The following is a 230,686-nucleotide window of genomic DNA, read 5'->3' as shown; positions in this document are numbered from 1 at the left end:
ACCGACCTGGTGCAGTTCCTGAAAGATGATTACACCTATCTGGCGGTAGAAATTATCCAGGGCAGCGACATCCGCTACGCCTTGCTGGAAATCCCGTCCGATAAAGTGCCGCGTTTTGTGAATCTTCCACCGGAAGCACCACGCCGCCGCAAGCCGATGATCCTGCTGGATAACATTCTGCGCTATTGCCTGGACGACATTTTTAAAGGCTTCTTCGATTACGACTCATTAAACGCGTATTCGATGAAAATGACTCGTGACGCAGAATATGATCTGGTCACCGAAATGGAATCCAGCCTGCTGGAACTGATGTCATCAAGCCTGAAACAGCGTTTGACCGCCGAACCGGTGCGCTTTGTGTATCAGCGAGATATGCCCGACGCGATGGTTGAAATGCTGCGTAATAAGCTCACCATCACTAATTACGACTCTATTATTCCTGGTGGTCGGTATCACAATTTTAAAGATTTCATTAGCTTCCCGAATGTCGGCAAAGCCAATTTAATCAACAAACCGCTGCCGCGCCTGCGTCATATCTGGTTCGACAAATTCCGCAACGGCTTTGATGCGATCCGTAATCGCGACGTGCTGCTCTATTATCCGTATCACACGTTCGAGCATGTGCTGGAATTGCTGCGTCAGGCCTCGTTCGACCCCAGCGTACTGGCGATTAAAATCAATATTTACCGTGTGGCCAAAGACTCGCGCATCATTGAGTCGATGATCCACGCCGCGCATAACGGCAAGAAAGTCACCGTGGTGGTTGAATTGCAGGCGCGCTTTGACGAAGAAGCCAATATTCATTGGGCAAAACGCCTGACGGAAGCCGGCGTGCACGTTATTTTCTCCGCACCTGGGCTGAAAATTCACGCCAAGTTATTCCTGATATCCCGTAAAGAAGGTGAGGAAGTGGTGCGTTATGCCCACATCGGCACCGGCAACTTTAACGAGAAAACCGCCCGTCTTTATACTGACTATTCGTTGCTGACCTGTGACGCACGTATCACTAATGAAGTACGCCGGGTATTCAACTTTATCGAAAACCCGTATCGTCCGGTGACCTTTGAGCACCTGATGGTCTCGCCGCAAAACTCGCGCCGCCTGCTGTACGATTTGGTCGATAAAGAAATTGCCAATGCGCAAAACGGACAACCGTCTGGCATTACTCTGAAACTGAATAATCTGGTCGATAAAGGGCTGGTAGACCGGCTGTATGCTGCGTCAAGCTCTGGCGTGAAGGTGAATCTGTTGGTGCGGGGAATGTGTTCGTTAATCCCTAATCTGGAAGGCATCAGCGATAACATCCGCGTGATCAGTATTGTTGACCGTTATCTGGAACACGATCGCGTCTATATTTTTGAAAATGGTGGCGATAAGAAAGTCTATCTCTCCTCCGCCGACTGGATGACCCGTAATATTGATTACCGCATTGAAGTAGCCGTCGCTATTCTCGACCCGCGCCTGAAACAGCGGGTGCTGGATATCATTGAAATTTTATTCAGTGATACGGTGAAAGCGCGCTACATCGACAAAGAACTCAGTAATCGCTATGTGCCGCGTGGCAACCGCCGCAAGGTGCGCTCGCAACTGGCGATTTACGATTACATCAAATCTCTGGAACAACCTGAATAACGCCATGCCGATAAAAAAACACGCTCCACGACCGCAAGAATTTGCCGCGGTAGACCTTGGTTCGAACAGCTTCCACATGGTTATCGCCCGTGTGGTTGATGGCGCGATGCAAATTATCGGGCGCCTGAAACAACGCGTCCACTTAGCTGATGGTCTGAATGCTGATAACGAGTTAAGCGAAGAAGCAATGGAGCGTGGGCTGTCATGCCTGGCGTTATTTGCTGAACGCCTGCAAGGGTTCTCAGCCGAAAACGTCTGTATTGTCGGTACGCATAGTTTGCGCCAGGCGGTCAACGCCGAAGCGTTCCTGAAACGCGCCGAGCAGGTTATTCCCTACCCGATTGAAATTATTTCCGGTAACGAAGAAGCGCGTCTGATTTTCATGGGTGTGGAACATACCCAGCCGGAAAAAGGCCGCAAACTGGTGATTGATATTGGAGGGGGTTCCACTGAACTGGTGATTGGCGAGGATTTTGAACCGAAGCTGGTCGAAAGCCGCCGTATGGGCTGTGTGAGCTTTGCGCAAAACTTTTTCCCCAACGGGAATATCACGCCAGAAAACTTCAAACGTGCGCGCCTTGCCGCAGTGCAAAAACTGGAGAATCTCTCCTGGCAGTATCGCTTGCAAGGCTGGAATGTGGCGATGGGCGCTTCCGGCACCATCAAAGCCGCTCATGAAGTGCTGGTGAATATGGGTGAGAAAGACGGAATAATTACCCCTGAACGCCTGGAAATGCTGCGCGATGAAGTATTGAAGTACAAGAGTTTCAGCGCCATGAGCCTGCCGGGGTTATCCGAAGAACGAAAAGCGGTATTTGTGCCGGGTCTGGCGATTCTTTGCGGCGTGTTTGATTCACTGGCAATTCGTGAATTACGTCTGTCTGACGGAGCGCTTCGCGAAGGTGTGCTGTATGAAATGGAAGGCCGTTTCCGCCATCAGGACATTCGTATTCGTACCGCGCAAAGCCTGGCGGATCAGTACCATATCGATAGTGATCAGGCTAAGCGGGTGCTGACAACCACCGAGCATATGTACCAGCAGTGGGAGATTCAAAATCCGAAACTGGCCAATCCCCAGATGGGCGCACTACTGAAATGGTCTGCAATGCTGCACGAAGTGGGGCTGAATATTAATCACAGCGGGTTACATCGCCATTCAGCTTATATTCTGCAACACAGCAACTTGCCGGGGTTTAACCAGGAACAGCAGATGTTGATAGCTTCCCTGGTGCGCTATCATCGTAAAGCGATAAAGATTGACGATCTACCACGCTTTACTCTGTTTAAGAAAAAGCAGTTCTTGCCGTTAATTCAGATCCTGCGCCTCGGCGTGTTGCTTAATAACCAGCGCCAGGCCACCACCACCCCACCGACTCTGGTGCTGGAAACGGATGAAAGCCATTGGACGTTGCGTTTTCCACACGACTGGTTCAGCCAAAACACACTGGTGTTGCTGGATTTAGAGCGTGAACAGCAATATTGGGAGAGTACTCCCGGATGGCGGCTATCAATCGAAGAAGAAGTCAGCCCGAACGTGGCTGCCTGACAGCAAAAAGCACAAACGCCCTGATGGGCGTTTCAGACTGATGACAAACCTCTTCGTAGGTCGGATAAGCGCAGCGTCATCCGACACTTTTATCTGCAACAACAGGCGAAAATGGTGGATGGCGCTAGCGCTTATCCCCCCTACAACACCTGTTTAATGACCGTTGTCAGCCATCTAAAACGCCCATCAGGGTGTTTATTGCTCTACTCCTCATCTGGCTGCTCAAGCAGAGTTTCAAGCAGTTGCGGGCGTCCTATCAAATAGCCCTGAACGTAATCGATTCCGAGGCTTTGCACGGCGGCTTTGACCTGTTCGCTTTCAACATACTCAGCCACCAGCTGCATCTTTTTCATGCGTGCCAGCTGACAGATAGAATCCACAATCTGATAATCCAGGCTACTGGTCATCATATTGCGAATAAAACTGCCGTCGATTTTGAGGATGTCCGCATTAATATCTTTCAGACGTGCATAACTGGCGTAACCGGTACCAAAATCATCAATCGCTATCCGGCACCCCATATTTTGTAATGCGTTCAACGTCGCATTGACCTGTTCAATATTAGTTAACGAGTTGCTTTCAGTAATTTCAAAAATAAGCTGCCAGGGTTCAATGCTGTAGCATTTCAACAAGTTTTTCACTTCACTGGCGAACTGCAATCGTCCCACCGATGCCGGAGTTAAGTTGATGGAAAAACGGCTGCCGGGGAGTTGTTCCCGATGGTTATTCATAAATTTCAATGTGGCTTCTAATACCCATCTATCGATTTTAGAAGATAAGCCAAACTCATGTGCCACCGGCAAAAACGCGTCAGGCATAAACAGATTATCCCCTTCGTTATCGCCCTTCATACGCAGCAATATTTCATGATAATTATCGCCGCGGATCCCTTCGATACGCTGCACCATCAACACGAAACTTCCGGAATCAATCGCTATCTGCAGGCGGTTCATCATTGCGACTTTATTTCTCACCGCGTTCTGCACATGGTTTGACCCCTGTTGCTGCAGGCTTTCTGGTTTTAGGGTCGTTAGCGACAAGTCAGCCATGGTGCTGAGTTCGCCCAGCAGGTAGTAAATGTGGGTGACGGGTTGGCGAATATGGCAATAACTGATGCCCACTTGTGGCTGCATCGCCATGCCATCCCACATAAAGCGAAATTTTTTCACATGCTGATCAAGAGACTCAATGCGCTCATGATACGAATCATAATTTACGCGCACTGCCAATTCATGGCCTGACAGGTGATAAACATTTTCGTTATTGCTCAAGAAAGGTTGCAGATAATCATTGAGCTGCTGCTTATATTGGATACGTAGTTGTACGCCGTAGTTACGCCCTAAAAGCTCTAGCTCTGGCACACGCAAAAAAGCTAACGCCGACCACGGATGAGTGGATAATTCGCGGTTAAGTGCCCGTAAATTTGGCATCTGTACGACGGGGTCAATAAACGCAACACGGCGTGCTTTTCTATGCAGAAAGCGCTGGCGAGTGGTAACAACCGCCATCAGATAAATAGTCACCGAGAAGACGGCGTAACACGATGAAGCTATAGCCAGATGGAGCTGAAAGCCCATGTAGGGCGGCAAGTAGTTATGAAAACCGCTGCACAGGATAGTTAAAATAACGGTCCAGATGGTGGTGATAAACAGGAAACCAAAACGCATCGCCCCCCACAGCATGACCGGCAGAATGAGCGTTAGCGTGTAATCGGTGGTGAAAATGGTGCTGTAATCATTATTTGGCAATAACAGCAGGCTAATCAGAAGAACGACAAATGCGGCCCAAAGTGCCATCTCCGTTTTCGTCACCCCCGACTGCATCTGCGCTTTCATTCGCGAAATAAACGAGAAAACAAAACGCGGATTGCGGCACATCCGGATGACGATATAAAAGAACGGTATACCGGTTAAACAACCAATCAGCACTGCCTGAAAATTGATTAATGTCCTGGCATGGAAAAGATTTTCTACACTGTTTTGGCCCGCAACCTGGTACCAGCCAAAGAAAATACCAAACTGGTAGATAGCCCAAAAAATCAATGAGTTGATCAGTATCAACCAAATCATGCGTGGTGCTGTAAGGGTGATGACACCAAACATAACTGAATTGCGTCGGGGCACAAAAATACGATAGCCACCCCAGCTTATCATTATGGGAATTAAGAAATGTATGACCGCAATTAATGGGGCAAACTCACCACTAAATGGAATAAAGCAGATCGATAGCGCAAGCATAATTCCCGGCAGGGCTGTCCATCCGAAAATCAACATAAATGCGGTCATCAAACCAAGCGGCATGTAGACCAGGAACACCAGCCCGCCATCCATGATGGTATGGGCGTTACACCACATCGCGATGGGCAGCAGAATACTCGGCAGCACCAAAGGAAGCGCCCACCATTTGTTTTTAGATTTCTGATACCAGCTTGCCAGATACATTGATTGTCGCCAAAAACCCTGTCATCCAGCCTGGGTAAACTCCGAACAGGAATCCTGCCTGGTCGATAAGCCATATTGCTATGGAACGGAGTGCAGATTTTAGTTAGGGATTATCTGATGAAGGTGATCTATATCAACTTCTTGCCGGAGTTTTCATTTCTTGAGTAAAGAATTCAAAACAATCACTGTATATATATTAATCAGCCAATATTAAGATATGCTCATATAACAAGGGTGAATGATTCCGTAAATGACTCTGAGATGTCCGGCATTTGACCTTCAAGTAACGCTGTGTCTAAATACCACCGTCGCCCGCGGTTGACGGGTAAACATCAAGGTTCATTTGCGTGACACAGGTTACGAGTATGCGAAGACGACATAAGTTTAACAATCGTATGACCCGCATTATTCTGCTCATCAGTTTTCTCTTCCTTTTTGGCCGTTTTGTCTACTCTGCTATCGGTGCCTGGTACCATCATCAGGACAAAGTAGAAACACAGCAAAACAGCTTGTCTGTGGATAACACTAGCCGGTAACGCCTCACCTCAAAACATTGATATTCTAACCGCCAGACAGGTGGTCGATTCTGCTCGCCTGAACATTGTGAAATGACTGCGGATGGCGACCTATACTCTAACGACCCGCCATGAAGCGCGAAGAATAAATTTGTGACCAGGAGAGATTAAATGATACATGTCTTTGGCCATCTGAATCCCGACAGCGATACGGTCTGCACTGCATACATGGCTGCGCGTTGGCTGACGATTAAAGGGCAAAATGCTCAGGCATTTCGCCTCGGTGAATTAAACCCAGAAACAGCCTATATTTTTCGCCATGCCGGCCTGACGCCTCCGCCGCTGCTTGATGATTCCCTGGCGGGCAAAGATGTCTGGCTGGTTGATTTCACCGAACCCGCTCAGGGACCTGCGTCACTGAGTGAAAGCAATGTTGTCGGGATTATCGACCATCACCGTCTTGGCGGCCTAATCACTCAACTCCCCCCTGAAGTCTGGATAAAACCTGTCGGTAGCAGTGCGACCTTGTTATGGCAGCTGATGACCCCAGCTATTCGCCGTGAGATTTCCCCTGGCGAAGCCATTTTGCTGTTAGGAGCCGCGTTGAGTGATACCGTAGCACTTCGCTCACCGACCACCACTGACGACGATCGCCAGGCCATTGATGAGCTCTGCTCTCTGGCAAAAGTAGATCGGGAAGATTTCATTCGTGATTTACTGACCGCGAAGACAGATATTGTCGGTTTGAGCGCAGAAGAGTTGCTGAATAAAGACAGTAAAATGTTTGATATTTCGGGGAATAAAGTGCTAGCTGCACAACTCGAATTATATTCGCTGGACCAGGTAGAACCGCTTATGGATGAACTTAAATTAGCGATGGAACAGCGGGTCACCACATCCGGGGCTGACCTGGTGGTTTTGATGCTGACCGATATCAGCGCTGAGTGCTCAAGGCTCTATTTTGCTGGCCCTGCACTTGCCGATAATGCCCCCTGCACCATCGCCGGAATGTTAAGTCGCAAAAAACAGCTCCTTCCCTGGCTGCATGCGCGGCTTGGTTAAATTACATCATAAAAAAAGCCCATTAAAAAATGGGCTTCGACTGATGACAAACCTTTTCGTAGGTCGGATAAGCGCAGCGTCATCCGACAAAACTGGCGAAAATGGTGGATGACGCAAACGCTTATCCACCCTACAAAACCCGTTCATCACCCTTTGTCAGCAATCGACTGCCAGATAGTGACAGTTATGCCTAAAGACGGGTTATTCCCACTCGATAGTCGCTGGCGGTTTGCCAGAAATATCGTAAACCACGCGGGAAATGCCGTTAACTTCGTTGATAATGCGGTTGGATACACGGCCAAGGAAATCATATGGCAGGTGCGCCCAATGCGCGGTCATAAAGTCGATGGTTTCCACTGCGCGCAGTGAGACAACCCAATCGTATTTACGGCCATCGCCCATCACGCCAACGGAGCGAACTGGCAGGAACACGGTGAATGCCTGGCTTACTTTGTTGTAGAGATCTGCTTTATGCAGTTCTTCAATAAAGATGGCATCAGCACGACGCAGCAGGTCGCAGTATTCTTTCTTCACTTCGCCCAATACGCGCACACCAAGACCTGGCCCCGGGAACGGGTGACGGTAAAGCATGTCGTACGGCAGGCCGAGTTCCAGACCAATTTTACGTACTTCGTCTTTGAACAGCTCACGCAGCGGCTCAACCAGACCCATCTTCATCTCTTTCGGCAAGCCGCCCACGTTGTGGTGAGATTTGATGACGTGTGCTTTACCGGTCGCAGAGGCAGCAGATTCGATAACGTCCGGGTAAATGGTGCCCTGAGCCAGCCACTTCACATCTTCCAGTTTCAGTGCTTCTTCATCGAACACTTCAACGAACACACGGCCGATGATTTTACGTTTCGCTTCTGGTTCGTTCTCGCCCGCCAACGCAGACAGGAAGCGTTCTTCACCTTTAACGTGAACAATGTTCAGGCCGAAGTGGTCGCCAAACATGTCCATCACTTGTTCAGCTTCGTTCAAACGCAGCAAGCCGTTATCCACGAATACGCAAGTCAGACGGTCGCCAATCGCGCGGTGCAGCAGCATAGCGGTAACGGAAGAATCCACGCCACCAGACAAGCCCAGAATAACTTTGTCGTTACCCACTTGTTCACGCAGACGAACAATCGCGTCTTCGATGATTTTTGCCGGAGTCCACAGCGCTTCGCAGCCACAGATATCCAGAACAAAACGCTCCAGCAGACGCTGACCCTGACGGGTGTGGGTCACTTCCGGGTGGAACTGTACGCCATAAAAACGTTTTTCTTCGTTTGCCATAATCGCAAACGGGCAAGTCTCGGTGCTGGCAACGGTAACGAAGTCAGACGGGATCGCAGTGACTTTATCGCCGTGGCTCATCCAAACATCCAGCAACGGTTTACCATCGGCGCTCAGGGAATCTTCGATACCGCGAACCAATGCGCTATCAGTTTTCACTTCAACTTGTGCGTAACCGAACTCACGTTCACTGGAACCTTCAACATGGCCGCCGAGCTGCATCGCCATGGTCTGCATGCCGTAGCACACACCAAATACTGGCACACCTGCAGTAAAGACATATTCAGGCGCTCGTGGACTGTTCTGCTCGGTAGTACTTTCCGGTCCACCAGAAAGAATGATACCGCTTGGATTGAAATCACGAATCTGTGCTTCCGTGACATCCCATGCCCACAGCTCACAGTAAACGCCAAGCTCGCGCACACGACGCGCAACGAGTTGAGTATACTGAGAACCGAAATCAAGGATAAGTATGCGATGTTTATGGATATTTTCCGTCATTGACGCTTATTCCAAGGCAAGTGAAACAGATAAAGAAAATCGCCCGGCATAAAGCCGGGCGAGGAGAATCAGGAGCCCATACGGTAGTTCGGGGACTCTTTAGTAATCGTCACATCGTGGACGTGACTTTCCTGAATACCCGCACCGCTGATGCGTACAAATTCCGCTTTGGTACGCAGGTCGTCGATGGTACCACAGCCGGTCAGACCCATACAGGAACGCAGGCCACCCATCTGCTGGTGAACGATCTCTTTCAAACGGCCTTTGTAAGCCACGCGACCTTCGATACCTTCCGGTACCAGTTTGTCCGCTGCGTTGTCAGTCTGGAAGTAACGGTCAGAAGAACCTTTAGACATCGCCCCCAGAGAACCCATACCACGGTAGGATTTGAAAGAACGGCCCTGGTAGAGTTCGATTTCGCCTGGAGATTCTTCAGTTCCTGCCAGCATGCCGCCAACCATCACAGCAGATGCGCCCGCCGCGATAGCTTTAGCGATATCACCAGAGAAGCGGATACCGCCGTCAGCAATAACAGGAATGCCTGTGCCTTCCAGTGCTTCAACAGCATCAGCAACCGCAGTAATTTGCGGAACACCCACGCCAGTGACGATACGAGTGGTACAGATGGAGCCTGGGCCGATACCGACTTTAACCGCACTCACACCAGCGTCAGCCAGCGCACGCGCGCCATTGGCTGTAGCAACGTTGCCGCCAATGATTTGCAGGTCAGGATATTTAGCGCGAGTTTCACGAATACGTTGCAGAACGCCTTCGGAATGACCATGAGAGGAGTCAATCAGTAAAACGTCGACACCAGCGGCCACCAGAGCGTCGATACGCTCTTCGTTGCCCGCACCTGCGCCTACGGCCGCCCCAACACGCAGACGGCCCTGGTCGTCTTTACAGGCGTTAGGTTTACGTTCCGCTTTTTGGAAGTCTTTTACGGTGATCATACCGTGCAGATGGAAATTACCGTCAACGACCAACGCCTTCTCAACACGCTTTTCGTGCATTTTAGACAGCACGACATCACGAGCTTCGCCTTCTTTCACGGTAACCAGACGCTCTTTCGGGGTCATGTACACGCTAACAGGCTGGTTTAAGTCGGTGACAAAGCGAACATCGCGACCGGTAATAATACCGACCAGTTCATTGGCTTCAGTGACCACAGGGTAACCCGCAAAACCATTACGTGCGGTGAGTTCTTTAACTTCGTGCAGAGTGGTAGTCGGCAGCACGGTCTGTGGGTCAGTTACAACGCCACTTTCGTGTTTTTTCACGCGTTTGACTTCTTCAGCCTGGCGCTCAATAGACATGTTTTTGTGAATAAAACCAAGTCCACCTTCCTGAGCCAATGCGATGGCCAGACGGGCTTCCGTTACGGTATCCATTGCTGCTGAGAGCATAGGGATATTCAAACGAATAGTTTTGGTCAATTGGGTGCTGAGATCGGCCGTGTTAGGCAGAACTGTAGAGTGAGCTGGAACGAGGAGAACGTCATCAAACGTCAGTGCTTCTTTAGCGATTCGTAGCATGGCAATATCTCAACCTGGGGTGAATGAGAACAGATAAAATATTGCCGCGGCATTATACAGAGCGGAATCGATTGCATCCACACTTTTTTAAGAAAACTCCTTGCCAAGACGAATACGAAAGGTACTATCGACCGAATAACTTGCTGATTTAGAATTTGATCCAGGTCACATGCCAACGAAAAATACCCCTGCAATTTTTACTGTCAGCCGCCTGAATCAGACGGTGCGTATGCTGCTGGAACAAGAGATGGGGCAAGTCTGGATCAGCGGTGAAATTTCCAACTTTACCCAACCGGCTTCCGGTCACTGGTACTTCACACTCAAAGACGATACCGCTCAAATTCGTGGGGCGATGTTCCGCAACAGCAATCGTCGCGTCACCTTCCGTCCGCAACACGGGCAGCAGGTTTTGGTGCGCGCCACGCTCACACTGTATGAACCGCGTGGTGACTACCAAATCATCGTAGAAAGTATGCAACCTGCCGGTGAAGGGCTGTTGCAGCAGCAGTATGAAGAATTAAAACAGCGCCTCACCGTTGAAGGTTTATTCGACCAAATTCATAAGCAGCCATTGCCAACCCCTGCGCATCAGGTTGGGGTCATTACCTCAAAAACCGGTGCCGCACTGCATGACATCCTGCATATCCTGAAACGTCGTGACCCTTCGTTGCCAGTGATCATTTACCCCACTGCGGTTCAGGGCGCCGATGCGCCACTGCAAATCGTGCGTGCTATCGAATTGGCCAACCTCCGCAAAGAGTGCGACGTGTTGATTGTTGGGCGCGGCGGTGGTTCGCTGGAGGATTTGTGGAGTTTTAACGACGAGCGCGTGGCTCGCGCCATATTTGCCAGTCAAATTCCCGTAGTTAGCGCCGTAGGCCATGAAACTGACGTCACGATCGCCGATTTTGTCTCCGATGTTCGTGCTCCGACCCCTTCTGCAGCGGCAGAAATTGTTAGCCGTAATCAGGTGGAGCTGTTACGCCAGATTCAGTCGCAACAGCAACGCATGGAAATGGCGATGGATTACTACCTCGCCCAGCGCTCGCAGCGTTTCACCCGCTTACATCATCGTTTGCAACAACAACATCCACAGCTGCGTTTAGCTCGCCAGCAAACTACGCTCGAGCGCTTGCAACAGCGCCTGAATGGAGCAATGGATGCCAAACTGCGCCGCACCACTCAGCAGCAGCAACGCCTGATGCAACGTTTGAATCAACAACAACCGCAGCCAAGAATTCACCGTGCGCAGACTCGCTTGCAACAGCTTGAATATCGCTTATCGCAGGTTGTGACTGCCCGCCTGAGCAATACGCGCCAGCGCTTTGGCACCGCTATTGCGCAGCTTGAAGCAGTCAGCCCGCTGGCAACCCTTGCGCGTGGTTATAGCGTGACTACGGCGACAGACGGCAAAGTGCTGAAAAAGACCAAACAAGTGCATTCCGGAGATACGCTAACGACGCGTCTGGAGGATGGTTGGGTAGAAAGCCAGGTCACCGGCATTACACCGGTGAAACCTGCTCGCAAGCGTAAAACGGTTGCGAAAAGTTAGAACTTAGTTCGCAACAGGCACGAAATCGACGCGTTTCTTCGAAATCAATCCGTGGCCGTTTTGGCAGAAATAGTCGACTGCGCCACACGCTTTTAAAACTTCCAGCGGCTTATGGCAATCCGGGCAGTGGGCTTCCAGGCGAAAATCCTGCTGGCAGGTTTCGCAGCGCGCGCCCGAGTCTGTTTGCTGTAATGGGGTTTCACACACCGGACATTTCACTTCCATAATTACTCCTTTCAGTTCTACAACTCTATTCATCTTTTGTTGCAACCAGATGGAAACCTAAGCACAAACCGATGGAATCGGAACACAACTGCATTTTTATTATTCGCCGGGAAGGTTTATTCCAAATATCGTCATTCGCATGCTGAGAATTATCGTTCCTCAACGCTTTCTCAAAATGATTCTCGCAACAGCCAGGGACTATCGACCAGCACTTTCTCCCGGTGGCTGTCGCCGTTGATGATGTGCAATGTACTTAAGCGCCCAATCTCATAATGCGGTAGCTGGACAGTGGATAGCGGGGGGAAAAACAAATTCCCGATCCCTACGAGGTTATCGTACCCAAGAACAGCAATGTCCTGTGGGATTCGGATCCCTTGCGTCAACAGCGTCTGATATACCATAAATGCAATACGGTCATTGCCACAGATCACTGAATCAAATTGTGCCCGCCCCTGAACAATATACGACAGCAAAATATCTGGAATATCGCGGTAATGCTCGTCGCCATATTGCATATAGCAGTGCTCAAGCGTATCGGGATCAATATTGGCTTCACGGCAAGCGCGATCAAGCCCCCGACAGCGGCGAAGCGTCGCCAGATGGTTGGCAGGTAAATGCAAGCAGAGAGGGCGACGGTACCCCGCCGCTAATAGCGCCTGCACTGCGGTATACTGCCCTTGTTCATCGTTAGGAATATAGCTGGCAACCGGTTCTCCCTTGTTCTCGCAGTTAGCGAGTACAAGGGGGTGCTTCAGCAACCTGGGGGAGATGCTCACTTCGCGCAACCCCATGGTGGTGAAAATGATCCCCCCAGGTCGGTGCGCGAGTAGCAGATCGACAATATCGTCAGGATTGTCATCAGCAAACATGTTAACCACGAAGCTATTCCAGCCATACGCCCGTGCGGTTTCTTCGATAGACAGCGTAATTTCGACTGAAAAAGGGGTAGTGACGGTATCCAGAGCCAGCACACCAATCGTTTTATTCCTGGAGCCAACACGACGTACCTGGCGGGCAGACAGATCCGGCACATAGTTGAGCTGTAAGATAGCCTCCTGCACCCGTGAAAGGGTTTCAGGCTTCACGCGTTTCGGGTCATTCAGCACCCGCGACACGGTCATTAGAGATACATTGGCCAGTCTGGCCACATCTTTTAAAGACGCCATAACCTTCCATTAAAAAAACTAACGATCCAATCCTGGTTTTGCACTCAATCCAGCAATTTAAGGGTTGTGATCAAACGCGAATTCCCTATTTTAAGCATCGAACCCCAGGGCTATGCAAACCACGATAAAAAATTTGATCTTGATCGCAACATATTAATGTTAACGTTAACTTTTGTGATTAACATCGGTTAACAAGCCAAAATTAAGTGTAGATCAAAAATGTTAACGTTACCATTTATGCATACCCTCCTTATGAGATTACATAAATGAAAAAACGGCCTTCACGCAGCTACCTGCTGCTCAGCGCTCTGCTGTTCTTTTTCTTTGTGACCTGGTCCTCGTCAAGTTCACTTCTCTCCATTTGGCTTAACCAAGAAGTGGGGCTAAAAGCATCGGAAACCGGCATTATCTTTTCAGTATTATCCGTTTCCGCGCTCTTCGCTCAGGTTTGTTATGGCTTTATCCAGGATCGACTTGGCCTGCGTAAACATCTGTTATGGTTCATCACCGCCCTGCTGATCCTCTCCGGCCCCGCTTATCTGCTGTTTAGCTATTTGCTGAGCATCAACATTCTGTTGGGGAGCGCGTTCGGTGGTTTATTTATCGGGCTGACATTTAATGGTGGTATCGGCGTTCTGGAGTCTTATACCGAGCGCGTTGCGCGTCAGAGTACCTTTGAGTTTGGACGGGCTCGCATGTGGGGGTCTCTGGGCTGGGCTGTCGCCACGTTTTTTGCCGGGCTACTGTTTAATATCAACCCTGACCTTAACTTCCTGGTGGCCTCTTGCTCAGGGATAATCTTCTTCTGCCTGCTGCTCCGCTTAAAAGTCGTGGCTCCGGCAAGCATGGAGAAACTCGAAATAGGCGCTAAAAAAGTCTCCCTGACAGATGCCCTGCGCTTGCTCACCTTGCCGCACTTCTGGGCACTTATCTTCTTTGTGGTCGGAACCTGCATTTACGGCGTATACGACCAGCAATTCCCGGTCTATTTCTCTTCACAGTTCCCGACATTAAGAGAAGGGAACGCGATGTTTGGCTATTTAAACTCCTTCCAGGTCTTTCTGGAGGCAGCAGGCATGTTTTGTGCACCGTGGCTGGTTAACCGCATTGGCGCTAAAAATGGTCTGATATTCGCAGGGATGGTAATGGCGCTGCGCATGATTGCTTCCGGTCTGGTGGAAGGACCTCTGCTGATTTCAATTACCAAACTGCTTCACGCTGTTGAACTGCCGATACTGTTAGTCGCCATTTTTAAATACAACAGTCTGAATTTCGATAAACGCCTGTCCTCTACGATTTATCTGGTGGGATTCGCCTGCACCAGCTCGATTATTGGCTCCGTGTTATCCCCGCTGGCGGGCTTTAGCTATGAGAAATTTGGCTTCGCTCAGTCCTATCTGATCATGGGCATTACGGTGTTCTGCACCACGTTTATTTCCATTTTCCTTTTGCGCTCAAATAAACCCTCATCTGAGCCATCCTTTCTGCAGCAAAACGCTGTTTAATGTACTGAGAGTAAAGACGATGACATCCTTATTAGAACAGGCTGAACAGACGCTTGAAAAAGCACAATCCGCTATCAATCCACGCTGGTATCCGCGGTATCACCTTGCCGCTCGCGCAGGCTGGATGAATGATCCTAACGGCCTGGTGTGGTTTGATGGTTGGTATCACGCGTTTTATCAACATCACCCCTATTCCCCTAAATGGGGTCCGATGCACTGGGGGCACGCCCGCAGCAAAGATCTGGTGCACTGGGAACATCTACCGGTTGCGCTGGCCCCGGAAGGCCCGGCGGATAAAGACGGTTGCTTCTCCGGCTCCTCCGTGGTGGACGGCGATACGCTGACGCTGATTTATACCGGACATAAATTTCACGGTTCGGCAGACACCGACGACAATCTCTACCAGGTGCAGTGTCTGGCAAGCAGCCGTGACGGCATCCATTTTGAACGGCATGGCATGGTGATTGATACACCGCCAGGACTGCATCATTTTCGCGATCCGAAGGTGTGGCGCGAAGGTGAGTTCTGGTACATGGTTGTCGGTTCCCGCGTGGAGAATACTGGCCAGGTGCGCCTGTACCACTCCACCGATCTCCTTGAGTGGCACGACGAAGGTATTTTCGCCGAGGCTGACGACGGCATGGGTTTTATGTGGGAATGCCCGGATTTCTTTACCCTTGAAGATAAGCGCGTCCTGATGTTCTCCCCACAAGGGATGGCGGCGGAAGGTTATCATCATCGCAACCTCTTCCAGAGTGGCTATTTGCTCGGGGAATGGCAGCCAGGACAACCGTTCACCCATAACGGAGAATTTATTGAGCTGGACCATGGACACGACTTTTATGCTCCGCAAAGTTTCCTGACCCCGGATAACCGCCGCATTGTCATCGGTTGGCTGGCTATGTGGGAATCGCCGATGCCCGAACAGCAGGATGGGTGGGCCGGTATGCTCTCTCTCCCGCGCGAATTAAGCCTTGGTGACAATCATCGTGTGAAGATGAAACCCGCTGACGAAGTCACCGCGCTGCGCGGCAGCTATTATTCTGTACCCGTCCGCTGCCTGAATAATCAGAATGTTTTTGTCGCGGCAGATGCCGAAGCGGTCGAGGTGCAACTGGCATGGGATCTGAGCGCGTCTACGGCTGAACAGTTTGGCATTGCATTGGGCGATGGGCTGAGAATTTACGTCGATAATCAGGCCCAGCGTCTGGTGGTGGAACGCCGCTATCCGGAATATTCACTTGAAGGTACGCGCAGTATTCCGCTGCCAGTAGACTGCGTGCTGTCACTGCGAATTTTTATTGATCGTTCATCAGTGGAAGTTTTTGTTAACGATGGCGACGCTTGCTTAAGCAGTCGAATTTATCCGCAGCCGGGCAAGCGCGATATTTCACTGTTTGCGAATCATGGTCTTGCCTCATTACAAGATGCTGGATACTGGTCTTTGGATAAATAAATCCACTCAGTGTGGACATGTTTCTTACATTATGAGCTTTTTATTTCTGCCAGTCTCTGGCTGGCATATTATTGTCTGGGATAATGAGATAGCGAAATGGATGAAATATTAACGACTCAACATCGTATTAGAGAGATAAATAAAAAAATATTAGTTTCAAGAAAAAAGACGCTGTCATTGATTCTGTCATTGGCAGCATTTCCTGCCATTGCTGAAGAAACCACAGAACAGCCAGTAAATTATACAGGATACTATCAAAGCTATTTTCAAGATGAACCTGACACCAAAGAAACGAGTTCATCACCGGAAAAAATAGGAAATGAGCAATCGTCCCTTAGCACTTTATCATCTCCTGTTGCTGCGGGTAAAATAGCTGAGCCCATGACATCATCAATGCCAGTAACATTATCAGCGCCAACTGAGAATAAAACAGTTGAAGTGAAAAAGAATAATAAAGTGGATGACCAGGAAGATGTCAGTCTATTGCGTTTAAGACAGGAAGACCCGCCGGTTCATTGGGATAGTATCGGTCGTAACATGGAAGTCGGCGGCCTGCACGGAAACATCGGGACTCAGATAGAAATTGATGATGTTCGCTGGAGTGATAATAAGAAAAATAGCGGGAAATTCAAACTCGCCACCATTCAGGCATTTTTAAGGCACGATGAGTTACCAAACTGGTATTTTGGTTTCTGGAATGCGAGGGAAGATAGTTATAAAGGCCAGTTTAGCAATCAGGACTACAATGGGACCAATACCATCAATGAGATTTTTGTTGGTCATATTGTTGAAACCTGGCGAGGTAATATCGGTACGGAAGTCATGATCGGTTCCGAAACGGCAACTAAACGCTGGAAGAATAGGTTCAAAGTCTGGCAGGACCTTCGACTGAGCAACAAATGGAGCCTTGCCGGATATGCTTATGGTGAATATCAGCCGCAGGGTAATGAGCCAGGAAATGGCGATCTTGACCAGTATATTTTTGAAATTGAGCCTGCCATTCAATACCGCGTGAGCCCGGATCTTGGTTTGTATCTTCGACCCTATTATTACTATAACCGTCAGGAGCGTGAAAGCTGGGGCGACATTATTGAAGAAGAATGGAAAGTCACGGCTGGACTCTGGCGAAATTGGTACCCTCTATTAACCTCGCTGTATTTTGGATTCGGTCAGGACAAAATAGATAATGCCAGCAATGCCAAAGAAGTTTTTTATGATGGTCGATATAAATTTATTGGCGGCACCATCAGCTATCCGGTTGTTGGTGAAGTGAGATTATATGGTGAATTCAAAGCGCAATTTACCAAAGAAACCGGACTCTGGACATCTACCGGTCACTCATGGAATCCATTTACCGTGGTTGGCGTGAATTATAACTTCTGACATTCAGGTATAGCATGAAAAAATCAACGTTGGTGGCATTCGTCGCTCTGCTGGCGCTTTCTGTTGGAAATACGACAGCCTGGTCGCAGCCATCTAAAGAAACATTACATAATAAAAGCATTAGTCATATTAATAACTTTTTCCCACGGGTGGAGGGTTCATTTATTGGTGACCCGATGCCTGTTTATAACGATGGCAAATTTGATATTTTTTATCTTAATGATGTACGCGGTGGTAGCGATGTAGGAGTACACGCAATTCATCTGCTGTCGAGTGCCAACTTATATGATTATCAGAACCATTCGGAAGTGATTCCCTACGTTAACGACGTTGACGATCCTGAACTGCTATTGGGAACCGGCTCGATTATTAAAGTCGGCAATATCTGGCATGCCTGGTACACCGCACATAATGAAAATGTGTTCCCGGTGGAGTCCATTATGCACGCGACCAGTGAAGACCGTCTTCACTGGGTGAAACACCCTCAGGACACGATTCTACCAGGCGGTAACTATCGGGGTAATGACTTCCGCGATCCCCATATTGTCTGGATTGAAGAAAAGAAAGAATACTGGATGTTAATTACTACCCGCAGCAACGGTCGTGGTGTTATTGCCCGGTACAGCTCAACCGATTTAAAGAACTGGGAAGACCGTGGGGTATTTTTTAATAACGATACTATTACCAGCAACGCAAACCTCGAATGCCCGACGCTTGTGTTCTTCAACGGACGTTGGTATCTCAGCTTTAGCGACCAATGGCCGCTACGCCTGACACAATATCGGGTCGCGGAGAATCCGGACGGGCCGTGGCGGAAAATGGACAATTATGTGGTCGATGGGTCGGGTTTATACGCAGGCAAACTGGCGCTCAAAAACGACCGCTTGTTTGTTTTCGGTTGGATCCCGACCAAAGCGGGAAACCGCGACAGCGGCAACATTGACTGGGCAGGAAATCTGGTTGTTCATGAGCTGACCGCAGATGACAAAGGCCAGCTCAATAGCATCCTCCCCCATGAGCTACAGACGGTCATCAATGACAACCCAGGTCCAGTTACCACCTTAACGAGCAGTAAAACGCTAAAAACGGCAACGCAGTTCGGCTTGTTACAGTCCTCTGTGTACCCACCCCTGCCCAAACGAGGTGAGTTAAGCGCAACGGTAGATGTTCCCTCTGCGGGAATGGTCATGAGCTTTGGTCTGACTGACGACAGGGTCAGTGATGCGACGCTCAACGTTGTGTTCAATAAGAGCAAAGGGAAAGTCTACTTTTTTAATGCTCCGCTCGCGTCGATTCATCAGGCCAACGCTGAATCCTGGGTGAATGTTCCGCTCGATGACAAAGTTGAGTTACGTGTTCTGATTCAAAACTCAATTGCTGTTTTTTACATAAACAATAAAGCGGCATTCAGCACCCGGATGTATTCCATGCAGGAGAAACCATGGAGTATCAGCCTGCCTCAAAACGATAATTTTCACGCAATGCTGAAAATAAAAGAAATGATTTAACGGGATATTATTATGAAAAACCATCATGCCCTGTCTGTTATTTTTGTTCTTCTTTTTCCAGCGCTGGCGAATGCGAGTATGAGCATCATGAAGGATTCATCGGGAAAGGTTATTGCCGTGGATCCGTGGTCATATCTGGATGAGGATGTCATGTGGACCTCAACTCGCTCCTCCAATCCTGCCGGTGGTCGCGTTCACGGCCAGCTTAAAATGAAATATGCCATTGAGGATAATAACTGGCGTAACAGCCATTTCCACAGCGGGAATGATTCACTGACTTTTGTACAAGGGGTTATGCGTCATGATGCATTACCCGGTTGGTATCTGGCGTTCTCTGATGGCAGAACCACCAACTATAACGGCACGTGGGAGAACCAGACTTACATCAGCCAGAATCAGTGGACTCAGTTGATTATCGGCCACGAATATTTCTACAAGCGCCTGCGTTATGGCTGGGATGTTATGGGCGGGAGTGCGTCAATCGACGATCGTTGGCAAGGACGCGCCAAGTTCTTTACCGATTTGCGTGTTACGGACAATTTCTCCTTCTTTAACTACCTGTATCAGCAAATTGACCATCGCCGCAGCGGTGGTTCACAAAATGACCGTGACGTACGTTCATTTCAGATTGAACCTGGGGTGCAATATATTATTAACAACACCACCGGGGTCTGGTTCCGCCAGCAATTTGCTTCTGCCATTTTAGACAGAGCGCAGTGGGGCGATATCGACGAAAAAAGCTGGACCGCTTCATTTGGCGTCTGGCGCAACTGGGGGAAATTATCCACAACACTGAGCGGCGGTTATGGACATTATAAGGAAAACAATGCACAGCCTGAAGATGGCGAAGTATTCCAAAATACCCGTAATCGCTTCCTGAAGGTGTCGGTGAATTATCCTTTGACCTCTCGTTTCACAGCATCTGGGGAAGTTACCGGTTCGTTGATAAACCAGAGCGGAAGCTGGGTCACCAATGGCGATGCCCTCACCACCGATTATAAGTTGATGCTGGATTATAACTTTTAACAAATACGTTTGAATAAAAATAGTTAATTATCATTGAGGAAATGTCATGAATATCTGGACTCTTGGCGATGCGGTGGTCGATCTTTTACCGCTTTCAGACATGCAGTATCAAGCCTGCGCAGGAGGAGCCCCATTCAATGTTGCGGTCGGTACTGCACGTTTACACAGCCAGAGTGGTTTTATTGGCCGCGTTGGTGATGACGACTTTGGTCATTTTCTAAAAAAAACGCTGTCTGACTCAGGCGTCTCAACAGCAAGCCTTCAGTTGGATAGCCAGCACAAAACCAGTACAGTGCTGGTCTCTCTGAATAGTGGCGGAGAGCGCGAGTTTACGTTTTTAACCACCCCCTCCGCCGATCAATTTTTAACGTCCGATGCCCTTCCAGAATTTAGCAACGATATTCTGCACTTCTGCTCTCTGGCAATGGTCACCGACGTTTGCCGTAATACATTGGTTGCCGCCATCAGCAATGTTAAACAACGCGGGGGATTGCTGAGTTTCGATGTGAACTTACGGGAGCAAATGTGGCTCGATAAGCATGAAATGATCGAGACGGTGCGCCATTTTTCCTCACAGGCCGACATTCTTAAACTCTCGGAAGAAGAATGGTACTGGATGACAGGTACCCACAATTTTACCCTGGCGCTTGAAGGTCTTAAGGCGCTACCTGCACAACTGAAAGTAATGACCTACGGGTCGCAAGGCGCCATGGTGTTATGGCGCGACAGCGTCATCCATTTCAATGGTTATACCGTCGATAGTGTCGATACAACCGGGGCTGGCGACGCTTTCGTCGCCGGTTTGTTGGCCTGGATTGCACATAATGGGATGCCGGAGAGCTTTGAACAGATCCATCAGGCCATTGCTCAGGCTGGTGCCTGTGGTGCCCTCGCGACAACCCGCAAAGGTGCATTGTCTGCCCTGCCGGATACCAAAGCGCTCAATGCCTTTATCAGCCAATTTTCTCTACCGGACTATGAGATAAAAAACCAAACGGGTTCTCGCCTTCCTTGAACTGGATACGGATTGGTGTACCCATAACATCCAGCGATTTGCGGAAGTAGTTCATCAAGTAACGCTTGTAGGAGTCCGGCAGGTCTTTAACCTGGTTGCGCGTTTAAAGTTGCATGGCTCCTGGAATAAGCCTTCTTGCGCCGGTTAACCGGGGTGAAGATGAAAGTGATAATCCAGCCTTACATGAGCGTGTTAAATTCCCTGGGGTAACGCATACTGAAGCCAGTACGCAAATTTCGACCTAAGGGTTCATCATGAAAAATGTAGTTCTCATTGCGTTAGTTTTATTTCCGCTCGCTTCGCAAGCGGCGACTGAAAAGACGACACCTCCGCAGGCGTTCAATTTTAGCTGTGGGAAAACTGGCGGAACTTACAGTGACGGTAAAGGTGGCGTGTGGGTGAATGGTCAAAAAGCGACGATTAAACAGAGCAGCCCGACCTATTGGGAAGCGACCAGTGGAAAAACAGTGATCAGCATTGTGCGTTCAGCAGACGGTAATCCTGAGATTTCTTTTAGCGGCCCCAATCGTACTCACGGCGTCTGTTTACCCGAAGATGAAGTAAGCTTCGCGCCGACTGCACAGAAAAAAAATGAGCAGAAATCTGGGCCTTCATTTTCATGTTCAGCAGTAAGTAAAGGCAGTATGGAAGAGTTGATTTGCCAAAACGAAACGCTTTCCGCGCTGGATCTCAAACTGGCGAATATCTACAAGCAAGCTCTGGTAAAATCAAATAATAATTCCACGCTTAAAGCTGAGCAGCGTGGATGGATTAAGGGGCGTGATGAATGCTGGAAAGCAGATGACAAAACCTCTTGCCTGAATGACTCATATCAGCAACGCATCAGCGAATTACAGAAAAAGTACCAGGTACAATAAGCAAAATCGTTACCAATAGCCTTGACTAGTCCTGCTATAGGTTGACACTTTTCGGCCTTACAACGCCCGATGAACTTCATCGGGCGTTTTGTATTTTAGCGACAGATGTGGCCGCCGCGTGTTGTAGATTTCCACCGACTCCCTGACCATCTTTCTTGCCTGTCCGATATCTTCTGGCTTCCCGAGCAGATATTCCATTTTTAATATCCCGTTTACCCGTTCCGCCAGCGCATTCTGATAACAGTCATACCCGTCTGTCATCGAGCAGATGACCCCATGGCGTTGGTGTAGTGCCTGATATTCTGTTGAACAGTACTGCACACCCCGATCTGAGTGATGCACCAGTGGATGTGCTGTACGCCTGCTGACCAGCGCCATTCTGAACGCCTTAGCCACATGATGGGTATGCCGACTTTCATGCACATGATATCCCACGATTTTTCTCGACCAGACGTCTGTTATCAGACTGAGGTACGCCGTTCCCTTACGCAGGGGAAGGTACGTGATATCCGCGACCCACACCTGCTCCGGGCGGCTGGCAACAACCTGATTTTCTCCCGCCTTCAATAAGTTAGGATGACGATAAAAGCGATGATGGCTTTGAGTCGTTTTGTGATACGCCCGTTTCGGTATTACCAGTAATCGTGCGCCACGCAGTATCTGGAACAAACGATCCCGACCGACATGGAGTGCCGGCTCTGGTTGCTGTCGCAATAAATAATGCAGTTTACGTGTCCCCAGCCGGGGCTGGTGTAGCCGGATGGTCGTCACCTGTTCAACGATATGCTGCGCCTGTCTTTCTCTTCCGCGCTCACGTTGCAGGGATTGATACCACGCCTGTCGGCTGATCCCCATGAACCGGCAAGCACGCATTACTGTGAGTCCCGGCGTTTGTGCTTGCGTGATAAGGTGGCCAACTGCTTTTTTGTCAGTGTGGCTCCGAACTCGGTATTCATTACCTTCACGACAGCTTCAAAAAACTGGGCTTTTATTTCTGATTCAGCCAGTTGCTGCTCGAGTTCTTTGATCCGTTGTTCGGGAGTAAGAGGTATTTTGGGCATAGTAGCTCCGCACTTTCTTGCGAGAGAGGAGGAGTGCCAGTCGAGTTGACCGTATCTGCGCAACCACGTCATGACGGTGTGGCTACCCTGAATACCGTAGCGGTCTTGCGCCTGACGGTAAGTCATTTCCCCTTTTTCGACCTGTTCGACAACGGCCAGTTTAAAGGATAGAGGGTAATCGCGTTGTGTGCGTTTAACATATTGGTTCATCACATTTTCCTCTGCCTGCGAGTTAAATGTGTCAACGCTATTTAGGACGGGTCACCTGAATGTATAAAAGCCCGCGATGCGGGCTTTTTGTTTTGCTAACGGCTGGTAACCGCGCAGTTTTATTTGCTTTTCTTGATGTGAATAGCAAATACACAGGAAACAATGTTGATTTTAAATCATATTTATTTTTTACATTAAAATTAGGTACACCCATGTGTACATCGAAAACAGCAGTGCTCGCCTGTTCTACATTTTTTCACTCTATCAATTTCTCGCGCCATCCTTAATGTATGATAGATCTATCCCACAATAAGGAATCAGCCAGCCATGAGAATGACCAGCCGCAAAAAAGAGATACTCACGTACTTTGAGCCAGAGAATCGTAAATGGGTGACTGGTGAGATTGGTGTTCCCCCGTTCGATGTATCCGGCGTGGCTTACCTTCTGTATGGCATGGAGTCATTCGACAAACGCCACCAGCTCGAATCCACCAGGCGTACACTTGAGGCGATGGTTAATGATGGCCTGCTGGAAAAGATAACCAGCTACGAACAACGGCAGGACACTACACAATCGGGTACTGGTAAAGGTGTATGGTGTAACTGTTCTCGTTACGGTCTGCCAGGTCAATGTGCTGTTGTGCGTGATAGCGTTGGGCCTGATAACGCGATTGATGGTGAGTGCGCTAGGGTTGGTTAACCCGACTCAAAATTGAGTTGCCACTCAGATAAGGCACTTCGGTGGTAAGCATTTTCCCGAGCAAACCAAAGCGATGCTGCTTTTTTGATTGTCCAGGCACCCCCCCCTTTAATGTTATATATACCTGTCACACTTTCTCGACAGAAGTGCCACATGGCGGGAAAGACCATGTGGCACTTAATCAGGAAAAGTGCCACATGGTGGCCTATAGCATGTGGCACTTATTTATTAAAAGTGCCACATGGAAACAGTGCTTTTCGGTGCGAATCTTAGGGCGAACTTAGGGTTTGCGAACCATACCGTTCTGCTGGAAACCTGCGCGGAAACCTCACGAATGGAAACCATGCGTTTCGGTGGATACCACCAGCATGGATACCAAACCATCATTGGGCCGTTACAGCTTTTTCCTATTGGTATACATATCACCGCACTCCTTCGCAGCCTGTTCAATAAGCTTTGCTGCCAGTGGGTAGTTCTTCATGCTCTCAGCCTGATCAGCCATCCGGTCCAGTGAACGCAATCGGATTGCTTTGTTAGCGATCGGAATGCCTGATAATTCTTTCTGAAGCTGCTCACGGGTGAAGTGGAAAAGCTCAACCCACTTCTGCGCCAGCTTCTTACCATTCGCCTTTGTTGGGTCGTGCGATTCGACCTGTTGACGCGTGATAACTAAACCGAATTCTTCTTGGACGGACTTTACTACCTGGGATGGTGTATCGAGGCAGGCCAGCGCCTGTACTATGTAGGCTTTAACCGCTGTTGTTAGTGCTGCCATTGATCACCGCCTTGTCATACTCAGTCATAAATTTATGCCAATTTTACCACGCTCCATTTTGATAAGTACGCGTTCAGATAATGCGTTTTCGCTGCGTACCTGTTTGCGTACTTCTGCTTTGCGTACCGCTCTAAAGTTTACATCCGGGACCCAGCATATTGAATTTCATCACTGTCTTACGTTGCCTTACACTGGTAAAATATCCACCTGTTTATTTATCAGGTAACCATCATGAGCAAGTCACTGTCTGTTACTTTCCGCGTTCCTGCTGAACTGTCCGGGGTGTTCAACTCTGCTGTGAATGAGTCAAGCACCGATAAAACGGCATGGCTGATTGACGCTGTGCGCCAGAAACTGAACCTGCCAGACAGCACCCCTGATAATCGTCTGCTGGCGCTGGTGGAGCGAATGGAAGCGGCAGCGGCAGCGCTGGCTGGAGGCAAGCAAGGGATACCACCTCAGCCCTACAATGAAGCGGCGGTGCTCCAGATTGTTGCGGATACCATCAGGGAAGGCCTGGATAACGGGCGCATTATCGCTGAACGGCTTAATGACGCCGGGTATCAGACGAAAGCAGGTAAAGCGTGGGATAAGGATATTTACAGCGGCTGGAAACGACAGGGTATCAATGCCGACAAGCTGAAAACGATACTGGCTGGCTAATCTCTTAGATAAACTAGTGCTAAGGATTAATCAATGCCGAATAGGGCTCGAGGGAATCCGTCGTTATTAGGAAATCCCATAGCCGTCAAATTACAACCCGGCAGGTACGGTTTAGTATCAATCAAATCAGCAATGTGCCTAATCCAGTTAGAGCCAGGGCCGATCTCTTTCACCAGTAACCATAGTACTGCAATCATTCCGTACATCCTTTCATAAGCGTCATCGTTCATGTTTAAACGCTGAAAGTAAGGATGGTTAGGCAATGGCATGATTTTGGGCTCATTAACTTTGTTCCAGATACGTGAGTGATGAGCACAGCGATTTCTAAGAACATTCATGGCACTAAGCCAGTTCTGGAAAATAGCGCCATTACCAGCAGCAATACCGAGTCTGGAAAGTATCCCATTGCGATGGCTATCTTTCAGCATTGCATAATATTTCGACATCAAACCAAAGTCCCAAACTTCAATCGCTACCCAGAATGGCAATCCTTCATACCTACCTTCATGCCATTTGATAAAATCTTCCCTGCTCTTAGCAATTTCATTGGAATGCTTGGAGAGCCACTCTTCCCTCGCACTACAGCGACCATTCGAACGCGCTCTAAAGTGTTTGGGGTTGATTATGGAATCATCTAGGTAGCCAAGAGGGGATATTTTACCGATTTCATGTGCAATAACAGAACGGACATAAACCTCAATACGCTCTAAAGCATTAATCATCAAAAGGCGCAGTTGTTTATCGAACAAATAAAGGTCGTATACAGCCCGGAAATTTGTTCCCGGACGAACTTGGTTTAGTCGGGTTCTGATTTTTTCTGGAGTTATGTGTGGGATTCGACACGGATACCAAAAGCCAGAAAGTCTGTAATAGCCAACTTGGGATATTTTTTTAATTGCATGAGAGCGATCGGGTACATCCATGCCGCGGGAAAGTAGCAGATCGATTAGTTCGTCATATTCTTTATGAACTTTTACCGGATCAGCCATTAAAGGATTTCCTTCCCCTTAGATATAAGAAGGCCCGGCCATAACTATCACCTTACTTTCGTAAGACTCAAGCCAGGGGGCCGGGCTCAGTTGCTGCTAAATCTATATGTAAAGTAGAAAATGTCAACGTGAATGCTTGCGACGAATAGACCTAACTTGTATCTAATTAGACAGGAAAGCACTAGATGTAGTTGCATGCGTGAGCAAGAATGCATATCTGTAGTATTGATTGTTTATACCTATCGTTGGCGTTAATTTGACTCAACTCATTTAAAATACCGAAATCACGAACGCTCTGTGTTAAGTGCGAGTGTTGCTTAACGGCGCGGCTCTGGCTTCTTCCACTGGAAGGCCGGGCTGGTCATCATGCTTCTGAAGCGGTTACGGTGCGCGATGCTGTCTTGTATCGAGCGGTGTATCTCGCGCTCGTCTGCCGGGGTGAGCTGGTGGCCTTCATGTTCCAGCTTGGCAATGGTGAGCAATTCTATTTCGCGTGGCGTCATAGTTATTATTCCTGGCTGGTGGTTATCAAAAAGGACTACCGTCCTGCGTGTTATTACGGCAGTTAATGAGTAGAATCAGCGAAACCATATAAGGACATCGGCATGAAAACCTTAACAATATCATTATCCATCGGTCTGTTGGCCATGCTTACATCAGGAGCGTCAATTTCTTCTACACAGAAAAATAAAAGTTATGAAAATGCTTTTGAAGAATGTGGAGTGATTACTAATAAAGCCGTAAGTAATTGGGGAGACTGGGCTTCGACTCAGGGGTTAACCCCACAAGAATTGCGAAAAATTGTTGGTACCATGTGCATTAATGGGATCACCGCCGCGAGAGACTCTCAAAATAAAACAGAACTGTCTTTGTACTGGAATGCTTTAGCAACTCGATTCAGAGATGCCGGGTTGGCACCATTGAGCGTAAATGCTGTATGGGACGCGCAAAAAATCTCAATGAATTACTTCATGAGCTTGCATCCAGACCTCGCCCGTCAGGAATCTGAAAGAGAGCGAATTGCTTCTGAAGAAAAAGCGAGGAAAGATACCGCGCTTGATACGGATATCGGGTTCCCGCTTCTTACAAAAAATCACACGCAAGAACAATTTAATACCGCATATAACTACTTCATTAACACCAAGAAGGTTAAGGGCGGCTTGTCAATTAGAGAAACATGCGAGAAAGCCATTAAAGAGAATAGCTTTCTGAGCAACTTCAGCTTTACACAGATGGTTACTGCTCATGGATATGATGAGCAAGCCATCATTGTCTGTCAGAACGTGATGGTCTACGCAGTGTCAAACGGGAGATACGGAGATAGTCCACAAAAAATAACTATAAGCTCTAACCAAGGTGATTTAAGCAAGTTTTCGTATCCTGGCAACAAATATATGGCGATTGTCGCTGAATGGGCGGGGAGTAATGCGAAATAAATCATAAAACTCACCTTCCCATACCACTAGAGAACGCCGCATTTGTTGACGCCCTTTGGCTTTGTCGCTTAATGCTCTCATTGAGTGCGTCAACTGTTTGTGGGTTGCTGTTAACATTTACAGTATTTATATGTGTGCTGTTTGTCACCTGTGGGTTGCTGCCGCTTGATGACAGTTGATATGGCCTGCTTTCTGTCAAATTACGCTGTTTTGTGTAGTAGGCGACATTATCAGGCGCACCACTAGATCCGTCACCCCCACCGCCCAACGCACTGCGAATCTTTCCGGCGTACTCCCTGGTTTCTTTTGGCAATGGCCTCCAATTTCCATCCTTGTCAGTAAAGCCATCACCTCTTCCCTGTTTTATCCACTGGTCAACATTACCAGGCCCCCAGTTGTAGGCCATGAGGGAATCGTTAAGATTTCCATTGTATTTCTTCAGCATCTTGCTGATATAAATTGAGGATGCTGCTCTTGATTTTTCAGGGTCAAGCCGTTCGTCTACCTGCGAGTCAATACGCAATCCAAGCTCTCTGCCTGTATCAGCCATAATTTGATACTCGCCGACAGCTCCTTTAGGGCTATACAGTTTCGCTCCGTCACTAGACTCTACTTTCCTAATAGCATTTAAGAGTCCATCTGTAGAGCCGGGAATGTCCCATTGGATGTTATCACCCAATACTGTTCCTTCTGGGCGGCCATATTCGGTATCAATACCAATAGAACGCATTGCGTCGCCAATGTTTCGCTTTGTATAGCTCAGCGATGAATCGGCGCTGTCTTTGATATTGCCCTGATCATTGTGAAGGTAAGTGCCATACGCAATAAGCCCAGACAGCCAAGGAGGAACTAGCCCGCCTGTCACTTTGCTACCCACATAGGCTGCTGCCAGAAGTTTGAGCGCATTTTCAGCACCACCTACAGCCTCAGTAAATCTCTTAGTGGTATTACCAGCGGCATCAAAGAATCCGATAATATTACCGTGGTTCTTCTCAATCCATGAGCCGAACGCTTTCATTCCGTTGATAATGTCCGGTGCGAAGGCAGTCGCTAAATCAGTTTTCAGTCGCGTGAATTGGGAATCAAGCTGGCCAAGCGTTGCCACCAGATCTTCCTGTTTTTTCACTTGTGCGGCGGTGATGTTCGACTTCTTCGTTTCGGAATCGACAAGCGACTTCAACTCACCGGATTTAATTTTGGCTGCGTCTGTCGGGTCAAAACCAGATGCCGACATAACCTGCATCAGGTTCTCTTGCGAATGCTTCTTCCCGTAACTGGTGAACTCTCCAAGCGCCTTATTGGGGTCGCCAAGGTTATTAATATTCAGGCCGGTACGAGCGCCTAGCACCATAAGGTTTTGAGCGGCACCGGTCAGACCGCCGAACACTGTAGGGTCAGCAATGTTAGCCAGGGCCATGCGGGCATTTCCGGAAGCAGAGATAAACGCATCACCGTTAAGCCCTGCCTGCTTAAAGCCACGCTGTACCCCGAACATCTTATTGACGTCAGAGCCAAAGAACTTAGCCTGCTGGCTGGCTCTGACTATCTCGTTTGCCGTAGAGGTGAATAACTGCTTAACACCGTATAACCCGGCACCAATCCCAAGGAACCCGGCAGCCGCCGCAGTAACGCCACGGAATGACGATACCGCCGCAGTGCCGAACTTCTTAGCGTCAAAGCCAGCGTCAGACAGCGACTTCCCTGTTTCTTTATTCGAGCGCTGAATTTCATCGCCAACTTTGACGATTTCTTCACCGGTAGTCTTTGCTGTGTCGCCAATCCCTTCCCACTCTTTGGTGACCGTATCACCAAGCTCCCTGGCACCATCCGCTACTTTCTTTTTACCATTCAGGAACTCATCGGCACGGATTGTGACTTTATAGGCCAGTTCACTAATGATCATGCATTACCCTCCGCGACAGTAATGCTGGTCAATGCCTTGTCCATTAGCCCTCGCACTATCGCGTTTAAAGATGGCGCTACATTAAGTGGTGATTTGCTGCGTTCTTCATCCTGAATGCGCTTAACTTCTGCCATCTGCTCTTTGGTGAGCAATACCGGTTTAAAGTTTGGGTTCTGTGCCATTTCATGTCTCTCTGTATGTTTATACAGGTTAATTTTATTTCATAAAACGCAACACAACAAATTATCATTGCAAATATTGCAACAAAAGACTGTAAAAAAGCCACCGTTCAGGTGGACTATGAAGTAACGCTGGTACCGGAAAGCATCGGCAAAATATTTTGCCTATGTTCAGGCTACTTCTTTTTTCCGGGTAGCCGAAATGCGTCCCCGCCGGGCTGCGCTATCCCCATGCGTTGCTGTGTCTCTTTTGCTGCTCGGCTCAGGTCGCCAAAATTCTCAGCCTGTTGCGGTGGCAATCTGGCGAGATCAATACATCGGGCTCGACGTGATGCCACCCACTCCCGATCGTTCTCACTGACGCACTGCTCCAGTACTTCCAGCCAGCGCGAGGCCGCACGGCGATAAAGCCCTTTAGCTTCCAGCGCCTCAGCCTTACTGTCTTTCACCATTGGTTTGTTCTCCGTGCTTATCAGAATGACACTTCATCGTTAAACGGCGGTGTCTGGTCGTACTCGTTGCCGTTATTCTGCTGCTGGGCATGATTCAGGTCGCAGGTGGCCTGTGCCTGTGCCTGTGACCCTGTCTTACCTCCGGATCGTACTGTTCTTGCGCTTATCACGCTGTCGGCTATAACCTGCGGTTGCTCCTTCTGTACGCCGTCCTGTCCTGCCCACTGGTTTAGCTGCATGTTGCCCGCCACGCTTATCAGGTCGCCTTTCTGGTGCTTCGCCAGCAATTCGGCCTGCTTGCCAAATGCCACAACGCCCAGCCAGTAAGTAGCCTCACCGTTCGGCCCCGTATGGCAGGGCAGAGATACCGCCAGCCGCGCCATTGTCATTTGCTTATCGCTTGCTGTGGTGCGGGTCTGGGGATCTGCCACCAGCCGTCCGTATGCTGAAATTTGTGCTGTCATGTGTAACCCTCTTGTTTAAATATCTCGGTCTCGGTGTTTATTACTTAATAAGCGTTCTAATTATTTGAGTAATCGAATAAATAACCAAAAGCTCAGCAGATACCAGAACATATGCAACGTAACCCTGCCTTGCCCACCTGGAATGAAAGAAATCGCTGGCATGATGCTGAATGCGGCTCACGATCCAAGTTCCAACACCACATAGTGCCGGAGCTATAAATAACGTGAGGAGCCATATGCCAATGTCCAGACCATTCCTGACGATATAAGCCAGTGGAACAGCAAAAAGAAAAGTTAATGCCGTATTTCCCAGTAGTATGTCTTTAACTGTGTTTTCTACTAATTTCTGTACATTTTCGTTCATTACATCCCCTAGTCGTCAATTTGGTATACATAACAGAAATATTGTTGGTTCAGTTGGTTCAGTTGGTTCACTGCCCGCCAGCCCGCGCCATTACTCACTTTCCCTGAACCAACATCAGCAATTTTGCGTTGGTTCAGCGTACCTTTGTGTTGGTTCACTGCCTGCCAGGGTGAATGCCTCGATCTGCTGGTGTTGGTTCAAAAGCGGTATTTGTTGGTTCAGTGTTGGTTCAACATCACTGTTAAAACCCTTATAAAACAATGAAGCTTATTTACTGAACCAACTGAACCAACTGAACCAACACCTTTTCTACGTATGTGAGGAATGCTATTCCTCTGGCTGGCTATAGTCCTCCGGCTGGTAAGTCAGGACGTATACGTTAATTTGCCTCCCGTCGATACGAGGTGATTTACGCTGATAACCGCGCCCGCTTGTAGGCGGTGTCAGCATCCCCGCATTTTTCAAAACCTCGGCAAACTGTTTAGGGTTAAAGTTCTGCGCAATCTCTTTTTCAAATGCCCCGGGGAATGTGTAAAAAATCATAGGACTTTCGTCATGATTACCTTTCTGGCGATACCCTGCGAGATCCTTAACTGGCATATCTGCTGAACTGTATGGGAACGGCGCAAAGCGGCTAAGTCCGTATGCATTGAGAAACGCTTCTGTCTGCTCAACAACCTGCTGATGCTCTTTGTTGCCGGTGCCGAACTCTCGTACCCATGCGTTGTAACTATGCTGTACCGCATCCCGGCAGGTCTGCACATCCCACCCGGTGACAACCTCACCCAGCAGCAACGCCGCCTCCAGAATGGCAAAGCGTGCGGCCACGCGGTGAACCTGCTCGCCATAGTCGGCAGGGATAAGACTGCGCCAGCGGGCCTCACACTCGCGTACGATATCAATGGCCTGCTGCTGGTGGTCTGCCAGCCACTTGATCCACTCTCTCCCCGCTGCCCCGTGGTGATGCTGGTAAGCATCTTTCAGTGCGTCGGCATGCTGTTTACCGTTCTGATGGTCGTGGAAGCGTACAGCCTTACTCAACGGGATATTAAGCAGCCGCACCAGTTGCCCGGCTTTGGTCTTGCGCCCAGCAGTGGCAATGAAGGTTTCTAAATCCATTTCCCCTGTGCTAATAGCCACTGTACGCCAGCGTTTTAAGTCACGATTGCCGCCTTCCTTAGCCCCCTGCAGTTTCCCCACGCCATTAAACAGCGCATAGGCAGACTGTGAGACGCTTATGGGATCTGCCCCCTGTCCGACTTCATCCAGCGGCATCAGTCCGTCATTGTGGGCAGCCGCTTCGTTTGCCAGCCCTAACGCAGTTCCGTACCACGTCAGCCGTAATAAGTCCGGGTTGCCGTATAAACTGCTCGCCACATTCGCTGTGGTGGTCTTGCCTGCGCTCGATTGCTCGTAAAAGTGAATGCCGAACCCGTCAGCCTCAGCCAGTCCGATTAATGGTGCTGCCAGTGCTGCGGCGATGGCGGTCATCATGGAGTAATTGCCATACGCCAGATGTCCAACGCTATTGCGCCAGCTTTCAGCTGTGCCCCGGATGGCATAACCTGCAGCGGCAGAACTGCGGCCACTGAACAAAACCGGATGTACAGGTGTGCCGATGATCTCCCCGTCCGGCATGATGTAAGCACCACATTGCCAGCCAGTGGCATGAGCAACGCGCCACAACTCACGCGAACCACTACGTTGTAGCCAGTCGGCAAAGGTTGCCCGTAAGCTGTTTTTGGTCGTAACGTTAACCCCGCCCGCTTTAATTGTGCGCCAACCTTCACGCTCACCAATATCAGCCAGGGGAATGGCGGCTGTTGTTGGCATATCTGAACCAAAGGCCAACCAGCGGATAATCAAATACTGATCCTTGTCATCACGCCCGGTACCGATTACGTCCATTGGTGAAGCCAGCCAGCTTTCATTGTTGATGATCTCGCCACTTTCCTTGTCCACCTTCGGCGTAACCCAGAACACACCATCTTTCCGGTTCTCAATGCGGGGCTTCAGTGGATCGCTATCCCTTGCCGTAACCTTGCCGCCATCAATGGCCTGTAGCATTGGTTCCACGCCTTCCCCCTGCGGTTGGTACATAGATTCATTAAATGTCTGCATAGCGGCTTCCAGCCCGTTTTGCTGGTGGTAGTCGTTCCAGTCTGCTTTATGGTCTGTTGGCGGTACTGATACCCAGCCAGCCACGGAAATGGCGGCTTTCTCTGCGGCAATCTTCCCGGTGTTGGTGACTCCGGTTTCGGAGCCTCCTCCCTGCTGGTCGTTATCGGCTATGAGGACAATTTTGTCCTCTGGGTATTTCTTTCGCATCAGCTCCGCAACCGGTAACAGGTTGCCAGCGTCAATGGCACACACTGCCAGCGCGTCAGGACACATCAGGTGAGCGCTTAAAGCGGTTGCCAGCCCTTCGGCAATCATAATGGTGTGCGGTGTTACTGGTGCGTTTATGGCGTGATATGCCCCGCGCTTTGCAGAACCGGATAACAGGCGCTTTTCACCACTGGTAGTAATGGTCTGCGCGGCGGTGACTACCCCGGATTCGTCCACCAGCGCAAGCAGTAACGAGCCGTCAGGCATTACCGGATAGCTGAACCCAGCAAGCCCTTTTGATACCAGGTACTCAGATTCGCCCTGTACGACCTTCTGACTCATGATCTGGTAACGGTGGGTAAACTCCTTGTGGCGCTGCTCTGCGTCTGTTGCTACCTGCTGCTGGCGTTCCTGCTCACGTTGCTGGCGTCCTGCGTCTGCCTGCTTCCTTCGCTGGCTCGCGGCTTCTTTATCGGTTTCCGCTGCCCGGTAATCAATTCCCAGCGCGTCAGCGACAATACGCGCCGCCTCGGTGTTATCGCAGTTATTCACCTTACGGATCAGGTCTAAGCCGTCGCCTGCGCCACAAACGTTGCAGAAGTGGGAACCGCGCCCGCCATCATCGAAACGGAAACGGTCATTCCCTCCACACGCCGGGCAAGCTGTGTGCTTCCGTGGTGAATCGGGAACGGTGATCCCGACCAATGCCAATACATCAGGCCAGCGCCCAGCAGCATTGTCTGTAACTTCTCGGATAAGGTCGATGTTACGCATGAAATGCCTCCTCGTTATCAGCAAGGCTCGCCCCCATGTCATTGACCATGCTTTGCCATATATCCCAGCCTTTTTTCCGTAACTTCGGCTCTATTCACGCATTTACTAAGCAAAGTAATGCTGAAATTCTCCCACAGAGGACCAGTCCCCTTTAGCGGTTCCAGTAAGTAGCTATCCACCAATGGGCGTATACCCTGAATACCGTTAACAATGTCAACGCGCACCGGTTCACCGCCAGCATCTAGTATGAAATACTCACCATTGCTGGTGGTGGTAACGCGGTTGTACACCGCGGCGGCGTACTGGTTAGCCAGCGCATTAAGTCGAAAATTTTTAGTGATCATATTGTCCCCTCAGTGCGCTACAGGTGCGGCTGGAATCCCTTCGGTATTCAGCATCTTGATAAAATCGTCATGGAGCATCGTGAGGCCTTCACGCCCCCACTGAGATAAACGCAGTGCGTTACCATCGGGATCGGATTCTGCCATACCCTGATAAAGCTGAATTGCCCGCTGTAACCCGGCCTCAGCACCGTATTTCTGAATGGCGATACCCTCGATATGGGTCGCCAGTGAGCAACGCTCAGTGGATGGATAAATCGCAATGCCGCCATGCTCCCCGGCATAGAGAACCGCCCGGCTGGTACTGCCGTCCTCGCTCTCCACCATCACCATGCCGTTTTTGTCCTGCTGCTCATGGATGAAGATGCAAGCAATCAGCCAGCGCCAGATAATGGCCATCTGCTCATCAGAAGGGGAAAACCAGTTGTTAGTGTCAGCCAGTTGGATCTCTGCCACGACCAACAAACCGTTAGCCAGTGAGGAATCAAACTTCCCGGCCTCGAGCTGGCGAATAACTCCGCTGTAGCCAATGATGCGACTATCAAATCGGATGCCATTCGGAGTGGCCTCAATGTGGCTTAGGGTTTGATATTTGAGTTTGCTTGGAATTACAGGAAGCTTGCTCATGGCTTAGCCTCGCTACGGGCATAGAATTCTTCAATTCGCAAAATCGAGTACATGCCATCCAGCCACGCATAAACCTCCTGGCGGTCTTGCTGGTTTTCAATTTTCGGTACAACTTCAGTTAAAAGATGATGAATACCGGCTTTGACGCGCATAAGCCTGTCGCGGGACTGGTTCTCCGGCGTGGCAGGCAGAATTATTTGTGGTCGTCCGATTACGGCATTTATGCGTTCATAATCACTGAAATGCTGTTCAGCGGGATTTGGATTTGCTGCGCTCATTTCCCCATCTCCCATTTCTGTAATTCAATAAGGGCTTCTGACACGCCAGATACAACAAACCGATTAGCCGAAATAGCGGCCTTTACGTCTCCGCTATCCATTATTTCCAATGATTTTTCTAGCGCGATTAACGATGACTGAATGCCATGTAAAAGACCCAGGGAAAACTCGAATTGGGCATGTTGAGTAATGAATGGCTTAACCATGTGGCACCTCCAGCACAGGCAGGCGGCCAGCGAACACCATCACACAGCCAGCCGGGGATTGCTCACGGGCTTCACGTTCGGTAGTGGCGGTGATGTGCATTACGTTGCGATCGATGGAACTGAGTGCCAGAAAACGCCAGATGAATTTGTTTGGGCTGAGTGATGCCCGCCCCATATGGGGTGTGGTACGATTTGACATAGCTACCTCGATACATGCTCTATCGGTGGTGGTTAGACGCCCGGAAGGTGTTAGCGCACCTCTGGGCTTCGCCGTTTTGTGTACTTTCTGTGTTTTAACTGTGGATAAGGTGAACACCACCAATGTATAACTTGGTGAACACCACTTCAAGTGTTTTATTATCAATTTTGCTGTGTATACTGAACACCACCTAAAACAAGAGGTTTCAGTAATGGCAACAGGTAGGAAGAACAATCGTTCTTTACAGCTTTCTGTACGACTCCCTCTAGATGATTTAGAAGAGATAGAAAAGCTGAAAGAAGAAGGTGAAAGCACTGCCGGCTTTCTGATTACAGCAGCAAAAGGCGAAATAAAACGACGCCAGCGCCGCAAGTCCAAAGAGCCGGAATAATCCAAAGCACTGAAAATCACTTTGTCGTCCAGATAGAGGGTAGGATTTATAATCCCGCCCTTTTTTATGGCCACCGAAAACTTCGCTCGCGTGCGCGTACTTGTCCCGAAATCCCTAACCACGCGTGGTGACTTCCGATTAATCTTCCCGCCTCGCGTAGTGACTGCAATAAAGCCTTGGGTGCCACCAGCAACAGCATTCTGAATGTTAGGTTTTGTTAGGTTCTCAGCCAAACTTTCGGCTGATTGAATGTCAGGTTTTGACAGGTTCAGGCTACGCTTTGCAACGACCTGAACACTAACATTTGCTAACAGGCGGGCAGTCTGCTGAGCGGAGGAAATGTCATCATTTGTCATCATTCCGTCACTGCAAAAGTGAGGTTTTGTGAGGTTCAGGCTAAGTTTTACTAAGCCCTGAACCATAACAATTGATGACAGGCTGCTGCTCTCTGCTTCAGGTTTTTTCAGGTTCTGAGGGTTAGCATTTGTTAGCAGGCCAGCCAGGGGGAAGCCCTTACTCTGGACGGCGGTCATTAGTGAACCTCCGGTAATTCAGGCTGGTACTTACGCCATAACTCAGCTTCTTCGGTGATAAGGCTGGATTTCTCACCTTTGCAGGCTTGCAGGTCATGACCACGCTTGCTGGCTTTCTTCTTGTACTGCGCTTTGCGGCGGCTGTGGTCATTAAGGAAGGCGAACGGCACACCGTATGAACCGGTCTTGCGGATAGACGGGATCACCTCGCGGAACACCCAGTTAGTGAAACTGTGGGCGAATGTGCCAGGCGTGGTGGCTTTGCGACTGCGGGATATCAGTTTGTAGAAGCCAGACTCTGCGACAACACCATGAATTGGGTTGCCGCGATTACCGTAGGTTAAAGCTACGGTATTCTTTTCATCCTCATCCAGAGACTTCAGCGCATCACGGGAGTTAACAATATCCAGCGCACCGCAAATATCCTTAGCAACGAACCACGGCTCACCATTGATATTCACCACGCGCACTTTCACACCTTCAAATTTAATGACGGAAATATCCTGCTCATCAGCTTTGAAAATATCGCTGTAGCGTTCTTTAGGGTGAGTTTGGCCCCGGCCAGTATTGGCCGTATTTTTCAGGTTCATATTGTCAGGCTCCGTTATGCGGCGTTAAACGCGTCCGGGTAAAGGGTGAGGATGTCGTTAATTTCCTGCTGTGAAAGTCCGGTATAGCCACCAGCGGAGGCATTATGGTTCACAAGCTGGATAACACGCATAACGTCAGCGCGGCAGGTAATGTGGTAACGGAAGTGGCTACCGATACCATCGCCGTTTGGCTCGTCGATACGCTCCAGGCAAATATCTAAGCGTCGTTCCAGCTCGGTAGCGTAGTTGCGGGCGCTGGACAGTCGGCAATAGCGGAGTATCTCGTTTTCAGTGAAGCCATTAATCCCGGTACGCATCATATAAACGCGAGCACGGTGCTTTTTTGGCGATGGTTTAATCTTGGCTGGTGGGCTAATATCAAAGGCGTCATCCTTCTGATTAGCCGCCTGCTGTACTGGGCGGTTTTTATTTTGCATTACGCCACCTTTCCACGGCGTTCTGCCAGCCAGTGATTAATCTCAACAGCATCAAATGCGGTCACGTTATCGGTGAGCTTTACCGGGCGCGGCAATGTGCCATTTTTCACCCAGCGATCAATGGTCGGCATAGATACGCCCAGTAATTCCGGCATACGGAAGCGGCGAATGTAACCAGTAGTGGGGATTGCTGATGGTGCTGCTTGATGTGCTGTCATGTTCCCGTAACTCCTATTGATAGCGGTTGACGTTACGGGAACAAAGTTAGCTATTTGATACGTGGGGGATAAGGCACAGTAACTCTACTGTACCTGTACAATTGAGTTACCCTACCCCTTGCCGTTAGCGGCAGATCTTAAGTGTTTGAGAATTACTTCTTCGTTAGTAATGGTTAACGGCGGTATCTCATCTTTATGGTCGAGAATGCAATCTCGCCATTTCTCAGGGCTTATCTCTTTGCGCTCACCCCGACATTCATCAGGGTATTTTGACAGTAAGCATATTGCAGATTTGAATAGCTTTTCTCTATTCGTTGCATGGTGCTCTGCAATGTGATTAACCTTTTTTATTTCCGGCATCAAATTAGGATTGGTTGAGCATCCGCGTCGAGCATTGCTTGGAAGATCGCTGTAATCACCATTATATTTTAGCAATTCTCTTACTTGGTCAGACGTTATCCATAAGTCACTTTCTGTTATTTCAATATTGGGATATTGCTCTTCATAATTTTCATCTTCTTCACCATCGCAAATATCATCATGATTAAGTGGTAAAGGAATTAAACATAAATCGGGGGTACTTTCGTCAGTACGATAAAGACCTAAAGAACCCCACAATAAAGAGGATTTTCCATAGTTCAATAAAGAATTGATCACTGGTAGCTGGGGGACCCACAAACCAAAGGCTCTACCTTGATGGCTTTGTGATTGTTCACTAGAAGTGCTCTCGTCTGCTTTCTGAGACTGATAGAACCATGGATGGAAAATAGTGTCATCGTTTTCTTCATCATAAGACAGTCGGTCAATAGAGAAGGATGTATATTTTGATATGTTGCGAGCAGCAGCCATCGCACTGTAGTTAGTGCTTAAAGATAAATACCAATCGCTAAGTTCAGTAGCATTACCTTCAACCCATAGGACAGATTTTAAGCCGTCCAGCCTAACACACAGTGTTATTTGACCAGATACGGCTAGGCTTAATAAATCCTCGACATGGATACCCAAGAATTCAGCGGCTCTTGTAATTCGGCAGAATGAAAATGGTATTTTTGTAGTGTCAGACATATGCCACCTTTTAGCATTTCACCTTAAAAACTGACTGAGCCAGGCGGTAAGGTTTGCCGCTTTTCGCCCCGTCGGGCTAGGCTCAATCTGTACTATGACAGCTTATGAGTTTTCTTGAATGGCGTCACGTTGTATTCCTCACCACGTTCAAGCGCCACCAGCAACTCTGCCCACTGTGCCAGTGCTGCTTTGCGCTCATCAAAGTATTGGTGACGGTTATAGATGCCCTCGATTCCAGCAATCCTGTGATTAAGGCATCTTTCAGCAATAACCGGATCTATACCGATAGCAGCCATCTGGGTGCGCATAGTGCGGCGCAGGTCGTGAATGCTAAACGGCTCAACATCTGGCATCTCTTTCATGACCGATGGCAACACCATGTTAAGCGTGGCCCGGCTAACGTGGGCGGTTGTCCTGGCCTTACGCGCAGGTAGAAGCCAGCGACTATCCCCGGCGAACAGGCGAATCTCTTTGATCCATTCAATAACTGGTTCCGGCAGCGGAATATCAATATCGTCACCGTTCTTTGCCCTGGCTCCCGGCAAACACCATACGCCAGCCTCTAAATCAAACTCATCCCATTCAGCAGCGCACAATTCCATTTTGCGTACACCCAGCGCCAGAATGATTTTGAAAGTCAGTTCGTTTTCACGGCTTATGCCCCGACCACGGCGCAACGCCTTAAAGAACTGGATAAGTTCATCGCGGCTTAATGCCCTTTTACGCCCTTCCTCTTTGCCACCGGCATCTTTCGAGCCAAATGATATTGCGGGGTTAACTTCAATCACTCCACGCACTACAGCAAAATCAAAGATGCGTTTCATCATGCGCAAGACATCATTGGCAACGGTTGGTGAGCCACGCTCTAGCACATCCTGCAGAACGCTATCAATATGCCGAGGTTTAACATCCTCAACCTTCATATTCCCAATGATCGGGATGATGTTCTTTTGCAGGCTGCTACGGAAAAGCTCAGGGTGTTTGTAAGTGGTTGCTATCTGGCGGGAATAATACTCAGCGGCAATGTCTGAAAAACGGGAGGCGTTTTTCTCACTTTCAATCTTAGCCAGCGCCTCTGATTTTCTTTCCTGCTTCTCGCCTGCAACGTCATAGCCAAGTGCGACACGTGCGGATAACTCTTTAGCCGTATCACGAGCCTTAGATAGTGAAAGATCTGTATACGAGCCAATTAGCATTACCCGAGCCTTACCAGCCAGCTTGTAGCGGAAGCGCCACACTGGTGATTTGTCGGTTTCACGGTATCGAAGATAAAGGCCGTTACCATCAGAGCGCCCTTCAAAATGCTCACCAGCTTTAATCCACGCTCGAATCTGCATGTCTGTAAGTTTTGGCATCGCGTGTACCCAAAATGATTCAGTCGTGTACCTATCTCAAAGCATGTTGTACCCACTACCGAGGATGAAATTCAAAGGTACACCTTTGGGTACACTCTAATAATGCGCTTTCTTATATCCTGATGATAGCCCCTGATAACAAAAAAGCCCGACGCAATGCGGGCTTAGTGTTTTTTCGATAGCGGTTAATTTCCCGCGATATCTTATTTGCTTTTCTTGATGTGCTTGATCAAACGCTTACGCTTACGCATCTGATTCGGTGTCAGCGTGTTACGTTTGTTGGCAAACGGGTTCTCGCCTTCCTTGAACTGGATACGGATTGGCGTGCCCATAACATCCAGCGATTTGCGGAAGTAGTTCATCAAGTAACGCTTGTAGGAATCCGGCAGGTCTTTCACCTGGTTGCCGTGGATGACGACAATTGGCGGATTGTAACCACCGGCGTGAGCGTATTTCAGCTTAACACGGCGACCACGAACCAACGGTGGCTGGTGATCTTCCGCAGCCATGGTCATGATGCGAGTCAGAAGCGCGGTGCTTACACGACGCGTGGAGCTGTCATAGGCTTCGCGAACAGATTCGAACAGGTTGCCAACACCGCTACCGTGCAACGCAGAGATGAAGTGCACACGAGCAAAATCGATGAAGCCGAGACGGTAATCCAGGGTCTCTTTGACTTGCTCCCTGACTTCGTTGCTCAGACCATCCCACTTGTTGACCACAATCACCAGTGAGCGCCCACTATTCAGGATAAAGCCGAGCAGCGACAGATCCTGATCAGAAATACCTTCACGAGCATCGATAACCAGCATCACAACGTTGGCATCTTCAATCGCTTGCAGGGTTTTGATGACCGAGAATTTCTCAACGGTTTCAGTGATTTTGCCACGCTTACGAACACCTGCGGTGTCGATAAGGATGTATTCGCGCTCGTCACGTTCCATTGGAATGTAGATGCTATCGCGCGTGGTTCCCGGCATGTCATAGACCACAACACGGTCTTCGCCAAGAATACGGTTAGTAAGCGTTGACTTACCTACGTTCGGACGACCAACAATTGCCAGTTTGATGGGTAAATCGATAGGGTTGAAAGCTTCTTCTTCCTCTTCTTCAATCTCTTCGTCGTCTTCAGAAACAATGCCATGTTTAGCATTGAATGCCGCCCAGTAGGCTGTATCTTCATCGATCTCTTCTTCCGGTTCACGCGGATTAGTTTCATCGATGAACGGAATCAGCACGTGTTCCAGCAGCGTTGTTACGCCGCGGCCATGAGATGCTGCGATAGGGTGAATTTCACCTAATCCCAAAGAGTAGAAATCGATAACCGCCTGATCAGGGTCCATGCCGTCAGTTTTATTCGCCACCAGGAAGGTTGGCTTCTGACGAGAACGCAGATGTTTGGCAATGGCTTCATCGGCAGGCATCAGGCCTGCACGCGCATCCACCATAAACAGCACTACATCGGCTTCTTCAATCGCTAACAGCGACTGTGCAGCCATATGTGTTTCAACGCCATCTTCCGTTCCATCAATACCACCGGTATCAATGGCGATAAATTCGCGACCTTCCACTTCAGCACGACCATACTTGCGGTCGCGAGTCAGCCCCGGGAAATCCGCGACCAGCGCATCTCGGGTACGCGTCAAGCGGTTAAACAACGTGGATTTTCCGACATTAGGGCGCCCGACAAGCGCAACCACAGGTACCATGATAAAAGCCTCATTACTCAAAATTCATCATAAAACGACGTCAAATCACATCGTTTCTAAAAACAGGAAACGGCTCCCGGACTACAGGAACCGTTTTTCTCTTAATTACTTCAGGCAAGTCTAACGCTTGATAGCGTACAACGTACCGTCTTTTGACTGAATCAACAGCTTGTCACTGGCAACAACTGGGTCAGTCTGGAATCCAGAACCGTCCACTTTTTGTTGGGCAACAAAGCGACCGTCATCAGCGTTGAGCCAGTGCATATAACCTTCACTGTCAGCGACAACCAGATAACCGTTGTACAGAACAGGTGAAGTCAGATTACGGTGCAGCAGATCACTTTGCGTCCACATCGTGACACCGCCATCAGCATTCAGTGCAATCACGCGGTCATTTTGGTCAACGAGGAAAATACGGTTCGCATCAACAATAAAGTCGTTTACTGAACCTAATTCACGTTTCCACATCACCTGGCCTGAACGTAAGTCCAGCGCAGTCAGGTTACCGTTATATGCCAGCGCATAAACCACACCGTTAACAACAACAGGGGTCGTATCGACATCGCTCAGACGGTCAATCTCTGTCGAACCGGTTGCCTGAGAGATACGTTGCTGCCAAATCAACTGGCCTTGCTTCAGCATAACCGCGCTTACACGGCCGTTATCACCGCCAACAATTGCAGCACCAAACGCGACTGCAGGTGCTGATTCGCCACGCAGAGAAAGTGCTGGCATATCCAGGTTCACCGTCCACTTCACGGCACCATCAGCTTCATCAAATGCCTGAAGCTGGCCATTGCTGGTATGAACCAGAACTAAACCATCGCTAACCACTGGGCGAGAAAGCACTTCGCCAGCTGCCTTGCTTTGCCATGCAATACTACCATCAGAGGTGTTAAGCGCATAAACCTGCGCTTTTTCACTACCAACGTAAAGATGTGCACCTTCAACAGTTACGCCACCAGAAAGCAGTGCCGAAACGTTGCTGGTATAAAAGCTCGTTTTTTCGGAAAGGTCGACAGACCAGACTTCTTTACCGTCATCCGCGTTAACGGCTTTCACGATACCACGGCGATCGGCTGCATAAATGTTGCCGTCCTGCCACGCTGGATGCAAATTGGAATAGAAATCACCCACTCCGCTACCAACAGAAGTACTCCATGATTTTTCAGGTTCGAATTGGTTTTCGACTGTCGGCAGTGGAGACATTTGAACCACATCTTCTTCACCGCTAAACAGTGAACAACCGCTGAGCAGCGTCAGAGAAATCAGCCCTGGTACAAGTAGTTTACGCAATTGCATCGGGTCCCTCTTAGCTCGACAAATTATTAATTTTCATCTGCATCATTTCGCGCAGAGCTGGAGAAGCATCAGTTTGTGAGCCTTTGCTCCACGCATCGCGTGCACCTTGCTTATCACCTTTGCTGAGCAGTGCTTCACCGCGTAAATCAGCGATAATGGCTACCCAACCTTCACCTTTAATGCTATCAAGCGTTTTCAGCGCGGCATCAATTTGCTTTTGTTGGATTTGAACACGTGCCAGACGCACGTTAATCAACGCCTGCAAATTTTCGTCTTTAGTACTGCTCAGACCCTGCTGCAATTGAGCTGCCGCTTTCGCGAGGTCGTTGTTATCTGCATACTTCTGAGCAATTTCTAGTGATGCCAGGGCACCATAAGTGTTCTTCGTGTTTGCAGCGAATTTCTCTGCTGCACTCAACGTTGCAGGTTGGTCAGCACGCACAGCTTGAGTCACGGTTTGATACTCAAGAGAAGATGCCATTGAGCTTTCAGCCTGATGGCTATTCCAGTAACGCCAACCAACCAGTGCGCCAATACCCAGAACCACGCCCACTACCAGCGCTTTGCCGTTTTCGGCAAAGAAGCGTTTTACCGCATCAACCTGCTCGTTATCGTTTTCGTAAATTTCCACGCAGTCCTTCTCCTTAACGATTAATCACTGGGGAAATTAACCCAGTAGCGCCTGTAAATGAGCGACCGCGTTTACTTGTTCAACGGTAGTTTGCTCACCCGTGCGCAGATCCTTCACGACGACCTGACCATTAGCAACTTCAGTTTCGCCCAGCACCAGTGCAACACGTGCACCCCACTTATCTGCACGGACGAACTGTTTCTTGAAGTTACCACCGCCGTAGTTAGTCATCAGCTTGATAGCCGGGACCTGGTCACGTAATTGCTCAGCCAACAGCATTGCCTTAGCTTGCGTTCCCTGACCTGACGATATCAGGTAAATATCGACAACAGATTCGGCTTTAAATTCCGGATTAATGGCCTGAACCAGTAAAACAAGACGTTCCAGACCCATTGCGAAGCCAACAGCAGGCGCTGCCCGGCCACCCAGTTGCTCAACCAAGCCGTCATAACGGCCGCCCGCACAAACGGTGCCTTGAGAACCCAGGCTGCTTGTTACCCATTCGAAAACGGTACGGTTATAGTAATCCAGGCCGCGCACCAGGCGCTGATTCACGGTATACGCGATACCGGCAGCATCAAGGTACTGGCACAGACCAGCAAAGTGTTCACGAGACTCTTCGTCCAGATACTCGCCAAGTGTTGGCGCATCATCCAGCAATGCCTGAACGTCTGGATTTTTTGAGTCCAGTACGCGTAACGGGTTGCTGTACATGCGACGCTGGCAATCTTCGTCGAGTTTCTCTTTATGCTGTTCAAGGAACGCAACAAGCGCGTCACGGTAGTTAGCGCGCGCTTCAAGAGAACCGATAGAGTTCAGTTCCAGACTGACGTGTTTGTCGATACCCAAGGCACGCCACCAGCGAGCCGTCAGCATGATCAGTTCTGCGTCAATATCAGGCCCTTGCAGACCAAAGACTTCGACACCCAACTGATTGAACTGGCGATAGCGCCCTTTTTGCGGACGCTCATGGCGGAACATCGGCCCGATGTACCACAAGCGCTGTTCCTGATTGTACAGAAGACCATGTTCGATACCGGCACGCACGCAGCCCGCGGTGCCTTCAGGGCGCAAAGTCAGGCTATCGCCGTTGCGGTCCTCAAAGGTATACATCTCTTTTTCAACCACGTCGGTCACTTCACCGATGGCGCGTTTGAATAACGGGGTCTGCTCTACAATCGGCAAACGGATTTCACTGTAACCGTAGCTGCCGAGCACCTGTTTCAGAATGCCTTCAATGCGCTGCCAGATGGCGGTTTCGCCAGGCAGGTAATCGTTCATGCCGCGGATGGCTTGAATGTTTTTTGCCACGTTTATTCTCTACCGAATTTATACAAAAAATGAACCCGAAATCAGACTGTTTGCTATCGCGAAACGTCTGGCGGGTTCAATCATACACGGGAAGCCGAATGCTTCCCATGTTTCGCACTATTTTTCCAACTGCTGGATATTAATCCGTTGCGATTCATCAAGCATGGAGGCCTTGGCACGAATACGCGCTTCAAGCTGCGCAATCATGTTGTCGTTGTCCATTCGCTCACGTTGACGCACGCCGTCTTCGTAGAAACCGCTTTTCTTGTTGCCACCCGTCACGCCCAAAGTGGAAACCAGTGCTTCACCCGGCCCGTTCACCACACAACCGATGATCGAAACATCCATTGGCGTGATGATATCTTCCAGGCGCTCTTCGAGAGCGTTCACGGTACTGATAACATCAAATTCCTGGCGCGAACACGTTGGGCAGGCGATGAAGTTAATACCACGAGCACGAATACGCAAAGATTTCAGGATGTCGAAACCAACCTTGATCTCTTCTACAGGATCGGCCGCCAGTGAAACGCGCAGCGTGTCACCGATGCCTTCAGAAAGCAGTAAACCCAGGCCAATCGCAGACTTAACAGAACCGGCGCGCAGGCCACCCGCTTCGGTGATCCCAAGATGCAACGGTTGATCAATCTGTTTAGCCAGTAAACGATAGGATTCAACAGCAAGGAAAACATCCGACGCTTTGACGCTGACTTTGAACTGATCAAAGTTAAGACGATCAAGATGATCGACATGACGCATCGCTGACTCTAACAACGCCTGCGGTGTGGGTTCGCCATATTTTTCCTGGAGATCTTTCTCCAGCGATCCGGCATTAACGCCGATACGAATAGGGATATTTTTGTCGCGGGCGCAATCGACAACCATACGAATACGCTCTTCATTACCAATGTTACCAGGGTTGATGCGCAGGCAATCAACGCCATACTCAGCAACTTTCAGGGCGATGCGGTAATCAAAATGGATATCAGCGACCAGCGGGACATTGACCTGCTGTTTTATAAGCTTGAACGCCTCTGCTGCGTCCATAGTCGGTACAGATATACGAACGATATCGGCACCCACTCTTTCTAACGCTTTGATCTGATTAACTGTTGCTTCAACATCCGTAGTACGGGTGTTGGTCATAGACTGGACGGCGATCGGTGCCCCGTCGCCGATTGGCACATTCCCGACGTAGATCCGTGTGGATTTTCTACGTTGAATTGGGGCTTTATTATGCATTACAAATCTCCACAATTACGCGTCATGCTGGCTGCGATTATTCAGCACTTACCGTCAGACGCGCAACCTGGCTAGTTCTGATAAATCGACTCAGGTCGACAGGTTTACCCTGAAACTGAATCTGTACTGCCGCCGGAGCACCAATTTTCAACTTATACGGAGCCTGGCCGGCTAAATTCAAATTGCCATCTTTACGCTGCATGCCGCTGAATAATTTTTTACCCGTAGCATCGGTCACTTCAAGCCAGCAATCGGCATTAAAATTCATGACTAACGCATTCGGATCTGCTGCCGCCGTGGCAGGATTAGTCACAGCGGCTTGATCGGTCGGTAAGGTGGCATTTGGTGCAGGCGGCGTAGTGGCCTGCACATTTTCAACAGGAGCCTGGCCTGGAGCCACTACAGCGGAGGAGTCCGCTGGAGTGGTTTGCTGGGCCGTTGCTGCCGGAGCCAGATTTTGTGTTGAATCAGTTCCAGGTGCAGATTGTGTCGCAGGTGCCTGCACGGGCTGCTGTGCTGAGGTATCAGTTGCAGATGAATCATTGGTACTCAATGGAACTGATTGAGAATTGCTATTGCTTGCTGAAAGTTCAGCTGAAGATTGATCTGCCATCGTCGAAATCTCTTCCTGTTGCGCTTTGTGGTTTTGCCACCACCATGCGCCCGTCAGACCGACAACAACAAACAGAACGAGCCAGGTAAAGCTCATTAACCAACCGTCACGTTTCTTGCGACGTTTCCCCAGGGAAAAACTTTGCATTGGGGCAACTTTGGCAGCCTTAATCGGTGCCTGTTTTGCCATCATCGGCAACAGTTCTTCTTCAGGGATACGCACCAGTCGTGCATAAGAGCGGATATAACCACGCAGGAACGTAGACGCTAACTCGGCAGGCGCCTTGTCATCTTCAATATCCCGGACGGTAGAAACCTTCAGGCACAGGCGTTCTGCCACAGCTTGTTGGCTAAGACCGAGTTCTTCACGAGCGGTACGTAGACGTTCACCCGTGGTTTTTGCTGCATTTGATTCTTGAGTGGCTTCAGTATTCATTAGCTACAACTACTGGTGCTGTTCGATTGAGGAATTAGGCAGGAGCCTTGTCGCACAGCATTTCCGCTACGCTACACTCTCCCGCTCCGCGAAACTAATTTATCTTCTGAAGGGCCCCCCTTCAGACAACATAATATTCAGCTCAAACTACTCATTCACCTAAAACAACTGCATTACATGAACGATTTGTCACCGATGAGTTAACCATAGACATCATTTTGAATGTTGTCAGTGGATTGCGACCCATGATGGCTTAAATAGATGCGCCTAAACTATTGTTGTGCCGCTACATACTGCCTTAAAGTGCGGTGAAACGCACAGTAATTATTAATCTTAAACACGCTTGCGAACCTTGCATAACTGCAAGATATCACTACGTGTTTTTTGCGCCGTACAGCGGCATGACTGCATGGCGCCAGTCTGTTCAAAATGAATGCTTATCAGACTGCTTTAACATCAATAGGTTCACCCTGCATACGTTTGCGCAACGTACGTTTGGTACGGTCAATCACTTCACCTGCCAACTGGCCGCAAGCCGCATCAATATCATCGCCACGCGTTTTACGCACGATGGTTGTGAAACCGTAGCTCATCAGTACTTTCGAGAAACGGTCAATTCGGCTATTGGAACTGCGTCCGTATGGTGCCCCCGGGAACGGGTTCCATGGGATTAAGTTAATTTTACACGGCGTATCTTTAAGACATTCAGCCAGTTGATGCGCATGTTCAGTACCATCGTTGACGTGATCCAGCAGAACGTATTCCACGGTGACACGGCCCTGGTTGGCATTGGATTTCTCCAGATAGCGACGAACAGCCGCCAGGAAAGTCTCGATGTTGTACTTTTTGTTGATCGGCATGATTTGGTCACGAATATCATCGGTCGGTGCATGAAGAGAGATAGCAAGTGCTACATCAATCATATCGCCCAATTTATCCAGAGCCGGAACTACACCCGATGTGGAAAGCGTTACGCGACGTTTAGAAAGCCCAAAACCGAAATCATCAAGCATGATTTCCATTGCTGGAACCACGTTGTTGAGATTCAGCAGCGGCTCACCCATGCCCATCATCACCACGTTGGTGATAGGACGTACGCCGGTTTTCTTTTGTGCACCGATAATTTTCGCCGCACGCCATACCTGGCCAATAATTTCAGAAACACGCAAGTTACGGTTAAAACCTTGCTGAGCGGTTGAGCAGAATTTACATTCCAGGGCACAACCAACCTGAGAGGAAACGCACAGTGTGGCGCGGTCTTCTTCAGGGATATACACGGTTTCGACCAGTTGATCAGCGATTCTGATTGCCCATTTGATGGTGCCATCGGCAGAACGTTGCTCTTCAGCAACTTCAGGAGCGCGGATTTCAGCGACTTCTTTAAGTTTGTTGCGCAGAACTTTGTTGATGTCGGTCATGTCATCGAAATCATCACTGCAATAGTGATACATCCATTTCATGACTTGATCAGCGCGGAAAGGTTTTTCGCCCATATCAGCGAAGAACTCACGCAGTTGCTGGCGGTTAAGATCCAACAGGTTAATTTTTTCTGACTTGTTGGAAACGACTGAAACAGACGTCTCAGGAGTGACAATTTGCTCTGACATATTTTCTTCCGGCCTCGTTGTTACACGTTACGGCCCCAGGAGGGTTAAAAAGATACGCCCCAGAGAGCAAGCTCATCCGGGGCGTAGCATTGTACAAATTCTATGGCTCAGATGCCATGACTGAAAGCGATGTACATACAAATAAAATGTAACGGCCGCTTAACAGATAGTGCTAATTAACGAGTGCGCGGACAAACTTCGCCTTCAGCGAAGAAATAGGCGATTTCACGAGCCGCAGATTCTAAAGAATCAGAGCCGTGGGTGCCGTTCTCGGTGAAGCTATCAGCGTAATCTGCGCGCAGAGTCCCTGCCAAAGCGTTTGCTGGATTAGTCGCGCCCAGAATGTCACGGTGACGCTGAACGGCGTTTTCACCTTCCAGAACGCTAACCACGATTGGGCCAGAAGTCATGAACGCAACCAGACCATCGAAGAATGGCTTACCTGTGTGCTCAGCATAGAAGCCTTGAGCCTGTTCTGAAGTCAGGTGCAACATTTTGGCGCCAACAATTTTAAACCCTGCGGATTCAAAACGAGCATAAATATTACCAATAACGTTTTTTGCCACCGCGTTTGGTTTGATGATGGAAAAAGTACGTTCAATAGCCATGATTACCTCTGTGTCTGTTCTGTTTGCCCGGTCCCCACCATTCTTCATTTAGGGGATACCCGGTTATGATTTGGCGCCGATTATAATGAGCAAGTCTCGAGTTGCCTATGGATGCAGGTAACATTTTTTTAAAATAAAACGAACATCGGCAACACTTCTCATCTAAACGCCTAAAAATCACACTATTACTCTACTGCAATGTGAAATGAGCAGCGGCAATCTGCCCGACGCCATCAAGGACCAATACCTGATACTTACCCGGTTTATCCAGATTCAGCGCAATTCCGTTCTGGTTTTCACTGACCGGTTCGCCGTTCAAAAACCACCAGCGATCGCCCTGGCCCCCCTGAGCGCTAAGGCGGAGCACCAGGCGCAACTCACCCGGCAGACGTTTCAAAATAGCGCCCTCGCGTACCCCTAACAACAATAAAGGCGTAACTTCATCTTTCTGCTGTGGTGGACACTGTTCCGAGACCGCAGGCAAACGAGCGACTCTTCTTTCGCCCTCCGGTAACCATGGCTCAAGCGGCAGGGGCCATAGTGCAATAGTATGTTGTGTTGCCCCCGGGCAATCGGCAGCCACACGTTTCCCTTGTTCATCCAGCCATATTACCTTTCTCGACCCCTGAATCCCCTCCTGCCCCGGAGCTTCTAGTGTTGGCGGTTGGCTACCATCCAGTAACCAGCCCGATAGTCTGCGTCGGCAATTGCTGTCTCCAGCCGCCAGGTTTTGCCCTCCCGGCCAGCAAATTTCACCGGCAGAAACCGTTGCCGGACGCGGGTCAACCGGTAAACGCGCTTGCTGAACAGCGGAAGTGGCTTGCAGCAGATTATTAACCTGGTTTAGCAGTGGCACGGCGCTGCCTAATCCAAACTGCCCAGCAACCGGCGTGCTATCAGGGCGTCCGGTCCAAATACCAATGAGATAGCGGGGATTTATTCCGATAGCCCACGCATCACGATAGCCGTAACTGGTGCCCGTTTTCCAGGCCAAAGGCACCACAGCAGGCAAAGTGGCATCCGGTTGCGGCTGCGCTTCGCCTGCCAGAACTCGACGAATAATCCACGCGGCTCCCGCAGACATCAAAGGACGCTCAAGTAATGGCTGGTCGGGTTGCAAACGTAGATGCGCCGCGCGACCATGGCGAGCAAAAGCGCTATAAGCAGCAACTAACTGATCCAGTCGCGCCCCCCCACCACCAAGAATGAGCGAAAGATTGGGCTCACTGCCAGCCGGGAAACGCAGATCCAGCCCCACATTACGCAGTTGTGCTGCAAACCGTTTTGGCCCATACGCTTCCAATACCTGAACAGCAGGAAGGTTAAGCGAGCGCACCAGAGCCTCACTCATACTCACTGGCCCATGAAAACCAGTGTCGAAATTTCCTGGCCGGTAATCGCCGAAACGGCGTGGCACATCCTGTAACAACGAAGTGGGATGTATCAGCCCATCATCCAGCGCCAGGCCATAAACAAAGGGTTTCAGCACCGAACCGGGTGAACGAATGGCCGTCACCATATCAACATGCCCGAAACGGTTTTGGTCATTGATATCGACCGAACCTACCCAACCGCGCACTTCCATGGTGGTGTGATCGACGACCAGCATCGCCAGTGATGATCGCGAAGGCAATTGTGCTTTCCAGTTAAGGGCTAGTTCTTCCAGTTGACGCTGTAACGATGCGTCGATGGTGGTCGTGATTTTCTGAGCGGGACTGCGATTTGCCAGATAGCGCGACAGCAGCGGAGCCAGTTGCGGCATCTGCCGTGCGGCCAGCCATACCGGTTCCTCCAGCGATTCCTTAACCTGCTGAGGTTCCCAAACGGCTTGTTCTGCCATACGAAGAAGCACTTTATTACGCGCGGTCTGAGCCCGTTCTGGCCAGCGGTCCGGGCGCAAACGACTGGGCGCCTGTGGAAGTACCGCCAATAAGGCCGCCTCCGCATAGCTAAGTTGTTGCGGGGACTTACCCAAATAGACCCAACTGGCCGCCCCTACGCCCTGTAACGTGCCGCCAAAGGGGGCTCGATTAAGGTAAATAGTGAGAATTTGTTGTTTTGAAAGATGCCATTCGAGCTGCAACGCTCGCCAGACCTGGCGGATTTTCCCGCCAAACGTACGAGGATGCGGATCAAGCAAACGCGCGACTTGCATCGTCAACGTACTGCCTCCTGAGATCACTTTCCCATTGCGAAGATCCTGCCAGGCCGCTCGTAAAATCGAAAGTGGATTGATCCCTGGATGATCCCAAAACCAACGATCTTCGTAGTTGATCAAAGCTTCGAGATAGCGGGGAGAGACATCATTCAGCGTGACCGGATAACGCCAGATACCGTTCTCATCGGCAAAGCGCCACAGCGGCGTGCCGTCTGCCGCAACCACGACACGTGCAGGATTCGCCTGTGACAACGGCAATGGCCAAATCCGGTCTGCCAGCCAAATTCCCAGACAAATAAAGAGCGGCACCACGACCAAAAGGTAGCGGCGCCGCCAGCATAAAACTTTTAACATTCGCAAGGCCAGTTACGGATGAACTGTCAGCAAACCAGTGCTGGCTCCTGTAGCCCGCCACTGCGGAACATACATTGATTCCACTTGTGAAACCGGAACCTGATAAGTCCCGGGAGTGACCGCCCGCGCCAGATAAACCAGAGTGGCATGCTGGCTTTCATTGAGTGGTAATGCAGCCACAAAGCGATCATCACGGAACTCCATGTGCTGGATATCAGCCTGCTGCATCTGGCTCAGTAAGCCCTGAACCTGGTTATCACCTTCACCTAAACTGGCACTACTTTCAGAAAGGTTCTGGTTTTCCAGCTCAAGCCCCGCTGGCAGTAAATCGACCACCAGTGCATCAGGCACATTTTTATCCGCCCATACATCTAACCACACCATCACTAACTCACCGCTTTTCAGTTCTGACAACGATTTGCTATTGCCTTTAGCATCCAGGAAATGGCGCTCAATATGCAGCACATTGCTATATGGCGCTGGAGCCTGTTGTGGATAGCCGACGCTGTCTAAGCGGAGATAAAGATTACCTGTACCGGTGTTAGTCACTTGCAAACGCTCAAGTTGTTCAGCAGTCAAATTACGAGTCATTGATTGCCCGCTTGCCAGTGGTTCGTCAGTAAAGGAAACCTGCGATTGCCACTCCCCTTTTGCGGTTTGCCAGTTACGGCCAGCCAGGAATAGTGCGTTACTTTCCTGAGTCGACAACCAGCGTTGGCTAAAAGCGAGGTTAGAGAGATTCACAAGCAAGTTATTCTGCTGGTCCGGCAGCAATTTGTTCTCTTCAAGAAGGCTCAGCATCATCGCGTTATCACGCAGTTCACTACCGTAGTCTGCTAACCAAATACGCTCATTGCTGCGACTAGTTTGCAAACCTAACTTGATAGCTTCATCGCCTCGCGGAGCATCACCCATCAGTTTTAACGCCACGCCTAATTGCACCAATGGCAATCCGGCACGGGCTGAGCTGTGATGCGACCAAAGCTCACGCAGCGCCCCGAGCGGTGCTTTTTGCTGACGTGCCAATACTTGTGCGGCGTAGGCCTGAACCGCAAATTTACTGCCCGCAGAGTCATCGCTATAACGCAACGCGATAAGCCCTGAATCCTGCAAATAACGCAACAGACGCTGATTTGCTTTAGTCAGCGCATCTGTATTCACGCTATAACCTTGCTCACTGGCACGCACCAGGAAATCAGTGACGTACGCCGTTAACCAGTATTCTTCTGGCCCTTCTTTGTCCCATAAGCCAAAGCTGCCGTTATCACGCTGCATATCAAGCAGTCGAGAAATCCCCAGGTCGATGGCGGCACGGCGCTGTTCATCGCTGGTTCCTTTTATCCCCAGAGCCGCGAGTTGCGCCTGATTGGTATAAAGCGAAGGGAACAGACCGCTGGTTGTTTGTTCAAGGCAACCATACGGATAGGCTTTCAGTTCCCGGATATAACGCGCCAGGTTCAACGGTGGACGGCCACTGAGAAGAATTTGTCCTTCAAGCGTTGCTGGTGCCAAACCGGAAATATGCTGCGGTGGAATATCCCAGACGTCACCCGCAGCCAGCACCGCACCGCTATTGATGTTTTGCGCCGGGAACGGAGGCCGTACGCCCAATTTCCATTGTTTTTGCAGTGCGCTGAATGTTTCGCCAGGTAAGTTTATGCCACTGATTTGCGCAGTGAGCTGCCCGTCACCAAAACCATCCAACGCATGGACTGAGATAAACAGGGTTTTACGTGCACCAGGTAACAGTTGCACTGTTTGCTCAGCAGATGAGTCCAGCGAAATCAAACCACTGGTTTTCAGGTTTACGTTCAGTTGTTGCGGCTGGTCGGTAAGATTAGTGAGATCCATTGCCAGGCGGCTACTGTCACCACTTGCCATAAAGCGCGGTGCCGCCAGTTCGCTCACCAAAGGTGCCGCAACCACTACTTTTTGCTCGCTGTTACCAAAACGGTCATCGGTCCAGGCTTGCGCCATTACCCGTAACTCGCCGTTAAAGTCGCCAATCGGCAGCGTGACGATTCCTTCACCCTTCTCGTTCAGCTGTACCGGTTGAGCTTGCTCAGCAATGATAGTGACGTGGTTTACCGGTTTTTTACCACCGCGACTTAGTGCATCGCCTTCATCACCATCACCACCAAAGCGTAACGCGGCTAAGCGCCCTTCCCCTTCAATCACCTGACCGTAGATATCATATAAATCTGCGCCATAACGTTTGCGACCAAAGAAGGCTTCCCAAGGGTCTGGCGTTTTGTAGTCAGTAATATTCAGCACACCGCTATCAACAGCGGATACCAGCACATTAATTTGCTTCGGCATTTCGCCATTAATCGGCTGGGTTTTAACTTTTACGGTGAGATTTTGATTCGGGCGCATTTTGGCCGGAGCCTCCAGCGCCAGTGCCAGGCGGCGGCTTTCGTCACCCAGTGGCAGATGCAAAATACCAACAGCACGTTTCGGCGTTGCCGCACGGCTCTTATCACCAGGACGAATCACCAGGGTACTCAGATAAAGGTCATGGCGCTGCCAGCTTTTATCGACCGGAATAGCAATATCCAGCCCTTTTTCTGGCACATCAATTTCTTTCCACCACAATGGGCCATCGCTGGATTCCACCATCGCGTAGCCCTTACCGGCGGCTGGGGCGGAAATATGCAGATTGATGGTGTCACCTGGCTTATAAGCTGGTTTGTCTATTTTCAGCGTCACACGGTCTGGGCGTACAGCGCCAGCGCCGTCACTGTTATCTTGCCAGCTATAACCCGCCCAAAAACGCATACTGCTGACAATGTTTGTCTCCGGGTCACGGACTTCAAGACGGTAAGAACCCCATTCAACGGGGAAAGCCACTTTGCCGGTTTCACCCGCGGCAAGCGTGAGTTTTTGCTCTGCTTCTACCAGATCTTTCTGGTCATATTGTGACTGCCAGCCTTCGCCCTCTTCCCAACTCCAGAAGTAATCACGGCGCTCACGGATGAGCCGTACATCCAGCCCCGAAACCGCCAGTTTTTCCCCTTTAGCATTGGCGTACACGATGTCAAAACCGGCGTTAGTGTCTTCGTCAACGATAGGTTGAGTACGGGTGCTGTCGGTTCGGTAATCGTAAATTTCTTTACTGGCAAATTGCGGACGAATACCAGGTAACGCAGCGCCTGGCCAGATAGCTTGTTCAGCGCGACGCGTCACTGGACGGCCACCTGATTCCAGCAAACTGGCTTGCAGCACCAGCCGTAACGGTGAATGAACGTCAGACCATTGGCTGTCTGCACTGACGGTAGTTTTACCTTGCTCATCAAGCTGGAGCTGGACTTCATCCAGATTACGAGTGAGGTTTTCTTCGTTGATGTCACCAAACTGGAACCCAGGCAATGCAGACACCGCTTCACGCAGTGGGCGTAAGAACAGTTGCCCTTGCAGATTATTACCGGCTGCTGGCGCACCATACAGATAGCGACCGACAATTTCGAAATTCACAGAATCATCAGGACTGACAGGCTCTTTACTACCAGTGATGTTGAGCGCCATGCGCTCCGGCATAAAGTCTTCAACTTTAAATGACCAGATACGTGGCTGGTTATCGCCAGTATTCACACGTACTTGCCAGTTGCCGGTTTGCACATTCGGGTTCAATGGATAGCTAAATTTGTACAAACCATTTTCAGGTTGCCAGACTTGCGTCCTGGCGACCTGGCCGTCTGGTTTCACCACTTCGAGTTTTACCGGCTGCGCAGGTAGTGCTTTACCGTCGCCATCACGTAACAAGGCATTCAGCAGTAGCGTTTCACCAGGGCGGTAAAGATCGCGTGGGCCAAACATAAAGAACTGCTTACTGAAGCCGGTTTCCCCGGCAATATCAAATTCAGCCAGATCCAGCGCCGGGCGGCTTAAATCCAGCAGCGTAGTTTGCTCGCCTGTTCTCGCCAGCAAGATTGTGCCTTTACCTGGTTTTTCCAGCTTAGCGTGACCATCGCCATCGCTCTTCGCTTGTGCCAGTGTTTGCCCTTTTTCATCAAGCAAGGAGATTTCCACGCTGGATTGCGCGGCACCATTTTCCAGGCTTTGCGTGAAGACATCTAACCGATCATGGTAGCGGTGTGCTGACACACCGATGTCGCTCAACGTAAACAAGGTTGCAGCATTGCTATAACTGTAATGACCAGCCTGACTCATTATCGCGATGTAGACACCAGGCTGTTGCAGCGGTTTAATTTCGCCTAATGGCAGCAGGAGTTTTTCGCGGGTATTGCGCGCCGGATTGAGATCAAACCTGCCGCTGTAAACCAGTTCCGCAAGCTTGAGTAAATTGTCAGATTCCCAGTTAGACACTGAGTTTCGGTATTGCCACTGGCTGATGAATGAACTTAAAGATTCACTTTTTATCCGGTAAAAATTGACGTCGATTTTATCAACGTTGAGTGCCATCACCGGTAAACCTGCCATCACTTTGGTTGGCAGCAATGAACCCCGGCTGGCAAACCCCACGCTTGGTTGGATATCGCGGGTCGAAATTTTCTTTTCGAAGTGGCTGTCAAAAGTCGTTTTATTGAGAGCCAGCAAGCTGTTATCAACGGTCAATATCAGTTCACGTTTCGGCTCAAGATGGCGCAAACGTAATTCTTTCAGGTCGGCTGAAAGTTCCCACGCACCATCGACTTTACCGCTGGTTTTGTCCACCAGATGGGCCACGCGGGAGAAATCTTGATTGGGATCGAGTGGAATTGAAAAAGTCATGACTAACGTGCTTGCGCCATCGAGTTGTACCTCGGAGGCATCGAGCAATTTAAGCGGTTTGCCCGCAGAGTCTTTCGCTAACTTTTCGAGTTGCGAGGCATCAGGCTTCGCCGCAGGAGCAGTACTTTGCTGAGCCGTGCTATCGCTTTTCGCTGCTGGCTGAGGTTTATCGTTATTGTCGCACCCTGAAAGTGCCAAAGCTGCTACGAGCGCCGCTACCAGCGCACCCAGACGTATTGCTTTCATGTTTTATCCCTGGCCGATAAGGCCCATTAACTCACTACGTAGTACATGTATTATGCGGGTACATTAAAAAAACGAAAGTATGAAGATTCGGCATTGCGTACTTTCTCGCAAAGGAAACGTTTTATTGTGCAACGGTTTCAACTGAAATTTGGATGCAAAGTGGAAGCATGATCACAGCCTGAAACGTTACATGTTACCTTGTGAGTCATTTGTTTTTAAAACAATAAGATAGTTGGATTAGCAGTCTTTATTCTTGCTACATTTCAAGCTGAGTCGCTGCCTCAACGCGGTGTTTAGCCAAAGTGATAATAAGAGACTGCTAAATGAAAAGTGCCGTTAACGCTCTACAAAATTTCGGAAAATCACTCTACGGCCCGGTGCTTATTTTGCCGATCGTCGGTTTATTTATCGCGTTCGGTAATGTATTGGGCAATGGCAACCTGGCAGAATATTTACCCTTCCTCGGCCACCCTTCCATTCAACACACTGGCGTTCTCATCTCCAAATCCGCGGTATCGGTTCTGGCGAACCTGGCGCTGGTATTTGGCGTAGGCATTCCCATTGGTCTGGCGGCCAAAGACAAAGGGTATGCTGCATTAATTGGTCTGGTTACTTTTATCGTATTCATTAATGCGATGAACGTAACGTTACAGCTTCAAGGCGAACTGGCTCCTGCCGACCAAATGCGTGCCGCAGGGCAAAGCATGGTGTTGGGTGTCCAGGTGCTTGAGATGGGCGTTTTCGCAGGGATCCTCACGGGCGCACTGTCGGGATATTTGTACAACCGTTATTCCAGCGTACAGTTTTCTGGTGCGATGGCGATTTACTCAGGGCACTGTTTTGTCGCCATTATCATGCTTCCCGTCTCGATGTTACTCGGTGTAGTGATGAGCGAACTCTGGCCGTTTGCTCAGCATGGCATCAGCGCACTGGCGCTGGCGATTAAAGGCGCCGGAGCGTTTGGCGTTGCTATCTACGGTTTCCTGGAACGCATCCTGGTGCCAACCGGTCTGCATCACCTGGTCTATACCCCATTCCTGTATACCGAATTAGGCGGCACGGCCGATGTTTGCGGCAATATTTACCAGGGCGCGCGCAATATTTACTTCGCAGAAATGGCCTGCCCGAGCGTGCATCAACTGAGCAGTACTGTGGTGTGGGACGCGCGCGGAATCAGCAAAATGTTCGGCCTCCCTGCGGCAGCACTCGCCATGTATATGACGGCGAAACCGGAACGCAAAGCGGCAGCGAAAGCCATTCTCATCCCGGCAGCGCTGACGTCCATGCTGGTTGGAGTCACTGAGCCACTGGAGTTTTCCTTCCTGTTTGTCGCCCCATTGTTGTTTGGTGTGCATGCGGTTCTGACCGGCATCGGCATGATGCTGTTCTATTTGCTGGGCGTTCACGCCATCGGTGCCAACGGCATTATCGATTTCATTCTTTATAACCTGCCGCTGGGGACTGAGAAATCCAACTGGCCGATGTATATCGTCGTCGGGCTGACGATGTCGGTCATCTATTTCCTGGTGTTCCGCTTCCTGATTCGCCGTTTCGACATGAAAACGCCGGGCCGTGAGGACGACGAGCAAGAAACAAAACTGTATAGCAAACAAGAGTATCAGGCCAAAGGTAGCAACGATGGATTAGGTGAAGCCATTATTGAGGGCCTCGGTGGACGAGCCAATATCGAAGTGGTCGACAACTGTTACACCCGCCTGCGAGTGACGGTACGTGATGTGACAGTTATCGACGAACCCCGCCTGAAATCGACTGGCGCGAAAGGGGTGATTAAGCAAGGTAATAACGTTCAGGTGGTCTACGGGCTGCATGTCAAAAAAATGCGTGAAGCAGTAGAGACTTATCTCTAAAGGAGCTAATGATGTTTAAACCCCCGTTTATTTTGTCCATTGCCGGTGGCGGTAGTACTTACACACCGGGCATTGTTAAGAGCCTGATGGTGCGCCTGGCCGATTTCCCATTAGCTGAAATCCGCCTCTATGATATTGATGGCGAGCGCCAGTCGGTGATTGCTCCGGTGGTTGAGAAAGTGATTCGCGACCATAGCCAAAGCATTAAATTTACCGTCACCACCGACCCGGAAGTTGCCTTTAGCGGTGCCCATTTTGTTTTCGCTCAAATGCGCGTTGGCCAGTACAAAATGCGCGAGCAGGATGAAAAAATCCCACTACGCCATGGCGTGGTAGGGCAAGAAACCTGTGGGCCTGGCGGGCTGGCATATGGCCTGCGCACTATTTTGCCGATGGTGGAATTGTGTGATTTTGTCGAACGTTACGCGCATCAAAAAGCGTGGATTGTTAACTATTCCAACCCTGCGGCGATTGTTGCCGAAGGCGTGCGTCGCCTGCGCCCAAAAGCGCGAGTACTTAATATTTGTGATATGCCGGTCGCCGCGATGCGCAATATGGGTGCCATTCTCGGTGTTGACCGCCATAAATTAGAAGTCGATTACTTCGGCCTCAACCATTTTGGCTGGTTTACCCGTGTGCTGGTTGATGGGGAAGATCGCCTGCCGGAATTGCGCCGCCATATTGCGAAGTTTGGCCTGCTGACCGAAGATGCTGCGCAAACCGATCCGCAGCATTCCGATCCGTCTTGGGTGAAAACATGGCGTCACATCAAGCCGATTATGGACCATTTCCCGCAATTCCTGCCAAACCCGTATTTGCAGTATTACCTGATGCCAAACGACATCGTTGAGCATCAAAACCCGGACTACACCCGCGCTAACGAAGTGATGGATGGGCGCGAGAAGAAACTGTTTGCCGCCGCCGCCGAATATAAGCAAACCGGTATTTTGCCGGATGCCTTCCACGTTGGTGTGCATGGTGCGTTTATTGTTGATGTTGCCTGTTCGCTGGCCTTTGATTTACGCCAGCGCCACCTGGTGATTGTGGAAAACAAAGGTGCCATTGCCAACCTGCCATACGATGCCATGGTGGAAGTGCCTGCTTATATTACTTCCGAAGGGCCAGAACCGGTGCGCATGGGCGCGGTTCCGCTGTTCCACCAGACGTTGTTAATGCAGCAGTTGGCCTCAGAGCAGTTGCTGGTTGAAGCCACCATCGAAGGCAGCTACGAGAAGGCGTTACAGGCATTTACGCTTAACCGTACTGTGCCAACCATGCAGCATGCGAAAGCGATTCTCGACGATATGATTGAAGCCAATCGTGATTACTGGCCGCAATTGCAACAAGCCTGGAAAGATGGCGAAGCGGTGAAAGCGTAACTTTATCTAATATTTACGGCACACTTCGCAGCAGTGGATATGGTTGCTTGTCGGTTTGCTTAAAAACACCGACAATCCGTTAATCAATGACGATTCGGAGGCAACCATGTCCACCACTTTCTTCGTTGCGGGCGACTGGCTCGCAGAACATATTAATGATGAGAATATCCAGATTATTGATGCTCGCATGGCGCCTCCAGGCCAGGAGCATCGTGATCTCGCAGGTGAATACCGTGCAGGCCATCTGCCCGGTGCGGTATTTTTTGATATCGAAGCCCTTTCCGATCACACCAGTCCTCTGCCGCATATGATGCCGCGCCCTGAAGCCTTTGCTGTCGCCATGCGCGAGCTGGGTATCAGCCAGGATAAACATCTGATTGTTTACGATGAAGGTAACCTATTTTCCGCCCCACGCGCCTGGTGGATGCTGCGGACTTTTGGCGTTGAGAAAGTCTCGATTCTGGCCGGGGGGCTCGCCGACTGGCAGCGCGAAGAATTACCGCTGGAAAAAGGTGATGTTGAATTACCCGAAGGCGAGTTCGATGTGAATTTCGACCCACTAGTGATTAAACGTCTGACCGATGTGCTGCTGGTCAGCCATGAAGGCACCGCACAAATCGTCGATGCTCGCCCTGCCCCACGCTTTAATGCACAAATGGACGAGCCGCGTCCGGGTTTAAGACGCGGTCATATTCCGGGCGCCTTAAACGTGCCATGGAGTGATTTGGTAGAAAATGGTCAGTTGAAAACCACTGATGAGCTGAATGAAATTTTCATCCGCCAGGGTGTGAGTTTTGATAAACCGGTTATCGCCAGTTGCGGCTCAGGTGTCACTGCGGCGGTGGTCGTGCTGGCGTTAACGACGCTTGGCGTCAACGGTGTTTCTCTGTACGACGGCTCCTGGAGTGAATGGGGTGCCCGTTCTGATTTACCTGTTGAACCTGCACAATCACTGTAATGGACAACCGCCTGGCAGGCTTGCTCGAGCGCGGAGAGTCTTTAACCCGCGCTGAGTACCGTGTTCTTTCGCATTTGACCAACCATCCATTGCTGGTCGGCAAAATCACGGTTCGCGAACTTGCCCAGGCGACGTTTGTCTCCAGCGCGACCATTATGCGGCTGTGCCAGAAGCTTGGATTTAGCGGTTACAGCGAGTTTATCTGGCACTGTAAGCAACTGCTTTCCAATACACCGCATATTGCTCAACAACCCGCACCACCCGCAGGCGCCCTGCCGGTTTTATTCGATGAATTTGTGGCTAATTACCGGCAAACCTTTCGTTGGGTGACGCCCGAGCTAATGGCGCAATTCGCGGCGCTGTTACGCGAAAAAGAGAGTTTCTTTTTATACGGCGCGGGTTTTTCCTATCTGTTTGCCGAATATCTCACCAAGAAACTTCAGGTGCTGGGGAAAACTGCATTTATTTCCGGGCCAGGCGATAGCCGAGGCATTTTTCTGAGTAACGCGTCGAAGTATCAGGTGTTTATCGCCATTTCACGCAGCGGTGAAACCGAACAGGTACTGGATAAAGCGCGGATTGCACAGAATGTTGGGATGTCGATTGTGGCATTTACTCGCGCGTCGCCGAACAGTCTGTCCGAACTGGCGGATGTGCATTTTCAACTGTATGACGAGGCAGTCCACTATGCAGCAGAAGCTTCTGGGATCACCTCGTTTGAGTCGAATCTGTTGCTGTTAATGGATTTACTGCTGGCGCAGGCAATAAACTAAATATCAGTTTTACCTGCACCAGAATATTCTCGTTTAACTATTCAACTCAATAAGAACTCTACGCGCATGTGCAGCCTGCAGATATTTCGCTAATAATTCATACAATTCATCAAAGCTTATCTTTTCGTTGCAGCCTTCTTTGAGCAGCGTCCCGGCAATGATCATGGTTATTTTATGTTTTTTGGTAACGACGGCAATGGATCGAGAAAAACGCCCCAGTAAAGAAATGGGCAATTCCGCATCCTCGCGCATAATGAGATCCAAATAACAATTACTCTGAATCACTCGCATTGAAATATCTTCTATATCAACAAGCATGACAGGTTTATTGAGCTGTACACTCAAGATACTGTCATTGGACAAGGTAAATAGCGGTTGAAGCGTTTTCCTGTACATCGCCACAGAAGCAAGAGCAAAGAATAGTGAGAAGCCAGCTGTCCATGCCGCTACCTTTACTTGCGTTGAACCGGCAGCACCAGGGCCTGAAAAGATAAGAGATGTAACCCATGCAGCGATAATAAATAATACCATTGCAAATCCCCCCATAAACCAAACGTTTTTTTTGCCTAAGCGAAATGTCAGCGTTTCTTCTGGGGCGACGATTTGAGAGACGGCTTCCAACTCTTTGCGAATTTGCTCACCCTGTTCACCCAGTTCTTTTTTGAGAGCCTGTGTGAGTTGTTGACATAAGCCTTGAGGGTCTGCAAACCACTTATCCATATTATGATAGTCATGTTCACTGACTGGACGAGAAGCTTGTATGAGCAGTGCATCATCAACCTGCACATTCAGGGCCGCAATGCGTAAGCTTGTGGGTGGGTGACTGTCTAGTGGATGGGTGGTACTGTTTTCAAGCTGTGCTTTCGCATCAATAGTTTCTCTTGATTTCAGAGCTTCAAAGACTGTGGCAGCCAGATCGGGGTCGTTAAACTTCCCTTGATAAAGCCGATGAATTTGCTGGCTAATATCATCGCTCAATGCACAAATGCGCAGTAATGCGCTAGAAAACGCCTGCTCGCTACTGGCTTTTGCACCAACAGCATCGGCAGCATGCTCACGGATACGGCTCCAGTAATTAACCGTTTCGTCGAGATTCTTTAGGAAATAATTCCCGATATAAAGAGCAGGATAGATAACGATGTTATCTATCCATGAATTGCCCATCGCTTTAATAGCAACCTGTTCCAGACTATTTTGCAGGCCGCTGTACAGTGGTGTAAAACGCAAACTGTACTGGGTATCTTGCCCGGTAAAATGCCCCAGTTCATGGCCGACGACCGCAGCAATTTCATCTTCACTCATAAAGCGTGCGTAAGTGACAGGAAAATACAACGTATTACCGGTTAAATGCTCACCATCAACAAGCTGCACTGAATTAGCGGTAACATAAAAACACTCTTCCATACCCACAACGATATTATCCGGAATGACTGCATTAATTTTCGCAGCCAGTTCCCGAACCCATTGCCAGAGGCCAGCAGCCTGTTGTTCAGAAACATTATGTCCAATAACTAATGAAGGTGTGGGTTGGAACATGGCAAAACAATTTTTAATATTGATGAGACTTTTTATTAATATCCATAAAACACCTAATACCCCCATTCCAATCAGGGTAAGTAATTTATAACTCCCGGCATCCATTTCAAATGCAGAAACGATCCAGGCAATTTCTGAAAAGGCATAAAATATTATACTGAGACCACAAAAAACAATCTGCCCCAACATCATGAATGGGAATACTTTTCGGCAGCGGTTAAACATGATAACCAGTGTGTTCTGGGATTTTCTGGCAACAGTTGTACTATAGCGGCAGAGTGCCATCGCGGCACCACTGATAAATAAACTAAGCAGTGACGATATCAAACCTATTGTTGATAAAAAATGCCGTAAAGCCATTTCATTATAATCATAACCGTAATCTGAAGGCGAAACTCCATCATTCATCCGATACAGTTGGAAAAACCCATAAAGCGTAATTAACACTGGAATAACAAATATATACAAGAACCCTTTGTTTTTCATCACAACCATCCCGGTCATTGAAAATAAGAATATTAAACATTATAAAATAATATTGCTCGCAGGTAATTATAAATGCAAGGCACCAAACTCTGAAAAATTTACATGGTAATAAAAACAGCACCATGCGTGTGCTGTTTTTATTTTTTTAGATAATCCGATTGGTTTTAAAATCTCGCAAGAAACTGCCCCAGCGGCGTTCGTAGAATGGCGTAATGTGCGCCATCATAAAGTGGCTGATGCCCTTTTCGCCTTCCACCACCTGGCAAATATCAACTGGCTCATCGCCTGGTAACGTATCAGTCGCGACACTTCCAGCCTGGCGAATAATCGCTTCGATATCCCCTTCAGCTTCAATACCAATCAGCAGGTTTGGCTGCTCGTCAGCACGTTCTTTGATAGAGCAGATGAACGCACGTTTTACAGTTTTCAGGTTTTTGAACAGCGTAGTTAATGAATCGACCATTTGCGCCGGCGGTTCAGCCACTTCGGAAAGCAGCAAGGAAGTCCCGCCATCCAGCACTTCCTGCTGGGTTAACGGATCGCTTTCATCGCTGATCAAATGGGTAATTTCACGCGGGGTAAATTCTTTGCCGGTTGGCAGTTTGGCATTCAGGAACAGTGTCGCGCCCTGCGTCATTTCAAATAGCGTGCGCACTGGCATCACGACAAATGCCTGCTCGTGGCTGATAGCTTGTTGCAGCGCTTCAACTGAGGTGAAGAACGGAATGACGGAGGTGCCATCGTCCTTTTCCCAGTGCTGCAATTCCACGGCACTATCAGCATCAATGGCTTCGCCTTCAGCGGCGGTACCCGGCACCCAAACGGTGGATTCCAGTAACACGCGGAAGAATGCCGGGCGGTGAGCGGGTTCCGTGGCGGCCTGCTCAAGCAGCGTTTCGAGTTCGTTTTTTGGTTCTGACATGGTGGTTCCAGAATGAGTCTGTGGGGCAAACAACCCTCACCCTAACCCTCTCCCTGAGGGAGAGGGAATTGATCGGTGTTCCCCCTCTCCTGAGGGAGAGGGAATTGATCGGTGTTCCCCCTCTCCTGAGGGAGAGGGCCGGGGTGAGGGCGAAAAGCGAATTACTGACTAACCAGCAGATTTGCAATCGCACGCACACCAATGCCTGTTGCGCCAGCAGACCACTGCTCAACCGCACCTTTACGATAAGTTGCAGAGCAGTCGATGTGCAGCCAACCTTCGTGATAGTTTTCCACGAAGTGAGACAGGAAGCCCGCCGCCGTACTCGCACCCGCAGGGAAGGAGGCGTTGGAGGTGTTGTTCAGCTCGGCAAAGTTGGACGGCAACTGGTTGCGGTGGAACTCAGCCAGTGGCAAACGCCAGAACGGTTCGTTTTCTGCCGCAGCACTCGCCATCAAGCGATTAACCAGTTCATCATCGAAGCTGAACAGCGCGTGGTAATCGTTACCCAGTGCCGTTTTCGCCGCTCCCGTTAAGGTTGCGCAGTCGATGATTAATTCTGGTTTTTGCGCACACGCGTCAATCAGGCCGTCAGCCAGTACCAGGCGGCCTTCCGCATCGGTGTTCATAATCTCAACAGTTTTGCCGTTGCGATATTTAATGATGTCGCCCAATTTAAAGGCATTGCCGCTAATCAAGTTATCTGCACAGCACAGGTACAGTTTGACGCGTTTGTTCAGGCCACGAGTAATCGCAAATGCCAGTGCGCCGGTGATGGTGGCCGCACCGCCCATATCCGATTTCATGGAGTCCATGAACGCGCTTTGCTTGATGCTGTAGCCGCCGGAGTCGAAAGTAATACCTTTACCCACCAGGCAGGCATAAACCGGTGCATCCGGGTTGCCTGTTGGGTTGTAATCCAGCGCCAGTAAAACCGGTGCACGCTCTGAACCACGGCCAACAGTATGGATACCCATATAGTTCTGGTCGCGCAGATCTTCACCTTTAGTGATGCGGTAAGAAACGTTATCGCATGCCACATCACACAGCAGGTCTATGGCGCGTGAAGCCAGTTGCTCTGGGCCAAGTTCTTCGGCTGGTGTATTGATGGTATGACGTACCCAGTCGATGATTTTCAGGCGGTTATTCAGCTCTTTTTGCTCTGCTTCGCCCAGCACTGCCCAGTCAACTTTACGCGTACCTTTTGGTGCGCGATAACCTTGCCAAAATGCCCAGCTTTTTTCTACATCCCAGCCGTCACCTGCCAGTTGCACATGCTTCAGGCCCTGGCCGTCAATTTTACGGGCAGCACGCTGGATTAACCCCAGGTCATCTTTGCCTGTCAGGTGCAGGGTAATCCCTTCGTCGTTGATACTATAAGCGGCTTTTTCGCCCCAACGCGCATCGGCAGGCGACGTGGAAAGGCTAATTTTCATGGCTTCTGTCATGTTCTTTTCCTTATATTTTTCAGCTCATGCTACATATAAAAACGGGCCGCCAGAGGCAGCCCGCTTATTTTTATTCTGCTTCATCTAACCAGACTAACAGAATTGCTTCCAGAATTTTTTCATTGGATGCGTTTGGATCGTCGTCAAAATCTTCCAGGTCGCAGATCCATTGATGCAGATCGGTGAAGCGTACCGTCTTCGGATCGAGATCCGGGCGGCTGTCGTACAGTGCTTCGCCGATTTCGCGGCTATCGGTCCATTTCAATCCCATTTGCGACTCCTGTTAATGCTCACGCGCATGGTTGATGGTGTAGCGCGGCATCTCAACGACCAGGTCTTCGTCTGTGACGCGAGCCTGGCAGCTTAAGCGGCTTTCCGGCTCAAGACCCCAGGCTTTGTCCAGCATATCGTCTTCGTCTTCCGTGCTTTCAGCCAGGGAGTCGAAACCTTCACGCACTACGCAGTGGCAAGTGGTGCAAGCACAGGATTTTTCACAGGCGTGTTCAATCTCGATACCGTTGCGCAGGGCAACATCAAGAATGGTTTCACCGACATTCGCTTCCAATACTGCGCCATCTGGGCACAAATCCTGATGAGGCAGAAATACAATCTTTGGCATGTTAAACCTCGTCCACGGAGTGGCCTTTCAGCGCCTTACGGATTGATTCATCCATACGACGTGCGGCGAAATCCTGGGTTTGTTTGTCTACGTTTTTAATGGCTTGTTCAATCGCATTGATATCGTCACCCGCAGCAGCGGCATGGAGTGCCACTATTGTCGCGTCGATATCTGCACGTTCAGCGGCGCTTAACAGCGCGGCGTCTGCGGCTAACGCACCTTGCAGGCTTTCCAGCACGCGGGCCGCGTCAACTTTTTGCTCCGCAAGCATACGCGCTTGCACGTCTCGCTCAGCAAAACTCATGGAGTCCTGAATCATTGAGGCAATTTCGCCGTCGCTCAGGCCATAAGAAGGCTTCACCTGAATAGAAGCTTCAACACCTGTGGATTTCTCCATGGCGGTGACGCTTAGCAGGCCGTCCGCATCAACCTGGAAGGTGACGCGGATATGCGCCCCGCCCGCAGGCATTGCCGGAATACCGCGCAGTGCAAAACGAGCCAACGAACGGCAATCTTGTACCAGTTCGCGCTCGCCCTGTAACACCTGAATCGACATCGCCGTTTGGCCGTCTTTAAAGGTGGTGAAGTCCTGCGCACGCGCCACCGGAATAGTGGTGTTACGTGGAATGACTTTCTCTACCAGGCCGCCCATGGTTTCGAGGCCGAGCGACAGTGGGATCACATCCAGCAACAGCATGTCGCTGTCCGGCTTGTTGCCGACCAGAATATCCGCCTGAATGGCGGCACCGATAGCGACAACTTTATCCGGGTCGATGGACGTCAGCGGCGTGCGGCCAAAGAACTCGCCGACACGTTCGCGCACTAATGGCACGCGGGTTGAACCGCCAACCATTACCACTTCCAGAACTTCGTCAGCTTCCACGCCTGCGTCTTTCAACGCGCGACGGCAAGCCAGCAAAGTACGTTTAACCAGGGCTGCAATCAGTTCGTTGAACTGTTCGCGGGTCACGGTACCCGTCCAGCCAGCCACTTCTACCGTGGTAGTTTCGGCATCGCTCAGAGCAATTTTCGCGGCAATGGCGGCGTCCAGTAACTGGCGCTGCACGCGGTCGTCGCTACGGTCAGCAACGCCTGCTTGCTCGCGCAGCCAGTCGGCTAACAGGTGGTCAAAGTCATCGCCGCCTAGTGCAGAATCACCGCCGGTCGCCAGCACTTCAAACACGCCACGGCTTAAACGCAGGATGGAAATATCAAACGTACCGCCGCCTAAATCGTAAACCGCGATAACGCCCTCTTTGCCAGTGTCCAGACCGTAGGCAATCGCTGCCGCAGTCGGTTCATTCAGCAAACGCAGCACGTGCAGGCCGGCCAGACGCGCGGCATCTTTGGTACCCTGACGCTGTGCATCGTCGAAATACGCCGGAACGGTAATCACCACTCCATCAAGCTGGCCTTCCAGCGCTTCGGTGGCGCGTGCGCAAAGGGCTTTAAGGATGTCGGATGAAATACGGATAGGGTTCAGCAGCCCAGCTGGCGTGTTGATCATCGGCAGGCCATTCTCACTCGCCTGGAGTGAATAAGGCAGATGCGGATAGCGCGCCTGAATATCGGCCAGCGAGCGGCCCATCAGACGTTTTACCGAGCTGATGGTGTTCGCCGGGTCGGTTGCGGCTTGCGCACGCGCATCCCAGCCCACATCCAGACCTTGTTGCTGATAGTGCACCACAGAAGGTAACAGGTGACGCCCTTCATGGTCAGGCAGCGTTTCGGCTTGCCCGCTACGAACAGTTGCAACCAGTGAATTGGTAGTACCTAAGTCGATGCCCGCCGCCAGCTTGCGCTGATGAGGTGCCGCACTCAGGCCCGGCTCACTAATTTGTAATAACGCCATATTGAGCTTCCAGTTAAAAATCGAGCAGCTTTTCTTCGAGTTGTTCTATTTGGCTGCGCAGTTTATCGAGAAAACGCAGTTTACGCACCGTATCCGCCGCCTGCGTCCAGTCCTGATTATCCAGTTGCTGCACCATTAGCGCCATGCGGGTTTTCACCATTGCATTAACGTTGGCACTAAAGGATTCCAGGCGGTCACTATCTTTGGCGTGCTCAATGTTATCAAGCTCTTCGCGTAATTCGAGTTGCTCCATCAAAAACGCGGTGTCGCGCACGGTATGCTGTTCATTCGCCAGGTCAAAACCGTTGAGGGAGAGAATGTACTCGGCGCGCGGCAGTGGATGACGCAGCGTTTGCCAGGCCTGGTTGATGGTCGCAGATTGTTGGACCGCCAGCAGTTGCTCCGCCTGAGGGCGGCTGGTGTATTTATCAGGGTGGAACTGACGTTGCAGCTCCTGGTAACGGGTAGCCAGCAGCTCAGTATTGAGGGCAAAACTTACCGGTAACCCAAAGAGGGTAAAGTAATCCATAACAGGCTCGGGTAACTTTAGACCCCGCGCAACGTGAAGTTACACGGGGGATTGGCGAGTATCAGACGTGGAAGCTTTCACCGCAGCCACACTCATCTTTCACGTTCGGGTTAGTAAATTTAAACCCTTCGTTAAGACCTTCTTTGACGAAGTCGAGCTCAGTGCCGTCTAAAAATTGCAGGCTTTTACCATCGACGACCACTTTCACGCCTTTGTCTTCGAACACGGTGTCATCTGCCATCGGTGCGTCAACAAATTCCAGAACATAAGCCATACCGGAGCAGCCTGAGGTGCGAACGCCTAAGCGCAAACCAAAGCCTTTTCCGCGATTGGACAGGAAGGCATTCACACGTGCGGCAGCACTGTCGCTAAGGGTAATCGACATACAACAACCTCTACTCAACAATAATTATTTAGCTTCACGCTTGCTTTTGTAATCCGCGATAGCCGCTTTGATAGCGTCTTCTGCAAGGATTGAGCAGTGAATCTTCACCGGTGGCAGTTCAAGTTCTTCTGCGATGTCGGTGTTTTTGATTGCTTGCGCTTCATCCAAAGATTTACCTTTAACCCATTCGGTTACCAGCGAACTGGAAGCAATGGCAGAGCCACAGCCGTAGGTTTTGAAGCGAGCGTCTTCAATAATACCTTCATTGTTGACTTTAATCTGCAACTTCATCACGTCACCACAAGCAGGTGCACCCACCATGCCGGAACCGACGCTGTCATCGCTGTTGTCAAAAGAACCCACGTTGCGTGGATTTTCGTAGTGATCGATTACTTTTTCGCTATAAGCCATTTTTTATTCTCCAGAATCCGATATCGACGTCCGTGACGGACAATTAGTGATGAGCCCATTCGATGGAATTAAGATCCACGCCCTGCTTAAACATTTCCCACAGCGGAGAAAGGTCGCGCAGACGGCCAATGGACTTACGTACCAGTTCGATGGTGTAGTCGATCTCTTCTTCAGTAGTAAAACGACCCAAAGAGAAACGGATAGAGCTGTGAGCCAGTTCATCAGTCATGCCCAGTGCACGAAGCACGTAGGATGGCTCAAGACTTGCTGAAGTACAGGCCGAACCGGAAGAAACCGCGAGGTCTTTCAGTGCCATAATCAGTGACTCACCTTCAACGTAGTTAAAGCTCACGTTGAGGATAGTTGGAACGCCATGTTCCAGGTCACCGTTCAGATACACTTCTTCCATATCTTTCACGCCATTCCACAGACGGTTACGCAAGACGCGCAGACGGGACATTTCTGTTTCCATCTCTTCTTTTGCGATACGGTAAGCTTCGCCCATGCCAGCAATCTGGTGAACAGGAAGAGTACCAGAACGCATGCCGCGCTCGTGACCGCCACCGTGTACCTGAGCTTCGATACGAATACGTGGTTTACGACGAACATACAGCGCGCCGATCCCTTTCGGGCCATAGATTTTGTGACCAGAGAAGGACATCAGGTCAACTTTGAGAGTGCTCAGGTCGATAGGCATTTTACCCACGCTCTGAGTCGCATCTACGTGATAGATAATGCCACGCGCACGGCACATTTCGCCGATTGCCGCGATATCTTGTACCACGCCGATTTCGTTGTTCACGTGCATGATGGAAACCAGAATGGTGTCGTCACGCATCGCCGCTTCCAGCACGTTCAGGTCAACGATACCGTTGCTCTGCGGTGCCAGATAAGTCACTTCAAAACCTTCACGCTCAAGCTGACGACAGGTGTCCAGCACGGCTTTGTGTTCGGTTTTTACGGTGATGATGTGCTTGCCTTTCTTCTGATAGAAGTTAGCTGCACCTTTAATAGCGAGGTTATCGGATTCAGTTGCGCCGGAGGTAAAGACGATTTCACGCGGGTCTGCACCAACCAGTTCAGCGATTTGGTTACGGGCGATATCAACAGCTTCTTCCGCCTGCCAACCGAAACGGTGCGAACGAGAAGCCGGGTTACCGAAGGTTCCGTCCATAGTCAAAAACTGCATCATTTTCTGCGCAACACGCGGGTCAACTGGCGTAGTGGCAGAGTAATCGAGATAAATCGGTAATTTCATGCTTTTAAACTCCGTACATCACTCAATGCGAAATCCCCTTCATCTTTCAAGTTACAGGTGTGTTGGCTGCTCTCACTCACCCGAATCACTTAGTTTACTAAGCTCATCGGGGTTCCTTCGCTTGCCGCCTGCCTGCAACTTGAAATATTTTGGGGATTGTCATTCTTTAAAAAATGACAAAGATTCTAAAATTCTTTTTTATCTTTACCCTAAATAGTTCGTGTTGCAGCAAGGCGGCAAACTTGAGAGTCCCCAGGAGCTTACATCAAGTAAGTGACTGGGGTGAACAAGTGCGGCCAACACAGTTGCAACCCGAAATATGATGGGTAAATTAGGCGCGCAGTTTGACGTCGATTGCGTCTTGAGAGCGCGTACTGCGATGGTTTTCATTATGCTGACGGCCAGAGACGTCCAGCACTTCCTGGTTATTCACCAGCTCACCCAAGGTGATGTTATTCAGAAAACCGGTCAGACGGTCACTCAGATCGCGCCACAGTGCGTGAGTCAGGCACTTATCGCCGCCCTGACAACCACCTTTGCCCGCGCAACGCGTAGCATCTACAGATTCATCGACGGCACTAATCACTTCGCCGACTGCAATGCTGTTTGCTTCTTTACCCAGCAGATAACCGCCGCCTGGACCACGTACGCTGGCAACCAGGCCATTTTTACGCAGACGGGAGAATAACTGCTCCAGGTAGGAGAGAGAGATTCCCTGACGTTCAGAAATATCAGCCAACGGTACCGGGCCTGATTCGGAGTTCAACGCAACGTCAAGCATTGCGGTCACGGCATAACGTCCTTTCGATGTCAGTCTCATGTCTTACATAACCTCAAATCGCCCCTCGAACCGGGGGTTTTTTATAAATGTGATTGTCACATAGCAGGTCGCAAGTCTGACATTCCCGAGTAAATTGGTCAACTATTTAACCTAGTAATTTACTCAAGTATTATTTGCCGTGTTTTTTCTCGTTATCAATAGAAGAAAGCATGCCGCGCAGGATGTTAAGTTCTTGAATTTCCGGGCGTGCACGAGTATACAGGCGGCGCAACTTACTCATAATCTGGCCTGGATGTGTTGCGCGAATAAAGCCAGTTTTCAGCAACACTTGTTCCAGGTGACCATAAAAACGCTCGAGATCGTCAACCGCCGGGTACTGTGTTTCGTCTTCAACAACGACCGCTTCTTTGCCTTCTTCTTGAGTCGCAAGCCAGGCGATACGAATTTCATAAGCCAGGATCTGCACCGCCATCGCCAGGTTCAGCGAGCTATATTCTGGGTTTGCCTGAATCGCCACGTGGTAGTGGCATTTCTGCAATTCGTCATTGGTTAAGCCTACACGCTCGCGGCCAAAAACAATGGCGACTGGCGCATGTTGCGCTTCAGAAATACTCTTTAAACCACATTCGCGTGGATCGAGCATCGGCCACGGCAATGTACGCGAACGCGCACTGGTGCCAACCACCAGACTACAGCCTGCCAACGCTTCATCAAGGGTATCGACAATTTTAGCTTCACCGATAACATCACTGGCACCCGCAGCAAGCGCAATAGCTTGAGAGTCAGGTTTAACCAGCGGATTGACCAGCCAAAGATTGGTCAGCCCCATGGTTTTCATCGCACGGGCTACAGAGCCCATGTTGCCGGTATGGGAGGTTTCAACCAGCACTATACGTACGTTTTGCAGCATTATTGACTCATAGCCTGAAAAGATTATCGCGATATCCTATCATAACCCTGGGACATATTCCGAACGCTCTGCTATACTCCGCCGCGTTTTCCCGTTCTTTAACATCCAGAGAGAGACCGATGCATCCGATGCTCACCATCGCCGTGCGCGCTGCGCGCAAGGCGGGCAATTTAATTGCCAAGAACTACGAAACCCCTGACGCTGTAGAAGCGAGCCAGAAAGGCAGCAACGATTTTGTGACTAACGTAGATAAAGAGGCCGAGCGCCTGATTATCGAAATTATCCGCAAATCCTACCCGCAACACACCATTATCGCTGAAGAATCAGGCGAACTGGCGGGTACCGAGCAGGATGTGCAATGGGTTATCGATCCTCTGGATGGCACTTCAAACTTCATCAAACGTTTGCCACACTTCTCTGTTTCTATTGCTGTTCGTGTTAAAGGCCGCACCGAAGTTGCTGTGGTTTATGACCCAATGCGTAATGAGCTGTTCACAGCCGTTCGCGGTCAAGGCGCACAGCTGAACGGTTACCGTCTGCGCGGCAGCAATGCACGCGATCTTGACGGCACTATTCTGGCAACCGGCTTCCCATTCAAACTGAAGCAACACGCCACTCCATATATCAACATCGTTGCCAAACTGTTCACGCAGTGTGCTGACTTCCGTCGTACCGGTTCTGCTGCACTGGATCTGGCATACGTTGCGGCTGGCCGCGTTGATGGTTTCTTCGAGATTGGCCTGAAGCCGTGGGATTTCGCAGCAGGTGAACTGATTGCTCGCGAATCTGGTAGCCTGGTATGTGATTTCACCGGCGGCCATAACCACCTGACCAGCGGCAACATCGTTGCAGGTAATCCACGTGTTGTTAAAGCCATGCTGGCAACAATGCGTGATGAATTGAGCGAAGCGCTGAAGCGTTAATCTTTAAAGCCCTCACCCTAACCCTCTCCCCCAGGAGAGGGGACTGTTCGGTTTCCCCCTTCGGGGAGGAGAATGTCCGGTTTTCCCCCTCGCCCTCAGGGAGAGGGCCGGGGTGAGGGTTGTTTTAATCAAGGACTAAAACGGTCGTATCCCGCGCATTACCGGTTGAGCACTCAGCCACATCACCGCCGCCGCTAAAACTAAAATCCCACCGCCCGCTAACGCCAGTGTCGCCCAGGCTACTTGTCGCCATAAAACCGGGGCTTTGTTACCACTCACTCGCACCGCAAGCTGACGGAAACCGTGTACCAGAAACGCCAGCCCGGAAATCGTAATTGATGTCCCGGCAGCCATCGTCAACGCCGACAACATTCCCCAGCTATACACGCCAATGACTTTACTAAACAGCAGCACCATGATGGCACCGGAACACGGGCGCATCCCCATCGACAGCACAATCATCACGCGGGCACGCCAGTCCTCTCCTGCATCAAGCTGTTTTTCTGTCGGCAAATGCTGATGGCCACAACCACATTTTTCGTCGTGAACATGATGCGGCGTGAACGAGGTAAAGCGCTTCGGTTTTCGCAAAACGCGGTGTAAATTTCGTAAGGCGCGACCACACAACATCAAGCCTAAAATCCCCACCAGCAAATAACTGCTTTTCTCCAACCAGAAACTGCTCGTATGCAGTTCCCGTGATGGCAATTCCAGAATCCCCAGCACCACCGTTACCAACGCAATAGCCACGCCTCCCTGCATTAAGGCAGCGGCAAAAGTCAGTTTCAGGCTGCTTTTCAAACGCGAAGGATGGGTGGCAAGCCAAGTGGCGATCACCACTTTGCCATGCCCCGGCCCTAACGCGTGCAGCACACCGTAAACCAGGCTAAACGACAGTAATGACCAACCCGCTCGCTCCGGGTTTTCGGCAACCTCACGCAAAAGTGCGCTCATTTGTTGGTTAATTGCTTTCTGCCAAATTGCACTATTAAGGATAATTTGCGGCCAGTAGTGCCACAGGCTGTACAGCCCAACCGCACAGACAAGCAGGAAAAGAGCCAGCGGCCACAGTTGTATCCAGCGGCGTGAAGAGGTTCGAGCTGAAGGAATTACTGACATTGCAACGTAACCTGTTGAGCAAATTGTTTACCGAGTTCCATATCTTCTGGTGGCGCATCGGCTTTATCTAACGACAAGGCAAACGCCTGCATATCTTCAGTCGGTTGCGGTGTTTTGACCGAGATTTTGCAAAGTGCGGCTAATGTTTTCGGCACTTTGGCATCTTCAGGACGGTCGTAACTCATATCGACAAAATAGCTCGGGTCGAAGGTCGCGAATTGGTATGTTTGCCCTTTTAACGGCTGCGGATGTGCCAGCGGTAAAACAAAGGTTAACACTGCCTGATGCCCTACCCGTGCCAGCCCGTACTCGGGTGGTAAATTGTTAAACGTCACTTTTTGGCCGTTGTGCCAGAATTCAGTGAAGTAATGTTGCCCTAAAACATTGGCCATCACTTCGGCGGCGAGCTTCTTCCAGACCGGTGAATCAGGCTTTGCGTCACCGGCGTCATACAGTAGATCTGCTGAAGTAATTTCATCCATTGTCCACTGCATTTTCAGACCCGTTAGCTGGTCATCTTTGGTTATAACCGTGGTCACAAGCGTAATAAAGCTGTGCGGATGGGCCAATGCTAACGGGCTAAAAAGCGCCGTACCTAAGGCAAAAAGAACAACTCTGTTACACATTTTCCTGCTCATTATTCTCTCAAGCTTAAAATTCTGTGAGCCAGTCAAAATTCCGTAATTAAAAAGCTCAAATGTGACTCTGTGCGATAAAAGCTTTAGCTACGCTTAGCATTAATCAACTTTGACTTGGTAATGCGGATGATGACACTGCTCTCCTCTCCACCATCTGTACTCTCCAGTCCGCAGCGTCGCTGCCACCTACTTTTGTTGCTTTACTTACCGGGATACACCGTGACTCCAGAGATCCTCGCCAGACTCAACGGGGTTGATGGGACTAAAGCCCTGCAAGATATAGCCGACACGGGGGATGAAATCCAGCGCTATCACCGGCTGAGGCTTATCACACAACAGGATGGTAGCTACCGGATTGAGGGTACGCCTTTAGACCGTCGTCTGTGCTTACTGCACTGGTTACGCCGTGCGCTACGATTAAGCCCACACTTTGTGCAACAACATTTTACCCCAGCGCTCAAAATCCAGCTTAAACAACAAGGGATTTTGACCGCGCTATACGATGAAAAGAATCTCCAGGCACTGATTGGTCTGTGCTCACGACGCTTGCAACGTCAATTTGATAGTCGTGACGTGCAGTTTTTAACGCTATTTTTGCAGTACTGCCTGCATCAGCATCATGCGGGGATAACGCCTGAATTCACCGAGCAACAACGGATATGGACGCAAATGCGCCCGGAGTATCTGGCCGCGCTTGAAATTGCCCGCCACTGGAAGCGCCGGGTGATGCAATCGGCCAATGAAAACGAGCAGCTATTCCTGGCGTTGTTATTCCAGTTACTGCGCACTCCCGATCCGATTCGCGATAACCATCAGCAAGACTTACGCCTGCGTACCGCAATTTGCGGGATGATTACGCGTTTTCGTGAGCAAGGGGGAATGTCGTTTAGTGATGAACAAGGCCTGAGCGACCAGTTGTATATTCATCTTGCTCAGGCACTGGATCGCTGCCAGTACGGTATCGGCATCGATAACAGCCTGCCTGAAGAAATTACTCGTTTATATCCGCGGCTAATGCGCACCACGCGAGAAGTGTTCCGCGACTTTGAAGCGCATTTTGAAATGCGTTTTTCTGACGAAGAAGTCGGTCTGGTGGCGGTGATTTTTGGGGCGTGGTTAATGCAGGAAAGTGACTTACATGAGAAGCAGGTTTTACTGCTGACCGGCAACAATATGGAACTTGAGCAGAATATTGAACAGCAGCTTCGCGAATTGACCTTGCTGCCGCTCAATATTAAACATCTGACCATTCACAGCTATCAGAAAGAGGGAGCGCCGAAAGAAGTGGTGCTGGTGATTACGCCTTATTCCACTTCGTTACCGCTCTTTTCCCCGCCGCTGATTCACGTCACGCTGCCGCTGGGCGAACACCAGCAGCAGCAGATCCGTAAGATTATTGAGTGTTAACACAATACGCGATGGGGCGCGGTCGTATGAATAGTGCAGGTACGGCCACCAGCGCCATAATCCAGAATACATCGCCCTGCATGTGCTGATAAAGGTAGCCGGAGAACATCGTCATAATCGCGATACCCCCGCCCATCGCCACGGCAGAATAGACCGCCTGCAAACGGATAACTTCGTTGCCTTCACGCGCGGAGATATAACGCATCGCCGCCAAATGGCAGACGGTGAAACTGCCACAGTGCAGGATTTGCGCGGCAATCAGCCACGGCAACTCGGTCGTGTACGCCATCAGGCTCCAGCGTAGAATCCCGGTCATCCCCGAAAGCAGCAGCAAATCGCGCGCGCTCCAGTTGCGGAACAACTTTTTGCTGAGTGCGAAAACTACAATTTCTGCCACGACCCCCAGCGACCATAAATAGCCAACCACCGAGGCGGAATATCCCGCGCCTTGCCAGTAAATTGCACTGAACCCGTAATATGCCGCGTGCGCACCTTGTAATAACGTCACGCAGGCAAGGAAGCGCCAGGAACCGAGCACCAGTTTCTTCCACGCAGGCCAACCCGCGCCTTCGCTATGGCGGGTTTCACCTTGCGGCATCACTGATGGGCGCAGCAGCATGCCGACAAGCATCGACGCGACACCAATACTCAGCAGTACAAGAATCGCCTGATAGCTAAACACGCTCACCAGTTTGCCGGTCATCGCCGAACCAATCACAAATGCCAGCGAGCCCCACAAGCGCACGCGCCCGTAATCCATGGTGATTTGTCGCTGCCAGGTTCCAGCAAGCGCATCGGTAAGCGGCACCAGCGGTGAGAAAAACAGGTTAAAGCCGACCATCACCACCAGCAGCCAGGTGGCGGTTTGCCCAAACCAGAAAGCCACGGCAAATAGCAGTGTCAGTAAGGCAAGAAGACGCAGGGCAAAAATCAGCCGGGAAGGATCGGTCACACGAGGTGCCAACAGCAAACTGCCGAGGAAACGGGCGATTAAACCGGCCCCAAGCAACAAACCGATAGTTTCTGGAGGCAGACCGACTCCGGCAAGCCAGACACTCCAGAATGGCAGGAAAATCCCGTAACTAAAGAAGTAGGTAAAATAACTGAGCGCCAGCCAGCGCGTTGAATGCAAAACCATGATCCCTCCCGTTTTGGACGGCGTTAGTGTCGCCGAGCACCGACAGGCTTGCAAGCAATCATTAACAGACTAATAACACACATGAACTATATTGTTATGATCTATGTATCGGATTTAACTGTGTAATTTATTTTTGGATGAAACGCTTAACTCTAACGGATACTCATTCCATTAAAATCACGCACCGTAAATTCGAATCAAAAGTTCATTGTATTCATGTCTAACACTACCCTTTTCAGGGGCTTAATCCTGACTTTGTCGATGCTCACGTTACCGGCTACTGCCGCTGAGCCATCCTCTGCTGAAGCCAAAAAAGAGACGCCATCGCCGTGGTTGTTTGTTCCGCTATTCAGCTCCAGCCCAAAACTCGATACTGCCGCGGGTGGGATGGTGGCCTATATGCACCGCTTCGATGAAAAATCGCGCCCTTCGATGTTCGGGGTGTCAGCCAAATACACCACTTCGCAATCACTGATTGCCAACGCCTTTGCCAAAACGTCGTTTGGTGAAGATCACCACCGTATTCTGGGTGGCATGATGGTCGGTGATATTAACAACGACTACGAAAACTATTTGGGATCCGGCCAGCCGCTAAGTACCAACGACAACTACAGTTTCGCTTTTTTGCGCTACCTGTATCGTGTCGAGGGCGACTGGTTCATCGGTGCGCAAGGTGCCTATTCCAACTATGAGTTGCAAGGGCAAGATCCTTCGTCGAGCGAAATCCTCGATGAAATGGGGCTGGTCGGTTACAAGTCCGGCGGTGTGGGTGCGGTCATCATGCACGACTCCCGCGACAGCGATTTTAAAGCCACCAAAGGCTGGTATCTCAACGTTAATAACATGGCGTATCGGGAAGCGTTGGGCGGCGAACAAGACTTTGATATCTGGCGCGTCGATTACCGTGGTTACTGGCAACACGGCGATGGCAACGTCTTTGCCGTGCGCAGCCGCCACCAGTTTTCCAACGATGCGCCAGCTGGCGCCTATTCCCCGGTTTATATTCGTGGTTACACGCCCGGTGAATACCTCGCTCAGCACATGTCTTCCATCGAGATTGAAGAGCGTTACAAACTGGCAGAACGCTGGACCGCAACGGTATTTGCCGGTGCCGCCTGTCTTTATGGCGACTCCACCAGCGGTGAGCAACTCAACTGTGGCGACAGTGAAAACCTGTACCCGGCGTGGGGCGCAGGCGTCCAGTATTTGCTTAAACCCGAAGCGGGGATTGTCGTCAATCTCGAGTACGCGATGGGTAAAGATGACAACCAGGGCATCTATTTAAAAATGGGCTACAGTTTCTGATCTACAAAAGCGCAATCTCCATGGTTAACGCCGTTGATTGCTGGTTTGCCAGCAAAACCAGCCCCGGAAGCCCAGCCATATTGTGGGCATTCACCGGGTGGCTTTGCGGTTCCAGGCAAATAAACGGCTCGTCGGCCATGCGGAATACCATCAAGTACGGCGTGGCGCATTTTAACTGCACACGCATCTCGCCCGTTTCAATCAACGCACTACCGCTCCAGCCGGAATAGCCGACATTCAGCCACTGGTTGTCCGGGGTTTTCGGGCTGATGAAATTGGTTTGCGGCGTCAATTCGCCACACCATTGCTGCGGTAAATGATTAGCACCCTCCGGCCAGAATCCAGTGGCAGAAAACTGCACTTGCGTAGCAGGCGTAAGATGGAAAAAGGGGTGAAAGCCGAGGCCATAAACCATCGGTTTGTTGGCCTGGTGAGTCAATTCCAACTCAGCAATAAAGCGTTTTCCTTCTAGCCGGTAAATCAGCCGGGCGTGATAGTCAAACCCGCAGTCATACTGACTTTCAAGGGTAAGGACGAGTTGCAAAACATCATGCTTTTCGACCTGCCAGTCTTTCAGCCAGCCGTCGCCATGCAGAAAGAATTGCTTATCCGCCGGGCTTTGCGGCAGTTCGATTTTCTCGCCATGAAGGGTAAAACTATTCCCGGCGACCCGGTTTGCCAGCGGCAACATCGGGAACAAGGCTTTTTCACCGCCATACAAAATCGCCTGCTGATGTTCCAGAGAATCCAGACTGAGAATTGCCGCCCCTTGCGGGGCGACGGTTAAACGCAGAAATTCATTTTCGAGTAATAAGGTTTCCATAGTTTAATGCGCCGTTCTTTGCGCACGCGCTTTCGCTTCTGCGCCGTATTGGTCCGCCATGCGTTTTTCCAGCGCTTCAAGGCTGACACCTTTGGTTTCAGGCACATAACGGCGCACGTAGATAAAGCCAGCTGCGCAAATCACACCGTACAGCAGGAAACTCCCCGCCGCCCCCAGCCCCGCATTCAATAATGGGAAGGTGTAGGTCAACAGGAAACACGCCACCCACAAGGCCAGCGTCCCTATAGACATCGCAAGTCCTCGCACACGGTTCGGGAAAATCTCTGAAAGCAGCACCCAGGTCACCGGTGCCAGCGTCAGTGCATAAATCGCAATCGCCGCCAGAACCAGAATCAACACCGGCAACCCCATAATACCCAGGCCATATGCCGCGCCGATTAACGCATAAATAATGGTTAAACCCGCTGCGCCAAACAACATCAGTTTGCGACGACCAATTTTGTCCACCAGCGGCAATGCGGCCAGGGTGAAGATCAGGTTAACCAAACCGGTCGCCACAATGGATTTCAACGTGCTGTTAATATCAAACCCGGCAGAGGCAAAAATTTCCTGCGCATAATTGAATATTACGTTAATGCCGCACCACTGCTGGAACACCGCCAGCACCATACCGATGATAATGATCGGTTTGACCTGTGGCTGCCACAACGCACTCCAGGAAACTTTTTGCGTGTCTTTGTTCAGAGTTTGCAGAATGTCATTGAGCGTTTCATCGGCATATTTCTGGTTACCAATGCGTTTGAGCATCTGGTGAGCACGTTCATTTTTACCGGCGCGAGCCAGCCAGCGCGGTGATTCAGGTACAAAGAACATCAGCACTAAAAACGCCAGCGCGGGAACCAGTTCCGCACCAAACATCCAGCGCCAACCGACTTGCCCATTCCAGCTTTCAGTGATTTGCTGCATGGTCGCGGTTGAGGTCACCGGTTCGGCAATCATCAGGTTAATCAACTGAGCCGCCAGCACGCCCACCACGATAGTTAACTGGTTGATGGCAACAAACTTGCCGCGTTTTTCCGCCGGACTGACTTCTGCGATGTACATCGGACTTAACGCTGAAGCCAGGCCGATGCCCACACCGCCAACGATACGAAACACCACAAACATATCGAAGTTGCTGGCCATCGCCGTACCCCAGGCCGAGGCACTAAACAGGATAGCCGACATAATCAGCGGGACTTTGCGCCCGAATTTGTCCGCACTCCAGCCAGAAATCAATGCGCCAAAAATGCATCCAGCCAGGGCAGAACTCATCGCCCAGCCAGATTGAGCCGGATCGGTAATCGAAAAATAGGCTTCGTAGAACGGTTTCGCCCCACCAATCACCACCCAGTCATAACCAAACAGCAAACCTCCGCAGGCGGCGACCAGGCAGATAGTCCAGACATACCCCATGCGTAATTGTGTCGGTGCATTAATCATGTTGTTTCCTCAATAAAATCTTGTAGAGATACAGAGGAGCGGGATTGTTCTCCCGCCGTTTATTGTTATTTCAACGCTCAGGCAAACACACCGCGCTGCACCGCAAGCTGCAATAAATGAGCTTTATCGTGAGCCGGGTTTTGCGACAGCAAGGCTTTCAGTGCTGATTCAAACTCGGGATATTCCTCCAGTCCAAGATGCCCAAGGGCGGCGACAAACAGGCAGTGCTGTTGATGTGCAGATTGACGATCGGCATCCAGCGCGACCAGATCAGGTAGCGAGACGGCGAAGAAATCAGGCTCAGAATGGTGGTTAAAATGTTCATCCGCCCAGGCAATAAAGCTGCGGAATTGCACCTCGGCCTGGTTTTTGTCACCGATACGGCTTAACGCCATCGCTTGATAGAACAGGTAATCGACCGGCTGATCGTTGTAGTAGCGCCCGGCTTCCAGAGTGGCCCCCCCTTCCAGCGCGCGTTCGAAATAGCGCTGCGCACGCTCCGATTGTTGAAGTTGCTGTGCACACCAGCCGAGCAGATACCAGATATCGTTATCGCTCTGGCCGACTAAGCGCCCTTCACCAAGGTTTTCGGGATAGCTCAGCGCCTGCTGTAGCAGTTCTTCCGCTTTGCCATACTGCTTATTAGCAATCGCGTTCAGCGCCCGGCGTTGCAGGTTAATCAGATACTGCCCGGTGACTTTGCCCTCCCCGCCTTCCCACGGATGGAATTTACGCTGCGCCAACACCTGGGCTGCCGCGTCAGTTTCACCATGAATGTTCCACAAGCTGAGTAATTCAGCGGTCAGATCATCGCGTTTGAGGACCACATCGCGACGTACAGCAAGGAATGCGAGCCGCTGCTCGGTTGAGCGGCCAGTGAGTTTTTGCAGATAGTCGAGTTCAAACAGGAAGCGGGCGTTTTCCGGTTCAAGTTCAACCGCATGTTGCAGATACTGTTCCGCCACTTGCGCATTGTGTTGTTTATTCCACGCATGAATGCCCAGCACACGCTGCACCGCGCCAAATTCAGGCAACTGCTGCGCCGCAAACTCCCAGCAGGCGACAGCTTCGCCATAACGACGTTTGCTGTACCAGAAACAACCCAGCAGATATTGCGCGAAGCCATCGTGCGGCAAGCGTTGCAGCATTTGCACTTCATCCAGCGTGTTGGGGAAACGCACTTTGCGAGCAAAGACTTGCTGCGCCTGTTTCACCAAAGCCAGTTGTTGTGCGTGGTCAGTTTCCAGAGCGGCTTGCCACAACAGCGGCATCGCTTCCTGGGCATCGAGAACGCTCAACACTTTTTTGGCCGCCGTTTCCTGACCCAAACTCACCAGCCACCCCGCCAGAACACTGGCGTTGATCCCGCGCCGTCCGGTGACTCGCAGCAGTTCTGCTTTATCAGTTTCGTTTTGCGTGCTGGCCCAACGGGCGTAATGCAGCACGTAGCTCAGCGGATATTCTTCAAGCTGCTGGTCAATCCACTGTTGTGCCTGTTTTACGGCACCCGTTTGCTGTAACAGCAGGGCTTTTAGCCCCATCGCCAGGTTATTACTGCCATTAAATTTCAGACTTTGATTCACAAACGCCAGCGCCTGGGCGTCATCGCCTTTGCGCAGCGCCAGGCGCGCCAGGGCATAAAAAGCCGCATCACGGCAGTTGCCACTCCAGCTCGCTTTGAAGTAATCATCAAACGCGCCTGCAAAGTCGCCCTGCTTCTCTTTTGCCGCACCGCGTAACATGCTGGCGTCGCCGTTTTGCGGGTTCTTGTTCAGGCGATGGGCGCGTTTCAGTGCCGCATCTGCCAACTGCTCAGCAAGCGCCCAGTTCGCACGGTTAAATTCAAGCTGCCCTAATGCCACGTTGCAGCGGTAATCTTCGGGATCTAACGCCAGCGCACGCTGGTAGTAATCGAATGCCGAACGACTGGCGTGCAGATACTGCTCCAGATGCTGGCCGATAAAATACAACTCGTCGCAGTTAGTAATTTCTTGCGGTTTGGCAGGAACGCAGGCGGGCTGTGGCAGCGGCAAGTCTTCTGCAACATGTTCGCAATAAGTGAGAATCAGCTTGCCCTGCGCATCTCGCAAATTCAGGGTCAGGCGTTGCAGCCAGCTGTCTGCGAGAGTTTCCTGCCACGCCTGCGCCGGTTGCAGCGTCAGCGCTGTTTTCCAAAACAGGCTGCCAGCCGATTCAATTTCAAGCGTGGCTCCTGTCAGCGGCGCGATGGCATAAACACCAAGACGGAGTTCGCCATTGTGGCGCTCCAGTTTAATTGCCGCCTGGGTGTTGGCATTCTGCAACGTACCAAGCTGGCTATACGGCAGGAAATTCTGCACGAAGATTTTTTCTTCATACGGCGCAATCCAGGTGAAATCTGGCTGATTGTCGGTGAACACCCCGGTCATCAGTTCAATGTATGGGCCATTTTCATCCGTCAGATTACGATCCCAGGCCTGGCCGAAATCGCAATTGCCCCATGTCCACTGCTTCTTACCCGGTGAAACATGGTGATCGGCGATGTGCAACAGGCCGCCTTGTTCACCGTGATGGTATGCGCCGACAAAATCGTAATCCGATTTATCCGCCATGTACGACGTTGGAACGGGAATGTTTTTGTAGCATGAGATATCCACGCCTGCGGAATAGTCGACTTTATAGTAAGTGCCGTGGGCAATCGGGAAGGCCGATACGTCGCGTTTGCCGTGGTCGAATACTGCCGTGACATCTGGCGGGAACACGCTTTGGTGCTCATCGCCCCCTTTCACCGCCGGGTTCGCCCACCACAAGAAATGGCGCGGCGTGGCGTTGCCGTTAAATACTTTGCCGGTGATTTCAATCAGCGCTTTTTGCGGATAGAGCGTAAAGCCGGTCATTACCTGCAAACCGCGCATCGGCTCCACTTCACCGAGCCACACTGTTTGTGCGCCGTTTTCATGTTGCTTGAAAGTCACATCGACCGGCATAAAGGTGGTTGGGCGGTGGTGCTGCGGCCAGTTAAATTCAATGCCGCCGGAGATCCACGGCCCCACTAATCCCACCAGCGCGGGTTTCACCACTTCGTTGTAGTAAACGAAATCACGCTCCATCACTTTGTCATAAGCACGGTGAATACGGCCACCCAACTCCGGGAGCAGCATGACCCTGATAAAATCGTTTTCAATCCACACGGCTTTGTAATCACGCATCTCACGCTTGCCGGTGAGAGTGTCAATCACACCGTAAGGATAAACAGCGCCTGAAGATCCCTGATAGACACGGTTTTCTAAAAACATCGGATTCGGGTCTTCCGCACCGGTGGTCCAGGTGGGTAAAGCAATAGTCTCTTGCCAGACGTTAACGGCTCCGTACATTTCGCATCTCCAGTAAACATTAAACAGTTAAATAGGATATGTTTGCAGTGTAGGGAACTCATCGCGGCTTAAAACGCTTAATGCTCACGCAATATAGTTAACGGAGTTAAGTGAAATGCAGATTTCAGGGCTGAACAATCAGCGGGTGCGGCAGGTTAATCGCCAGACCATGATGAAGCTGGTGTGGCAGCATAAGCGGCTCAGTAAGTCGCAGTTTTCCCAGTACACCGGTCTTTCTATCCCTGCGGTCAGTAAGATTCTTGATGAGTTAGTGAATGATGGAAAGCTCAACCACTCCACTGAAAATCTCAGTAATCGCGGCCTTAACAGCGGCAGTTACCAAATCCCACCCGACGGTGATTTCATTCTTTGCATGAATGTGACACCCACCAGCATTGAGAGCCAACTGTGCGATGCGCAACTTTCGCCACTGGGCGAATTTGAACGTATTCATGTCAATGCTGCCACGCCGCAGGTTTTGCTGGCAGCGATTGAGAATATCTGGCGTCACCATCATAAAAACTGGCCGAAAAAAACCATTAACCTGGCGTTGGGCATACACGGGCAAGTCGATCCGGTGACAGGTGTTTCACAAACCATGCCGCAAGCACCGTGGCGTGAACCGATTGAAATCAAATACTTGCTGGAAGAAAAACTGGGTATTACGGTACGTGTGGATAACGATTGTGTGATGCTGGCGCTAGCGGAGAAATGGCAGAATCCGGAAAGCCGCCAGGATTTTTGTGTCATCAATGTGGATTACGGTATCGGTTCCTCGTTTGTGATCAATGGGCAGATTTACCGTGGCAGCCTGTACGGCAGCGGGCAAATTGGCCACACGATTGTCAACCCGGACGGCATGGCGTGTGATTGCGGAAGGTACGGCTGCCTTGAAACCGTCGCCTCGCTTAGCGCGCTGAAAAAACAGGCACGCATCTGGCTTAAATCGCAACCCAGCTCGCCTAAACTTGACCCTGAAACATTGACGTCAACGCAATTAATTACCGCCTGGCACGATGGCAACGAGCAGGTGCGGCGCTGGGTTGAGAGCGCCGCCAATGCCATTGGGCTGAGTCTGTATAATTTTCTCAATATCCTGAATATCAATCAGATTTGGTTTTACGGCAGAAGTTGTGCATTTGGCGATGAATGGCTGGCGACCGTCGACCGACAGATTGGCTTTAATCCCTTTGATCATGGCGATGCGCTGAAAGTGAAAGCAACGCAGATTAATTTTGGCAAGCTAACTCGTGCCCAGCAAATAATGGGAATTGGCTATTTATATGTCGAAAATGCACTGGAAGCAGAGTAGCAAAACCTGGGTGGAAAATATTAAACCTGTTTTTCCACCCGACATATTTCAATAATTCACTGCAATTATTAGTAATCTCTGTTTAGTTAAATATAAACCCCCGCGCAAAGTCCCACCGATTTTAATCCACTACGCTTAGCCACCTTCGGCATATCAGCTTAATTTACCGAATATCTTTCCGAGTTAATTGTTCCATTAACACAGGAGTGGTTCGAATGGAATTAGCCCGTTCAAGTGAAGGTTCTGGTACTGAAAAAGATAGATACCCACGTGACAAAGTGTCCTGGACTACCGCCATTTCCTATGGCATTGGCAGTTACGGCGCAAATGTGATGTACGCGTTTATCGCTATTTACTTAATGTTGTATTACACCGATAGTTTTGGCATTAAAGCCGCTGCCGTCGGATTATTATTTTTAATCGCTCGTCTGGTTGATGGTGCAACAGATATTGCCCTTGGCATTCTGGTAGATAATACCCACACCAAAATGGGGAAATTCAGACCATGGATTCTGATTGGCAGTATTCTGGTATCGCTGACGACGGTCGCCTGTTTCTTAAGCCCAGACTTATCTGAAGCAGGAAAGCTGGCGTATGCCTACTCCACCTATATTTTGTGGAGTATTTGCTTCGCCATTATCGATATTCCCTACTGGTCATTGTCCGCCGCCATCACGCAGGACCCGACCGAGCGCAGTAAAGTCATCACTATCCCGCGCACCATTGCCACCTTTGGCTTTCTCTCTGTCAGTGCCGCAACGCTGTGGTTGGTCAAATTTGTTGGTAGTTGGGCAGGCGTGGCGGTGATTTACAGCGCTATTTTCTTAATCTGCATGTTGATTACATTCTTTGGTGTCAAAGAAAAATATTCCGTACCACGCAAAGAACGGCAAAGTTTTAAAGGATTCTGGACTTTATTAAAACAACATCGCCCGTTACGTCTGCTGCTGACCGGTATGTTTTTATTAGAAATGATTGGTGTTATTCGCGGCACCTTCCAGCTTTATTTCTTCATTTATAATTTGAATACCGAAATGATGCTGGGTATTTTCCTCACGGTTTCAATGATTGCTCAGGTTGCTGGCGCGGTCGTCTCGCCGTTTATTTCCGCAAAAATAGGCAAGAAGAACACCGCACTATATAGCAGCGCGATTATGGCTGCCGCCTGTATGTTGCTGTTCTTTTTCCAGACCAACATCACCCTTATTTTCATCATTGGCGCACTGGCACCATTCTGTGGTGGCGTGGGGCAAATATCGCTTTATTCCATGGTGGCAGACTGTGTGGAATATGGCGAATGGCGCAGCGGCAACCGCTCCGAAGGCATGGTGTTTTCACTGAATATTTTTAAAACCAAATTGTCCGGCGCTATCGGCGGTGCCATTGGCGGATTTATGCTGTCGTGGGCGGGTTATATTCCTCACCAGGTACAGGCGGTGGAAACAGCCATGTGGATTGGCCTGTTATTTACCTTAATTCCTGGTGCGTTAACGCTGATTAGCCTGATCCCACTAGCCGGTTATGAAATTACCGAGAAACGCTTTTATGAAATTCTCGACGATATTCATCAGCGTAATACCAGCAAGCCTGAAGAGGTGAAAGTATGATTACCTGGAATGCGCAACAGCAAACATTTCACCTTCACAATCAGAAAATTAGCTATGTGATGGGGATTGAACACCAACGTTATCTGGTTCACTGCTACTGGGGCAAACGCATTGCCACGTTTAATCAGTATCACGATTACCCAAAACTTGATCGTTCGTCATTTTCACCCACGCCAGCAAACTGGCCGGACAGAACATTTTCACTCGATACCGTTTTGCAGGAGTATCCCGGCCACGGTGCAGGGGATTACCGCGAACCCGCATTTGAGGTGCGCTATGCGGATGGCAACCAGGTCAGCAATTTGCACTACCTTTCGCATCAGATAGTTGCCGGTAAACCCCGCCCTGAAGGGCTGCCAGCAACGTGGGTAGAAACGCCTGACGAAGCTGAAACGCTGGTTATCACGCTTGCCGATCCGGTGACTCATTTGCAGGTTGAGCTGAGCTATACGGTGTTTCGTGACCTCCCGGTTATTGCCCGCGCGGCGCGGCTGGTTAACAAAGGTGATAAGCCGTTACGCCTGCTGCGCGCTCTGAGTTGTGCCGTTGATTTCCCGGATGGCGAATTTGAGCAGATTCAGTTTCCCGGAGCCTGGGCGCGCGAGCGCCAGTGGCATCGCCAGCCGCTCAACCCAGGCATTAGCGTCCTGGACAGCAAACGCGGAGCCAGCAGCACGCATCAACAACCGTTTATCGGCCTGGTGCGCCCGGAAACCACCGAAATGCAAGGTGAAGCCTGGGGAATGCACCTCGTCTATAGCGGCAATTTCACCGCCCGCACCGAGGTCGATGCCTTTAAACAAACTCGCGTGTTGTTAGGTATTAACCCGCACGGATTCGGCTGGCAATTGCTACCGGGTGAAGGCTTCCAGACGCCAGAAGCGGTAATGGTCTGGAGCAATTGCGGCCTTAACGGGCTTTCGCAGGCGCTGCATCGGCTTTATCGCGATAACCTGGTGCGCGGCCAGCATCGCCATCAAACGCGCCCGATTCTGGCGAATAACTGGGAGTCCACCTACTTCGATTTTAATGAAGAAAAGCTGCTGCACTTTGCCCACAACGCAAAACAGCTTGGCGTGGAACTGCTCATGCTTGACGACGGCTGGTTTGGCGAGCGAAACGGCGATACCTCATCGCTCGGCGACTGGTTTGTCAATCAGCAAAAATTCCCTCTCGGCCTGCGCCCGTTAATCGACCAGGTGCACGCAATGGAGATGAAGTTTGGCCTGTGGTTTGAGCCAGAAATGATTTCCCGCCGCAGTGAGCTGTTTGCGTTACATCCTGACTGGGTACTTAGCGCAGGCGAGCAGCCCCTTTCCGAGGGCCGTAACCAGTACATTCTCGATTTAGGTCGCCCGGAAGTGCGCAACAATATTCTTGAGCAAATGAGCACCTTCCTCGAGCAGCATCCTGTTGATTACATTAAATGGGATATGAACCGCAATATGACCGAAGTGGGGTCGCACACGGCCAGCCCCGAGCGCCAACAGGAAACGGCGCACCGCTACATACTTGGGCTGTACGCACTACTCGAGGCTCTCACCACGCGCTTCCCGCATATTCTTTTTGAGTGCTGTGCGGGCGGCGGTGGGCGTTTCGACCCGGGGATGTTGCATTACATGGCGCAAGCCTGGGTGAGCGATAACACCGACGCCGCTTCACGCGTGCATATTCAGTATTCCACCAGCCTGCTCTACCCGCCGATTGTGCAATGCGCACATGTATCGGAAGTCCCCAATCACCAAATGGGGCGATCCACCAGCATGGAGATGCGGGGCGCAGTGGCAATGAGCGGCAACTATGGGCTGATGCTGGATTTGATGCGCAGCGATACCGAGCGCGACAAAGCGGTGAGCGAACAAATTGCTTTTTATAAGCAGCATCGCGAACTGTTGCAGTTCGGCACTTTCTGGCGGCTGGTTAGCCCGTGGCAGAACCCGGACTTTGCCGCGTGGATGTTTGTCTCGCCGGATAAAAACGAGGCATTGCTGATGGCATTTTCTCTGGTCAGCGAGGCTTCTGCGCCATTACGTAAAGTGCGCCTTGCCGGGCTGGATGCGCAGGCTACTTATCAGGTAGACGACCAGCCGCAACCTCTTGGTGGTGATGAGCTGATGTATCGGGGGATTTATATCGATCCGCCACTTAGCCGCGATTACACCAGCCGTATCTGGCACCTGAAGCGCCTGCCATAACTTTTTAGGGGGCTTATCGCCCCCTTTATTTGATGCTTACCCCTTATTCTATTCATGGAAGGATTCCCTATGCGTGACATATCCTTACGGCCCCTGTTTGCCGCAATACTGGCAACAACCCCCACCCTGATGATATCGGCCCCCGTCCAGGCCGAAGGTTTCGTGGACGACTCTCATTTATCCGGAGGAATTTATTACTCGCAGCGTTACCGTGACAAACGCGATATGACCGTGGGAAGCCCGGATTACGGCCATTACGTCGAAGACCTTCACCACGCGACCTTTAACGCTAATCTCGATTTTGTTTCAGGTTATGCCGGGGGTTTTATTGGCCTTGATGTCGCCGGGTTTGCCGCCGTCAACCTCGCCACCGGCAATGCCGCACACCCCAATGAAATCAGTTTAAGTTCGGCAAACCAGCGTTGGGATGAAGACTGGTCCGGGGACAAAGGCGGTTTCAATCTCTACAAAGCCGCGCTGAAATTAAAACATGACGATTACTGGATGCGAGCCGGTTACATCCAGCCGTCCGGCCAAACGCTGCTTGCCGTGCACTGGGGATTTGTTCCCGGTGCGTATCAGGGCGCTGAAATGGGCGGTAGCTGGGACTTCGGTCAGTACGGCGCGCTTTCCAGCTCTTATTTCTGGTCTGATAAATACAAAGCGCCGTGGTACACCGAAATGTATGAATTCCGCGGCGCGGATAACACCACCAAAATCGATTATGTTCATGCCCTCGGTATGCGCTACGACTTTAAAAATAAGCTGGTGCTGGAAACCTCCTGGGCGCAGGCCGCTGATTTTATGGATCAGTACATGACCAAGCTTTCATACAGCTTCCCTGTCGCGGGCAACGATCTGCGCCTGAGTTATCAGTTTTACGGCGCCAGAGATCAGGTCGGTGACAATTCCATTGCCGCCTACGGCTCGGTCAATGACGAATACGAAGGGCTGGCCTGGCTGCAAGGCATCACGCTCGGCTACACACTCGACACGCTGGATTTCCGTCTGGAGGCGCAAACCGTCAAGGCCGAAGGAAATCAGGGCTTCTTCCTGCAACGTATTACCCCGGCTTACGCCAGCTCCAACGGGCGGCTGGATATTTGGTGGGATGCGGCTTCTGACTTCGACGCCAACGGTGAAACCTCCGTTTTCGCGGGCGTGACGTATGACCTGAAAAATTACGAACTTCCCGGCTGGGCGGTTGGCGCAGGCTACGCCTATGGCTGGGGCGGCAAGCCCTGCACGACGTGTACCGTCAACGACGAACTGGCTGACCAGAGCCAACGCATCGACGAATCGGCCTGGACGTTCAATATTGCCCACGTCGTGCAAACGGGTCGCCTGAAAGGCACGTTGTTCAATCTCCATTACATCAATTACGACAACCACGGCAGCAACCCAAACTACAGCGGTGGCTACAACAATATGTTTCAGGATGAAATTGATATCAAATTCAATGTCATTGCACCGTTTTCAATCTTTTAAGGTGTGAAAAATGATCAACAAAATAGGCTTTACTCTGGCATGCCTGATCACATTCAACGCCGCCCACGCCGCCGAGTTTTCTCAGCAGGGGCAGCAGGTTACGGTGCGCCACGGCGAGTATAAATTGCATTACGATCTCAACCGGGGAACGGGGGATTTGCTGTGGGGCAATGTCCCCGTGATCAAAACATTTCGTAGTACGGCACAATTAAGCCAGGCAAGTCTGGACAGTGCCAAAGCGGTAGGCCGCAGCGCGCTTTGGCAGAAAGTAAAAGACCCGGCTCGCGGTGAAGGTGAAACACTTACCTTGAACAACCGCTTTGCCGACGGCACCACTCTGACAGTGCGTTTTTGGTTTTTTAACGATAAAAGCTGGCTGCTCAGCGACATGCAGGTATCGGCACAAAAAAATCTGCACGTGACAAAACTTACGCCCATCAGCGCCTCGTTTGCCGATATTGGAAAAGGCGGCGATAAACGAATTTACACCACGCCCTACTCCAATAATTTCGACTTTGGCGTAGCGGCGGTAAATCATTTTGGCCTGAGCCAGAACGGAACGGATCGCTTTGCCAACCCTGATGAACCGATGGTGAAGTTCAACGGTGTCAGCCATTGGGTCACCGCGCTATTCGACAATACCAACCACCACGGTTTAGTCGCCGGGGCTGCAAGCGTGCAGAAATGGAAAAGTAGCCAGCTTTTGGGGGAAGCACAGCAGGCGAATGGCGCGCTCAGCGAATTCGCACTTTATAACTGGGGCGGAACCCAAAGTGGCAAACAGGTTAGCTCCGATCTGTTTTTTATCGGCTACTTCAACGACTACCGCGACGGGCTGGAAAGCTACGGCAAAGCTTACAACCAGGGTGAACCCCGCCTCAACTGGCAGGGTGGGGTGCCCGTTGGATTTAACGCGTTTTACTCGCACGATAGCTACGGTAAAGCGCGGGATATGTATGACATCACCGATTATGTTGCTAAAAATCTCAAACCGCTGGGGTACGAGTACATCAATATGGACGGTGGTTTTCAGCCTGATGGCTATCCCGAGGGAATGAAAACCTTCACCGACTATGTGCATAAGAAGGGGCTGAAAGCGGGCGGCTATTTGACGCCATTTGCCATCTATGAAAACTGGCTGGATCTGCCGGTAGACGACACGGGTTATAGCCATCGCGACGCCTGCCTGCATGATGAAAAAGGACAACTGGTGAAAACCTATCTGGGCAGTTACGCGCTGGATATGTCACACCCGGCGGCGCAGTACATTGTGCGGCGTAATATCAAAAATTATCTCGCATGGGGGTATGACTACATCAAGCTCGATTTCCTGGATATGGGTTTGTATGAAGGGAAACACCACAACCCGGCGGTAAACGGCATTCAGAACTACCGCATCGGCATGAAGATTATGCGTGACGAAGTACTGGCAAGTGGCCGCCCGGTATTCCTGAATGCATCCATTGCGCCACTGCTGCCCGCCGCGTTTACTCACGGCCGCCGCGCTGCCTGCGATACTTCGCTGGGCGTTGCAAACTACAGTGGTATCGAACGCCAGGCCTTTAACAGCGCAGCCTCCTGGTGGGGCAACGGCACGCTATACGATTATAACGATGCCGATATGTTCCTGCCGGAGTACATCATTCAGGGTAATAACCGCTACGGCCAGTTAGCCGCACAGCGCCTTGCCACCACGGTAGCCCTCGGCGGCGGCCACTGGCTGGTTGGCGATAATCTGCCGTTTGTCGATGAAGACCGCAGTGCATGGCTGGAAAATAAAGCCTTACTGAAGGTTGCCGCCGATGGCAGTGCCGCACGGCCTGTTTCCATGAATAATTTCTACCACGCGGGCGAACATAGCCCAGCGATGCTGGTGCGAAAAGACGATAAAGGCGGCGTGTATGTTGGGCTAACCAACTGGCAGAGCAAACCGCAAACCTTGCAACTCACGCCTGCATCACTGGGGCTTAAAGCAGGCAGCAAGTGGCAGATAACCGAACTTTATAGCGGGCAAAGCTGGCAGCAAAAACTCGGCGTTGTGAGCTACCCGCTGGCGGGAGGGGCTACCGCGCTGCTCCACTTCAGTAAACAATCTGGCGTGACGATTCCGGTGCCTGATAACCTCGCGCAGGGCAAAACGATTACCGCAGGAATAAACAGCTATGAACTGGATTTGGGCAAGCTGACGCAATTTAACCAGATAGTGGTTAAAGAGCCTGCACCGTTTGCGATACGCAATTATGCGCTGGCTTATCAGGAAGGCGGCGCATGGCACACGTTAACGCGTGGCTTTATCCTCGGTGATAAGCGTACCTTTTCGTTCCCGGAGATGAGCGCTCGTCGTCTGCGAGTTCAGTTTGAAAACCACGAAGGGAACCTTAACGCGCCTGAAATTGAGGTTTATCAGCACACCACGGCAGTCCCCGCCATGCACATCGTGCAGGAAAGTATTGCCCCAGGCAGTGAACGGACAGACATGCAGGGCGAGCAGCAATTGATGCAGACCTTCACCTTGCAACAGCCCGATCTGCCAAAGCTCGATTTTTGGTTGTTTGAACGCTACGTGGATGCGGTGCCAGGAGATAACTTCCGGATTCAGATTGTCTTGCTCGATAGCAAAGGTAACCCGGCACAAACGCTGTTTTCGGCAGCCCTGCCACCGTTTAATCTGCCGTCCAGCCCGGCGGTTTACTCCCTCTGGCCGCGTCTGACGGGGTTGGATATCCATAAACGCTATGCGCTGATTTTCAGCTCACAGGGATCAACCTCTCAACCTACGGGAAAAAACAGTTACAGCCTCTGGGTAAGCACAAATAATCCCTACGCCAACGGAGAACTTCGCCATTCTGTGGACAACGGAAAAACCTGGCAGACTGCTACCAACCAGGATTTGTTATTTGCCCTTTATAGCCGCGCGCCTTTCAAATCAGGAGTGAAGTGATGTTCAAAGCAGGAGTCATACTTTGCGGGATATTATTAAGCGGATGTGCCGCCCAGACCGTTAACACGCCACCGCCGATGTCGCCAATGGACGAGTGTAACCAGGCAACAAAAAATGGCGATACCGTGACTATTGCTGAGAAATGTTCGGCAATTACGCGCGATCGGCAGTAACGCTAAAAACAACAAAGCCCACATGATGTGGGCTTTCAGATTGCTGACAAAGGGTGATAAATGTGTTTTGTAGGGTGGATAAGCGTTAGCGTCATCCACCAGTTGTGTCGGATGACGCTGCGTTTATCCGACCTACAAAGACGCTTGTCATCAGTCTCGGCTTTCAGATCTTACAAGTCTGGGATTATGCGTAAACAGGCAAACGTGCGCAGATATCCAGAACTTTTTGCTTAGTACGCTCGATAACCGCTTCGTCGTTGATGCTATCCAGCACATCACACATCCAGCCAGCCAGTTCACGAACGTCAGCTTCAGTGAAGCCACGACGAGTCACCGCAGGGGTACCGATACGGATACCGGAAGTCACAAACGGGCTCTTCGGATCGTTTGGTACGCTGTTCTTGTTGACGGTGATGTTCGCACGACCCAATGCAGCATCGGCTTCTTTACCGGTCAGGTTTTTATCAACCAAGTCCAGCAGGAACAGGTGGTTGTCAGTACCGCCAGACACCACTTTGTAGCCCCGCTCCAGGAACACAGCAACCATCGCTTTCGCGTTTTTGGCCACTTGCTGCTGGTAAGTTTTGAACTCTGGCTCCATCGCTTCTTTCAGTGCGACAGCTTTACCCGCGATGACGTGCATCAGTGGGCCGCCCTGCGCGCCTGGGAATACTGCAGAGTTCAGTTTCTTGTACAGCTCTTCGCTGCCGCCTTTCGCGAGGATCAAACCACCGCGTGGGCCTGCCAGCGTTTTGTGCGTAGTAGTAGTCACAACGTGAGCGTGTGGAACCGGGTTAGGGTAAACGCCTGCGGCAATCAGACCCGCAACGTGTGCCATATCAACGAACAGTTTCGCGTCAACCATGTCGGCGATTTCACGCATTTTTGCCCAGTCAACCACACCAGAATAAGCAGAGAAACCACCGATGATCATTTTCGGTTTGTGTTCTTTGGCTTGTTTTTCCAGATCTGCGTAATCGATATGACCGGATTCATCGATGCCGTAAGGAACGATGTTGTACAGCTTGCCGGAGAAGTTTACCGGGGAGCCGTGAGTCAGGTGGCCGCCGTGCGCCAGGTTCATACCCAGAACGGTGTCGCCTGGTTCCAGCAGCGTGGTGTAGACCGCGAAGTTAGCCTGTGAACCTGAGTGCGGCTGCACGTTAGCGTAATCAGCGCCGAACAGCTCTTTTGCACGGTCGATAGCCAATTGCTCAACCACGTCAACATATTCGCAACCGCCGTAGTAGCGTTTGCCTGGGTAGCCTTCTGCATATTTGTTGGTTAACTGAGAACCCTGAGCCTGCATCACGCGCGGGCTGGTGTAGTTTTCGGAGGCGATCAGTTCAATGTGCTCTTCCTGACGTACTTTTTCTTGCTCCATAGCCTGCCACAGTTGGGCATCATAATCGGCAATGTTCATTTCACGCTTTAACATCCGCATCTCCTAAACTCAGCTAACAGTAAAAATTTACAGCAACGAGGGTGCCCTTTTGGGCGACGGGCAACAGTGTAAACCGAAACAGTGCTGGGTGATAGGCCTTGACAGAGGTTTTTACGCAAACGATTGGCTTGGCGTCCTGCAAGGGTTTGAAGGGGAAAGTGGCAAGCTATTTCAGCGGATATTAATTCATCATCAACATGCATAAATTTCACGTTCTGTGAGCCGAATCGACTCAGTCAGTATCCATTTACAATGTAGTGCTTTTTTTTTAGCGGAGAGTTTTATAAGATGCATTTTAAATGCACTATTAAATTTTAATGTCAGAAAATGGAGCTATACCATGCTTGATGCCCAGACTATCGCTGTTGTGAAATCCACCATTCCCCTGCTTGCAGCAACCGGCCCAAAACTTACCGCACACTTTTACGATCGTATGTTCAGCCATAACCCTGAGCTAAAAGAGATCTTCAATATGAGTAACCAGCGCAATGGCGATCAGCGTGAAGCGCTGTTTAATGCCATCTGTGCTTATGCGACGAATATTGAAAATCTGGCGGTGTTACTGCCTGCGGTAGAAAAAATCGCCCAGAAGCACACCAGTTTCCAGATTAAACCTGAGCAGTACGACATCGTCGGCGGCCACCTGTTAGCAACGCTGGATGAGCTGTTCAGCCCAGGCCAGGAAGTGCTGGATGCGTGGGGCAAGGCGTATGGCGTGCTGGCGGGTGTGTTTATCAACCGTGAAGCGGAAATCTACCAGGATAACGCGGCGAAAAATGGCGGCTGGGAAGGCACGCGTGCTTTCCGCATTGTGGCAAAAGAGCCGCAAAGCCAGCTTATCACCAGTTTTGAATTTGCACCCGTGGATGGCAAACCGGTCGCGGATTATCAGCCTGGCCAATACCTCGGCGTGTGGCTGAAACCAGAAGGGTTCCCGCATCAGGAAATTCGCCAGTATTCACTGACCCGCAAGCCAGATGGTAAAAGCTATCGCATTGCGGTGAAACGTGAAGACCAGGGCCAGGTTTCAAGCTGGTTGCACAATCACGCACAAGTAGGCGATGAACTGCATCTTGCCGCTCCGGCGGGTGATTTCTTTATGGACGTGAACGCGCAAACGCCGGTTACGCTGATTTCAGCTGGCGTTGGCCAGACACCGATGCTGGCAATGCTGGATACGCTGGCAAAAGCTAAACATGCAGCCCAGGTGAACTGGTTCCACGCCGCAGAGCATGGCGACGTGCATGCGTTTGCCGACGAAGTGAATGTGCTGGGTGCGCAGTTGCCACGTTTTGATAGCCACGTGTGGTACCGCACACCGAGCGCGGACTGCCGTGCACAGTCAAAATTCGATAGCGAAGGCTTGATGGATTTGGTTGCACTGGAGAGCAAAATCAATACGCCGGATATGCAGTTTTACCTATGCGGCCCGGTGAGCTTTATGCGTTTTGCAGCGGAGCAGTTAGTGAAGTTGGGCGTTGAGCAGAGCCGAATTAACTATGAGTGTTTTGGCCCGCATAAGGTGATGTGATTTTCCCCTCACCCCGGCCCTCTCCCCAAAGGGGCGAGGGAGAAAAGAAAATCCCCTCTCCTGAGGGAGAGGGTTAGGGTGAGGGCAAACGATGCGGATTAAATCGCGGCGTCGTCTTCTTCCCCAGTACGGATACGCACCACGCGCGCCACGTCAAAGACAAAGATTTTACCATCGCCGATTTTACCGGTTTGCGCGGTACGAATAATGGTGTCCACGCAGGTATCGACGATATCGTCGGTCACGACAATTTCAATTTTCACTTTCGGCAGGAAGTCCACCATGTACTCAGCACCACGGTACAGTTCGGTGTGCCCTTTCTGACGACCAAAACCTTTTACTTCTGTTACCGTCATGCCGGTGATGCCAACTTCTGCCAGCGCTTCGCGCACGTCATCCAGTTTGAACGGTTTAATAATCGCATCAATTTTTTTCATAATTCTCTCTGTCATCCCGCACTTCGTCGATTGCTCAAACTACCACAGACTACTCTTTAAAGTCATTGGCATCGAGTTCATGCCGTGAGAGTAGTTTGTAGAATTCTGTCCGGTTACGCCCCGCAATACGTGCCGCTTGAGTGACATTTCCCTTGGTCATTTGCAGCAATTTGCGCAGGTAATTCAGCTCAAACTGATTACGCGCTTCGACAAAAGTCGGCAGTGCGGTGTTTTCCCCTTCCAGCGCCTGTTGAACCAACGCTTCGCTGATAACCGGAGCGGAAGTCAGGGCCACGCATTGTTCTATCACGTTGACTAACTGGCGCACGTTACCCGGCCAGCTTGCTGCCATCAGGCGTTTCATGGCGTCGGTCGAGAAACTACGCACGAAAGGTTTATGGCGATCGGCTGATTGCCGTAACAGGTGATTTGCCAGCAACGGCACATCTTCGGCGCGTTCATGCAGTGCCGGGATCTTGAGACTCACCACATTCAGGCGATAGAACAAGTCTTCACGAAACTCGCCGCGCTCCATCGCTTTGGGTAAATCACGGTGAGTTGCCGACAGGATACGTACGTCGATGTCGAGGTCGCGATTACTGCCCAATGGGCGCACTTTGCGTTCCTGCAACACACGTAACAATTTAACCTGTAACGGAATCGGCATATCGCCAATCTCATCAAGAAACAATGTCCCGCCTTCTGCGGCCTGGAACAGCCCTTCTCTGCTGCTGACTGCGCCGGTGAATGCGCCGCGTGAATGGCCGAACAGTTCAGATTCCAGCAATTGTTCCGGTAGTGCGCCACAGTTAATGGCGATAAAGGCCTTTTTGCTGCGTGGGCTGGCGTTATGAATCGCCTGGGCGAGAATTTCTTTACCAGTACCGCTTTGCCCGTTAATCAGCACGCTAACATCAGACTGCGCGACCATGCGTGCTTGTTCCAGTAAACGCTGCATGACTGGGTTGCGGGTGACGATAGTATCGCGCCACATTTCATCTCCGGCGATGTGCGAGTGCGACAACGCATCGTCGATGGCTTTGTAGAGCGCGTCTTTATCAACGGGTTTGGTCAGGAAGCTAAAAACACCCTGCTGTGTGGCGGCAACCGCGTCAGGAATAGAGCCGTGGGCGGTCAAAATAATGACCGGCATCCCTGGCTGCACTTTCTGGATTTCGGCAAATAATGCCATCCCATCCATTTCATCCATTCGCAGATCGCTGATAACCAGGTCGATTTTTTCTCGACCCAACAGACGCAACCCCTCAGCACCACTTTCCGCGGTTGAGACGGTGTAACCTTCGCTGGTCAGACGCATGCCAAGAAGTTTTAGCAGACCAGGATCGTCATCAACCAACAGCAATCTGGCGGGTTTACGCTGTGTCATGGTTTCGCCTCCTGCGCGGGTTTGGTGTTGTCCGGTAGTTCGGCAACGGCCGGTTTACGGTTCGAAAGCTGGCGTTCAATATCCGTAAGGTTTTCCAGTTTCCGGGTGGTCAAACTTAACTGGCTTCTGAGCCGTTGCTGCTGCTCACGCAGCGTATCGAGTTCATTGTCTGAACTTTGCTGCAATTTGCTATAGCGCGAGCGTTCGTCAGAAAGCGCCAGTAGAGAAGCCTGGCCATCACGCCAGACCTGGAACAACGAACGCACTTGCGCCGGGACATCAGCGGTCATGGCATCCAACTTCGTCATGTAACGACGACGTTCAGTGGGGGAAATTTTGGCGTTAGAGAGCAAAATGCCGCGCTTGAAAGTGTCACGCCAGTTATCGGCCGGCCAGCGACGGGCTTCCGCTCGTGCTTCTGCGGGCGCTAAACGTTCAGAGCAATCCATCGCACGCAGCCAGTACAGCGGGTTGCTCATGGAATCCTGGCTTTGGTTTTGCCAGATATCATCACAATTCGTCGACAGGTAATCAGCCAGTTGTTGTTCTGGTTCTTCAACGTGTGGCGGGTGTTTAACATCTTTCGGTGCTGTGTTTTGTACACAACTCGCCAGCAACAAAGGCAGTAGCAATGCTGACAGCGGACTAAAAATCGTCACTTTCATTTTTTATTTTTCTCGGGAAATACAGGTAACTCGATCCGGAAGCAAACATCTGCCGTTTCATCGTCAATCAGGTGCAATTCGCCACGCATGCGACGAATACAATCCAGGGCAATACTCAGACCCAGACCGCTACCTTTTACCGCACCTTTACGCTGGTGGCTTCCCTGATAAAAAGGTACAAAAATCATCTCTCGCTCTGCAGCCGGAATGGGGTCGCCGGTATTCGCGACATCAATCAGTAGCATGTTTCCGACCTGCGAGCTTCGCAGATAAATGGTACCGGATTCAGACCCATAGTGCACCGCATTGGAATAGAGATTATCCAGCACACTGGCTAACAACATGGGTTCCGCGAGGCAAGCCTGCGGGCTAAAGTGGCACTCGGTACGCATCATTTTAGCCCGTGCTGGCAAACTGTGAGCGGCGATAATCACATCCATCAGCGGTTTGATCTCAACTTTTTCAAGTTCGACCGGAACATCCGCTAGTTTGCGGTTGTAATCCAGTAATTGCTCAATCAATTTTTGTAAGTGACGGCTACTATTATCGAGAATTTCTACCACTTCTTTTTGGTCGTTAGTCAGTGGCCCGACGACCTGGTCGGCAAGCAGTTCGGTGCCTTCACGCATACTGGCGAGTGGCGTTTTTAGTTCATGGGAAATATGGCGCAAAAATTCATGGCGCTGGGATTCGAGCCACGACAAGCGCTCGCTTAACCAGACAATCCGCTGCCCGACAGAACGCAGTTCGCGCGGCCCGCCTTTAAACAATACCGTATTGCCCAGTGAATGCCCTTCGCCAAGCAAATTAATCATCCGCTCAATGCCTTTTACCGGACCGATAATCATGCGCGTAAAGATCATTACCAACGCGAAACTCAACAGGAATAAAACCAGCGCCTGCCAGCCAAAGAATTGCCCGCGCTCGGCGATTTCTTGCTGAAGTTGTTGCCCACGGGAAAAGACCACCGCGCGTGTGGCTTGTACCATTTCGGCATTTTTGGTGGCGAAGGTTTCAAGGTGTGCAGAAGCGGCGACATCTGGCCCGCTATTTTTACATTGTATTTCGGCAAGATCGTTTAGCGACTGGCGTAGAGCGCTATAAAGTTGATTGTCCGGTAAAACCCCTTGATGGGCTTCTAGCATTTGCGCATAACGCTTACGCTGCCCTTGATAAAGCGTGGCAAGCGTGGCGTCATCCAGCACACAGTACTGCCGGTAGCTACGTTCCATTTCCAGCGCCACGTTCGTCATAGCCTGGCTACGACGGGCATCCACCAGCGTAGTGCGGTTGGTGAGTGCCGCTTGATCGCTAAGTGCGTTGAGGCTTTGCCAGGCTTGCCATGCCAGAACCAGCAGCGGCACCAACACCAACAAAAAAGCCATCATCACAAGCTGGCGTAAAGAGCGCGGGAAAAAATGCCACTGGTTCAATAGCTTCATCTCATTGGGATTGTGAATAATTCGATGCTAGCTGGGAATGGGGGGAGTTTAAAGTTCAGAAATGACAAAGGCAGAGAATAATCTCTGCCTTTGTTCTGAAATCAGGCGGTGCCTTACTCAACGTTTCGCCCGGAGCATGATAAAGCAGCACGAAGCTGGCAATAATCAAAAGTCGGACGGCAGGCACCTTGTGTGCGTCATTCTATGGTTTATGTAGCACTACCCTTGCGGGGGCTGACATAAGAAGGTGAATGAGCCACTGCGCAGTATTATGCAGTATGTGTGCCACATTTGCTACAAAATAGACAACTAAATGTTTTTATTATGTTTATTTGCAGTAATGCTTGCTTATGAATTTGTTTGTTTTTTGCACATAGTGTCGCTAATTTGCAACAATATTATTAATGAAAAATTAAACCACTTTAAATCAATAAGATAAATGTCTCCTTTAGGAGACATTCAGGGTGAGGTAGTGTCGGGGATTGGGGACATATTTGTTTGCCCTTACCCCGGCCCTCTCCAACGGGAGCTGTCTCTTATACATACACAACTCACCCTGGCAATTTTGTCAGGGTAAGATCTGTTAGCCTCGCAGGTATTCCGTTCACCCGTGCGTTCAGCTATCTCTTTAATTCCTGAAAACGGTGAACGTATCAAGGTGTTAACGCCAACACCTTGATAATCCAGGCGCCCGGCAAATCAATCGCCGCTAAAGCGGTAAACACCGTTTTTCACCCAACATTCGGGGTCGTTCGCGATTCGTTCCCGACGATCGCTCTCTCACGTGGCTCCCGGCCACGTGACCCCGACTGAAGGGTAAAAAACGGTGCGACTGAAGCCGGGAACAAGGTCAAAACCGGCCTGGTTTTTGACTTTGACCTTGAATTTCTGGTCCGGCTTAAATCGCCTCCATTTTGACTCCAGGTGGCAGGGTCCAGCCGTCGGGAGCGGCCCTCAAAGATGTGACTAAGAGACAGCCCCCAGGAGAGGAGGAAAGTCAAAGTCCCTTCTCCCTCAGGGAGAAGGTCAGGATGAGGGTGGTTAATTAACCCAGTTGCTTACGCGCATTGCGGAAAATACGCATCCACGGGCTATCTTCGCCCCACTCAGCAGGGTGCCAGGAGTTGCTAACGGTACGGAACACGCGCTCCGGGTGCGGCATCATAATCGTGACGCGCCCGCTTTCGTTGGTGACCGCCGTTATGCCGTTTGGTGAACCGTTCGGGTTCGCCGGGTAGTTTTGTGTCACTTTGCCGAAGTTGTCGATAAAGCGCAGCGCCACCAGCCCTTTGCTTTCGAGTGCCGCGAGATGTGCCGTATCGCGTACTTCAACATGCCCTTCACCGTGAGAAACCGCGATTGGCATGTGCGAGCCCACCATGCCTTGCAGCAGCAACGACGGGCTAGAAGTGACTTCCACCAGGCTGAAGCGTGCTTCAAAGCGGTCTGAATGGTTGCGCACAAAACGCGGCCACAGTTCGCTGCCCGGAATCAGTTCACGCAGGTTCGACATCATCTGGCAGCCGTTACACACGCCCAACGCCAGGGTTTGTGGACGGTGGAAGAAGGTTTCGAACTCATCACGCACGCGGGAGTTAAACAGAATGGACTTCGCCCAACCTTCACCTGCGCCCAGTACGTCGCCGTAAGAGAAGCCACCACAAGCTACCAGCGCCTGGAAATCTTCCAGACCGCGACGGCCTGCCAGCAAGTCACTCATATGCACGTCGATGGCATCAAAGCCCGCACGATGGAAGGCCGCAGCCATTTCAACGTGTGAGTTAACGCCCTGCTCACGCAGTACGGCAACTTTCGGGCGCGCACCCGTCGCGATAAACGGTGCTGCGATATCTTCTTTGATATCGAAGCTCAATTTAACGTTCAGGCCAGGATCGTTGTCATTGGCTTTCGCTTCATGTTCCTGATCGGCACACTCTGGGTTGTCGCGCAGACGCTGCATCTGCCAGGTGGTTTCTGCCCACCACATGCGAAGCGTCGTTCGGCTTTCGCTAAATACCGCGTGGCCGTCAGCCGTCAGCGTGAAACGGTCACCCGCCACGGCTTTACCGAGGAAGTGAACACAATCAGCCAGGCCATGCTCTGCCAGGGTTTTCTCAACCGCATCACGGTCAGCAGCTTTAACCTGAATCACTGCGCCCAACTCTTCGTTGAACAGTGCTGCCAGATGGTCTTTACCGAGGGTTGCGATGTCAGCTTCCACGCCGCAGTGACCCGCGAAGGCCATTTCGGCCAGTGTCACCAGCAGGCCGCCGTCAGAACGGTCGTGGTAGGCCAGCAATTTCTGCTCGGCAACCAACGCCTGAATCGCGTTAAAGAAGCCTTTCAGTTGTTCAGCACTGCGCACGTCCGCAGGTTTGTTGCCCAGTTGACGGTAAACCTGAGACAGCGCGGTAGCGCCCAATGCGTTGTGGCCTGCGCCTAAATCAATAAGCAATAAGGCATTATCTTCAGTTTGCAGTTGTGGCGTCACGGTACGACGAACATCTTCCACACGGGCAAATGCAGTAATAACCAGCGACAGCGGAGAAGTCATCTCACGCTGTTCGTTACCTTCCTGCCAGCGGGTTTTCATCGACATGGAGTCTTTGCCCACCGGAATAGTCAGGCCGAGCGTTGGGCAAAGTTCTTCACCCACGGCTTTCACGGCTTCGTAAAGACCGGCGTCTTCACCAGGGTGACCGGCTGCGGACATCCAGTTTGCCGAGAGCTTAATTCGGTTCAGCGCGCCAATTTGCGTCGCCGCAATGTTAGTCAGTGCTTCACCAACCGCCAGGCGACCTGATGCCGCAAAGTCCAGCAATGCAACTGGTGCGCGTTCGCCAAGAGACATCGCTTCACCGTAGTAGCTATCGAGGCTCGCGGTGGTGACCGCACAGTTAGCGACCGGAATCTGCCACGGCCCAACCATCTGGTCGCGAGCAACCATACCGGTTACCGAACGGTCGCCAATGGTGACCAGGAAGGTTTTTTCTGCCACGGTCGGCAAGTGCAGCACGCGATTGACCGCATCAGCAATGGTGATATTGCGGCAATCCAGCGCATCACCTGTTGCTTTCAGAGTTTCAACGTTACGTTCCATTTTTGGCGTTTTACCAAGCAGAACGTCCAGCGGCATATCAATCGGCTGGTTGTCGAAATGGCTATCGTTGAGTGTCAGATGTTTTTCTTCGGTGGCTTCACCAATGACGGCGTACGGCGCGCGTTCGCGGCGGCACAGTTCGTCAAACAGCGGCAACTGGTCTGGAGCAACCGCCAGGACATAACGTTCCTGGGATTCGTTACACCATACTTCCAGCGGGCTCATGCCCGGCTCGTCGTTCAGAATGTCACGTAGTTCGAAACGCCCACCACGCCCACCATCGCTCACCAGTTCTGGCATTGCGTTGGAGAGGCCACCCGCGCCGACATCATGAATAAACAGGATTGGGTTGGCATCGCCCAACTGCCAGCAACGGTCGATAACTTCCTGGCAACGACGTTCCATTTCTGGGTTGTCGCGCTGTACGGATGCAAAATCCAGATCCGCGTCAGACTGACCTGAAGCCATAGAAGAAGCAGCACCGCCACCCAAACCGATGTTCATGGATGGGCCACCGAGCACGATAAGTTTCGCGCCAACGGTGATTTCGCCCTTCTGAACGTGGTCAGCACGAATGTTGCCAATACCGCCCGCCAGCATAATTGGCTTGTGGTAACCGCGCAATTCTACGCCGTTGTGGCTGTTGACTTGCTCTTCGTAAGTGCGGAAGTAACCTGTCAGCGCCGGACGACCAAATTCGTTGTTAAATGCCGCACCGCCCAATGGGCCGTCGGTCATAATATCCAGCGCCGTTACGATACGGTCTGGCTTGCCAAAATCTTCTTCCCACGGCTGCTCAAAGCCAGGAATACGCAAGTTGGAAACCGAGAAACCGACCAGACCGGCTTTAGGTTTAGCACCACGGCCTGTCGCACCTTCATCACGGATTTCGCCACCGGAACCTGTCGCGGCACCCGGCCATGGGGAAATAGCAGTTGGGTGGTTGTGGGTTTCGACTTTCATCAGGATGTGCGCATCTTCCTGGTGGTAGTCATAGCGGCCCGCTTCATGATCGGCAAAGAAACGCCCGACGACCGAACCTTCCATCACTGCGGCGTTATCTTTATAAGCCGATAACACGTAGTCCGGGGTTTTCTCAAAGGTGTTTTTAATCATTTTAAACAGCGATTTAGGCTGTTCTACGCCGTCAATAATCCAGTCAGCGTTGAAAATTTTGTGGCGGCAATGTTCGGAGTTAGCCTGCGCGAACATATACAGCTCGATATCGTTCGGGTTGCGCCCCAGTTTGCTAAACGCATCCTGCAAATAATCGATTTCGTCTTCTGCCAGTGCCAGACCCAGACGGATGTTAGCTTCAACCAGCGCTTCGCGACCTTGCGTTAACAGATCAACACTTTGCACTGGAGCAGGCTGATGTTGAGAGAACAGTTGCTGGGCATCATTGAGCGAGTCAAACACGCTTTCCATCATGCGGTCATGCAGTAGTGCGGCAACTTGCTGGCGCTGTGCATCTGTCAGCGTGCTGCCAGACACGTAATAAGCCACACCGCGTTCCAGACGCTTAACTTTGGCTAAATCGCAGTTATGGGCAATATCAGTCGCTTTAGAGGACCAGGGTGAGATGGTACCAGGACGCGGCGTGACCAGAATCAGGTGGCCGGTCGGGGCGTGGTCGGCAAGGGTTGGACCATATTTCAACAACCGTTGCAGACGGGCTTGCTCATCAGCGCTCAGCGGCGCGTCAAGATCGGCAAAGTGAACATACTCGGCATAAATGTCGCTGACCGGAAGGTTGGCGTCATTAAAGCGGGCCAGTAATTTGTTAATACGAAATGCCGATAAAGCGGGCGAACCACGCAGAATTTCCATCATCAAAGATCTCTCGTCTTCGAAACGCCAGGGGGACGCTTCAGTGGGCGCAAGGGGAAAACGGGCGCCATTATAGAGAATCCGCGGCCTTGACGAAACCGTTTGCGTATAAATAAACGGATTAGTTTTCAGTGGCGAGAATTTAGCCATAAATGTTGAATAAGTTGCACAGTGGCGTTTTGTTAAGCAAAATGCGCCACACCTTATTGTATAACCTCCATTTTTGATGCTCTGTTGTTAGCGAAAACTCGACGCCTCGTTGCAGATTAAATACTTGAAAAGATTTAAGATTAATTATCTGCTTATCGGTGCCGTAACCGTGTTGCTGGCAGTGGCGCTCTGGCCCTCCATTCCCTGGTTCGGACAAGCCGAAAACCGCATCGCCGCCATTCAAGCGCGGGGGGTTTTGCGCGTCAGTACTATTGAGTCACCGCTGACCTACACCCTTTATCAGGGCAAAAAAATTGGCCTCGATTATGAGCTGGCGGAACAGTTTGCCAGGTATCTGGACGTGAAGCTGGAAGTGACTGTTCGCCCAAATATTCAGGAACTGTTTGACGACATTGATAGTGGCCGGGCCGATATTATCGCAGCGGGTCTGGTGTATGACACACAACGTAGCCAGCATTACCAGGCAGGGCCGGCATATTATTCCGTTTCCCAGCAGATGGTTTATCGCATGGGTAGCCAACGCCCAAAGACGTTGGCGGGCATCAAAGAAAACCAGCTGGTGCTGTCACCTGGCGTCACATCGCTGGGCGCATTGAACAAACTTAAACAACAGAAATACCCGGATTTAAGCTGGCGCATTGATAATCAGCTCAGCAGTACAGAGCTGATGCAGCAAGTCGTGGATGGGAAGATTGCATTTACCATTGCCGATTCCGTGGCAATCAGCACCTTCCAGCGCGTTCATCCACAGTTGGCTGTCGCACTGGATATCACCGACGAGCAGCCGGTGACGTGGTTTAGCGCATTAGATAGCGACGACAGCCTTTCCGCTGCCCTGCTCGACTTTTATAACCGTCTCAATAGCGACGACACCTTTGCACGCCTCGAAGAAAAATATCTCGGCCATGTTGGCGATTTTGATTATGTCGATACCCGCACCTTCCTCAAAGCGGTAGATTCCGTGCTGCCAGAGCTACAGCCACTCTTTGAAAAACATGCCACCGAAATAGACTGGCGTTTGCTGGCTGCCATCTCTTATCAGGAATCACATTGGGATAACCAGGCGACCTCGCCAACCGGTGTGCGTGGGTTGATGATGCTGACCAAAAATACCGCACAAAGCCTTGGAGTGACTGACCGGTTAGATCCAGAGCAAAGTATTGAAGGAGGAAGCCGTTATCTGAGAGATATGATGACGAAAGTCCCTGACAGTGTGCCAAAGGATGAACAAATTTGGTTTGCGCTGACCGCCTATAACATGGGATACGCTCATATGCTGGATGCCCGTCAACTGACGGCGAAGCAAAAAGGTAATCCGGACAGCTGGGCGGACGTCAAAATGCGCCTGCCGCTACTTAGCCAAAAACAGTACTACTCGAAAACAAAGTATGGTTACGCCCGTGGTCATGAGGCGTATGCCTATGTGGAGAATATCCGCAAATATTACATTAGCCTGGTGGGATATTTGCTCGAAAAAGAGAAACTGATAGCGCAAACGGAAAAACAAGAAGAAGAAAATGCACTACAAGATCCCGTCGCTGACGCTGAAGATCGGGCTACTCCGCACTTCGGGCCTTTTCCTTTAGGGCCTTTTTCTCAAGGCGACGAGCGCGAAAAAAATCGCTCAACATTGCCGAACACTCTGCTGCCATTACGCCCTCAGTCACATTAACCTGGTGATTCATACCAGGATGGCCCAGCACATCCATTAGCGATCCAATCGCGCCAGTTTTGGCATCACGCGCGCCAAAGACTAAATGGCCGATGCGGCCATGAACCATCGCGCCTGCACACATGACGCAAGGCTCAAGGGTGACGTAAAGTGTGGTTTCCAGCAGGCGATAATTTTGCAACACCAACCCACCCTGGCGCAGCGCCATAATTTCCGCATGCGCTGTCGGATCGTGTCTACCAATCGGTCGGTTCCAGCCTTCGCCAATCACCTGGTTGTTATGCACCAGCACCGCACCAACCGGAACTTCACCTTCTTCCCACGCACGACGTGCAAGGGTCAGCGCATGACGCATCCAGTGTTCGTGGGTAAATTCACTTTCTGACAAGGGACTCTCCGGGCTAGCTTAGGGCGGCGCATTATACACAGTCGTTACAAGAGACGGAATTATTCGAGTTGCTGGAGATTACCCTGCGGTGTAACCCTCCAGCGGTGCTGGCAGAAAAAGAGTAGCGGGTTGTCTTGATTGCTGTCGCTGTAACCACTGTAGAGTTGCAGTGGCGTGCCGATTTGTTGTTCCAGCTGTGACACTTTTTCATGCCCGAGGCAACGCAATGTGAGTACCCACCCACCGTGGGAGCGCTTGATTTGGCTGGCGATAAGCTTCACTTTTGGCAGCCACGGCGTATCGAAATAAACCTGCTGCACCAGCGGTTGTGGGGAGCCGGTGATAAGCCAGACATCAGCATCTGAACTGGTCAGGTAATCGGTCAGGCGCTGTTGTACTACGGGGAATGCAGTCACGCGCTCACGGAACCACGTCACGAAATTCGTTTCCAGTTGCTTGAGGCGCGTTTCGCTGTGACCGAAGGTTGCGCCCCACAACAACAGGCTCATTGGCCAGCGAGCGGCGCGCCCCTTAAACAATAACGCGCCACCGATCACCGGCAGAAGCGGAATGACAAGTAACAGATTGAGGGGCTGATGGCGCAGCAAGTAGCGCAAGAAGCTGCCGAACATATCCTGCTGATGCAGCGTGCCATCTAAATCGAAAAAAACTACCCGACGCTCACTCTGAGTTGCCAAACGTTACTCCTCTGGATCATTAAAGCCCATAAACCATGTAAATAAGAACCCGGCGATAACCGCTATCAGAAAGCCTAACAGATAGAACATCACTTTTCCGGCAACAATGGTTAATGCCAGCGGTAAACCTGAAATTCCGAAGGTGATGACAGTCGCCACTTTCCAGTAACTGATGAGCGCCCCACCCACCGCGCCGCCTAAACAGGCGCCGATAAATGGTTTACCCAACGGCAACGTTACCCCGAAAATCAACGGTTCACCGATACCCAGCAACCCAACGGGTAATGCGCCTTTAATCAGTTTTTTCAGGCGTTGGTTACGCGTTTTCAGCAATACCGCCAGTGCCGCCCCGACCTGCCCGACACCGGCCATCGCCAGAATGGGCAGCAAAGCGTTTTGGCCGTGTGTCTGGATAAGCTCAACATGAATCGGCACCAGTCCCTGATGTAACCCCGACAAGACTAGCGGCAGGAAGACGCCAGAAAGTATTGCACCGACCACCAGTCCACCTTTATCAATTGCCAGGGTCGCACCGTGGGCAATCGCATCAGAAATCAGGCCACCCAGCGGTTGTAACGCCACAATCGCAATCGATGCAGTAATTAAGGTGGTCAGCAGTGGGTTGAGGATCAGCTCAATTGAACCTGGCAATAACTTGCGTAACCGTTTTTCAATCCAGCACATCAGCGCCACCACCAGCAACACCGCGATAACCCCGCCGCGCCCCGGTTGCAGGTTTTCGCCAAACAGGTGGATTTGCGCCAGTTGCGGGCTGGAAAGAATCCCGGCCATCACGCCGCCCATCGCCATTGAGCCGCCGAATACTTTAGCGGCATTTACGCCCACCAGAATATTCATGATAGCAAACACGGCACTACCGAAGATGGCAAGTAAGCCGAGAATGTTCGGATACTGCGTGGCAAGGTCACCCACAATATCCGGGCGTTTGAGGATATTAATAATCCCGGTGATAAGCCCTGAAGCAATAAAAGCAGGAATCAATGGAATAAAGACGTTGGCCAGTTTACGCAGCGCTTCGCTCATCGGAGCCTGATAACGCGCTTTCGCCTGAGCTTTATTCTGCGCAATATCGTCTTCTGCTAAGAGCGTTTGACCATTGCTTTGCAACAGTTCACGCATGGCATCGACTACCTGAGCTGCACGACCCGGCCCAACAATAAGCTGATGCTGCGTTCCTTGTTTCACATAGCCGCTAACTCCCGGCAGTTTCTTCAGACGGGCAATATCAAGCTGGTTATCGTCATGTACTTCGACGCGTACGCGTGTCATACAGTTTTCCAGACGGGCGATATTTGCCTGCCCACCGATTCCAAGCAATATTTCACTGGCAAGAGTTGCTGTCATATCCATGATTCAGTGCCTGCTTTTAGTTTTTCAGTGCTGGGCGAAGATAACCATTGCTGTCTGCCAGACGCGTGTAAGCCGTCTGCGCATCCACACCAGTGAGTATCATTAGAATGGCGGGCTTCACTTCGTAATCTGTTTGTTTGAGCGCATTTTCAGCATCAATACGAGCGGCTCCGGTCGCTTCCATGACAATACGACACGCCCGATCCACAAGCTTAATATTGGTGGCTTTCATATCGACCATCAGGTTCTGGTAAACCTTACCCAGTTTCACCATCGCGCCAGTGGAAACCATATTCAGCACCAGTTTTTGCGCAGTGCCTGATTTCAGACGCGTGGAACCCGTCAGGGCTTCCGGGCCGACGACCGGAGAAATGGCAATTTCAGCTTCCAGTGCAATGGCAGAACCTGGATTACAGGAAATCGCTGCGGTACGACAGCCAAGATTGCGCGCATAACGCAGGCCACCAATCACATACGGCGTGCGGCCTGACGCAGCAAGCCCAACCACCATGTCGTTGGCGGTTAGCTCCAGGGCTTTCAGGTCGTCCTCGCCCAATTGCTGGTTGTCTTCAGCACCTTCGACGGCTTTCAGTAATGCGCCAGGGCCACCGGCGATTAAACCAATCACCAGACCGTGTGGCACGCCAAAAGTCGGCGGGCATTCTGAGGCGTCCAGCACACCTAACCGTCCGCTAGTTCCCGCGCCCATATAAATCAAACGGCCACCCGCCTGAAGCGACACAGCGGCAGCATCAACGGCTTTGGCAACTTCGGGCAGTGTTTTCTCAACAGCCTCTGCCACCAGGGCATCCTGTTGATTAAAGCGCTGGACCATTTCAAGTGTAGAGAGACAATCGAGATCCATGGTTTGTGGATTACGAGTTTCAGAAACGAGTGAGCCGAGATTCATCATGTGCCTTTGAATATTTAATTCCTTAAAGTTTCTACATGATGGAATATTAAATTCATTCAGGCGAGCGTAATTTACGTTATTATGGAGCCGCTCACATAATTGACCCGACGGACTGGAGAGGACATGAACTGCTTATTGCGTATTCGAAGCCGCTACCCAACCCTGGCACAAAGCGACCGTAGACTGGCTGACTTTTTGCTGGAGAAGCCCGACTACGCGCGCCATTTAAGTTCACAGCAGCTTGCCACCGAGGCAGGTGTCAGCCAGTCCAGCGTGGTGAAATTTTCCCAAAAACTGGGGTTCAAAGGCTTTCCGGCTCTGAAACTGGCAATCAGTGAAGCGCTGGCCAGCGGCCAGGAACCACAATCTGTGCCTGTTCATAATCTGATATTGGGTGATGACCCACTGCGGTTAGTGGGCGAAAAGCTGATTAAGGATAATTTGGCCGCGATGCGTGCCACGCTTGATGTCAACAGTGAAGAAAAACTGCTAGCGAGTGTGGATATGTTGCGCAATGCACGCCGGGTGCTACTGGTAGGTATTGGCGCCTCTGGCCTGGTTGCCAAGAATTTTTCCTGGAAGTTGATGAAAATTGGTATTAATGCGGTGGCGGAGCAGGACATGCATGCATTACTGGCGACGGCCCAAGCTTCAAGCAGTGACGACGTGCTATTGGCTATTTCCTATTCTGGTGAACGGCGTGAGATAAATCTTGCCGCTGATGAAACCCTGCGTACCGGAGCAAAAATCCTCGCGATTACCGGTTTTACGCCAAACGCTTTACAACAACGCGCCACTCTTTGCCTGTATACCATCGCTGAAGAACAGGCGACACGCAGCGCGGCAATTTCATCCACCAGCGCGCAAATGATGCTGACCGACCTTCTGTTTATGGCGCTGGTACAAAGGGATTTGGAACATGCGCCGGGGCGAATTCGCCACAGTGAAGCACTGGTAAAAAAACTGGTTTGACCGGTGATTGGGCGTATAATGCCCGCCCTGTTTCTGTTGTTATCGAGATCTTCCCATGGCACTGCTCATCACTAAAAAATGTATTAACTGCGATATGTGCGAGCCGGAGTGCCCGAACGAAGCTATTTCCATGGGGGAGAGCATTTATGAGATCAACACCGATCGCTGCACTGAATGCGTCGGGCATTACGAAACGCCAACCTGCCAGAAAGTCTGTCCGATCCCGAATACTATCATTAGCGATCCGGCGCATATTGAGAACCAGGAGCAACTGTGGGACAAGTTCGTTCAGTTGCATCATGCAGACAAACTTTAGTTCTCAATAATTACCGTTGCACACGCATAGTGCCGTTCATCGGCAAGCGTAACATGCACTGAGCGCACGCCCATTCTTTGCGCGACTCGTTCCGCCTCTTCCCAAAACCGTAATTGCGGTTTGCCTAGTGGATCGTTAAAAACCTCGAACTGATTAAACGCCAGGCCATTGCGAATTCCTGTCCCAAACGCTTTGGCTGCAGCTTCCTTTACTGCAAAGCGTTTGGCAAGAAAGCGCACCGGCTGCTGGTGCGCCTGGTATTGCAGCCATTCATTGGCACTAAGCACACGCTTCGCCAGGCGGTCGCCGGAACGTGAGATAACGCTTTCGATACGCGCTATCTCCACGATATCGGTGCCAAGGCCAAGAATAGCCATTAGCTACGTGCTTCCAGCATCAGACGTTTCATTTCTGCTACCGCTTCTTTCAAACCGCTCATTACCGCACGGCCAATTATTGCATGGCCGATATTCAGCTCATGCATTTCTGGCAAACGGGCAATAGCTTTGACGTTGTGATAAGTCAGCCCGTGTCCGGCGTTCACTTTCAGGCCTTTTCCGGCGGCATAGGTTGCAGCTTCGGCAATACGCGCCAGTTCTTTGGCTTGAGTCACGTCGTCTTTTGCATCAGCGTAGCAGCCGGTGTGAATTTCGATATATGGCGCGCCAACAGCTACCGCTGCATCAATTTGCGCGTGGTCAGCATCAATAAACAGAGAAACCAGAATGCCAGCATCGGCCAGCCGTTTGCAGGCATCACGCATTTTATCCAGTTGACCGGCGACATCTAGCCCGCCTTCGGTAGTCACTTCCTGACGCTTTTCTGGCACAAGGCAGCAGAAATGAGGCTTGGTTTCGCAAGCAATATCAAGCATCTCTTCGGTAACGGCCATTTCCAGATTCATACGTGTGTCGAGGGTCTGGCGCAAGATGCGTACATCGCGATCGGTGATGTGCCGGCGATCTTCACGCAGGTGAACGGTAATACCGTCAGCCCCTGCTTGTTCGCAGATAAATGCCGCCTGCACTGGGTCTGGGTATGCCGTGCCACGTGCGTTACGTAAAGTTGCGATGTGATCGATATTGACGCCTAACAGTAATTTAGACATGCCTTTCCTCGGGTCAGAACGGTTTGAGTTCAGGCAGTTTACACCGGGTAAGGAAAGCATGGCTACGACCAGACGTTATTGCGGGTCTTGCGGTGATTTGAGTGGTGGAATTTTAGGCACAAACTGGCGGAATAATTCGCGGCTTTTAAGCGGTTTGCCACCGAGGTAAGGTTTCAGCGCCATTCTGGTAAAACGTTTCGCGGCGCGTAAGGATGCAATATCAGGGAATTCGCGATTGGCGAGAGCTTTGAGTTCATGCCCAGTGAAACTACGGTTATCCACCACCAGGCTCGCGATAAACCCTTTCTCTTCACGATAGCGATAAGTCATGGTGTCGCTGACTTCTTCCCCGCTTCCTGCGCAGTGCAGGAAATCCACGCCATATCCCAGGTGCCCCAGCAGAGCCAATTCAAATCGGCGCAATGCCGGCTCCGGCGAGCCGCTGGTACCCGCTAATGCCTGAATGCAATGAAGGTAGTCGAAAAATAATTCAGAGAAACGCGTTTCATCTTCCAGCACGCGTGAAACCAGTTCATTCACGTACAGGCCGCTGTAGAGCGTAATACCACTAAGTGGAAGTGCCAGTGAGACAGCTTCGGCGCTACGCAGTGTTTTGACTTCACCACGACCGCCCCAGCGAACCAGCAAAGGGGTAAAGGGTTGTAGAGTCCCTTTAAGGTTAGAGCGGCGAGAGCGAGCGCCTTTCGCAATTAAACGAACGCGCCCGGACTCTTCAGAAAAGAGGTCTAGCAGAAGGCTGGTTTCGCTCCAGGGGCGACTATGCAGGACAAAAGCCCGTTGCCAGCCTTCCATTGGTTAGTCGTCTGTGTAGCCGAGGCTGCGCAACGCGCGCTCGTCATCTGCCCAGCCGGATTTAACCTTCACCCACAATTCCAGGTGAATTTTCGCTTCAAACATATCTTCCATGTCTTTACGCGCTTCGATACCGATGGTTTTGATTTTGGCGCCTTTGTTGCCAATCACCATTTTCTTCTGGCCTTCACGTTCAACCAGAATCAAACCATTGATGTCGTAACCACCGCGAGCGTTAGTCACAAACTGTTCAATTTCAACGGTCACGGAATACGGTAATTCCGCGCCAAGGAAACGCATCAGCTTTTCACGGATGATTTCAGAAGCCATGAAACGCTGAGAACGGTCAGTGATGTAATCTTCCGGGAAGTGATGAATCGCTTCTGGCAGACGTTTACGCACGATGCTGGCGATAGTATCCACGTTCATGCCGTTTTCAGCAGAAATAGGCACGATATCGAGGAAGTTCATCTGGCTACCGAGGAATTGCAGGTGCGGCAGCAAAACGCCTTTATCCTGGACGTTATCGACTTTGTTCACCGCAAGAATTACCGGCGCTCGCGCGTCACGCAGTTTGTTAAGCACCATCTCGTCATCTGCGGTCCACTTAGTGCCTTCAACCACAAAGATAACCAGCTCAACGTCACCGATGGAGCTGCTGGCAGCTTTGTTCATCAGGCGGTTGATGGCACGTTTTTCTTCCATATGCAGCCCTGGGGTATCGACGTAAATCGCCTGATACGGACCTTCAGTATGGATGCCCATAATGCGGTGACGAGTGGTCTGCGCTTTACGGGAAGTAATAGAGATTTTTTGCCCAAGCAACTGGTTTAGCAGCGTGGATTTGCCGACATTCGGGCGACCAACGATGGCCACGAATCCGCAAAAGGTTTGTTCTTCGCTCATTATTCCAGCTCCAGCTTGATAAGCGCCTGCTCAGCTGCAGCCTGTTCCGCTTTACGGCGGCTTGAACCGGTACCAACGACCGGCTCAGGCAGGCCACTCACCTGACAGTGAATGGTAAATTCCTGATCGTGCGCTTCACCACGAACCTGCACCACCAAATAAGATGGCAGTGGCAAGTGGCGACCCTGCAAATACTCTTGCAGACGCGTCTTAGGGTCTTTTTGCTTATCGCCTGGGCTAATTTCATCCAGACGAGATTGATACCAGGAAAGAATTAAGCGCTCAACGTTCTGGATATCGCTGTCGAGGAAAACACCACCAATTAAGGCTTCGACGGTATCGGCCAGAATAGATTCGCGGCGGAAACCACCGCTTTTCAATTCACCCGGCCCAAGGCGCAGACATTCGCCTAATTCAAATTCGCGGGCAATTTCTGCCAGCGTATTTCCGCGCACCAGCGTCGCACGCATACGGCTCATATCGCCCTCGTCAACACGAGGGAAACGATGGTAAAGCGCGTTTGCGATAACGTAGCTAAGAATTGAGTCACCCAGGAATTCCAGACGCTCATTGTGCTTGCTGCTGGCACTGCGATGCGTTAATGCCTGCTGCAACAGATCCTGATGTACAAAAGTGTAGCCCAGCTTACGCTGCAGCCTATTTATTACGATGGGGTTCATGCGATACCAATTAATGAATGCGTCAATTATTCAGCACACGGAACAGACCTGAAAAAGAGAACCAACGCTGTTTCGTTTGCCGTGGCTCCTCTAAGAGGAGCCAACCTTAATACGGGGGGATATTCTATAGATAACGACATAGAAAGTCGTTATCTGAATAGATTTAATTGATCAATGAATTCCGCCAATACGGCTTAAACGAACACCCGTTGGCCATTCACCTTCTTGTTTCTCAAAACTCATCCAGATTGCCGTCGCTTTACCGACCAGATTTGCCTCAGGAACAAAGCCCCAATAACGGCTATCAGCGCTGTTATCGCGGTTATCACCCATCATGAAGTAATGGCCTGGTGGAACAATCCAGGTCGCCAGTTGTTGGCCTGGTTGCTGGTAGTACATCCCCAGTTGATCCTGAGCGATTGGCACCGTCAATATGTTGTGAGTTACATCACCCAACGTTTCTTTGCGCTCAGACAGACGGATACCGTCTTCTTTGGTCTGGTTCAGCGGCAACTGGAAAAAACCAGAATTCGCTTCACTGCCGTTACGGCGCGCAAAGGTCTGAACGAAATCGCTCGGCTCTACGTTGCTGTAAGTAATTGGCAGAGCGTTATCACATGCCTGGCCAGAACTGCAATTTGGCTGGACCGTGACTTCTTTTGCAACGGGATCGTAACTGACGCGATCGCCCGGTAAACCAACAGCACGCTTGATGTAATCCAGACGAGGATCTTGCGGGTATTTAAAGACCACAATATCACCGCGTTTTGGATGACCCGTTTCAATGAGCGTTTTCTGGTAAATCGGATCTTTAATGCCGTAGGCAAATTTCTCCACCAGAATAAAGTCGCCAATTAATAACGTTGGCATCATTGATCCTGATGGGATCTGGAACGGTTCATAGATAAACGAACGCACGATCAAGACAATAGCGAGCACCGGGAATACGGATGCCCCCGTTTCTAACCAACCTGGCTTAGGTGCCACTTTTTTTAGCGTTTTGCTATCAAGTGCATCACCAGTGGCAGCTTGCGCTGCCGCCTGTTTTTCCTGACGCTTTGGCGCAAAGATAAATTTATCGATACACCATAAAAGGCCCGTTACCAGCGTCGCTATCACGAGGATTAGCGCAAACATATTCGCCATGCCAACTCCTTAATTTATTTGCTGTCTTTGCCGACATGCAGAATGGCGAGGAACGCTTCCTGAGGCAATTCGACGTTACCGACTTGCTTCATACGCTTCTTACCGTCTTTCTGTTTCTGCAACAGCTTTTTCTTACGGCTTACGTCACCGCCGTAGCATTTCGCCAGAACGTTTTTACGCAACTGTTTCACGGTAGAACGCGCAATAATATGTGCGCCGATTGCCGCCTGAATCGCAATATCGAACTGTTGACGTGGGATCAGCTCCTGCATTTTCTCAACCAACTGACGGCCACGGAACTGCGAGTTGCCACGGTGAGTGATCAATGCCAGAGCATCAACACGGTCACCGTTAATCAGTACATCAACACGTACCATGTCAGAGGTCTGGAAACGTTTGAAGTTATAGTCCAGAGAAGCATAGCCACGGGATGTTGATTTCAGACGGTCGAAGAAGTCGAGTACTACTTCTGCCATCGGGATTTCGTAAGTCAACGCAACCTGGTTACCGTGGTAGACCATGTTGGTCTGTACGCCACGTTTTTCGATACACAGAGTGATGACGCTGCCCAGATATTCCTGTGGCATCAGCATATGACATTCAGCGATTGGCTCACGCAGTTCAGCAATGTTATTCAGTGCTGGCAGCTTAGATGGGCTATCAACATAAATTGTTTCGCCGCTGGTGGTTTCAACTTCGTAAACTACGGTTGGCGCTGTGGTAATCAGGTCAAGGTCGTATTCACGTTCCAGACGTTCCTGAATGATTTCCATGTGCAACAGACCAAGGAAGCCACAACGGAAGCCGAAGCCCAGTGCCGTTGAGCTTTCTGGCTCAAAGAACAAGGAGGCATCGTTCAGGCTCAATTTACCCAACGCATCACGGAAGTTTTCGTAATCGTCAGAGCTTACCGGGAACAGACCCGCATAAACCTGTGGTTTCACTTTTTTGAAACCTGGCAGCGCTTTATCTGCTGGGTTACGCGAAAGGGTCAGGGTATCGCCAACCGGTGCGCCGAGAATGTCTTTGATCGCACAAACCAACCAGCCAACTTCACCACAACCCAGTACATCGCGATCAACACGTTTTGGCGTGAAGATACCCAAACGGTCAGCGTTATAGACCTGGCCGGTGCTCATAACTTTGATTTTGTCGCCTTTTCTCATGGTACCGTTTTTGATACGAACCAGAGAAACAACGCCGAGGTAGTTATCGAACCAGGAATCGATGATCAGTGCCTGTAATGGCGCATCTGGATCACCTTCTGGGCCCGGGATATCACGCACCAGACGTTCAAGTACATCTGTTACGCCAAAGCCGGTTTTAGCCGAGCAGCGCACTGCATCAGCGGCATCAATGCCAACAATATCTTCAATTTCCTGCGCAGCGCGTTCAGGATCGGCAGCTGGCAAGTCAATTTTGTTCAGAACTGGAACCACTTCCAGATCCATTTCCATGGCGGTATAGCAGTTTGCCAGGGTCTGAGCTTCTACGCCCTGACCAGCATCGACCACCAGCAGCGCACCTTCGCAGGCTGCCAGAGAACGGGAAACTTCATAAGAGAAGTCAACGTGGCCTGGGGTGTCGATGAAATTCAGATGATAGGTTTCGCCATCTGATGCTTTGTAATCCAACGTTACGCTTTGCGCTTTGATGGTAATACCACGTTCACGCTCCAGATCCATGGAGTCAAGAACCTGAGCTTCCATTTCACGGTCAGACAAGCCGCCGCAAATTTGGATAATACGGTCAGACAGCGTCGATTTGCCGTGGTCGATGTGGGCAATAATAGAAAAGTTACGTATATTCTTCATAGTTAGAGGTTTTTATGCCTTACAAATCCGGGAAAGCTCGGCGCAATGCGCTGTACAGAGCGTGATGTCAATGGCTGTCTTTTGCCTGAAACGCCGCATTCTACACTACAACGAGAAAGCGAGGAAACAGGTCATCATGCAAGCGTAGCTGAGAGATGAAAGACCTATAGAAAGTGTGTCTAACAGATTGCGGATATCGGAGACTCTACTGGCTATCCGCAGGAGTCGTCGTTTCGACTCTAAGAACATTTGGTGGTAGTGCGACACTGAGAATAACAGGTTGCCAGGTTTCACGGCGGCTGAGCTTTAATGAGAACCCGCGCGCGATCAGAAAACCGCCCACGCCGCCCAGAACAGCACCGCAAATCGCCGCAAGGTTGGTACCAAACAGCGCCTGAAACACTCCCGAAACCAGAAATAAGCCCAGCAATGGGGACATATAAACCAGCAACGCAGAACCTATCAGGCTGCCTTCAGCAATACCCAATTCGACTTTTTGCCCCGCCACCAGCGGCGTATCGCAAGCAACAGACAAGGTGTGGCTGGTTTGTGGGCCGAGTTTGTTGAGAATGCGGCTGCCGCAGCCTGCGCGTGAAGCACAGCTACTGCATGACGCTTTTACGTCACAGCTTAACAGTGCTTCACCTTTTTGCCAGGAGATAACGGTAGCCCACTCCTTGATCATTGCGCAGTCCTGAATTTGATACTGTCAGCAATACGTTTCGCTGTTTGTGGCGGAAGCTCACCGACGATCGTAATTTCAGTTTTATCCCGAACTTCAGAACTCACCGTGCGGCGCCCGGTGCGCAGTAGCTGATCGGTGCTATTGCTGGCTGCACGGCTAATGTTGACCGAGAAGCTGAACAGACCATCAGAATACAGGCGAGATTCGATAGGAACATCAACAGTCGGCAATGGACGACGGCTGCTGGAGACCTCACTAAAACCTTGCGGCAACCAGGTCGGTGCCCAGGCAAAATTGATTTTTTCAGCACCCGGCACTGACAGCAATGGCGGTAAATTCGCCTTCGCCAGGCTTTGCATCATGCCGTTGGCTTCTTTGCTGACGTTGAAGGAAATAACGCGGAATTGCTCCAGCGTTTCACCATCACGGTCCAGCAAATCAACACGCATAGGTAATTTGGTTTCCGAGTCTAACCACACCATATAGCTGTAACGCGTGCCATCTCGTGCCACGACTCGGATTACTTCGCACAGCCTGTCGGCAATACGAGTTCGTCCGACAGAAATGAAGTCGTAATAAGGTGTTAAGCGTTTGAAATCGGTGTAGACGATTGATGGAAGCGAGTCAACAATGTAATCACCAGTGAGCGTAAACGGCTCAAGCCCTGGTTCAAAATAGCTGATTTCACTGCCACGCTGGACAACTTCTCGGCGTGGGCCATCCATCTGAAGCAATTGCGCAAGTGGACGATTATCAAGTCTTGCATGGCGATAGCGTAAGGACTCTATCCCTTGCTTATTAATACTGATAAATGCCAACTCATAATTGAGTGACTGACTCGCCTGGTTCATTTGCTGCAACAACGCCCCGGACGAAACTGTGTCCGCCGAGGCATTTGAGCTGAACAACAGGCTGCTTGTCATAAGAGACAGTGCATACCAAAGTTGCTTCATTACTGCGATTGAGTTCCTAACGTTTGGTTTCCTGGCACTTGTACCGCAGCTTGCTGGGTTTGTGCCTGTTCAAACTGGAGTTGCTCGGCGTGTAAACGACGCTGCAATTCGTAATCTTGCAGCATAGCATTGATACGTCGACGTTGTTCCTGTACCTGCTGCTGACCAGTACTTGCAGTGCTGTCAGACGGAACACCCAAGCTTACCGGGCTCGCTTTACCCATCATCGGTAAAGTGTTGAACACAGGAGCTTCAGGCTGCGCAGGATTGTCAGATTGGCCATTATATTGCTGCACACCAACGATTACCGCAAGCGATACGCATGCTGCAACACCCAGTTGGGTAAGCTGGCTGGCCCACGGACGTACCTTTTTCCAGAACGACATTTTCTGCCATTGCTGAGGTTCAGGCTGCTGTTCAGTAATAAGTGGCGTGACATGACGCACTGGTTCATTTTCGATTGCCGCCATAACATTGGCTGCAATATCAAAATGAAGCAATTCACTGGTATCGCCGCGCATACTATCGCGGATTAGGTGGTAGCTCTCCCAGCTTTGCTGCAATGATTTGTCTTGTGACAAGACACTTAGCAGTTCGCTATCCAGAGTTTCCCCATCCATTAAAGCGGAAAGCTGTTCTTTCTGCATGCCTAATTACCCTTCCAGTAACCCGCTATCGTCAACGCCTGATAAGCGGTTGAACTTTATTATCAATAGCTTCCCGCGCACGGAAAATACGAGAACGTACTGTCCCTACCGGGCAATCCATGATGGCGGCTATTTCTTCATAGCTCAAACCATCCAACTCCCGCAACGTAATTGCCATGCGTAAATCTTCCGGGAGTGACTCAATAGTACGGAAAACTATTTGTCTCAGTTCTTCAGACAACATTAAGTTCTCAGGGTTCGAAATTTCTTTCAATGCACTGCCACTTTCGTAGTTTTCCGCATCAATTGCGTCCACATCGCTTGATGGAGGACGACGACCCTGAGCAACCAGATAATTTTTTGCCGTGTTGACCGCGATGCGGTACAACCATGTATAAAACGCACTATCGCCACGGAATGAATCCAGTGCGCGATAAGCTTTGATAAAAGACTCCTGCACCACGTCAGGAACATCTCCTGAAGGTACATATCGGGAAACCAGACTCGCCACTTTATGCTGATAGCGAACCACCAGTAAATTAAATGACGTCTTGTCTCCCTTCTGGACCCGTTCGACGAGGACCTGATCCGTTAACTGCTCACTCATCCGAGGTAATGTCTCCCCAAACCTATTTCCACGCGTAATTGAAAAGCCACCCGAACTCTGCATAAATGAGCAAGTTCACGGTTGGAGCACTCGATTTGAGCAAAGTTCCATTACGCCGTTGTTTTCCTGATCTGTCCCACGAATTATCTCTTCTTGATTATAAGTTTCATGGCACAAATGGTGGCACCTTTTTTGTCCGAAAAGGCGATCGCTAGATTCATGCAGAGTATCGCATGAATGATGATTTTTCATTAGAAAATCTGCCACTAACAGTGAACTGGCACGAAAAAGTGCTTAAAGACACTATTATTCGGATGAAACTGAGCTTTGGCTTACTTTTGTTTAGTTCATATAACACCAGTTTAAAAAAAGCGTGTTACAGCCCACATCGGGTGATATGCTGGCCTGACCTTTGTTTAGTAAATTAAACACGATGAACGCAAATTCCGAACTCGCTTGTGATGTATTAATCGTTGGTAGCGGAGCTGCTGGCCTCTCTCTAGCCTTACGGCTTGCCGAAAACTGCAAAGTTATTGTTCTGAGTAAAGGGCCAATTAATGAAGGCTCAACGTTTTATGCTCAGGGTGGCATTGCCGCGGTGTTTGATGAAACGGATAGCATCGATTCACATGTCGAAGATACGCTGATTGCAGGCGCCGGAATTTGCGATCGAGATGCGGTGGAGTTTGTCGCCAGTAACGCACGCCATTGCGTGCAATGGTTAATCGATCAAGGTGTGTTGTTTGACACTGAGATCCAGGCTAATGGCGCGGAAAGCTATCATTTAACTCGCGAAGGTGGGCATAGCCATCGCCGTATTCTCCATGCTGCAGACGCCACTGGCAAAGAAGTTGAAACTACACTAGTCGGCAAAGCACTGAGCCATCCAAATATTCGTGTTATCGAGCGTAGTAACGCCGTCGATCTTATTGTTTCAGACAAGATCGGTCTGCCTGGCACGCGACGTGTCGTGGGGGCCTGGATCTGGAACCGTAATCGCGAGAAAGTGGAAACTTGCCGTGCGAAAGCCGTGGTTTTAGCCACTGGCGGCGCGTCGAAGGTTTATCAGTACACCACTAATCCAGATATTTCTTCAGGTGATGGCATTGCCATGGCGTGGCGTGCAGGTTGCCGCGTTGCCAATCTGGAATTTAATCAGTTCCATCCAACAGCCCTCTTCCATCCTCAGGCTCGTAATTTCCTGCTAACCGAAGCATTGCGCGGTGAAGGTGCTTACCTCAAGCGCCCAGATGGCAGTCGCTTTATGCCAGATTTTGATGAGCGTGGCGAACTGGCTCCGCGTGATATCGTCGCTCGTGCCATCGACCATGAAATGAAACGTCTGGGTGCCGATTGTATGTATCTGGATATTAGCCACAAGCCCGAAGAGTTTGTGCGCCACCATTTCCCAACGATTTACGAAAAGTTGATGGGGCTGGGTATCGATCTGACTAAAGAACCAGTACCTGTGGTGCCCGCTGCCCATTACACCTGTGGCGGTGTGATGGTTGATGAAAATGGCCGTACTGACGTTGATGGGCTATACGCTATTGGCGAAGTGACTTATACCGGTCTGCATGGTGCAAACCGTATGGCGTCGAACTCGTTGTTAGAATGCCTGGTTTATGGCTGGTCTGCTGCAGAAGATATTATGAAGCGTATGCCATACGCGCGTATTTCCAGATCATTACCTGACTGGGATGACAGCCGGGTCGATAATCCTGATGAGCAGGTCGTTATCCAGCATAACTGGCATGAACTGCGTTTATTTATGTGGGATTACGTCGGTATTGTGCGTTCCACGCGCCGACTGGAGCGAGCATTGCGCAGAATTACCATGTTGCAGCAGGAAATTGACGAGTACTATGCCAACTTCCGCGTGTCGAACAATTTACTGGAACTGCGCAACCTTGTGCAGGTTGCCGAGTTAATTGTGCGCTGTGCCATGATGCGTAAAGAAAGCCGGGGTTTGCACTACACGCTGGACTACCCGGATTTGGCTGAAAATTCTGGGCCAAGCATTCTTTCGCCACTCTACATAAATAAATAGAAGTCCTGGGTCAGGCTGCAATAGCCTTCGGAATATTGTTGGTCTGGCCCACGAATGATGAATCGTTCAGTAAAGTATTCGCCATCTGTTGGTGACAACGCCAGCATGACACGATGCGGCAAACGCGTTTCATTATCTGCGATATCCGTACGGTAACGTACAAACCATCCCTGTGTTTTTGCCAGTTCACAAAAAGCCGTTCCCGACGTTTCAGGCATGATCACACAGAAAAAACCATCTTCAGTGATCAACTGTGCGGCACTACTCAACAACGCGTTATGATCAAGCGTTGTGGTATAGCGAGCCTGAGCGCGCTCCGGCGAAGCACAATCACTGCCCTGGGAAAAAAATGGCGGGTTGCTGACGATTAACGAGTAACGTTGCGTGGCTTGTTGCGCCCACTCACGGATATCAGCGCAATGAACATTGATGCGTGAAGCCCATTTACATCCAGCGGCATTTTCGGCAGCTTGTTCCGCAGCAACAGGATCAAGTTCTACTGCATCGATCGTGACATTGTCAGGCGTGCGCTGCGCTAGCATTAATGCCAGCAAGCCGCTTCCGGTGCCAATATCCAACACGTTTTTCACATTTGCTACGGGTACCCATGCGCCCAGCAATGTGCCATCGGTACCGACTTTCATTGCGCATCGATCGTGCGCTACAAAGAACTGTTTGAAGGTGAATCCATCACGACGCAATACTGCTTTTTGACTGCACATCTTAGCTACCCTGTAGAGAAACGGGTGTAGCATAGGGGAAAGTCGCTGCCAGGAAAAGCATCAGTTATCCACACAAACAGATGAAGATCGCAGCCATAACGTCTATAATCGGCGCCCTACATAGAGGAAGACCATGACTGTAACCACTTTTTCCGAACTGGAACTTGACGAGAGCTTGTTGCTCGCGCTCCAGGACAAGGGCTTTACCCGCCCGACAGCTATTCAGGCTGCCGCCATTCCACCTGCACTTGAAGGGCGTGATGTCCTTGGTTCCGCACCAACCGGTACCGGTAAAACAGCCGCTTATTTGCTGCCTGTGTTACAGCATTTGGTCGATTTCCCGCGTAAGAAGTCTGGACCACCACGTATTTTGATTGTCACGCCAACACGTGAACTGGCAATGCAAGTAGCCGATCATGCTCGTGAACTGGCAAAACATACCCATCTTGATATCGCAACCATCACGGGTGGCGTGGCATATATGAACCACGCTGAAGTGTTCAGCGAAAACCAGGATATCGTTGTTGCAACAACGGGTCGCCTGCTGCAATACATCAAAGAAGAAAACTTTGATTGCCGTGCAGTAGAGACACTGATTCTTGATGAAGCCGATCGCATGTTGGATCTGGGCTTTGCGCAGGATATTGAAACCATTGCTGCTGAAACTCGCTGGCGCAAACAAACCATGCTGTTCTCTGCAACGCTGGAAGGCGATGCGATTAAGAATTTCGCAGAACGTTTGTTAGAAGATCCAGTTGAAGTTTCCGCGACATCATCAACACGCGAGCGCAAGAAAATCCACCAGTGGTACTACCGCGCCGACAACGTTGAGCACAAAACTGCACTGCTGGTGCATTTGCTGAAACAGCCGGATACCACCCGTTCGATCGTTTTTGTTCGCAAACGTGACCGTGTGCATGAGCTGGTTGCCTGGCTGCGTGAAGCGGGTATCAACACCTGCTACCTCGAAGGCGAAATGGTGCAGATGAAGCGTACCGAAGCTATCAAGCGTTTGACTGATGGCCGCGTGAACGTATTGATCGCTACAGATGTTGCCGCACGTGGTATTGATATTCCAGAAGTCAGCCATGTCTTCAACTTTGATATGCCGCGTACAGCCGATACTTACCTGCACCGTATTGGGCGTACAGGCCGTGCTGGCCTCAAAGGAATCGCTATTTCTCTGGTTGAAGCGCATGACCATTTGCTACTTGGCAAAGTGACGCGTTACATGAAAGAACCCATGAAATCGCGCATAATTGAAGAGCTGCGCCCAACGACCCGTGCACCAAGTGAGAAGCTCACTGGTAAGCCGTCGAAGAAAGTGCTCGCTAAGCGTGAAGAAAAGAAAAAAGACGATAAAGAAAAGCCGCGTGTGAAGGTCCGTCTACGCGATAAAAAGAATGTCGGTAAGCGCCGTAAACCAAGCAGTGCGAAAACCGAATCCGCTGAATAATTCGTCAGCAGCTATAGAAACCGTCTCCCAGGAGGCGGTTTTTTTATGATTTGAGTTAGAGTTTTAACCGTTCCGTTACATTCTTGAACCAGAACCATAAAAAAAGCAGGTGCAACTGCCACCGGCTTTTTAAATATTTTAAGAATTACAGGCTTGCAGTGAAAGTACGAGCAATAACGTCACGCTGTTGTTCTGGAGTCAGTGAGTTGAAACGTACCGCATAGCCAGACACACGAATGGTCAACTGTGGGTATTTTTCTGGGTGCTTAACAGCATCTTCCAGAGTTTCACGACGCAGAACGTTCACATTCAGATGCTGGCCACCTTCTACACGAACTTCAGGTTTTGCTTCCACGCCGATTTCGCGATATTCGAACTCACCCAATTTGCTCACTGCGACAACTTCGTCTTCTGCAAAATCAGCTTTAGCACATACACAACGCGCTTCACCTTTTTCGCTATCTAACAGCCAGATAGAGTTCAAGAGTGAATCATTTGCAGCTTTAGTAATTTGGATACCAGTAATCATTTTATTTCTCCCTTTGGGCTAATTTTGTGATTCTATTTCGGGCCATAAACTGGCTCATTGGTAAAACCATTGTTGCGTTACTGATCTTTATACTAGCCAAACCAGCTTCAAACCTTGATTTAAATCAATTAAATCCATGCCATCAATGTGCCTATGATATCATTTATTTGTTTTACATCAACTTAGCGAGGCTCGTGAAAATTAAAAATTATGTAAATTTTCAACTTTTTTTAAGTTTATGGCGCTTCCGTTGCTGATTCATTTCCTTAGAAGAAAGAAGCCGTTAAGCTAGTCGCATTACGAATCGCAGGAGAGCGAGATGACTACCCCCCTCACCTGGCACGATGTGCTAGCGCAAGAAAAGCAACAACCCTACTTCACGAATACTCTGGCAACCGTTGCTGAACGACGTGCTGCAGGGGTGACGGTTTATCCACCTCAGAAAGACGTCTTCAATGCCTTCCGATTTACTGAGTTGGCTGATGTGAAAGTCGTGATTCTTGGGCAAGATCCTTACCATGGTCCTGGGCAAGCGCATGGCCTGGCTTTTTCTGTTCTGCCGGGGGTTGCTGTGCCACCCTCTTTAAAGAATATGTACAAAGAGTTGCAGAGCGACATTGCTGATTTTGTGCAACCAAACCATGGTTATCTCGAAAGCTGGGCGCGTCAGGGCGTGCTTTTACTCAACACGGTATTAACCGTCGAGGCGGGTAATGCGCATTCGCATGCGAAATTAGGCTGGGAAACATTCACAGATAAGGTGATTGCGCTGATTAACGAACACTGCGAAGGCGTCGTCTTTTTACTGTGGGGGTCACATGCACAGAAGAAAGGCAGCTTTATCGACCGGAACCGCCACTATGTATTACAAGCCCCTCATCCGTCACCTTTGTCGGCACACCGTGGTTTTCTGGGGTGCGGCCACTTCTCGAAAACCAATCAATATCTGATGGAACATAACCAGCCAGCAATAAACTGGACGCCGGTATTACCAGATTAAACAGACAAAAAAGCCAGCTTTCGCTGGCTTTTCAAATCAGTCATTAACAATGCATTACGCTTTGTTTTGACGCCACCACTCAGACAGCAACACACCGGTTGCCACTGATACGTTCAGACTTTCAACGTTACCAGTACCTGTGATAGCAACGCTCATGTCAGCATTTTCAAAGGTTGCGTCAGACACACCTTCGCGTTCCTGACCTAACACCAAAACCATTTTCTTCGGCAGCTCAGCTTTGAAAAGCGGAGTCCCTTTGTGGCTTGATGTTGTGACTATCGCGTAACCGGCTTTACGGAACTGCTCCAGACCTTCTTCGAAAGTCTCGCCGCTGATAGCTTCAACATGCTCTGCACCGCCTTCGGCAGTACGAACTGCAGCGCCAGACTCCAGCATTGCTGCATCTTCCACCAACAAGCCTTTCACACCAAAGTGTGCACAGCTGCGCATAATGCCGCCGAGGTTGTGCGGGTTAGCAACGTTTTCCAACGCCAGTACACAATCTTCTTCGCCAGCTTTAGATAACCAGCTGTCAACAGTAATGCCGCGACGCTTTTTAATGATGAAGCAAACGCCACCGTGGTGTTCTGTACCGGATGCTTTTACCAACTCCGCATCATCTACCACATGGTAGGCTTTACGGTTTGCAGCCATCCAACGTAATGCTTCTTTGAAACGCGGTGTCACGCTCTGGATAAACCAGGCGCGTACGATGCAATCAGGGCGGCTAAGGAACAGAGCCTGACATGCGTTCTCACCGTAAACACGTGTTTCTTCCGCACGTTGGCGGCGAATGATTTCAGGGTCAACAATAGGTCTGCCATTGGCACCCATTTGCTCGCCTGCATCAGACACTTCTTCTCTTGGCGGTCGTGAAACCGTGCGCCATGGATTATCACCACGATCTTCACGATCGTCACTACGATTCCGCTCGCGCCCTGCGCCAGGTTTATCATCGCGACGTGGACCACGACGGCCCTCACCCCGTGACGGTGCTGCTGGACGCCCACCGCCTTTACCTGTGCGCGGGTTTTGGCTGCGTTTTTCGCTGTCATCGTCACCGCGGACATACATCACTTTGACCTTGCCGCTTTTACCTTTAAATTCGTCGTTCATGCTTTTCTCCACCTGGCTGAGCGCGTGGCGCGCAGATTACCCGATGTGGCACTGGTTAGCCATTAACTTTGGTCAAAAGCCGGCAACTATTGTAGCCATCGAATAAATCACTTGGCTGGCACTCGACTAATCGCCAATAATATTTAACATATGAGAAACATCATCTGTGATTTTCGTCATTTTTGGACAACACATCCTTTAGAGGTTAGTTATGAATACCGTTTGTGCCGCCTGCCAGGCAATTAATCGCATCCCCGATGAGCGTATTGATGACGGTGCTAAATGCGGCCGTTGTGGTCATGAACTGTTCGATGGTGAGGTTATTAATGCCACCAGCGAAACCCTGGATAAATTGCTGCAAGACGACTTACCGGTAGTTGTAGATTTCTGGGCGCCATGGTGCGGCCCTTGCGTCAACTTCGCGCCAATCTTCGAAGACGTAGCCGAAGAACGCAGTGGCAAAGTACGTTTCGTTAAAGTTAATACCGAAGCGGAGCCTGCACTTAGCGCACGTTTTCGCATCCGCAGCATTCCGACCATTATGGTTTTCAAAAAAGGTGAGATGGTCGACATGCTAAACGGAGCGATGCCGAAAGCACCATTTGATAGCTGGCTGAACGAAAATCTCTAAGTTCACAGGTACGTTTCTTTGTACCCGTGAACTTCATCTACGTTAGAATGGCGTTTTTAAGCTTGTTTATCTGATGACTGAAAACGCCGTCTTACGTCTTCGTGCCGAACGCCTGGCGCGTGCAACTCGTCCATTTCTTGCTCGTGGTAACCGCATCCGCCGTTGCCAGCGCTGCCTGCTGCCGCTAAAACAATGCCTGTGTGAAACACTACAGCCACAGAATGCACGAAGCCGTTTCTGCCTGGTTATGTTTGACACAGAGCCAATGAAGCCGAGTAATACCGGGCGACTTATTGCAGATATTTTGCCAGACACTGAAGCATTCCAGTGGTCACGAACAGAACCACCACAGGCACTGCTCGATTTAGTCAGCTCCCCAGATTACCAACCAATGGTTGTGTTCCCTGCATCTTATGCAAGCATTGAGCGAGAAGTCCTGACTACGCCTCCAAAAAGTGGCAAACCACCACTTTTTATCATGCTCGATGGCACATGGACTGAAGCCCGTAAGATGTTCCGCAAGAGCCCATATCTGGATAATCTGCCGGTCATTTCTGTGGATTTGAGTATTGTTTCTGCCTACCGACTGCGTGAAGCCCATGCCGATGGACAATACTGCACCGCCGAAGTTGCTGCAGCGTTGCTCGCACTTGCAGACGATGAGCACGCAGCCGTCGGGCTGACAGAGCATTTTACGTTGTTCCGTGAACGATATCTGGCAGGTAAACCTCATCATCAATCCAGTGTCACAGCAGCGGAGCCAGAAAGCGTTTAAACTCACTGGGTTAATTCTCAGGGGAGAGAACAATGAGTCAACGTGGGCTGGAGGCGCTACTGCGCCCCAAATCAATCGCTGTTGTCGGAGCTTCTGCAAAAACAGATCGGGCCGGTTATTTAATGATGCGCAATCTGTTGGCCGGAGGCTTTAATGGCCCGGTAATGCCAGTGACACCAACCCATAAAGCGGTGTGTGGTGTTCTTGCCTGGCCAGATATCGCAAGCCTCCCCTTCCCCCCTGACCTTGCGGTAATTTGCACTCATTCGAAACGTAACCCGGAATTACTGCAATCACTGGGAGAAAAAGGGTGTAAAGCCTGCATTATTCTCTCCGCTCCACCAGAACAACTTCCCGAATTATTAGCTTGTGCTAATCAATGGCAGATGCGTTTGCTCGGTCCAAATAGCCTGGGTTTACTTGCTCCATGGCAAGGCCTTAATGCGAGTTTCTCACCCGTTCCGATTCAGAAGGGCAAGTTGGCATTCATCTCGCAATCTGCAGCGGTGTCCAACACCATTCTTGACTGGGCTCAACAACGAGAAATGGGATTCTCGTGGTTTATTGCGCTGGGTGACAGTCTGGATATTGATGTTGATGAGCTGCTGGATTATCTGGCTCGCGATACCAAAACCAGTGCGATTTTGCTTTATCTCGAACACCTGAGCGATGCGCGACGTTTTGTCTCGGCGGCACGAAGTGCTTCACGTAACAAACCCATTCTGGTGATTAAAAGCGGAAGAAGTGGCAAAGCCCAGGAGTTGCTCAAAACACATATTGGGCTTGATGCAGCGTGGGACGCAGCCATTCAACGAGCCGGTTTATTGCGCGTTCAAGACACTCATGAACTCTTTTCAGCTGTAGAAACGTTAAGCCACATGCGCCCACTGCGCGGTGAACGCTTAATGATTATCAGTAATGGTGCGGCGCCCGCGGCACTGGCGCTGGACGAATTATGGTTACGCAACGGTAAACTTGCGACCCTGAGTGACGAAATCCTTGGTAAGCTAAAAAGTGTGTTGCCAATCAGTGTTGAAACTGGAAACCCGCTTGATTTACGCGACGATGCGACACCTGAGCGCTATCTCCGGGCAGTGGAAACCCTGCTTGATAGCCAGGACTTTGACGCATTAATGATTATTCATGCCCCGAGTGCAGCAGCCCCGGGAACCGAAAGTGCCACGGCCTTAATTGAGTTAATACACCGTCATCCGCGTAGCAAATATATAACTTTGATCACCAACTGGTGTGGCGAGTATTCCTCGCAGGAATCCAGGCGATTATTCAGCGACGCAAGCATTCCCACTTACCGTACCCCTGAAGGTGCAGTCACCGCCTTTATGCACATGGTGGAATATCGCAGAAATCAGAAACAACTGCGTGAAACCCCAGCGTTACCCGCCAATTTGAAAGCCAATGCCAGCGATGCCCATCTTCTTATCCAGCAAGCATTAAGCGAAGGTGCGACGTCGCTCGATACTCACGAAGTACGTCCGATTTTGCAGGCTTATGGGTTGAATACGCTACCCACCTGGATTGCCGGTGACAGTGCAGAAGCAGTGCATATTGCCGAACAAATAGGTTATCCGGTCGCGCTGAAGCTACGCTCCCCAGATATTCCGCATAAATCTGAAGTTCAGGGGGTAATGCTGTATCTAAGAACCGCCGCTGAGGTTCAGCAAGCCGCTGATGCAATTATTGACCGCGTGAAAATGGCGTGGCCGCAAGCTCGTATCCATGGGCTATTGGTACAAAGTATGGCTAACCGTGCTGGCGCTCAGGAGCTCCGAATCGTGGTTGAGCACGATCCGGTGTTTGGCCCGCTGATAATGTTGGGCGAAGGTGGCGTTGAATGGCGTCCGGACCAGCAGGCTGTTGTGGCTCTTCCACCACTCAATATGAACCTTGCCCGCTACCTTGTTATTCAGGCGATCAAAAGCGGCAAAATCCGTGGACGCAGTGCATTACGCCCGCTGGATGTGCCAGGTATTAGCCAGATTCTGGTTCAGGTTTCAAACTTAATCGTTGATTGCCCGGAGATTCGTCGCCTGGATATTCACCCACTATTGGCTTCAGGCAATGAGTTCACGCTTCTGGATGTCACTTTGCAACTCGATAAGTTTGAGGGGGATCCGGAAAGCCGCCTTGCAATACGCCCATATCCGTACCAGCTGGAAGAAAGCATCACTCTCAAGAATGGCGAACAATGCCTGTTCCGCCCGATCCTCCCGGAAGATGAACCTTTGTTGCAACAGTTTATTTCCCTGGTAACCAAAGAGGATCTTTACTATCGCTATTTCAGCGAGATCAACGAATTTACCCATGAAGATTTAGCCAATATGACCCAGATCGACTACGATCGAGAAATGGCTTTTGTGGCTATTCGTGAGCTAAACGGATCACCGGAGATAATCGGTGTGACTCGTGCGATCTCAGATCCCGACAACATTGATGCCGAGTTTGCTGTGCTTGTACGTTCCGATTTGAAAGGACTCGGGTTAGGGCGGCGTCTGCTGGAAAAACTGATTAGTTACACCGGCGAACATGGGCTGCAAAGATTGAATGGCATTACCATGCCGAACAACCGAGGTATGGTCTCTTTGGCGCGAAAACTCGGATTTGATGTCGATATACAACTGGAAGATGGCATCGTCAGTCTGACTCTTCCATTGATAAAAAGCATGGATTCGTGAGTAAGGTACTGGAAAACTTACTCACTTTGCGGGTCAGTAGTGGTATTATCAGCAAGTTCTGACGTCTGGATTTTGCAGAAGGCCATCCAATGAATAGAGAAGATACGCACTGTGATGTTGTCTAAATTTAAACGTAATAAACATCAACAACACCTTGCCCAATTGCCGAAGCTTTCTCAGTCAGTTGATGATGTAAAGACTCTTTTCTCCCCAGCAGATTTCCGTGAAGTTCTGCTGCAAAAAATCGCGAGCGCCACCCGCCGCATCTGTATTGTTGCTTTATATCTTGAGCAAGATGATGCCGGTAAAGCCGTGCTAAATGCTCTCTACCAGGCCAAGCAACAACGCCCGGAAATTGAAGTGACCGTTCTGGTGGATTGGCATCGTGCTCAACGAGGCCGCATTGGCGCAGCTGCAACCAACACCAATGCTGACTGGTATCATCGTATGACCGAGGAATATCCCGGCGTAGAAATTCCAGTTTATGGCGTGCCTGTAAATACCCGCGAAGCGTTAGGTGTTCTACACTTCAAAGGTTTTATTGTTGATGATTGCGTGATTTATAGCGGCGCGAGTATTAATGATGTTTATCTGCATCAGCATGACAAATATCGTTATGACCGCTATCAGGTTATCTGTAACCCTCAGCTTTCCGACGTCATGTATAACTGGATGCACGAAAATCTGGTGGGTGGTCGTGCAGTACATCGATTAGACAAACAACACAGACCCAAAAGCCCAGAAATCAAAAATGATATCCGCTTGTTCCGTCAGGAATTACGCGATGCCAGTTTCCATTTTCAGGGCAATGCCGATAACGAGCAACTTGCCGTTACGCCGCTGGTTGGGCTGGGTAAAGCCAGTCTGCTCAATAAAACTATCTATCATTTAATGCCGTGTACCGAACGCAAGTTGGTTATCTGCACGCCTTATTTCAACCTACCCGCGGTACTGGTACGTAGCATCATTGAGCTGTTACGCGAAGGAAAACAAGTCGAGATTATTGTCGGTGATAAGACAGCGAATGATTTTTATATTCCAGAAGATCAGCCGTTTAAGATAATTGGTGCGTTACCCTATCTTTATGAAATTAATCTTCGCCGTTTCCTGAGTCGCTTACAATACTACGTAAACAGTGGCCAGTTGGTGGTACGTCTGTGGAAAGATGACGACAATACTTTCCATCTCAAAGGCATGTGGATAGATGATGAGTGGATGCTATTGACGGGTAATAACCTTAACCCGAGAGCATGGCGACTGGATCTGGAGAATGCGATTCTAATTCATGACCCTAAACAGGAACTGGCTGTACAGCGTGACCATGAATTAGAATTAATCCGTACTCACACGACGGTAGTTCAACACTATCGTGACCTACAAAGCATCTCGGAATATCCGGAGAAAGTCCGTAAGCTTATCCGCCGCCTGCGTAGAATCCGTATCGACCGCTTGATCAGTCGCATTCTGTAATTCATCGCTATATTTAAAGCCCTGCTTGCAGGGTTTTTTTATAGCCAGAGGATCATGAATGCAGCGTCTTTTACTCCTTTCGATAGTACTTCTCAGCGGTTGCAGCCATATGGCGCAAGACCAGTGGCATGGCCAGGACAAAGCACAGCACTTTATTGCATCGGCTATATTATCCGCAGCAGGTAATGAGTATGGTCAACATCAGGGCTGGAGCGATTCCCGTAGCGCAAATTTCGGTTTCTTATTTTCGGTCAGCCTGGGCGCAACAAAAGAATTCTGGGATAGCCGGTCCGCTGGAAGTGGATGGAGCTGGAAAGATTTCACATGGGATATAGCCGGTGCCGCCACCGGCTACGCTATCTGGCAACTCGCCAAATATTAAAGTTTGATCCCTTTCCCTTTACGGTGCAACAGCAGTGATACCAGGAATGCCACTGCTCCCATCACGGAGACATACCAGAAAAATGCGGTTTCCATTCCTACCGATTTCAGTGAAAGTGCGACATATTCAGCCGAACCACCAAACAGCGCATTCGCTACCGCATAGGACAGGCCAACACCTAATGCTCGAACTTCAGGTGGAAACATTTCTGCTTTCAAAATACCGCTTATAGAAGTGTAAAAGCTGGCTATCAGCAAAGCTAATATAACGAGACCAAATGCTGCATACGGTGAATTTACGTTTTGCAAAGCGGTAAGAATAGGTACAGTCATTACTGTAGCAAGGCCACCAAAGCAGAGCATGGAATTACGCCGCCCAATCTTGTCAGACAGCGCACCAAAGAAGGGTTGTACCAACATAAATATCAACAATGCAAACGTCATTAATGCACTGGCTGTATTGGCGTGCATTCCAGCGGTATTTACTAAATATTTCTGCATATAGGTGGTGAAAGTGTAGAAGCTTAGCGAACCACCGGCTGTAAATCCAAGAACCATAATAAAGGCACGGCGGTTCTTCCACAGCCCCACCAGGCTACCTGCATCTTTATGTTCCCGTGTAGATTTATCTGAGGTCTCATCAAGTGAGCGACGTAAATAGAGAGCAACCACTGCCAGCACGGCACCAAGTGCAAAAGGAATTCTCCACCCCCATTCACGTAATTCGCCTTCGCTGAGTATTTGTTGAAGTACAACAACCACCAACAATGCTAAAAGTTGCCCGCCAATAAGCGTTACATATTGAAAAGACGCATAAAAACCTTTTCGCCCTTCAATGGCAACTTCACTCATGTAAGTCGCACTCGTGCCGTACTCACCGCCTACGGATAACCCCTGGAATAAACGTGCCAGCAATAGAAGTGCAGGAGCCCAAGTTCCAATGGTGGAATATCCTGGTAAACAGGCAATTACCAACGAGCCAAAACACATCATGCATACTGAAATCAGCATTGAGTTTTTACGCCCATGCTTATCGGCAATGTAACCAAACAGCCAGCCACCAATTGGTCGCATCAAGAACCCTGCTGCAAATACGCCTGCTGTTTGTAGAAGCTGTGTTGTGTTATTACCTGAGGGGAAAAAGATATGGGCAAAATACAAAGAGCAAAATGAATAAACGTAGAAATCAAACCATTCAACCAGATTCCCTGATGACGCGCCTACAATCGCCCGAATACGCCGGCGCGAATCTGAGCTAGTAATAATAGTTTTATCCTGATGCGTTGTTGTTGCTTCGGTCACTTTATTAATCTCCTGTCTTCCTGAATCGGAACAAATTCCACAGATCCAGTAAAGCAGGTGGTAATGCAGATGTTATATAGAATTATCTGGTATTGATGTTGCAGTGCCAAAAACTGTGAACAAGCTAATCTTTTGGATTTCTGTTGAGGAATTTCATAAATCGCAGACAGCAAAAAGCCCTGTACGTCAGTACAGGGCTTTTTGCTTAATTGGAGCCTGGCAGTTCCCTACTCTCGCATGGGGAGACCCCACACTACCATCGGCGCTACGGCGTTTCACTTCTGAGTTCGGCATGGGGTCAGGTGGGACCACCGCGCTAGTGCCGCCAGGCATATTCTGTTTTGTTAACCGTTGTGTTATCCACACAACCATCAACTTAATCTCGGTTCAAGCTGAAAATCAAATGTCATAGTCTCTCAACCAAAACACCTTCGGTGTTGTAAGGTTAAGCCTCACGGATCATTAGTACTGGTTAGCTCAACGTATCGCTACGCTTACACACCCAGCCTATCAACGTCGTAGTCTTCAACGTTCCTTCAGGACCCTTAAAGGGTCAGGGAGAACTCATCTCGGGGCAAGTTTCGCGCTTAGATGCTTTCAGCGCTTATCTTTTCCGCATTTAGCTACCGGGCAATGCCATTGGCATGACAACCCGAACACCAGTGATGCGTCCACTCCGGTCCTCTCGTACTAGGAGCAGCCCCCCTCAATTCTCCAGCGCCCACGGCAGATAGGGACCGAACTGTCTCACGACGTTCTAAACCCAGCTCGCGTACCACTTTAAATGGCGAACAGCCATACCCTTGGGACCTACTTCAGCCCCAGGATGTGATGAGCCGACATCGAGGTGCCAAACACCGCCGTCGATATGAACTCTTGGGCGGTATCAGCCTGTTATCCCCGGAGTACCTTTTATCCGTTGAGCGATGGCCCTTCCATTCAGAACCACCGGATCACTAAGACCTGCTTTCGCACCTGCTCGAGCCGTCACTCTCGCAGTCAAGCTAGCTTATGCCTTTGCACTAACCTCACGATGTCCGACCGTGATTAGCTAACCTTCGTGCTCCTCCGTTACGCTTTAGGAGGAGACCGCCCCAGTCAAACTACCCACCAGACACTGTCCGCAACCCGGATTACGGGTCTACGTTAGAACACCAGCCATTAAAGGGTGGTATTTCAAGGTTGGCTCCACAAGAACTGGCGTCCTCGCTTCAAAGCCTCCCACCTATCCTACACATCAAGGACCAGTGTTCAGTGTCAAGCTATAGTAAAGGTTCACGGGGTCTTTCCGTCTTGCCGCGGGTACACTGCATCTTCACAGCGATTTCAATTTCACTGAGTCTCGGGTGGAGACAGCCTGGCCATCATTACGCCATTCGTGCAGGTCGGAACTTACCCGACAAGGAATTTCGCTACCTTAGGACCGTTATAGTTACGGCCGCCGTTTACCGGGGCTTCGATCAAGAGCTTCAGCTTGCGCTTAACCCCATCAATTAACCTTCCGGCACCGGGCAGGCGTCACACCGTATACGTCCACTTTCGTGTTTGCACAGTGCTGTGTTTTTAATAAACAGTTGCAGCCAGCTGGTATCTTCGACTGCCTTCAGCTCCATCCGCAAGGGACTTCACCTACCGACAGCGTGCCTTCTCCCGAAGTTACGGCACCATTTTGCCTAGTTCCTTCACCCGAGTTCTCTCAAGCGCCTTGGTATTCTCTACCTGACCACCTGTGTCGGTTTGGGGTACGATTTGATGTTACCTGATGCTTAGAGGCTTTTCCTGGAAGTGCGGCATTTGTTACTTCAGCACCGTAGTGCCTCGTCATCACACCTCAGCGTTAGATAAGAGTCCGGATTTACCTAAACTCTCCGCCTACATGCTTAAACCGGGACAACCGTCGCCCGGCTAACATAGCCCTCTCCGTCCCCCCTTCGCAGTAACACCGAGTACAGGAATATTAACCTGTTTCCCATCGACTACGCCTTTCGGCCTCGCCTTAGGGGTCGACTCACCCTGCCCCGATTAACGTTGGACAGGAACCCTTGGTCTTCCGGCGAGCGGGTTTTTCACCCGCTTTATCGTTACTTATGTCAGCATTCGCACTTCTGATACCTCCACCAGACCTCACAGTCCAGCTTCAACGGCTTACAGAACGCTCCCCTACCCAACAACGCATAAGCGTCGCTGCCGCAGCTTCGGTGCATGGTTTAGCCCCGTTACATCTTCCGCGCAGGCCGACTCGACCAGTGAGCTATTACGCTTTCTTTAAATGATGGCTGCTTCTAAGCCAACATCCTGGCTGTCTGTGCCTTCCCACATCGTTTCCCACTTAACCATGACTTTGGGACCTTAGCTGGCGGTCTGGGTTGTTTCCCTCTTCACGACGGACGTTAGCACCCGCCGTGTGTCTCCCGTGATAACATTCTTCGGTATTCGGAGTTTGCATCGGGTTGGTAAGCCGGGATGGCCCCCTAGCCGAAACAGTGCTCTACCCCCGAAGATGAGTTCACGAGGCGCTACCTAAATAGCTTTCGGGGAGAACCAGCTATCTCCCGGTTTGATTGGCCTTTCACCCCCAGCCACAAGTCATCCGCTAATTTTTCAACATTAGTCGGTTCGGTCCTCCAGTTAGTGTTACCCAACCTTCAACCTGCCCATGGCTAGATCACCGGGTTTCGGGTCTATACCCTGCAACTTAACGCCCAGTTAAGACTCGGTTTCCCTGCGGCTCCCCTATACGGTTAACCTTGCTACAGAATATAAGTCGCTGACCCATTATACAAAAGGTACGCAGTCACCCCATAAAAGAGGCTCCCACTGCTTGTACGTACACGGTTTCAGGTTCTGTTTCACTCCCCTCGCCGGGGTTCTTTTCGCCTTTCCCTCACGGTACTGGTTCACTATCGGTCAGTCAGGAGTATTTAGCCTTGGAGGATGGTCCCCCCATATTCAGACAGGATACCACGTGTCCCGCCCTACTCTTCGAGTTCACAGCATGTGTATTTTTGTGTACGGGAGTATCACCCTGTACCCTGCGACTTTCCAGACGCTTCCACTAATACACAAACTGATTCAGACTCTGGGCTGCTCCCCGTTCGCTCGCCGCTACTGGGGGAATCTCGGTTGATTTCTTTTCCTCGGGGTACTTAGATGTTTCAGTTCCCCCGGTTCGCTTCGTTAAGCTATGTATTCACTTAACGATAGTGCAACGAATTGCACTGGGTTTCCCCATTCGGAAATCGTCGGTTATAACGGTTCATATCACCTTACCGACGCTTATCGCAGATTAGCACGTCCTTCATCGCCTCTGACTGCCAGGGCATCCACCGTGTACGCTTAGTCGCTTAACCTCACAACCCGAAGATGTCTCGTAAGACACAATCGTATGTTGTGAAAATTTGAGAGACTCGAACATATCGTATTCCCATTCCTTATTACGGAGGAATGAGACGACATGTCGTTTCAATTTTCAGCTTGTTCCGGATTTTTAAAGAGCAATATCTCAAACATAACTCACTGAGTTAGTTTTGAGATATTCGGTGATAATGTCTTTCACATCATTATCTTAAGATGGCGTCCCCAAGGGGATTCGAACCCCTGTTACAGCCGTGAAAGGGCAGTGTCCTGGGCCTCTAGACGATGGGGACACGAATAATCCTTTGCAGGATATCGCTTTTTGCTCATTTACTTTCATCAGACAATCTGTGTGAGCACTACGCAAGTTCGTATCTATTAGGTAAGGAGGTGATCCAACCGCAGGTTCCCCTACGGTTACCTTGTTACGACTTCACCCCAGTCATGAATCACAAAGTGGTAAGCGCCCTCCCGAAGGTTAAGCTACCTACTTCTTTTGCAACCCACTCCCATGGTGTGACGGGCGGTGTGTACAAGGCCCGGGAACGTATTCACCGTAGCATTCTGATCTACGATTACTAGCGATTCCGACTTCACGGAGTCGAGTTGCAGACTCCGATCCGGACTACGACGCACTTTATGAGGTCCGCTTGCTCTCGCGAGGTCGCTTCTCTTTGTATGCGCCATTGTAGCACGTGTGTAGCCCTACTCGTAAGGGCCATGATGACTTGACGTCATCCCCACCTTCCTCCAGTTTATCACTGGCAGTCTCCTTTGAGTTCCCGGCCGAACCGCTGGCAACAAAGGATAAGGGTTGCGCTCGTTGCGGGACTTAACCCAACATTTCACAACACGAGCTGACGACAGCCATGCAGCACCTGTCTCAGAGTTCCCGAAGGCACTAAGGCATCTCTGCCGAATTCTCTGGATGTCAAGAGTAGGTAAGGTTCTTCGCGTTGCATCGAATTAAACCACATGCTCCACCGCTTGTGCGGGCCCCCGTCAATTCATTTGAGTTTTAACCTTGCGGCCGTACTCCCCAGGCGGTCGACTTAACGCGTTAGCTCCGGAAGCCACTCCTCAAGGGAACAACCTCCAAGTCGACATCGTTTACGGCGTGGACTACCAGGGTATCTAATCCTGTTTGCTCCCCACGCTTTCGCACCTGAGCGTCAGTCTTTGTCCAGGGGGCCGCCTTCGCCACCGGTATTCCTCCAGATCTCTACGCATTTCACCGCTACACCTGGAATTCTACCCCCCTCTACAAGACTCTAGCCTGCCAGTTTCGAATGCAGTTCCCAGGTTGAGCCCGGGGATTTCACATCCGACTTGACAGACCGCCTGCGTGCGCTTTACGCCCAGTAATTCCGATTAACGCTTGCACCCTCCGTATTACCGCGGCTGCTGGCACGGAGTTAGCCGGTGCTTCTTCTGCGAGTAACGTCAATCACTGCGGTTATTAACCACAATGCCTTCCTCCTCGCTGAAAGTACTTTACAACCCGAAGGCCTTCTTCATACACGCGGCATGGCTGCATCAGGCTTGCGCCCATTGTGCAATATTCCCCACTGCTGCCTCCCGTAGGAGTCTGGACCGTGTCTCAGTTCCAGTGTGGCTGGTCATCCTCTCAGACCAGCTAGGGATCGTCGCCTAGGTGAGCCATTACCTCACCTACTAGCTAATCCCATCTGGGCACATCTGATGGCAAGAGGCCCGAAGGTCCCCCTCTTTGGTCCGAAGACGTTATGCGGTATTAGCTACCGTTTCCAGTAGTTATCCCCCTCCATCAGGCAGTTTCCCAGACATTACTCACCCGTCCGCCGCTCGTCACCCAGGAGCAAGCTCCCTGTGCTACCGCTCGACTTGCATGTGTTAGGCCTGCCGCCAGCGTTCAATCTGAGCCATGATCAAACTCTTCAATTAAAAGCTTGATTTGCTTCAACTCGTGAAGCGGTGCTCAAAAATTAACTTTCGTAATAATTCAACTAAATGAATTACTGCTTGGTCACTCTTCAAGACTTGATATTTTTTTGATACCCGAAGGTATCTGAGATATCAATCCTGCGAGTGCCCACACAGATTGTCTGATAAATTGTTAAAGAGCAGTGAGTTACGCGCTTTCGCTTGCTAACTCGAGGTGGCGTATATTACGCTTTCCTCTTTCAGAGTCAAGCGTTTATTTTCGCTTTTCATCTGGCTGACGGGCCGGTTTGTAAGCCGTTGTGCCGTGTCAGTGGAGGCGCAGTATAGGGATTTTCTGGGAGCTGACAAGTATAAAATTCAAAAAACTTATCGTTAGCTCAACTTTTAATCATAACGCAATCGAGAGATACAATATCGCCTGGTTTTTAAACAAAAACGAGCCCCGGAGGGCTCGTTTTATCTTTTTTGTGACTTACTGCACTGCCACAATATGATTGTCTTTTACTTCCAGATGAACTGCTTTCCCTGGAATCAGCTCACCTGAGAGGATTTGCTGAGCCAGCGGGTTCTCTATTTGCTGCTGGATAGCACGTTTCAATGGTCTTGCACCATATACCGGGTCGTAACCATTCTCGCTAAGCAGCTTCAACGCATCTTCAGAGATAGTGACTTCATAGCCACGCTCTTCAAGGCGTTTATACAAACGCTGCAACTGAATCTGCGCAATAGAAGCAATATGTTTCTCACCCAGCGGATGGAATACCACGACTTCATCTATACGGTTAACAAACTCTGGGCGGAAGTTCTGGCTGACAACACCAAGAATCAGATCCTTCATATGACCGTAGTCCAGCGCACCGAAGCGCTCCTGAATTAAGTCAGAGCCCAAGTTAGACGTCATAATTACAACCGTATTACGGAAGTCGACAGTTCTCCCCTGCCCGTCAGTCAAACGCCCGTCGTCCAGCACCTGCAATAAAATGTTGAACACATCCGGGTGTGCCTTCTCTACTTCATCCAAAAGAATGACAGAGTAAGGGCGACGACGAACCGCTTCAGTCAGGTAGCCACCTTCTTCATAACCGACGTAGCCTGGAGGTGCACCGACTAAACGAGATACGGAGTGTTTTTCCATAAACTCGGACATATCGATACGCACCATTGCGTCATCGCTATCAAACATAAAGTTTGCCAGCGTTTTGCACAGCTCAGTTTTACCCACGCCCGTTGGCCCAAGGAATAAGAACGAACCAATTGGGCGATTCGGGTCAGACAAACCGGCACGGCTACGGCGAATTGCGTTTGAAACGGCTTCAACAGCTTCATTCTGCCCGATAACACGGGTATGAAGTTGTTGTTCCATACGCAGCAGTTTCTCGCGTTCACCTTCAAGCATGCGAGCCACAGGAATCCCCGTCCAACGCGCCAGCACTTCCGCAATTTCTGCATCAGTAACTTTGTTACGCAGCAGACGCATGGTTTTCCCTTCACTCTGACTTGCCGCTGCAAGCTGTTTCTCAAGCTCCGGTATTTTCCCGTATTGCAGCTCAGACATTCGCGCCAGGTCGCCTGCACGGCGCGCCTGCTCAATGGCGATTTTTGCCTGCTCTAACTCAGCCTTAATCGTCTGCGTACCAGAAAGTGACGCTTTTTCAGCTTTCCACTCTTCTTCCAGCACTGAATATTCACGCTCTTTCTGCCCTAATTCGTCTTCAAGCATACTCAAACGTTTCTGGCTGGCTTCGTCAGACTCTTTCTTCAATGCCTGCTGTTCCAGTTTGAGCTGGATGATACGGCGGTCAAGACGGTCGAGCTCTTCTGGTTTCGAGTCAATCTGCATACGGATGCTGGAAGCCGCTTCGTCAATCAAGTCGATGGCTTTATCCGGCAACTGACGATCGGCAATGTAGCGATGCGACAGCATTGCCGCCGCCACAATAGCCGGGTCAGTAATCTGTACATGGTGATGCAGTTCGTAACGCTCTTTCAGCCCACGCAAAATAGCGATAGTGTCTTCGACAGAAGGCTCGGCAACGAACACTTTCTGGAAGCGACGCTCAAGCGCGGCATCCTTTTCTATATACTGGCGATATTCATCCAACGTTGTCGCCCCGACGCAGTGCAGTTCACCTCGAGCCAAGGCTGGCTTGAGCATGTTACCCGCATCCATAGCGCCATCCGCTTTACCCGCGCCAACCATGGTGTGCAATTCATCGATAAACAGAATGACATTACCTTCCTGCTTAGAAAGGTCATTCAGTACACCTTTAAGACGCTCTTCAAATTCACCACGATATTTCGCACCGGCTACCAGCGACCCCATATCCAGCGCTAATACCCGACGGCCTTTTAGCCCCTCTGGCACTTCACCATTAATGATGCGCTGCGCCAAACCTTCAACAATGGCCGTTTTACCAACGCCTGGTTCACCAATAAGTACGGGATTGTTTTTGGTACGGCGCTGCAATACCTGAATAGTGCGACGAATTTCTTCATCACGACCGATAACGGGATCAAGCTTGCCCTGTTCCGCACGCTCGGTCAGATCGACAGTATATTTTTTCAATGCCTGACGTTGATCTTCGGCACCCTGGTCGTTCACGTTTTCGCCTCCACGCATTTGCTCAATTGCTGCTGTCACATTTGCCGTGGTAGCACCCGCTGATTTCAGTAAATCTGTTAATGTTCCGCGAGATTCAAGTGCTGCCAGAACAAATAACTCTGACGAAATGAAGTTGTCATTTCGTTTTTGCGCCAGTTTGTCACATAGATTCAATACACGAACTAAATCCTGCGAAGGCTGAACATCACCGCCCGTGCCTTCAACTTGTGGTAAACGGCTTAAAGCTTGCTCAATATCGGTACGCAACTTGCCAGCGTTGACGCCAGCTGAAGTCAGTAAAGGACGTACGGATCCACCTTCCTGATTGAGCAGTGCGCTCATCAAGTGAAGAGGTTCGATAAATTGGTTGTCGTGCCCGAGAGCTAAGGATTGGGCATCGGCGAGAGCAAGCTGGAATTTATTAGTAAGACGATCCAGACGCATAACTCCTCCCATATACAGGTCAAATTTGCTACTGGAGATTAAATGAGGTCATCCCTCAATTATTCAAGGTTAATGACCTGAAATATTTGAAGCGTTAATTACCCGCACTGGATCGTCTTGATTCAATAGGTTATATCAGCCAAATGAAACTTGCCATACGGCCTGTGGTTCTGTCGCGTCGATATGAGAAAAAATCACCCGCTTCGCTGTAGGTACAACGATCGCCGCCATAAACATGGTTAATGCCTACTGCAGACAAACGCTGACGAGCCAGGGTGTAGATGTCAGCAATGTATTTTTCCCCTGACGGGCGAAAAGCACTATCAGCATGAATGTCTTTAGCCATAAACGCTTCACGCACTTCAGGGCCAACTTCAAATGCATCAGGACCAATAGCCGGGCCAAGCCACGCCATAATGTTTTCTGGCGCATCTTTAAAACAAGCCACAGTTTCTTCAATAACGCCTTCGCACAAGCCACGCCATCCAGCATGAGCAGCCGCAACTTCGGTTCCAGCCTTATTACAGAATAGCACTGGCAGACAATCTGCTGTCATTACCGCACAAACCGTACCCGCTGTTGCGCTATAAGAAGCGTCTGCACGTTTTGACAAATAAGGTTCGCCAGTAAGTTTTAACACGTCTGTACCGTGCACTTGCTCTAGCCAAACGGGTTTTGAAGGCAAGCCGGCAGTGCTATAAAACATGCGACGGTTTTCTTCGACATCATCCAGGTTATCACCGCAGTGAGCCCCCAGATTAAGCGAGTCGTAAGGCGGTTGACTTACACCGCCAATACGTGTCGAACTGCACGCGGCAACCCCTTCAGGAAGCGGCCAATGCGGGACGATCAGTTTGCTCATAGCCAGTCCAGTTGATCCTTATGGATTTCCGTATCAGCACGCAGCGCTTCAATCAGCTCAACCATATCCTGAGGGATTGGCGCATGCCATTCCATCAACATACCGCTGATTGGATGATGAAGACGCAACATGGTTGCATGCAGAGCCTGGCGGTCAAACTTACGCAGCACGCTGACAAACTCTTCTGACGCACCTTTTGGTGGACGCGGGCGGCCACCGTACAGCTGATCGCCAACCAATGGATGAGTGATATGCGCCATATGAACACGAATCTGGTGAGTACGGCCCGTTTCCAGGCGCAGACGCAGACGCGTATGCACACGGAAATGTTCCATGATTCGATAATGCGTCACCGCAGGTTTCCCCATCGGATGCACAGCCATATGAGTACGCTTAGTCGAATGTCGGCTGATAGGTTCTTCAACCGTGCCACCTGCCGTCATATGACCAATGGCAACAGCTTCATATTCACGCGTGATTTCACGTAATTGCAAAGCCTCAACCAGGTGAGTTTGCGCAGGAACGGTTTTCGCCACGACCATCAAACCCGTCGTGTCTTTATCCAGACGATGCACAATGCCCGCACGTGGAACATCAACAATCGGCGGATAGTAATGCAGAAGCGCATTCAGTACGGTCCCGTCAGGATTACCCGCACCAGGATGCACAACGAAATCACGCGGCTTGTTAATCACCAAAATATCGTCATCTTCATAAACGATATTGAGCGGGATATCTTGTGGTTCCCAGCGCACATCCTCTTCGATTTCAGCATTGATAGTGACAGCTTCACCACCCAATACTTTTTCTTTCGGTTTGTCGCTAATATTGCCATTGACCAGCACGCGCCGGTCAAGAATCCATTCTTTTATACGCGAACGTGAATAATCAGGGAACAATTCGGCCAAAGCTTGATCTAAGCGTTGACCGAGTTGCGATTCGGATACTGTTGCGTTGAGTTGTACTAGTTGTGCCATAGACAGCTTCTTCGTTAACGTTGGGTTTTACGGCAATGCCGTTTAATATAGTGTGCTATTGTAGCTGGTCTTTATCGGGAGCTGGTATTGAGAGCCTCCCGGATAACATTCTGAGGAAAGTCAAAACGTCATGACGCGTATGAAATATCTGGTGGCAGCAGCCACGTTGAGCCTGGCTTTGGCTGGTTGCTCCAGTTCCAAGGATGAGGTTCCTGATAGTCCACCTTCCGAGATTTATGCGACTGCCCAACAAAAGTTGCAGGACGGTAACTTTAAAGCGGCGATAACGCAACTGGAAGCGCTGGATAACCGTTATCCGTTCGGGCCATACTCGCAGCAAGTGCAGTTAGATCTTATTTACGCTTACTACAAGAATGCTGACTTGCCACTGGCTCAGGCAGCTATTGACCGCTTTATGCGCCTAAATCCTACCCATCCAAACATCGACTACGTACTTTACATGCGCGGTCTGACGGACATGGCACTGGATGATAGCGCATTACAAGGGTTCTTTGGCGTAGATCGTTCAGACCGAGATCCTGCACACGCGCGTGATGCTTTCAAAGATTTCTCTAAGCTGGTTCGAGGTTACCCGAACAGCCAGTATGTCACCGATGCCAGCAAGCGCCTGGTGTTCCTGAAAGATCGTTTAGCGAAATATGAGCTTTCCGTCGCGCAATACTACACTAAACGCGGCGCGTGGGTTGCAGTAGTTAACCGTGTTGAAGGAATGCTGCGTGATTTCCCTGATACCCAGGCTACACGTGATGGTCTGAAGTTGATGGAAAATGCCTACCGTGAAATGCAAATGCCGGCTCAAGCCGAAAAAGTTGCAAAAATTATCGCGGCCAACGGCAATACCAACTGATTACCCGAGATGAAAAACAAAATGGCAGCCAACTGGCTGCCATTTTTATTGCCTGAAAACACAAAACTGAAACGGTTTAGCGTCAGGTCATCCAATCAAATATGGACGCTATTCTTAAGTTCCACAAGCTTTAAAAACAGAGATCCTGTCCTGCCTCACAAAAAGGGTTTACTGACAAAAAGTGACAAAATAGTGTGATACACATCACACATTTTGACATTCAGAAAGGTATGCTGGAGTTACCAAGACGGGAAAGACAAGAGGTAACTTTATGACAATGAACATTACCAGCAAGCAAATGGAAATCACCCCAGCTATTCGTCAGCACGTCGCAGACCGTCTCACTAAACTGGACAAGTGGCAAACTCATCTAATTAACCCACACATTGTTTTGTCCAAAGAACCGAAAGGTTTCGTGGCTGATGCCACCATTAATACGCCAAATGGCCAGCTCGTAGCGAGCGCTAAACACGATGATATGTATACGGCTATCAACGATTTGATTAACAAACTGGAGCGGCAGTTGAATAAAGTGCAACACAAAGGTGAAGCGCGTCGCACAGCAGGCTCAGTGAAAGACGTTGCTATCGCGGAAATTGAAGAAGAGTAAATTTTAGCTTTATCAATCGCACCAACGCGCCTCCGGGCGCGTTTTTTATTGACAGAGCGAAAACAGAGCGAGTACCTTACTTGTCTGACTTATCAGGAACCAACCATGAAATTAATTCCGTTTTTCTTCGCATTCTTTTTTACCTTCCCCTGAATGGGAGGCAATTCGTCGTGTGATAAAGAATGCGAAGACGAACAAACAGGCCTCCCCAAGCGGGAGGCCTTTTTTATGGACTTCGAAAAGGTAGCGTTATGAGTGAGACAAACCCGTTGCTGGCACTGCGCGATAAAATCAGCGCCCTGGATGTAAAATTGCTGGCATTGCTGGCAGAGCGTCGCTTGCTGGCTGTTGAAGTCGGAAAAGCCAAGCTCGCGACTCACCGCCCGGTTCGAGATATCGACCGCGAGCGTGATTTGCTGGAGCGTCTGATTACTTTGGGTAAAACACATAATCTGGACGCCCATTACATTACACGCTTGTTCCAACTCATCATTGAAGATTCAGTTCTGACGCAGCAAACACTTTTACAGCAGCATCTTAATAAAACCAATCCGCAGTCAGCGAGAATCGCGTTTTTAGGCCCGAAGGGTTCGTACTCACACCTCGCTGCACGTCAGTATGCTGCTCGCCACTTTGAGCAATTCATTGAAAGTGGCTGTGCCAAATTCCAGGACATCTTTAACCAGGTTGAAACGGGCCAGGCCGATTACGCCGTCGTACCGTTAGAAAATACCAGCTCTGGCGCCATCAATGATGTATACGATTTATTACAGCACACCAGCTTGTCTATCGTTGCTGAAATGACCGTGCCCATCGACCACTGCGTGTTAGTGAAGGGCACTACCGATTTAGACACGATTCAGACGGTATATAGCCACCCACAGCCTTTCCAGCAATGCAGCCAATTCATTAACCGGTATCCAAACTGGAAAATCGAATATTGCGAAAGTACCTCGGCGGCAATGGAAAAAGTGGCGCAGGCAAACTCACCGCATGTCGCGGCGCTGGGTAGCGAGGCTGGTGGGGCGTTATATGGTTTGCAAGTTCTGGAACGTAATCTGGCAAACCAGACGCAAAACATCACCCGTTTCATCGTTCTCGCTCGCAAATCGGTCGAAGTCACCGACCAGGTCCCAGCCAAAACAACACTACTCATGGCGACAGGTCAGCAAGCCGGTGCGTTGGTTGAAGCCCTTCTGGTGTTGCGTAATCACAATTTGATCATGACAAAACTGGAGTCTCGACCAATTAACGGCAACCCGTGGGAAGAGATGTTTTATCTGGATGTTCAGGCAAACCTGAACGATGAAGCAATGCGCAAAGCACTTCGCGAACTCGGTGAAATTACCCGTTCTATGAAAGTGCTTGGCTGTTATCCAAGTGAGAATGTAGTGCCTGTTGATCCGGCTTAAAATTGGCAGTAAGCCAGCTCGAAGCTGGCTTACTCATTCACTTTAAATTTCAGTTTCGGCATTCCTGCAACGGCGACTTTAAGCGTAAAAATCGCGCCTGACAGCGGCCTTTCTGCAACTTCGCCGTTATCCATATTTTCTCGCGTCGTCGTGATGAACAACGTTTTCATATCATCGCCACCGAAGCACACCATCGTTGGACAGCGCACCGGCAATTGATATTCTTCCAGCACATCGCCATCAGGCGATAATCGCGCGATACGGTAGCCATCAAACAATGCCGTCCAGTAGCAACCTTCTTCGTCAAGTGCGGCTCCATCCGGAATTCCCTGCCCCGGTTCAAAACGTTTAAACACTTCACGCTTGCCAGGCTCACCTTGTTTGTCTAACGGAGTTCGGTAAATCACACGGTTCGGCGTGTCTGATGTAAACATCCATTTTTTATCTGCACTAAACGCCAGACCATTGGCACCATGGATATCATGCTGAATGACATGCGGTGTCAGGTCGTTATCCACGCGGCACAGCAAGGCTCCGTTGTAATCACCAGGCCTCCAAAATGTTCCAGCATAAAAACGCCCATCCCTGTCAGTTCCACCATCATTAAAACGAGCTAATGTCGGGTTATTGGGGTTATCACAGACTTTGCGAGTAATAAGCCCGGTGCGATTGGTCAGATAAATTCCACTTCGCAGCGCGACAATAAAACCACCCGTTTCGCACAATGCAAAACAGCCAACCTCTTCGGAAAACTGAATCACATCATGCTTTTTGCTGGCGATGTTATAGCGATGAATTTCGTTTTCGAGAATATCCGTCCAGTAAAGGCAATTTTCTTCTGCACTCCATGTCGGGCATTCAGGTAAGTGACCGGTGTAATCGAACAGAACTTGCGGCTGAGCCATTTTTCTATCCTTAATTGCCAATAAAAAAAGCCATTAGGTTTCCCTGATGGCTTTAGATTATAAGACTATTTCACGACTACGGTCGGCTATCATTCGCCTGGCGTAACAAAGTTCGGCTTTCACTCTGGAAGCGCTGCGCGTAGTCGCCGAACCAGTGTTCAACTTTACGGAAGCTATCGATGAACGCTTGCTTATCACCATGTTCAAGCAGGCCAATAGCCTCCCCAAACCTTTTGTAATAACGCTTAATCAGTTCCAGATTGCTTTCTGACGACATAATAATATCAGCGTAAAGTTGCGGATCTTGTGCAAACAAGCGACCTACCATCGCCAACTCCAGGCGATAAATCGGTGATGAAAGCGCGAGTAGCTGCTCTAACTGAACATTTTCTTCTGCCAGATGCAGACCATATGCAAAGGTTGCAAAGTGGCGCAGCGCCTGAATAAACGCCATGTTCTGATCGTGTTCAACGGCTGTAGAGCGGTGCAAACGCGCGCCCCAAACCTGAATTTGCTCAAGGAACCACTGATACGCTTCTGGCTGGCGACCGTCGCAATACACCACAACCTGCTTCGCAAGGCTTCCACTATCTGGCCCAAACATTGGATGCAAGCCAAGAACCGGCCCCTGGTGAGCCGCCAACATAGCTTGTAGAGGGCCATTCTTCACCGACGCCAGATCAACCAGAATACAGTCATCAGGTAAGCGCGGTAACTGAGCGATTACTTGTTCAGTGATGTGAATCGGCACGCTAACAATGACCATGCCAGCATCAGCCATCAATTCTGCTGCGTTAGCCCAGTCTTCTTTTTCAAGAATACGCACCTGATAACCAGACAGTGTGAGCATCTTTTCAAACAAGCGCCCCATTTGGCCACCGCCACCGACGATAACTACCGGGCGAAGTGCAGGAAACAGGGTTTTAAAGCCTTTGTCATTCTCGCTTGAGTATGACTCACGCATAACCCGACGCAGTACGTCTTCAATCAGATCCGGTGGAACGCCCAGCGTTTCGGCTTCTTTGCGACGTGAAGCCAACATTGCTGCTTCACGTTCCGGGACATAAATCGGTAAACCATACTGGCTTTTGACTTCGCCAACTTCCGCTACCAGTTCAAGGCGGCGTGCCAGTAGCCCCAGCAACGCCTTATCCACTTCGTCAATTTGATCGCGCAACGCGGTCAATTCAGCCACCATAGTAAAACCTCTTATGCCTTACGCGCCGCAAGCGTACCGTTCAGATCTTGATGAATCTCACGCAGTAAAGTCTCGGTAGTTTCCCAGTCGATGCAAGCATCGGTGACAGAAACGCCGTACTTCATTTCACTGCGTGGCTGCTCTGAAGATTGATTACCTTCGTGGATATTACTTTCAATCATCAGGCCAATAATCGAACGATTACCATCTTTAATTTGGGCGACGGCTGATTCAGCCACGCCCGGCTGACGGCGGTAGTCTTTATTTGAGTTGCCATGGCTGCAATCTATCATCAAGGCTGGGCGGAGTCCTGCCTGTTCCATATCTTTTTCACACTGCGCAACGTCTGCCGGGCTGTAGTTTGGTGCTTTTCCGCCACGTAAAATCACATGACCATCTGGGTTACCCTGAGTTTGCAGCAAGCAGACCTGGCCTGCCTGGTTGATACCAACGAAACGATGCGGCATAGATGCGGCACGCATCGCATTAATCGCCGTACCCAGGCTGCCATCAGTACCATTTTTAAAACCAACTGGCATAGACAAACCAGATGCCATTTCACGGTGGGTCTGGGATTCAGTAGTACGGGCACCAATTGCGGACCAGCTAAACAGATCACCCAAGTATTGTGGGCTATTCGGATCAAGCGCTTCCGTCGCCAGCGGCAGACCCATGCTGACCAATTCAACCAGCAAATGACGAGCAATTTTCAAACCAGCTTCAACATCAAACGAGCCATCCATGTGTGGATCGTTGATTAGCCCTTTCCAGCCAACGGTGGTACGTGGCTTTTCAAAATAGACGCGCATCACGAGGTACAGACTATCGCTAACTTGTTCAGACAAAATTTTAAAACGACGAGCATATTCAATCGCGGTATCAGGGTCGTGGATCGAGCAAGGTCCACAGACTACCAACAGACGAGGATCGCGCCCTGCGATAATGTCGGAAATCGTCTGACGGGAGTGTTCGATCTGCGCTTCTTGAGAGGCAGTAAGCGGGAATTCCGCTTTCAGTTGTTCCGGAGTGATTAATACCTGTTCGTCAGAAATATGAACGTTGTTCAGCGCGTCTTTTTGCATGATGGCTTTCCTGTTAGCTCGTTTGCGATAGTCGTTTCCTCAGTGAGGATGGCACTACCTTACCAGCTTTAGTAAAGATTGCAATCCAAAATACGTAAACAATACATTACACCAATCAAATAATTGCCGCTTAAAGCACACTTAACATCACTTATTGTAAACTAAATTATACACGACTGCATAAGCACGCTATTTATCTGCTCAAGCATGCAGTCTGTGAAAATAGCGTAATGCAAAGCCATAAGCGCTCTATGCTCAGTTAATACAGTTTGAAATGGATATCCTCACTATGCGCTGTTTAGCCTTGATTCCAATCTTATTGCTGTCTGCTTGTTATGTTGACCCATACACCCATGCCCCAACTCCGGCCCCCACCGACTGGTATCAGGCTGGCTGGGATGATGCGATGTCTGGACAACCCATAAGAAGTAATCCCGTCATTGCGCATTTGCATAACGATGAAAATGTCGATCGAGAAGAATGGTTAAAAGGATATGCAGATGGCCAGCAGCGGATTTGTGATCCCAATTTCTTAACCGTTCAGGGGCAAAATGGGAAATCATTTCCTGCCAGTTGTGAAACCTTACCTGATGTTACGGATCGTCGCGCGGTATGGGAAAAGGCCAGCCGAGAAGGATTGCAGCAATCGCTCATGCGTTAAATAAAAAAGGGCTGCCAGATGGCAGCCCTTGATATGGATGTCGCGTTAGCGAAATCTTACTTGGTAAGACGCTCTTTGATACGAGCAGATTTACCAGTACGCTCACGCAGGTAGTACAGTTTAGCTTTACGAACGGCACCACGACGTTTAACAGTAATGCTGTCGATTACTGGGGAGTGAGTCTGGAATACACGCTCAACACCTTCGCCGTTGGAAATTTTACGAACAGTGAATGCAGAGTGCAGACCGCGGTTACGGATAGCGATAACCACGCCCTCAAATGCCTGCAGACGTTTTTTAGAACCTTCAACGACCCATACTTTCACTTCCACGGAATCACCCGGACGGAATGAAGGTACATCCTGTTTCATCTGTTCTTGTTCAATTTGCTTAATAATGTTGCTCATAATTTTGTCTCTTATCCTGGGTAAACTGATAATCGGGGGCTTACGCCATCCCATCATGTTTATGTTGCTGTATTTGCGTGTTCACGTTGGAACTCCGCCAGCAACCTTGCTTGCTCTTCAGTCAGAGCCAGGTTTTCCAGAAGTTCAGGTCTTCTAAGCCAGGTACGGCCCAGCGACTGCTTCAGGCGCCAACGTCGAATATCTGCATGGTTTCCCGACAGCAAAACTGGCGGAACCTCCATGCCTTCTAACACTTCAGGACGAGTATAGTGTGGGCAGTCCAGCAATCCATCGGCAAACGAATCTTCGATTGCTGATGCCTGATGTCCCAGAACTCCCGGAATAAACCGTGAAACTGAGTCAATCAATACCATCGCTGGTAACTCACCACCGCTGAGAACGTAATCGCCGATTGACCATTCTTCATCAATTTCGGTTTGGATTACGCGCTCATCTATCCCTTCGTAACGGCCACAAACCAGAATTAACTTCTCATTTGTTGCCAGTTCACAGACGCCTTCTTGATCAAGCTTGCGTCCCTGAGGTGACAGATAGATAACCTTAGCACCTTCCCCCGCCGCTGCTTTCGCTGCGTGGATGGCTTCCCGCAAAGGATTTACCATCATGAGCATACCCGGTCCGCCGCCGTAAGGACGATCGTCCACGGTACGGTGTCGGTCATAAGTGAAGTCACGCGGACTCCAGCTTTGGATGCTCAGCAGGCCATTTTTTACTGCCCGGCCAGTTACCCCGAAGTCGGTAATTGCACGGAACATCTCTGGAAACAGGCTAACTACACCAATAAACACAAGCCAATCCCCATTACGCCGTCTTTTACCGTTAATCCGGAGGTTTTAAAAACCAGGATCCCAATCTACTTCAATGGTTTGAGTAGCGAGATCGACTTTCTTGATAACCTGCCCATCGAGGAACGGAACCAGCCGCTCCTTGATGCCGAACGCATCTTTCAGGTTTGCCTTAATGACCAGAACGTCATTTGAGCCGGTTTCCATCATGTCGATGACTTTACCGAGCTGATATCCTTCAGTAGTGACAACCTGGCAACCCATAAGGTCTTTCCAGTAGTAGTCACCCTCTTCGAGATGAGGCAATTGCGTTGAATCGACGACAATTTCGCAATTGGTCAGAAGATTCGCTGCATCCCGATCGTCAATACCTTTCAGCTTGATGACCAGATCCTGATTGTGGTGCTTCCAGCTTTCCAGCTGTACTTGCTGCCACTGACCCGCCTTCTGGATAAACCAAGGCTGATAGTCAAAAATGCTATCGGCGTCTTCGGTGGAGGAAAACACTCTGAGCCAACCACGGATCCCATAGCAGGAGCCCATTTTGCCCAATACTATTGGGTTAACAGGAGCCTTTGCAGCGATTTGATTGCTCATCATGACCACCGTGACAGATTAAGCTGCTTTTTTTGCTGCTTTGATCAGCGCAGATACGCGATCAGAAACGGTTGCGCCTTGGCCAACCCAATGCTCGATGCGATCCAGATCCAGGCGAGTTGCCTCGTCTTTTTCACCAGCGATAGGGTTGAAGAAACCAACGCGCTCAATGAAGCGACCGTTACGTGCATTACGGCTGTCAGTAACAACAACCTGGTAGAACGGACGCTTTTTAGCGCCGTGACGTGCTAAACGAATAGTTACCATAACATCCTCTTTAGTGAATAAAACACCAGGCCCCATCGAGGGATGGAGCCTAGTGTCATATTAAAAGCCCGAAAATTGTACTCATTCCTGAGCGGAAATCAATTTTTGTTTTACAAGCAAAACAAAAATTACAGAAATTAACGGCCTGGGAAACCTGGCGGCATCATACCTTTCATGCCGCGCATCATTTTCGCCATTCCGCCTTTCTTCATCTTTTTCATCATGCGCTGCATGTCATCGAACTGCTTAAGCAGACGGTTGACGTCCTGCACCTGCATACCCGCACCCATCGCGATACGACGTTTACGTGAACCTTTGATAATCTCTGGCTGCGCACGCTCTTTGAGCGTCATGGAATTAATAATGGCTTCCATACGCACCAGGACTTTGTCGTCCATTTGCGACTTAACGTTATCCGGCAATTGCCCCATACCCGGCAATTTGCTCATCATGCTCGCCATGCCGCCCATGTTTTTCATTTGCTTAAGCTGGTCAAGGAAATCGTTGAGATCAAACCCATCGCCTTTCTTCAGCTTGTTAGCCAGCTTCTCTGCCTGAGCACGGTCAACTTTGCTCTCAATATCTTCGATAAGTGAGAGAACATCGCCCATCCCCAGAATACGCGAAGCAATACGATCCGGGTGGAACGGCTCCAGCGCTTCAGTCTTTTCACCGACACCGAGGAATTTAATCGGCTTGCCAGTGATATGACGAATAGAAAGCGCTGCACCACCACGCGCATCACCGTCGACTTTCGTCAGCACGACGCCCGTCAGTGGTAATGCTTCGTTGAAAGCTTTTGCGGTATTCGCCGCATCCTGGCCCGTCATGGCGTCAACAACAAACAGCGTTTCAACTGGATTAATCGCAGCATGAACCTGCTTGATTTCGTCCATCATTGCTTCGTCAACGTGCAAACGACCAGCGGTATCCACCAGCAGCACGTCAAAGAATTTCAGCTTCGCTTCTTTCAGCGCCGCAGTAACGATATCGACAGGCTTTTGACCCACATCAGACGGGAAGAAATCGACACCGACTTGTTCAGCCAGCGTTTCCAACTGTTTGATCGCCGCCGGGCGATAAACGTCGGCAGACACCACCAGCACTTTCTTCTTGTGCTTCTCACGCAGGAACTTACCTAATTTACCTACGCTTGTGGTTTTACCCGCACCTTGCAAACCCGCCATCAGCACAACGGCTGGCGGCTGTGCAGCAAGATTCAGGCTGGCATTCTCTTCGCCCATCGCGGCAACCAATTCGGCGCGAACGATTTTGACGAACTCCTGGCCTGGGGTCAGACTTTTGTTAACTTCATGACCAACCGCTTTTTCTTTTACGCGGCTGATAAAGTCACGCACCACCGGCAGCGCAACGTCAGCTTCCAGCAATGCCATGCGCACTTCGCGCAATGTTTCTTTCACATTCTCTTCAGTCAGCCGCCCGCGGCCGCTGATATTGCGCAGTGTGCGCGACAGACGGTCAGTTAAATTATCAAACATTGTCTTTTGCCTAACGTGGTAACTTAGGGCCGCAGCTTGCGACACAAAACAGAATTTGGCGGATTATATCATGAAGTCGCCTTCGGTGTGATGCAACGGTTGGAGCAGGCGGCAGGTAACGTTATACTGTTTTTTTCATCTCTGGCTAATTGACCGACACTTTATATGCCTGTTTTCGCAATCCTTGCGCTTGTAGCCTATTCCAGCAGCCTTGCGCTGATCATCCCAAGCCTGCTGACAAAAAACAGCGGATGGCGCCGTTTCGCTATTATATCGGCCATTATCGCGCTTGTATGCCACGGTCTGGCGCTTGAAGCTCGTATTTTTGCCGCCGACGGCGGTCAAAACCTGAGCCTGCTCAACGTCGGCTCATTAGTCAGTTTGATGATCTGCACCGTGATGACGATTGTGGCATCGCGAAATCGCGGCTGGCTGCTGTTACCGATTGTTTACGCTTTCGCCTTAATCAATCTGGCGCTGGCAACCTTTATGCCCAACGAATTCATCACGCATCTGGAAACAACTCCGGGGATGATGGTGCATATCGGTTTGTCACTCTTTGCCTATGCCACGCTGATTATTGCCGCACTTTACGCGCTGCAACTGGCCTGGATTGACTATCAGCTCAAAAATAAAAAACTCGCCTTCCGTGCTGAAATGCCGCCGTTGATGAGCATTGAGCGCAAAATGTTTCACATCACTCAAGTCGGCGTAGTACTGCTGACGTTAACCCTTTGCACCGGCCTGTTTTATCTGAAAAATCTTTTCAGCCTGGAAAATGTCGACAAAGCGGTCTTGTCGATTCTCGCATGGTTTGTCTACATCGTTTTACTGTGGGGACACTATCATGAGGGGTGGCGCGGCCGCCGTGTGGTGTGGTTTAACGTCGCGGGTGCAGCGATTCTGACCCTCGCCTATTTTGGTAGCCGCGTCCTGCAACAATTCGTCGGCTAATGTTGTCTTTATAAAGGAAATCCTTTTGGAACAGATCTCAACGACTACGTTGATTGTCACATTGATCATCATGGTAGTCGTTTCAGCGTACTTCTCCGGCTCTGAAACCGGCATGATGACGCTTAACCGTTACAAGCTGCGCCACCTCGCCAAACAGGGCAACCGCGCCGCTAAACGGGTCGAAAAACTGCTTCGCAAACCAGACCGCCTGATAAGTCTGGTCCTCATCGGTAATAACCTGGTCAATATTCTGGCCTCAGCCATCGGCACCATCGTCGGCATGCGTTTGTACGGTGATGCGGGTGTTGCCATCGCCACCGGTATCCTCACTTTCGTGGTACTGGTGTTCGCTGAAGTGCTGCCAAAAACCATTGCCGCGCTGTATCCGGAAAAGGTTGCCTTCCCGAGCAGCTTCCTGCTTGGCCCGTTGCAAATACTGATGATGCCCCTGGTGTGGTTACTGAACATCATCACGCGTATGTTGATGCGTCTGATGGGTATCAAAAACGTCAGCACCGTGAGTAGCGCGTTAAACAAAGACGAATTGCGTACCCTGGTGCATGAGTCACACACGAAAATTTCCCGTCGCAACCAGGATATGTTGCTCTCGGTTCTGGATCTCGAAAAAATGAGCGTCGACGACATCATGGTGCCGAGAAATGAAATCGTCGGTATCGATATCAATGACGACTGGAAATCTATCGTCCGCCAACTCACCCACTCGCCGCATGGCCGCATTGTGTTGTATCGCGATACTCTGGACAATGCCATGAGCATGCTGCGCGTGCGTGAAGCCTATCGCTTGATGACTGAAAAGCAAGAGTTCACCAAAGAAACGCTGCTTCGTGCCGCTGATGAAATTTACTTCGTGCCGGAAGGAACGCCGCTTAGCGTTCAACTGGTGAAATTCCAGCGTAACAAGAAGAAAGTCGGCCTGGTCGTAGATGAATACGGTGATATTCAAGGGCTGGTAACGGTGGAAGATATTCTTGAAGAGATTGTCGGTGACTTCACGACATCGATGTCTCCAACACTGGCTGAAGAAGTGATGCCACAAAACGATGGCTCAGTGATTATTGAAGGCAGCGCCAACGTGCGCGAAATCAACAAAGCTTTCAACTGGACATTGCCAGAAGACGAAGCCCGTACCGTAAACGGTATGCTGCTTGAAGAACTGCAAGAGATCCCAGCTATCGATACGCGAGTGCGTCTAAGCCACTACGACATTGATATTCTCGATGTACAAGACAACATGATTAAGCAAGTGCGCGTCACCCCTGTCACTCCGCTTCGCGAGAGTGTTCAAGAGTAAATCGCCTTTCTAGCAGGCACAAAAAAGCCAGCCGCAAAGGCTGGCTTTTTATTTCAAGCGATTAAAACAAATTACGCTTTTGCTTTAGCCACAGAAACCATCGCAGCACGCAGTGTGCGACCGTTCAGGGTGTAACCCTTTTGCATCACCATCAGCACGTGGTTTGGCGCCACATCTTCAGACTCAACCATGGCAATGGCCTGATGCACATCCGGGTTGAACGGCACATTAGTTTCGCCAACCACTTCCACACCAAATTTACGCACCACATCCAGCATCGATTTCTGAGTTAATTCGATGCCTTCAATCATGGCGGCTAAATCGGTGTTGGACTTGTCTACCACTTCCAAAGCACGGTCAAGGCTGTCGATAACCGGCAGCAGCTCGTTGACAAATTTGTCCAGAGCAAACTTGTGCGCTTTCTCAATATCAAGCTCAGTACGGCGACGGAGGTTTTCCATATCCGCTTTATTGCGTAACGCCAGTTCACGCTCGCGCTGCTGAATTTCTTCCAGTTGCGCAGTCAAATCGGCAATTTTTTCATCGCGCGGATCAACCACTTCGGCACCCTCTACGGCCTCGACTTCTTCGTGGCTTTCCATTGCAATTTCGTCCGAGACTTGCTCGTCTGGTGTTTTCTGATCTTTACTACTCATGAATTTCTCCGCGTTTTTAGCATTCATCTCGCTGGTTCGCTTATTATGGGGATCAGTTTCCGGGATTCAAGGGAACGTGACATATTGTCATAAACGACTGCATCACTGCGCATAAGGACCATCAGCATAATGAACAAACATTTCAACTGCATTGGTATCGTCGGGCACCCACGTCACCCTACAGCCCTAACCACGCATGAAATGCTGTATCGCTGGCTCTGCACCAAAGGCTACGACGTTATTGTCGAGCAGCAAATTGCCCAGGAACTTAACCTCAAAAACGTAAAAACCGGTACCCTGGCGGAAATAGGCCAACAGGCCGATCTCGCGGTTGTGGTCGGTGGTGACGGCAATATGCTAGGCGCTGCCCGCGTTCTTGCTCGTTATGATATCAAAGTCATCGGCATCAACCGCGGTAATCTCGGTTTTCTTACCGACCTTGACCCAGACAACGCGCAGCAACAACTCGCCGATGTGCTCGAAGGGCACTACATTGCCGAGCGCCGTTTCTTGCTCGAAGCCCAGGTTTGCCAGCAAGATACGCCGACTCGCCTGAGTACCGCGATTAACGAGGTGGTGCTGCACCCCGGCAAAGTCGCGCACATGATTGAATTCGAAGTCTATATCGATGAAATTTTTGCGTTCTCGCAACGTTCCGATGGGCTGATTATTTCAACACCAACGGGTTCTACCGCCTATTCCCTCTCGGCTGGCGGCCCCATTCTTACCCCATCGCTTGATGCCATCACGCTGGTGCCAATGTTCCCGCACACGCTTTCTGCACGCCCATTGGTCATCAACAGCAGCAGCACAATACGCCTGCGTTTTTCACATATGCGTAGCGACCTGGAAATCAGTTGTGATAGCCAAATAGCGCTACCTATTCAGGAAGGCGAAGACGTGCTGATCCGCCGTTGTGACTATCATCTCAATCTCATTCACCCCAAAGATTACAGCTATTTCAATACATTGAGCTCTAAACTCGGCTGGTCGAAAAAATTGTTCTAAAAAGTGCCCCAGGCTCTTTACTGTATATAAAACCAGTTTATACTGTATGAAAACACAGTCATGTCTTTTCATACAGGAAAGCAATTATGCTGGCACAACTCACCATCAGTAACTTCGCTATCGTTCGTGAACTGGAAATTGATTTTCACCACGGTATGACCGCCATTACCGGTGAGACAGGGGCCGGTAAATCTATCGCGATTGATGCCTTAGGTCTGTGTCTCGGTGGTCGTGCTGAAGCCGACATGGTGCGTCAGGGTGCCAGCCGGGCTGACCTCTGCGCCCGCTTCTCCCTGAAAGACACGCCTGCCGCCCTGCGCTGGCTGGAAGAAAATCAACTTGATGACGGACGTGAATGTTTACTGCGTCGCGTCATTAGCAGCGATGGCCGTTCACGAGGCTTCATCAACGGCACGGCGGTTCCTCTTTCTCAGTTGCGTGACCTCGGCCAGATGCTGATTCAAATTCACGGCCAGCATGCCCACCAGCTTTTGTTAAAACCAGAACATCAAAAATACCTGCTTGACGGTTATGCGGGTGAATCTGCACTTCTCGCCAAAATGGCAACAAGCTACCGCGAATGGCATCAAAGCTGCCGAACTCTTGCGCAGCATCAGCAACAGGCTCAAGAACGTGCCGCGCGCACTGAATTGCTTCAGTACCAACTGAAAGAGCTCAATGAGTTTTCTCCAATTGCGGGCGAGTTTGAACAAATTGATGAAGAGTACAAACGGCTGGCAAACAGCGGGCAACTGATCTCTGTCAGCCAGCAAGCACTGGCGATCCTTGCGGATGGTGAAGACAACAACCTGCAAAGCCAGCTGTATAGCGCACGTCATTTAATGGAAGAACTGGCCGGGATGGATAGCAAACTGTCTGGTGTGTTAACGATGCTGGAAGAGGCAACTATTCAAGTTTCTGAAGCCAGCGATGAACTGCGCCATTATTGCGACCGTCTGGATCTTGACCCTAACCGTTTGTATGAACTGGAACAACGTATCTCCAGGCAAATATCACTGGCGCGTAAACATCATATTTCGCCGGAAGAACTGCCATTGTTCCATCAACAGCTGCTCGAAGAACTGCAACAGCTTGATGAGCAGGCCAGCTCCCAGGATGAACTGATGCAGGCAGTGGCTGTCCATCACCAGCAAGCGCTGAACATCGCGCAAGAATTGCATCAGCGTCGTGCACATTATGCGGCGGAACTTTGCGAGTTGATTACCGCAAGCATGCATTCGTTATCAATGCCTCACGGCAAGCTAGCTATTGACGTGGAATTTAATGAAAACCATCTGACCGCTGAAGGTGCAGACCGTATTGATTTCCGCGTCAGTACCAACCCAGGCCAACCCTTGCAGCCGCTGGCAAAAGTGGCCTCCGGCGGCGAGCTTTCACGTATTGCACTGGCGATTCAGGTCATCACCGCACGTAAAATGGAAACCCCGGCTCTCATCTTCGATGAAGTGGATGTCGGGATCAGTGGCCCAACAGCGGCGGTGGTCGGCAAATTATTACGTCAGTTAGGCGAGTCCACTCAGGTTATGTGTGTCACGCACCTGCCACAGGTCGCAGGTTGTGGGCATCATCACTTCTTTGTCAGCAAAGAAACCGATGGCGAAATGACAGAAACACATATGCAACCGCTGGATAAACGCTCACGCCTGCAAGAATTGGCTCGTTTGCTTGGTGGCAGCGAAGTCACACGCAACACATTGGCCAACGCAAAAGAGTTGCTGGCGGCTTAACGGCAACGATTTGATATACACAACCCGGTAGTTGTTGTGCGCGCTGTTCAAAAAACAATCACTCAGCTAGCATATTGTTAATTGAACAGGTTTTAAGCCAACTTTTTTGCTGTACCAGGGTCAGAGTTAAGCGCCTTAATGTTTTAAACTGCGTAAAGGTTTATTATCATCGGCATATTATGAATGAGCCATGTGCTGCTCGGGCCCGAAAAGGAATCAAATCACTATGCGCTGTAAAACGCTGACTGCTGCCGCAGCGGTTCTTCTTATGCTGACCGCAGGCTGTTCCACTCTGGAGCGAGTGGTTTACCGCCCCGACATTAACCAGGGGAACTACCTGACACAAAACGACGTGTCAAAGATTCGTACTGGCATGACTCAACAGCAAGTTGCGTATGCTCTGGGTACGCCAATGATGACTGATCCATTTGGTACAAGTACCTGGTTCTATGTCTTCCGTCAGCAACCAGGCCATGAGAAAGTGACTCAGCAAACGTTGACGCTGACTTTCAACAGCAGCGGTGTGTTGACCAACATCGACAACAAGCCGAAGCTGGTAAACGAATAACCAATAAAAAAGGTGCCGATATGGGCACCTCAGATTGCTGACAAGGTCACTAAACAGGTGTTGTAGGGTGGATAAGCGCTAGCATCATCCACCATTTTCGCCAGTTTTGTCATCAGTCTCAGGTGCCTGATTGGCACCTTTTTTTGGCTACTTCTGAGCGGATTTCTCAGCTCGCTGGCGTCGAAGCTCTTTCGGGTCAGCAATCAGAGGCCGATAAATTTCTACCCGATCCCCCTCATTAACCGTATCGGTCAATTTCACCGGGCGGCTAAAAATCCCTACCTTATTCTTCGCAAGATCAATATCCGTGCGCAGTTCAAGAATACCTGACGCGTAAATCACCTGCTCAACAGTCGCACCTTCTGCAACTCTAACCTTGAGCAAGTACTGCTTTTCAGGCAATGCGTAAACGACTTCAACAGCGATATCAGGCGACACTGTAGACCTCTTTGGCTCGTACGGTAAACGCCTGAACCATATTCCCGGCCAACTCTTTGAAGATACGGCCAAACGCCAGCTCGATAAGCTTATTGGTAAACTCAAAATCGAGCTGGAACTCAATACGGCAAGCTTCTGCACTCAGCGGCGTAAACTTCCAGCCGCCCATCAATGACTTGAATGGCCCATCGACAAGATGCATCAAAATACTTTGATTATCGGTAAGGGAGTTACGCGTGGTAAACGTTTTGCTGATCCCCGCTTTGGAAACATCTACCGCCGCCGTCATCTGATTATGCGACGCGTCAAGAATCCGGCTGCCAGTGCAACCCGGTAAAAAATCAGGGTAGGATTTCACATCGTTAACTAATTGATACATCTGCTCCGCGCTGTAAGGCACTAGCGCAGTACGGGTAATCTGAGGCATAGCATTTCCTGAGAGTCACAAAACGGGCAAATAATAACATTTATCACTCTGCAAAGAAAAACTCTTAGCCCAGAGCCGTGCTAAGATATGCCTTCATCCTCGCAGCGAAGCGGGGTGTATTTGAACTCCTGGATTACTTATACTGAGCAGCACTATGACAAAGAAAAAAGCATACAAACCAGGTTCAGCCACCATTGCGCAAAACAAACGCGCCCGCCATGAATACTTTATCGAAGATGAGTTTGAAGCGGGACTCGTGCTGCAAGGCTGGGAAGTAAAATCTCTGCGTGCCGGGAAGGCCAACATCGGTGACAGCTACGTCATACTGGTAGATGGCGAAGCATTTTTGTTTGGCGCCAACTTTACTCCGTTAAACGTGGCCTCAAGCCATGTGGTCTGCGACCCAACACGTACCCGTAAACTCCTGCTTAACCAACGTGAGCTTGATAACCTTTACGGGCGTATTAACCGTGATGGTTACACCGTTGTCGCCCTGTCGATGTACTGGAAAAATGCCTGGTGCAAAGTGAAAATCGGCGTGGCGAAAGGTAAGAAGCAGCACGACAAGCGCAACGATTTAAAAGACAAAGAGTGGGCGGTAGATAAAGCACGTATTATGAAGCACGCGGGTCGTTAATACGGTTTTAAAAAACAGTATTAGTCCTTCTTCCGGGGGGCTAATACTGAGAAGTTATCTTCCCCCTACCCTAAATATTATTTATTACCAAAACAAAATTTATTAATCCGCATAACTCATTCCATCAAGTCATCTTCTATAAAATATAATCCCCCAATTGATTAAAACTGTGCTAGTCGACTAACAAGCGGAAAGGATAAATTACCCTTTATATTCACCGCATGAATACATACTAACAAAAGTTAAATTTTTAGTGTCCACCCTGGCTTCACCGCAGTAAGGCAGATGATTATCACGACGGTATTTTGTTAACTCTGGATTAAGTTTAAAGTGAACCAATCGATAATAACTTAAATAAAACCGCCATCAATCACAAAACAAAGCAAATAAATATCAATGCATTACCAATAAAAATACCACTTTATAGTCATAACTAAAACTCATACAATGCGCACATAACTCCTGAAAAAAACTTACGTTCCTCTCTTATGCACTTCATTTGCGCTTTTATCCAATCCTGTCTATATCTTCAATACCCCCTTATGAAAATGATAAGAAAGTATGAATCTTATATTCATATAAATTAATGCTTCAGTAACCAACAAATTTTTCATCAATAACATTAGCCATCATTATTTTGATGCCTGGATTCGTTCGTCTTAAATTTTATAAATAGTTGAGATCGTTTTAACACTTTATTCAGGGGAATGATTTGCGTGCGTAAGCGCGACTGAAGACTACACCCACGTTCACACAGAATGGAGTGATAACAATGCGTTCAATATCAATCATCTCAAAGCTGACTGGCGTAACGAATAAAGTAGAAGCGTCTGAAATTACGCTGAACTCCCCTTCCATTGTTGAACTCAAAGCTGAACGCTCTGATATCGCCAGTATCGTGCGCTCCAGCCACGATATGATCATTACCCTGCACGATGGCGAAGTGATTACCGTAAAAAACTTTTACGCCTTCGCCGACCAGGGTGGCAACCAATTAGTGCTCGAAGACGACCAGGGCGCATTGTGGTGGGTACAAGATACCGACTCCGCATTTCACTTCGAGCATATCAATAATATTGATGAGCTGATGGCGGCTACAGGTGCAGAATCACATGATGGGGGAGCCATTTGGCCGTGGATTTTGGGTGGCGTCGCCGTCGCTGGCGGTATTGCTCTGGCCGCCGGTGGTGGCGGAGGTGGAGGCGGCGGAGGTGACGATAATAACTCGAACAACGGTGGCGGCAATCCCAACTCGCCGAACCAGCCCTCTAACGGTAATGACACCACGCCGCCCGCAGCCCCAACAAATCTGAGCGTCTCGGCAGATGGTAAAACCATAACCGGAAACGCAGAAGCTGGCAGCACCGTGACAATTACCGATGCCAACGGCCAGGTGATCGGAACCGGCACTGCCGACAGTAATGGCAATTTTTCGATTCCGCTCACAAATCCGCAAATTAGTGGCGAAGAGTTAACGGCACATGCCACCGACCCCGCCGGGAATACTGGCCCTGATAGCAGCGTGACCGCGCCTAATATTCCGTTACCGGACGCACCGACACTCACCAACGTGGTGGATGACGTCACTCCGGGATTCGGCACCATTGCCAATAATAGCCCTACTACGCCAACCAATGACAACACCCCAACACTTCTGGGCGCGGGTCAGCCAGGAACCACCGTTCATATTTATGACAATGGAACCGAAATTGGCACCGCAGTGGTTGATGCCAACGGAGGCTGGAACTTTACCCCCGCCAACGCGTTAACCGATGGTTCTCACAGTTTTACCGTCACTACCATTAATGCCAAAGGTGAAAGTGCGCATTCGGATACCTATACCGTCACTATCGACACGGTTGCCCCTGACGCGCCTGAATTAGAGCAGTTGCAGGATAATGTCGGCAAGCTGACCGGCATTATCAGCAGCGGTACCTACACCGATGAAACCAGACCGGGATTAAACGGAACCGGCGAAGTGGGCGACACCGTTACCATTTATGATAACGGCATCCAGGTTGGGCAAGCCACCGTTGGCGAAGACGGAAAATGGAGCTTTACCCCTGACCAACCGCTGGCCGACGGTAGCCACCAAATCATCGTGGTACAAACCGATGCTGCGGGGAACGTCAGTTCCGCCACCACCAGCCCAATCTTTATTGTCGACCATACGCCACCTGCCGCTGCCGTCATTGAGAATGTCAGCCTCGACGGCACCACCGTTTCTGGCACCGCCGAACCCGGAACCACCATTACCATCACGGCTGCCGATGGGTCTGAACTCGGCCATGCCGATGTCGACAGCGACGGTAATTTTACTGTTGGGATCACCCCTGCGCAGACTCACGGTGAAACGCTGACAGCACACATTGAGGATCAAGCCGGTAACGTTGGCCCGGATACACCGTTTACGGCATCGACCTCCCAGTACCCAACCGTGCCAGTGCTGGATTCTGTGGACGACAATGCTGGCGCCACTATGGGACTTCTAAGTAACGGCCAGGCCACCGACGACACCACACCAACCCTGAGCGGCACGGCTGAAGCGGGAAGTACCGTTAAAATCTTCAGCAACGGTTTGCTGTTTGATAGCGTTGTCGCTGACGGCACCGGCCACTGGACCTATACCCCATCCGCGCTGGCAGACGGTCCGCAAGAATTCACCTTTACCGCCACCAACCTGTACGGCACTAGCGGCACCTCGGCAGTCTTTACCGTCAATGTCGATACCACCCCGCCCGCAGCACCGGGTGATTTACTGGTTTCACAAGACGGCCTGCATGTCACCGGCAGCGCGGAAGCGGGCAGTGAAATCATCGTCACCGACAGTAGCGGTAACGTTCTGGGAACGGGCATCACAGGCGCTGACGGGAGGTTTGATGTTTCACCGTTAACCTCAGCACAAACCAACGGCGAACCCTTACTGGTTTCAGCGACAGACAGCGCAGACAACAAAAGTGACAACAGCACCGTCTTTGCACAAGACAGCACCCCTCCTGGGGCACCGACCAATGTGGACATCAACGATGAGGGGTCAGTGGTGACCGGTGACGCCGAGCCAGGCAGCACGGTTAATGTCACTGACAGCGACGGCACCCCACTGGGGACTGGAACAGCAGGTTCAGACGGTAGTTTTAGTATTCCGATATTCCCGCCGCAAACGGCTGGCGAAAAACTGGAAGTTTCTGCGACAGATAACGCTGGAAACACCGGGCCAGAAACACCGATTACCGCACCTGACACCACCGCGCCGGATGCTCCGGTGATTAGCGCCGTGGTGGATGATGTCCCCCTTTACACGACCGATCATCTCAGCGACGGACAAACCACCAACGACGATAAGCCACAACTCACAGGCACCGCCGAAGCTGGCGCAACGGTGAAAATTTATGACAACGCTACGCTGTTAAATAGCGTCACTGCCGATGAGCACGGAAACTGGAGTTATACCCCAACCACCGCACTCGCACAGGGCCTGCATAACCTGACCGTCACCGCCACCGATGCCAAAGGCAACGTCAGCCCTGAAGCGGCATTTTCGCTCACCGTTGATTCCATTGCTCCGCAAGCGCCAACCATTACGCTGGTCAGCGATGACTTCGCCCCCGTCAGCGGTTCGGTGCCAAACAATGGTTTCACCAACGACAGGACGCCAACGATCAGCGGTACCGGCGAACCCGGATCTGTCGTCACTTTGTTCGATGGCGCCACCGCGCTGACCACCTTTACGGTCGGTGTATCGGGTACCTGGAGTTATACACCGTCAACGTTGATCGACAGCACCCACCGCTTCACGGTGAGCGCCACAGACACGGCGGGCAACATCACCGCGCCTTCCGCCGAATATGTCATCACCATCGACATTACCGTTCCGTCTGCACCCACCATTGACGGCGCAGTAGATAATGTCGGAACGGTTACCGCAACGCTTGCCAACAACTCGGCGACCGACGATACCCTGCCGCAATTTAATGGCTCCGGCCCGGCTGGCAGCACCGTGACGCTGTACGATGGCCCTACCGCTATCGGCTCTATCGTGGTGGGCGGCGATGGTAAATGGAGCATTATCCCGACACAACCACTGAGCGAAGGGCCACATACCATAACGGCTGTGGCGACCGATGCCGCAGGCAACGCCAGCCCAGCCGCCAGTTTTAACCTGACGGTCGATACCACACCGCCTGTTGCGCCATCCATTACCAACGCGCAAGGGGAAGTGGGCGGAATCCCTGCGACAGTCACCAACGGTGGCAGCACGCAAAACGGCACGCCAACCCTTACCGGTTCCGGCGAAGTCGGGGCGACAATCAAAATTTATGATAATGGCGGCAGCACACCGATTGGTTCGGTGACGGTTCCCGCTGGCGGCATATGGACATTTACCCCTTCTCCGGCGCTCGCTGAAGGCCCTCACTCGCTGACTGCCGTGGCGACCGATCCCGCGGGTAACGTTGGCTTGCCTTCCGCAGGCTTTACGCTGAACGTCGACTCAACGCCACCAGCCGCACCAGGCACACCAACGGTCACCGATGATCATGCTCCGGTGGTTGGCACCGTCAGCAATGGTGGCAGCACCAACGACACCACGCCAACGTTCTCTGGCACTGGCGGCACAGCTGGCGATAAAATTGAAGTGTTCAACGGCAGCACAAAACTCGGCGAAACCACGGTACGGGCAGACGGCAGCTGGAGCTTTACTCCGACCACGCCGCTGACTGAACAGATTTACAACGTGACCGTCAAAGAAACGGATGCGGCAGGGAACGTCAGCCCGCCTTCTGCGGCTATTACCTTTACGGTCGACACCACCGCTTCTGCTGCACCGGTTATCGTCAATGCCGACGATAACGTAGGTGCGGTACAACAACCGCTGTTCAACAACGCGGTCACCGATGACAACACCCCAACCTTCCACGGCACCGGTGCGAATGGCGACATCATCACGCTGTACAACGGCACCACGGTGCTGGGTAGCACAACGGTTGTTGGCACAAACTGGACTATCACCCTAACGAGCCCACTGCCGAACGGCGCACTGGAGATTACCGCCACCGCAACCGATGCAGCGGGCAACCTCAGCCCATTGTCAGCAATCTTTAATCTGACTGTCGATAACACGCCGCTCACCGCTCCGGTCGTGACGGAGATTGCCGATGACGTGGGTGTGATTACCACTTCGCTGGTCAATGGCAGCTATACCGACGATACCTCCCCAGTCTTCAGCGGTACAGGTAAACCAGGTAGCACCATTACTGTTTTAGATAACGGTACACCGGTGGTGACTTCCCCCCCTATTGTTACTGTTGCTCCGGATGGTACATGGAGCTTCACGACAACACTCCCGACGGGTGTAAGCGACCACACATTCACCTTTAGTGCCAGCGATGCCACAGGAAATACCGCCGTATCACCAAATCCAATTACGTTGCATGTTGATACGCTGCCACCTGATTCTCCGCTGGTAAGTTCAGCAGATCCGAATGGCACACTGGTAAACGGGACGGCGGAACCCGGCAGCACGGTGATTATCAGGGATGCCAATACCCATGCAGTATTGGGCAGAGGCCTGGCTGATTCCACAACCGGAACCTTCTCCGTCACAATTTCGCCTGCGCAAACCACCGCTGAAGAACTGGAGGCAATTGCTCAGGATGCCGCTGGCAATCAGAGTGGCCCGACTGGCTTCATTGCCGCAGATACGAATGTTCCGCATCCGCCGACAATTGAAGTTTTGGATGACGTAGCGCCGGTCACCGGCAGAGTCGACAGCGGTGCCAGCACCAACGATAACCTGCCAACACTTAGCGGCGTGGCTGAAGACGGTGCCATGATCACCCTCTATATTGACGGTATTGCCCAGACTCCGTTCGCGGCAGGAACCGGGGGAGCCTGGAGTTACCAGTTCACTACACCGCTGGCAGATGGCCCGCATACTTTTGCCGTCAGCCAGAGTGTTGGCGGTGTGTCCAGCGGCCAGACGCCGAATTTCAACATTACCGTTGATACCACGTTACCCACAGCTCCCGCCATCACCTCCGTCACCGACGATGTCGCTCCGGTAACGGGCATCATCACCAGCGGGCAGGCCACGAACGATCAGCGCCCTACCTTTACCGGCACTGGCGAAGTAGGTTCGACGATCACGATTCTTGAAGGCACCACGACACTCGGCACCGCAACCGTCACCGCTGACGGTACCTGGACATTCACGCCACCAACCAATCTGGCTGAGGGTCCGCACACCATCACCGTCACCGCAACCGATGCTGTCGGAAACGTCAGCGCTCCACCTGCCAGTTTCTCGCTGATTGTTGATACCAGCGTCGCGGCGGCACCGGTTATTACGTCAGTGGTTGACGACACCAGCACGCCAGGCCCGGTGGTTTCCGGCCAGCCGACTAACGACAACACGCCAACCTTCAACGGCACCGCCGACCCGAACTCGACGCTAACCATCAGCGAAAACGGCACGGTTATCGGCACCGTTCCGGTTAATGGCGCGGGGAACTGGACGTTCACGCCAGCCACGCCGCTGGCCGATGGCAGCCACAATCTGACGCTCGTCACTACCGATGCGGCAGGCAACGTCAGCCCGCCAGCCACCTTTACTGCGGTGGTGGATACCGCTGCTCCTGTAGTGCCAGCCATAACTTTGGTGGTCGATGACCAGACTCAGCCGGTGACTAACCTGACCAACGGCCAGCTCACCAAAGACACGCAGCCAACCCTCAGCGGCACCAGTGAAGCCAATGCCACGATCAATGTTTATTCTGGCACCACGCTTCTTGGCACAACAACAGCCACAGGCACCGGTACATGGTCATTCACGCCGGACGTCGGTCATCAGTTACTCCAGGGCAACAATACCCTGACGGTCAAAGCCACCGACGCCGCCGGGAATATCAGTAACTCGTCAGCAGCCTTCAGCGTAGTTGTGGATTCTGTCGCCCCAACCGCGCCAGCCATTTTGACCGTCACCGACAACACCGCGCCAAATATTGGGCCAATTACCAGCGGCCAGCCGACCAACGAAACGCGCCCTGCTATCACCGGTTCCGGCGAAGTCGGTTCGACGATCACGGTATATGACGGCATAACGCCGCTGGGTACGGCAACCGTGGGGGCTGGCGGCACCTGGAGCTTTACACCCCCTTCAGCACTGCCAGGCGGTTCGCACAACCTGACCGTTACCGCTACCGATCCGGCAGGTAACGTCAGCGCACCATCCGCAGCGTTTAACGTGGTGATCGACACCACAGCGCCTGTTGCGCCAGCTATTACCACCGTCGCGGACGATGCAGGGACAGTCACCGGTAATTTAACCAACGGGCAAGTGACGGACGATACCAGTCCACAAATCAACGGCACGGTAGAAGCCGGATCGACCGTCAATATCTACGACAACGGCACGTTGATTGGCACCGCAATCGTCACTGGTGGTACATGGAGTTTCACGCCACCAGCAGGGTCACCGCTCGCCAACGGCAATCACGCGTTTACGGTGACCGCGACAGACTCCGCGGGCAACGTCAGCCCGGCTTCAGGGGCGTTCAATATTGTCGTGGATACCGCCGTTCCCACCGCACCGATCGTCATCCAGGCAACTGATGATGTCGGCCCGGTGACTGGCGCGTTGGTGAATGGGCAGTCGACCAACGACAACCAACCATTACTGAGCGGCACCGCAGAAGCCAACTCCACGGTTAAGGTTTACGACGATGGCATCCTGCTCGGTACCACCACCGCCAGCGCGGAAGGGATCTGGAGCCTGGCACCCCCTAATCCGCTACCCGATCGCACCCATGTTTTCACCGCCACCTCAACCGATGCAGCGGGCAACGTCGGGGCGATTTCGGGAAGCTTTACACTGACTATCGACACGGTGCTGCCAATCACGCCCGTGCTCACCTCCGTGGTGGACGACGTGGCAGGCGGCGTGAACGGCTCACTCAGCAACGGACAAATCACCAACGACGCACGCCCAACGCTGAACGGCACCGGCGAACCAGGCAGCACCCTCGCTATCTTTGATGGAGCGATACAAATTGGCACGGTGACCGTTCCGGCAAGTGGCACCTGGACATTTACCCCAGCCACACCGCTGGCTACCGGCGCGCATACCTTCACCCTCACCGCCACCGACGCGGCGGGTAACGTCACCACCCCAACTCCGGGCTTTACCATCACGCTGGATACCAGCGCGCCAAACGCGCCGCTGATCACCACGGTTATTGACGATGTCGGCACCGTGACCGGCCCGGTTGCCAACAACCAGACCACCAACGACACGCTGCCAACGCTTAACGGCACAGCAGAAGCGGGTGCTACGGTGGCGATTTACGATAACGGCAACCTGGTCACCAGCGTCACTGCCGACGGTAGCGGCAACTGGACTTACCCACTGACCACCGCGCTGACCGAAGGCAACCACACCTTCACCGTGACGGCCACCGATCTGGCAGGCAATACCAGCGCCAACTCGCTGCCAGCGGTGATTATTGTCGATACCACGCCGCCTGCCGCACCAACTGGCATGGTGGTCAACGCCACCGGGACAACCGTCACGGGGAATGCCGAAGCGGGCAGCACCGTCACCATATCCAGCGGCGGAACGGTTCTTGGCAGCGCCACGGCGGATGGTAACGGTAAGTTCAGCGTGACGATAACGCCCGCGCAAACCAACGGCGAATCCCTACAAGCTGCGGCGATGGATAGCGCGGGTAACCTGGGTGCATCGGCTGGATTTGCTGCGCCAAACACTGCATTACCAGGCGTGCCGGTGATTACCACAGTGTTGGATAATTTCGCTCCCGTTACCGGAACGGTTAACAACGGGCAAAGCACCAACGATGCCACTCCGACCATTAACGGCACGGCAGACATCGGTGCAACCGTCAGTATCTACAACAATGGCGTGTTGATGGGCAGCGTGGTGGCGACGGACGGCACCTGGAGCTACACGCCATCTGCGCTCACCGAAGGTTCACACGCCTTCACCGCTACCGCCACCAACCCGAATGGCACCGGCAGCCCGTCAACGGCACTCACCGTGATCGTTGATACCATCGCCCCACTGACACCAACCGCGACCATCAGTGCAGACGGCACCACCATCAGCGGTTCGGCGGAAGCCAACAGCACGGTGAACATTACCTTGCCGGGCGGCACCGTTGTCACCACCACCGCTAACGGCAGCGGAAGCTACACCCTGACACTGCCAACGCGCGAAATTGGCGGCGAGCAGTTATCCGTCACCGCCACCGATGCGGCAGGCAACACCTCGCCATCGGTCACTGCAACCGCACCGACTCTGCCACTGGCCGCCGATGACAACGTGGTCAACCTGGCGCTGACCAGCAGCGCCGTCGTTTCACCGCCAGAGCATTACAGCGATTACGGCGTGCTGTTGGTCGGGGCGCTGGGCGACACAGTACAGGTGCTCGGCAACGATACCGCGCAAGTAGGCTTTACGGTTAACGCGGGCGGCACTGCCAATATCACGATTGATGCCGCCGCTACAGGTGTGGTACTGACACTGCTCAACACGATGGAAGTGGTGATTCAGCAATTTGTCGGCGGAGCCTGGACTACGGTAATCGATTCGCGACTGCCACAGTTTGCCAACCTGCTAACGCTGGGTGCCAGCGGCGTTACACTGAATGTCACCGGGCTGGAAGAAGGCACTTATCGGGTGCTGAGCTACAACACCAGCCTGCTGGCGACCGGCTCTTTCACCAGCCTTGATGTCAGTATTGAACAAATCAGTGGCGGGACAGTCAGCGGGGAAACGACCCATCCGGGGAACGTGATCACCGATATTGATCCGAACAGCGGCCAGGACACCGCGCCGACAGGCACTGTTGTGACATCGGTGACCAACTCGCAGGGCGTCACCACCCAGATTGGCGCAGGCGGTGCGGATATCACAGGTGAATACGGCACGCTGCATATCAACCAGGACGGAAGTTACACCTACACCCTAACGGACACCTCAGCCTCGGTACTTGGCAGCACCGAAAACTTCACTTACACCATCACCCATAATGGCGTTAGTGATTCGGCGCAGTTGGTGGTGACACTCGGCAACCCAACGCCTGCCAGCACAGTGACCGCCACCGATAACACGGCGGCGCTGACCTACAACACCGATGTGGAAGCGGTAGACCACGGGGCTTCACAGCAAAGTGGTTTCTCGGTGCTTAGCGTCGGAGTGGGAAATGTGCTGAGCCTCAGCGCGTTAGCCAATATGGCGAACCCGATACTCTTTGATGTCGATGAAGGTTCAACGCGTACCATGACGTTGCAGGCGAGCGTTGGCGGGGTCGCGTTACTCTCCACCTTCGATCTCTATGTCTACAAGTTCAACGATGTGACTCAGCAGTATGAGCAATATCGGGTGGTCAATACCTGGCTTACCGCACCATTGCTGGGCGGCACCTCATCGCAATTAACCCTGACGCTGCCAGGTGGCGAGTATCTGTTCTTGCTCAAAAATGCCAGCGGTGTGGCGGCGCTAACCGGCTATACGCTGAATATTCTGCAAGACCATACTTATGCGGTGGAGAGCGTCACAGCCAGTACCAGCGGCAATGTGATGAATGATGATATTCATCCGGTAGATAGCCACATTACTCAGGTGAATGGCGTCGCCATTGCGGGAACAGGCACCACCACCATTATTGGTGAATACGGCACGCTGACCATTGATGCGGCAGGTAACTACACCTACAAACTGAACAGCGGCCTGGGCGCGGACAGCATCAAAACGCCTGACAGCTTTGTTTACACCATCACCGCACCAAACGGTGATACCGACACCGCCTCGCTGAATGTCACTGCCACGCCGCATACCGTGGATGCGTTTGATGACAGCAGCACTGTGATGGCGGTGAACACCGCGCAAAATACGGCGGTTTATTCGGATACCAGCGTGGGGTCGGCATCGTGGACAACCCTGGTAATCCCGTCATCAGGAAGCGGCAACGGGACTTTTGCGGTTGGCGCTAACGAAGTTCTGCATAACCCAGTTTTACATTTTACGGTGCAATCATTGCTTTCTTTGGGTGGCTTGAACGTTGACTGGAACATCACTAACAGCTCAGGCACCGTGGTAAGAAACGGTTCATTCAGCGGTGGCATATTGTTAGGCGGCGTGGCGAATATTGATTTGGCAGGGCTGGATCTGCAATCGGGTACCTACACGTTAAATTACACTGGGCGAGTCGGTGTTCTTGGTGCCGGACAAATCACCATCACGCCAACTATCACCGGTACCACCATTGATCTGGACAGCTATTCAACGCTTGCCGGTAACACGGTTCACGGCAATATCTACGACGGTACGGAAGCCTCAGGCGCCGCCGATCAGCTCGGTACCGTTCACACCCTACTGAGTATTACCGGCTTCAACGGCACGACGACCACGCTTGATCCGCTAACCAGTAGCAATTCAACCGCCACGATTCAGGGGCATTACGGAACGCTGGTGATGGGGATTGATGGTGCGTACACCTACACCCTCAATAGCGGGCTTTCTCCGGCGTCGATGACCACCAAAGAGACCTTCACCTACACGCTAAATGACCAGAATGGCCATAGCGACAGCGCCACGTTAACCATCAATATGAGCCCGCAATTCGTCAGCACCGCGCAAAGCGATGTGATTACCGGCTCGGCTTATGGCGACACGCTGATTTATCACCTGTTGACCAGCGCAAGTGCGACCGGCGGCAACAGTGCCGATACCTGGCACAACTTCTCGGCGGCACAAGGCGACACGATCAACGTTCACGATCTGCTGACCGGCTGGAATGGGCAGGCCGCCACACTGGGCAATTACCTCAACGTCACCACCAGCGGCAATAACACCGTTATTTCCATTGATCGCGACGGCACAGGCGGCACCTACAACTCAACCACGCTCGTCACCCTGGAGAACACGCACGTCACGCTCGATGAACTGGTACAGCAGCACCACATTATTACCTAAAAAAGTGGTGGATGACGCTAGCGCTTACCCCCGACACGTAGGTCGGATAAGCGCAGCGTCATCCGACAAAAATCAGACAAACCCAGGCAAGCAATAGCAACACTAATTAGAACGTAGTGACTTTTAAAAGGGACAAACTATGGGAAAATTACAGCCGTTTGCACTGTGGCTGGCATGCAGCCTATGTGTAGCCCAAACGCATGCCGAAGAGACGCCACAGTTCATCACCACTGAGGGGCTTGCTCAACAACACGAACTGCCAAACCTTGACGGCTCGTCATCCCTGCCGCTCAACGCGCCTGCGCCCGGAACGCTCACGCTCAACGACGCCGTTAACCGCGCGGTAAACTGGCACCCGAGCATTCACGAAGCCATCGGCAAACTTTACGGCCAGTCCGAACAGGTCAACGTCGCGAAATCCAAATACTACCCGCAAATCAGCGCGGGCATGAATAACGGCTACAGCAACGGCTACACCGACAGCGGTTTCAGCCCGTCGCTGGTGCTTTCCATCTCACAAATGCTCTACGACTTCGGCAAAGTCTCAAGCCAGGTACGCGCCGAAAGCGCAGGCGTGGCGCAAGAACAGGCCAACGTGCTGGTGAGCATTGATAACGTCGGCCACGATACCGCCGTTTCCCTGGTTCAGGCGCAGATGTGGCAACAAATGGTCGATATCGCCAAAGATCAGCTCGAAGCATTAAGCGCGATTGGCCGTTTGACCGAACAGCGCAACAACGAAGGTGCCACGTCGATGTCCGATGTGGTGCAAACCAACGCCCGTATTGAATCCGCCCGCTCGCAACTGATTCAATACCAGGCCAACCTCGACAGCGCACAGGCCACATTAATGAGCTGGCTGGGCTGGAATAGCCTCAACGGTATTAGCAACGATTTCCCCGACAAACTCAGCAAGAGCTGCGACGTTGCCAAACCGGATGACCGCTTAGTGCCTGCGGTGTTGGCCTCCTGGGCGCAGGCCAGCGTCGCGCAGGCGAATCTGGATTACGCCAACGCACAGATGACGCCAACCATTTCACTGGAACCGCAGGTTCAGCACTATCTCAACGACAAATACGCCAGCCACGAAGTGCTGGATCGCACGCAATACTCGGCGTTTATCAAAGTTGAAATGCCGATTTATCAGGGGGGTGGATTAACCGCCCGCCGCAACGCCGCAAGCCATGCTGTTGAAGCCGCGCAATCCGGCGTTCAGCGCACACGCCTGGATATTCGCCAGAAGTTAATGGAATCGCGCAGCCAGGCGCTCGGCCTGATGGGGGCCATTCAAGTCCTGCAACGCCAGGAAGAGTTAAGCGCGCAAACGCGCGAACTGTATCAACAGCAATATCTCGGCCTGGGTTCGCGCCCGCTGCTGGATGTGCTTAACGCCGAACAGGAAGTTTTCCAGGCACGCTTCGCTCGACAACAAACCCTGAGCCAACTTCATCAATTGCAGCTCAACTGCCTGTATAACAGCGGCCGGTTGCGCAACGCATTTGGCCTGGAGCATCGCACCATCCAGTCACTGGAGATCCAGCCATGAGCAAAATCCCCCCTGCTGTTGATGAACGGCTGACTGAACAGTCGCTGAGCCACTGGGCGCAAGCCATTAGCCACGTTGCCGCCCATTACCGCGTGGTCTGTTCGCCAGGCACCATTCAGGCCAACGCCCCGTGGTTTAAAGACAAAGGCATGCTTGCGGCTCTCACACAGTTATCGCGCCAGGCGGGGCTTTCTTTTCACCTGCTGAACGTGCCGGAACTGGCGATTGCCCAATGGCGGTTGCCGATAGTGGTGGATTTAAAAAACGGCCAACTGGCGGTTATCGAGCATTTTGACGGCGCAGATACCGTGGATATTTGCCTTATCGATGGCCAACACCAGACCAACCGCGTGGCACTCAGCGAACTGCTGCCGGACATCCGTTTTGTTGCCGCACTGCGCCCGCTTTCGGCCCTGAAAGACAGCCGCGTTGATGCGTATATTTCGCGCTTTAGCCCGGACTGGTTAAAAGAGCTGGTGATGCAGGATCTCCGGCCATACGGCCCGGTGATGCTGGCGGCGTTCCTCGTTAACATGTTGTCGCTTGCCGGGATTATTTTCTCGATGCAGGTCTACGATCGGGTGATTCCGGCGCAATCCTACCCGACGCTGTATGTGCTGGCATCCGGCGTATTACTGGCGGTGGTGTTTGGCTTCCTGCTGCGCGTGGCGCGTGGCCATATTATGGATGTACTCGGCAAACGGGCCGATATGCGGGTTTCTGAGCGCGTGTTTAGCCATGCGCTACGCCTGCGTAACAGTGCGGTTCCCCGCTCCACCGGCAGCTTTATTTCGCAGCTTCGCGAGCTGGAGCAAATCCGCGAGATGGTCACCTCATCAACCATCTCAACCCTCGTCGATTTACCGTTCTTCTTTATGTTTATCATCGTGCTGGCGATCATCGCGCCGCAACTGGCATGGATTGCACCCGTCGCCGCCATCCTGATGGTGCTGCCTGGTATTTTGCTGCAAAAAAAGCTGGCGATGCTGGCGAACCAGTCGGCGCACGAAGCCACTTTGCGCAATGCGGTGCTGGTTGAAAGTGTGCAAGGGCTGGAAGACATCAAACTGATGCAGGCAGAAAACCGCTTCCTGCAACAATGGAACAGCTACATCCGCATTACCGCGGAATCCGGCCTGCGGACTCGCCAGATTTCGCAAGGGTTGATCAGCTGGGGGATCACTATTCAAAGCCTGGTTTACGCGGCGGTAATCCTGTTTGGCGCGCCGCTGGTGATTGAAGGCGATATGACCACCGGCGCGATGGTCGCCGCGTCAATGCTGGCGTCACGCATGATTGCGCCGATGGCAAACCTGTGCGGCGTGCTGGCGCGCTGGCAACAAGTGAAAGCGGCGAAGCAAGGGCTGGACAGCATTATGCAGTTGCCGGTCGAAACCCAACGCGATGAAAGCCTGGTGCATCAGGACATTTTTCACGGCCACTATCTGTTTGAAAACGCACAGTTCCGCTACCACAGCGACGACCAACGCATTCCGCTACGCATCTCACATTTAGAGATCCAGCCAGGCGAAAGAATCGCGGTGCTGGGGCGCAACGGCGCGGGCAAATCCACGTTACTTCAGGCATTAGCGGGCGGCATCGATTTGATGAGTGGCGATGCGCGGCTCGACAACCTGAGCATGACGCAAATCGACATGGCTGATTTACGGCGCAACATTGGCTTCCTGAGCCAGAACGCACGGCTGTTTTACGGCACATTGCGTGAAAACCTGACGCTGGGCGCACCGCACGCCAGCGATGAAGAAATCTTCGAAGTACTGGAAATCAGCGGCGCGGGCAATTTTGTCAAGCACCTGGCCAAAGGCCTCGACCACAGCATTATGGAAGGCGGCACCGGGCTTTCTGGCGGGCAACGTCAGTCCATCTTACTGGCGCGTATGCTGCTGCGCTCGCCGAACATCGTACTGCTCGACGAACCCACCGCCTCTCTTGATGACCACACCGAACGCGAATTTATTCAGCGCCTCGGGCTTTGGCTTGGCAACCGCACCTTGATTGTCGCTACCCATCGGGTGCCGATGCTGGAACTTGTGGAGCGGGTGCTGGTTCTGAAGGAAGGACAACTGGTGATGGACGCACCGAAAGCCCAGGCGCTGAGTAACAGCCGCGCCGCAGCACAGGCAAACGGACGGGAGTGGAAAAATGAAAACCAGTCAGCATGACGCCGCAATGGACGACCCGGATATCCAGCGTGAAAACGAGTTTTCCGGTGCGAGCCGCATTATCACTCTTAGCGTTTTACTGTTTATTTTGCTCGGCGTGTGGGCATGGTTTGGCACGCTTGATGAGGTTTCGACCGGCACCGGAAAAGTGGTTCCCAGCTCGCGCGAGCAAGTCCTTCAGTCGCTCGACGGCGGCATCGTCACCCAGTTGCTGGTGCACGAAGGCGACAAAGTTGAAGCCGGGCAAATCGTCGCCCAACTCGACCCGACGCGTTCGCAATCGAACGTCGGCGAAAGTGCCGCACGCTACCGCGCATCACTGGCATCCAGCGTGCGGTTGAACGCAGAAGTGAACGACCTGCCGCTGGTCTTCCCCGACTCGCTAAAAGCCTGGCCGGAGCTAACCGCATCCGAAACCCGGCTATATAAAAGCCGCCGCGCACAACTTAACGACTCAGCTGCGGATATTAAAGACGCGCTGGTTTCGGTCAATCAAGAGCTGGGCATAACCCAACGGCTGGCAAAAAGCGGTGCCGCCAGTAACGTGGAAGTGCTGCGCTTGCAGCGGCAAAAAAGCGACCTGCAACTCAAAATCACCGACCTGCGTTCACAATATTACGTACAAGCCCGCGAGGAGCTTTCCAAAGCGAACGCCGAAGTGGATATGCTTTCAGCGGTTATCAAAGGCCGTGAAGATTCGGTATCGCGCATGACGGTGCGCTCGCCAATGCGCGGCATCGTCAAAAATATCCAGGTAACGACCATTGGTGGCGTGATCCCGCCAAACGGCGAAATGATGGAAATCGTGCCGCTCGATGACCACTTGCTGATTGAGGCGCGCCTCTCACCGCGTGACATCGCGTTTATCCACCCAGGCCAGCGTGCGCTGGTGAAAGTCACCGCCTACGATTACGCCATTTACGGCGGGCTGGAGGGCATCGTTGAAACCATCTCGCCGGACACCATTCAGGACAAAGTGAAACCAGAAATCGTCTATTACCGGGTGTTTATCCGCACCCAACAGGACTACCTGGCGAACAAAGCCGGACACCATTTTTCAATTTCGCCAGGCATGGTCGCCACCGTCGACATTAAAACCGGGCAAAAAACCATCGTCGATTACCTGATTAAACCGTTTAACCGCGCCCGCGAAGCGCTACGTGAACGTTAACAAACTCAAGGGGTAGTAAGTGATGCTACAACTCTGTTATACTTACAAAACACTTGTGGGGCTGATTCTGGATTCGACGGGATTCGCGAAACCCAAGGTGCATGCCGAGGGGCGGTTTGCCTCGTAAAAAGCCGCAAAAAAATAGTCGCAAACGACGAAAACTACGCACTAGCAGCTTAATACCCTGCTTAGAGCCTTCTCTCCCTAGCTTCCGCTCTTAAGACGGGGATCAAGAGAAGTCAAACCCAAAAGAGATCGTGTGTAAACCTTGCCTGGGGTTGAAGCACTAAAACTAATCAGGATAGTTTGGTAATGGCGTGTCTACCCGCAGTTGCCCGGCGAATGTAAAGATAGACTAAGCATGTAGTACCGACGGCGTAGTAATTTCGGACGCGGGTTCAACTCCCGCCAGCTCCACCAAAATTCTCCCTCAACGATTACCAGAGTCGTCCGAGGAAGTCCTGAAAGCCCGCACAGCGTAAGCCTTGCGGGCTTTTTTGTATCTGTTATTTGTCCGTAACCATCCGAGAAAATCCGCCTGAATCCAGTGATAATTGGTATACGTTTAGGTATACGGTAAGATGTAGGCCTAAAAACGTATACCAATTTACGAAGGAGCGGCCATATGGCACGGACAACGCGCCCCCTCACTAACACCGAAGTTCTACGAGCTAAAGCAGGCGAGAAAGAGCTGACCCTTCATGACGGCGAAGGTTTATTTCTCATCGTTAAGACGACCGGAAAAAAACTCTGGCGTTTTCGGTATCAAAGACCGACCACCAAAAAAAGAACGATGGTTGGTTTAGGTTCCTTCCCTGCCCTTTCACTTGCGGATGCGCGAGCATTACGCGCTGACTATCTTTCATTGTTAGCCAAAGGTATCGACCCACAGGTTCAAGCCGAAGTCACAGAGGAACAGCAGCAAATTGCCCTCGACAGTATTTTCTCCACCGTTGCCTCTAACTGGTTCCAGCTAAAAAGCAAAAGTGTCACAGCGGATTACGCGAAAGATATTTGGCGTTCTCTGGATAAAGACGTGTTCCCAGCCATTGGGGAGATCCCTGTTCAGGAAATCAAAGCTAGGACACTAGTTGAGGCTCTTGAACCCATCAAAGCGCGTGGAGCGCTGGAAACAGTTCGCCGCTTGGTACAACGCATTAACGAAATCATGACTTATGCAGTTAACACCGGTTTGATTGATGCTAACCCAGCATCTGGTGTTGGTATGGCTTTTGAGCGGCCTAAAAAGCAAAACATGCCAACACTGCGACCGGAAGAACTACCAAAGCTAATGCGTTCGCTTGCAATGTCTAACCTTTCACTTTCGACTCGATGCCTAATCGAATGGCAACTCCTGACACTTGTTCGCCCTTCTGAGGCTTCTGGCACTCGATGGGAAGAAATAGATCTTGATGCCAAACTTTGGACAATTCCAGCAGAACGGATGAAGGGCAGGCGTGAACACGTTGTCCCTTTATCTGTTCAGGCGTTAGATATTCTGGAGATAATGAAACCAGTCAGCGCTCACCGGGAACATGTATTTCCAAGTAGAAATGGTCCAAAGCAACCGATGAACAGCCAGACTGCTAATGCCGCTTTAAAACGGGTAGGTTTTGGTGGTAAGTTAGTTGCACATGGAATGCGTTCTATCGCAAGTACTGCTTTGAATGAAGAAGGATTTAATGCAGATGTTATTGAAGCAGCCTTGGCTCATTCTGATAAAAATGAAGTACGTAGAGCTTACAATCGTACAACCTATCTAAGTCAACGAATCCCTTTAATGTTGTGGTGGGGAAATTTCGTTAAAAAAGGAGATGTAATATGAAAATAGATAACTTTCGGGCTGAAAGTGTATATGGATATTTAAATTTTAACATCGATTTTAATGATGATTTATCTTTCCTAGTTGGAAGTAATGGCACTGGAAAAAGCACTGTAATTAAATTAATCCAAGCATTACTGACCATTGATATAAAAGAGTTACTTAACATACCCTATGAGAGTATCTCTTTAACGTATACAAACAGAAATGAAGCTTTTAGAATCTCGTCTAAAAAAGATCGCCAGAATATCAGCATAGCACATAGTGGAGTTCAAGAACCGCTTATAATCCCTCTAGTAGTAAAAGAGGAGTTTATGAGTAACGAACGAGATGTAAAAGTATATGGGCATTTAGAAAGAGAATTCCTATCAAATGAAACCCTTAGGAAAATAAAATCAATAACACCTCCTGTATTTTTAGGGCTAGACAGAAAAACTTATGGGTTTGAAGATTTAGATATAGATTATGATACAACTCTATCCCGTAGGAATGAAATTTTGATGCATCGAAAAATGCTGTCATCAAAAAAACGACTTATCAGTGGAAGCTTAGGTGATGCCTTATTGTCTGTCGAAATGATAATACAAGACAAATATAGAAAAATAAGAGAATTTGAAGATAAACAAGCAATATACCTTCGCGACAGAATACTTAAATCATCTTTTAAGTTTAACACTTATAATGACATGTTCGAAAATGAACACAATTTACGCTGGGAAAATAAACAAAAAATACTCAAGCGCAAAACGGAAATAACCGAAGCAGTTAAAAAAATCGGCAGTTTAGATAAATCATTAATGAATGACATTGAGAAATTCTTCGATAATATCAGTGATTTATTTGAAGAGCTAAAGAACAGCGAAGGCCTTAATATAAACTGGCTATTAAATAAAGTACAGATCGATCGCATTTCAGATATTCTTGATGTTATAGATGAATATAATGAAAAAGTTGCACGAATGTATAGGCCAATAAATAACTTTTTAAACACTATTAACTCATTCTTAATTGATTCACGTAAGAAAGTCGAAGTTAATACAGTTGGTCGCTTAGTAGTATCTCGACCAGATAGCGAAAAATGTGATATCGATATATTATCCTCAGGGGAAAGGCAATTACTCGTAATTATCGCCAACGTAATGCTCAATAAATACACAAACCTTAGCCGGGTAATTATTATCGACGAACCAGAAATATCATTGCACCTTAAATGGCAAGAAAAGTTTTCTGAAACAGTATTATCACTAAACCCAGAAACACAATTTATAATGGCAACTCACTCACCTGATATAGTTGGTGATTTGACAGAAAAATGCATTATTGTAGGAGCATAGAAGTATGTTGGAACGTGGTTTAGCTGCCCGCAAAGCAAAATCTGTATTTTTTGAAGAAAGAAATACAATAGACATATATATCGAAGACACCGCAATAGGCTATAAAAAAATATACAAATGCATTTTAAATAGAGTATTAGGTGAAAGCTTTTTAATTAACGATGTTTTCCCGCTCGGCGGAAAAACGGCCGTTATACAATCATGGGAAAATGACAGAAATAAACGCAATCGTCCTCAACTACATATTGTTGATGGTGATATCGAATTATTGGGAGGTGAACGACGATGCGATTCTGGTTTATATACCCTGCCATATTATTGTATAGAGAATATATTCCTCTGCGAACAAGCTTTATTGGATATACTCGTCGAAGAAGACCCTGAAAAAGAACGAGATGAACTAAGTAGTGCATTCAACTTTACAGAGTGGAATCGTCTAAATATCGAACCACTCATAAAGTTATTCGTAACATATTTCCTAGTAAAAAAATATGCCCCAACAATCCCTAACATACATTATCAAGTTAGTAAATTAGCAAAGGACAACTCCGGTATTGTCGATAGCCAAAAAGTTGATGCTAGAATCGCTGAACTAGAAACTGAAATAACTAAAGTCATTAGCCAAGATGCGCTTAATCAGGAAAAAGAAAGCATTCTCAGAATAATTGATGGTAACTTTGATATAAAAAAATATATTTCAGGGAAAGATTACCTTCTACCATTAATTGTTACCAGAATGAAAAGTGTTGTAAACACTAAAGTAAGTAATATCACATTAAAGCATCGCATAAGTCAGCGATGTAATCTTGAAGACATCAGCGATATAGAAAATTTTATCTTCCATCCATGAGTTAGTTACAACCAAACCGGCGTCATTTAATAACTGATGCCGATTTTTTTATTAAACTTAACTCCGCGCGCAATGCTATCCCCGCCACGCCTGCCCGCTTCATGGGTGGGTTTTAATGCAGGTGCATGAACACCCCGGAGCCGCGCCAGCTCTGGGGTGATGAGGTGTGAAAAATACGGGGTTTTACATGCAAAACCATGCACCGTAATGCATGGTTTAATTGAATTAAATGGCGGGATTTTCAGGTTAATTTTATGCGGGTGGTTGCTGGTTCAGTTCTGCCAGCCGGTGAGCGTAAACATGGTTTTGTGCCGGTGTATATTTCTGCTGAGTATCAGCCCGCGAAGCCTTATCAGGCCTGAATCCGATGGCTGTCAAAATGTCGCTGTTTTCCGCTGTGTAATGAATTTCCGGACCGGTCGCCAGATAATCCCGCAGGGCTTCCCCGAGGTAATGCGTCGCTCGCCGTATGGCCATCTCACGGACTGAAGTCTGAAGCTGATTAATCCCCATTAATTCCGGTGCCAGCGTACTGACCAGCGCGACCCCGTTCTGCTTCATAAACGCATCGAGTGAATGGCAAATACTGGTGTGCTGTACCGCTTCATGCGAGCGAATATAACGCCCCGCTGCACAGGTGATTTCCCACTGTTTAACGTCGATATATTCACTCAGATAAGTAATCTGCTCCGCGTTCCGGGGATGTCCCGGTGCGAGCTGTTCATCCAGCGCTGTCTCGGCAGCTTTCAGTTCATCTTTTTTATTCTGCCAGGCGGTTTTATTCGCCTGACACACGGCAAAGGCCTGCTGTAATGGTGTGTCGCTCATGGATTCATCCCCGGTAGGTCATTGTGTCGCTGACTGTCGCTGTTTCGGTGCTTTATCCATTTCCCCCTGGATAAATTCATCTGCCGGTTCATCACCGGTCACCGGATGACAAATAATCGACTCAACGGACTCCATCGAGCGGAACGTCGCTGAGCAAAGCACATTCTGGCACTGGTAATAGCGATGTTTGACACTGTCAGACAGATAACGGCTGGTACGTGAATGCGCCGAGGTTTTGCAGAACGGGCAGTGCATCATGATCAGCCCTCCTGTTTTTTGTCTGCTTTCTCTGCCAGCTCTTTGGCTATCATCGACCGTTTGATGGGGCTGTCGTAGAGATTCATATCGACGCCGGTGAGTGCCGGGCGGTACAGGCCAAGCTGAGAAAGCACTGGTTCATTTTCCATGCTGAAACTGTGGAGCTGACTCTGGCTGAGAATGCGGTCGCCCAGCTCCTGTACCAGCGTTCTTTTCGGTGCCTCATTCCCCTGAATATCCAGCTCACGCAGGCGCAGACAGAATGCCCGGATCAGCGCAGGACTCAGGTCTTTTATTGCCGCATTCCATTCATTATTAGCGTAAGTGCTGAAAGCGGTACGGTGTGCCTCAACATAGGCCTTGCCTGATGCGCAGGCACTGAGCATGGTGCGGGTTTTATCTGTTTCCAGTTCGCCAATCAGCGCGGTGAACTCCTCCGCCAGCTCGCGATTAGCAATCCGCTGAGTGTGCTCGTTTTTCATTTCCGGTGTGATGGCACCTTTGAGGGCACGGAACCGGCTACGCCAGCTCTGCCCGGCTTCCTCACTTTCCTCCAGTGCGGTTTGCCGTTCCTTCTCGCTGCGGCTGATAGCGGTGCCAATCTCATTAAGCTCAAGCATGTTTGCGGTATGCCGGGATTTCGCCTCGCCGAAGGATTTCAGGTCGCGGGTCAGTGCGGCGGTGAGAACCTGGCTTTCCTGTCCGTTCAGCGTATTCAGCGCATTTTTGACGCCGTTCTGCGTTTTTCCATCCTGCGCGCTACTGGTGACTTTTATTACCGTGTTGAGTGAGTCAGTTTTCATCATTGAGTTCTCCGTTTTTTCAACCTGACGTCATTCTGCCTGTGATGGCACAACATCAGTGAGCCACTCCGGATGTACCAGATATGACACAAGAAGACCTGAAAACCGGCTTGCCAGAGGAAAGGTCGCAGGAACATACCCCCTCTTTTATTATTTTTTAGCTATTAACTATTCACTCTGTTCACCTTTAAAAAAAAGATAAGTAATACAGTATATTAGAGGGTGAACAATCGAGGTCTGACTGTTCACCGTCTGTTCACCACTGTTCACCCTGATTATTTTCGACAGCGAGATGGCTTTTGATATTCATTAGACTTATTTGAAATAAAATAATTTTTTATATAACCATATGGAATCGTTGATTTGCCATTTTGTTCCACCGTATTGCCTACGATTGCCAGTGTTTGCCAGTTTGTTTCTTTGAAATAAGTCAATGTTTGTTTTCGAAAAATCAAACATTGCCCTCAGTGAAAATATTCACAAAATAGAGAGCTACCCGAAGCCGGACGGACACGACCGGATCTCTATGGACTGTTATGAGGTAGCTTTATGCACACCGCTTTTTCCGCACCATCTTCCGCGCCAACCGCGCATCTGCCGCCGGTTTCTGCCCCAACTCAGGAGCGTTTTTTACGCCTCCCGGAAGTCATTCACCAGTGCGGTCTGTCCCGCTCCACGCTCTACGATTTAATCGCCCGCAATGCGTTCCCGTCACAGGTCTCCCTCGGCGGAAAAAATGTCGCCTGGCTTCAGTCAGAAGTCACCGTCTGGATGGCCGAACGTATCGCAGAACGTAACCGGGGATGTGACGCATGAATCAGCCCCGTTTTCAAAAAGCCCCTTTCCCTGGCTTGCATCCCTTCCAGGTTTGCGGTTATAGTTTTTCCGCTGTCGCAAAATCGACAGTCGGGATTGGCGTCTCGATTACAACATTGGTGACACCCGACGCACCTTGCGTCTTTTTTTGTGTCCATGCCTCAGTGCACCCATTTTTAGCTCAAAGGTATTTACACCTTTGCATGCTCCGAATAATGGTGGCTCAGGCGGGGGCTTCTCACGAAGCGCCGGTTTCCAATGTTGCCGGTTACGCCAACCCTGTCTGGGCTACCACCAATGAAATTGGCGTTTCCGGTGGTGGCATTTATATGCAAACATTGGAGGTTGCCCTTATGGCTTCGACCCTCACCCCGACTCACCCGCAGTTTGTCTTTGTTTTTGCCGCCGTTCGTCGCACCGAACGCACCAGCCGTGTTTCCATGCTCCGTACCGTCGCCGGTGATGAGCACACAGCCCGTCTTTCCCTTGTCCGTGATTACATTCTTTCATTTGCCGCCCGTCTGCCTGTTGCGGAGGTGGCGCATGCTTAACGCAACCCCTGATAAAAATGTCTCAGCCCGTCGTGGTAACGAGAATCCGGTCATTGCTCGTCTGAGCATCGAGGCATACCACAAACTCAACCGCGCCAGTGCCGTATCGCAGTTTGTCGGCGGTGATTTACAGCGTCGGGAAATGAATGGCTTACACCAGCTCTATATTCCGCAGATATTCAGCTATCTGCACGAGGACATCAGTTTCGTGCTGGAGGAATTAAAAGCGAAAGGGCTGTGCCAGGAATTTCTGTCGCAGAGTGGTCTGTCAGAATCACACGGCGGGGAATAAACCATGTTTGATTTTCCTCAGCCGGGTGAAAAATACCGCACGGATATTTATGCCGCCGTTGTGGTGGTCGGAATACTGGCCGATGGTATTCCGTGGGATATGCCTTACCGCTGCCCGGATATGGTCTGGAACCCGTTCCGTAAACCCTACACCATCCTTATTCGTATTGAGTCAGATGGGCAGATTATCGAGATACCGCTCGGGCGCTTCCTGCGGGAATTTACCTGTATTCGTCCTGATGGTTTTAAGCGAACCCCTGAGAACCGTTATACCGTGCTGAAAATAATAACGAATGACCCGGTATTACAAATCTGGCGTAAACGGAATATTGATATTTATCCGGAAGAGAATAAACCGGTCCTTAAAAATATCCCGGTGGTGTATTCGTGGCGTGATATTCCCCGCCCACAACCGGATAACAGTTACCGCCATTATCTGTAATTAAAAACACTTTAAACATTTTGTGTGCGCCCCTGCGCAGGGCTTCGCACACCCTCAGGAGACCGAATCATGAATATCAGCCAGCCGGTAACACCGTCCGGAATTAACGCCACCATTACGCTGGATGACCTGCGTTGCCTTGAGCATTTATTACGTGTCGGCCAGTTTGCCGGTGATTTGCTGGAGCATCAGGAATGCACCGTGCTGAGCCAGCCCCCGGCGCAACAGACACAACTCGCTTCCCTGCTGTTTCTGATGACCACGCAGCTCGACGGTGTGGTCGAACGCTGCCACATGAGCTGGATGACTACGGAGAAAAACCAATGAAAAGAATGCCACTTTCACCCGTTCTGCGTGCTGCGCTTTACCGTCGCACCGTGGCCTGTGCCTGGCTTACTGTCTGCCAGCAACAGAAACGCTTTCCACAGCTCACGCTCGGCGCGGTGGAGGATGCTATTGCCGGTGAACTGGAGGGTTTTTATCTGCGCCAGCACGGACTGGAGAAAGGCCGGGAAATTGCCTGTGCATTACTGGAGGATTTACTGGAAAGCGGCGCACTCAAGACAACACCGGCGCTCTCGTTTCTCGGGCTGGCCGTCATGGATGAACTCTGCACCCGCCACTTAACGCAACCGGCGCAGCCGTAAGGAAAAAAACAATGAATATGAAAGTTACCGAAGCTGTGAACGCCGCTAAAGGCCAGTGGCCGCACATCCTCCCGGCGCTGGGCGTGAATGTGGTGCTTAACCGGCATCAGCCCTGTCCGGTCTGCCAGGGTAAAGACCGTTTTCGCTTTGACGATAAAGACGGGCGCGGCACCTGGTTCTGTAATCAATGCGGAGCCGGTGACGGCCTGAGCCTGGTTTCAAAAGCGCTGGCCGTGTCGGTTGCGGAAGCCGCAAGCCAGGTCAACAGCGTGACCGGCAATCTGCCGCCGGTGCCAGCGGATGAAGTCGTCACCGCCCCGGACAGTAATAAAGCGATGAGGGAGGCCGCAACCTTCGCCGCCCGTTTATTTGAGTCCAGCCGCACGGCCACCGGTAATGCCTATCTCACCCGCAAGGGGTTAGCACAGCGAGCCTGTCAGGTGCTGACCACCACGCATAAAGTGGCAACCATCACTTACCGCGCCGGTGATGTCATCGTGCCGCTGCACACTCCGGAGGGGGAACTGGTTAATCTCCAGCTCATCAATGCTGACGGCACCAAACGCACGCTAAAAGGCGGTCAGGTGAAAGGCACCTGTCACACCATCGAGGGGAAAAACACCGCCTCAAAACGGCTCTGGTTAGTGGAGGGGTATGCCACCGGCCTGACGGTAAACCTGCTCACCGGCGATACCGTTCTGGTGGCGCTCTCGTCCGTGAACCTCCTTTCTCTGGCAAGCCTTGTCCGGGAACGGCACCCGGCACAGCAAATCGTCATTGCTGCCGACCGTGACCTCAACGGCGACGGGCAGACCAAAGCCGCAGCCGCCGCAGATACCTGTCAGGGTGTGGTCGCGCTGCCGCCGGTATTTGGTGACTGGAATGATGCCTTTATGCAGTACGGGGAAGAAGCCACCCGCAATGCGCTAAACGAGGCCGTAAAGGCACCGGCGGCGAGTCCGTTCGAGCAAATGAGCGAGGCCGAATTTACTGCCATGAGTACCAGTGAAAAAGCAATGCGCGTTTCTGAGCATTACGGCCACGCGCTGGCTGTTGACCCGAACGGGGAAATAATTTCCCGTTATGAAGCCGGTGCCTGGAAAGTGCTGCCCTCCACGCAGTTTGCCCGCGATGTGGCGGCCCTGTTCCAGCGTATCGGTGCCGGTTTCTCATCGGGGAAAATCTCGGCGGTGGTCGATACCCTGAAACTGATACTCGCGCAGCATGAAGCCCCGGCACGGCGTTTAATCGGTTTTCGTAATGGCGTATTCGATACGACCAGCGGAATTTTCAACCCGCACAGTAAAACGCACTGGCTGCGCACCCTGTGTGATGTGGATTTCACCCCGCCGGTGGCCGGTGAAACGCTGGAGCGCGATGCGCCGCATTTCTGGCAGTGGCTCGACCGTGCCGCAGGACGGAACGCACACAAGCGTGACATTATTCTCGCCGCGCTGTTTATGGTGCTGGCGAACCGCTATGATTGGCAGCTTTTTCTTGAAGTGACCGGGCCAGGCGGCAGCGGGAAAAGTGTCATGGCCGAAATTGCCACCATGCTCGCCGGGAAAGATAACACCACCTCAGCCACCATCGAGACGCTGGAATCCTCCCGCGAACGTGCGGCGGTGATTGGCTACTCGCTGATAATTCTCCCTGACCAGGAGAAATGGAGCGGGGACGGTGCGGGGATTAAAGCGATTACGGGCGGCGATGCGGTCTCGGTCGACCCGAAATACCGCGACGCCTACTCGACCCATATCCCGGCGGTAATACTGGCGGTGAACAACAACCCGATGCGTTTTACCGACCGCAGCGGCGGTGTTTCCCGTCGCCGGGTCATTCTGCACTTTCCGGAGCAGATTGCCCCGGAAGAACGCGACCCGCAGCTCAGGGATAAAATCTCGCAAGAGCTGGCCGTGATTGTGCGCCAGCTTATGCAGCAGTTCAGCCAGCCTTCGACGGCGCGCAATTTGCTCCAGGCGCAGCAAAACTCCGACGAGGCGATTAACATCAAACGCGATGCTGATCCGGTGTTTGATTTCTGCGGCTACCTCGAAGCACTGGAGCAGCCAAACGGCATGTATATGGGTAACGCCAATATCGTGCCGCGACAACCCCGTAACTATCTTTACCATGCCTACCTGACCTATATGGAGGCGAACGGCTACAAGAATGTACTAAGCCTGAAAATGTTCGGGCTGGGACTGCCGATGATGCTCAAGGAGTACGGGCTGGATTATGAGAAGCGGCACACGAAACAGGGAACGCAAACCAACCTGATGCTGGCAGAGGAAAGCAACCCCGACTGGCTACCCAAATGCGATGATACGCTCACGATTTAACCCACATAACCGGCGCAAGCCGGTTTTTTTACGCCTGAACATGGCTGGGGTGAACAATGGACTGTTCACCCTTCACCTTTTGTTCACCACCTAACATAATGATTTTAAATCATAAAAGTGCAGGGTGAACAGAGTGAACAGTTAAACGAAAAAAAAGATTTTCTTCTTTCTTTGTGAGATGACAAAAGAGCTGTGAGCTGCAATCCTACCCATCAGGAACAGTACGATGATTTGTTTCGAAAATCTGCAAAGGATATACGCAATGGGAAAAACGGATTACATCCTTAGGTCTCTTTCTAAGATTTCTAAGAAGCGTTGGGAACACTATACGATTAATCGAATTTACCATCTCTTGAACGACCCAGAGATAGAGTTTGTTTGCCAACAGTGTATTCGTAAGAACGATAGAAAAATTTATTTAGCCGATCTCTTTCTCCCGCAACTCAATCTGTATCTTGAAATCGATGAAGGCCACCATAACAGTGAGCAATCCCAAATTGATGACGCTATACGCCGTTTAGACATAACTGAGGCAACAGGATTTCAAGAGGAAAGAATACCGGCCAGCGGAGTAACAATTGATGCCCTTAATATTAATATCGACATATTTGTCGAATTAGTCCGCAAACGTAAATCAGAAATTGTTGCAAATGGACGTTTCCAGGCATGGGATTATGACAACAAGTATTCAGCCGAAAGGCATATTGCAGCAGGAAGCATGTCAGTCGGGCCACATGCAATATTCCGCTATCATAAAGATGCATTAAGCTGTTTTGGTTATAGCAAAGGCCATCATCAGTCAGGGAGTTGGAACCTGCCAACAGATGTATGTGATGCGATTGGTCTGTCAGGTAAGTGCATGGTCTGGTTTCCAAAGCTCTATGAACAGAAGGAATGGAACAATGCCTTGTCCCCAGATGGAACAATTATCACAGAGATCAACAAAGACCCACACTATGTATATACAGAGAAATGGGATAGACGGATCGTAATGGCTCACTCTCGTGACGAACTGAACCGAACGTTCTACCGTTTTCTTGGTATCTTCAAGGTAATTCCAGAGTTTAGCTCAGGCAATGAACTTAGATTCCAACGTATCGACACGACAGTTAAGACCTTTTCACGAACTATCGAAAATATACCATCTGAGGTTTCTTCAGATTTAGAAACGACTCAAATAAGACCCAATATCTAAAAATCCATGGTGAAGAGTCGATTGTTCACCCTTCACCATCTAATCACCACTTAACATATTAATTTTAAAAGATAAAAATAGGTGGTGAACAGAGTGAACAGTTAAATGGAAAAAAAGTTTTTTTTCTGAAATTCAGAGTGGATGAACAATGTTAAATGATTAAAAAACAACCACCAAACTCAGTGGGCTAACGCCATTGGTATACGTTTAGGTATACACATGAAAGTTGAATTAAGAAAAATACAATTTAAACAATAGATTAAGGGAATCATTCAGATTCCCCCAGCCACCAAAATCCTCCGTCAGTGGTTACCAGAGCCACTTGATGAAGTCGAAAGCCCGCTTAACGAAAGTTACGCGGGCTTTTTTGTGTCTGTTGATTCAGCCGAACAGCCCCCTCTCCTGTGCAGAAGGCGATCGCCGGACAGTCCCCTCTCCTGTGGGAGAGGGTTAGGGTGAGGGCGTCCCTCTTCTGCAACACCTGCAACTAAAGAAAAATGTCTGGAAAACAACTCGCATTCCGCCTATTAGCGGGTTGGTTAACACTGCCGATTTACGTTATAGTCAGCGCCGCTGCGGCAAAATCCGCAGCCGGGATTTGCACCCTGGATATCACAACGTCGATTTATAAATTCAGTTTATACGTCGAGGCATGCGCACACCTGTTGCCTGTTACAATTCAATGTAATAACGCAATTTTTCAATGGTGGCTCAGGCGGGGCAGCCTTCGGGCTGGCCGGCATCCGTTGTGACCGGTAGTGCAAACTCCGTCTGAGCTACCACCCAAGAGATTTGCACCTCCGGTGGTAGCAATCATCGCTTGCAACGGAGAATGCGAATATGACACTTTCACACAACCCCACTTTCCTGCCTTTTCAACAAGACTGGCATCAAGCCGACATCATCGCGGCACTACGTAAAAATGGCACCTCACTGGCAGCCGAATCCCGCGCCGCAGGTTTAAGTTCTTCTACTCTCGCCAACGCGCTGAGCCGCCCGTGGGCAAAAGGGGAACTGCTAATAAGCAAAGCCATTGGCGTACCCGCCGAAACCATCTGGCCAAGCCGCTATTTTGATCCTCAAACGCACAAGCCTGTCGTTCGGCTAATGCGCACCCGTCATCCGAAATAAACGATCAGCGTCATCAGCCAGAAACTCAGTGCGGGTGACGCTGTGATTAGCTTGAATAATTCCAGACGAAATCCTGAAAACCCGCATATTTTGTGCCGTGCGGAGTTTGTATCTCAACCACCACTCATCATACCGTTCCAGAAATCATTCATAATCTGCTCAACAGTCATATCGCCCACATCAGTTTGCCGCACTATAGCGTCGGTCAAACGTTCTCTATCAAGACGCATCAACTCGGCTAAAGAAGTGTGCTCGCTAATTGCAACGATATCGCCGCCCAACAGCACTGCGCCCATACGCACAGGATTCCAGTCTAGTTTTTCACCTTCGATGGGGGATTCATATATACGCTCATCTTCAATAGCGCCATATTCACGAATAATCTTGTAGAGATCGGTCGCATCCTTCGCATTGCCATGCCCGCGATCGCGCCAGGCAAAAAGTTTTAATAATGCTAATCCCGGTAAGGAACAAAACGGCAGATTTTCCCCATTGCCCAGTTGCACTGTTACGGTGTGATTAAATACCTCAGCAAATCCGTCCACGGACATGATTACCTCACGCTCCGGCGGCCAGGTAATTTGACTCCCTTCAGCAACTCCGCCAAAAGGAATAATATCCAGCTCGATCCCTTCGGAAATCATACGATGAGCATTATCACGGACAGCATGTGCACCTTCAGCAATAAAGGCATTTTTAAGCACATCAAACCTCGGCCAGCCATCTACAAACACAGCGATATCAATATCGCGAGTTCGACGACCAATACTCCTGCCGTGAACATGGTGGAGTAAAATTTCACGCGCCGTTGCACCTGCAATAAAAAACGGGATCTCCTGGGCGGTACAAATTCGGTTAATCAGGCTTAGCAATGTTTCAGTAACTGAAAAGATCGGATTCGTTAAGGTGAAGGTATTTGTCATTGATTATCCTTGCTGCTTCTCTGTTTCTGTCGTCGCCGCTCACCAACAATTCTGCCACGCACAGCATCGCTTCTGCTTTGCGACTCAGTGCAAAGTGCTTCCAAAAACGGGAAATCAGTTGCAGTTTTCCGCCAGAAACAGGTTTTAGCCCCAGTTCTTTCCGCCTTTGTAAAAGATGATGAGGGGTAAAGATCACGCCTGTTTCCGGAATCAGATATCCACCGCTCAGCTGGGCGGCAGCAATTTCGCCCCCCCAGTATTCCTCGGACGCCAACGCTATCTCACCCCATGAAACAGGTGCAGACAAAGAAAGAGAATCCAGTTTTGGGCGCAGAGCAGTGGCATAATCTTTAAGCCACAGAACCTGTAATTCTTCTTCATTCATCAAACGCCGCCCCTGCTGCGATTTTCGGTAATAGCGCTGTGCTTCAAGATAATCGAAAGCCTTGCTAACCATCCCCAGGGAAATCCCCGCTTTCTCCGCCAGGCTGCGGTACGTATCGTTCAGGGTTTCTGGGCTGGATAACAGCACAAAAAGAAGTTTCATTACTCCTTCCGCAAAACGACTACTGGCAACAACGGGTTTCTTTTCATAGCGCCCTTCTCTGAGCAGATATAATCCTGGAACCTGGATATGGGCGTTGCCCGCCGTATCGATGAAATTAATCTGGCTCTCGGCACAATATTCCGCCAACGTAGATGTCAGTCGGTTGCACACGAGTAATGCAGGGACATTTCCAGGAAAGCGAGCCATTTGTTCACGGGCAGCTATCAGCGATTCTTTACGATGGATCTGCTTTATTTCCAGGGCAAATGTCATCGTTTCACCGCTCGGCCCCGTTAACTTGCCCCAACCGTCATGTACGCCATTGTTGCTATACTCATATTGCAACTCGAAGCCTTTTGGCAGGTTCTCTAAAACCCCGGACAAAAGCTGTTCTTCTTTCATTTGTTCACACCTTTCCACAGTTCATGATTCATGAACAGAATTAGTTTATGAACAAATCAAAAGGGAAGCAACGTAGATTCTCAAAAATGGCAAAAGCAACACCTCACCAAAACTATTCCTGCGGTATTGGCAAAGTTTTTCTCATTCAGGATGGTCTACTCTTATCGGGTCAATAAGGCGAAATCATAATGGAAAGGGATCAATGACTGATTCATCACTCCTGCCGCTGTCTTTCCCGATGCCGGAAATCCCAGGCGTTACCGTAACGCATGGTGGGTTAAATTACCTGCAACCAGAATTGCTGCTGGATTTTATTAGTGTCTGCGCACAACCGCTGGTTTCCGTCACGCCGATTGCCGTGCTCTACGCCAATATCGGCGTGCTGCAACGCATTGAGTTACGAAAAATCCCCGTCCCCATCAAAGGACGCGTTGTTTATCCTGTCAGTTCCCAGGCACTTCCCAGCCTGCGCGCAAGGCTCATCATTAATGGGCCGTTCAAGAAACTGAAATTCCAGGGCACTCTGATTGCGGCGACTGCGGAACCCTCAGTGCAAAATATGACGCTCATCGGTCTGGCGCTCGAATTTTCCGCCCTGCAATCCTAATGTCGGTCACTCATCCCAAAACGGTAGCTTTCTGCGCGGCCTGAGCGCGGGGTTTGAAAGGGCTTTTGCTATCGCGGCACCGATTTGCGCACAAACGGTTAGCCCCTGAACGAAAGGCTGGTCGTGCATCAAATACGGCAATGCGCCAAACCCGATACGCCCACGGGCGCAGGCCGGTTCCAGCAAGGTGTAATCGTCGCCAACATCCGGAATATCATCACCATTAGCGGCAAGTTGCTGGCGTAAAGTGGGGAACGGCAGGTCTTTTGTCTTCAGCGCTTTTTGCCCGCGAGCATCAATAAACACATCGAACTCATATCTGTCGCCTTGTGCGGCAATCACGGTCTGGTGCTCTTTGACATCGAGTTCATAATCTTGCCCAAGTGTGAGAATGCTGATGATCCCCGCCTCACGTAAGGCCAGTAGCCGACGAATCGATTGTGAAGGAATGGCGGCATAATTATCGATAAACACGCGAGCAAGCCCGGCGTCGAACCGCTTGCCGTCCTGTTCGTTAAGATGGGGCACAATCTCCTGCACCGCTTCATGTAAACGCAGAATGGCGTAACGCCAGAGCACGGTTCGTTTGTCGCGTTTGTTGCGTTCGACTTCCTGCAGATTGGCTTCGGCCCAACTAAACGGGTTATTTTCTTTCCGGTCGGAAAACCAGGTGTTGGCGAAGCTGTCGGCATCCAGAGTATTGAGGGATATGCGCTCGCTCCAGGTCGAGTCAGCCCGTTCGATTTCCTCCATCATCAGGCCGAAAACCCTGTCGAGCAGGCCGTCTGAACCGGCCGCAATTTCGTCTTTGATAGCCTGTTCGGTGGCAACCAATAAAGGTTCATACGGGATCGGGCAGTAGAAATCCGCTTCTGGCAGGATGCCTGAACGCGACATCAGCACAATGTTAAGCGCGGTACTTTGTTCATCAAGAATGAACCGGCAGTGCTCGTCATCATCTTCAATAAATTCGCCATGCTGGATAACCACCGCCATTGCGGCGTCCAGGCCACTTAAAGATGTACCCATAATGCCAACCTTGCCCGCCGGAATATGCGCCTCCATCAGCCCCGACCACGGGCTAGGAAAGTAGCTGTGTGTCGCGGCATCTTCGTCTGGCCAGACATGCCCCGTTGCGATAACGGCAAGATCAAACAAATGGGGCACCGCCTCCCCTTGCGCCCATAACCTGACGCCGTCTGCCGTAGCTTGCAGGTCAGTAACCAGGCAAGACTCATGCACTTCAACGTTAAAACCTTGCTTTTTAGCCTGCGCCACCAGTTCCAAAAACTGGTCACGAAAGTACTCGCCAAGAAGAATGCGCGGTAGAAATTGACGGACATGAAGCGAAGCATGTTCGACACCATAGCGCGCCAGATGCGCTTCACTTTGGCGGCGCAGCCAGTCGATATAGGTCGAAAAAATGGGCGGAATTTCGATGCTGGCAATATTCGCCAACATCATGCGCGAGTTTTCTTCATCGCTGTAAGGCATACCGACACCCGCTTCAGGGGCTTGCTCATAGACAGAAACGGCTACAGGTGTCTTATTCTTCAGCAGGGAGAAAAAAGTATAAATCCCCGTTGGCCCCGCGCCGATAATCGCCACTTTTCTCATTAATACTCACACTTTTGCTCACCCAATCCATCGTTTAAGATTAGGTTCACGCAACGGTTTCTGGCAACTTATCGGCTATTATTCCCTACGCCTATCTGCCCTGTTACACCCACACACAAAAACGTGCGCTGAGCGATTTTCTACTGCTCCGTCTTTGGGTTACAATAAATTTTCACTGTACAAATAAACAGGTTAATTATTATGACTCTGGCTTTGAATGGTACAAAGATTGGCCGCAATCAGTTCACTGGCGCGAAAATTGAGAACAGCACTTTTTTTAACTGCGACTTTTCAGGCACTGACCTGACCGGTACCGAGTTTGTCGGCTGCCAGTTTTATGACCGTGAAAGCCAGCAAGGCGGTAATTTTAACCGGGCAATACTGAAAGACGCAGCCTTCAAAAGCTGTGATTTATCGATGGCAGATTTCAGAAATGCCAGCGCCCTGGGTATCGAAATCCGCGACTGTCGGGCGCAAGGCGCAGACTTTCGTGGCGCAAGCTTCATGAATATGATCACCACCCGCAGCTGGTTTTGCAGTGCTTACATCACCAAAACCAACCTGAGCTACGCCAACTTTAGCAAGGTGGTGCTCGAGAAGTGCGAGCTGTGGGAAAACCGCTGGAATGGTGCTCAAATTCTGGGGGCGACCTTTAGTGGCTCTGACCTTTCCGGCGGTGAATTCTCTTCCTTCGACTGGCGATCAGCCAACTTTACCCATTGTGACCTGACCAATTCAGAACTGGGTAATCTGGACGTTCGCGGCACCGATTTACAAGGGGTCAAACTGGATAATTATCAGGTGATCCAAATAATGGAGCGTCTGGGGATCACGATTATCGGTTAGCCTGGTGAGGGTGAAAGGGGCTGGATACACCATCCCCTCACATCCCCAATTACGTCGGTGAACCCGGCAGGCTAAAACCGCTGTTCGCTTGTAATCCCATATGGCAATACATCGCGCAGGCCGCACTTAATATCGACATCGCAATGGCTGCGCCACTGCCTTCGCCGAGGCGCAAATCCAGATACAGATAAGGCTTCAGGTTAAGGTGTTCTAATGCACGTTGCGCACCCTTTTCTGCCGAAAAATGTGAAGGGATACAATAGCTTTTGACTTCCGGCGCTAGCTGGCACGCCGCAATCGCCGCCGCATACGAGAGAAAACCATCCAGCACCACCGGCAGGCCACACGCCCCCGCCCCGAGAATGACTCCCGCCATTCCCACCAGGTCATATCCACCCACTTTTGCCAGCACATCCAGCGCATCGTTGCCGTTGGGTTGGTTAACGTGGATAGCTTTTCTGACAATCGACTCTTTATGCTGCAACTGATCGAGTGGCAGATTGGCACCAATCCCCACCACATCGTGCGGGTCACAATCGCTAAATACGCTGATCATCGCCGAAGCGGGCGTGGTGTTGGCAATCCCCAGTTCACCGACGCCAAAAATAGACACCCCTTCCTCCGCACGTTTTTTTACCAGCTGAGCGCTTGCCAGCAGCAGTTGTTCCGCGTCCTGGCGCGACATGGCTGGCCCCTGCGCAATATTGCCGCATCCGCGTGCCAGCTTAAGGCTCACCATATTGGCGATCGGTTCGCAATCAATGCCGATGTCCACCGGCAAAACAGAGGTTTGGCTGTTTTTTGCCAGTACGCACACGCCGGTCAGCCCTTTCTGCATATTCAACGCCTGAATATAAGTGACCTCTTTCGGGGTCACAGCGACTCCTTCATCAAACACACCATGATCGGCGCACATCACAATAATTTCTTTTTGCAGGTTATCCAGATGGCTTATCCCACGCATACCCGCCAGTTGGGTTGCCATCACTTCCAGCCGCCCGAGGCTTTTTGCTGGCTTGGCTAAACTTTCAATATAGTCAGCCGCTTGCGCCATTTTTTGTTGATCAAGCGGCCTGATGCTTGCCACTAATTCCGTTAATGTTTGCACCGTTATTATCCTCAATTGTTTAACGCATCATTCAGGCCCACAGCAATGCCAGCAGAAATACAATTTCCCCCACTTCTTCCGAGGCTCCCAGCGTGTCGCCGGTTTGCCCGTCTAACTGGCGGCGGAAATAGGATGCGACGCCATAAACCACAACATAAGTCACCAGAATGGCGATAAGCCCGCGCGTTCCGGCGAATAGCCCGACGATCAGCACCCCAATCAACAAGGTGATGGCGGCCTGATAACCGCTAATCTGGCCGATATAAATATTGCCCATCCCTTCACCGGCACGGGCGTAGCGCTGCTTATACATCGCCAGCACCATGGCTGCGCGGCCAGCCACTGGTGCACAGAGCAACAATGTGAAAAGTTCTTTAGCGGGAAATTGCGATAACGAAATAACGGCAAATGTTTTGATGAGAATACAGAAAATCAGTGCCAGGCCACCGTGTGTCCCCAGGCGGCTGTCGCGCATAATTTCCAGCATACGCTCGCGCTTACGGGCAGAAAAAATGCCGTCACAGGTGTCCGCCAGCCCGTCGAGGTGAAAACCGCCAGTCAGAAAAGCGAGTGCCAAAACGTAGACCAGCGCACCGACATAAATGCCGCCACCGCTCTGGCTGGCAACCACCGCGACGAATGCGGCAAGCCCGCCAACAACGCAGCCAACGACGGGAAAATAGCGCACGCCCTGGCCGTAGTGCCGGAACTCTACCCCGTCAGCCCACTTCTCTGGTACCGGGATGCGGGTAATAAATCGCATGGTCGCAGCCAACATATTTAGCGACATTTGATTTTTACCCCAATCCCCGCCACCACCAGCCACACCTCATCTGCCGCCTGCGCCAGCTTCTGATTAACCCTGCCAGAGATGTCGACAAAATGGCGAGCCAGGCGGTTTTGCGGCGTGATGCTCATCCCCAGTTCGTTAGTCACAATGTAGATTGGCGCGGGCGACTGCTGGCATGCGGCGATCAGGTCGTCAATCTGGCGCAGCAGAATCACCTCCAGAGCCGCAAAATCCAGGCTTTCCGGTTCAGCGCCTGCGCTCTCTTCATAAAGCAGGTTTGCCAGCATAGTAGTGATGCACTCCAGCATCACGCCTTCACCTGGTTGCAGATGGTGGCGAATCACCTCGCCCAAATCGCGGAACCCTTCCCAGGTCCGCCAGTGTTGTGGCCGTTGCGCCTGGTGCTGAGCCACGCGTGATGCCATCTCGTCATCGGTGACCAGCGAAGTGGCGATATACAAAACATGGTCACAATCCTCAGCGGCCAGCCGTTCCGTATGCGAGCTTTTGCCGCTGCGGGCACCTCCAGTGACCAGAATCATGCCGTTGCCTCCTGGTGCTCACGCATCACTTGATAGACTTTTTCAATATCAATGTTTTGCCGCATGGCCGCTGCCAGAATGTCAAACTGTTGGGATTTATAACTCGCGTAATCGACTGTGCTGGTCAGCGCCGCTAAGCCTTTACGCGCCCGTAGCCCATTAACCACCGCGCGCGTGAAGGTGTTACTGTCAAACAGCCCATGCAGATAAGTGCCAAACACCAGCCCGTCATCGCTGACTGCACCGTCGGCAATCGATTCGCCGTTTTTTTGCAGTAACAATGCCGGACGGCAGTCCGATGTTAATTGCGTTTCCCCCATGTGGATCTCATAGCCGCGTAGCGCAATCCCCGAAGCCTGCGCCAGCCAGCCAGGCAACGACGCGGCAGTTTCTGCCGCCACCAGAGTGGTGGTTTTACTACTGGCAAATTGGGTCACGGTATTGAGCAAGCCCAGCCCTGGTAAGGTGCCAAGCCCGGATTCCACCTCGTCAATAATGGTGTCGCCGAGCATCTGGTAACCGCCGCAAATGCCGATGATCGGCACGTGGCAGCGATGTAGCTCCAGCACCTTCCGCGCCAGGGCGTGTTCGCGCATCCAGCTCAAATCGCCGAGGGTATTTTTGCTGCCCGGTAAGATAACCAGATCCACCCCGTCCAGTTCTTCTGGATGGCGGACATAGCGCACGCGGACATCCGGTTGCGCCGCCAGCGCATTGAAATCAGTAAAGTTGGAAATGTGTGGTAAGTGCAGCACCGCAATCTCGATATCGCGCTTTTCGGTGTGCAAATATTTACCGCGCTGCAGCGCCACACCATCTTCATCTTCCAGGTCGACATCCAGCCATGGCATCACGCCCAACACCGGGACGCCGGTTAACGACTCAATCTGTTCAATCCCGGAGTGGAGCAACGCCACGTCACCGCGGAATTTATTAATGATGACGCCTTTTACTCGCCAGCGTTCATGCTCCTGCAATAACGCCAGCGTGCCATAAATAGAGGCGAAAACGCCGCCACGGTCGATGTCTGCCACCAGGATAACCGGGCATCCGGCCATTTCTGCCATTCCCATATTAACGATGTCGCGGTCGCGCAGATTGATTTCCGCCGGGCTTCCCGCCCCCTCCAGCACCAGCACGTCATACTCTTGCGCCAGGCTGTTATACGCCGCCGTCACCTGTTCCCGCAGGCGCGGTTTGTACTCGTGGTAACTGACGGCGTCCATATTGCAAGCCACCTGCCCCATCAGCACCACCTGCGCTTTGCTATCGCTGGTGGGCTTGAGCAATACCGGGTTCATGCGCACGTCCGGCACCACGCCCGCCGCTTCGGCCTGGAAAATTTGCGCCCGCCCCATCTCTTTACCTTCCGGCGTGATGCCGGAATTCAGCGCCATGTTCTGCGATTTAAACGGCGCGGTTCGCCAGCCATCCTGATGGAAAATACGGCAAAGCCCCGCAGCCAGAACACTTTTCCCGACATCCGATGCCGTTCCCTGCAACATGATTGCCTGCTTCATGACGCCTCCTGAAGATATGTCGCCCGCATACGGGCAAAGAAATCCGCTTCATTTTTACAAAGCGGTAAACCCAGCTCGAGGTGCATTTTGACCAGCCAGGGCTGCGTCAATCCCGCTTGCTCAATGCAGGCCTGACGAGAAAAGACGTCCTCCGGCGTCCCTTGCGCCAAAACTTCGCCGTGGTTGAGCACATACACCGCGTCGCTCACTTCGTAAATCAAGTCGATGTCGTGGCTGGAGATCACCACATGGTTGCCCTGAGCGACGATGCGGCGAATAATTTCAATCATCTGCGTGCGCCCTGAAGGGTCCAGCCCTGCCGTCGGTTCGTCGAGTAACAGATATTTCGCCTGGAGCACTAATGCGCCCGCAATGGCAACGCGCTTTTTCTGCCCGTGACTCAGGCACTGAATCGGCTGGTGACGAAAAGCGTGCGCGTCGACCAGCGTCAATGCTTCTTCGACCCGCCGCGCAATCTCTGCTTCTTCCACCCCGATATTGCGTAGCGCAAACGCAATGTCGCTGTCGATATCGGTATAGAAAATCTGCTGTTCCGGGTCCTGAAAAACCGTGGTGACTTGCTGACGCAGCGCCAGCAGCCCTCGTTTGCTGTAATCCAGCGGCTTGCCCTGCCACAGCACCGCCCCTTTTTGCGGCTTCAGAATGCCACTGAGGTTCATAAACAATGTCGATTTTCCGCAGCCATTTGCCCCCACCAGCCCGGTAACCGAATGGCGAGAAAAATCCAGCGAAACACCTTTAAGTACCGGTTCGTCCTGGTAACGAAACCAGAGAGATTCTGTGGCTAGCATGGCTGTCCTTAGAGGTGAAAATCACCCTGATACAATTTGATATCCAGCACCGTCACCATTTGCTGATAGCGCATCATCACGCGGGTAAATAGCATTCCGACCAGCATCGCAAACGATCGATACCCCAGCGGCAAACTGCGATAACCAAAGCGCAGCGTCTGCGCACGGTGGATAGCCAGCGCCTCCTCCAGCAAGATAAAAATAAAGCGCCAGGTCAGCAGGATCTGTTCGGTCATTAACCGCGGCACCCGCGCACGTTGCAGCAGCACAATCAGCTGCGGGAAAGGCAGATTGAGGACCAGCCAGAAGGTCGATGCCAGCGCCGCCAGGCTGCGCCAGACAGTCGCATTCGCCATCAGCAATCCGTCATGGCTGATGCCAATCCAGACGCTGCCAACCGGCACACTCCACAACAGCTCCGTCGATTCGCGGCTGATGCTAAACAGGATTGTCACCACCCCCACCAGCAAAAAACCAAACGGCAGTGCCATCCATCGGCACCAGCGCCACAGCGAAATACGCAGTAACCAGCAGGTGAACGCCGCGACCAGCACCAGCAAACAAACCTGGCCGAACGGCGGCAGGGCAAACGCCAGCACCATCATCGCCAGCCACAACCAGAATTTGCGCACCGGTGAAACGTGGTACCAGCGGCTTTGGTAGCTGAGTCTGTCAAGCCCGGTCAGTTGCACGTTGTCTGCCTTTCCAGTAACCGAAGATGTAGAAAATCACCGCCGCGCCAAAAGAGCCCTGCAAGGTAAACAGCAAGCTTTCTATTTCACCGCTTGCCGGTTCATACAGCGGCTGGAACCACGGTTGGTAATCCGGAGCAATAATCTGGATCTGGCTTTCCGCTTCACCGTCGGAACCGCCATATTCACCGTTGTGGTCAATGAAGAACGGCAATATCACCAGTGCAATCACCATCGCGAGCAAAACTATCGTCTTTTTCATCGTTAATGCTCCTGTGCCGTGATCAAATTACGTTTCGTGATTTGGTCATAGATCAATACCGTCAGCAGCCCTTCCGCTATGGCGATCGGGATCTGCGTCAGGCAGAAGATACTCATGAACTTGAGCGTCGATCCGCCCATGCCCGCCTGCGAGTCGGGAAACGCAACGCCCAATTGCACCGAGGTCACAAAGTAAGTGGTGAGATCCGCCAGCATGGCGCATAAAAACACCCCGACATCACGACGTAACCCTGCGCGGCAAGCCAGCTTCCACACCAGATAACCGACAATCGGCCCCGCCACCGCCATCGATATGCCGTTAGCGCCAAGCGTGGTCAAACCGCCGTGAGCCAGCAGCAGTGACTGGAACAGCAACACCACCGCGCCGAGGATTGCCACCACACCGGGCCCGAACAAAATCACCGCTAGCCCAACGCCGGTAGGATGCGAGCAGCTTCCGGTTACCGACGGAATTTTCAGCGCCGAGAGCACGAAAACAAATGCGCCGCACAGCGCCAACAACACTTTCTGGTTGCTGTCTTCCGCAACAATCTGGCGCAGGCGCACCAGGCCATACCACAGGCACGGTAGAAACAGCAGCCACCAGGCCAGCGCCCACATCGGCGGTAAAAAACCTTCCATAATGTGCATGGCAAACGCATCTTGCGGCACGATGAGCAACAGCATTCCCATGCCGAAGCCGCTTAGTGAGAGTTTTTTCAGTAACGATTCCATGATTTCCCCTTCAGCATTGTTGTCGGATGACGCAGCGCTTATCCGACCTACGTCTACGTCATTGGTTTGATTTTGTCGGGGGGATAAGCCGCAGGCGTCATCCACCGATTCAGCTAATTACGCCACTGCTTGTTCACCAAAATGGTCGAAAAATACGGCAACTCCTGGTCATCCGGCACCTCTCGCAGGTTTCGCCAGCATTGCTCGTTCGGCAGTGTCGCTTCGGCCATCATCAACGCGTTATCCAGCAAATTCGCTTCCTGCAACAGGCACTTAATTCGCGCAAAACGGCCATACACCTTCATTAAGACCAGGCTGTCATGCCGTTCCAGCGCCTGGCGAATCTCGTCCTCCGGTGAGGTACAAGAAATCACCGCCAGTGATTGCGACTCCATCGCCAGCGGCGTTCCAGAGCGTGAAGCAATCGCCGCAAAAGAGGTCACGCCTGGGATAATTTCCAGCCAGTCAGGATGCGGCAACCGCTTGAGTAAAAAGACCCAGGTGCTGAACAACATGGCATCGCCGAGGGTAATAAAGCCGACGCGTTTTCCCGCCTCAACTTCGCGGTACAGTTCGGCGGCAACCGCATCCCATACCGCTTCTTTTTCGGCACTGTCCGCGCTCATTGGGAAATGGCGGCAACAGACTTGCGTGTGCTCACCGAGATATTCGCGCACGATAGAAAGCGCCAGGCTATCGCCACCTTTACGTCCGGCGGGGGTGTACAGCACGTCCAGCGAGGCAAGTATCCGCGACGCGCGCACCGTAATTAAGTCGCTCGCCCCAGGGCCGGTGCTAATTGCGTAGAGTTTTCCGCTCATGCTGCCTCCTCCATTGAACCTTTAATCGCCTGCTGTAAATGTGCGACGAACATCGCGCGCACCGCCGGGTTTTCACCCAGCCCCTGCAACCACGGTGTCGCGGGAATCCCCGCAGCGCAGAACTGTGATTTCCACGAATCGTCTTCATCAGACGCCATATCGTTGATGGCGTGGTCACCTGCCACCAGCATGAGCGGCATCAGATGAACGGCGCGCACGCCTTCGGCCAGCATGTTGTCAATCAGTTGCCCGACTTCCGGGTAACTTTCCACCGCACCAACTCGTGCGAGCATCTGCTGTGCCTTCATCATGTGATCGAGACATGCGTAAGCGGCAAAAGCGTGATGGCTGGCACCGTGGCCCATAAACACCACTTCTTCCCGTTCGCCCAGCGCAGGCATTTGCAGGCGTAAAGCCGCCATCAGTTGCGAATAATCAGCGAAGCTATTGAGTAACGGTGCGCCAATCACCAGGCGCGCAAACAATGGCCGCATCACCTGCACTTCATGGACGATCTTTTCGTACTCATCGCCGTTGATAATGTGCAATGACTGAATAGCCACATCCTGATAACCCAGCTCTGCCAGCTTGCGCAGCGCCTGCAACGGTGTATCGATATGAATGCCATCACGCTGTTTTAACTTGCGGATGATCATCCCTGAGGTGTAAGCACGGAACAGGCAGCGATCAGGGCAACTGGCAGCCAGGTCGCGTTCACACGCCACAATATTTTTCTCACCGGTGTCGTGATGGCTGGTGCCAAAACTCACCACCAGAAGCGCTTTTTTCATGGTTTAATCCTTTTGTTTCAGCCAGGCGTCACAACGTGTAACCACGCGGGGTGATCATCAGCCCTTGCTCGATATAGGTTGCGTGGTTGCCGACAATCACCAGACTGGTCATGTCCACTGGTTCAAAATCCATCTCGCCGAGTGTGGTGAGCCATTTCTGTTGTTTTTTGCGCCCGGCTGACTTCACCACGCCTACTGGCGTCTGGGCGCTTTTGCTACCGGAAAGCAGTTCAAAAGCCCGAGCCAGATGCCCTTCGCGGCCACGGCTGCGCGGGTTATAGAAGCAGATGACAAAATCGGCTTCGCCTGCGGCGATGATGCGTTTTTCAATCACCGCCCACGGTGTCAGCAGATCACTGAGGCTGATGTGGCAAAAATCGTGCATCAGCGGTGCGCCAAGCAAAGATGCGGCGGCGATGCTCGCTGTCATGCCGGGAATCAACCGCACTTCCACATCCAGTTTCTGTTTGCTGACCAGCTCAAGCACCAGCCCAGCCATGCCGTAAATACCGGCATCGCCGCTGCTAATCAGCGCCACGTTGCGCCCGCTTTGCGCCAGCTCAATCGCCGCCTGACAGCGTTCAATTTCCTTGCACATCCCTGTTTTGATCACTTGCTTGTCGCCGGTGAACGCCTTCACCAGATGGGTGTAAGTTTTATAACCCACCACGATTTCAGCAGCCTGCAACGCCTCTACGGCTTCGAGGGTCATCATGGCCTGCGAGCCAGGGCCAATCCCAATTACGGTTAACATCAGTGTGAAACTCCCAGTGTGATTAACTCAGGCTTTGCGGTATTCATGGCTGAAATCCGCGGCATACAGGCGTGAATAGTGAAACTCTTCGCCGAGGAATGCGCCGACCAGAATCAGCGCGGTTTTGCGGATCCCCGCGTCACGGACTTTGTCGCCAATATCCGCGAGGGTGCCGCGTACGGTCATGCTTTCCGGCCAGGTCGCTTTATAGATAACCGCCACTGGCGTCGAAGCCGGATAGCCGCCTTCAATCAGACGTTCGGCGACGCGGTGGATGCGTTGCACGGAGAGGTAAATCGCCATTGATGTCTGGTGGCTGGCGAACAGTTCAATCTGCTCGAGCGGCGGCACAGGCGTGCGCCCTTCCAGGCGCGTGATAATCAGGCTTTGCGAAACCTCAGGCACCGTGTATTCAACACCCAGCTCCGCCGCAGCCCCCAGGAAAGCACTGACGCCCGGCACCACTTGCCACGGGATACCGCGACGGGCGAGGACTTCGCCTTGTTCGCGCACTGAGCCATAGAGCGACACATCGCCGGTTTGCAGGCGCACCACCGTTTTACCGGCCTTAATCCCTTCTTCCATCAGGTCGATAATTTGCGTCAGATGCAGCTGCGCACTGTCGTGGCACTGCGCCTCTTTCGGGCAATAGTCCAGCAGCTCAGTGTTGATAAGCGAACCGGCGTAAATCACCACCTGCGCCTCTTGCAGCAAGCGGTAGCCTTTGAGCGTAATCAGTTCGCGGTCACCTGGCCCCGCACCCACAAACCAAACGCTGCGGGGATCAAAAGTCTTAGCCATGATTCTTTTCCTTCTGGCAGGAAATCATAAAAGTGGGGTTATTGGGTTTGAAGTAATGCCCGCATCCCAGTGCGGTTAACTCGGAAATCTGTAGTTGCAGGCAATCAAAATCGTGCATGCCGCGAGAGGAAAGATGATCCAGTGCGGTGGTGAGGTTTTCCTGAAGGATAAACGTCAGCACCAGCCGCCCTTGCGGGTTGAGCTGCTCCAGCGCCCAGTCAATTAACTCCGTCAAGTTGCCGCCACTGCCGCCGATGAAAATCGCCTCGGCTTTTTCCCCCAGCATCACCGGAGCTTCACCGGCGATAATCTCGATATTGCAGCAATCAAAATGGCGACGGTTTTCCGCCAGCAGCGTCAGTGCATCGGGGTTTCGTTCAATGGCCGTCACCCGCAGTTCAGGGTGGCTGAGCGCTGCTTCAATCGAGACACTGCCCGTGCCTGCACCAACATCAATAAAATGGCGGGCCTGATGCAACGCAAGCCTGGAGAGCGCCACGGTGCGCACCACTTCCTTGGTCATCGGGACTTTTGCCCCGCGTAAAAACAGTTCATCTTTCATTGAGGATCACCAGGACATTCATGTCGTACTGTGCAGTGACATCACAGGCGCGTAGCCAGTGGATGCGTTCGTTTTCCATTGCCAGGTTTTCACCGATAACCAGCCTGCGTTGCCCGGCGCCTCTGGCGACCAGCTCAGCGGCGATTTCTCGCGGGCCACACAATTTATCGGTCACCATCGCCACTTTGGGCTGGCGGACCAGGACTTCGAAATCGACCGTTCTGCCGTGGCTGCTGGTTAACCAGATGTCATTCATATCGATGCCGGTTTTCGCGCAAAGATATTGTGCCGCGCTGATCCCCGGGATCACCTTCAGGCGATCGATTCCAAAGTGCGCAACCATTCGCGTACCAATGCCGTAAAACAGCGGATCGCCAGATGCCAGCACCACCACGCGGCGCGCGGTCTGGCATTCAATCCAGCTCAGTAAAGCGGCGATGTCGGCATCAAGTTGGCGCGTTTCACCGCAAAAATCAGGGAACTGCGCCAGATGGCGTTTCCCGCCAATCAGAATTTCAGCTTCGGCAACCGCCTGGCGGGCAGCGGGCGTCATCAGCTGCACGCCCGCCGGCCCCATTCCAACCACCGTCAGCATTGCAAATCCTCCGCGATCTCCTGCAACGGGCGGTTACTACCCAACAGTTGGTTATCAAAAGAGAACATCACGGCATCGCAAACGGGAGGCTGGCTGGTAAAACGCAGCGTCTGGGCAACCCGCAGACAAATACGTTCGGCAAGATGGTGATAGATGCGCTGGAAACCCCAGGCGTCAATGTGCTCTTGCGCCGCTTCGGTGGTGTCGCATTCGCTGACGGCAGCCAGCAATTCGTAAGGCGCGTGGAGCAATGCCAGATGGGCGACCAGTATTTCCATGCGCGCGTCGGCAATATGGCTGTGGGTATGGAATATTCCGGCGGCGACCTTAATCAGCTTCCCTGGATGCCCGACCAGCACGATCTGACGGAAGCCCAGGCGCACCGCTTCCGAAATCATGTAACCAACAAAGTTGCTCATGGTGACGATGGACTGGCTGTCCACGCCAAGCTGTTCGCGTACGAAACGTTCGCCATGATTGCCAGGCACCATCACGATGCGCTCCAGACCCGCTGCGCGTTTCAGCTCCAGTTCCAGCGCCAGAGAACGCTTCCAGCTCTCTTCCGACATCGGCGTCACAATGCCGGTGGTGCCAATAATCGAGATACCGCCGATGACGCCAAGGCGCGAGTTATAGGTTTTTTGCGCCCGTAGCTCCCCTTCAGGGGCGAAGATTTCCACCTGCGCACCACGCGACGGGCCAATCACTTCACGTACCGCAGATTCAATGGTCTGGCGTGGTGTGCGGTTGATCGCGGCACTGCCGACGGGCAAGCCAATGCCTTTGCGGGTGACTTTGCCTACCCCTTCGCCGCCATGAAGGGTTATCTCGCCGGAATCGTTCAGCGCGACTCTGGCAAAAATCAACATGCCGTGGGTGGCGTCAATATCATCACCGCCGTCTTTACGGATAGCGGCGATCGCTTGCTGCCCTTCGATGTGTGGCGATTCAACATTCAGGCACAGCGTCACGCCGGAAGGCGTGGTAATAGAAACCTGATGAATCAGGTGCTGGCGTAATACCATCAGCGCCGCGACTTTTGCCGCCGCCGTTGCGCAGGAGCCGGTGGTATAGCCTTTGCGTAACGCTTTTCCGTTATGCCACACCGGTGCCTCGAAGGATTCGCTCATCACGCCTCCCGCAGGTGATACAGCACGGCGTTGACGATGGCGGCGGCGACATTACTACCGCCCTTACGCCCGCGTGCAGCAATGGCCGGAAGGTCGCTGGCAATAAGCGCATCTTTCGACTCTTCGGCGCCGACGAACCCGACAGGAACGCCAACCACAGCACGCACCGGAGTCGCCTTTTCCAGCAAGCGGAACAGTGCGGTTGGCGCGTTACCAAAGACAAAGATCTTTTCGCCTTCTTCTTGCATCGCCAGATCAACCGCCGCCATAGAGCGCGTGATCGCCAGTTCTTTCGCCTGGTGGACAACGTGGGGATGGCTGATATAGCAACGGCACTCGCCACCGAAACTGGCTAACAGCGTTTTATTGATCCCGGAAAGCGCCATCGTGGTGTCAGTGTAAATCGTGCAGCCGCTGCGCAACGCGGCGCACAAGTTGTCCAGCGCATGTTCGGAAAACCATAAAATATCCAGCCAGTCAAAATCGGCGGTGGTATGGATAACCCGTTTAATCACCGCCTCGTGCAGCTCGCTGGCAAAACGGTATTCTGGCCGGGTTTCCCGGACAATCTCGTCGATAATGACGAAGCTTTTGGCTTCAATCGCTTGTGGTTGTTGTATGTAATTCATCATATTGCCCTCAGACCGCTCCAGACCAGATAACCCGCGCCAGCGCAAACAGCAGCAGCGCCAGCGTGGAAGCCACCCACATCAATTGAATCGTTGCTGAAATATCGCCAACGGCTATCTCGCGGGAAGCCTCTCCGAGCCAGGGTTTGTCCATCCGTTGCCCGAAGTATTCATTTGGCCCGCCGAGACGAATACCTAACGCCCCTGCCACCGTGGCTTCCGACCAACCGCAGTTGGGGCTGCTGTGGTTGTAGCGATCGCGCCAGCCAATACGCAGCGCGTCGATGGCATTGTTGCGGCACATCCACGCGGCAGCGCTCAGCAATAACCAACTGATACGCGCCGGAATGAAGTTGGCGAGGTCGTCCATTCGCGCACTAACCATGCCGATTGCACGGTATTTTGGGTGTTTGTAGCCGACCATCGAATCCAGCGTATTGACGGCTTTGTAGGCCATCGCCAGTGGCGCGCCGCCGAGCAGTAAAAAGAACAGTGGTGCTATCACGCCGTCCACGGTGTTCTCCGCAACGGTTTCCACTACCGCGCGATTGATTTGCGGCATTTGCAATTGGGAAGTGTCGCGCCCGACAATCCAGGCGAGTTTTTTGCGGCTTTCCTCGAGATTGCCCTCACTTAACGGCAGCTCCACGTCACGCGCGGCGTCATCGAGGCTGCGGGCAGCAAGCACCGTGAAAATCATCCACACTTCGACAATCCAGCCCAACCAGGGGTGAATGGCATTGGCAAAATGCAGCAGCCCCCACGCCACGCCGAAGGTGGTGCCAACCACGCAGAGCCACATCAAACCACCACCGATGGACAAGGCCGCTTCGCTACGGCAGTAACGCCGGACGATACGTTGTGCCAACGCTGTCAGTGCGCCAATCCAGCGCACCGGATGCGGCCAGTGGTGAGGGTCGCCCAGCAGACGATCCAGAATCCACGCCACCGCCCAGGCCAGGAGTGTCATTTCGCTCTCCTGGCTGCACTTATCCAGCGATTAAGCAGCGTGGGACGCTGGGCAAAATGAATATGCAGATAGCTGGCGAAGGTATTTCCCACCTGCCAGCCACCCGACCACGCCTGTAAAACTGCGCCGTCGCGGGTTTTGCTGCACGCCATCACCGCAGGGATTTGCGGCGTAAATTCAGAATAATGAAACTCGTGACCACGCAGCGTTTCGCCTGTGTCAGCCAGCAAGGTGGGCGCCAGCGCCCGGCTTTCGCAGTAGCCAAAGCGGGTTAATTTTTTGCCCATCACGCTATGGCCGGGAATAGCGCCGACCATCGGATAAGTCGCGCCGTGGCTGTCTTGTAGCGAACTGCCGAGGTACATCAAGCCGCCGCATTCGCCATAAATCGCCACGCCTCGTTGGTGGGCTGCGAGGATTTGAGCGCGCATGGTGTGGTTCGCGGATAGCTTTTCGGCGTAGAGTTCCGGATAGCCACCGCCGAGCCAAATCATCTGACATTCCGGTAACTGGCTGTCATGCAGCGGGCTGAAGCGCACAATGCGCACGCCAGCACGCTCAAGAAGAGAAATGTTATCGGGGTAATAGAAGTTGAACGCCTCGTCATCGGCCAGCGCCAGCGTTAACCCTGCTCCGCTGCCGGCGGCTGGCAGTTCAGGCCACGCCCCTGAAGGGAGCGCATCACAGACGCTGAGTGCCAGCAACTGGTCGATATCCAGCGTTTTTTCAAGCTGGCTGGCGAAGTCTGCCCAGGGTTGTGAATTGACGACCGACTCGCGTGCGGTGACCAGCCCCAAATGCCTTTCCGGTAACGAAACCCCTTCAACACGGGGAACGTAGCCCAACACCGGCACGCCGCAGTAGCGTTCAATAGCGCTTTTCAACAACTGGTAATGGCTTTCGCTATTCACGCGGTTGACGATCACGCCCGCCAGCTTTAATGCGGGGTCAAAATGTTGAAACCCCATGACCGTCGCGGCAATCGACGTCGAAACAGCTTTCCCATCGACCAGCAGAATCACCGGGCAGTTCAGTTGCTTCGCCATCCCTGCGGTGCTGCAATAATCAGGACTGATGCCGTAGCCATCAAACAGCCCCATCACGCCTTCAATCACCGCCACATCCGCATGCTGCATACGTTCGGCAAACAGCGCATTTAACGTGGTAACCGGCAGCATAAAACGGTCAAGGTTCAGGGAGGCAGTCCCGGTCACGGCGCTATGCCAGCCAGTATCAAGATAGTCAGGGCCAACTTTGCAGGGTTGTACGCGCAATCCGCGCTGTGTGAGGAGGCTAAGCAAACCCAGCGTAACCGTGGTTTTGCCACATCCGCTGGAAGTGCCTGCAACAATGAATGTCCTTTTCCTGGCTGCCATACCCCAATCCTGTTCTGGGCGGTACGGGTGCCAGGATGTGCGTTGACCCAGTCTTGCGACTCGACGCTTCTGAGCAACCCACTTCCCACCGAAGTTGTTGTTTTTAGCTAACAGACTGGTCTTCTGGCTTAGCGTCACTCTCACCCGTCCTTCCCAATCTTACGATCAGTGGTATCACGGGTTCGTCAGCATCACAGCAGCGGGGGCTGCGGGGGATTTAAACCCCCTTCCCAACCACACAATGTGGTGTATCTATTAGCATTACAGTTAACCGCGTATGCCGTAAATTCACTGTTGCGCATACGTGGAAACATAATTTAAGAATTCTGTTGAATATCGCCAAATAAAAACTCGACACAGGTTATAGCGCCTAAGCAATTAAATTATTGCGCTACGACAATTTATCAGACCAATTAAATTTGCTTACTTTGACACGCCCCACAATTAATTACCTTTTCGTAAAGCAATAACAAAACCTCACTTTTAAATGAAATAACCCCTTACACCAAATAGACAAATAAGTTCATGAAAATAAATCATATTAATATGAAAATAAATCAAAGCCATATTATTAGCGCGCAGATATAACATCTTTATTCTTTTTATCGCCATGGCGGATTAAGCTATATTGTGGAAAATCAATAAATCCTATAAAGCGCCATGTCACTATCGCGCAGATATAATTGAGTGAAAAAGGTGGTCAATGTGGCAGTAGCTCAGTGTCCTGCATCCTGTGGCGAGCTTATCCAGGGGTGGATTGTTGGCGGCGAAAAGCTGGTGTCGTGTCCGGTGGACTGGTACAGCACCGTTGAAGTCACCACTGGCGCTCCGCTAGCAAGCGAACTTCCTCTGTCGCGCGCAATGGTGAAACAGCTGCTGGCGCACTGGCAATATCCCGCAGAGTTGAGCCGTGAAATACGCATTGAGCGCCACTCGACGATTCCGCTCGCCAAGGGAATGGCCAGTAGCACCGCAGATATCGCCGCCACGGCGCTCGCTACCGCGAGTTATTTAGGCCGTGAACTCAGTGAACAAGCACTGGCGGCGCAGTGTGTTGCACTCGAACCCACCGACAGCACTATTTTTCGCAGCCTGACGTTGTTTGACCATAACAAAGGTGCTACGCGCATCGCCTGTGACTCGCAACCGGCGCTGGATCTGCTGGTGCTTGAAAGCCCACTGACTTTGCGAACCGCAGATTATCACCGCATGGAAAGAAACACGTTGCTGCAACGGCATGCCCCTGAACTGGAAACAGCCTGGGGGAAAATTCAGCAAGCGTGCGCGCAGAACAACCCACGTTTGATGGGTGAAGCCGCCACGCTTAGCGCCGTGGCGAGCCAGAATATTTTGCCTAAACCGGAATTTAACGTCTTGTTATCACTGGTTGAAGAGTGCGATCTCTACGGTATTAATGTCGCTCACAGCGGCAGCGTGGTGGGGTTGTTGTTAGACCGCAACAAGCATGATGTAGAGCGGGTGATAGGGCTATTGACGGAAAAACGCTTAACTCCACACTGGCCGATGCATCACTTGTTGAAGATGGTCGAAGGCGGCGTGGCCTTGCTGTGATCACCGTTAATGGTGTCGGATGACGCTGCGCTTATCCGACCTACGGGATAGCCGTTGTAGGGGGACAAGCGTCAGCGTCATCCACCAGTTACGCCGAGGGTGACGGAGGTCGCTGCGCTTATCCGACCTACGGGATAGCCGTTGTAGGGGGGATAAGCGTCAGCGTCATCCACCAGTTACGCCGAGGGTGACGGAGGTCGTTGCACTTATCCGGCCTACGGGATAGCCGTTGTAGGGGGGATAAGCGTCAGCATCATCCACCAGTTACGCCGAGGGTGACGGAGGTCGCTGCGCTTATCCGGCCTACGGGATAGTCGTTGTAGGGGGGATAAGCGCCAGCGTCATCCACCAGTTACGCCGAGGGTGACGGAGGTCGCTACGCTTATCCGGCCTTCGGGATAGTCGTTGTAGGGGGGATAAGCGCCAGCGTCATCCACCAGTTACGCCGAGGGTGACGGAGGTCGCTGCGCTTATCCGGCCTACGGGATAGTCGTTGTAGGGGGGATAAGCGTCAGCGTCATCCACCAGTTACGCCGAGGGTGACGGAGGTCGCTGCGCTTATCCGACCTACGGATAGCCGTTGTAGGGGGGATAAGCGCCAGCGTCATCCACCAGTTACGCCGAGGGTGACGGAGGTCGCTGCGCTTATCCGACCTCTGGAGAGGTTTCACTTATGAATCAGGCGTTAATATCTGGCTCAGCGCCTGAATCAACTGCCGGTTTTCATCTTCGCGACGAACGGCCACCCGATAGAAATGGCTATCAAGCCCCGGATAATTTTCACAGTGGCGAATAAGAATACGCTGCGCTAACAGCGCCGATTTCAGGTTAATGTGTTGATGGGTACATTTGAAAAACAAGTAGTTGGCGGTAGGTTGCCAGACCACCAGTGACGTAAATTGCTTCAGGGCGTGCCATAAATATTCCCGCTGGCGGGCAATATATTGGTGGCTCAAATTGATGTAATCGTCATCAGTCAATAAGTGCTGACCCACGAGTGCAGCAAGCCCATTTATCGACCAGGGCTCGCGGTTATCTTTCAGATGACGAATAGTCGCCCGGTTACCACTTAGCAAATAGCCAAGCCGCAGACCCGGAATGGCAAAAAATTTGGTCAGCGAACGTAACAGATAGAGATAATTCGAATGCACCAAACGCGCAGCCAGGCTTGATCCTTGAGGAAGAAAATCAATAAAAGCTTCATCAACAATCAGCGCTATCTGGCTCGTTTCACACAGTTCTGCCAGTTCATTTAACAGCTGCGCGTCGGGCATCAACCCTGTTGGATTATTCGGCGTGGCAATAAACAGGCAGTCAGGCCGTTGTTGACGAACAGCTTCTAGCAGTTGTTGATCGGGCTGAAAACCCTGTGACTCTTCTAAGCGATATTCAATTACCCGACAACCCTGCTGCGCCAGCGCCCGGCGGTATTCCGCAAAACCGGGCACCAGAAGCATGGCGCTGCGTGGCGATAACGCACGCACCAGGCCGTAAATCAGTTCCGTGGCACCATTACCGGCAATAACCTGTTCAACATCGCAGTGATTGGCCGACGCCAGCGCCTGATGAAGGTGACGATATTCAACATCCGGATAGCGCTCAATAAGTTCCAGATGAGTAGTGATGAGCGACTTAACTCGTGCAGATAAACCCAGCGGATTGATATTGGCACTGAAATCCAGCAGAGCTTCTGGCGCAATACCGAGCTGTTGGGCGATTTCGACACTATTCCCACCATGTTCACTCATTGGCCGCTCCCGCATTAGCAGACCATATCCTGGATCTCTATCTGGGTGGCCGTAAACGCTAACACGTCATGCAGATTCACCACCTCACCGATAACAATCAGTGCCGGGGCGTGAAGTTGTTGACGCTCAACTTCCAGATGAAGGGTGGCAAGTGTTCCCCGCGCCACTTGCTGGCGTGCCTGGCTGGCGTACATCACCACCGCAGCTGGCGTGTCTGCTGACTTTCCACCGGCGATGAGTTGCTGGCAAATTTCGCTCAGCCGGGTCATTCCCATCAGGATAACCAGCGTGCCGTCGAGCTGCGCAAAGGCATGCCAGTTTTGCGGGTCATTCCCCTGGCACATATGGCCGGTAATGATATGGAAACTGGAGGCGTAATCGCGATGCGTCACCGGGATCCCCGCGTACACTAAGCCGCCAATCGCGGAACTGATGCCAGGTACCACCTCGAATTTCAGCCCTTCTTTGGCCAGTTCTTCCACTTCTTCCGCGCCACGGCCAAAAACATACGGGTCCCCGCCTTTTAGACGGACAACCTGTTTGTTCATGCGGGCATATTCCACGAGGATGGCATTAATTTCTGACTGAGGAATCGGGTGGTGATTGGGGTTTTTACCAACGTTAATAATGAGACAGTTTTTTGGCGCCTGTTTTAATAGTTCAGGGTTAACTAACCGGTCGTGAACAATCACTTCTGCGTGACGGATCGCATGTAATCCTTTTACGGTAATTAAAGAAACATCACCGGGGCCAGCACCAACAAGCCAGACTTTCCCTTCATTCATAGAATCATCCTAAATGGTCAGTATTAAAATTAACGGCAACATCGTAATTTGGCGCTTAAATTCACGCACATTATTCAGGAGTCTTCTTTAAAAATACTTGATGGGCTTCTCATTATTTATTGAGTTTAAAGAAAGATCTCATACGCAAATATCAAAAATCGGCAAATAGAGACTAATGATTAATTTAATTAAGTCTGTTTGCTGCCGACATAGCAAATTAACACATCAATATTAACATCTTATTAACTAAAAAACCCATAATCACCTGATACCTATTTATATAGCACCTGCAGTACACACTTAATAAATAAAAAACCGTTAAGCAATTCACACTTTTATTTATAGAGCCTTCTTAATTAATTATTATTCATGAATGCATTTAGATTAAACACAAAATAAGATTCAGATCACAAACATGAAAACACACCTGTTCACCATTATAATTAAAATAATAAAAACCCCAGAAAAAATAATCATAACACACTGATATTAAACATTATTTATAAAACACACTTCACAACAATCATTTTTAGAAAGATATTCTGAAAATAGATCAATTGCTTCAATTACATCAGACAAAGAAACTCCAGCTCAGTTAAAAGGCGCAATCAGCCTGCGCAATAAATAATAGCAATAGCTCTTACTTTCTGATTATCAGCCCTACAGAGGATTATTAATGAAAAAATCAACACTTGTTATTGGCGTCATTGGTGCTGACTGCCATGCGGTAGGCAATAAAGTTTTGGATCGCGTTTTTACTGCCCATGATTTTCGCGTAATCAATCTTGGGGTGATGGTGAGCCAGGATGAATATATCGATGCTGCTATCGAAACGGGTGCCGATGCGATTGTGGTGTCGTCAATTTATGGCCACGGTGACATCGACTGCCTCGGTCTGCGCGAGCGTTGTATTGAACGCGGTATCGGCGACATTCTGCTGTACGTTGGCGGCAACCTGGTGGTCGGCAAGCATGACTTTGGGGATATCGAGACCAAGTTCAAAGAGATGGGCTTTAACCGCGTCTTTGCCCCAAGCCACGATCTTGAAAGTGTTTGTTCTCTGATAACAAACGACATTGACCAACGCTGCCTTGAAGAGGCCATCTGATGCAAATTGTCTCTGTCGACATCGGCTCGACGTGGACCAAAGCAGCCCTCTTCGCTCGGGAGGGGGATGCGTTAACGTTGGTGAACCACGTCCTGACCCCAACCACAACGCACCACCTGGCTGACGGTTTCTTTGCCAGCCTGAATCAGGTGCTCAATGTTGCCGATGCTCGCCCACTGCTCAACAGCGGTGAAGTGACGCTGAAATACTCCTCATCTGCGAAAGGCGGTCTTGCCGTTGCCGCAATGGGGCTGGTGCCGTCAATCACCCTGGAATCCGCGAAAGTCACCGCCCACTCAGCAGGGGCGAAAATCGCGCAGTATTACTCGTACAAGCTGAATCGCCACGACATCAAGGCGCTGGAAACCACACCTCCCGACATTCTGCTCTTTGCCGGTGGCACCGACGGTGGGGAAGAAAGTTACGGCCTGGCCAACGCCCATGCGCTGGCAGAGTCAAACCTGGATTGCGCCATTATCTACGCCGGTAACCGCGACATTCAGGACGATGTGCAGACGATCCTCGGGCATAAAGATCTGACCACGGTAGACAACATTCTACCGGATCTCGATCACCCGAATCCGTATGCCGCGCGGCAGGCGATTTGCGATCTCTTTTTATCACGGATCGTCAAAGGAAAAGGCCTGGACGTCATCGTCGGGGAAACGGGCGAGGAGCCGATGCCGACTCCGTGGACCGTTTATGAACTGGTGAAAGCGATCAGCGATTCCGACAGCTCGTGGAAGGAGTTCATGCTGATCGATATGGGTGGCGCGACCACCGATATTTACTCCACCAGCAACAATACCCTTTCTCCTGACACCGTGTTGCACGGCGTGCCTGAACCCTTCGTCAAACGCACCGTAGAAGGTGATTTGGGGATGCGTGTCTCGGCCATGGTGGTCGGCGAAAGCACCAGGGAACTGGTGAACGTGCTCTTCGCGCATCAGCCGCAACGCCAGGAAGCTTTTTATCGCTATCTGCAACATCTGGTGGCGCATCCCGATTATCTGCCGTGTAACGAGGAAGAAAAATATTTCGACACCGTACTGGCAGGGTTGTGTGTCGGCTACGCCAGCGAACGTCATGCGGGCACCAAAAAACAGGTGTGCACCTGCGTGGGTAGTGTCGATTTGCAGATGGGACGTGACCTGACCACCGTTCGTCGTGTTGTCGGGTCCGGCGGATGGCTTTCACGCGCCAACCGGTTCGACATCCACAACTGGATGAAATACCGCGAACTTGACGATGACGGCAGACGCATTCTGCTCCCCACCCAATTTGAATATTACCGCGATTCAAAAGGCTTGTTACCGCTGCTGGCAAACGTCGCCAGGCTTTATCCGCAGCTCGCCGCTCGCACCAGCATTCAATGTTTAACCCTATAGATAAGGCAGCAACGAATGGAACTCCGTAATAAAAAGTTAACCCATGATGAATTCATGACCGAACGGCACCAGGTTCTTCAGACCTGGCATACCGGTAAGGACGTTGAAAACTTTGAAGATGGCGTGAAGTACCAACAAACAATTCCTGAGAAAAAACGCTTCTCTCACGCTCTGCTGAAAGCCGATCAGGAAGGCAAAACCCTGAGCCAGCCACGTGCAGGCGTGGCATTAATGGATGAGCACATCGAACTGCTCAAAACGTTGCAGGAAGAGTGTGACCTGCTGCCTTCCACCATTGATGCCTATACCCGTCTGAACCGCTACGAAGAAGCCGCCGTCGGGATTCAGAAATCCATTGAAGCCGGGACGTCTAAGCTGAACGGCCTGCCGGTCGTCAACCACGGTGTGGCTGCCTGCCGTCGTTTGACCGAAACGCTGGAAAAACCGCTGCAAATTCGCCACGGTACGCCGGATGCACGCCTGCTGGCAGAGATCTCCATGGCCAGTGGCTTTACCAGCTACGAAGGCGGCGGCATCTCCTACAACATTCCTTACGCTAAGCGCGTCACGCTAGAAAAATCGATCCGTGACTGGCAGTACTGCGACCGTCTGATGGGCCTGTATGAAGAACATGGTATTCGCATTAACCGCGAACCGTTCGGCCCGCTGACCGGCACGCTTATCCCGCCATTCATGTCGCATTCCGTGGCGATCATTGAAGGTTTGCTGGCGCTGGAACAGGGCGTGAAATCTATTACCGTCGGCTACGGCCAGGTGGGAAGCCTGACTCAGGACATCGCCGCGATTCAGTCGCTGCGCGAGTTGTCTCATGAGTATTTCCATAACTACGGCTTCGACGATTACGAGCTGAGCACCGTATTCCACCAGTGGATGGGTGGCTTCCCGGAAGACGAAGCTAAAGCCTTCGGCATTATCTCCTGGGGTGCGGCGGTAGCGGGTATGTCCGGTGCCACTAAGGTGATCACCAAGAGCCCACACGAAGCCTTCGGTATCCCTACCGCGGCGGCTAACGCCCAGGGTCTGAAAGCTTCACGCCAGATGCTCAACATGGTCAGCGACCAGAAATTCCCACCATGCCCTGCCGTCGATCAGGAAGTGTCTCTGATTAAGAGCGAAGTGCGTGCCGTGCTGAAGAAAGTCTTCGAGCTGGGCAATGGCGATATTGCTCGCGGTACGGTGCTGGCCTTTGAAGCAGGCGTACTGGATGTGCCATTCGCTCCGGCTTCCTGTAACGCAGGCAAAATTTTACCGGTGCGCGATAACTATGGCGCCATTCGTATTCTTGATGCCGGAGCGGTTCCGCTGCCGGAAGACATTCTGGCCCTGCACCACGATTACGTCGCAGAGCGCGCGCAATTCGAAGGCCGCAAACCTTCATTCCAGATGGTTATTGATGACATCAACGCTGTATCCCACAGTAAATTAATAGGAAGACCATGATGAAAATTAAACAAGCGCTTTTCACCGCAGGCTACTCCTCATTTTATTTTGACGATCAACAAGCTATTAAAGACGGTGCCGGACATGACGGCTTCATCTATACCGGCGAACCGGTCACGCCAGGTTTCACAGCGGTGCGTCAGGCGGGGGAATGCGTTTCGGTACAACTGATTCTTGAAAATGGTGCGGTTGCCGTCGGCGACTGTGCGGCAGTGCAATATTCAGGGGCGGGTGGCCGTGACCCGCTGTTCCTGGCGGCAAACTTTATTCCTTTCCTCAACGACCATATAAAACCGTTGCTGGAAGGCCGCGATGTCGATGCGTTCCTGCCGAATGCGCGCTTCTTCGACACGTTAATGATCGACGGGCATCTGCTGCATACCGCTGTGCGTTATGGTCTTTCTCAGGCGCTGCTCGATGCCACCGCGCTGGCAACCGGCTGCCTGAAAGCGGAAGTGGTCTGTAATGAATGGCAGTTGCCATGCGTTCCGGAAGCGATTCCATTATTCGGCCAGAGCGGCGATGACCGCTATATCGCGGTCGATAAAATGATCCTTAAAGGTGTGGATGTCCTGCCGCATGCGCTGATCAACAACGTGGAGCAGAAGCTCGGTTTTCACGGTGAGAAACTGCGTGAATATGTGCGCTGGTTGTCTGACCGCATTCTGAAACTGCGCACCAGCGAGAAATACCAACCGACCCTGCATATCGACGTCTACGGCACCATTGGCCTGATTTTCGATATGGACACGGTGCGCTGCGCCGAGTACATCGCCAGCCTGGAAAAAGAAGCACAGGGCCTGCCGCTGTACATTGAAGGTCCGGTGGATGCCGGTAATAAACCGGATCAGATCCGCATGCTGACCGAGATTACCCATGAGCTGACTCGTCTGGGTTCCGGTGTGAAGATCGTCGCCGACGAATGGTGTAACACCTATCAGGATATCGTTGATTTCACCGATGCGGGCAGTTGCCACATGGTGCAGATCAAAACCCCGGACCTGGGTGGCATTCACAACATCGTTGACGCCGTGCTCTATTGCAACAAACACGGTATGGAAGCCTACCAGGGCGGTACCTGTAACGAAACCGAGATCAGTGCTCGCACTTGCGTACACGTGGCGCTAGCCGCTCGTCCAATGCGTATGTTGATAAAGCCTGGTATGGGCTTCGATGAAGGGCTCAATATTGTGTTCAACGAAATGAACCGCACTATTGCGCTGTTGCAGACAAAGGATTGAGAAATGGCACGCACATTTAAGATCTTGTCACCGACGGCTATCCTGGGTTATGGCTTCCCGGAAGAGAGCTTTCGCAAAGCCATGCTGGAATCACCGGATCTGATTGCGGTTGACGCGGGATCCTCCGATCCTGGCCCTCATTATTTAGGGGCAGGCAAACCGTTCACCGATCGGGCAGGCGTTAAACGCGATCTGCGCTATATGATCACCGCGGGTGTTAACCACAACATTCCGGTGGTGATTGGCACCGCCGGAGGTTCCGGCGCCGCACCGCATCTGGAATGGTGCCGCCAGATAATCCTCGAGATCGCGCAAGAAGAGAATTTAAGCTTCTCGATGGCGTTGATCCCGTCGGATGTCGACAAAGCCACGGTTCATCAGGCGCTGGATAACGGTGCGATTACCGCGCTGGATTTTGTCCCTGAACTGACCCACGAGGCGATTGAAGAGAGCACTTACATCGTCGCGCAAATGGGTATCGAACCTTTCCAGCGTGCGCTGGAAGCGGGTGCGCAGGTGGTGTTGGGCGGACGTGCTTACGATCCGGCCTGCTTCGCCGCGCTGCCCATCATGAAAGGGTTTGATGAAGGGCTGGCGCTGCACTGCGGGAAGATCCTCGAATGTGCGGCCATTGCCGCAACGCCAGGTTCCGGTTCTGATTGCGCGATGGGCATCATTGATGAACACGGCTTTACGCTCAAAACATTCAATCCGAAGCGCAAATTTACCGAGACTTCAGCGGCAGCACACACGTTGTATGAGAAGTCGGATCCGTACTTCCTGCCAGGCCCTGGCGGCGTGCTGAATCTGAAAGGCTGTAGCTTCAAGGCCGTTAACGACGGTGAAGTGTACGTTAGCGGTTCACGTCACGAAGAAACGCCTTATGCGCTGAAACTCGAAGGTGCGCGCCAGGTCGGTTTCCGTTGCCTGACCATCGCCGGGACACGCGACCCGATTATGATTGCCGGCATCGACACCATTCTTGAAGAGGTGAAAGCCAGCGTGGCGAGCAACCTCTCGCTCAATGACGACAGCATCCGCATCACGTTCCATCTGTATGGCAAAAACGGTGTCATGGGTATCCATGAACCGATGCAAACAGCCGGACATGAGCTGGGGATTTTGTTGGACGTGGTCGCGCCGACTCAGGAGATCGCCAACAGCGTTTGTTCGCTGGTGCGCTCTACCCTGCTGCACTACGGCTATGAAAACCGCATGGCGACCGCAGGCAACCTCGCCTTCCCGTTCTCGCCATCCGACATTCAAAGCGGGCCAGTGTATGAGTTCTCGATCTATCACCTGATTGAAGCGAATGACGACCTACGTTTTGATTTCACCCTTGAACAGGTGACGCCAGAAGGAGTTCAGGCATGAAACAGTCAATCTGCTCATTGGCGCAGGTCATTCGTTCTAAAAACGCCGGACCGTACGAACTGGTATTAGATATTTTATTTAAAACCCGTGAAGACTATCAGCGCGTAAAAGCATCTGAGCAATTAACACCACAGCTTATTGCCGATTTGTATCACGTCGAGCCTGAATTTGTTCACCGCATTATCTGGTTTGACCCAGCCAACGCGGTAAAGATTGTCATGCCTCGCGATATTATTTCAGGAAGCGTCGGTGACAATGATGTTTATGGTGCCCAGCAACATGCGCCATTATTAAGCATTCAGTTCGACCTGTAGTAAAAATAATACAACAACATTAAATGGTGTGCGGAATATTGCTGTATCCCAGCACACCAAATTATTCATGCGGTTGGTCATAAACAGGTGTGTGCCTTGGTAGCTGCAGGGTACACGCCGCCCTACACCTTAATACCCAACCATTATCCGATGGAGTAAACATGAAGAAAATTAGTTTAACGAAGATGATCATACTAGGCCTTATATTAGGTATGATTGCAGGCGTGGCCATTAATAATATGGCATCGGCTGATGCGGCAAAATCGTATGCAGGCGATATTTCCATTTTTACCACCATATTCTTACGTATGGTAAAAATGATTATTGCACCATTAGTTATTTCTACTCTGGTGGTCGGCATTGCCAAAATGGGCGATGCTAAAACGCTGGGGCGTATATTCTCTAAAACGTTCTTCCTCTTTATTTGTGCCTCACTGCTCTCCATCGCACTGGGTCTGGTGATTGTTAATATCTTCCAGCCAGGTGCTGGCATTAACTTTGTACCGCACGATGTCGGAGCGTTATCAGCGGTTAAATCTGAACCGTTCACTCTGAAAGTGTTTATCTCGCACGCCGTACCAACCAGTATCGTCGATGCGATGGCTCGTAATGAAATCCTGCAAATTGTGGTGTTCTCGATTTTCCTCGGTTGCAGCCTGGCAGCAATCGGCGAGAAAGGCGAGGCAATCGTGAAAGTGCTCGATTCTCTGGTGCACGTCATGCTGAAGCTGACTGGCTATGTGATGCTGTTTGCGCCACTGACCGTTTTCGCAGCGATCTCGGGTTTGATTGCCGAACGTGGGCTGGGTGTGATGGTCAGCGCCGGTATCTTCATGGGTGAGTTCTACCTGACCCTTGGGATGCTGTGGGCGATTCTGATTGGCCTTTCCACTATGCTCATCGGGCCGTGTATTGGCCGTCTGACCAAATCAATCCTCGAACCTGCCCTTCTGGCTTTCACCACTTCCAGCTCCGAAGCCGCTTTCCCGGGTACGCTCGATAAACTGGAGAAGTTTGGCGTTTCCTCGAAGATTGCCAGCTTCGTACTGCCAATCGGTTACTCCTTTAACCTCGTCGGCTCAATGGCTTACTGCTCTTTTGCCACCGTGTTTATCGCACAGGCCTGCAACATTGAACTGAGTATGGGCGAGCAGATCACCATGCTGTTGATCCTGATGCTGACCTCTAAAGGTATGGCCGGTGTACCACGTGCATCGATGGTGGTTATCGCCGCAACACTCAACCAGTTCAATATTCCAGAAGCCGGTTTGATTCTGCTGATGGGTGTCGATCCGTTCCTCGATATGGGCCGTTCAGCGACTAACGTGATGAGTAACGCCATGGGTGCTGCGATTGTTGGCCGCTGGGAAGGTGAACACTTCGGTGAAGGTTGCCGTGGTGACGCTCCAGCCAAAACGCCTGGCTTAGAACACCCGGCGACTAAAGCATCTGAAGTGACCATGTACTGATATTCAAGGCCGACTTTCGTCGGCCTTTTTTAACACAACAACACAGGGCTACAACGTGAAAATAAAACTCTTAGCAGCAAGTGTGTTATCGCTCAGTTTCTTAGTCAGCACCACGACGCTGGCGCAAACTGCACCAGACTACGACGCACTCATCAAGCAAGCGCATCAAAAATATAAAAATAATAACGACGGAAAAGTCGCTGACTATATTCCGGCGCTTGCCACTTACAGCCCACAGAATTTTGCCATCACCATCGCCACGGTGGACGGCAAAATTTACCAGACAGGTGATGTCAAAAAAGCCTTCCCGATGGAGTCCCTGAGCAAGGTCTTCACCATGGCGCTCGCGATGGAACAGCACGGGCCAAAAGAGGTGCTGGATAAACTCGGTGCCAATGCCACCGGGCTGCCATTCAATTCCGGTTTAGCCGTGGAGCTGACCAAAGGCGCGCCAGAAAATCCATTGGTCAATGCGGGAGCGATGAGCACCGTTAGCCTGGTTGAAGCCAAAGATAAAACCGACCGCTGGAACAAAATTCTCAACAACCTGAATGCGTGGGCGGATGCCTCGTTGACCGTCAACGAGCCGGTATTCAAATCTGAAATGGACACCAACCAGCACAATCAGGCGCTGGCGCAGTTAATGGAGTCCTATAACAGTTTCTATGGCGATACCCGTGAAGCCGTAGAGATTTATACCCGTCAGTGTTCAGTGGATGTCACCACCGAGCAGCTCGCCAAAATGGGCGCGGTGCTCGCCAATAATGGCAAATCGCCTTACACCGGCAAGCAACTGTTAAACGAGAAATATGTCCCGCAGGTGTTAGCGGAAATGGCTATTGCCGGGCTTTATGACGGCAGCGGCAAGTGGCTTTACACCGTAGGCCTTCCGGCGAAAAGCGGTGTCGGCGGCGGCATGGTCGCCGTGGTGCCGGGGAAATATGCCATCGCCGTGTACTCTCCGCCGCTTGATTCCGCGGGCAACAGCGTTCGCGCCCAGCAAACCATTGAGTATGTTGCGCAAGCGACACAATCCAATCTCTTTTTAGCGAAGTAAGCCCGAAGAAAAGGGCATCGCACCAGATGCCCTTCATTAATGACTGATAAGTGAGAAGTCGACATGTCTAAACCATTTGCCTGGCAGGAACCGTTTTTACAAAGCAAAGATAATACGGAATATACATTGCTCAGCGGCCAACACATTACGGTGACGGAGCTGGACGGTGAAGAGGTCATCAAAGTTGCCCCTGAGGCCTTAACGCTACTGGCGCAGCATGCTTTTTACGAAGCGTCGTTTTTCCTGCGTGCTGCCCATCTCAAGCAGATTGCCAGCATCCTGCACGACCCACAGGCCAGTGATAATGATAAATACGTTGCGCTGCAACTGTTACGCAACGCGGAAGTGTCGGCGAAAGGTGTGCTGCCAAATTGCCAGGATACCGGGACAGCCACCATTGTGGCGAGTAAAGGTCAGTCTATCTGGACCGGCGGCGACGATGCAGAAGCCTTAAGTAAAGGCATCTACACCACCTTCCAGGAGAATAATCTGCGCTACTCGCAGAATGCGCCGCTGGACATGTACACCGAGGTCAACACTCAGACCAACCTGCCTGCGCAGATTGATATTAGCGCCACACCTGGCAACGAATATCGTTTCCTGTTCGTCAATAAAGGCGGTGGCTCTGCTAACAAAGCGGCGCTATTCCAGGAAACAAAATCTATTCTCCAGCCTGAAAAGCTGACTGCCTTCCTGATTGAAAAAATGAAGTCGCTGGGTACCGCCGCCTGCCCTCCTTACCATATCGCGTTTGTGGTGGGTGGGTTGTCGGCCGACCAGTCACTGAAAGTCGCCAAACTGGCTTCGACCAAGTATTACGACAATCTGCCAACCGAGGGGAATGAACTCGGCCAGGCATTCCGCGACACGGCACTGGAAACCGCGTTACTCAATGCCAGCCGTGAATTTGGCATCGGCGCGCAGTTTGGCGGCAAATACTTCGCCCATGATATCCGGGTTATCCGTCTGCCACGCCACGGCGGTTCCTGCCCAATCGCGATGGCGCTGTCCTGTTCTGCCGACCGCAATATTAAAGGCAAGATCAATAAGCAGGGAATCTGGCTGGAAAAACTCGAGCACAATCCAGGCAAATTTATTCCGGATTCTCAGCGTACAGAGAATAGCGCCCAGACGGTGCAACTCGACCTGAACCGCCCACTGAAAGAGATTATGGCCGACTTGTCTAAGCTGCCGATTGGCACACGTGTGTCGTTAAGCGGCTCCATCGTGGTCGCCCGCGACATTGCCCATGCTGAAATCAAAGCGCGGCTGGACAAGGGCGAAGCGATGCCCGACTACATGAAAAACCATATCGTCTATTACGCGGGCCCTGCCAAAACGCCGGACAACCAGCCGTGTGGTTCGCTCGGGCCGACCACTGGCGGGCGCATGGATGGTTATGTTGACCAGT

At 51.1% G+C, this 230,686-nt stretch carries 197 protein-coding genes, 1 tRNA gene, 3 rRNA genes, 1 other RNA gene, 5 pseudogenes, 1 riboswitch and 1 other annotated feature (2 of these 209 only partly in view); of the genes and pseudogenes, 82 read left to right on the top strand and 125 right to left on the bottom strand.

From position 1 onward, the window contains the following. Together ppk1 and ppx are read left to right on the top strand one after the other, a co-directional pair. Window positions 1-1,632, top strand: the 3' portion of a protein-coding gene (gene ppk1, locus MNO13_RS06005) for a polyphosphate kinase 1 (protein ID WP_064544485.1). The gene continues 429 nt to the left of window position 1, outside the view; 1,632 of the gene's 2,061 nt are visible here — the last part of the coding sequence; its start codon lies beyond the left edge, outside the window; its stop codon occupies window positions 1,630-1,632. A 4-nt stretch (window positions 1,633-1,636) separates the two neighbouring features. Continuing rightward, entirely contained in the window at window positions 1,637-3,178 is a 1,542-nt protein-coding gene (gene ppx / locus MNO13_RS06000) for an exopolyphosphatase (protein WP_064544483.1), read from the top strand. Between the two features lie 203 nt (window positions 3,179-3,381). Here the strand turns inward: ppx and MNO13_RS05995 are convergent, their stop codons facing one another. Next, window positions 3,382-5,619, bottom strand: a complete 2,238-nt coding sequence (locus MNO13_RS05995) for a bifunctional diguanylate cyclase/phosphodiesterase (RefSeq protein ID WP_241939648.1) — start codon at window positions 5,617-5,619, stop codon at window positions 3,382-3,384. 365 nt (window positions 5,620-5,984) lie between these two features. Here MNO13_RS05995 and MNO13_RS05990 point away from each other — a divergent pair, with 365 nt between their 5' ends. Next, window positions 5,985-6,155: a YfgG family protein gene (locus MNO13_RS05990; protein WP_083963314.1), complete on the top strand. Its 171-nt coding sequence runs from the start codon at window positions 5,985-5,987 to the stop codon at window positions 6,153-6,155. Between the two features lie 150 nt (window positions 6,156-6,305). Continuing rightward, window positions 6,306-7,196, top strand: a complete 891-nt coding sequence (locus MNO13_RS05985) for a manganese-dependent inorganic pyrophosphatase (RefSeq protein ID WP_121815110.1) — start codon at window positions 6,306-6,308, stop codon at window positions 7,194-7,196. 201 nt (window positions 7,197-7,397) lie between these two features. On the opposite strand, the gene guaA is transcribed toward MNO13_RS05985, so the two are convergent. Then, a complete protein-coding gene (guaA, locus tag MNO13_RS05980; protein ID WP_064544477.1) occupies window positions 7,398-8,975 on the bottom strand; it encodes a glutamine-hydrolyzing GMP synthase in 1,578 nt (525 codons plus the stop codon). A gap of 68 nt (window positions 8,976-9,043) precedes the next feature. Beyond that, window positions 9,044-10,510 carry an IMP dehydrogenase gene (guaB, locus tag MNO13_RS05975; RefSeq protein WP_064544475.1) on the bottom strand — a complete coding sequence of 489 codons (1,467 nt, stop codon included), beginning with the start codon at window positions 10,508-10,510 and terminating at the stop codon, window positions 9,044-9,046. A 169-nt stretch (window positions 10,511-10,679) separates the two neighbouring features. Between guaB and xseA the strand changes: the two genes are divergently transcribed. Next, on the top strand, window positions 10,680-12,062 hold the full coding sequence (xseA, locus tag MNO13_RS05970) for an exodeoxyribonuclease VII large subunit (RefSeq protein ID WP_241939647.1): 1,383 nt from the start codon (window positions 10,680-10,682) through the stop codon (window positions 12,060-12,062). A 3-nt stretch (window positions 12,063-12,065) separates the two neighbouring features. On the opposite strand, the gene MNO13_RS05965 is transcribed toward xseA, so the two are convergent. Together MNO13_RS05965 and MNO13_RS05960 are read right to left on the bottom strand one after the other, a co-directional pair. Beyond that, window positions 12,066-12,287 carry a zinc ribbon domain-containing protein gene (locus MNO13_RS05965; RefSeq protein WP_121815108.1) on the bottom strand — a complete coding sequence of 74 codons (222 nt, stop codon included), beginning with the start codon at window positions 12,285-12,287 and terminating at the stop codon, window positions 12,066-12,068. A gap of 170 nt (window positions 12,288-12,457) precedes the next feature. Further along, the gene (locus MNO13_RS05960) at window positions 12,458-13,453 is read right to left on the bottom strand and encodes a LacI family DNA-binding transcriptional regulator (protein WP_241939646.1); all 996 of its coding nucleotides are present in this window, start codon (window positions 13,451-13,453) and stop codon (window positions 12,458-12,460) included. 266 nt (window positions 13,454-13,719) lie between these two features. Between MNO13_RS05960 and MNO13_RS05955 the strand changes: the two genes are divergently transcribed. From MNO13_RS05955 to MNO13_RS05930, 6 genes are all read left to right on the top strand, one after another. Beyond that, window positions 13,720-14,958, top strand: coding sequence for an MFS transporter (locus MNO13_RS05955; RefSeq protein ID WP_241939645.1), 1,239 nt, complete (start codon window positions 13,720-13,722; stop codon window positions 14,956-14,958). A gap of 19 nt (window positions 14,959-14,977) precedes the next feature. After that, window positions 14,978-16,414: a glycoside hydrolase family 32 protein gene (locus tag MNO13_RS05950; protein WP_241939644.1), complete on the top strand. Its 1,437-nt coding sequence runs from the start codon at window positions 14,978-14,980 to the stop codon at window positions 16,412-16,414. Window positions 16,415-16,510: 96 nt separating this feature from the next. After that, window positions 16,511-17,797 carry an OmpG porin family protein gene (locus MNO13_RS05945; RefSeq protein WP_241939643.1) on the top strand — a complete coding sequence of 429 codons (1,287 nt, stop codon included), beginning with the start codon at window positions 16,511-16,513 and terminating at the stop codon, window positions 17,795-17,797. A gap of 14 nt (window positions 17,798-17,811) precedes the next feature. After that, a complete protein-coding gene (locus MNO13_RS05940) occupies window positions 17,812-19,305 on the top strand; it encodes a glycoside hydrolase family 32 protein (protein ID WP_241939642.1) in 1,494 nt (497 codons plus the stop codon). A gap of 12 nt (window positions 19,306-19,317) precedes the next feature. After that, a complete protein-coding gene (locus tag MNO13_RS05935) occupies window positions 19,318-20,331 on the top strand; it encodes an OmpG porin family protein (RefSeq protein WP_241939641.1) in 1,014 nt (337 codons plus the stop codon). Window positions 20,332-20,377: 46 nt separating this feature from the next. Then, complete coding sequence (locus MNO13_RS05930; protein ID WP_241939640.1) at window positions 20,378-21,346, top strand: aminoimidazole riboside kinase; 969 nt, start codon at window positions 20,378-20,380, stop codon at window positions 21,344-21,346. Here the strand turns inward: MNO13_RS05930 and MNO13_RS05925 are convergent. Continuing rightward, a pseudogene (locus MNO13_RS05925) lies at window positions 21,324-21,443 on the bottom strand (hypothetical protein); the annotation flags it as partial. The gene MNO13_RS05930 and the pseudogene MNO13_RS05925 sit on opposite strands and share 23 nt — an antisense overlap. A 157-nt stretch (window positions 21,444-21,600) precedes the next feature. Between MNO13_RS05925 and MNO13_RS05920 the strand changes: the two are divergent. Then, window positions 21,601-22,224, top strand: a complete 624-nt coding sequence (locus tag MNO13_RS05920) for a lysozyme inhibitor LprI family protein (protein WP_241939639.1) — start codon at window positions 21,601-21,603, stop codon at window positions 22,222-22,224. A 34-nt stretch (window positions 22,225-22,258) separates the two neighbouring features. Here the strand turns inward: MNO13_RS05920 and MNO13_RS05915 are convergent. Further along, window positions 22,259-23,495, bottom strand: a pseudogene (locus MNO13_RS05915) (IS3 family transposase). A gap of 327 nt (window positions 23,496-23,822) precedes the next feature. Between MNO13_RS05915 and MNO13_RS05910 the strand changes: the two are divergent. After that, window positions 23,823-24,194, top strand: coding sequence for a hypothetical protein (locus tag MNO13_RS05910; RefSeq protein WP_232886285.1), 372 nt, complete (start codon window positions 23,823-23,825; stop codon window positions 24,192-24,194). A gap of 397 nt (window positions 24,195-24,591) precedes the next feature. Here the strand turns inward: MNO13_RS05910 and MNO13_RS05905 are convergent. Then, window positions 24,592-24,969 (bottom strand): annotated as a pseudogene (locus tag MNO13_RS05905) (DUF2280 domain-containing protein); the annotation flags it as partial. 231 nt (window positions 24,970-25,200) lie between these two features. On the opposite strand from MNO13_RS05905, the gene MNO13_RS05900 reads away from it, so the two are divergent. Next, a complete protein-coding gene (locus MNO13_RS05900; RefSeq protein ID WP_241939638.1) occupies window positions 25,201-25,632 on the top strand; it encodes a recombinase family protein in 432 nt (143 codons plus the stop codon). A 26-nt stretch (window positions 25,633-25,658) separates the two neighbouring features. Here the strand turns inward: MNO13_RS05900 and MNO13_RS05895 are convergent, their stop codons facing one another. After that, a complete protein-coding gene (locus MNO13_RS05895) occupies window positions 25,659-26,621 on the bottom strand; it encodes an Abi family protein (protein WP_232886287.1) in 963 nt (320 codons plus the stop codon). Between the two features lie 317 nt (window positions 26,622-26,938). Beyond that, window positions 26,939-27,124, bottom strand: a complete 186-nt coding sequence (locus MNO13_RS05890) for a hypothetical protein (RefSeq protein ID WP_232886289.1) — start codon at window positions 27,122-27,124, stop codon at window positions 26,939-26,941. A 102-nt stretch (window positions 27,125-27,226) separates the two neighbouring features. Here MNO13_RS05890 and MNO13_RS05885 point away from each other — a divergent pair, with 102 nt between their 5' ends. Further along, window positions 27,227-28,057, top strand: a complete 831-nt coding sequence (locus MNO13_RS05885) for a hypothetical protein (RefSeq protein WP_241939637.1) — start codon at window positions 27,227-27,229, stop codon at window positions 28,055-28,057. 10 nt (window positions 28,058-28,067) lie between these two features. Here the strand turns inward: MNO13_RS05885 and MNO13_RS05880 are convergent, their stop codons facing one another. The 12 genes and pseudogenes from MNO13_RS05880 to MNO13_RS05825 form a co-directional block, all read right to left on the bottom strand. Beyond that, window positions 28,068-29,960, bottom strand: coding sequence for a lytic transglycosylase domain-containing protein (locus MNO13_RS05880; protein WP_241939636.1), 1,893 nt, complete (start codon window positions 29,958-29,960; stop codon window positions 28,068-28,070). Next, window positions 29,957-30,142, bottom strand: coding sequence for a hypothetical protein (locus tag MNO13_RS05875; protein ID WP_232886294.1), 186 nt, complete (start codon window positions 30,140-30,142; stop codon window positions 29,957-29,959). Before MNO13_RS05875 ends, MNO13_RS05880 begins: the two co-directional genes overlap by 4 nt. Window positions 30,143-30,315: 173 nt before the next feature. Then, window positions 30,316-30,591 carry a PerC family transcriptional regulator gene (locus tag MNO13_RS05870; RefSeq protein ID WP_232886295.1) on the bottom strand — a complete coding sequence of 92 codons (276 nt, stop codon included), beginning with the start codon at window positions 30,589-30,591 and terminating at the stop codon, window positions 30,316-30,318. 20 nt (window positions 30,592-30,611) lie between these two features. Next, window positions 30,612-31,055 (bottom strand): single-stranded DNA-binding protein, encoded by a 444-nt coding sequence (locus MNO13_RS05865; protein WP_241939635.1) that lies wholly within the window; start codon window positions 31,053-31,055, stop codon window positions 30,612-30,614. A 40-nt stretch (window positions 31,056-31,095) separates the two neighbouring features. Further along, window positions 31,096-31,419 carry a hypothetical protein gene (locus MNO13_RS05860; RefSeq protein ID WP_232886298.1) on the bottom strand — a complete coding sequence of 108 codons (324 nt, stop codon included), beginning with the start codon at window positions 31,417-31,419 and terminating at the stop codon, window positions 31,096-31,098. 8 nt (window positions 31,420-31,427) lie between these two features. Continuing rightward, window positions 31,428-31,577: a hypothetical protein gene (locus MNO13_RS05855; RefSeq protein WP_232886299.1), complete on the bottom strand. Its 150-nt coding sequence runs from the start codon at window positions 31,575-31,577 to the stop codon at window positions 31,428-31,430. A 169-nt stretch (window positions 31,578-31,746) separates the two neighbouring features. Next, window positions 31,747-34,521, bottom strand: a complete 2,775-nt coding sequence (locus MNO13_RS05850; protein ID WP_241939634.1) for a TOPRIM and DUF927 domain-containing protein — start codon at window positions 34,519-34,521, stop codon at window positions 31,747-31,749. Beyond that, a pseudogene (locus MNO13_RS05845) lies at window positions 34,514-34,865 on the bottom strand (hypothetical protein). Before MNO13_RS05845 ends, MNO13_RS05850 begins: the two are co-directional and overlap by 8 nt. Window positions 34,866-34,874: 9 nt before the next feature. Beyond that, window positions 34,875-35,489, bottom strand: a complete 615-nt coding sequence (locus tag MNO13_RS05840; protein WP_241939633.1) for a hypothetical protein — start codon at window positions 35,487-35,489, stop codon at window positions 34,875-34,877. After that, window positions 35,486-35,767 (bottom strand): hypothetical protein, encoded by a 282-nt coding sequence (locus MNO13_RS05835; protein ID WP_232886305.1) that lies wholly within the window; start codon window positions 35,765-35,767, stop codon window positions 35,486-35,488. The genes MNO13_RS05840 and MNO13_RS05835 overlap by 4 nt, the downstream gene beginning before the upstream one ends. After that, entirely contained in the window at window positions 35,764-35,973 is a 210-nt protein-coding gene (locus MNO13_RS05830; RefSeq protein WP_232886306.1) for a hypothetical protein, read from the bottom strand. Before MNO13_RS05830 ends, MNO13_RS05835 begins: the two co-directional genes overlap by 4 nt. Continuing rightward, window positions 35,966-36,073 (bottom strand): host cell division inhibitor Icd-like protein, encoded by a 108-nt coding sequence (locus MNO13_RS05825; RefSeq protein WP_232886351.1) that lies wholly within the window; start codon window positions 36,071-36,073, stop codon window positions 35,966-35,968. Before MNO13_RS05825 ends, MNO13_RS05830 begins: the two co-directional genes overlap by 8 nt. A gap of 310 nt (window positions 36,074-36,383) precedes the next feature. On the opposite strand from MNO13_RS05825, the gene MNO13_RS05820 reads away from it, so the two are divergent. Further along, a complete protein-coding gene (locus tag MNO13_RS05820) occupies window positions 36,384-36,563 on the top strand; it encodes a YlcI/YnfO family protein (RefSeq protein WP_232886307.1) in 180 nt (59 codons plus the stop codon). Between the two features lie 532 nt (window positions 36,564-37,095). On the opposite strand, the gene MNO13_RS05815 is transcribed toward MNO13_RS05820, so the two are convergent. The 15 genes from MNO13_RS05815 to MNO13_RS05745 form a co-directional block, all read right to left on the bottom strand. Further along, on the bottom strand, window positions 37,096-37,686 hold the full coding sequence (locus MNO13_RS05815) for a BRO-N domain-containing protein (protein ID WP_241939632.1): 591 nt from the start codon (window positions 37,684-37,686) through the stop codon (window positions 37,096-37,098). A gap of 14 nt (window positions 37,687-37,700) precedes the next feature. Continuing rightward, window positions 37,701-38,123, bottom strand: a complete 423-nt coding sequence (locus MNO13_RS05810; RefSeq protein ID WP_241939631.1) for a hypothetical protein — start codon at window positions 38,121-38,123, stop codon at window positions 37,701-37,703. Then, a complete protein-coding gene (locus MNO13_RS05805) occupies window positions 38,123-38,341 on the bottom strand; it encodes a helix-turn-helix transcriptional regulator (RefSeq protein ID WP_241939630.1) in 219 nt (72 codons plus the stop codon). The genes MNO13_RS05810 and MNO13_RS05805 overlap by 1 nt, the downstream gene beginning before the upstream one ends. A gap of 111 nt (window positions 38,342-38,452) precedes the next feature. Further along, the gene (locus MNO13_RS05800; protein WP_241939629.1) at window positions 38,453-39,406 is read right to left on the bottom strand and encodes a hypothetical protein; all 954 of its coding nucleotides are present in this window, start codon (window positions 39,404-39,406) and stop codon (window positions 38,453-38,455) included. Between the two features lie 92 nt (window positions 39,407-39,498). Next, on the bottom strand, window positions 39,499-40,761 hold the full coding sequence (locus tag MNO13_RS05795; protein WP_241939628.1) for a tyrosine-type recombinase/integrase: 1,263 nt from the start codon (window positions 40,759-40,761) through the stop codon (window positions 39,499-39,501). A gap of 203 nt (window positions 40,762-40,964) precedes the next feature. After that, a complete protein-coding gene (gene der, locus MNO13_RS05790; protein ID WP_064544467.1) occupies window positions 40,965-42,470 on the bottom strand; it encodes a ribosome biogenesis GTPase Der in 1,506 nt (501 codons plus the stop codon). A 120-nt stretch (window positions 42,471-42,590) separates the two neighbouring features. Beyond that, window positions 42,591-43,772 carry an outer membrane protein assembly factor BamB gene (gene bamB / locus MNO13_RS05785; protein ID WP_064544465.1) on the bottom strand — a complete coding sequence of 394 codons (1,182 nt, stop codon included), beginning with the start codon at window positions 43,770-43,772 and terminating at the stop codon, window positions 42,591-42,593. A gap of 10 nt (window positions 43,773-43,782) precedes the next feature. Further along, complete coding sequence (locus tag MNO13_RS05780; protein WP_064544463.1) at window positions 43,783-44,403, bottom strand: YfgM family protein; 621 nt, start codon at window positions 44,401-44,403, stop codon at window positions 43,783-43,785. 36 nt (window positions 44,404-44,439) lie between these two features. Continuing rightward, window positions 44,440-45,714: a histidine--tRNA ligase gene (hisS, locus tag MNO13_RS05775; RefSeq protein ID WP_064544461.1), complete on the bottom strand. Its 1,275-nt coding sequence runs from the start codon at window positions 45,712-45,714 to the stop codon at window positions 44,440-44,442. A gap of 117 nt (window positions 45,715-45,831) precedes the next feature. After that, window positions 45,832-46,953: a flavodoxin-dependent (E)-4-hydroxy-3-methylbut-2-enyl-diphosphate synthase gene (gene ispG / locus MNO13_RS05770; protein WP_121815104.1), complete on the bottom strand. Its 1,122-nt coding sequence runs from the start codon at window positions 46,951-46,953 to the stop codon at window positions 45,832-45,834. A gap of 37 nt (window positions 46,954-46,990) precedes the next feature. Next, complete coding sequence (gene rodZ, locus MNO13_RS05765; protein ID WP_064544458.1) at window positions 46,991-48,001, bottom strand: cytoskeleton protein RodZ; 1,011 nt, start codon at window positions 47,999-48,001, stop codon at window positions 46,991-46,993. Between the two features lie 440 nt (window positions 48,002-48,441). Next, window positions 48,442-49,608, bottom strand: a complete 1,167-nt coding sequence (gene rlmN, locus MNO13_RS05760) for a dual-specificity RNA methyltransferase RlmN (protein ID WP_232886314.1) — start codon at window positions 49,606-49,608, stop codon at window positions 48,442-48,444. Between the two features lie 176 nt (window positions 49,609-49,784). Further along, window positions 49,785-50,216 carry a nucleoside-diphosphate kinase gene (ndk, locus tag MNO13_RS05755; RefSeq protein ID WP_064544453.1) on the bottom strand — a complete coding sequence of 144 codons (432 nt, stop codon included), beginning with the start codon at window positions 50,214-50,216 and terminating at the stop codon, window positions 49,785-49,787. Between the two features lie 190 nt (window positions 50,217-50,406). Further along, entirely contained in the window at window positions 50,407-52,728 is a 2,322-nt protein-coding gene (gene pbpC / locus MNO13_RS05750) for a peptidoglycan glycosyltransferase PbpC (protein ID WP_232886315.1), read from the bottom strand. Between the two features lie 12 nt (window positions 52,729-52,740). Beyond that, window positions 52,741-57,705 (bottom strand): alpha-2-macroglobulin family protein, encoded by a 4,965-nt coding sequence (locus tag MNO13_RS05745; RefSeq protein WP_232886317.1) that lies wholly within the window; start codon window positions 57,703-57,705, stop codon window positions 52,741-52,743. Between the two features lie 323 nt (window positions 57,706-58,028). Here MNO13_RS05745 and MNO13_RS05740 point away from each other — a divergent pair, with 323 nt between their 5' ends. From MNO13_RS05740 to MNO13_RS05725, 4 genes are all read left to right on the top strand, one after another. Beyond that, window positions 58,029-59,573, top strand: coding sequence for a PTS transporter subunit EIIC (locus tag MNO13_RS05740; RefSeq protein ID WP_064544447.1), 1,545 nt, complete (start codon window positions 58,029-58,031; stop codon window positions 59,571-59,573). Window positions 59,574-59,584: 11 nt separating this feature from the next. Next, window positions 59,585-60,952, top strand: coding sequence for a 6-phospho-alpha-glucosidase (locus MNO13_RS05735; protein ID WP_064544445.1), 1,368 nt, complete (start codon window positions 59,585-59,587; stop codon window positions 60,950-60,952). A gap of 106 nt (window positions 60,953-61,058) precedes the next feature. Continuing rightward, complete coding sequence (gene sseA / locus MNO13_RS05730; protein WP_064544601.1) at window positions 61,059-61,910, top strand: 3-mercaptopyruvate sulfurtransferase; 852 nt, start codon at window positions 61,059-61,061, stop codon at window positions 61,908-61,910. Further along, window positions 61,910-62,683: a MurR/RpiR family transcriptional regulator gene (locus tag MNO13_RS05725; RefSeq protein WP_064544443.1), complete on the top strand. Its 774-nt coding sequence runs from the start codon at window positions 61,910-61,912 to the stop codon at window positions 62,681-62,683. Before sseA ends, MNO13_RS05725 begins: the two co-directional genes overlap by 1 nt. Before the next feature lie 33 nt (window positions 62,684-62,716). Here MNO13_RS05725 and MNO13_RS05720 read toward each other — a convergent pair whose 3' ends face one another. The 12 genes from MNO13_RS05720 to trmJ all read right to left on the bottom strand — a co-directional run bounded on the left by MNO13_RS05720 (window position 62,717) and on the right by trmJ (window position 73,820). Beyond that, window positions 62,717-64,705, bottom strand: a complete 1,989-nt coding sequence (locus MNO13_RS05720; RefSeq protein ID WP_232886318.1) for a M48 family metalloprotease — start codon at window positions 64,703-64,705, stop codon at window positions 62,717-62,719. Window positions 64,706-64,850: 145 nt separating this feature from the next. After that, window positions 64,851-65,627, bottom strand: coding sequence for an enhanced serine sensitivity protein SseB (sseB, locus tag MNO13_RS05715; RefSeq protein WP_232886319.1), 777 nt, complete (start codon window positions 65,625-65,627; stop codon window positions 64,851-64,853). 161 nt (window positions 65,628-65,788) lie between these two features. Continuing rightward, a complete protein-coding gene (pepB, locus tag MNO13_RS05710) occupies window positions 65,789-67,075 on the bottom strand; it encodes an aminopeptidase PepB (protein WP_064544437.1) in 1,287 nt (428 codons plus the stop codon). 70 nt (window positions 67,076-67,145) lie between these two features. After that, window positions 67,146-67,346, bottom strand: a complete 201-nt coding sequence (gene iscX / locus MNO13_RS05705) for a Fe-S cluster assembly protein IscX (protein ID WP_064544436.1) — start codon at window positions 67,344-67,346, stop codon at window positions 67,146-67,148. Between the two features lie 12 nt (window positions 67,347-67,358). Next, complete coding sequence (gene fdx, locus MNO13_RS05700) at window positions 67,359-67,694, bottom strand: ISC system 2Fe-2S type ferredoxin (RefSeq protein WP_034459208.1); 336 nt, start codon at window positions 67,692-67,694, stop codon at window positions 67,359-67,361. A 1-nt stretch (window position 67,695) separates the two neighbouring features. Then, the gene (gene hscA / locus MNO13_RS05695; RefSeq protein ID WP_232886321.1) at window positions 67,696-69,546 is read right to left on the bottom strand and encodes a Fe-S protein assembly chaperone HscA; all 1,851 of its coding nucleotides are present in this window, start codon (window positions 69,544-69,546) and stop codon (window positions 67,696-67,698) included. A gap of 13 nt (window positions 69,547-69,559) precedes the next feature. Then, on the bottom strand, window positions 69,560-70,075 hold the full coding sequence (gene hscB / locus MNO13_RS05690; RefSeq protein WP_121815095.1) for a co-chaperone HscB: 516 nt from the start codon (window positions 70,073-70,075) through the stop codon (window positions 69,560-69,562). A gap of 61 nt (window positions 70,076-70,136) precedes the next feature. Next, a complete protein-coding gene (iscA, locus tag MNO13_RS05685; protein WP_064544430.1) occupies window positions 70,137-70,460 on the bottom strand; it encodes an iron-sulfur cluster assembly protein IscA in 324 nt (107 codons plus the stop codon). Between the two features lie 24 nt (window positions 70,461-70,484). After that, window positions 70,485-70,871, bottom strand: coding sequence for a Fe-S cluster assembly scaffold IscU (gene iscU / locus MNO13_RS05680; RefSeq protein WP_015703172.1), 387 nt, complete (start codon window positions 70,869-70,871; stop codon window positions 70,485-70,487). Window positions 70,872-70,914: 43 nt separating this feature from the next. Continuing rightward, window positions 70,915-72,129, bottom strand: a complete 1,215-nt coding sequence (gene iscS / locus MNO13_RS05675) for a cysteine desulfurase (protein WP_064544428.1) — start codon at window positions 72,127-72,129, stop codon at window positions 70,915-70,917. Between the two features lie 331 nt (window positions 72,130-72,460). After that, window positions 72,461-72,949, bottom strand: a complete 489-nt coding sequence (gene iscR, locus MNO13_RS05670) for a Fe-S cluster assembly transcriptional regulator IscR (protein ID WP_064544427.1) — start codon at window positions 72,947-72,949, stop codon at window positions 72,461-72,463. Window positions 72,950-73,079: 130 nt separating this feature from the next. Further along, the gene (gene trmJ, locus MNO13_RS05665) at window positions 73,080-73,820 is read right to left on the bottom strand and encodes a tRNA (cytosine(32)/uridine(32)-2'-O)-methyltransferase TrmJ (RefSeq protein WP_064544425.1); all 741 of its coding nucleotides are present in this window, start codon (window positions 73,818-73,820) and stop codon (window positions 73,080-73,082) included. A 119-nt stretch (window positions 73,821-73,939) separates the two neighbouring features. Here trmJ and suhB point away from each other — a divergent pair, with 119 nt between their 5' ends. Then, entirely contained in the window at window positions 73,940-74,743 is an 804-nt protein-coding gene (gene suhB / locus MNO13_RS05660) for an inositol-1-monophosphatase (RefSeq protein WP_064544422.1), read from the top strand. A gap of 135 nt (window positions 74,744-74,878) precedes the next feature. Here the strand turns inward: suhB and MNO13_RS05655 are convergent, their stop codons facing one another. Both MNO13_RS05655 and MNO13_RS05650 read right to left on the bottom strand, forming a co-directional pair. Then, the gene (locus MNO13_RS05655; RefSeq protein WP_121815093.1) at window positions 74,879-75,862 is read right to left on the bottom strand and encodes a nickel/cobalt transporter; all 984 of its coding nucleotides are present in this window, start codon (window positions 75,860-75,862) and stop codon (window positions 74,879-74,881) included. Then, window positions 75,853-76,488 carry a DUF1007 family protein gene (locus tag MNO13_RS05650; protein WP_232886323.1) on the bottom strand — a complete coding sequence of 212 codons (636 nt, stop codon included), beginning with the start codon at window positions 76,486-76,488 and terminating at the stop codon, window positions 75,853-75,855. Before MNO13_RS05650 ends, MNO13_RS05655 begins: the two co-directional genes overlap by 10 nt. A 138-nt stretch (window positions 76,489-76,626) precedes the next feature. Here MNO13_RS05650 and csiE point away from each other — a divergent pair, with 138 nt between their 5' ends. Next, window positions 76,627-77,907 (top strand): stationary phase inducible protein CsiE, encoded by a 1,281-nt coding sequence (csiE, locus tag MNO13_RS05645; RefSeq protein WP_064544416.1) that lies wholly within the window; start codon window positions 76,627-76,629, stop codon window positions 77,905-77,907. On the opposite strand, the gene MNO13_RS05640 is transcribed toward csiE, so the two are convergent. Next, window positions 77,894-79,045: a 3-phenylpropionate MFS transporter gene (locus MNO13_RS05640; RefSeq protein WP_064544414.1), complete on the bottom strand. Its 1,152-nt coding sequence runs from the start codon at window positions 79,043-79,045 to the stop codon at window positions 77,894-77,896. The two genes, csiE and MNO13_RS05640, sit on opposite strands and share 14 nt — an antisense overlap. A 216-nt stretch (window positions 79,046-79,261) precedes the next feature. Between MNO13_RS05640 and MNO13_RS05635 the strand changes: the two genes are divergently transcribed. Further along, the gene (locus tag MNO13_RS05635; protein ID WP_064544412.1) at window positions 79,262-80,350 is read left to right on the top strand and encodes a BamA/TamA family outer membrane protein; all 1,089 of its coding nucleotides are present in this window, start codon (window positions 79,262-79,264) and stop codon (window positions 80,348-80,350) included. 1 nt (window position 80,351) lies between these two features. Here the strand turns inward: MNO13_RS05635 and MNO13_RS05630 are convergent, their stop codons facing one another. From MNO13_RS05630 to MNO13_RS05620, 3 genes are all read right to left on the bottom strand, one after another. Beyond that, window positions 80,352-81,173 (bottom strand): aldose 1-epimerase, encoded by an 822-nt coding sequence (locus MNO13_RS05630; RefSeq protein WP_064544410.1) that lies wholly within the window; start codon window positions 81,171-81,173, stop codon window positions 80,352-80,354. A gap of 3 nt (window positions 81,174-81,176) precedes the next feature. After that, window positions 81,177-82,616 (bottom strand): sugar porter family MFS transporter, encoded by a 1,440-nt coding sequence (locus tag MNO13_RS05625; RefSeq protein ID WP_064544408.1) that lies wholly within the window; start codon window positions 82,614-82,616, stop codon window positions 81,177-81,179. A gap of 77 nt (window positions 82,617-82,693) precedes the next feature. Then, window positions 82,694-85,969, bottom strand: coding sequence for a DUF5107 domain-containing protein (locus MNO13_RS05620; RefSeq protein WP_241939627.1), 3,276 nt, complete (start codon window positions 85,967-85,969; stop codon window positions 82,694-82,696). Window positions 85,970-86,084: 115 nt separating this feature from the next. Here MNO13_RS05620 and MNO13_RS05615 point away from each other — a divergent pair, with 115 nt between their 5' ends. From MNO13_RS05615 to MNO13_RS05590, 6 genes are all read left to right on the top strand, one after another. Further along, a complete protein-coding gene (locus tag MNO13_RS05615; RefSeq protein WP_232886330.1) occupies window positions 86,085-87,281 on the top strand; it encodes an ROK family protein in 1,197 nt (398 codons plus the stop codon). A 215-nt stretch (window positions 87,282-87,496) separates the two neighbouring features. Then, window positions 87,497-88,888 (top strand): MFS transporter, encoded by a 1,392-nt coding sequence (locus MNO13_RS05610; RefSeq protein WP_241939626.1) that lies wholly within the window; start codon window positions 87,497-87,499, stop codon window positions 88,886-88,888. Continuing rightward, on the top strand, window positions 88,885-91,083 hold the full coding sequence (locus MNO13_RS05605; protein ID WP_241939625.1) for an alpha-galactosidase: 2,199 nt from the start codon (window positions 88,885-88,887) through the stop codon (window positions 91,081-91,083). The genes MNO13_RS05610 and MNO13_RS05605 overlap by 4 nt, the downstream gene beginning before the upstream one ends. A gap of 54 nt (window positions 91,084-91,137) precedes the next feature. Beyond that, complete coding sequence (locus MNO13_RS05600) at window positions 91,138-92,571, top strand: OprD family outer membrane porin (RefSeq protein WP_370090776.1); 1,434 nt, start codon at window positions 91,138-91,140, stop codon at window positions 92,569-92,571. 10 nt (window positions 92,572-92,581) lie between these two features. Further along, the gene (locus MNO13_RS05595) at window positions 92,582-95,512 is read left to right on the top strand and encodes an alpha-amylase family protein (RefSeq protein ID WP_241939624.1); all 2,931 of its coding nucleotides are present in this window, start codon (window positions 92,582-92,584) and stop codon (window positions 95,510-95,512) included. After that, window positions 95,512-95,685, top strand: a complete 174-nt coding sequence (locus MNO13_RS05590; RefSeq protein WP_157092929.1) for a hypothetical protein — start codon at window positions 95,512-95,514, stop codon at window positions 95,683-95,685. The genes MNO13_RS05595 and MNO13_RS05590 overlap by 1 nt, the downstream gene beginning before the upstream one ends. Before the next feature lie 184 nt (window positions 95,686-95,869). On the opposite strand, the gene glyA is transcribed toward MNO13_RS05590, so the two are convergent. Continuing rightward, on the bottom strand, window positions 95,870-97,123 hold the full coding sequence (gene glyA, locus MNO13_RS05585) for a serine hydroxymethyltransferase (RefSeq protein WP_121815087.1): 1,254 nt from the start codon (window positions 97,121-97,123) through the stop codon (window positions 95,870-95,872). A 346-nt stretch (window positions 97,124-97,469) separates the two neighbouring features. Between glyA and hmpA the strand changes: the two genes are divergently transcribed. Beyond that, window positions 97,470-98,660, top strand: coding sequence for an NO-inducible flavohemoprotein (gene hmpA / locus MNO13_RS05580; protein WP_241939623.1), 1,191 nt, complete (start codon window positions 97,470-97,472; stop codon window positions 98,658-98,660). Between the two features lie 98 nt (window positions 98,661-98,758). Here the strand turns inward: hmpA and glnB are convergent, their stop codons facing one another. From glnB to purL, 5 genes are all read right to left on the bottom strand, one after another. Then, complete coding sequence (glnB, locus tag MNO13_RS05575) at window positions 98,759-99,097, bottom strand: nitrogen regulatory protein P-II (protein WP_002438074.1); 339 nt, start codon at window positions 99,095-99,097, stop codon at window positions 98,759-98,761. 49 nt (window positions 99,098-99,146) lie between these two features. Further along, window positions 99,147-100,484: a two-component system response regulator GlrR gene (gene glrR, locus MNO13_RS05570; protein ID WP_064544391.1), complete on the bottom strand. Its 1,338-nt coding sequence runs from the start codon at window positions 100,482-100,484 to the stop codon at window positions 99,147-99,149. Continuing rightward, a complete protein-coding gene (gene qseG, locus MNO13_RS05565) occupies window positions 100,481-101,149 on the bottom strand; it encodes a two-component system QseEF-associated lipoprotein QseG (protein ID WP_064544389.1) in 669 nt (222 codons plus the stop codon). The genes glrR and qseG overlap by 4 nt, the downstream gene beginning before the upstream one ends. Next, window positions 101,146-102,582: a sensor histidine kinase gene (locus tag MNO13_RS05560; protein WP_202914406.1), complete on the bottom strand. Its 1,437-nt coding sequence runs from the start codon at window positions 102,580-102,582 to the stop codon at window positions 101,146-101,148. Before MNO13_RS05560 ends, qseG begins: the two co-directional genes overlap by 4 nt. Before the next feature lie 1,054 nt (window positions 102,583-103,636). Next, complete coding sequence (gene purL / locus MNO13_RS05555) at window positions 103,637-107,524, bottom strand: phosphoribosylformylglycinamidine synthase (RefSeq protein ID WP_241939622.1); 3,888 nt, start codon at window positions 107,522-107,524, stop codon at window positions 103,637-103,639. A 271-nt stretch (window positions 107,525-107,795) separates the two neighbouring features. On the opposite strand from purL, the gene mltF reads away from it, so the two are divergent. Beyond that, window positions 107,796-109,364 carry a membrane-bound lytic murein transglycosylase MltF gene (mltF, locus tag MNO13_RS05550; protein WP_232886340.1) on the top strand — a complete coding sequence of 523 codons (1,569 nt, stop codon included), beginning with the start codon at window positions 107,796-107,798 and terminating at the stop codon, window positions 109,362-109,364. On the opposite strand, the gene tadA is transcribed toward mltF, so the two are convergent. From tadA to murQ, 4 genes are all read right to left on the bottom strand, one after another. Then, window positions 109,249-109,719 (bottom strand): tRNA adenosine(34) deaminase TadA, encoded by a 471-nt coding sequence (tadA, locus tag MNO13_RS05545; protein WP_370090881.1) that lies wholly within the window; start codon window positions 109,717-109,719, stop codon window positions 109,249-109,251. The two genes, mltF and tadA, sit on opposite strands and share 116 nt — an antisense overlap. 92 nt (window positions 109,720-109,811) lie before the next feature. Further along, the gene (yfhb, locus tag MNO13_RS05540; protein ID WP_064544381.1) at window positions 109,812-110,450 is read right to left on the bottom strand and encodes a phosphatidylglycerophosphatase C; all 639 of its coding nucleotides are present in this window, start codon (window positions 110,448-110,450) and stop codon (window positions 109,812-109,814) included. 3 nt (window positions 110,451-110,453) lie between these two features. Then, window positions 110,454-111,821, bottom strand: a complete 1,368-nt coding sequence (locus MNO13_RS05535; RefSeq protein WP_064544379.1) for a PTS transporter subunit EIIC — start codon at window positions 111,819-111,821, stop codon at window positions 110,454-110,456. 16 nt (window positions 111,822-111,837) lie between these two features. Further along, window positions 111,838-112,731: an N-acetylmuramic acid 6-phosphate etherase gene (gene murQ, locus MNO13_RS05530; protein ID WP_064544600.1), complete on the bottom strand. Its 894-nt coding sequence runs from the start codon at window positions 112,729-112,731 to the stop codon at window positions 111,838-111,840. Window positions 112,732-112,857: 126 nt separating this feature from the next. On the opposite strand from murQ, the gene MNO13_RS05525 reads away from it, so the two are divergent. Both MNO13_RS05525 and MNO13_RS05520 read left to right on the top strand, forming a co-directional pair. Beyond that, the gene (locus MNO13_RS05525) at window positions 112,858-113,706 is read left to right on the top strand and encodes a MurR/RpiR family transcriptional regulator (protein ID WP_064544377.1); all 849 of its coding nucleotides are present in this window, start codon (window positions 112,858-112,860) and stop codon (window positions 113,704-113,706) included. Between the two features lie 55 nt (window positions 113,707-113,761). Further along, window positions 113,762-114,022 carry a YfhL family 4Fe-4S dicluster ferredoxin gene (locus tag MNO13_RS05520; RefSeq protein WP_064544375.1) on the top strand — a complete coding sequence of 87 codons (261 nt, stop codon included), beginning with the start codon at window positions 113,762-113,764 and terminating at the stop codon, window positions 114,020-114,022. Here the strand turns inward: MNO13_RS05520 and acpS are convergent. The 12 genes from acpS to MNO13_RS24420 all read right to left on the bottom strand — a co-directional run bounded on the left by acpS (window position 114,019) and on the right by MNO13_RS24420 (window position 123,460). After that, window positions 114,019-114,399: a holo-ACP synthase gene (gene acpS / locus MNO13_RS05515; protein ID WP_064544373.1), complete on the bottom strand. Its 381-nt coding sequence runs from the start codon at window positions 114,397-114,399 to the stop codon at window positions 114,019-114,021. The two genes, MNO13_RS05520 and acpS, sit on opposite strands and share 4 nt — an antisense overlap. Next, window positions 114,399-115,130, bottom strand: coding sequence for a pyridoxine 5'-phosphate synthase (gene pdxJ, locus MNO13_RS05510; RefSeq protein ID WP_064544371.1), 732 nt, complete (start codon window positions 115,128-115,130; stop codon window positions 114,399-114,401). The genes acpS and pdxJ overlap by 1 nt, the downstream gene beginning before the upstream one ends. Window positions 115,131-115,205: 75 nt before the next feature. Continuing rightward, on the bottom strand, window positions 115,206-115,943 hold the full coding sequence (gene recO / locus MNO13_RS05505) for a DNA repair protein RecO (protein WP_064544369.1): 738 nt from the start codon (window positions 115,941-115,943) through the stop codon (window positions 115,206-115,208). 3 nt (window positions 115,944-115,946) lie between these two features. Next, window positions 115,947-116,849, bottom strand: a complete 903-nt coding sequence (gene era / locus MNO13_RS05500) for a GTPase Era (RefSeq protein WP_064544367.1) — start codon at window positions 116,847-116,849, stop codon at window positions 115,947-115,949. After that, a complete protein-coding gene (rnc, locus tag MNO13_RS05495; RefSeq protein WP_064513123.1) occupies window positions 116,849-117,529 on the bottom strand; it encodes a ribonuclease III in 681 nt (226 codons plus the stop codon). Before rnc ends, era begins: the two co-directional genes overlap by 1 nt. Window positions 117,530-117,700: 171 nt before the next feature. Then, on the bottom strand, window positions 117,701-118,675 hold the full coding sequence (gene lepB, locus MNO13_RS05490) for a signal peptidase I (protein ID WP_064544365.1): 975 nt from the start codon (window positions 118,673-118,675) through the stop codon (window positions 117,701-117,703). 14 nt (window positions 118,676-118,689) lie between these two features. Continuing rightward, a complete protein-coding gene (lepA, locus tag MNO13_RS05485; protein ID WP_064544363.1) occupies window positions 118,690-120,489 on the bottom strand; it encodes a translation elongation factor 4 in 1,800 nt (599 codons plus the stop codon). Window positions 120,490-120,694: 205 nt separating this feature from the next. Continuing rightward, a complete protein-coding gene (gene rseC, locus MNO13_RS05480; protein WP_064544361.1) occupies window positions 120,695-121,174 on the bottom strand; it encodes a SoxR-reducing system protein RseC in 480 nt (159 codons plus the stop codon). Continuing rightward, entirely contained in the window at window positions 121,171-122,127 is a 957-nt protein-coding gene (rseB, locus tag MNO13_RS05475) for a sigma-E factor regulatory protein RseB (RefSeq protein ID WP_064544359.1), read from the bottom strand. The genes rseC and rseB overlap by 4 nt, the downstream gene beginning before the upstream one ends. Further along, entirely contained in the window at window positions 122,127-122,774 is a 648-nt protein-coding gene (gene rseA, locus MNO13_RS05470; protein ID WP_241939621.1) for an anti-sigma-E factor RseA, read from the bottom strand. The genes rseB and rseA overlap by 1 nt, the downstream gene beginning before the upstream one ends. A gap of 31 nt (window positions 122,775-122,805) precedes the next feature. Further along, on the bottom strand, window positions 122,806-123,381 hold the full coding sequence (gene rpoE, locus MNO13_RS05465; RefSeq protein ID WP_064544357.1) for an RNA polymerase sigma factor RpoE: 576 nt from the start codon (window positions 123,379-123,381) through the stop codon (window positions 122,806-122,808). 22 nt (window positions 123,382-123,403) lie between these two features. Continuing rightward, window positions 123,404-123,460: a hypothetical protein gene (locus tag MNO13_RS24420; protein ID WP_370090880.1), complete on the bottom strand. Its 57-nt coding sequence runs from the start codon at window positions 123,458-123,460 to the stop codon at window positions 123,404-123,406. A 354-nt stretch (window positions 123,461-123,814) separates the two neighbouring features. On the opposite strand from MNO13_RS24420, the gene nadB reads away from it, so the two are divergent. Next, window positions 123,815-125,431 carry an L-aspartate oxidase gene (nadB, locus tag MNO13_RS05460; RefSeq protein WP_064544353.1) on the top strand — a complete coding sequence of 539 codons (1,617 nt, stop codon included), beginning with the start codon at window positions 123,815-123,817 and terminating at the stop codon, window positions 125,429-125,431. Here nadB and trmN read toward each other — a convergent pair. Next, window positions 125,416-126,153, bottom strand: coding sequence for a tRNA(1)(Val) (adenine(37)-N(6))-methyltransferase TrmN (gene trmN, locus MNO13_RS05455; protein ID WP_241939620.1), 738 nt, complete (start codon window positions 126,151-126,153; stop codon window positions 125,416-125,418). The two genes, nadB and trmN, sit on opposite strands and share 16 nt — an antisense overlap. A 133-nt stretch (window positions 126,154-126,286) precedes the next feature. Between trmN and srmB the strand changes: the two genes are divergently transcribed. Further along, the gene (srmB, locus tag MNO13_RS05450; RefSeq protein ID WP_121815084.1) at window positions 126,287-127,609 is read left to right on the top strand and encodes an ATP-dependent RNA helicase SrmB; all 1,323 of its coding nucleotides are present in this window, start codon (window positions 126,287-126,289) and stop codon (window positions 127,607-127,609) included. Between the two features lie 145 nt (window positions 127,610-127,754). Here the strand turns inward: srmB and grcA are convergent, their stop codons facing one another. Beyond that, entirely contained in the window at window positions 127,755-128,138 is a 384-nt protein-coding gene (gene grcA, locus MNO13_RS05445; protein ID WP_064544347.1) for an autonomous glycyl radical cofactor GrcA, read from the bottom strand. A gap of 319 nt (window positions 128,139-128,457) precedes the next feature. On the opposite strand from grcA, the gene ung reads away from it, so the two are divergent. Beyond that, window positions 128,458-129,138, top strand: coding sequence for a uracil-DNA glycosylase (ung, locus tag MNO13_RS05440; RefSeq protein WP_232886348.1), 681 nt, complete (start codon window positions 128,458-128,460; stop codon window positions 129,136-129,138). A gap of 54 nt (window positions 129,139-129,192) precedes the next feature. On the opposite strand, the gene MNO13_RS05435 is transcribed toward ung, so the two are convergent. Beyond that, window positions 129,193-130,254, bottom strand: a complete 1,062-nt coding sequence (locus MNO13_RS05435) for a tRNA/rRNA methyltransferase (RefSeq protein ID WP_064544343.1) — start codon at window positions 130,252-130,254, stop codon at window positions 129,193-129,195. A gap of 211 nt (window positions 130,255-130,465) precedes the next feature. On the opposite strand from MNO13_RS05435, the gene trxC reads away from it, so the two are divergent. The 5 genes from trxC to MNO13_RS05410 all read left to right on the top strand — a co-directional run bounded on the left by trxC (window position 130,466) and on the right by MNO13_RS05410 (window position 136,205). Further along, window positions 130,466-130,885 (top strand): thioredoxin TrxC, encoded by a 420-nt coding sequence (gene trxC / locus MNO13_RS05430; protein ID WP_064544341.1) that lies wholly within the window; start codon window positions 130,466-130,468, stop codon window positions 130,883-130,885. Window positions 130,886-130,958: 73 nt separating this feature from the next. Continuing rightward, entirely contained in the window at window positions 130,959-131,660 is a 702-nt protein-coding gene (locus tag MNO13_RS05425; protein ID WP_064544339.1) for a tRNA-uridine aminocarboxypropyltransferase, read from the top strand. A gap of 32 nt (window positions 131,661-131,692) precedes the next feature. Beyond that, the gene (locus tag MNO13_RS05420) at window positions 131,693-134,353 is read left to right on the top strand and encodes a bifunctional acetate--CoA ligase family protein/GNAT family N-acetyltransferase (protein WP_121815082.1); all 2,661 of its coding nucleotides are present in this window, start codon (window positions 131,693-131,695) and stop codon (window positions 134,351-134,353) included. 114 nt (window positions 134,354-134,467) lie between these two features. Next, window positions 134,468-135,823 (top strand): CDP-diacylglycerol--serine O-phosphatidyltransferase, encoded by a 1,356-nt coding sequence (gene pssA / locus MNO13_RS05415; RefSeq protein ID WP_121815081.1) that lies wholly within the window; start codon window positions 134,468-134,470, stop codon window positions 135,821-135,823. A 58-nt stretch (window positions 135,824-135,881) separates the two neighbouring features. Further along, window positions 135,882-136,205 (top strand): YfiM family lipoprotein, encoded by a 324-nt coding sequence (locus MNO13_RS05410; protein WP_241939619.1) that lies wholly within the window; start codon window positions 135,882-135,884, stop codon window positions 136,203-136,205. Here the strand turns inward: MNO13_RS05410 and MNO13_RS05405 are convergent. The 8 genes from MNO13_RS05405 to rluD all read right to left on the bottom strand — a co-directional run bounded on the left by MNO13_RS05405 (window position 136,202) and on the right by rluD (window position 147,668). Beyond that, the gene (locus MNO13_RS05405) at window positions 136,202-137,470 is read right to left on the bottom strand and encodes an MFS family transporter (RefSeq protein ID WP_232886355.1); all 1,269 of its coding nucleotides are present in this window, start codon (window positions 137,468-137,470) and stop codon (window positions 136,202-136,204) included. The genes MNO13_RS05410 and MNO13_RS05405 overlap by 4 nt on opposite strands. A gap of 250 nt (window positions 137,471-137,720) precedes the next feature. Beyond that, window positions 137,721-137,836 (bottom strand): 5S ribosomal RNA (rrf, locus tag MNO13_RS05400). Window positions 137,837-137,947: 111 nt separating this feature from the next. After that, window positions 137,948-140,856: ribosomal RNA gene (locus MNO13_RS05395) — 23S ribosomal RNA — on the bottom strand. A 221-nt stretch (window positions 140,857-141,077) separates the two neighbouring features. Then, a tRNA-Glu gene (locus MNO13_RS05390) sits at window positions 141,078-141,153 on the bottom strand. 90 nt (window positions 141,154-141,243) lie between these two features. Next, window positions 141,244-142,783: ribosomal RNA gene (locus MNO13_RS05385) — 16S ribosomal RNA — on the bottom strand. Together the 16S, 23S and 5S rRNA genes with 1 tRNA gene alongside form the textbook arrangement of a ribosomal RNA operon. 472 nt (window positions 142,784-143,255) lie before the next feature. Next, a complete protein-coding gene (gene clpB, locus MNO13_RS05380) occupies window positions 143,256-145,829 on the bottom strand; it encodes an ATP-dependent chaperone ClpB (RefSeq protein WP_064544325.1) in 2,574 nt (857 codons plus the stop codon). Window positions 145,830-145,959: 130 nt separating this feature from the next. Next, entirely contained in the window at window positions 145,960-146,691 is a 732-nt protein-coding gene (gene yfiH / locus MNO13_RS05375) for a purine nucleoside phosphorylase YfiH (RefSeq protein WP_241939618.1), read from the bottom strand. After that, window positions 146,688-147,668, bottom strand: coding sequence for a 23S rRNA pseudouridine(1911/1915/1917) synthase RluD (gene rluD / locus MNO13_RS05370; RefSeq protein ID WP_121815079.1), 981 nt, complete (start codon window positions 147,666-147,668; stop codon window positions 146,688-146,690). The genes yfiH and rluD overlap by 4 nt, the downstream gene beginning before the upstream one ends. A gap of 130 nt (window positions 147,669-147,798) precedes the next feature. On the opposite strand from rluD, the gene bamD reads away from it, so the two are divergent. The 4 genes from bamD to pheA all read left to right on the top strand — a co-directional run bounded on the left by bamD (window position 147,799) and on the right by pheA (window position 150,558). Further along, entirely contained in the window at window positions 147,799-148,536 is a 738-nt protein-coding gene (gene bamD, locus MNO13_RS05365) for an outer membrane protein assembly factor BamD (RefSeq protein ID WP_064544319.1), read from the top strand. Between the two features lie 271 nt (window positions 148,537-148,807). Further along, on the top strand, window positions 148,808-149,146 hold the full coding sequence (gene raiA, locus MNO13_RS05360; RefSeq protein WP_034457302.1) for a ribosome-associated translation inhibitor RaiA: 339 nt from the start codon (window positions 148,808-148,810) through the stop codon (window positions 149,144-149,146). A gap of 104 nt (window positions 149,147-149,250) precedes the next feature. Continuing rightward, window positions 149,251-149,376: a sequence feature (Phe leader region), on the top strand. Then, the gene (pheL, locus tag MNO13_RS05355) at window positions 149,252-149,299 is read left to right on the top strand and encodes a pheA operon leader peptide PheL (RefSeq protein ID WP_101706155.1); all 48 of its coding nucleotides are present in this window, start codon (window positions 149,252-149,254) and stop codon (window positions 149,297-149,299) included. Its footprint overlaps the feature before it by 48 nt. A 21-nt stretch (window positions 149,377-149,397) precedes the next feature. Then, the gene (gene pheA, locus MNO13_RS05350; protein ID WP_121815077.1) at window positions 149,398-150,558 is read left to right on the top strand and encodes a bifunctional chorismate mutase/prephenate dehydratase; all 1,161 of its coding nucleotides are present in this window, start codon (window positions 149,398-149,400) and stop codon (window positions 150,556-150,558) included. 29 nt (window positions 150,559-150,587) lie between these two features. Here pheA and MNO13_RS05345 read toward each other — a convergent pair whose 3' ends face one another. From MNO13_RS05345 to aroF, 3 genes are all read right to left on the bottom strand, one after another. Then, complete coding sequence (locus MNO13_RS05345) at window positions 150,588-151,463, bottom strand: SMP-30/gluconolactonase/LRE family protein (protein ID WP_241939617.1); 876 nt, start codon at window positions 151,461-151,463, stop codon at window positions 150,588-150,590. Between the two features lie 76 nt (window positions 151,464-151,539). Further along, complete coding sequence (gene tyrA / locus MNO13_RS05340) at window positions 151,540-152,661, bottom strand: bifunctional chorismate mutase/prephenate dehydrogenase (protein WP_121815075.1); 1,122 nt, start codon at window positions 152,659-152,661, stop codon at window positions 151,540-151,542. Between the two features lie 11 nt (window positions 152,662-152,672). After that, a complete protein-coding gene (gene aroF / locus MNO13_RS05335) occupies window positions 152,673-153,743 on the bottom strand; it encodes a 3-deoxy-7-phosphoheptulonate synthase AroF (protein WP_241939616.1) in 1,071 nt (356 codons plus the stop codon). Window positions 153,744-154,017: 274 nt separating this feature from the next. Between aroF and MNO13_RS05330 the strand changes: the two genes are divergently transcribed. Then, entirely contained in the window at window positions 154,018-154,404 is a 387-nt protein-coding gene (locus tag MNO13_RS05330) for a DUF2799 domain-containing protein (RefSeq protein ID WP_083963307.1), read from the top strand. A 56-nt stretch (window positions 154,405-154,460) separates the two neighbouring features. Here the strand turns inward: MNO13_RS05330 and rplS are convergent, their stop codons facing one another. From rplS to ffh, 5 genes and pseudogenes are all read right to left on the bottom strand, one after another. Further along, window positions 154,461-154,811: a 50S ribosomal protein L19 gene (rplS, locus tag MNO13_RS05325; RefSeq protein ID WP_034457314.1), complete on the bottom strand. Its 351-nt coding sequence runs from the start codon at window positions 154,809-154,811 to the stop codon at window positions 154,461-154,463. Window positions 154,812-154,851: 40 nt separating this feature from the next. Beyond that, window positions 154,852-155,620, bottom strand: a pseudogene (gene trmD / locus MNO13_RS05320) (tRNA (guanosine(37)-N1)-methyltransferase TrmD). Between the two features lie 45 nt (window positions 155,621-155,665). After that, window positions 155,666-156,214, bottom strand: coding sequence for a ribosome maturation factor RimM (gene rimM, locus MNO13_RS05315; protein WP_064544306.1), 549 nt, complete (start codon window positions 156,212-156,214; stop codon window positions 155,666-155,668). Between the two features lie 18 nt (window positions 156,215-156,232). Then, the gene (gene rpsP / locus MNO13_RS05310) at window positions 156,233-156,481 is read right to left on the bottom strand and encodes a 30S ribosomal protein S16 (protein WP_034457320.1); all 249 of its coding nucleotides are present in this window, start codon (window positions 156,479-156,481) and stop codon (window positions 156,233-156,235) included. Window positions 156,482-156,618: 137 nt separating this feature from the next. Next, complete coding sequence (ffh, locus tag MNO13_RS05305) at window positions 156,619-157,980, bottom strand: signal recognition particle protein (protein WP_064544303.1); 1,362 nt, start codon at window positions 157,978-157,980, stop codon at window positions 156,619-156,621. A gap of 165 nt (window positions 157,981-158,145) precedes the next feature. Between ffh and MNO13_RS05300 the strand changes: the two genes are divergently transcribed. Both MNO13_RS05300 and MNO13_RS05295 read left to right on the top strand, forming a co-directional pair. Continuing rightward, window positions 158,146-158,934: a cytochrome C assembly family protein gene (locus MNO13_RS05300; RefSeq protein WP_064544299.1), complete on the top strand. Its 789-nt coding sequence runs from the start codon at window positions 158,146-158,148 to the stop codon at window positions 158,932-158,934. A 25-nt stretch (window positions 158,935-158,959) separates the two neighbouring features. Further along, entirely contained in the window at window positions 158,960-160,246 is a 1,287-nt protein-coding gene (locus MNO13_RS05295) for an HlyC/CorC family transporter (RefSeq protein WP_064544296.1), read from the top strand. A gap of 71 nt (window positions 160,247-160,317) precedes the next feature. Here MNO13_RS05295 and grpE read toward each other — a convergent pair whose 3' ends face one another. Next, window positions 160,318-160,902 (bottom strand): nucleotide exchange factor GrpE, encoded by a 585-nt coding sequence (gene grpE / locus MNO13_RS05290; protein WP_064544330.1) that lies wholly within the window; start codon window positions 160,900-160,902, stop codon window positions 160,318-160,320. Between the two features lie 129 nt (window positions 160,903-161,031). Between grpE and nadK the strand changes: the two genes are divergently transcribed. The 3 genes from nadK to bamE all read left to right on the top strand — a co-directional run bounded on the left by nadK (window position 161,032) and on the right by bamE (window position 164,226). Beyond that, a complete protein-coding gene (gene nadK / locus MNO13_RS05285) occupies window positions 161,032-161,910 on the top strand; it encodes an NAD(+) kinase (protein ID WP_064544292.1) in 879 nt (292 codons plus the stop codon). Between the two features lie 86 nt (window positions 161,911-161,996). Beyond that, a complete protein-coding gene (gene recN, locus MNO13_RS05280) occupies window positions 161,997-163,658 on the top strand; it encodes a DNA repair protein RecN (RefSeq protein ID WP_064544288.1) in 1,662 nt (553 codons plus the stop codon). Between the two features lie 226 nt (window positions 163,659-163,884). Then, the gene (gene bamE / locus MNO13_RS05275; RefSeq protein ID WP_064544285.1) at window positions 163,885-164,226 is read left to right on the top strand and encodes an outer membrane protein assembly factor BamE; all 342 of its coding nucleotides are present in this window, start codon (window positions 163,885-163,887) and stop codon (window positions 164,224-164,226) included. Window positions 164,227-164,373: 147 nt separating this feature from the next. On the opposite strand, the gene MNO13_RS05270 is transcribed toward bamE, so the two are convergent. Together MNO13_RS05270 and MNO13_RS05265 are read right to left on the bottom strand one after the other, a co-directional pair. After that, on the bottom strand, window positions 164,374-164,664 hold the full coding sequence (locus MNO13_RS05270) for an RnfH family protein (protein ID WP_064544282.1): 291 nt from the start codon (window positions 164,662-164,664) through the stop codon (window positions 164,374-164,376). Continuing rightward, window positions 164,654-165,091, bottom strand: a complete 438-nt coding sequence (locus MNO13_RS05265) for a type II toxin-antitoxin system RatA family toxin (RefSeq protein ID WP_064544279.1) — start codon at window positions 165,089-165,091, stop codon at window positions 164,654-164,656. The genes MNO13_RS05270 and MNO13_RS05265 overlap by 11 nt, the downstream gene beginning before the upstream one ends. 154 nt (window positions 165,092-165,245) lie before the next feature. On the opposite strand from MNO13_RS05265, the gene smpB reads away from it, so the two are divergent. From smpB to MNO13_RS05220, 9 genes are all read left to right on the top strand, one after another. Then, window positions 165,246-165,728 carry an SsrA-binding protein SmpB gene (gene smpB / locus MNO13_RS05260; RefSeq protein WP_064544275.1) on the top strand — a complete coding sequence of 161 codons (483 nt, stop codon included), beginning with the start codon at window positions 165,246-165,248 and terminating at the stop codon, window positions 165,726-165,728. Window positions 165,729-166,500: 772 nt separating this feature from the next. Next, a complete protein-coding gene (locus tag MNO13_RS05255; protein ID WP_241939615.1) occupies window positions 166,501-177,717 on the top strand; it encodes a BapA/Bap/LapF family large adhesin in 11,217 nt (3,738 codons plus the stop codon). A 139-nt stretch (window positions 177,718-177,856) separates the two neighbouring features. After that, a complete protein-coding gene (locus tag MNO13_RS05250) occupies window positions 177,857-179,263 on the top strand; it encodes a TolC family outer membrane protein (protein ID WP_237931176.1) in 1,407 nt (468 codons plus the stop codon). Continuing rightward, window positions 179,260-181,446 carry a type I secretion system permease/ATPase gene (locus tag MNO13_RS05245; RefSeq protein ID WP_241939614.1) on the top strand — a complete coding sequence of 729 codons (2,187 nt, stop codon included), beginning with the start codon at window positions 179,260-179,262 and terminating at the stop codon, window positions 181,444-181,446. The genes MNO13_RS05250 and MNO13_RS05245 overlap by 4 nt, the downstream gene beginning before the upstream one ends. Window positions 181,447-181,453: 7 nt before the next feature. Then, window positions 181,454-182,617: an HlyD family type I secretion periplasmic adaptor subunit gene (locus MNO13_RS05240; RefSeq protein ID WP_241940044.1), complete on the top strand. Its 1,164-nt coding sequence runs from the start codon at window positions 181,454-181,456 to the stop codon at window positions 182,615-182,617. A 57-nt stretch (window positions 182,618-182,674) separates the two neighbouring features. Beyond that, window positions 182,675-183,037: a transfer-messenger RNA gene (ssrA, locus tag MNO13_RS05235) on the top strand. 205 nt (window positions 183,038-183,242) lie between these two features. Continuing rightward, a complete protein-coding gene (locus MNO13_RS05230; protein WP_241939613.1) occupies window positions 183,243-184,442 on the top strand; it encodes an integrase domain-containing protein in 1,200 nt (399 codons plus the stop codon). Further along, entirely contained in the window at window positions 184,439-185,773 is a 1,335-nt protein-coding gene (locus tag MNO13_RS05225) for an AAA family ATPase (RefSeq protein WP_241939612.1), read from the top strand. Before MNO13_RS05230 ends, MNO13_RS05225 begins: the two co-directional genes overlap by 4 nt. 4 nt (window positions 185,774-185,777) lie before the next feature. Then, window positions 185,778-186,623: a DUF4435 domain-containing protein gene (locus MNO13_RS05220; protein ID WP_241939611.1), complete on the top strand. Its 846-nt coding sequence runs from the start codon at window positions 185,778-185,780 to the stop codon at window positions 186,621-186,623. A gap of 252 nt (window positions 186,624-186,875) precedes the next feature. On the opposite strand, the gene MNO13_RS05215 is transcribed toward MNO13_RS05220, so the two are convergent. From MNO13_RS05215 to MNO13_RS05205, 3 genes are read right to left on the bottom strand one after another with little or no spacing between them, the layout of a single operon-like run. Further along, on the bottom strand, window positions 186,876-187,451 hold the full coding sequence (locus MNO13_RS05215) for a phage polarity suppression protein (RefSeq protein ID WP_241939610.1): 576 nt from the start codon (window positions 187,449-187,451) through the stop codon (window positions 186,876-186,878). 18 nt (window positions 187,452-187,469) lie between these two features. Continuing rightward, complete coding sequence (locus MNO13_RS05210; protein ID WP_121815065.1) at window positions 187,470-187,709, bottom strand: ogr/Delta-like zinc finger family protein; 240 nt, start codon at window positions 187,707-187,709, stop codon at window positions 187,470-187,472. Between the two features lie 2 nt (window positions 187,710-187,711). Continuing rightward, on the bottom strand, window positions 187,712-188,515 hold the full coding sequence (locus MNO13_RS05205) for a capsid protein (protein WP_241939609.1): 804 nt from the start codon (window positions 188,513-188,515) through the stop codon (window positions 187,712-187,714). Between the two features lie 546 nt (window positions 188,516-189,061). Here MNO13_RS05205 and MNO13_RS05200 point away from each other — a divergent pair. The 10 genes from MNO13_RS05200 to MNO13_RS05160 all read left to right on the top strand — a co-directional run bounded on the left by MNO13_RS05200 (window position 189,062) and on the right by MNO13_RS05160 (window position 195,927). Further along, the gene (locus MNO13_RS05200) at window positions 189,062-189,328 is read left to right on the top strand and encodes a helix-turn-helix transcriptional regulator (protein ID WP_241939608.1); all 267 of its coding nucleotides are present in this window, start codon (window positions 189,062-189,064) and stop codon (window positions 189,326-189,328) included. After that, window positions 189,325-189,879 (top strand): host cell division inhibitor Icd-like protein, encoded by a 555-nt coding sequence (locus tag MNO13_RS05195; protein WP_241939607.1) that lies wholly within the window; start codon window positions 189,325-189,327, stop codon window positions 189,877-189,879. Before MNO13_RS05200 ends, MNO13_RS05195 begins: the two co-directional genes overlap by 4 nt. Further along, a complete protein-coding gene (locus tag MNO13_RS05190) occupies window positions 189,872-190,171 on the top strand; it encodes a derepression protein (RefSeq protein ID WP_241939606.1) in 300 nt (99 codons plus the stop codon). The genes MNO13_RS05195 and MNO13_RS05190 overlap by 8 nt, the downstream gene beginning before the upstream one ends. Before the next feature lie 3 nt (window positions 190,172-190,174). Further along, window positions 190,175-190,612, top strand: a complete 438-nt coding sequence (locus MNO13_RS05185) for a hypothetical protein (protein ID WP_241939605.1) — start codon at window positions 190,175-190,177, stop codon at window positions 190,610-190,612. A 69-nt stretch (window positions 190,613-190,681) separates the two neighbouring features. Beyond that, window positions 190,682-190,939, top strand: coding sequence for a hypothetical protein (locus MNO13_RS05180; protein WP_121814411.1), 258 nt, complete (start codon window positions 190,682-190,684; stop codon window positions 190,937-190,939). Continuing rightward, the gene (locus MNO13_RS05175; protein WP_241939604.1) at window positions 190,936-191,259 is read left to right on the top strand and encodes a DUF5375 family protein; all 324 of its coding nucleotides are present in this window, start codon (window positions 190,936-190,938) and stop codon (window positions 191,257-191,259) included. Before MNO13_RS05180 ends, MNO13_RS05175 begins: the two co-directional genes overlap by 4 nt. Window positions 191,260-191,270: 11 nt before the next feature. Continuing rightward, the gene (locus MNO13_RS05170) at window positions 191,271-193,601 is read left to right on the top strand and encodes a primase-helicase zinc-binding domain-containing protein (protein WP_241939603.1); all 2,331 of its coding nucleotides are present in this window, start codon (window positions 191,271-191,273) and stop codon (window positions 193,599-193,601) included. A 262-nt stretch (window positions 193,602-193,863) separates the two neighbouring features. Next, window positions 193,864-194,796 carry an AbaSI family restriction endonuclease gene (locus MNO13_RS05165; RefSeq protein WP_241939602.1) on the top strand — a complete coding sequence of 311 codons (933 nt, stop codon included), beginning with the start codon at window positions 193,864-193,866 and terminating at the stop codon, window positions 194,794-194,796. A gap of 703 nt (window positions 194,797-195,499) precedes the next feature. Continuing rightward, the gene (locus MNO13_RS24415) at window positions 195,500-195,571 is read left to right on the top strand and encodes an ash family protein (protein ID WP_121815748.1); all 72 of its coding nucleotides are present in this window, start codon (window positions 195,500-195,502) and stop codon (window positions 195,569-195,571) included. Window positions 195,572-195,636: 65 nt separating this feature from the next. Then, complete coding sequence (locus MNO13_RS05160; RefSeq protein WP_241939601.1) at window positions 195,637-195,927, top strand: helix-turn-helix domain-containing protein; 291 nt, start codon at window positions 195,637-195,639, stop codon at window positions 195,925-195,927. A gap of 113 nt (window positions 195,928-196,040) precedes the next feature. Here the strand turns inward: MNO13_RS05160 and MNO13_RS05155 are convergent, their stop codons facing one another. Further along, a complete protein-coding gene (locus MNO13_RS05155) occupies window positions 196,041-196,850 on the bottom strand; it encodes a nucleotidyl transferase AbiEii/AbiGii toxin family protein (RefSeq protein ID WP_133522904.1) in 810 nt (269 codons plus the stop codon). After that, a complete protein-coding gene (locus tag MNO13_RS05150) occupies window positions 196,804-197,799 on the bottom strand; it encodes a type IV toxin-antitoxin system AbiEi family antitoxin (RefSeq protein ID WP_241939600.1) in 996 nt (331 codons plus the stop codon). The genes MNO13_RS05155 and MNO13_RS05150 overlap by 47 nt, the downstream gene beginning before the upstream one ends. 202 nt (window positions 197,800-198,001) lie before the next feature. Between MNO13_RS05150 and MNO13_RS05145 the strand changes: the two genes are divergently transcribed. After that, window positions 198,002-198,406, top strand: a complete 405-nt coding sequence (locus tag MNO13_RS05145; RefSeq protein WP_121815056.1) for a dTDP-glucose pyrophosphorylase — start codon at window positions 198,002-198,004, stop codon at window positions 198,404-198,406. A 6-nt stretch (window positions 198,407-198,412) separates the two neighbouring features. On the opposite strand, the gene MNO13_RS05140 is transcribed toward MNO13_RS05145, so the two are convergent. Continuing rightward, on the bottom strand, window positions 198,413-200,023 hold the full coding sequence (locus MNO13_RS05140) for an FAD-NAD(P)-binding protein (RefSeq protein WP_241939599.1): 1,611 nt from the start codon (window positions 200,021-200,023) through the stop codon (window positions 198,413-198,415). Window positions 200,024-200,224: 201 nt separating this feature from the next. On the opposite strand from MNO13_RS05140, the gene MNO13_RS05135 reads away from it, so the two are divergent. Continuing rightward, the gene (locus MNO13_RS05135) at window positions 200,225-200,869 is read left to right on the top strand and encodes a Qnr family pentapeptide repeat protein (RefSeq protein WP_064544096.1); all 645 of its coding nucleotides are present in this window, start codon (window positions 200,225-200,227) and stop codon (window positions 200,867-200,869) included. A gap of 49 nt (window positions 200,870-200,918) precedes the next feature. Here MNO13_RS05135 and cobT read toward each other — a convergent pair whose 3' ends face one another. The 18 genes from cobT to MNO13_RS05045 form a co-directional block, all read right to left on the bottom strand. Beyond that, on the bottom strand, window positions 200,919-201,977 hold the full coding sequence (gene cobT, locus MNO13_RS05130; protein WP_064544094.1) for a nicotinate-nucleotide--dimethylbenzimidazole phosphoribosyltransferase: 1,059 nt from the start codon (window positions 201,975-201,977) through the stop codon (window positions 200,919-200,921). A 31-nt stretch (window positions 201,978-202,008) separates the two neighbouring features. Next, a complete protein-coding gene (gene cobS, locus MNO13_RS05125) occupies window positions 202,009-202,767 on the bottom strand; it encodes an adenosylcobinamide-GDP ribazoletransferase (RefSeq protein ID WP_241939598.1) in 759 nt (252 codons plus the stop codon). After that, complete coding sequence (cobU, locus tag MNO13_RS05120) at window positions 202,758-203,309, bottom strand: bifunctional adenosylcobinamide kinase/adenosylcobinamide-phosphate guanylyltransferase (RefSeq protein WP_064544089.1); 552 nt, start codon at window positions 203,307-203,309, stop codon at window positions 202,758-202,760. The genes cobS and cobU overlap by 10 nt, the downstream gene beginning before the upstream one ends. Then, entirely contained in the window at window positions 203,306-204,829 is a 1,524-nt protein-coding gene (locus MNO13_RS05115) for a cobyric acid synthase (RefSeq protein ID WP_241939597.1), read from the bottom strand. Before MNO13_RS05115 ends, cobU begins: the two co-directional genes overlap by 4 nt. Next, the gene (locus MNO13_RS05110) at window positions 204,826-205,641 is read right to left on the bottom strand and encodes an energy-coupling factor ABC transporter ATP-binding protein (protein ID WP_064544085.1); all 816 of its coding nucleotides are present in this window, start codon (window positions 205,639-205,641) and stop codon (window positions 204,826-204,828) included. The genes MNO13_RS05115 and MNO13_RS05110 overlap by 4 nt, the downstream gene beginning before the upstream one ends. A gap of 8 nt (window positions 205,642-205,649) precedes the next feature. Further along, entirely contained in the window at window positions 205,650-206,327 is a 678-nt protein-coding gene (locus tag MNO13_RS05105) for an energy-coupling factor ABC transporter transmembrane protein (RefSeq protein WP_237932018.1), read from the bottom strand. Then, a complete protein-coding gene (locus tag MNO13_RS05100) occupies window positions 206,314-206,595 on the bottom strand; it encodes an energy-coupling factor ABC transporter substrate-binding protein (protein WP_064544084.1) in 282 nt (93 codons plus the stop codon). Before MNO13_RS05100 ends, MNO13_RS05105 begins: the two co-directional genes overlap by 14 nt. Window positions 206,596-206,597: 2 nt before the next feature. Beyond that, complete coding sequence (gene cbiM / locus MNO13_RS05095) at window positions 206,598-207,329, bottom strand: cobalt ECF transporter S component CbiM (protein ID WP_064544082.1); 732 nt, start codon at window positions 207,327-207,329, stop codon at window positions 206,598-206,600. A gap of 113 nt (window positions 207,330-207,442) precedes the next feature. After that, on the bottom strand, window positions 207,443-208,150 hold the full coding sequence (locus tag MNO13_RS05090) for a cobalt-factor II C(20)-methyltransferase (RefSeq protein WP_121815048.1): 708 nt from the start codon (window positions 208,148-208,150) through the stop codon (window positions 207,443-207,445). Further along, window positions 208,147-208,941 (bottom strand): sirohydrochlorin cobaltochelatase, encoded by a 795-nt coding sequence (gene cbiK / locus MNO13_RS05085; RefSeq protein ID WP_064544077.1) that lies wholly within the window; start codon window positions 208,939-208,941, stop codon window positions 208,147-208,149. Before cbiK ends, MNO13_RS05090 begins: the two co-directional genes overlap by 4 nt. A gap of 28 nt (window positions 208,942-208,969) precedes the next feature. Beyond that, complete coding sequence (locus MNO13_RS05080; protein WP_064544075.1) at window positions 208,970-209,695, bottom strand: precorrin-3B C(17)-methyltransferase; 726 nt, start codon at window positions 209,693-209,695, stop codon at window positions 208,970-208,972. A 27-nt stretch (window positions 209,696-209,722) separates the two neighbouring features. Then, on the bottom strand, window positions 209,723-210,496 hold the full coding sequence (locus MNO13_RS05075) for a cobalt-precorrin-4 methyltransferase (RefSeq protein WP_064544073.1): 774 nt from the start codon (window positions 210,494-210,496) through the stop codon (window positions 209,723-209,725). Continuing rightward, entirely contained in the window at window positions 210,489-211,058 is a 570-nt protein-coding gene (locus MNO13_RS05070; RefSeq protein WP_064544071.1) for a decarboxylating cobalt-precorrin-6B (C(15))-methyltransferase, read from the bottom strand. Before MNO13_RS05070 ends, MNO13_RS05075 begins: the two co-directional genes overlap by 8 nt. Further along, window positions 211,048-211,653, bottom strand: a complete 606-nt coding sequence (locus MNO13_RS05065; RefSeq protein WP_064544068.1) for a cobalt-precorrin-7 (C(5))-methyltransferase — start codon at window positions 211,651-211,653, stop codon at window positions 211,048-211,050. Before MNO13_RS05065 ends, MNO13_RS05070 begins: the two co-directional genes overlap by 11 nt. Beyond that, window positions 211,647-212,783 carry a cobalt-precorrin-5B (C(1))-methyltransferase CbiD gene (gene cbiD / locus MNO13_RS05060; protein WP_241939596.1) on the bottom strand — a complete coding sequence of 379 codons (1,137 nt, stop codon included), beginning with the start codon at window positions 212,781-212,783 and terminating at the stop codon, window positions 211,647-211,649. Before cbiD ends, MNO13_RS05065 begins: the two co-directional genes overlap by 7 nt. Then, window positions 212,783-213,412, bottom strand: coding sequence for a cobalt-precorrin-8 methylmutase (locus tag MNO13_RS05055; RefSeq protein ID WP_064544105.1), 630 nt, complete (start codon window positions 213,410-213,412; stop codon window positions 212,783-212,785). The genes cbiD and MNO13_RS05055 overlap by 1 nt, the downstream gene beginning before the upstream one ends. A gap of 10 nt (window positions 213,413-213,422) precedes the next feature. Then, window positions 213,423-214,382: an adenosylcobinamide-phosphate synthase CbiB gene (gene cbiB / locus MNO13_RS05050; RefSeq protein ID WP_064544065.1), complete on the bottom strand. Its 960-nt coding sequence runs from the start codon at window positions 214,380-214,382 to the stop codon at window positions 213,423-213,425. Continuing rightward, window positions 214,379-215,758 carry a cobyrinic acid a,c-diamide synthase CobB gene (locus tag MNO13_RS05045; protein ID WP_241939595.1) on the bottom strand — a complete coding sequence of 460 codons (1,380 nt, stop codon included), beginning with the start codon at window positions 215,756-215,758 and terminating at the stop codon, window positions 214,379-214,381. The genes cbiB and MNO13_RS05045 overlap by 4 nt, the downstream gene beginning before the upstream one ends. Before the next feature lie 96 nt (window positions 215,759-215,854). Next, window positions 215,855-216,029: riboswitch (cobalamin riboswitch) on the bottom strand. A 434-nt stretch (window positions 216,030-216,463) separates the two neighbouring features. Here MNO13_RS05045 and MNO13_RS05040 point away from each other — a divergent pair. After that, window positions 216,464-217,330: a GHMP family kinase ATP-binding protein gene (locus tag MNO13_RS05040; RefSeq protein ID WP_064544060.1), complete on the top strand. Its 867-nt coding sequence runs from the start codon at window positions 216,464-216,466 to the stop codon at window positions 217,328-217,330. Window positions 217,331-218,001: 671 nt separating this feature from the next. On the opposite strand, the gene cobD is transcribed toward MNO13_RS05040, so the two are convergent. Both cobD and cobA read right to left on the bottom strand, forming a co-directional pair. After that, complete coding sequence (gene cobD, locus MNO13_RS05035) at window positions 218,002-219,078, bottom strand: threonine-phosphate decarboxylase CobD (protein WP_133522896.1); 1,077 nt, start codon at window positions 219,076-219,078, stop codon at window positions 218,002-218,004. Window positions 219,079-219,092: 14 nt separating this feature from the next. Beyond that, complete coding sequence (cobA, locus tag MNO13_RS05030; protein WP_064544050.1) at window positions 219,093-219,863, bottom strand: uroporphyrinogen-III C-methyltransferase; 771 nt, start codon at window positions 219,861-219,863, stop codon at window positions 219,093-219,095. Between the two features lie 676 nt (window positions 219,864-220,539). On the opposite strand from cobA, the gene glmS reads away from it, so the two are divergent. The 9 genes from glmS to MNO13_RS04985 form a co-directional block, all read left to right on the top strand. Next, the gene (gene glmS, locus MNO13_RS05025) at window positions 220,540-220,971 is read left to right on the top strand and encodes a methylaspartate mutase subunit S (protein ID WP_064544048.1); all 432 of its coding nucleotides are present in this window, start codon (window positions 220,540-220,542) and stop codon (window positions 220,969-220,971) included. Further along, window positions 220,971-222,359: a methylaspartate mutase accessory protein GlmL gene (gene glmL, locus MNO13_RS05020; RefSeq protein ID WP_064544046.1), complete on the top strand. Its 1,389-nt coding sequence runs from the start codon at window positions 220,971-220,973 to the stop codon at window positions 222,357-222,359. Before glmS ends, glmL begins: the two co-directional genes overlap by 1 nt. A 15-nt stretch (window positions 222,360-222,374) precedes the next feature. Then, the gene (locus tag MNO13_RS05015) at window positions 222,375-223,820 is read left to right on the top strand and encodes a methylaspartate mutase subunit E (protein ID WP_064544044.1); all 1,446 of its coding nucleotides are present in this window, start codon (window positions 222,375-222,377) and stop codon (window positions 223,818-223,820) included. After that, entirely contained in the window at window positions 223,820-225,061 is a 1,242-nt protein-coding gene (locus tag MNO13_RS05010; protein WP_064544043.1) for a methylaspartate ammonia-lyase, read from the top strand. The genes MNO13_RS05015 and MNO13_RS05010 overlap by 1 nt, the downstream gene beginning before the upstream one ends. Before the next feature lie 3 nt (window positions 225,062-225,064). Then, on the top strand, window positions 225,065-226,435 hold the full coding sequence (locus MNO13_RS05005) for an acyclic terpene utilization AtuA family protein (protein ID WP_064544041.1): 1,371 nt from the start codon (window positions 225,065-225,067) through the stop codon (window positions 226,433-226,435). Further along, window positions 226,432-226,749: a DUF4387 domain-containing protein gene (locus MNO13_RS05000; RefSeq protein ID WP_064544039.1), complete on the top strand. Its 318-nt coding sequence runs from the start codon at window positions 226,432-226,434 to the stop codon at window positions 226,747-226,749. The genes MNO13_RS05005 and MNO13_RS05000 overlap by 4 nt, the downstream gene beginning before the upstream one ends. A 161-nt stretch (window positions 226,750-226,910) precedes the next feature. Beyond that, on the top strand, window positions 226,911-228,218 hold the full coding sequence (locus tag MNO13_RS04995; RefSeq protein ID WP_064544037.1) for a dicarboxylate/amino acid:cation symporter: 1,308 nt from the start codon (window positions 226,911-226,913) through the stop codon (window positions 228,216-228,218). Between the two features lie 61 nt (window positions 228,219-228,279). Then, window positions 228,280-229,275, top strand: a complete 996-nt coding sequence (gene glsA, locus MNO13_RS04990; protein ID WP_370918841.1) for a glutaminase A — start codon at window positions 228,280-228,282, stop codon at window positions 229,273-229,275. Between the two features lie 63 nt (window positions 229,276-229,338). After that, window positions 229,339-230,686, top strand: the 5' portion of a protein-coding gene (locus MNO13_RS04985) for a class I fumarate hydratase (protein WP_064544033.1). The gene runs 305 nt beyond the window's last position; only the first 1,348 of its 1,653 coding nucleotides appear in the window; the start codon lies at window positions 229,339-229,341; the stop codon falls past the right edge of the window.

The sequence above is a fragment of the Buttiauxella ferragutiae genome (assembly GCF_022637515.1).
GTDB classification, from domain to species: Bacteria; Pseudomonadota; Gammaproteobacteria; order Enterobacterales; family Enterobacteriaceae; genus Buttiauxella; species Buttiauxella ferragutiae.
The sequence above is the reverse complement of the archived record's forward strand: the minus strand, read 5'-3'. Positions and strand labels throughout refer to the sequence as shown.

What these genes read in the sequence shown, in the direction of transcription:
- ppx (WP_064544483.1), top strand. Translation starts at nt 1,637, where the DNA reads ATGCCGATAAAAAAACACGCTCCACGACCGCAAGAATTTGCCGCGGTA.
- MNO13_RS05995 (WP_241939648.1), bottom strand. Translation starts at nt 5,619, where the DNA reads ATGTATCTGGCAAGCTGGTATCAGAAATCTAAAAACAAATGGTGGGCG.
- MNO13_RS05990 (WP_083963314.1), top strand. Translation starts at nt 5,985, where the DNA reads ATGCGAAGACGACATAAGTTTAACAATCGTATGACCCGCATTATTCTG.
- MNO13_RS05985 (WP_121815110.1), top strand. Translation starts at nt 6,306, where the DNA reads ATGATACATGTCTTTGGCCATCTGAATCCCGACAGCGATACGGTCTGC.
- guaA (WP_064544477.1), bottom strand. Translation starts at nt 8,975, where the DNA reads ATGACGGAAAATATCCATAAACATCGCATACTTATCCTTGATTTCGGT.
- guaB (WP_064544475.1), bottom strand. Translation starts at nt 10,510, where the DNA reads ATGCTACGAATCGCTAAAGAAGCACTGACGTTTGATGACGTTCTCCTC.
- xseA (WP_241939647.1), top strand. Translation starts at nt 10,680, where the DNA reads ATGCCAACGAAAAATACCCCTGCAATTTTTACTGTCAGCCGCCTGAAT.
- MNO13_RS05965 (WP_121815108.1), bottom strand. Translation starts at nt 12,287, where the DNA reads ATGGAAGTGAAATGTCCGGTGTGTGAAACCCCATTACAGCAAACAGAC.
- MNO13_RS05960 (WP_241939646.1), bottom strand. Translation starts at nt 13,453, where the DNA reads ATGGCGTCTTTAAAAGATGTGGCCAGACTGGCCAATGTATCTCTAATG.
- MNO13_RS05955 (WP_241939645.1), top strand. Translation starts at nt 13,720, where the DNA reads ATGAAAAAACGGCCTTCACGCAGCTACCTGCTGCTCAGCGCTCTGCTG.
- MNO13_RS05950 (WP_241939644.1), top strand. Translation starts at nt 14,978, where the DNA reads ATGACATCCTTATTAGAACAGGCTGAACAGACGCTTGAAAAAGCACAA.
- MNO13_RS05945 (WP_241939643.1), top strand. Translation starts at nt 16,511, where the DNA reads ATGGATGAAATATTAACGACTCAACATCGTATTAGAGAGATAAATAAA.
- MNO13_RS05940 (WP_241939642.1), top strand. Translation starts at nt 17,812, where the DNA reads ATGAAAAAATCAACGTTGGTGGCATTCGTCGCTCTGCTGGCGCTTTCT.
- MNO13_RS05935 (WP_241939641.1), top strand. Translation starts at nt 19,318, where the DNA reads ATGAAAAACCATCATGCCCTGTCTGTTATTTTTGTTCTTCTTTTTCCA.
- MNO13_RS05930 (WP_241939640.1), top strand. Translation starts at nt 20,378, where the DNA reads ATGAATATCTGGACTCTTGGCGATGCGGTGGTCGATCTTTTACCGCTT.
- MNO13_RS05920 (WP_241939639.1), top strand. Translation starts at nt 21,601, where the DNA reads ATGAAAAATGTAGTTCTCATTGCGTTAGTTTTATTTCCGCTCGCTTCG.
- MNO13_RS05910 (WP_232886285.1), top strand. Translation starts at nt 23,823, where the DNA reads ATGAGAATGACCAGCCGCAAAAAAGAGATACTCACGTACTTTGAGCCA.
- MNO13_RS05900 (WP_241939638.1), top strand. Translation starts at nt 25,201, where the DNA reads ATGAGCAAGTCACTGTCTGTTACTTTCCGCGTTCCTGCTGAACTGTCC.
- MNO13_RS05895 (WP_232886287.1), bottom strand. Translation starts at nt 26,621, where the DNA reads ATGGCTGATCCGGTAAAAGTTCATAAAGAATATGACGAACTAATCGAT.
- MNO13_RS05890 (WP_232886289.1), bottom strand. Translation starts at nt 27,124, where the DNA reads ATGACGCCACGCGAAATAGAATTGCTCACCATTGCCAAGCTGGAACAT.
- MNO13_RS05885 (WP_241939637.1), top strand. Translation starts at nt 27,227, where the DNA reads ATGAAAACCTTAACAATATCATTATCCATCGGTCTGTTGGCCATGCTT.
- MNO13_RS05880 (WP_241939636.1), bottom strand. Translation starts at nt 29,960, where the DNA reads ATGATCATTAGTGAACTGGCCTATAAAGTCACAATCCGTGCCGATGAG.
- MNO13_RS05875 (WP_232886294.1), bottom strand. Translation starts at nt 30,142, where the DNA reads ATGGCACAGAACCCAAACTTTAAACCGGTATTGCTCACCAAAGAGCAG.
- MNO13_RS05870 (WP_232886295.1), bottom strand. Translation starts at nt 30,591, where the DNA reads ATGGTGAAAGACAGTAAGGCTGAGGCGCTGGAAGCTAAAGGGCTTTAT.
- MNO13_RS05865 (WP_241939635.1), bottom strand. Translation starts at nt 31,055, where the DNA reads ATGACAGCACAAATTTCAGCATACGGACGGCTGGTGGCAGATCCCCAG.
- MNO13_RS05860 (WP_232886298.1), bottom strand. Translation starts at nt 31,419, where the DNA reads ATGAACGAAAATGTACAGAAATTAGTAGAAAACACAGTTAAAGACATA.
- MNO13_RS05850 (WP_241939634.1), bottom strand. Translation starts at nt 34,521, where the DNA reads ATGCGTAACATCGACCTTATCCGAGAAGTTACAGACAATGCTGCTGGG.
- MNO13_RS05840 (WP_241939633.1), bottom strand. Translation starts at nt 35,489, where the DNA reads ATGAGCAAGCTTCCTGTAATTCCAAGCAAACTCAAATATCAAACCCTA.
- MNO13_RS05835 (WP_232886305.1), bottom strand. Translation starts at nt 35,767, where the DNA reads ATGAGCGCAGCAAATCCAAATCCCGCTGAACAGCATTTCAGTGATTAT.
- MNO13_RS05830 (WP_232886306.1), bottom strand. Translation starts at nt 35,973, where the DNA reads ATGGTTAAGCCATTCATTACTCAACATGCCCAATTCGAGTTTTCCCTG.
- MNO13_RS05825 (WP_232886351.1), bottom strand. Translation starts at nt 36,073, where the DNA reads ATGCACATCACCGCCACTACCGAACGTGAAGCCCGTGAGCAATCCCCG.
- MNO13_RS05820 (WP_232886307.1), top strand. Translation starts at nt 36,384, where the DNA reads ATGGCAACAGGTAGGAAGAACAATCGTTCTTTACAGCTTTCTGTACGA.
- MNO13_RS05815 (WP_241939632.1), bottom strand. Translation starts at nt 37,686, where the DNA reads ATGAACCTGAAAAATACGGCCAATACTGGCCGGGGCCAAACTCACCCT.
- MNO13_RS05810 (WP_241939631.1), bottom strand. Translation starts at nt 38,123, where the DNA reads ATGCAAAATAAAAACCGCCCAGTACAGCAGGCGGCTAATCAGAAGGAT.
- MNO13_RS05805 (WP_241939630.1), bottom strand. Translation starts at nt 38,341, where the DNA reads ATGACAGCACATCAAGCAGCACCATCAGCAATCCCCACTACTGGTTAC.
- MNO13_RS05800 (WP_241939629.1), bottom strand. Translation starts at nt 39,406, where the DNA reads ATGTCTGACACTACAAAAATACCATTTTCATTCTGCCGAATTACAAGA.
- MNO13_RS05795 (WP_241939628.1), bottom strand. Translation starts at nt 40,761, where the DNA reads ATGCCAAAACTTACAGACATGCAGATTCGAGCGTGGATTAAAGCTGGT.
- der (WP_064544467.1), bottom strand. Translation starts at nt 42,470, where the DNA reads ATGGTACCTGTGGTTGCGCTTGTCGGGCGCCCTAATGTCGGAAAATCC.
- bamB (WP_064544465.1), bottom strand. Translation starts at nt 43,772, where the DNA reads ATGCAATTGCGTAAACTACTTGTACCAGGGCTGATTTCTCTGACGCTG.
- ispG (WP_121815104.1), bottom strand. Translation starts at nt 46,953, where the DNA reads ATGCATAATAAAGCCCCAATTCAACGTAGAAAATCCACACGGATCTAC.
- rodZ (WP_064544458.1), bottom strand. Translation starts at nt 48,001, where the DNA reads ATGAATACTGAAGCCACTCAAGAATCAAATGCAGCAAAAACCACGGGT.
- rlmN (WP_232886314.1), bottom strand. Translation starts at nt 49,608, where the DNA reads ATGTCAGAGCAAATTGTCACTCCTGAGACGTCTGTTTCAGTCGTTTCC.
- ndk (WP_064544453.1), bottom strand. Translation starts at nt 50,216, where the DNA reads ATGGCTATTGAACGTACTTTTTCCATCATCAAACCAAACGCGGTGGCA.
- pbpC (WP_232886315.1), bottom strand. Translation starts at nt 52,728, where the DNA reads ATGTTAAAAGTTTTATGCTGGCGGCGCCGCTACCTTTTGGTCGTGGTG.
- MNO13_RS05745 (WP_232886317.1), bottom strand. Translation starts at nt 57,705, where the DNA reads ATGAAAGCAATACGTCTGGGTGCGCTGGTAGCGGCGCTCGTAGCAGCT.
- MNO13_RS05740 (WP_064544447.1), top strand. Translation starts at nt 58,029, where the DNA reads ATGAAAAGTGCCGTTAACGCTCTACAAAATTTCGGAAAATCACTCTAC.
- MNO13_RS05735 (WP_064544445.1), top strand. Translation starts at nt 59,585, where the DNA reads ATGTTTAAACCCCCGTTTATTTTGTCCATTGCCGGTGGCGGTAGTACT.
- sseA (WP_064544601.1), top strand. Translation starts at nt 61,059, where the DNA reads ATGTCCACCACTTTCTTCGTTGCGGGCGACTGGCTCGCAGAACATATT.
- MNO13_RS05725 (WP_064544443.1), top strand. Translation starts at nt 61,910, where the DNA reads ATGGACAACCGCCTGGCAGGCTTGCTCGAGCGCGGAGAGTCTTTAACC.
- MNO13_RS05720 (WP_232886318.1), bottom strand. Translation starts at nt 64,705, where the DNA reads ATGAAAAACAAAGGGTTCTTGTATATATTTGTTATTCCAGTGTTAATT.
- sseB (WP_232886319.1), bottom strand. Translation starts at nt 65,627, where the DNA reads ATGTCAGAACCAAAAAACGAACTCGAAACGCTGCTTGAGCAGGCCGCC.
- pepB (WP_064544437.1), bottom strand. Translation starts at nt 67,075, where the DNA reads ATGACAGAAGCCATGAAAATTAGCCTTTCCACGTCGCCTGCCGATGCG.
- iscX (WP_064544436.1), bottom strand. Translation starts at nt 67,346, where the DNA reads ATGGGATTGAAATGGACCGATAGCCGCGAAATCGGCGAAGCACTGTAC.
- fdx (WP_034459208.1), bottom strand. Translation starts at nt 67,694, where the DNA reads ATGCCAAAGATTGTATTTCTGCCTCATCAGGATTTGTGCCCAGATGGC.
- hscA (WP_232886321.1), bottom strand. Translation starts at nt 69,546, where the DNA reads ATGGCGTTATTACAAATTAGTGAGCCGGGCCTGAGTGCGGCACCTCAT.
- hscB (WP_121815095.1), bottom strand. Translation starts at nt 70,075, where the DNA reads ATGGATTACTTTACCCTCTTTGGGTTACCGGTAAGTTTTGCCCTCAAT.
- iscA (WP_064544430.1), bottom strand. Translation starts at nt 70,460, where the DNA reads ATGTCGATTACCCTTAGCGACAGTGCTGCCGCACGTGTGAATGCCTTC.
- iscU (WP_015703172.1), bottom strand. Translation starts at nt 70,871, where the DNA reads ATGGCTTATAGCGAAAAAGTAATCGATCACTACGAAAATCCACGCAAC.
- iscS (WP_064544428.1), bottom strand. Translation starts at nt 72,129, where the DNA reads ATGAAATTACCGATTTATCTCGATTACTCTGCCACTACGCCAGTTGAC.
- iscR (WP_064544427.1), bottom strand. Translation starts at nt 72,949, where the DNA reads ATGAGACTGACATCGAAAGGACGTTATGCCGTGACCGCAATGCTTGAC.
- trmJ (WP_064544425.1), bottom strand. Translation starts at nt 73,820, where the DNA reads ATGCTGCAAAACGTACGTATAGTGCTGGTTGAAACCTCCCATACCGGC.
- suhB (WP_064544422.1), top strand. Translation starts at nt 73,940, where the DNA reads ATGCATCCGATGCTCACCATCGCCGTGCGCGCTGCGCGCAAGGCGGGC.
- MNO13_RS05655 (WP_121815093.1), bottom strand. Translation starts at nt 75,862, where the DNA reads ATGTCAGTAATTCCTTCAGCTCGAACCTCTTCACGCCGCTGGATACAA.
- MNO13_RS05650 (WP_232886323.1), bottom strand. Translation starts at nt 76,488, where the DNA reads ATGTGTAACAGAGTTGTTCTTTTTGCCTTAGGTACGGCGCTTTTTAGC.
- csiE (WP_064544416.1), top strand. Translation starts at nt 76,627, where the DNA reads ATGATGACACTGCTCTCCTCTCCACCATCTGTACTCTCCAGTCCGCAG.
- MNO13_RS05640 (WP_064544414.1), bottom strand. Translation starts at nt 79,045, where the DNA reads ATGGTTTTGCATTCAACGCGCTGGCTGGCGCTCAGTTATTTTACCTAC.
- MNO13_RS05635 (WP_064544412.1), top strand. Translation starts at nt 79,262, where the DNA reads ATGTCTAACACTACCCTTTTCAGGGGCTTAATCCTGACTTTGTCGATG.
- MNO13_RS05630 (WP_064544410.1), bottom strand. Translation starts at nt 81,173, where the DNA reads ATGGAAACCTTATTACTCGAAAATGAATTTCTGCGTTTAACCGTCGCC.
- MNO13_RS05625 (WP_064544408.1), bottom strand. Translation starts at nt 82,616, where the DNA reads ATGATTAATGCACCGACACAATTACGCATGGGGTATGTCTGGACTATC.
- MNO13_RS05620 (WP_241939627.1), bottom strand. Translation starts at nt 85,969, where the DNA reads ATGTACGGAGCCGTTAACGTCTGGCAAGAGACTATTGCTTTACCCACC.
- MNO13_RS05615 (WP_232886330.1), top strand. Translation starts at nt 86,085, where the DNA reads ATGCAGATTTCAGGGCTGAACAATCAGCGGGTGCGGCAGGTTAATCGC.
- MNO13_RS05610 (WP_241939626.1), top strand. Translation starts at nt 87,497, where the DNA reads ATGGAATTAGCCCGTTCAAGTGAAGGTTCTGGTACTGAAAAAGATAGA.
- MNO13_RS05605 (WP_241939625.1), top strand. Translation starts at nt 88,885, where the DNA reads ATGATTACCTGGAATGCGCAACAGCAAACATTTCACCTTCACAATCAG.
- MNO13_RS05600 (WP_370090776.1), top strand. Translation starts at nt 91,138, where the DNA reads ATGGAAGGATTCCCTATGCGTGACATATCCTTACGGCCCCTGTTTGCC.
- MNO13_RS05595 (WP_241939624.1), top strand. Translation starts at nt 92,582, where the DNA reads ATGATCAACAAAATAGGCTTTACTCTGGCATGCCTGATCACATTCAAC.
- MNO13_RS05590 (WP_157092929.1), top strand. Translation starts at nt 95,512, where the DNA reads ATGTTCAAAGCAGGAGTCATACTTTGCGGGATATTATTAAGCGGATGT.
- glyA (WP_121815087.1), bottom strand. Translation starts at nt 97,123, where the DNA reads ATGTTAAAGCGTGAAATGAACATTGCCGATTATGATGCCCAACTGTGG.
- hmpA (WP_241939623.1), top strand. Translation starts at nt 97,470, where the DNA reads ATGCTTGATGCCCAGACTATCGCTGTTGTGAAATCCACCATTCCCCTG.
- glnB (WP_002438074.1), bottom strand. Translation starts at nt 99,097, where the DNA reads ATGAAAAAAATTGATGCGATTATTAAACCGTTCAAACTGGATGACGTG.
- glrR (WP_064544391.1), bottom strand. Translation starts at nt 100,484, where the DNA reads ATGACACAGCGTAAACCCGCCAGATTGCTGTTGGTTGATGACGATCCT.
- qseG (WP_064544389.1), bottom strand. Translation starts at nt 101,149, where the DNA reads ATGAAAGTGACGATTTTTAGTCCGCTGTCAGCATTGCTACTGCCTTTG.
- purL (WP_241939622.1), bottom strand. Translation starts at nt 107,524, where the DNA reads ATGATGGAAATTCTGCGTGGTTCGCCCGCTTTATCGGCATTTCGTATT.
- tadA (WP_370090881.1), bottom strand. Translation starts at nt 109,719, where the DNA reads ATGCGTCATGCGCTGACCCTTGCACGTCGTGCGTGGGAAGAAGGTGAA.
- MNO13_RS05535 (WP_064544379.1), bottom strand. Translation starts at nt 111,821, where the DNA reads ATGGATATGACAGCAACTCTTGCCAGTGAAATATTGCTTGGAATCGGT.
- murQ (WP_064544600.1), bottom strand. Translation starts at nt 112,731, where the DNA reads ATGAATCTCGGCTCACTCGTTTCTGAAACTCGTAATCCACAAACCATG.
- MNO13_RS05525 (WP_064544377.1), top strand. Translation starts at nt 112,858, where the DNA reads ATGAACTGCTTATTGCGTATTCGAAGCCGCTACCCAACCCTGGCACAA.
- MNO13_RS05520 (WP_064544375.1), top strand. Translation starts at nt 113,762, where the DNA reads ATGGCACTGCTCATCACTAAAAAATGTATTAACTGCGATATGTGCGAG.
- acpS (WP_064544373.1), bottom strand. Translation starts at nt 114,399, where the DNA reads ATGGCTATTCTTGGCCTTGGCACCGATATCGTGGAGATAGCGCGTATC.
- pdxJ (WP_064544371.1), bottom strand. Translation starts at nt 115,130, where the DNA reads ATGTCTAAATTACTGTTAGGCGTCAATATCGATCACATCGCAACTTTA.
- recO (WP_064544369.1), bottom strand. Translation starts at nt 115,943, where the DNA reads ATGGAAGGCTGGCAACGGGCTTTTGTCCTGCATAGTCGCCCCTGGAGC.
- era (WP_064544367.1), bottom strand. Translation starts at nt 116,849, where the DNA reads ATGAGCGAAGAACAAACCTTTTGCGGATTCGTGGCCATCGTTGGTCGC.
- rnc (WP_064513123.1), bottom strand. Translation starts at nt 117,529, where the DNA reads ATGAACCCCATCGTAATAAATAGGCTGCAGCGTAAGCTGGGCTACACT.
- lepB (WP_064544365.1), bottom strand. Translation starts at nt 118,675, where the DNA reads ATGGCGAATATGTTTGCGCTAATCCTCGTGATAGCGACGCTGGTAACG.
- lepA (WP_064544363.1), bottom strand. Translation starts at nt 120,489, where the DNA reads ATGAAGAATATACGTAACTTTTCTATTATTGCCCACATCGACCACGGC.
- rseC (WP_064544361.1), bottom strand. Translation starts at nt 121,174, where the DNA reads ATGATCAAGGAGTGGGCTACCGTTATCTCCTGGCAAAAAGGTGAAGCA.
- rseB (WP_064544359.1), bottom strand. Translation starts at nt 122,127, where the DNA reads ATGAAGCAACTTTGGTATGCACTGTCTCTTATGACAAGCAGCCTGTTG.
- rseA (WP_241939621.1), bottom strand. Translation starts at nt 122,774, where the DNA reads ATGCAGAAAGAACAGCTTTCCGCTTTAATGGATGGGGAAACTCTGGAT.
- rpoE (WP_064544357.1), bottom strand. Translation starts at nt 123,381, where the DNA reads ATGAGTGAGCAGTTAACGGATCAGGTCCTCGTCGAACGGGTCCAGAAG.
- nadB (WP_064544353.1), top strand. Translation starts at nt 123,815, where the DNA reads ATGAACGCAAATTCCGAACTCGCTTGTGATGTATTAATCGTTGGTAGC.
- trmN (WP_241939620.1), bottom strand. Translation starts at nt 126,153, where the DNA reads ATGTGCAGTCAAAAAGCAGTATTGCGTCGTGATGGATTCACCTTCAAA.
- srmB (WP_121815084.1), top strand. Translation starts at nt 126,287, where the DNA reads ATGACTGTAACCACTTTTTCCGAACTGGAACTTGACGAGAGCTTGTTG.
- grcA (WP_064544347.1), bottom strand. Translation starts at nt 128,138, where the DNA reads ATGATTACTGGTATCCAAATTACTAAAGCTGCAAATGATTCACTCTTG.
- ung (WP_232886348.1), top strand. Translation starts at nt 128,458, where the DNA reads ATGACTACCCCCCTCACCTGGCACGATGTGCTAGCGCAAGAAAAGCAA.
- MNO13_RS05435 (WP_064544343.1), bottom strand. Translation starts at nt 130,254, where the DNA reads ATGAACGACGAATTTAAAGGTAAAAGCGGCAAGGTCAAAGTGATGTAT.
- trxC (WP_064544341.1), top strand. Translation starts at nt 130,466, where the DNA reads ATGAATACCGTTTGTGCCGCCTGCCAGGCAATTAATCGCATCCCCGAT.
- MNO13_RS05425 (WP_064544339.1), top strand. Translation starts at nt 130,959, where the DNA reads ATGACTGAAAACGCCGTCTTACGTCTTCGTGCCGAACGCCTGGCGCGT.
- MNO13_RS05420 (WP_121815082.1), top strand. Translation starts at nt 131,693, where the DNA reads ATGAGTCAACGTGGGCTGGAGGCGCTACTGCGCCCCAAATCAATCGCT.
- pssA (WP_121815081.1), top strand. Translation starts at nt 134,468, where the DNA reads ATGTTGTCTAAATTTAAACGTAATAAACATCAACAACACCTTGCCCAA.
- MNO13_RS05410 (WP_241939619.1), top strand. Translation starts at nt 135,882, where the DNA reads ATGCAGCGTCTTTTACTCCTTTCGATAGTACTTCTCAGCGGTTGCAGC.
- clpB (WP_064544325.1), bottom strand. Translation starts at nt 145,829, where the DNA reads ATGCGTCTGGATCGTCTTACTAATAAATTCCAGCTTGCTCTCGCCGAT.
- yfiH (WP_241939618.1), bottom strand. Translation starts at nt 146,691, where the DNA reads ATGAGCAAACTGATCGTCCCGCATTGGCCGCTTCCTGAAGGGGTTGCC.
- rluD (WP_121815079.1), bottom strand. Translation starts at nt 147,668, where the DNA reads ATGGCACAACTAGTACAACTCAACGCAACAGTATCCGAATCGCAACTC.
- bamD (WP_064544319.1), top strand. Translation starts at nt 147,799, where the DNA reads ATGACGCGTATGAAATATCTGGTGGCAGCAGCCACGTTGAGCCTGGCT.
- raiA (WP_034457302.1), top strand. Translation starts at nt 148,808, where the DNA reads ATGACAATGAACATTACCAGCAAGCAAATGGAAATCACCCCAGCTATT.
- pheA (WP_121815077.1), top strand. Translation starts at nt 149,398, where the DNA reads ATGAGTGAGACAAACCCGTTGCTGGCACTGCGCGATAAAATCAGCGCC.
- MNO13_RS05345 (WP_241939617.1), bottom strand. Translation starts at nt 151,463, where the DNA reads ATGGCTCAGCCGCAAGTTCTGTTCGATTACACCGGTCACTTACCTGAA.
- tyrA (WP_121815075.1), bottom strand. Translation starts at nt 152,661, where the DNA reads ATGGTGGCTGAATTGACCGCGTTGCGCGATCAAATTGACGAAGTGGAT.
- aroF (WP_241939616.1), bottom strand. Translation starts at nt 153,743, where the DNA reads ATGCAAAAAGACGCGCTGAACAACGTTCATATTTCTGACGAACAGGTA.
- MNO13_RS05330 (WP_083963307.1), top strand. Translation starts at nt 154,018, where the DNA reads ATGGATATCCTCACTATGCGCTGTTTAGCCTTGATTCCAATCTTATTG.
- rplS (WP_034457314.1), bottom strand. Translation starts at nt 154,811, where the DNA reads ATGAGCAACATTATTAAGCAAATTGAACAAGAACAGATGAAACAGGAT.
- rimM (WP_064544306.1), bottom strand. Translation starts at nt 156,214, where the DNA reads ATGAGCAATCAAATCGCTGCAAAGGCTCCTGTTAACCCAATAGTATTG.
- rpsP (WP_034457320.1), bottom strand. Translation starts at nt 156,481, where the DNA reads ATGGTAACTATTCGTTTAGCACGTCACGGCGCTAAAAAGCGTCCGTTC.
- ffh (WP_064544303.1), bottom strand. Translation starts at nt 157,980, where the DNA reads ATGTTTGATAATTTAACTGACCGTCTGTCGCGCACACTGCGCAATATC.
- MNO13_RS05300 (WP_064544299.1), top strand. Translation starts at nt 158,146, where the DNA reads ATGCCTGTTTTCGCAATCCTTGCGCTTGTAGCCTATTCCAGCAGCCTT.
- grpE (WP_064544330.1), bottom strand. Translation starts at nt 160,902, where the DNA reads ATGAGTAGTAAAGATCAGAAAACACCAGACGAGCAAGTCTCGGACGAA.
- nadK (WP_064544292.1), top strand. Translation starts at nt 161,032, where the DNA reads ATGAACAAACATTTCAACTGCATTGGTATCGTCGGGCACCCACGTCAC.
- recN (WP_064544288.1), top strand. Translation starts at nt 161,997, where the DNA reads ATGCTGGCACAACTCACCATCAGTAACTTCGCTATCGTTCGTGAACTG.
- bamE (WP_064544285.1), top strand. Translation starts at nt 163,885, where the DNA reads ATGCGCTGTAAAACGCTGACTGCTGCCGCAGCGGTTCTTCTTATGCTG.
- MNO13_RS05265 (WP_064544279.1), bottom strand. Translation starts at nt 165,091, where the DNA reads ATGCCTCAGATTACCCGTACTGCGCTAGTGCCTTACAGCGCGGAGCAG.
- smpB (WP_064544275.1), top strand. Translation starts at nt 165,246, where the DNA reads ATGACAAAGAAAAAAGCATACAAACCAGGTTCAGCCACCATTGCGCAA.
- MNO13_RS05255 (WP_241939615.1), top strand. Translation starts at nt 166,501, where the DNA reads ATGCGTTCAATATCAATCATCTCAAAGCTGACTGGCGTAACGAATAAA.
- MNO13_RS05250 (WP_237931176.1), top strand. Translation starts at nt 177,857, where the DNA reads ATGGGAAAATTACAGCCGTTTGCACTGTGGCTGGCATGCAGCCTATGT.
- MNO13_RS05245 (WP_241939614.1), top strand. Translation starts at nt 179,260, where the DNA reads ATGAGCAAAATCCCCCCTGCTGTTGATGAACGGCTGACTGAACAGTCG.
- MNO13_RS05240 (WP_241940044.1), top strand. Translation starts at nt 181,454, where the DNA reads ATGGACGACCCGGATATCCAGCGTGAAAACGAGTTTTCCGGTGCGAGC.
- MNO13_RS05230 (WP_241939613.1), top strand. Translation starts at nt 183,243, where the DNA reads ATGGCACGGACAACGCGCCCCCTCACTAACACCGAAGTTCTACGAGCT.
- MNO13_RS05225 (WP_241939612.1), top strand. Translation starts at nt 184,439, where the DNA reads ATGAAAATAGATAACTTTCGGGCTGAAAGTGTATATGGATATTTAAAT.
- MNO13_RS05220 (WP_241939611.1), top strand. Translation starts at nt 185,778, where the DNA reads ATGTTGGAACGTGGTTTAGCTGCCCGCAAAGCAAAATCTGTATTTTTT.
- MNO13_RS05215 (WP_241939610.1), bottom strand. Translation starts at nt 187,451, where the DNA reads ATGAGCGACACACCATTACAGCAGGCCTTTGCCGTGTGTCAGGCGAAT.
- MNO13_RS05210 (WP_121815065.1), bottom strand. Translation starts at nt 187,709, where the DNA reads ATGATGCACTGCCCGTTCTGCAAAACCTCGGCGCATTCACGTACCAGC.
- MNO13_RS05205 (WP_241939609.1), bottom strand. Translation starts at nt 188,515, where the DNA reads ATGATGAAAACTGACTCACTCAACACGGTAATAAAAGTCACCAGTAGC.
- MNO13_RS05200 (WP_241939608.1), top strand. Translation starts at nt 189,062, where the DNA reads ATGCACACCGCTTTTTCCGCACCATCTTCCGCGCCAACCGCGCATCTG.
- MNO13_RS05195 (WP_241939607.1), top strand. Translation starts at nt 189,325, where the DNA reads ATGAATCAGCCCCGTTTTCAAAAAGCCCCTTTCCCTGGCTTGCATCCC.
- MNO13_RS05190 (WP_241939606.1), top strand. Translation starts at nt 189,872, where the DNA reads ATGCTTAACGCAACCCCTGATAAAAATGTCTCAGCCCGTCGTGGTAAC.
- MNO13_RS05185 (WP_241939605.1), top strand. Translation starts at nt 190,175, where the DNA reads ATGTTTGATTTTCCTCAGCCGGGTGAAAAATACCGCACGGATATTTAT.
- MNO13_RS05180 (WP_121814411.1), top strand. Translation starts at nt 190,682, where the DNA reads ATGAATATCAGCCAGCCGGTAACACCGTCCGGAATTAACGCCACCATT.
- MNO13_RS05175 (WP_241939604.1), top strand. Translation starts at nt 190,936, where the DNA reads ATGAAAAGAATGCCACTTTCACCCGTTCTGCGTGCTGCGCTTTACCGT.
- MNO13_RS05170 (WP_241939603.1), top strand. Translation starts at nt 191,271, where the DNA reads ATGAATATGAAAGTTACCGAAGCTGTGAACGCCGCTAAAGGCCAGTGG.
- MNO13_RS05165 (WP_241939602.1), top strand. Translation starts at nt 193,864, where the DNA reads ATGGGAAAAACGGATTACATCCTTAGGTCTCTTTCTAAGATTTCTAAG.
- MNO13_RS05160 (WP_241939601.1), top strand. Translation starts at nt 195,637, where the DNA reads ATGACACTTTCACACAACCCCACTTTCCTGCCTTTTCAACAAGACTGG.
- MNO13_RS05155 (WP_133522904.1), bottom strand. Translation starts at nt 196,850, where the DNA reads ATGACAAATACCTTCACCTTAACGAATCCGATCTTTTCAGTTACTGAA.
- MNO13_RS05150 (WP_241939600.1), bottom strand. Translation starts at nt 197,799, where the DNA reads ATGAAAGAAGAACAGCTTTTGTCCGGGGTTTTAGAGAACCTGCCAAAA.
- MNO13_RS05145 (WP_121815056.1), top strand. Translation starts at nt 198,002, where the DNA reads ATGACTGATTCATCACTCCTGCCGCTGTCTTTCCCGATGCCGGAAATC.
- MNO13_RS05140 (WP_241939599.1), bottom strand. Translation starts at nt 200,023, where the DNA reads ATGAGAAAAGTGGCGATTATCGGCGCGGGGCCAACGGGGATTTATACT.
- MNO13_RS05135 (WP_064544096.1), top strand. Translation starts at nt 200,225, where the DNA reads ATGACTCTGGCTTTGAATGGTACAAAGATTGGCCGCAATCAGTTCACT.
- cobS (WP_241939598.1), bottom strand. Translation starts at nt 202,767, where the DNA reads ATGTCGCTAAATATGTTGGCTGCGACCATGCGATTTATTACCCGCATC.
- cobU (WP_064544089.1), bottom strand. Translation starts at nt 203,309, where the DNA reads ATGATTCTGGTCACTGGAGGTGCCCGCAGCGGCAAAAGCTCGCATACG.
- MNO13_RS05115 (WP_241939597.1), bottom strand. Translation starts at nt 204,829, where the DNA reads ATGAAGCAGGCAATCATGTTGCAGGGAACGGCATCGGATGTCGGGAAA.
- MNO13_RS05110 (WP_064544085.1), bottom strand. Translation starts at nt 205,641, where the DNA reads ATGCTAGCCACAGAATCTCTCTGGTTTCGTTACCAGGACGAACCGGTA.
- MNO13_RS05100 (WP_064544084.1), bottom strand. Translation starts at nt 206,595, where the DNA reads ATGAAAAAGACGATAGTTTTGCTCGCGATGGTGATTGCACTGGTGATA.
- cbiM (WP_064544082.1), bottom strand. Translation starts at nt 207,329, where the DNA reads ATGGAATCGTTACTGAAAAAACTCTCACTAAGCGGCTTCGGCATGGGA.
- MNO13_RS05090 (WP_121815048.1), bottom strand. Translation starts at nt 208,150, where the DNA reads ATGAGCGGAAAACTCTACGCAATTAGCACCGGCCCTGGGGCGAGCGAC.
- cbiK (WP_064544077.1), bottom strand. Translation starts at nt 208,941, where the DNA reads ATGAAAAAAGCGCTTCTGGTGGTGAGTTTTGGCACCAGCCATCACGAC.
- MNO13_RS05080 (WP_064544075.1), bottom strand. Translation starts at nt 209,695, where the DNA reads ATGTTAACCGTAATTGGGATTGGCCCTGGCTCGCAGGCCATGATGACC.
- MNO13_RS05075 (WP_064544073.1), bottom strand. Translation starts at nt 210,496, where the DNA reads ATGGCTAAGACTTTTGATCCCCGCAGCGTTTGGTTTGTGGGTGCGGGG.
- MNO13_RS05070 (WP_064544071.1), bottom strand. Translation starts at nt 211,058, where the DNA reads ATGAAAGATGAACTGTTTTTACGCGGGGCAAAAGTCCCGATGACCAAG.
- MNO13_RS05065 (WP_064544068.1), bottom strand. Translation starts at nt 211,653, where the DNA reads ATGCTGACGGTGGTTGGAATGGGGCCGGCGGGCGTGCAGCTGATGACG.
- cbiD (WP_241939596.1), bottom strand. Translation starts at nt 212,783, where the DNA reads ATGAGCGAATCCTTCGAGGCACCGGTGTGGCATAACGGAAAAGCGTTA.
- MNO13_RS05055 (WP_064544105.1), bottom strand. Translation starts at nt 213,412, where the DNA reads ATGAATTACATACAACAACCACAAGCGATTGAAGCCAAAAGCTTCGTC.
- cbiB (WP_064544065.1), bottom strand. Translation starts at nt 214,382, where the DNA reads ATGACACTCCTGGCCTGGGCGGTGGCGTGGATTCTGGATCGTCTGCTG.
- MNO13_RS05045 (WP_241939595.1), bottom strand. Translation starts at nt 215,758, where the DNA reads ATGGCAGCCAGGAAAAGGACATTCATTGTTGCAGGCACTTCCAGCGGA.
- cobD (WP_133522896.1), bottom strand. Translation starts at nt 219,078, where the DNA reads ATGAGTGAACATGGTGGGAATAGTGTCGAAATCGCCCAACAGCTCGGT.
- cobA (WP_064544050.1), bottom strand. Translation starts at nt 219,863, where the DNA reads ATGAATGAAGGGAAAGTCTGGCTTGTTGGTGCTGGCCCCGGTGATGTT.
- glmS (WP_064544048.1), top strand. Translation starts at nt 220,540, where the DNA reads ATGAAAAAATCAACACTTGTTATTGGCGTCATTGGTGCTGACTGCCAT.
- glmL (WP_064544046.1), top strand. Translation starts at nt 220,971, where the DNA reads ATGCAAATTGTCTCTGTCGACATCGGCTCGACGTGGACCAAAGCAGCC.
- MNO13_RS05015 (WP_064544044.1), top strand. Translation starts at nt 222,375, where the DNA reads ATGGAACTCCGTAATAAAAAGTTAACCCATGATGAATTCATGACCGAA.
- MNO13_RS05010 (WP_064544043.1), top strand. Translation starts at nt 223,820, where the DNA reads ATGAAAATTAAACAAGCGCTTTTCACCGCAGGCTACTCCTCATTTTAT.
- MNO13_RS05005 (WP_064544041.1), top strand. Translation starts at nt 225,065, where the DNA reads ATGGCACGCACATTTAAGATCTTGTCACCGACGGCTATCCTGGGTTAT.
- MNO13_RS05000 (WP_064544039.1), top strand. Translation starts at nt 226,432, where the DNA reads ATGAAACAGTCAATCTGCTCATTGGCGCAGGTCATTCGTTCTAAAAAC.
- MNO13_RS04995 (WP_064544037.1), top strand. Translation starts at nt 226,911, where the DNA reads ATGAAGAAAATTAGTTTAACGAAGATGATCATACTAGGCCTTATATTA.